Origin of the sequence: Halogeometricum sp. S1BR25-6 (assembly GCF_031624495.1) — an archaeon.
Lineage (GTDB): Archaea > Halobacteriota > Halobacteria > Halobacteriales > Haloferacaceae > Halogeometricum > Halogeometricum salsisoli.
Map to the genome: position 1 here is coordinate 1 of NZ_JAMQOP010000006.1, position 173,246 is coordinate 173,246.

The 173,246-nt window shown below is 58.3% G+C and carries 189 protein-coding genes and 13 pseudogenes; 107 read left to right on the forward strand and 95 right to left on the reverse strand.

Annotation, left to right across the window (positions count from 1 at the left end; genetic code table 11):
• The 3 genes from NDI76_RS22840 to NDI76_RS20860 form a co-directional block, all read right to left on the reverse strand.
• On the reverse strand, positions 1 to 61 hold a 61-nt coding region (locus NDI76_RS22840; RefSeq protein WP_484494594.1), incomplete at its 3' end, for a DUF7995 family protein.
• Positions 62 to 167: 106 nt separating this feature from the next.
• Positions 168 to 608, reverse strand: a complete 441-nt coding sequence (locus NDI76_RS20855; RefSeq protein ID WP_310926243.1) for a DUF8025 family protein — start codon at positions 606 to 608, stop codon at positions 168 to 170.
• Between the two features lie 191 nt (positions 609 to 799).
• Positions 800 to 1,735 (reverse strand): transcription initiation factor IIB, encoded by a 936-nt coding sequence (locus NDI76_RS20860; RefSeq protein ID WP_310926113.1) that lies wholly within the window; start codon positions 1,733 to 1,735, stop codon positions 800 to 802.
• Positions 1,736 to 1,942: 207 nt separating this feature from the next.
• On the opposite strand from NDI76_RS20860, the gene NDI76_RS20865 reads away from it, so the two are divergent.
• Positions 1,943 to 2,197 carry a hypothetical protein gene (locus NDI76_RS20865; protein WP_310926114.1) on the forward strand — a complete coding sequence of 85 codons (255 nt, stop codon included), beginning with the start codon at positions 1,943 to 1,945 and terminating at the stop codon, positions 2,195 to 2,197.
• A gap of 134 nt (positions 2,198 to 2,331) precedes the next feature.
• Here NDI76_RS20865 and NDI76_RS20870 read toward each other — a convergent pair whose 3' ends face one another.
• Complete coding sequence (locus NDI76_RS20870) at positions 2,332 to 2,748, reverse strand: SWIM zinc finger family protein (protein WP_310926115.1); 417 nt, start codon at positions 2,746 to 2,748, stop codon at positions 2,332 to 2,334.
• Between the two features lie 448 nt (positions 2,749 to 3,196).
• Here NDI76_RS20870 and NDI76_RS20875 point away from each other — a divergent pair, with 448 nt between their 5' ends.
• Positions 3,197 to 3,463 carry a hypothetical protein gene (locus NDI76_RS20875; RefSeq protein WP_310926116.1) on the forward strand — a complete coding sequence of 89 codons (267 nt, stop codon included), beginning with the start codon at positions 3,197 to 3,199 and terminating at the stop codon, positions 3,461 to 3,463.
• A 244-nt stretch (positions 3,464 to 3,707) separates the two neighbouring features.
• Here the strand turns inward: NDI76_RS20875 and NDI76_RS20880 are convergent, their stop codons facing one another.
• The 6 genes and pseudogenes from NDI76_RS20880 to NDI76_RS20900 all read right to left on the reverse strand — a co-directional run bounded on the left by NDI76_RS20880 (position 3,708) and on the right by NDI76_RS20900 (position 7,539).
• Positions 3,708 to 4,670, reverse strand: coding sequence for a DUF4268 domain-containing protein (locus NDI76_RS20880; protein WP_310926117.1), 963 nt, complete (start codon positions 4,668 to 4,670; stop codon positions 3,708 to 3,710).
• A gap of 107 nt (positions 4,671 to 4,777) precedes the next feature.
• A pseudogene (locus NDI76_RS20885) lies at positions 4,778 to 4,987 on the reverse strand (DUF7567 family protein); the annotation flags it as partial.
• Between the two features lie 230 nt (positions 4,988 to 5,217).
• Complete coding sequence (locus tag NDI76_RS22735) at positions 5,218 to 5,661, reverse strand: toxin-antitoxin system TumE family protein (RefSeq protein WP_425498401.1); 444 nt, start codon at positions 5,659 to 5,661, stop codon at positions 5,218 to 5,220.
• Positions 5,662 to 6,189 carry a winged helix-turn-helix domain-containing protein gene (locus tag NDI76_RS20890; protein WP_310926118.1) on the reverse strand — a complete coding sequence of 176 codons (528 nt, stop codon included), beginning with the start codon at positions 6,187 to 6,189 and terminating at the stop codon, positions 5,662 to 5,664.
• Positions 6,190 to 6,259: 70 nt separating this feature from the next.
• Entirely contained in the window at positions 6,260 to 6,394 is a 135-nt protein-coding gene (locus tag NDI76_RS20895) for a hypothetical protein (RefSeq protein ID WP_310926119.1), read from the reverse strand.
• 326 nt (positions 6,395 to 6,720) lie between these two features.
• Positions 6,721 to 7,539 (reverse strand): lamin tail domain-containing protein, encoded by an 819-nt coding sequence (locus tag NDI76_RS20900; protein ID WP_310926120.1) that lies wholly within the window; start codon positions 7,537 to 7,539, stop codon positions 6,721 to 6,723.
• A 25-nt stretch (positions 7,540 to 7,564) separates the two neighbouring features.
• Between NDI76_RS20900 and NDI76_RS20905 the strand changes: the two genes are divergently transcribed.
• The 5 genes from NDI76_RS20905 (at position 7,565) to NDI76_RS20925 (ending at position 12,237) form a co-directional block, all read left to right on the forward strand.
• The gene (locus NDI76_RS20905; protein ID WP_310926121.1) at positions 7,565 to 7,921 is read left to right on the forward strand and encodes a hypothetical protein; all 357 of its coding nucleotides are present in this window, start codon (positions 7,565 to 7,567) and stop codon (positions 7,919 to 7,921) included.
• A gap of 188 nt (positions 7,922 to 8,109) precedes the next feature.
• Positions 8,110 to 9,123 carry a Cdc6/Cdc18 family protein gene (locus NDI76_RS20910; RefSeq protein ID WP_310926122.1) on the forward strand — a complete coding sequence of 338 codons (1,014 nt, stop codon included), beginning with the start codon at positions 8,110 to 8,112 and terminating at the stop codon, positions 9,121 to 9,123.
• A 69-nt stretch (positions 9,124 to 9,192) separates the two neighbouring features.
• The gene (locus NDI76_RS20915) at positions 9,193 to 9,876 is read left to right on the forward strand and encodes a P-loop NTPase family protein (protein ID WP_310926123.1); all 684 of its coding nucleotides are present in this window, start codon (positions 9,193 to 9,195) and stop codon (positions 9,874 to 9,876) included.
• A complete protein-coding gene (locus NDI76_RS20920; RefSeq protein WP_310926124.1) occupies positions 9,863 to 10,108 on the forward strand; it encodes a DUF8156 family protein in 246 nt (81 codons plus the stop codon). The genes NDI76_RS20915 and NDI76_RS20920 overlap by 14 nt, the downstream gene beginning before the upstream one ends.
• 23 nt (positions 10,109 to 10,131) lie before the next feature.
• Entirely contained in the window at positions 10,132 to 12,237 is a 2,106-nt protein-coding gene (locus NDI76_RS20925; protein ID WP_310926125.1) for a type B DNA-directed DNA polymerase, read from the forward strand.
• 1,148 nt (positions 12,238 to 13,385) lie between these two features.
• Here the strand turns inward: NDI76_RS20925 and NDI76_RS20930 are convergent.
• The 10 genes and pseudogenes from NDI76_RS20930 to NDI76_RS20975 form a co-directional block, all read right to left on the reverse strand.
• On the reverse strand, positions 13,386 to 14,936 hold the full coding sequence (locus NDI76_RS20930; protein WP_310926126.1) for a hypothetical protein: 1,551 nt from the start codon (positions 14,934 to 14,936) through the stop codon (positions 13,386 to 13,388).
• A pseudogene (locus NDI76_RS20935) lies at positions 14,866 to 15,228 on the reverse strand (hypothetical protein); the annotation flags it as partial. The gene NDI76_RS20930 and the pseudogene NDI76_RS20935, both read right to left, overlap by 71 nt.
• A complete protein-coding gene (locus NDI76_RS20940) occupies positions 15,221 to 17,419 on the reverse strand; it encodes a VirB4 family type IV secretion system protein (RefSeq protein WP_425498402.1) in 2,199 nt (732 codons plus the stop codon). The gene NDI76_RS20940 and the pseudogene NDI76_RS20935, both read right to left, overlap by 8 nt.
• Positions 17,412 to 18,533: a TraC-like domain-containing protein gene (locus NDI76_RS20945; protein ID WP_310926244.1), complete on the reverse strand. Its 1,122-nt coding sequence runs from the start codon at positions 18,531 to 18,533 to the stop codon at positions 17,412 to 17,414. The genes NDI76_RS20940 and NDI76_RS20945 overlap by 8 nt, the downstream gene beginning before the upstream one ends.
• A 2-nt stretch (positions 18,534 to 18,535) precedes the next feature.
• Entirely contained in the window at positions 18,536 to 19,597 is a 1,062-nt protein-coding gene (locus NDI76_RS20950) for a TrbL/VirB6 family protein (RefSeq protein WP_310926128.1), read from the reverse strand.
• Between the two features lie 2 nt (positions 19,598 to 19,599).
• Positions 19,600 to 20,436: a hypothetical protein gene (locus NDI76_RS20955; protein WP_310926129.1), complete on the reverse strand. Its 837-nt coding sequence runs from the start codon at positions 20,434 to 20,436 to the stop codon at positions 19,600 to 19,602.
• Entirely contained in the window at positions 20,433 to 22,169 is a 1,737-nt protein-coding gene (locus NDI76_RS20960) for a DUF8186 domain-containing protein (RefSeq protein ID WP_310926130.1), read from the reverse strand. Before NDI76_RS20960 ends, NDI76_RS20955 begins: the two co-directional genes overlap by 4 nt.
• A 28-nt stretch (positions 22,170 to 22,197) precedes the next feature.
• A complete protein-coding gene (locus tag NDI76_RS20965; RefSeq protein WP_310926245.1) occupies positions 22,198 to 22,620 on the reverse strand; it encodes a DUF7985 family protein in 423 nt (140 codons plus the stop codon).
• A 528-nt stretch (positions 22,621 to 23,148) separates the two neighbouring features.
• On the reverse strand, positions 23,149 to 23,322 hold the full coding sequence (locus NDI76_RS20970; protein ID WP_310926131.1) for a hypothetical protein: 174 nt from the start codon (positions 23,320 to 23,322) through the stop codon (positions 23,149 to 23,151).
• Between the two features lie 189 nt (positions 23,323 to 23,511).
• Positions 23,512 to 24,166, reverse strand: a pseudogene (locus NDI76_RS20975) (trimeric intracellular cation channel family protein).
• A 1,001-nt stretch (positions 24,167 to 25,167) separates the two neighbouring features.
• Between NDI76_RS20975 and NDI76_RS22740 the strand changes: the two are divergent.
• The 4 genes and pseudogenes from NDI76_RS22740 to NDI76_RS20990 all read left to right on the forward strand — a co-directional run bounded on the left by NDI76_RS22740 (position 25,168) and on the right by NDI76_RS20990 (position 29,347).
• Positions 25,168 to 25,725 carry a response regulator gene (locus tag NDI76_RS22740; protein WP_425498403.1) on the forward strand — a complete coding sequence of 186 codons (558 nt, stop codon included), beginning with the start codon at positions 25,168 to 25,170 and terminating at the stop codon, positions 25,723 to 25,725.
• Between the two features lie 5 nt (positions 25,726 to 25,730).
• Positions 25,731 to 26,072, forward strand: a pseudogene (locus NDI76_RS22745) (GAF domain-containing protein); the annotation flags it as partial.
• A gap of 598 nt (positions 26,073 to 26,670) precedes the next feature.
• Complete coding sequence (locus NDI76_RS20985) at positions 26,671 to 28,551, forward strand: glycoside hydrolase family 15 protein (RefSeq protein ID WP_310926132.1); 1,881 nt, start codon at positions 26,671 to 26,673, stop codon at positions 28,549 to 28,551.
• A gap of 334 nt (positions 28,552 to 28,885) precedes the next feature.
• Positions 28,886 to 29,347: a permease gene (locus NDI76_RS20990; protein ID WP_310926133.1), complete on the forward strand. Its 462-nt coding sequence runs from the start codon at positions 28,886 to 28,888 to the stop codon at positions 29,345 to 29,347.
• Positions 29,348 to 29,864: 517 nt separating this feature from the next.
• On the opposite strand, the gene NDI76_RS20995 is transcribed toward NDI76_RS20990, so the two are convergent.
• Positions 29,865 to 30,215, reverse strand: coding sequence for a four-helix bundle copper-binding protein (locus NDI76_RS20995; RefSeq protein ID WP_310926134.1), 351 nt, complete (start codon positions 30,213 to 30,215; stop codon positions 29,865 to 29,867).
• A 406-nt stretch (positions 30,216 to 30,621) separates the two neighbouring features.
• Between NDI76_RS20995 and NDI76_RS21000 the strand changes: the two genes are divergently transcribed.
• Both NDI76_RS21000 and NDI76_RS22750 read left to right on the forward strand, forming a co-directional pair.
• Positions 30,622 to 31,377, forward strand: coding sequence for a DUF4396 domain-containing protein (locus tag NDI76_RS21000; protein WP_310926135.1), 756 nt, complete (start codon positions 30,622 to 30,624; stop codon positions 31,375 to 31,377).
• Positions 31,378 to 31,447: 70 nt separating this feature from the next.
• Entirely contained in the window at positions 31,448 to 31,675 is a 228-nt protein-coding gene (locus NDI76_RS22750; RefSeq protein ID WP_425498404.1) for an ArsR family transcriptional regulator, read from the forward strand.
• Positions 31,676 to 31,718: 43 nt separating this feature from the next.
• On the opposite strand, the gene NDI76_RS21005 is transcribed toward NDI76_RS22750, so the two are convergent.
• Together NDI76_RS21005 and NDI76_RS21010 are read right to left on the reverse strand one after the other, a co-directional pair.
• Positions 31,719 to 31,967, reverse strand: a complete 249-nt coding sequence (locus tag NDI76_RS21005) for a hypothetical protein (protein WP_310926136.1) — start codon at positions 31,965 to 31,967, stop codon at positions 31,719 to 31,721.
• Between the two features lie 691 nt (positions 31,968 to 32,658).
• On the reverse strand, positions 32,659 to 32,994 hold the full coding sequence (locus NDI76_RS21010) for a hypothetical protein (protein ID WP_310926137.1): 336 nt from the start codon (positions 32,992 to 32,994) through the stop codon (positions 32,659 to 32,661).
• A 105-nt stretch (positions 32,995 to 33,099) separates the two neighbouring features.
• Here NDI76_RS21010 and NDI76_RS21015 point away from each other — a divergent pair, with 105 nt between their 5' ends.
• From NDI76_RS21015 to phaC, 5 genes and pseudogenes are all read left to right on the forward strand, one after another.
• Positions 33,100 to 33,243, forward strand: a complete 144-nt coding sequence (locus NDI76_RS21015; RefSeq protein WP_310926138.1) for a hypothetical protein — start codon at positions 33,100 to 33,102, stop codon at positions 33,241 to 33,243.
• Between the two features lie 75 nt (positions 33,244 to 33,318).
• Positions 33,319 to 33,618: pseudogene (locus NDI76_RS21020) on the forward strand (site-specific integrase); the annotation flags it as partial.
• Between the two features lie 140 nt (positions 33,619 to 33,758).
• Positions 33,759 to 34,223, forward strand: a complete 465-nt coding sequence (locus NDI76_RS21025) for a YHS domain-containing protein (protein WP_310926139.1) — start codon at positions 33,759 to 33,761, stop codon at positions 34,221 to 34,223.
• Between the two features lie 21 nt (positions 34,224 to 34,244).
• Positions 34,245 to 34,397, forward strand: coding sequence for a hotdog family protein (locus NDI76_RS21030; RefSeq protein WP_310926140.1), 153 nt, complete (start codon positions 34,245 to 34,247; stop codon positions 34,395 to 34,397).
• 24 nt (positions 34,398 to 34,421) lie between these two features.
• A pseudogene (phaC, locus tag NDI76_RS21035) lies at positions 34,422 to 35,753 on the forward strand (class III poly(R)-hydroxyalkanoic acid synthase subunit PhaC).
• Positions 35,754 to 35,842: 89 nt separating this feature from the next.
• On the opposite strand, the gene NDI76_RS21040 reads toward phaC, so the two are convergent.
• From NDI76_RS21040 to NDI76_RS21060, 5 genes are all read right to left on the reverse strand, one after another.
• On the reverse strand, positions 35,843 to 36,805 hold the full coding sequence (locus tag NDI76_RS21040; protein ID WP_310926141.1) for a cation diffusion facilitator family transporter: 963 nt from the start codon (positions 36,803 to 36,805) through the stop codon (positions 35,843 to 35,845).
• A 157-nt stretch (positions 36,806 to 36,962) separates the two neighbouring features.
• A complete protein-coding gene (locus NDI76_RS21045) occupies positions 36,963 to 37,553 on the reverse strand; it encodes a cupredoxin domain-containing protein (protein ID WP_310926142.1) in 591 nt (196 codons plus the stop codon).
• A 9-nt stretch (positions 37,554 to 37,562) separates the two neighbouring features.
• Positions 37,563 to 37,931 carry an SHOCT domain-containing protein gene (locus NDI76_RS21050; protein ID WP_310926143.1) on the reverse strand — a complete coding sequence of 123 codons (369 nt, stop codon included), beginning with the start codon at positions 37,929 to 37,931 and terminating at the stop codon, positions 37,563 to 37,565.
• Between the two features lie 126 nt (positions 37,932 to 38,057).
• Positions 38,058 to 38,279: a hypothetical protein gene (locus NDI76_RS21055; protein WP_220619881.1), complete on the reverse strand. Its 222-nt coding sequence runs from the start codon at positions 38,277 to 38,279 to the stop codon at positions 38,058 to 38,060.
• A gap of 99 nt (positions 38,280 to 38,378) precedes the next feature.
• Positions 38,379 to 38,543, reverse strand: coding sequence for a hypothetical protein (locus NDI76_RS21060; protein ID WP_233340660.1), 165 nt, complete (start codon positions 38,541 to 38,543; stop codon positions 38,379 to 38,381).
• 238 nt (positions 38,544 to 38,781) lie between these two features.
• Between NDI76_RS21060 and NDI76_RS21065 the strand changes: the two genes are divergently transcribed.
• Genes NDI76_RS21065 through NDI76_RS21075 form a run of 3 tightly spaced genes read left to right on the forward strand, consistent with a single transcriptional unit; the run spans position 38,782 to position 40,986 of the window.
• Positions 38,782 to 39,507, forward strand: a complete 726-nt coding sequence (locus NDI76_RS21065) for an ABC transporter ATP-binding protein (protein ID WP_310926144.1) — start codon at positions 38,782 to 38,784, stop codon at positions 39,505 to 39,507.
• Positions 39,500 to 40,237 carry an ABC transporter permease gene (locus NDI76_RS21070; RefSeq protein WP_310926145.1) on the forward strand — a complete coding sequence of 246 codons (738 nt, stop codon included), beginning with the start codon at positions 39,500 to 39,502 and terminating at the stop codon, positions 40,235 to 40,237. Before NDI76_RS21065 ends, NDI76_RS21070 begins: the two co-directional genes overlap by 8 nt.
• Entirely contained in the window at positions 40,234 to 40,986 is a 753-nt protein-coding gene (locus NDI76_RS21075) for an ABC transporter permease (RefSeq protein ID WP_142980813.1), read from the forward strand. Before NDI76_RS21070 ends, NDI76_RS21075 begins: the two co-directional genes overlap by 4 nt.
• 95 nt (positions 40,987 to 41,081) lie before the next feature.
• Here the strand turns inward: NDI76_RS21075 and NDI76_RS21080 are convergent, their stop codons facing one another.
• From NDI76_RS21080 to NDI76_RS21120, 9 genes are all read right to left on the reverse strand, one after another.
• Positions 41,082 to 41,816: a plastocyanin/azurin family copper-binding protein gene (locus NDI76_RS21080; RefSeq protein WP_142980812.1), complete on the reverse strand. Its 735-nt coding sequence runs from the start codon at positions 41,814 to 41,816 to the stop codon at positions 41,082 to 41,084.
• 25 nt (positions 41,817 to 41,841) lie between these two features.
• A complete protein-coding gene (locus tag NDI76_RS21085; protein ID WP_310926146.1) occupies positions 41,842 to 42,183 on the reverse strand; it encodes a thioredoxin family protein in 342 nt (113 codons plus the stop codon).
• 143 nt (positions 42,184 to 42,326) lie between these two features.
• Complete coding sequence (locus NDI76_RS21090; RefSeq protein WP_142980810.1) at positions 42,327 to 42,680, reverse strand: SHOCT domain-containing protein; 354 nt, start codon at positions 42,678 to 42,680, stop codon at positions 42,327 to 42,329.
• A gap of 5 nt (positions 42,681 to 42,685) precedes the next feature.
• Positions 42,686 to 43,102, reverse strand: coding sequence for a DUF302 domain-containing protein (locus tag NDI76_RS21095; RefSeq protein ID WP_142980809.1), 417 nt, complete (start codon positions 43,100 to 43,102; stop codon positions 42,686 to 42,688).
• Between the two features lie 95 nt (positions 43,103 to 43,197).
• Positions 43,198 to 43,551 carry an SHOCT domain-containing protein gene (locus NDI76_RS21100; protein WP_142980808.1) on the reverse strand — a complete coding sequence of 118 codons (354 nt, stop codon included), beginning with the start codon at positions 43,549 to 43,551 and terminating at the stop codon, positions 43,198 to 43,200.
• Positions 43,552 to 43,608: 57 nt separating this feature from the next.
• A complete protein-coding gene (locus NDI76_RS21105) occupies positions 43,609 to 43,929 on the reverse strand; it encodes a hypothetical protein (RefSeq protein WP_092893755.1) in 321 nt (106 codons plus the stop codon).
• A gap of 228 nt (positions 43,930 to 44,157) precedes the next feature.
• Positions 44,158 to 45,582 (reverse strand): multicopper oxidase family protein, encoded by a 1,425-nt coding sequence (locus tag NDI76_RS21110; RefSeq protein ID WP_310926148.1) that lies wholly within the window; start codon positions 45,580 to 45,582, stop codon positions 44,158 to 44,160.
• Positions 45,583 to 45,709: 127 nt separating this feature from the next.
• On the reverse strand, positions 45,710 to 46,303 hold the full coding sequence (locus NDI76_RS21115; protein ID WP_310926149.1) for a helix-turn-helix transcriptional regulator: 594 nt from the start codon (positions 46,301 to 46,303) through the stop codon (positions 45,710 to 45,712).
• Positions 46,304 to 46,594: 291 nt separating this feature from the next.
• Complete coding sequence (locus NDI76_RS21120; RefSeq protein ID WP_310926150.1) at positions 46,595 to 47,992, reverse strand: permease; 1,398 nt, start codon at positions 47,990 to 47,992, stop codon at positions 46,595 to 46,597.
• A gap of 322 nt (positions 47,993 to 48,314) precedes the next feature.
• On the opposite strand from NDI76_RS21120, the gene NDI76_RS21125 reads away from it, so the two are divergent.
• The 3 genes from NDI76_RS21125 to NDI76_RS21135 are packed head-to-tail and all read left to right on the forward strand — an operon-like array spanning position 48,315 to position 50,094.
• Complete coding sequence (locus NDI76_RS21125) at positions 48,315 to 48,611, forward strand: hypothetical protein (RefSeq protein ID WP_310926151.1); 297 nt, start codon at positions 48,315 to 48,317, stop codon at positions 48,609 to 48,611.
• A gap of 19 nt (positions 48,612 to 48,630) precedes the next feature.
• Complete coding sequence (locus NDI76_RS21130) at positions 48,631 to 49,164, forward strand: SRPBCC family protein (protein ID WP_310926152.1); 534 nt, start codon at positions 48,631 to 48,633, stop codon at positions 49,162 to 49,164.
• A gap of 24 nt (positions 49,165 to 49,188) precedes the next feature.
• Entirely contained in the window at positions 49,189 to 50,094 is a 906-nt protein-coding gene (locus NDI76_RS21135; protein WP_310926153.1) for a universal stress protein, read from the forward strand.
• 12 nt (positions 50,095 to 50,106) lie between these two features.
• Here NDI76_RS21135 and NDI76_RS21140 read toward each other — a convergent pair whose 3' ends face one another.
• From NDI76_RS21140 to NDI76_RS21150, 3 genes are read right to left on the reverse strand one after another with little or no spacing between them, the layout of a single operon-like run.
• A complete protein-coding gene (locus NDI76_RS21140) occupies positions 50,107 to 50,382 on the reverse strand; it encodes a DUF7521 family protein (RefSeq protein WP_310926154.1) in 276 nt (91 codons plus the stop codon).
• Positions 50,383 to 50,386: 4 nt separating this feature from the next.
• A complete protein-coding gene (locus tag NDI76_RS21145) occupies positions 50,387 to 50,674 on the reverse strand; it encodes a DUF7521 family protein (RefSeq protein WP_310926155.1) in 288 nt (95 codons plus the stop codon).
• Positions 50,675 to 50,676: 2 nt separating this feature from the next.
• Positions 50,677 to 51,027 (reverse strand): ArsR/SmtB family transcription factor, encoded by a 351-nt coding sequence (locus tag NDI76_RS21150; RefSeq protein ID WP_310926156.1) that lies wholly within the window; start codon positions 51,025 to 51,027, stop codon positions 50,677 to 50,679.
• A 116-nt stretch (positions 51,028 to 51,143) separates the two neighbouring features.
• On the opposite strand from NDI76_RS21150, the gene NDI76_RS21155 reads away from it, so the two are divergent.
• Complete coding sequence (locus tag NDI76_RS21155; protein ID WP_310926157.1) at positions 51,144 to 51,791, forward strand: plastocyanin/azurin family copper-binding protein; 648 nt, start codon at positions 51,144 to 51,146, stop codon at positions 51,789 to 51,791.
• Positions 51,792 to 51,851: 60 nt separating this feature from the next.
• Complete coding sequence (locus tag NDI76_RS21160; protein WP_310926158.1) at positions 51,852 to 52,277, forward strand: hypothetical protein; 426 nt, start codon at positions 51,852 to 51,854, stop codon at positions 52,275 to 52,277.
• On the opposite strand, the gene NDI76_RS21165 is transcribed toward NDI76_RS21160, so the two are convergent.
• Positions 52,270 to 52,803, reverse strand: coding sequence for a hypothetical protein (locus NDI76_RS21165; RefSeq protein WP_310926159.1), 534 nt, complete (start codon positions 52,801 to 52,803; stop codon positions 52,270 to 52,272). The two genes, NDI76_RS21160 and NDI76_RS21165, sit on opposite strands and share 8 nt — an antisense overlap.
• A 211-nt stretch (positions 52,804 to 53,014) precedes the next feature.
• On the opposite strand from NDI76_RS21165, the gene NDI76_RS21170 reads away from it, so the two are divergent.
• From NDI76_RS21170 to NDI76_RS21190, 5 genes are all read left to right on the forward strand, one after another.
• Positions 53,015 to 53,683, forward strand: a complete 669-nt coding sequence (locus tag NDI76_RS21170; RefSeq protein WP_310926161.1) for a S16 family serine protease — start codon at positions 53,015 to 53,017, stop codon at positions 53,681 to 53,683.
• Between the two features lie 98 nt (positions 53,684 to 53,781).
• Entirely contained in the window at positions 53,782 to 56,562 is a 2,781-nt protein-coding gene (gene acnA / locus NDI76_RS21175) for an aconitate hydratase AcnA (protein WP_310926162.1), read from the forward strand.
• Positions 56,563 to 56,723: 161 nt separating this feature from the next.
• Entirely contained in the window at positions 56,724 to 57,278 is a 555-nt protein-coding gene (locus NDI76_RS21180; RefSeq protein WP_220581193.1) for a DoxX family protein, read from the forward strand.
• A gap of 33 nt (positions 57,279 to 57,311) precedes the next feature.
• Positions 57,312 to 58,010, forward strand: a complete 699-nt coding sequence (locus NDI76_RS21185) for a methyltransferase family protein (protein WP_310926164.1) — start codon at positions 57,312 to 57,314, stop codon at positions 58,008 to 58,010.
• A 380-nt stretch (positions 58,011 to 58,390) separates the two neighbouring features.
• Positions 58,391 to 58,690, forward strand: coding sequence for a hypothetical protein (locus tag NDI76_RS21190; RefSeq protein WP_310926165.1), 300 nt, complete (start codon positions 58,391 to 58,393; stop codon positions 58,688 to 58,690).
• Positions 58,691 to 58,780: 90 nt separating this feature from the next.
• Here NDI76_RS21190 and NDI76_RS21195 read toward each other — a convergent pair whose 3' ends face one another.
• The 5 genes from NDI76_RS21195 to NDI76_RS21210 form a co-directional block, all read right to left on the reverse strand.
• A complete protein-coding gene (locus NDI76_RS21195; RefSeq protein WP_310926166.1) occupies positions 58,781 to 59,995 on the reverse strand; it encodes an NAD(P)/FAD-dependent oxidoreductase in 1,215 nt (404 codons plus the stop codon).
• 165 nt (positions 59,996 to 60,160) lie between these two features.
• Positions 60,161 to 61,162: a DUF63 family protein gene (locus NDI76_RS21200; protein WP_310926167.1), complete on the reverse strand. Its 1,002-nt coding sequence runs from the start codon at positions 61,160 to 61,162 to the stop codon at positions 60,161 to 60,163.
• Positions 61,159 to 61,383, reverse strand: a complete 225-nt coding sequence (locus NDI76_RS22755; protein WP_425498405.1) for a DUF7123 family protein — start codon at positions 61,381 to 61,383, stop codon at positions 61,159 to 61,161. The genes NDI76_RS21200 and NDI76_RS22755 overlap by 4 nt, the downstream gene beginning before the upstream one ends.
• A 20-nt stretch (positions 61,384 to 61,403) precedes the next feature.
• Positions 61,404 to 64,010, reverse strand: a complete 2,607-nt coding sequence (locus NDI76_RS21205) for a heavy metal translocating P-type ATPase (protein ID WP_310926168.1) — start codon at positions 64,008 to 64,010, stop codon at positions 61,404 to 61,406.
• A 160-nt stretch (positions 64,011 to 64,170) separates the two neighbouring features.
• Positions 64,171 to 64,761, reverse strand: a complete 591-nt coding sequence (locus NDI76_RS21210) for an AsnC family transcriptional regulator (RefSeq protein WP_115819513.1) — start codon at positions 64,759 to 64,761, stop codon at positions 64,171 to 64,173.
• A 132-nt stretch (positions 64,762 to 64,893) separates the two neighbouring features.
• Here NDI76_RS21210 and NDI76_RS21215 point away from each other — a divergent pair, with 132 nt between their 5' ends.
• The 4 genes from NDI76_RS21215 to NDI76_RS21235 all read left to right on the forward strand — a co-directional run bounded on the left by NDI76_RS21215 (position 64,894) and on the right by NDI76_RS21235 (position 69,307).
• Positions 64,894 to 65,091, forward strand: coding sequence for a heavy-metal-associated domain-containing protein (locus tag NDI76_RS21215; protein ID WP_115819795.1), 198 nt, complete (start codon positions 64,894 to 64,896; stop codon positions 65,089 to 65,091).
• A gap of 123 nt (positions 65,092 to 65,214) precedes the next feature.
• The gene (locus tag NDI76_RS21225; protein ID WP_115819512.1) at positions 65,215 to 67,587 is read left to right on the forward strand and encodes a copper-translocating P-type ATPase; all 2,373 of its coding nucleotides are present in this window, start codon (positions 65,215 to 65,217) and stop codon (positions 67,585 to 67,587) included.
• 5 nt (positions 67,588 to 67,592) lie between these two features.
• Positions 67,593 to 68,210: a methyltransferase family protein gene (locus NDI76_RS21230; protein WP_092893792.1), complete on the forward strand. Its 618-nt coding sequence runs from the start codon at positions 67,593 to 67,595 to the stop codon at positions 68,208 to 68,210.
• Positions 68,207 to 69,307, forward strand: a complete 1,101-nt coding sequence (locus NDI76_RS21235; RefSeq protein ID WP_058365807.1) for a succinylglutamate desuccinylase/aspartoacylase family protein — start codon at positions 68,207 to 68,209, stop codon at positions 69,305 to 69,307. The genes NDI76_RS21230 and NDI76_RS21235 overlap by 4 nt, the downstream gene beginning before the upstream one ends.
• A 259-nt stretch (positions 69,308 to 69,566) precedes the next feature.
• On the opposite strand, the gene NDI76_RS21240 is transcribed toward NDI76_RS21235, so the two are convergent.
• The 4 genes from NDI76_RS21240 to NDI76_RS21255 form a co-directional block, all read right to left on the reverse strand.
• Positions 69,567 to 70,202, reverse strand: coding sequence for an adenylate kinase (locus NDI76_RS21240; RefSeq protein WP_080508370.1), 636 nt, complete (start codon positions 70,200 to 70,202; stop codon positions 69,567 to 69,569).
• A 59-nt stretch (positions 70,203 to 70,261) separates the two neighbouring features.
• Positions 70,262 to 70,762 (reverse strand): CBS domain-containing protein, encoded by a 501-nt coding sequence (locus tag NDI76_RS21245; protein ID WP_058365806.1) that lies wholly within the window; start codon positions 70,760 to 70,762, stop codon positions 70,262 to 70,264.
• A gap of 179 nt (positions 70,763 to 70,941) precedes the next feature.
• Positions 70,942 to 71,670, reverse strand: a complete 729-nt coding sequence (gene budC / locus NDI76_RS21250; RefSeq protein ID WP_119713009.1) for a meso-2,3-butanediol dehydrogenase — start codon at positions 71,668 to 71,670, stop codon at positions 70,942 to 70,944.
• Positions 71,671 to 71,742: 72 nt separating this feature from the next.
• Positions 71,743 to 73,167 (reverse strand): ABC1 kinase family protein, encoded by a 1,425-nt coding sequence (locus NDI76_RS21255; RefSeq protein ID WP_310926170.1) that lies wholly within the window; start codon positions 73,165 to 73,167, stop codon positions 71,743 to 71,745.
• A gap of 463 nt (positions 73,168 to 73,630) precedes the next feature.
• On the opposite strand from NDI76_RS21255, the gene NDI76_RS21260 reads away from it, so the two are divergent.
• Positions 73,631 to 73,951 carry a YHS domain-containing protein gene (locus NDI76_RS21260; RefSeq protein ID WP_119712794.1) on the forward strand — a complete coding sequence of 107 codons (321 nt, stop codon included), beginning with the start codon at positions 73,631 to 73,633 and terminating at the stop codon, positions 73,949 to 73,951.
• 4 nt (positions 73,952 to 73,955) lie between these two features.
• Here the strand turns inward: NDI76_RS21260 and NDI76_RS21265 are convergent, their stop codons facing one another.
• Entirely contained in the window at positions 73,956 to 74,888 is a 933-nt protein-coding gene (locus NDI76_RS21265; RefSeq protein ID WP_119712795.1) for an alpha/beta fold hydrolase, read from the reverse strand.
• Positions 74,889 to 75,021: 133 nt separating this feature from the next.
• Positions 75,022 to 75,297, reverse strand: a complete 276-nt coding sequence (locus tag NDI76_RS21270; protein ID WP_119712796.1) for a hypothetical protein — start codon at positions 75,295 to 75,297, stop codon at positions 75,022 to 75,024.
• A gap of 336 nt (positions 75,298 to 75,633) precedes the next feature.
• Between NDI76_RS21270 and NDI76_RS21275 the strand changes: the two genes are divergently transcribed.
• Entirely contained in the window at positions 75,634 to 76,317 is a 684-nt protein-coding gene (locus tag NDI76_RS21275) for an NAD(P)-dependent oxidoreductase (RefSeq protein WP_119712797.1), read from the forward strand.
• 55 nt (positions 76,318 to 76,372) lie between these two features.
• Here the strand turns inward: NDI76_RS21275 and NDI76_RS21280 are convergent, their stop codons facing one another.
• Together NDI76_RS21280 and NDI76_RS21285 are read right to left on the reverse strand one after the other, a co-directional pair.
• Positions 76,373 to 76,648: a DUF7521 family protein gene (locus tag NDI76_RS21280; RefSeq protein WP_119712798.1), complete on the reverse strand. Its 276-nt coding sequence runs from the start codon at positions 76,646 to 76,648 to the stop codon at positions 76,373 to 76,375.
• Between the two features lie 3 nt (positions 76,649 to 76,651).
• Positions 76,652 to 77,002: an ArsR/SmtB family transcription factor gene (locus NDI76_RS21285; protein ID WP_144927678.1), complete on the reverse strand. Its 351-nt coding sequence runs from the start codon at positions 77,000 to 77,002 to the stop codon at positions 76,652 to 76,654.
• A 111-nt stretch (positions 77,003 to 77,113) separates the two neighbouring features.
• Here NDI76_RS21285 and NDI76_RS21290 point away from each other — a divergent pair, with 111 nt between their 5' ends.
• Both NDI76_RS21290 and NDI76_RS21295 read left to right on the forward strand, forming a co-directional pair.
• On the forward strand, positions 77,114 to 77,680 hold the full coding sequence (locus tag NDI76_RS21290; protein WP_144927676.1) for a DoxX family protein: 567 nt from the start codon (positions 77,114 to 77,116) through the stop codon (positions 77,678 to 77,680).
• A gap of 30 nt (positions 77,681 to 77,710) precedes the next feature.
• Entirely contained in the window at positions 77,711 to 78,100 is a 390-nt protein-coding gene (locus NDI76_RS21295; protein WP_144927673.1) for an SHOCT domain-containing protein, read from the forward strand.
• Between the two features lie 118 nt (positions 78,101 to 78,218).
• Here NDI76_RS21295 and NDI76_RS21300 read toward each other — a convergent pair.
• Positions 78,219 to 78,497, reverse strand: a pseudogene (locus NDI76_RS21300) (helix-turn-helix transcriptional regulator).
• A gap of 126 nt (positions 78,498 to 78,623) precedes the next feature.
• On the opposite strand from NDI76_RS21300, the gene NDI76_RS21305 reads away from it, so the two are divergent.
• Together NDI76_RS21305 and NDI76_RS21310 are read left to right on the forward strand one after the other, a co-directional pair.
• Positions 78,624 to 78,791 carry a DUF1931 domain-containing protein gene (locus NDI76_RS21305; RefSeq protein ID WP_142980856.1) on the forward strand — a complete coding sequence of 56 codons (168 nt, stop codon included), beginning with the start codon at positions 78,624 to 78,626 and terminating at the stop codon, positions 78,789 to 78,791.
• 80 nt (positions 78,792 to 78,871) lie between these two features.
• Complete coding sequence (locus NDI76_RS21310; protein ID WP_142980855.1) at positions 78,872 to 79,432, forward strand: TATA-box-binding protein; 561 nt, start codon at positions 78,872 to 78,874, stop codon at positions 79,430 to 79,432.
• Between the two features lie 76 nt (positions 79,433 to 79,508).
• Here the strand turns inward: NDI76_RS21310 and NDI76_RS21315 are convergent, their stop codons facing one another.
• Positions 79,509 to 80,201: an HNH endonuclease gene (locus NDI76_RS21315; RefSeq protein WP_144927670.1), complete on the reverse strand. Its 693-nt coding sequence runs from the start codon at positions 80,199 to 80,201 to the stop codon at positions 79,509 to 79,511.
• Positions 80,202 to 80,643: 442 nt separating this feature from the next.
• On the opposite strand from NDI76_RS21315, the gene NDI76_RS21320 reads away from it, so the two are divergent.
• The 19 genes from NDI76_RS21320 (at position 80,644) to NDI76_RS21410 (ending at position 100,629) form a co-directional block, all read left to right on the forward strand.
• Positions 80,644 to 80,892, forward strand: coding sequence for a hypothetical protein (locus tag NDI76_RS21320; protein ID WP_049983715.1), 249 nt, complete (start codon positions 80,644 to 80,646; stop codon positions 80,890 to 80,892).
• 6 nt (positions 80,893 to 80,898) lie between these two features.
• The gene (locus tag NDI76_RS21325) at positions 80,899 to 81,321 is read left to right on the forward strand and encodes a DUF7985 family protein (RefSeq protein ID WP_310926171.1); all 423 of its coding nucleotides are present in this window, start codon (positions 80,899 to 80,901) and stop codon (positions 81,319 to 81,321) included.
• Between the two features lie 28 nt (positions 81,322 to 81,349).
• Positions 81,350 to 83,086: a DUF8186 domain-containing protein gene (locus NDI76_RS21330; RefSeq protein WP_310926173.1), complete on the forward strand. Its 1,737-nt coding sequence runs from the start codon at positions 81,350 to 81,352 to the stop codon at positions 83,084 to 83,086.
• A 3-nt stretch (positions 83,087 to 83,089) separates the two neighbouring features.
• Positions 83,090 to 83,926: a hypothetical protein gene (locus tag NDI76_RS21335; protein ID WP_310926174.1), complete on the forward strand. Its 837-nt coding sequence runs from the start codon at positions 83,090 to 83,092 to the stop codon at positions 83,924 to 83,926.
• Positions 83,927 to 83,928: 2 nt separating this feature from the next.
• Positions 83,929 to 85,044, forward strand: a complete 1,116-nt coding sequence (locus NDI76_RS21340) for a TrbL/VirB6 family protein (RefSeq protein ID WP_310926175.1) — start codon at positions 83,929 to 83,931, stop codon at positions 85,042 to 85,044.
• Between the two features lie 2 nt (positions 85,045 to 85,046).
• Complete coding sequence (locus tag NDI76_RS21345) at positions 85,047 to 86,168, forward strand: TraC-like domain-containing protein (RefSeq protein ID WP_233340843.1); 1,122 nt, start codon at positions 85,047 to 85,049, stop codon at positions 86,166 to 86,168.
• On the forward strand, positions 86,161 to 88,368 hold the full coding sequence (locus NDI76_RS21350; protein ID WP_233340845.1) for a VirB4 family type IV secretion system protein: 2,208 nt from the start codon (positions 86,161 to 86,163) through the stop codon (positions 88,366 to 88,368). Before NDI76_RS21345 ends, NDI76_RS21350 begins: the two co-directional genes overlap by 8 nt.
• Positions 88,334 to 92,680, forward strand: coding sequence for a primase-like DNA-binding domain-containing protein (locus tag NDI76_RS21355; RefSeq protein ID WP_310926176.1), 4,347 nt, complete (start codon positions 88,334 to 88,336; stop codon positions 92,678 to 92,680). Before NDI76_RS21350 ends, NDI76_RS21355 begins: the two co-directional genes overlap by 35 nt.
• A 351-nt stretch (positions 92,681 to 93,031) precedes the next feature.
• Positions 93,032 to 94,291 carry a phage NrS-1 polymerase family protein gene (locus NDI76_RS21360; protein ID WP_310926247.1) on the forward strand — a complete coding sequence of 420 codons (1,260 nt, stop codon included), beginning with the start codon at positions 93,032 to 93,034 and terminating at the stop codon, positions 94,289 to 94,291.
• Positions 94,292 to 94,503: 212 nt separating this feature from the next.
• Positions 94,504 to 95,037: a DUF7342 family protein gene (locus tag NDI76_RS21365; RefSeq protein WP_310926177.1), complete on the forward strand. Its 534-nt coding sequence runs from the start codon at positions 94,504 to 94,506 to the stop codon at positions 95,035 to 95,037.
• A gap of 8 nt (positions 95,038 to 95,045) precedes the next feature.
• Positions 95,046 to 95,480 carry a toxin-antitoxin system TumE family protein gene (locus NDI76_RS21370; RefSeq protein ID WP_119712823.1) on the forward strand — a complete coding sequence of 145 codons (435 nt, stop codon included), beginning with the start codon at positions 95,046 to 95,048 and terminating at the stop codon, positions 95,478 to 95,480.
• 127 nt (positions 95,481 to 95,607) lie between these two features.
• The gene (locus tag NDI76_RS21375; RefSeq protein ID WP_233547717.1) at positions 95,608 to 96,096 is read left to right on the forward strand and encodes a hypothetical protein; all 489 of its coding nucleotides are present in this window, start codon (positions 95,608 to 95,610) and stop codon (positions 96,094 to 96,096) included.
• Positions 96,097 to 96,291: 195 nt separating this feature from the next.
• Positions 96,292 to 96,582, forward strand: a complete 291-nt coding sequence (locus NDI76_RS21380; protein ID WP_119712824.1) for a DUF8069 family protein — start codon at positions 96,292 to 96,294, stop codon at positions 96,580 to 96,582.
• Positions 96,582 to 96,908, forward strand: a complete 327-nt coding sequence (locus NDI76_RS21385) for a DUF7558 family protein (protein WP_119712825.1) — start codon at positions 96,582 to 96,584, stop codon at positions 96,906 to 96,908. The genes NDI76_RS21380 and NDI76_RS21385 overlap by 1 nt, the downstream gene beginning before the upstream one ends.
• Before the next feature lie 71 nt (positions 96,909 to 96,979).
• Positions 96,980 to 97,282 (forward strand): hypothetical protein, encoded by a 303-nt coding sequence (locus NDI76_RS21390; RefSeq protein WP_119712826.1) that lies wholly within the window; start codon positions 96,980 to 96,982, stop codon positions 97,280 to 97,282.
• Positions 97,283 to 97,795 carry a PIN domain-containing protein gene (locus tag NDI76_RS21395; protein ID WP_079235407.1) on the forward strand — a complete coding sequence of 171 codons (513 nt, stop codon included), beginning with the start codon at positions 97,283 to 97,285 and terminating at the stop codon, positions 97,793 to 97,795.
• 31 nt (positions 97,796 to 97,826) lie between these two features.
• Positions 97,827 to 98,156 (forward strand): DUF8158 family protein, encoded by a 330-nt coding sequence (locus tag NDI76_RS21400; RefSeq protein ID WP_119712827.1) that lies wholly within the window; start codon positions 97,827 to 97,829, stop codon positions 98,154 to 98,156.
• A gap of 665 nt (positions 98,157 to 98,821) precedes the next feature.
• Positions 98,822 to 99,688: a DNA-binding protein gene (locus NDI76_RS21405; protein ID WP_119712828.1), complete on the forward strand. Its 867-nt coding sequence runs from the start codon at positions 98,822 to 98,824 to the stop codon at positions 99,686 to 99,688.
• Between the two features lie 557 nt (positions 99,689 to 100,245).
• A complete protein-coding gene (locus NDI76_RS21410) occupies positions 100,246 to 100,629 on the forward strand; it encodes a DUF7987 family protein (RefSeq protein ID WP_119712830.1) in 384 nt (127 codons plus the stop codon).
• 394 nt (positions 100,630 to 101,023) lie between these two features.
• On the opposite strand, the gene NDI76_RS21415 is transcribed toward NDI76_RS21410, so the two are convergent.
• On the reverse strand, positions 101,024 to 101,419 hold the full coding sequence (locus NDI76_RS21415) for a hypothetical protein (protein ID WP_310926181.1): 396 nt from the start codon (positions 101,417 to 101,419) through the stop codon (positions 101,024 to 101,026).
• 297 nt (positions 101,420 to 101,716) lie between these two features.
• Here NDI76_RS21415 and NDI76_RS21420 point away from each other — a divergent pair, with 297 nt between their 5' ends.
• The 16 genes from NDI76_RS21420 (at position 101,717) to NDI76_RS21495 (ending at position 113,676) form a co-directional block, all read left to right on the forward strand.
• Complete coding sequence (locus NDI76_RS21420) at positions 101,717 to 102,643, forward strand: transcription initiation factor IIB (RefSeq protein WP_119712833.1); 927 nt, start codon at positions 101,717 to 101,719, stop codon at positions 102,641 to 102,643.
• A 100-nt stretch (positions 102,644 to 102,743) separates the two neighbouring features.
• Entirely contained in the window at positions 102,744 to 103,631 is an 888-nt protein-coding gene (locus NDI76_RS21425) for a biosurfactant protein 1 (protein ID WP_115862221.1), read from the forward strand.
• A gap of 144 nt (positions 103,632 to 103,775) precedes the next feature.
• A complete protein-coding gene (locus tag NDI76_RS21430) occupies positions 103,776 to 103,964 on the forward strand; it encodes a DUF8012 family protein (RefSeq protein WP_096396460.1) in 189 nt (62 codons plus the stop codon).
• 106 nt (positions 103,965 to 104,070) lie between these two features.
• Positions 104,071 to 104,451 carry a hypothetical protein gene (locus NDI76_RS21435; RefSeq protein WP_006183452.1) on the forward strand — a complete coding sequence of 127 codons (381 nt, stop codon included), beginning with the start codon at positions 104,071 to 104,073 and terminating at the stop codon, positions 104,449 to 104,451.
• 68 nt (positions 104,452 to 104,519) lie between these two features.
• On the forward strand, positions 104,520 to 105,182 hold the full coding sequence (locus NDI76_RS21440; protein ID WP_006183451.1) for a DUF6735 family protein: 663 nt from the start codon (positions 104,520 to 104,522) through the stop codon (positions 105,180 to 105,182).
• 37 nt (positions 105,183 to 105,219) lie between these two features.
• Positions 105,220 to 105,504: a DUF7967 family protein gene (locus tag NDI76_RS21445; protein WP_006183450.1), complete on the forward strand. Its 285-nt coding sequence runs from the start codon at positions 105,220 to 105,222 to the stop codon at positions 105,502 to 105,504.
• 61 nt (positions 105,505 to 105,565) lie between these two features.
• Positions 105,566 to 106,315 carry a helix-turn-helix domain-containing protein gene (locus NDI76_RS21450; RefSeq protein ID WP_006183449.1) on the forward strand — a complete coding sequence of 250 codons (750 nt, stop codon included), beginning with the start codon at positions 105,566 to 105,568 and terminating at the stop codon, positions 106,313 to 106,315.
• 60 nt (positions 106,316 to 106,375) lie between these two features.
• Positions 106,376 to 108,748: a heavy metal translocating P-type ATPase gene (locus tag NDI76_RS21455; RefSeq protein WP_015299293.1), complete on the forward strand. Its 2,373-nt coding sequence runs from the start codon at positions 106,376 to 106,378 to the stop codon at positions 108,746 to 108,748.
• A 121-nt stretch (positions 108,749 to 108,869) separates the two neighbouring features.
• Positions 108,870 to 109,292, forward strand: a complete 423-nt coding sequence (locus NDI76_RS21460) for a DUF8025 family protein (protein ID WP_006183447.1) — start codon at positions 108,870 to 108,872, stop codon at positions 109,290 to 109,292.
• Between the two features lie 107 nt (positions 109,293 to 109,399).
• Entirely contained in the window at positions 109,400 to 109,891 is a 492-nt protein-coding gene (locus tag NDI76_RS21465) for a DUF7995 family protein (protein WP_119712887.1), read from the forward strand.
• Between the two features lie 3 nt (positions 109,892 to 109,894).
• On the forward strand, positions 109,895 to 110,260 hold the full coding sequence (locus NDI76_RS21470; RefSeq protein ID WP_004594498.1) for a DUF7568 family protein: 366 nt from the start codon (positions 109,895 to 109,897) through the stop codon (positions 110,258 to 110,260).
• A 78-nt stretch (positions 110,261 to 110,338) separates the two neighbouring features.
• The gene (locus NDI76_RS21475; protein ID WP_142980753.1) at positions 110,339 to 110,734 is read left to right on the forward strand and encodes a DUF7567 family protein; all 396 of its coding nucleotides are present in this window, start codon (positions 110,339 to 110,341) and stop codon (positions 110,732 to 110,734) included.
• Positions 110,735 to 110,801: 67 nt separating this feature from the next.
• Complete coding sequence (locus NDI76_RS21480) at positions 110,802 to 111,089, forward strand: amphi-Trp domain-containing protein (RefSeq protein ID WP_142980752.1); 288 nt, start codon at positions 110,802 to 110,804, stop codon at positions 111,087 to 111,089.
• A 67-nt stretch (positions 111,090 to 111,156) separates the two neighbouring features.
• Positions 111,157 to 111,726: a hypothetical protein gene (locus tag NDI76_RS21485; RefSeq protein WP_142980751.1), complete on the forward strand. Its 570-nt coding sequence runs from the start codon at positions 111,157 to 111,159 to the stop codon at positions 111,724 to 111,726.
• A 61-nt stretch (positions 111,727 to 111,787) separates the two neighbouring features.
• On the forward strand, positions 111,788 to 112,738 hold the full coding sequence (locus NDI76_RS21490; protein ID WP_142980750.1) for a winged helix DNA-binding protein: 951 nt from the start codon (positions 111,788 to 111,790) through the stop codon (positions 112,736 to 112,738).
• Positions 112,735 to 113,676, forward strand: coding sequence for a hypothetical protein (locus NDI76_RS21495; protein ID WP_310926182.1), 942 nt, complete (start codon positions 112,735 to 112,737; stop codon positions 113,674 to 113,676). The genes NDI76_RS21490 and NDI76_RS21495 overlap by 4 nt, the downstream gene beginning before the upstream one ends.
• Positions 113,677 to 113,839: 163 nt before the next feature.
• Here the strand turns inward: NDI76_RS21495 and NDI76_RS21500 are convergent, their stop codons facing one another.
• From NDI76_RS21500 to NDI76_RS21525, 6 genes are all read right to left on the reverse strand, one after another.
• On the reverse strand, positions 113,840 to 114,667 hold the full coding sequence (locus NDI76_RS21500) for an IS5 family transposase (RefSeq protein ID WP_310894067.1): 828 nt from the start codon (positions 114,665 to 114,667) through the stop codon (positions 113,840 to 113,842).
• 4 nt (positions 114,668 to 114,671) lie between these two features.
• Positions 114,672 to 115,253, reverse strand: a complete 582-nt coding sequence (locus NDI76_RS21505) for a DUF63 family protein (RefSeq protein ID WP_310926183.1) — start codon at positions 115,251 to 115,253, stop codon at positions 114,672 to 114,674.
• The gene (locus NDI76_RS21510; RefSeq protein WP_049983691.1) at positions 115,250 to 115,474 is read right to left on the reverse strand and encodes a DUF7123 family protein; all 225 of its coding nucleotides are present in this window, start codon (positions 115,472 to 115,474) and stop codon (positions 115,250 to 115,252) included. Before NDI76_RS21510 ends, NDI76_RS21505 begins: the two co-directional genes overlap by 4 nt.
• A 20-nt stretch (positions 115,475 to 115,494) precedes the next feature.
• A complete protein-coding gene (locus tag NDI76_RS21515; protein WP_310926184.1) occupies positions 115,495 to 118,104 on the reverse strand; it encodes a heavy metal translocating P-type ATPase in 2,610 nt (869 codons plus the stop codon).
• Between the two features lie 100 nt (positions 118,105 to 118,204).
• The gene (locus NDI76_RS21520; protein WP_310926186.1) at positions 118,205 to 118,792 is read right to left on the reverse strand and encodes an AsnC family transcriptional regulator; all 588 of its coding nucleotides are present in this window, start codon (positions 118,790 to 118,792) and stop codon (positions 118,205 to 118,207) included.
• Positions 118,793 to 118,949: 157 nt separating this feature from the next.
• Positions 118,950 to 119,240, reverse strand: coding sequence for a hypothetical protein (locus tag NDI76_RS21525; protein WP_310926187.1), 291 nt, complete (start codon positions 119,238 to 119,240; stop codon positions 118,950 to 118,952).
• 326 nt (positions 119,241 to 119,566) lie between these two features.
• Here NDI76_RS21525 and NDI76_RS21530 point away from each other — a divergent pair, with 326 nt between their 5' ends.
• Entirely contained in the window at positions 119,567 to 120,310 is a 744-nt protein-coding gene (locus NDI76_RS21530; RefSeq protein WP_310926188.1) for a DUF4396 domain-containing protein, read from the forward strand.
• A gap of 202 nt (positions 120,311 to 120,512) precedes the next feature.
• Here the strand turns inward: NDI76_RS21530 and NDI76_RS21535 are convergent, their stop codons facing one another.
• The 6 genes from NDI76_RS21535 to NDI76_RS21560 all read right to left on the reverse strand — a co-directional run bounded on the left by NDI76_RS21535 (position 120,513) and on the right by NDI76_RS21560 (position 124,377).
• Positions 120,513 to 120,797: a multicopper oxidase domain-containing protein gene (locus NDI76_RS21535; protein WP_310926248.1), complete on the reverse strand. Its 285-nt coding sequence runs from the start codon at positions 120,795 to 120,797 to the stop codon at positions 120,513 to 120,515.
• Positions 120,798 to 121,020: 223 nt separating this feature from the next.
• A complete protein-coding gene (locus NDI76_RS21540) occupies positions 121,021 to 122,019 on the reverse strand; it encodes a potassium channel family protein (protein ID WP_310926189.1) in 999 nt (332 codons plus the stop codon).
• A 201-nt stretch (positions 122,020 to 122,220) separates the two neighbouring features.
• A complete protein-coding gene (locus tag NDI76_RS21545) occupies positions 122,221 to 122,559 on the reverse strand; it encodes a four-helix bundle copper-binding protein (RefSeq protein WP_310926190.1) in 339 nt (112 codons plus the stop codon).
• Between the two features lie 459 nt (positions 122,560 to 123,018).
• Positions 123,019 to 123,387, reverse strand: coding sequence for a hypothetical protein (locus tag NDI76_RS21550; RefSeq protein ID WP_310926192.1), 369 nt, complete (start codon positions 123,385 to 123,387; stop codon positions 123,019 to 123,021).
• Between the two features lie 239 nt (positions 123,388 to 123,626).
• Entirely contained in the window at positions 123,627 to 123,974 is a 348-nt protein-coding gene (locus NDI76_RS21555) for an SHOCT domain-containing protein (RefSeq protein WP_310926193.1), read from the reverse strand.
• Positions 123,958 to 124,377 carry a DUF302 domain-containing protein gene (locus NDI76_RS21560; RefSeq protein WP_310926195.1) on the reverse strand — a complete coding sequence of 140 codons (420 nt, stop codon included), beginning with the start codon at positions 124,375 to 124,377 and terminating at the stop codon, positions 123,958 to 123,960. Before NDI76_RS21560 ends, NDI76_RS21555 begins: the two co-directional genes overlap by 17 nt.
• 333 nt (positions 124,378 to 124,710) lie before the next feature.
• Between NDI76_RS21560 and NDI76_RS21565 the strand changes: the two genes are divergently transcribed.
• From NDI76_RS21565 to NDI76_RS21620, 12 genes are all read left to right on the forward strand, one after another.
• On the forward strand, positions 124,711 to 126,717 hold the full coding sequence (locus NDI76_RS21565) for a glycoside hydrolase family 15 protein (RefSeq protein ID WP_310926196.1): 2,007 nt from the start codon (positions 124,711 to 124,713) through the stop codon (positions 126,715 to 126,717).
• A 423-nt stretch (positions 126,718 to 127,140) separates the two neighbouring features.
• Positions 127,141 to 127,668 (forward strand): hypothetical protein, encoded by a 528-nt coding sequence (locus tag NDI76_RS21570; RefSeq protein ID WP_310926197.1) that lies wholly within the window; start codon positions 127,141 to 127,143, stop codon positions 127,666 to 127,668.
• 176 nt (positions 127,669 to 127,844) lie between these two features.
• On the forward strand, positions 127,845 to 128,531 hold the full coding sequence (locus NDI76_RS21575; RefSeq protein ID WP_310926198.1) for an NAD(P)-dependent oxidoreductase: 687 nt from the start codon (positions 127,845 to 127,847) through the stop codon (positions 128,529 to 128,531).
• A 44-nt stretch (positions 128,532 to 128,575) separates the two neighbouring features.
• Complete coding sequence (locus NDI76_RS21580; protein WP_310926199.1) at positions 128,576 to 129,130, forward strand: DoxX family protein; 555 nt, start codon at positions 128,576 to 128,578, stop codon at positions 129,128 to 129,130.
• 357 nt (positions 129,131 to 129,487) lie between these two features.
• Positions 129,488 to 129,787 (forward strand): hypothetical protein, encoded by a 300-nt coding sequence (locus tag NDI76_RS21585; protein ID WP_310926200.1) that lies wholly within the window; start codon positions 129,488 to 129,490, stop codon positions 129,785 to 129,787.
• A gap of 150 nt (positions 129,788 to 129,937) precedes the next feature.
• Positions 129,938 to 130,135 (forward strand): heavy-metal-associated domain-containing protein, encoded by a 198-nt coding sequence (locus NDI76_RS21590; protein WP_310926201.1) that lies wholly within the window; start codon positions 129,938 to 129,940, stop codon positions 130,133 to 130,135.
• 466 nt (positions 130,136 to 130,601) lie between these two features.
• On the forward strand, positions 130,602 to 132,551 hold the full coding sequence (locus NDI76_RS21595; protein ID WP_310926249.1) for a copper-translocating P-type ATPase: 1,950 nt from the start codon (positions 130,602 to 130,604) through the stop codon (positions 132,549 to 132,551).
• Positions 132,548 to 133,654, forward strand: coding sequence for a saccharopine dehydrogenase family protein (locus NDI76_RS21600; protein WP_310926202.1), 1,107 nt, complete (start codon positions 132,548 to 132,550; stop codon positions 133,652 to 133,654). Before NDI76_RS21595 ends, NDI76_RS21600 begins: the two co-directional genes overlap by 4 nt.
• 10 nt (positions 133,655 to 133,664) lie before the next feature.
• A complete protein-coding gene (locus NDI76_RS21605) occupies positions 133,665 to 134,783 on the forward strand; it encodes a succinylglutamate desuccinylase/aspartoacylase family protein (protein ID WP_310926203.1) in 1,119 nt (372 codons plus the stop codon).
• Entirely contained in the window at positions 134,686 to 136,161 is a 1,476-nt protein-coding gene (locus NDI76_RS21610; protein ID WP_310926204.1) for an SRPBCC family protein, read from the forward strand. The genes NDI76_RS21605 and NDI76_RS21610 overlap by 98 nt, the downstream gene beginning before the upstream one ends.
• Entirely contained in the window at positions 136,158 to 138,029 is a 1,872-nt protein-coding gene (locus NDI76_RS21615; protein WP_310926206.1) for an ABC1 kinase family protein, read from the forward strand. The genes NDI76_RS21610 and NDI76_RS21615 overlap by 4 nt, the downstream gene beginning before the upstream one ends.
• A complete protein-coding gene (locus tag NDI76_RS21620) occupies positions 138,022 to 138,774 on the forward strand; it encodes a class I SAM-dependent methyltransferase (RefSeq protein ID WP_310926207.1) in 753 nt (250 codons plus the stop codon). Before NDI76_RS21615 ends, NDI76_RS21620 begins: the two co-directional genes overlap by 8 nt.
• Here NDI76_RS21620 and NDI76_RS21625 read toward each other — a convergent pair.
• The 4 genes from NDI76_RS21625 to NDI76_RS21640 form a co-directional block, all read right to left on the reverse strand.
• On the reverse strand, positions 138,692 to 139,645 hold the full coding sequence (locus NDI76_RS21625) for a class I SAM-dependent methyltransferase (protein ID WP_310926208.1): 954 nt from the start codon (positions 139,643 to 139,645) through the stop codon (positions 138,692 to 138,694). The two genes, NDI76_RS21620 and NDI76_RS21625, sit on opposite strands and share 83 nt — an antisense overlap.
• Entirely contained in the window at positions 139,581 to 139,952 is a 372-nt protein-coding gene (locus NDI76_RS21630; protein WP_425498406.1) for a hypothetical protein, read from the reverse strand. Before NDI76_RS21630 ends, NDI76_RS21625 begins: the two co-directional genes overlap by 65 nt.
• A 148-nt stretch (positions 139,953 to 140,100) precedes the next feature.
• Positions 140,101 to 140,247: a DUF411 domain-containing protein gene (locus NDI76_RS21635; RefSeq protein ID WP_310926250.1), complete on the reverse strand. Its 147-nt coding sequence runs from the start codon at positions 140,245 to 140,247 to the stop codon at positions 140,101 to 140,103.
• A 197-nt stretch (positions 140,248 to 140,444) separates the two neighbouring features.
• A complete protein-coding gene (locus tag NDI76_RS21640; protein ID WP_310926209.1) occupies positions 140,445 to 141,179 on the reverse strand; it encodes a helix-turn-helix domain-containing protein in 735 nt (244 codons plus the stop codon).
• A gap of 88 nt (positions 141,180 to 141,267) precedes the next feature.
• Between NDI76_RS21640 and NDI76_RS21645 the strand changes: the two genes are divergently transcribed.
• The 5 genes and pseudogenes from NDI76_RS21645 to NDI76_RS21665 all read left to right on the forward strand — a co-directional run bounded on the left by NDI76_RS21645 (position 141,268) and on the right by NDI76_RS21665 (position 147,655).
• Entirely contained in the window at positions 141,268 to 142,380 is a 1,113-nt protein-coding gene (locus tag NDI76_RS21645; RefSeq protein ID WP_310926251.1) for an MBL fold metallo-hydrolase, read from the forward strand.
• A gap of 3 nt (positions 142,381 to 142,383) precedes the next feature.
• On the forward strand, positions 142,384 to 143,676 hold the full coding sequence (locus tag NDI76_RS21650; protein WP_310926210.1) for an MFS transporter: 1,293 nt from the start codon (positions 142,384 to 142,386) through the stop codon (positions 143,674 to 143,676).
• 107 nt (positions 143,677 to 143,783) lie between these two features.
• A pseudogene (locus NDI76_RS21655) lies at positions 143,784 to 144,461 on the forward strand (IS6 family transposase).
• 101 nt (positions 144,462 to 144,562) lie between these two features.
• Positions 144,563 to 146,122, forward strand: coding sequence for a transposase (locus tag NDI76_RS21660; RefSeq protein WP_310926211.1), 1,560 nt, complete (start codon positions 144,563 to 144,565; stop codon positions 146,120 to 146,122).
• A gap of 441 nt (positions 146,123 to 146,563) precedes the next feature.
• On the forward strand, positions 146,564 to 147,655 hold the full coding sequence (locus tag NDI76_RS21665) for a tyrosine-type recombinase/integrase (protein ID WP_310926212.1): 1,092 nt from the start codon (positions 146,564 to 146,566) through the stop codon (positions 147,653 to 147,655).
• 1,062 nt (positions 147,656 to 148,717) lie between these two features.
• On the opposite strand, the gene NDI76_RS22845 is transcribed toward NDI76_RS21665, so the two are convergent.
• The 8 genes from NDI76_RS22845 to NDI76_RS21700 form a co-directional block, all read right to left on the reverse strand.
• Entirely contained in the window at positions 148,718 to 148,933 is a 216-nt protein-coding gene (locus NDI76_RS22845; RefSeq protein ID WP_484494593.1) for a DUF7835 family putative zinc beta-ribbon protein, read from the reverse strand.
• Between the two features lie 89 nt (positions 148,934 to 149,022).
• On the reverse strand, positions 149,023 to 149,364 hold the full coding sequence (locus tag NDI76_RS21670; RefSeq protein ID WP_310926213.1) for a DUF7344 domain-containing protein: 342 nt from the start codon (positions 149,362 to 149,364) through the stop codon (positions 149,023 to 149,025).
• 103 nt (positions 149,365 to 149,467) lie between these two features.
• Entirely contained in the window at positions 149,468 to 150,136 is a 669-nt protein-coding gene (locus NDI76_RS21675) for a helix-turn-helix domain-containing protein (protein WP_310926214.1), read from the reverse strand.
• 509 nt (positions 150,137 to 150,645) lie between these two features.
• Complete coding sequence (locus NDI76_RS21680) at positions 150,646 to 151,323, reverse strand: helix-turn-helix domain-containing protein (protein ID WP_310926215.1); 678 nt, start codon at positions 151,321 to 151,323, stop codon at positions 150,646 to 150,648.
• Between the two features lie 432 nt (positions 151,324 to 151,755).
• Positions 151,756 to 152,397, reverse strand: coding sequence for a helix-turn-helix domain-containing protein (locus NDI76_RS21685; protein WP_310926216.1), 642 nt, complete (start codon positions 152,395 to 152,397; stop codon positions 151,756 to 151,758).
• A gap of 506 nt (positions 152,398 to 152,903) precedes the next feature.
• Entirely contained in the window at positions 152,904 to 153,209 is a 306-nt protein-coding gene (locus NDI76_RS21690) for a hypothetical protein (RefSeq protein ID WP_310926217.1), read from the reverse strand.
• A gap of 292 nt (positions 153,210 to 153,501) precedes the next feature.
• Positions 153,502 to 153,903, reverse strand: coding sequence for a DUF8160 family protein (locus tag NDI76_RS21695; protein ID WP_310926218.1), 402 nt, complete (start codon positions 153,901 to 153,903; stop codon positions 153,502 to 153,504).
• Positions 153,900 to 154,718, reverse strand: a complete 819-nt coding sequence (locus NDI76_RS21700) for a ParA family protein (RefSeq protein ID WP_310926220.1) — start codon at positions 154,716 to 154,718, stop codon at positions 153,900 to 153,902. Before NDI76_RS21700 ends, NDI76_RS21695 begins: the two co-directional genes overlap by 4 nt.
• Before the next feature lie 413 nt (positions 154,719 to 155,131).
• Here NDI76_RS21700 and NDI76_RS21705 point away from each other — a divergent pair, with 413 nt between their 5' ends.
• Together NDI76_RS21705 and NDI76_RS21710 are read left to right on the forward strand one after the other, a co-directional pair.
• On the forward strand, positions 155,132 to 155,806 hold the full coding sequence (locus tag NDI76_RS21705; RefSeq protein ID WP_310926221.1) for a helix-turn-helix domain-containing protein: 675 nt from the start codon (positions 155,132 to 155,134) through the stop codon (positions 155,804 to 155,806).
• Entirely contained in the window at positions 155,803 to 156,498 is a 696-nt protein-coding gene (locus tag NDI76_RS21710; RefSeq protein WP_310926222.1) for a nucleotidyltransferase domain-containing protein, read from the forward strand. The genes NDI76_RS21705 and NDI76_RS21710 overlap by 4 nt, the downstream gene beginning before the upstream one ends.
• Positions 156,499 to 156,505: 7 nt before the next feature.
• Here the strand turns inward: NDI76_RS21710 and NDI76_RS21715 are convergent, their stop codons facing one another.
• Together NDI76_RS21715 and NDI76_RS21720 are read right to left on the reverse strand one after the other, a co-directional pair.
• On the reverse strand, positions 156,506 to 156,940 hold the full coding sequence (locus NDI76_RS21715) for a TRAM domain-containing protein (RefSeq protein ID WP_310926224.1): 435 nt from the start codon (positions 156,938 to 156,940) through the stop codon (positions 156,506 to 156,508).
• A gap of 58 nt (positions 156,941 to 156,998) precedes the next feature.
• Positions 156,999 to 157,715: a hypothetical protein gene (locus tag NDI76_RS21720; protein WP_310926225.1), complete on the reverse strand. Its 717-nt coding sequence runs from the start codon at positions 157,713 to 157,715 to the stop codon at positions 156,999 to 157,001.
• Between the two features lie 165 nt (positions 157,716 to 157,880).
• Between NDI76_RS21720 and NDI76_RS22760 the strand changes: the two are divergent.
• Positions 157,881 to 158,281: pseudogene (locus NDI76_RS22760) on the forward strand (type B DNA-directed DNA polymerase); the annotation flags it as partial.
• 598 nt (positions 158,282 to 158,879) lie between these two features.
• Here the strand turns inward: NDI76_RS22760 and NDI76_RS21725 are convergent.
• Positions 158,880 to 160,169 carry an orc1/cdc6 family replication initiation protein gene (locus NDI76_RS21725; RefSeq protein ID WP_310926252.1) on the reverse strand — a complete coding sequence of 430 codons (1,290 nt, stop codon included), beginning with the start codon at positions 160,167 to 160,169 and terminating at the stop codon, positions 158,880 to 158,882.
• An 833-nt stretch (positions 160,170 to 161,002) separates the two neighbouring features.
• Here NDI76_RS21725 and NDI76_RS21730 point away from each other — a divergent pair.
• Complete coding sequence (locus tag NDI76_RS21730; RefSeq protein ID WP_310926226.1) at positions 161,003 to 161,212, forward strand: hypothetical protein; 210 nt, start codon at positions 161,003 to 161,005, stop codon at positions 161,210 to 161,212.
• Between the two features lie 87 nt (positions 161,213 to 161,299).
• On the opposite strand, the gene NDI76_RS21735 is transcribed toward NDI76_RS21730, so the two are convergent.
• Positions 161,300 to 161,710, reverse strand: a complete 411-nt coding sequence (locus NDI76_RS21735; protein ID WP_008387662.1) for a MarR family transcriptional regulator — start codon at positions 161,708 to 161,710, stop codon at positions 161,300 to 161,302.
• Positions 161,711 to 161,839: 129 nt separating this feature from the next.
• On the opposite strand from NDI76_RS21735, the gene NDI76_RS21740 reads away from it, so the two are divergent.
• Positions 161,840 to 162,388 (forward strand): DUF8170 family protein, encoded by a 549-nt coding sequence (locus tag NDI76_RS21740; RefSeq protein WP_310926228.1) that lies wholly within the window; start codon positions 161,840 to 161,842, stop codon positions 162,386 to 162,388.
• A 114-nt stretch (positions 162,389 to 162,502) separates the two neighbouring features.
• Here the strand turns inward: NDI76_RS21740 and NDI76_RS22765 are convergent.
• Positions 162,503 to 162,634, reverse strand: a pseudogene (locus tag NDI76_RS22765) (nucleotidyl transferase AbiEii/AbiGii toxin family protein); the annotation flags it as partial.
• Positions 162,635 to 162,639: 5 nt separating this feature from the next.
• The gene (locus tag NDI76_RS21745) at positions 162,640 to 163,470 is read right to left on the reverse strand and encodes a type IV toxin-antitoxin system AbiEi family antitoxin domain-containing protein (protein ID WP_310926230.1); all 831 of its coding nucleotides are present in this window, start codon (positions 163,468 to 163,470) and stop codon (positions 162,640 to 162,642) included.
• 146 nt (positions 163,471 to 163,616) lie between these two features.
• Here NDI76_RS21745 and NDI76_RS21750 point away from each other — a divergent pair.
• Together NDI76_RS21750 and NDI76_RS21755 are read left to right on the forward strand one after the other, a co-directional pair.
• A pseudogene (locus tag NDI76_RS21750) lies at positions 163,617 to 164,018 on the forward strand (hypothetical protein); the annotation flags it as partial.
• A gap of 45 nt (positions 164,019 to 164,063) precedes the next feature.
• Positions 164,064 to 164,366 (forward strand): hypothetical protein, encoded by a 303-nt coding sequence (locus tag NDI76_RS21755; protein ID WP_310926231.1) that lies wholly within the window; start codon positions 164,064 to 164,066, stop codon positions 164,364 to 164,366.
• A 277-nt stretch (positions 164,367 to 164,643) separates the two neighbouring features.
• Here NDI76_RS21755 and lrp read toward each other — a convergent pair whose 3' ends face one another.
• Positions 164,644 to 165,108: an HTH-type transcriptional regulator Lrp gene (gene lrp, locus NDI76_RS21760; protein WP_310926232.1), complete on the reverse strand. Its 465-nt coding sequence runs from the start codon at positions 165,106 to 165,108 to the stop codon at positions 164,644 to 164,646.
• A gap of 371 nt (positions 165,109 to 165,479) precedes the next feature.
• Positions 165,480 to 165,947 (reverse strand): hypothetical protein, encoded by a 468-nt coding sequence (locus tag NDI76_RS21765; protein WP_310926233.1) that lies wholly within the window; start codon positions 165,945 to 165,947, stop codon positions 165,480 to 165,482.
• 313 nt (positions 165,948 to 166,260) lie between these two features.
• Between NDI76_RS21765 and NDI76_RS21770 the strand changes: the two genes are divergently transcribed.
• The 3 genes from NDI76_RS21770 to NDI76_RS21780 all read left to right on the forward strand — a co-directional run bounded on the left by NDI76_RS21770 (position 166,261) and on the right by NDI76_RS21780 (position 167,130).
• Positions 166,261 to 166,560: a ribbon-helix-helix protein, CopG family gene (locus tag NDI76_RS21770; RefSeq protein WP_310926235.1), complete on the forward strand. Its 300-nt coding sequence runs from the start codon at positions 166,261 to 166,263 to the stop codon at positions 166,558 to 166,560.
• Positions 166,557 to 166,820, forward strand: a complete 264-nt coding sequence (locus tag NDI76_RS21775; RefSeq protein ID WP_310926236.1) for a type II toxin-antitoxin system RelE family toxin — start codon at positions 166,557 to 166,559, stop codon at positions 166,818 to 166,820. The genes NDI76_RS21770 and NDI76_RS21775 overlap by 4 nt, the downstream gene beginning before the upstream one ends.
• A gap of 157 nt (positions 166,821 to 166,977) precedes the next feature.
• Entirely contained in the window at positions 166,978 to 167,130 is a 153-nt protein-coding gene (locus NDI76_RS21780) for a hypothetical protein (RefSeq protein ID WP_310926237.1), read from the forward strand.
• Between the two features lie 223 nt (positions 167,131 to 167,353).
• On the opposite strand, the gene NDI76_RS21785 is transcribed toward NDI76_RS21780, so the two are convergent.
• Positions 167,354 to 168,283 carry an ArdC-like ssDNA-binding domain-containing protein gene (locus tag NDI76_RS21785; protein WP_310926238.1) on the reverse strand — a complete coding sequence of 310 codons (930 nt, stop codon included), beginning with the start codon at positions 168,281 to 168,283 and terminating at the stop codon, positions 167,354 to 167,356.
• A gap of 257 nt (positions 168,284 to 168,540) precedes the next feature.
• Between NDI76_RS21785 and NDI76_RS21790 the strand changes: the two genes are divergently transcribed.
• Positions 168,541 to 169,494: an HNH endonuclease gene (locus NDI76_RS21790; protein ID WP_310926239.1), complete on the forward strand. Its 954-nt coding sequence runs from the start codon at positions 168,541 to 168,543 to the stop codon at positions 169,492 to 169,494.
• Here NDI76_RS21790 and NDI76_RS22770 read toward each other — a convergent pair.
• Positions 169,474 to 170,457 (reverse strand): tyrosine-type recombinase/integrase, encoded by a 984-nt coding sequence (locus NDI76_RS22770; RefSeq protein WP_425498407.1) that lies wholly within the window; start codon positions 170,455 to 170,457, stop codon positions 169,474 to 169,476. The two genes, NDI76_RS21790 and NDI76_RS22770, sit on opposite strands and share 21 nt — an antisense overlap.
• A 113-nt stretch (positions 170,458 to 170,570) precedes the next feature.
• Between NDI76_RS22770 and NDI76_RS21795 the strand changes: the two genes are divergently transcribed.
• Both NDI76_RS21795 and NDI76_RS21800 read left to right on the forward strand, forming a co-directional pair.
• On the forward strand, positions 170,571 to 171,941 hold the full coding sequence (locus NDI76_RS21795; RefSeq protein WP_310926240.1) for a GIY-YIG nuclease family protein: 1,371 nt from the start codon (positions 170,571 to 170,573) through the stop codon (positions 171,939 to 171,941).
• Positions 171,938 to 172,534, forward strand: a complete 597-nt coding sequence (locus tag NDI76_RS21800) for a hypothetical protein (RefSeq protein WP_310926241.1) — start codon at positions 171,938 to 171,940, stop codon at positions 172,532 to 172,534. The genes NDI76_RS21795 and NDI76_RS21800 overlap by 4 nt, the downstream gene beginning before the upstream one ends.
• A gap of 43 nt (positions 172,535 to 172,577) precedes the next feature.
• On the opposite strand, the gene NDI76_RS21805 is transcribed toward NDI76_RS21800, so the two are convergent.
• The 4 genes and pseudogenes from NDI76_RS21805 to NDI76_RS22850 form a co-directional block, all read right to left on the reverse strand.
• On the reverse strand, positions 172,578 to 172,856 hold the full coding sequence (locus NDI76_RS21805; RefSeq protein ID WP_310926242.1) for a DUF7389 domain-containing protein: 279 nt from the start codon (positions 172,854 to 172,856) through the stop codon (positions 172,578 to 172,580).
• Between the two features lie 62 nt (positions 172,857 to 172,918).
• A pseudogene (locus NDI76_RS22775) lies at positions 172,919 to 173,014 on the reverse strand (HVO_A0114 family putative DNA-binding protein); the annotation flags it as partial.
• A pseudogene (locus NDI76_RS22780) lies at positions 173,015 to 173,116 on the reverse strand (DUF7568 family protein); the annotation flags it as partial.
• 6 nt (positions 173,117 to 173,122) lie between these two features.
• On the reverse strand, positions 173,123 to 173,246 hold a 124-nt coding region (locus NDI76_RS22850; protein ID WP_484494595.1), incomplete at its 5' end, for a DUF7995 family protein.

Consider the following 173,246-nt stretch of genomic DNA (forward strand, 5'->3'; position numbering starts at 1 on the left):
CGGTGGCCACTGCGTCGTCTCGCGTCGATGCCTCTACCAGTGCGTAAATGACCATATGCATCGGTTTTCACCTTCGTCTGCCGACGCACGCGACTGCACAACTGCGTCACTACGTGATGCGCCGGCACCCATCGCCGGCGCTCAAAAAATAGCACTGACGACGCTGACTAGACGTTTTCGACCTCCGACTGGCAGTCCTCCTCTTCGACGGTAATCATCAGATCCCCGGTCTCGTAATCGGCCTCGAACGCAACTGAGAACGTATCCGAGTTGTAAGCGTCGTGATATGCACGATGTCGCTTGAGCGACCCGGTCGCCTTGAAGTGGAAGAAGGCTGCCGCTGTATACGGCTTGCCCCTTGTTTCGACCTGCGCTTCGACTGATACAGGGAGCGCAATGTGCGGTGTATCACTGTCAATTCCCGCGGCGAAGGCTTGAGCTTCGTCGACGGTCGCTTGCGAATGTTCGGGTGTCTCACCAGTCAGTACGCTCACGGGCGTTTCTGTCTCGTCGGTGAAGAGGACACCCTCGAAAGTGCGTGTACCGAGAATCGCGTTGGGGCTCAACTCACAGCCTTCAAACGGATCTGTTGATGGATGCTCAGACATTGAATCACGAAGCCCTAGGGGGCTCAGCCATTCAGCCCCGGAAAAACAGCTCACTATATCCTGTGGAAGGCTGATTTCAACTTCTCCTTGATCGGTCATTCCTTCCTGACCGATACGCTCAGACTTAACCAACAAGCGTCCGTAGTGCCTCCACTTGTTGGTTACAAGAGATTGATCGCCGACATCAGCCTCTACGCTGAGTCAATTACCGTAGAGAGTTCGTCACGTCGGGAACGAAGCGTCGCTGCAGTTGTTCCAGCTACCTCCGCGATGTCTGTTTGTCTGAGCCCCTGCCCGTATTCTTGACAAGCGATGTAGAGACAAGCGCCAGCGACCCCTGCTGGCTGACGCCCGTTCGCGATAGTTGAGTTGTGCGCCAGCTCTGCGAGTTCGAGTGCTCGTCGCCGAACAGCATCCTCAACCGCTAGCTCCGAAGACAGCCGCGGGATGAGCGACTGCGGTGTAACCGGAGTGACGGGCAACCCCAGCTCTGTATTCAGCGTCTTGTAGGCGTTCACAACCCGACTTTGCTTGACCTGTGCTCTTTCGGTAACTTCGTCCCGCGTCACTCTCGAGTCGTTGCACCGACAAGCTCCGTACACGCTCGCTGCGGCGATAGCTTCGATCGACCGACCAACCAAGAGGTCCTCGGATTTGGCACTCCTGAAGAGCTGGCAGGCCTGATCCCGAACGGTTTCCGAGAGCCCGAGTGCGCTCGCGATCCGACGGACTTCGCCCAAGCCGTGCGCGAGATTCCGCTCACTTTTCGACCGCCACCGCCCCCGGCGCTGTTCTCGACGTAGTCGGCCGAGCTGTCGGCGTTTTCGTGCTGAGAGTTGGTTTCCACTTGCGTCTCGCCAGCGTCCGATTTCGGTCGAAAGACCACGGTCGTGACGTGCAACGGTGAGCGGTGCGCCCGTTCGTTTGCTGGAGGACTCATCGTCGTCGAACGTTCGCCATTCCGGTCCGTGGTCGATTTGTTGTTCATCGATAACGAGCCCGCAGTCTTCACAGCTTGTCTCTGCTGTGTTCGTTCTGACTCGCCCATTGCATTCTGGGCACGCCGTCGTATTATCCGTCGATACGTCTTCGTCGAAACCGCTCTCGTAGATGTCTCTCGTTGCCATCGGTACTCAGCGAGGCACGCTGTCTGCACCCCGCACCCCTCAGGGGGCAGAAAAACTACCGCGGACGTGCTGGTGTGACTCTGACGAACCTCTCAAATGCTGTTACTTCTTGATTGGCGGTCGCTCAGTACAGCTGAGAGAACTAACATTCTCTCAAAACATCTTGGCAACCGAACTGATTTTAGTAACCCACGTGAACTTCCCTCTATGTCTGGTACAGCAAACGTAGACCTTAGCGAGTGGGAGGGTGCTCTCGGCCCCCAATCAGAAGACGAACCGATGTTCTACGAACTTAAGGTCAGTACTGACCGCGTTCGCCTTATTGGATCTTCTCCAGGAATGAGGTTTGAATATTCTCGTGAAGATTTTGAAAGATTGGTTGAAGATGGTGAATGGCTTCTCGCTAACGATGATTGGGAGAATCAGGTGTACTTGACATCAGAGGGCGAGCATCCGTACTAACTGTTATCTCCCAAATTATTATCGGGTGTCTCTTAGTTCGGTTTTTTGACAAGCGCTAAGAGTGCAAATGCCACTGAGCAGCCGTTTCGGTAGGAGACCAGTTACAAGGAATGTTCTGATGGAACTGTTGACATCTACTTCTCCGGAAGCGCCTTCCGACCAGTCTGAACGCAGTTCCAGCAGGGAAATCCCTCGTTGAGTTCGTCGCAGTCACACTGAGCCGATTCAGCAGGTTCGTAGTGGTCGGTAGCTCTGGTTCCACCGTCTGCGACGACCTGCACCTTCGTTGCGAAGTCGAGAATTCGGGGCCGAATCGCGACAGCGACTCGGTGTTTGCACGGACCCTCATACGTAGCGTCGGCGGGACACTCACAAGCGGCCGGAATACTGTTGACGACGGTAACGAGGTACTCATGATCTGCCGGCTTCTCGTGGCTCTCGTTGCGAACTCGGATGTCACCGTCGAGAACTGAAAACGCGAAGGCTTCGTACTGTGCTCGTTTCAGCACGCGACTCGTCGGCTCGAAATCTGCGGGTAGTAGTTGATCCATCGGTGAGTCCAGCGCTTGTACGCAGCGCTGCACGGCTCACAGCGCCGATAAACTTTCACCGAAGCTGGTGTTGTGTGGGTAGCTCAGACTACAATACCGAAATCTATGTCTGTTGAAATCCCAGCGCCTGACAGAAATCGCGTGCTGAATAGAGAGGGACGTAGTCAGCACGACCAAAGAGTTCTGTCACTGCGTAGTGGTTCAAATCCGGCGTTTGGTAGGCATACCGATTAATCAACGATAGAGAAAGAGTCATTGCTACCGACAGTATTGGCTACGGTAATATGACGGGCAAGAGATACGGTACAATCTTGAACAGCAAGGCTCGAAGGAAGAGGCATATGAGGCGCTAACGGAGGCTATCTCAGATATCACCGCTTCCTCTGCACAACCTATTGATGTAGCGTGGGCATCAGAAAATCACATCCACGAAACGACCAGATATGTGGTGACAGACAAGGGATCCAGATTTGGGGAAGATACACTCAAAATTCGAGGACGAGGTGGAAAAGAAACAGGCGGCAAGTATGAGATAATCCCCAAACCAAACAGCACTCCTAGGGTCCTGTACTATTACCCAGATAACACGATTGGTTGGGACGAGGCGCTGAAGATGTTAGTAATATCTCCCTCGAAATACAAATTTGTGGAGGAAGAAGAAAACCCAGTGTTCTTAGAATTTGTGGACAATCTACGAGATCGAATCGGCATATAGATAACCTATACCTAATTATTCCACCATCTACGCTCTAGCACGGGCGCAACAAACTATCAATAACAGCGGATCGAATGCATTAGTTGCCTCTCCCGCAACTCGGGACCCGAATGCGACTACGAACTTGACGTCCGAGTCAGAGCACACCGACTCTCTGAGAGAGGCGAACAAGGCCGAATTCTCCACGCATCTCATACCTGAATCGATGGCGTATCGTCACAACAGAATTGTTGGTGACGGCTTCTCAAAGATGCTGTATCCGGTCGTAGAAGACTTTGTGGAACCGCTCACCCCGCTCCAGCATCCAAGTCTGATAGTCGTCCCACGATTCTCTGTCAGTAAGGTCGCCAGGACGTCGAAGCGTAATCTTCGCGCGCTTACTGTTGCGTTGCGCTTCCTCAGGTGGACTCCAAATTAACTGTTCACCAATCTCTTCCTCAATAGTCTCTTTTTGACCTTCCAACTCTTGGTATACCTCTGGGTCGTCTTGGATCACGAGTTGACAGTAGAGGTTATCTTCGACGGTGTTGACCGTGAACTGTAGTTTGAATCCAGACCGGCCCATCGGATTGTTGTACCAGTGCTGTGGTTTCGGTTTCCGTGTCCGAAGTGGCGTCTCTCGGTCACTGATGAGATCGCGGAACTGAGTCCAGTACTCCTCTTGGAGCTTCTTGGTCTCGGACAGCTCGCCTTCAGAGCGTTTTGCCTTCTCTTTCCATTCGCTGGGGTCTTCGATCGGGTTTAGACGAACCGCAGGGGCTGAATCTCCAATCCGCCAGACCTCTAATCGCACCGCGAATAGGTCCACTCCCTCGCGGCTGTTCTTGTTCAACCACTGGAACGCGTCCTTGTGCTCGTCGTTGAACTGGGGTGACACCCAGACAATGATGTCAGCGTCAACCCCGGCTGCATACGCGATACACTTCCCAAGATGGTCATGATCTGAGGCTTCCAGCTGGTTCTCTATTACAATCTGACGACCGTCATCGATGACCTCCGCGACGATGTCAACACTGTATCTGCCGACGTCTTTCTCCGTCTCGATTACTTCGAGGTCTAACCCAAGAACATCCTCAAGATGTGATGCGTCATCATCCCGTATCGAATCCGCCAGCCACGGGGTGAACTCGTGGGCCTCGTGCTCCCAGAAATCCCGAACATCTTGAGGCTCCAACTCGCGGAACTCTGGAGGCTCGGATCGTGACATACGCTATTGTTTAGCCCAAGAACAAAAACAATACTTGGTGATGGTATCGAGGTGTGTCAACCGTTGGTTACTGGCTCACTGTTCTCGGCACAACTCTGGTCAAGAATCTATGCCCAATGAGACACCTCAGTAGGTTCTTCGATGTCGTCGAACTCACCTCGTTCGACTGGCCCCCAGTCCTTGCTGGATTCTGGACTCCACCAATCGACCTCGTAGGCACCCGGGGGGTCAAAAATTTTCACTCGATCCGACTCGTCAGGCAGGTCACGACGATGTTTTTCGTCGACGTGGAGATTCTGGGTCGTGCCGGTATCGAACAGACGAGAACCGCTTGGAACCACACTCACTGGGCTACTGCTATCGCTTTCGGCAATGCACAACGCGGAGGTACAGGTCGAAGGCGTCATATTGCGGCTGCACGGAAAGCAACCTCAAATCACCGTTTCAGCGTTAGCGAGTACAACCCCTAGGCAACAACGCTATCGCAAAGAAAGATTGAGGTTCTCAGGATCCTCCAGTAGATATCTCTCGACTTTCCCAGCAGGTACTAGGGCCACAGTGTTTCGATGCGTTGCTCTATTGCCGTGAGGATGGTGGAGTATACTTCGAGTGGATGGAGCGACGGGAGTTCGAGATCGATAACTTCGATGGCAGACGGTGGCTTGTGGAAGTGCAACCGGGTGTTGTGCGTGTTCGGGTGTCGGTCCCAGCGACACTCCCAGAGTTCCCCATCCTCTCGTTCTTCGATGTAGTGGACCGAGAAATCACCAGTCGTGAACCACCGAATGTCGAGTCGAGCCGCTGTTACTGAATTCGGGTATCGCTCAGCGTCGAGTAGTCCCTGGAGTAGTTGAGGTTCATATGAATCCGGGTCAAACGTAGTCTCCGCTACGAGTGAATCCGACGAAAGGTGTCGCTCCAAGAGACGCAGCGTCTGTCGATCTGGTGGGCCTGCCGAGTGGGGCACTGAACCCCCCGGTGGAGGACTCATTTACGCCGGAATCAGATGCCCGTCATTCTGGGAGAGTTGGCGAGCAAGTTCGTACAGCCGGATATCTCGAATCACGCCCTGCCACTCGCTGATTGCGGTCATCCGCTCGTGAACCGTGTCGTGATCAGCGTGATCGAACACATCGACAGTGGCGGGGTCAGTCGTCTCGAATTGCGTTTCGTATTGTCCTTGTTGCTCTTCGAGCGCCTCCACTCGGTCGATTATCTCTTTGACGGAGAGCTCGGCTGCGATTCGACTGGCGTCTTGCCATTCGAGATACCCCTCGTTTCGTTCGTACGTTGCCGGGCGACTATCTCTCTCAGCTTGGGCGATGCCCATCTCTGATAGACGGTCGAGATGCTTTTTCGCGGCGTTTGGAGAGCAGTCCGCAAGCTCCGCGATTTCGGTGTATGCAGTCGGAGACGTAATCCCGAGAACGACGTCGTAGACACGGCCAAACGTGTCTGTTCCCTCTTTCCATCGCCTCTGAGCGTTGTCGGATGTAGGAGCCGGATCGAATTCGGTCATTGCCTCTCGTACGCACCATCTATCAATATATCTTTGGTACGCACAAATATATGAGACCTACTCTATTCGACTATACTTCCTCGAGTACTTGCTCCCACAGGCCTGGCAGATCGTCGATTCGCTGCCACGCGGCGGCTTCGTCGATGTCTTCTTCGACAACCGTGATGTCGGTAAAGTAGTCGTTGAAGACTTCGGCCTGTTCCATCGCGAGTGGTGGAGAGCAGTAGTTCTCCTCAATCCAGACTGCTTCTCCACTCGTCGGATCGAATCGTGCGTTCTCCAGCGCTTCGTCATTGCGCGGCCAAACGGCTTCATTGCTCCAATCTCGCCGGTATCGAGTCGTTCCCGCAGGTCCGGGAGGCGATCACGCTTCGGGCGGGCTCGAACAATGATACAGACTTAGTCTCTTCCTTCATCCATCGGGAAAAGTACGGACGAACGGGACGATACTCGTGAGAGATCGCACCATTCAGCGAAAAGCTGGCTGCTACTCAGAAAATATGTTGAGGTGGTCCACCGAAGCGAGGTCAATCAGTACTCATACTGGATGACGGTCTCTCCATCGGCGTTCGTCACGATGACTGTGTCACCGTTGTTGTTCCAGATGGCAGCGTCTGACCCCCAGTAAACCTCGCTGTTCGTATCGGTTCCAGACCCTGTGTAGAGTGTCACCGGATCGCCCGGGTCGACTGTTGTCCCAGAAAACGTGTACGTGTGGTCAGCCTCGTCCGAGACGGTCCACCCTGAAAGGTCAAGCGTTGCGTCGCCCGTGTTTTCGAAGACGACGTACTCGTCATTCTCGTTCTCGTGGTCGTTCCCCTCGGCGTCTGCGTGGACCTGGACGACCGCCAGCGAATCCTCCTCGCTGGAGGGCGCTGGTGTGGGCGTCGAGGTAGACGTCGTCGCCTCGTAATCCCACAACCCGACGTCGTCAGTCTGGGCCGCCGTCTCTGCATCTGAGAAGGCCGGACGCTTCGAGAACGACGAGTCGTACATCCGGGCGTACCCCTGGTCGATCAACTCGCGATTGAACGACGCAGTTTCTGTTCCGTCCTCGTAGACGTACACGAGGAGCCGTCCATACGATCCTCGGCGGTCAGCTGACGGGTCGGTCTCGATCGTCAGCGTCTCGCCCCCAACCTCGGTCCGTGCGAATTCACTAGCCTTGTGACCCCAGTCTCGGAGCCACGCCTCCCCATGAGGAGTGTCAGGAATCTCCTCGAACTCCTCGGGGTCGTTCTCAACGTGTACCTCAGGGGTGTCGATGCCGAGCAGGCGGACGTTCTCCGTGCGGCCGTCGGAGAATCGCACCTCGAACGTATCACCGTCGACGATGCGGACGACAGTCACCTCCCACGACGTCTGCTCTTCGAACGTGGGCGTGCTCGTCGAAATCGGTGTTGGAGTGAGAGTGCGAGTAGGTATCCGTGTTGGAGTCGGCGCCGAAGTCGGAGTACGAGTGGGTGTCGGTTCCCTCGTCTCGGCTTCGGTGTCCGTCGACGTCGGCGTCGCCCGTGGTGAGGCCCTTGTATTGGCGCCGCTCGATGACGCTGTCTCCCCCTGCTGCGCTTCGAATGTTGGTGAATCAGCCGCTGTCGGCGTCGATGTCAGAGTGTCCGAAGCAGTCGAGTCATCAAAAGGGGTGGTTGGAGGTCCTCCACTACAACCAGCCATGACAAGGAGGACGGCGACGAGAAGGACTGCAGACGACTTCATGAACGGTTATTTATAGCTTTTCCCACGTAAATAAAGAGAGGTTCATACAGCCTTCGTCCTCTTGGCGCGTCTGAAAACGGATGAGCATGCTTTCCTTGAAAACGCGGGGTACCTTGCTAACCAACCAGTCAACGGTATTTTCGGAACTAACGGAAAGCACACAATTCCGTTTATCTGGTTCGGGGAGAAATCACGCTCTCACCCATGATCACGGATGCTCGTGTCCTCCAACCCGAGTTCACGCCGCAGGAGGTAGAGCATCGTAACCAAGAGGTGAACGTCCTTTCAAACGCGCTCAAGCCCATCATGAATCAAGAACCTGGGGAGACGACGCTTCTCTTGGGTCCTTCGGGCGCCGGAAAGACCTGCATCGCTCGCTTTACGACCGAGCGTCTCCGGGAGAACGTCCTCGACATCAACTCACAGTACATCAACTGCTGGCAGGATTACACCCGATTCCGCGTCCTCTATCGAATTCTCGAAGGCATCGGACAGACAGTGGATATCCATCGCCGCTCCACGCCAAAGGACGAACTGCTGGACCGATTGTGCAACTACGACGGCCCGCACTACGTCATCATCCTCGACGAGGTTGACCAACTCGAGGACAAAAGCGTCCTCTACGACCTCTATCAGATGCGGGGTCTCACGGCCATCCTCATCACGAACCGCGAGGAGGATCTCTTCTCACATCTCGACGACCGTCTCACGAGTCGTTTCGAGAGCAGTGTCCGCGTCAACTTCGACAAGTACCACCTCGACGAGCTGGTCTCGATACTGGAGGCGCGGGCCCGGTGGGGATTATCGGAAAGGGCTATCGGAAGACAACAACTGGCGCTGATCGCCGACGCCGCAGCGGGCGATGCACGCATCGCTATCGGCATCCTTCGGAACGCTGCTCGACAGGCAGACCAACAGGGCACCGAGATGATTACGACGGACATCGTCGAGGGTGCGGTCCCCGATGGGCGTGCGGAAGTTCGCAGAAAGGCAGCGGAGAAATTACGGAAGCACCAGCGCGTCCTCTTCGAGATTTTGACCGACGAGGGGGAGATGAAACCGGGCGAACTGTATGATGAGTACTGCCGGCGAGTTGACGATCCGAAGACCAAGCGGACGGTCCGGAACTACCTCCAGAAGATGGAGCACTACCGGCTCATCATCGCCGACGGAAAGAAACGAGCCCGGACGTATCGACCCCGGACAGACCTCTCTTAACATCGTATCGGAAGCATCGGAAACGCCCCCGGTTCACCTAATGGCGACGCAGGTGGACTGTATCCTGTGATGACGAACTACCGAACGCCAGAACTCCCGACGCTCGAACCAGGTGTCACACTTCTCGAAACCGAATCGCGTACGTCCGGCGCGCTACACTCACTCGTACTTGACCACGTTCTCTTAGAGAGCGGGTCCGCCCTCTGGGTGGACGCACGCGGGAACGGGACGACACAGCCGATAGCCGAACTCGCGCCCGATATGCGTGTTCTCGATCGAATCCGGATCGCTCGGGCGTTCACACCGTGGCAACACTACAGCCTACTCGAAGACGTTCCGTCGGAGCTCACTGCAGAGACAACGCTCTTGGTACTCCCCGATGTGGACGCGTTCTACCGCAATGAGGACCTCAGCCCGCACAAGGCAGGACAGATGTTCTCCGAGGCCTTCCAGCACGTCGTCGACATCGCTGAAACGTACGAACTCCCCGTACTCGTAACACGGATGGACGACGACACGTTCTCGGTACCGGTCGAGAACGCCTCAACGACGATTCTGCAGTGTGAACAGACGACGTTCGGGCCCCGATTCAGCGGTGAGGAGTTCGAGACGCTCGTCTATCCAGTCGGGGACGGCATCGTTCAAACGACGTTCACCTTCTGGCGGCGCGTCTTGGCGTCGAGACACCCCGCCTTCGACGTCGCGACTGAGTCTCCGACGCCAGCGGAGGTGAGGACCGTTGGGTCGAACTAATCAGACGTACCGTGATCAAGTTCGTGGCATCGAAGAACAATGGAGTGACTTCCGTCGCGCGCTCCGTCGCCGCGACCAACCGCACTTCGATCACTTGTTCGAGCACGCTCGTGAGCAGGCCGACGCCGGCGGGTACCTCAACCACCCGAATCCGGAGATTCCGATACTCATCTCCATCGCTGTCGAACAAGAGCGCCGGATCGTAGAACTGGAAGACCGCGTCCAAGCGTAAGATTGCATCTGACTCAGGAAACGATGGCTTACAAAATAGATTTCATAGACGGAACCGCAATCCACTGGTCGCTATCCGACGACGGTGCGATTCCGACTCGTGATGAGTCCTACACCCCTACCATCTACGTCTCCGCTCACAGTGCGTCGCTCGCGGAGGCTGGTTCACATCTTCGCGACCATCCCCGCATCGAGTCAGTCCGACGAGTCCGGGAGCGCATCGGGTTTCGGCACAATCCGACTGAGGTACTCCGTGTCGACGTTACTGACCTCGAATCCGTCATGGCCGTCGCGAACGAGGTCTCCGGATGGGGAGCACCGGGAGCGTATCGGCTCTACAACGTCGATTTCTCGAGAGAGTACCGTTACTGCCTGGAAGAGCGAATCGATCCGACGCCGGACCAAGACCTCTCGGTACTCCGTCTCGCCGCCGAGGAAGCCGAACTCGTTGCACCACCCGTCACGGAACTCCAGTTCGGCGGGGAGACGCTGACCGGGGATCCCGATGAGGTACTCACAGCTCTCCGTGACCAGTTCCGAAAGGAAGATCCGGACGTCCTTCAGCTATCGTCCAGCGACGTGATTCCTCGGCTCTTCGAGCAGGCCGAGCAGTACGACGTTGAGGGATTCCAACTGGGGCGACTCCCGGGCTATCAGCAACTCGCCGGGGAATCGACGTACGAAAGCTACGGACAAGTGGGCCACTCCCCAGCGCGGTACAACGTCCCCGGGCGGGCAATCATCGACGAGTCGAACACGTTCTTCTGGAACCAGACGAATCTCGATGGCTGTCTCGACCTCGTCTCGCGCTCGCACAAGCCGCTCCAAGAGCTTGCATGGTCGTCCATCGGGAACATCCTGACAGCGATTCAAATCCGAGAGGCACGGTCTCGCGGCGTCCTCGTTCCGTGGCACTCGTGGCGACACGAGCAGTTCAAGACGATGCGACAACTCCACGACGCCGATCGAGGTGGGTTCACGTTCGCGCCGGATGTTGGCTTCCACGAGGACGTCCACGAACTCGATTTTTCGAGTCTGTTTCCGAACATCATCGTCACTCGCAACGTCTCTCCCGAGAAGATCCGCTGTGAGTGCCATGCGGATCGGGAGGATGTCCCCGGACTTGGCTACAGTATCTGCGACGAGCGAGGCTACCTCCCGGACGTACTCGAACCGCTCATCCAAGACCGCGACGAGATCAAGGCCGAACTCCGGGAGACCGACGACGCCGAGCGCCGCGCAGCGCTCGAAGGCCAATCGAACGCGATTAAGTGGATTCTCGTCTCCTGTTTCGGCTACCAGGGCTTCTCGAACGCCAAGTTCGGCCGTATCGAGTGCCACGAAGCGATCAACGCGTTTGCTCGCGAAATCCTGCTGGATAGCAAAGCCGTTTTCGAGGCGAATGGGTGGCACGTCGTCCACGGCATCGTCGACAGTATCTGGGTGACGCCTGTAGAGGGTGAGACGCAAACGCCGCTCGACGAACTCGCCGCTCAGATTTCTGAGGAGGTGGGGATTCGCTTAGAGTACGAAGCCGCCTACGACTGGCTGGCACTGGTGCCGCGGCGCGATTCTGACGCCGGGGCGCTCACCAAGTACTTCGGGAAAATCGCCGGTGAGGACGCCTACAAATATCGGGGAATCGAGTGTCGGCAGCGCAGTACGCCGCCGTTCATCAAAGACGCCCAGCAAGAACTCATCCGCGTGTTGGACGAAGAACGATCACCAGAGCAGGTCTGTGAATGTCTCCGGTCGATGGTCGACCGCCTCGAGCGCGGTGCTGTCGACCGCGACCGGCTGGTCGTGACGAATCGGGTCTCCAAGTCCGTCGACGAGTATACCCAGTACACGCAAAACGTAGCGGCGCTCGAGCGTGCTGAATCGATGGGACTGAGTCGATCCGCCGGACAGGGGGTCTCCTACGTCGTCGTCGACGACGAGAAGCAGTCACGTGAGCGCGTCGCCCTCGCGAGCGAGAACCCGACGACGTACGATCCTGCGTTCTATCGAACGCAGCTGCTTCGGGCTGCAGAGAGTGTGCTCTCGCCGCTGGGGTGGCGACGCCGACAGATCGAAGCAGAGGTGAGCTCATACACGGAGCAGAGTCTGGATTCGTTCGAGAGCCGGTAATCGGTCGTCGTTCGGATTCATTGGAGGTGTCTATCGACACGCGAGATGTTCTTCATGCTTCTTCGAGATCCTCCCACCGTGCTGTCGGCGAATCCCCGCGAAAGTCGATTACCAGCGCGTCAGCGGGTCGAACGTACTGCTTGGCACCGCCCTCGTCTGAACCTGCTTCGCCGAGTCCGCCTGCTCGAGCAAGTGAATTACTCACTCGGTGAGCGCTACCGGCCGGGACTCCGTTGTCAATCTCATCTTGCGCGGAAGTTGGTTGGTCGGCCATCGTAAGAATCCGGAAGGCGTGCTTGGTCCGAATCGCGTTGAGTAACGTATCGGAGTCGACAACGACTGAACCGTCGAACGTGACTTCGACTGGTTCGTCGAAGTGTGATCGACAGGATCCACACCAGTAATCCCTGGAGTATTGGCGAGTTTTCGTCTTCCGGCTGGATTTCTGATTGACGCTATTGCCACCGCAAACAGGGCAGCGTTCCTCACGAACAAGGCCCGATTCAGACGAGACCATCCACGCTCTCCTTATCGATACGATTGATGATCAGCTGACCATAGTGGCCGGCGAATACATTGCAGTTGCCGCAGCTGAAACCAAGTGATGGGTAGCCCGTCGGCCGTCAGTGACGTGGCGGCATCGGGGCTATTCTGATCTCCGAGCGCCGGGAGCGACAGCGGGTCGCAGCCGAGTTTCGTTGTGATCCGACAGACATGAGCAGCCATCAACTTCTCGGCGTTGTCGACGATGCTACTGTTGGCTACCGAGTCAACGGCCAGGTTAGGTATCCTCGATCGGCGCTGTATGCTTTCCTCGTTTTCTATCCCCTTAGACATCTAATTGTTCGATAGCAGTTCTGTTATATCAGTCTGGCTGATTGTATTGTTAGAACAGATTGTGGATACTGGGACGTTCCCGGTGCGACTGCTTTCAATTAGATTTCACTCACGCCCGTATTTGTCAGCAGCCACGCTTTCTGCGGAGCTATTCTTCTTGTAGCCATGGGCTTCAATTACTTCACGGAATGCAGTATCAGGTTAGGAGACTTACTCGACATATTGCTCTAGAATTCCGTGAGTTGGGAGGTGTCGTGGGATTGAAATTCTAGTGTTTGGTAATTGAGCCCTGAGTGGCTGCGTGAACCTATCTAGTCCAGATAACTTTGTCTGATACCTTCCAACCTATCGTGGTCAACGCTCTCTAATTGCTCGAATCGTTGAATCAAGTCCTCAGCCGCATCCTTGACTGCATTGTTATTGGTTCGGTCAAGAAGGGCCTCTAGTCGATCTAGTATCTGATTCTCTTTTCCATAGAAATTCTCGAAACCAGCAATCTGACCAACGACTGTTTTCAGCTGGTTGGCATTGAGATTCTGATCGGTCAGGGAATTGCTGAGCCGTTCCATGAAGCGGGCGCCTTGATCTTTTTCTAGTTCCTCAGGCATCGATTGTAGAATCTCGATAACCGGAGTGAAGTGGTCCGGGTTCTGGTTATTGCTGAGTCTCTGGGCAACTTCTTCTCGGACGTCTCCGATAACTGCTGCACGTCGGTCTGCGTCTGCATCTTCAGCTAACTCGTCCCACAACTCCCTGTAAACCTTGTAGTCACCTGCGTTGCCTCGAAGAAGGATCTCCATTTTTCCGATGAAACTCTCCTGCTCCGGGCCATCAAGCTTTGAGAAATGCTTAGCGATAGGCATCAAGAGCTGCTTCTTAGCGTTTGAATTGCGCTCAGATTTAGCCTGTCGACCGCACTGTTCGATAATCGAACCCCACTCCGCTTCAAGTTTGGCGGGGTGCTTCTCAATGATCGACAAACCGATGTTCCGATGGTTATTATTGTTATTCCGGATTAACTCCTCCACCTTGTCAACAATCTTTGAATCGAATTCCGATGGGATTTGTGGAATCACTACGCCAACAATAAATTTCTCATCGTTGAGGTGATTGGGAATACGGGAGAGAAACGCATCAACTTCTTCTTCTGACTCAAAGATGGGAATCTTATTCTCTGCCGCAAATTCGCAGATCTCCCTGACATTATTCGGATTCCACTTTCGGTACAGCCCGCTAATCAACTGCTGAACCTCTGACCACGTCTCTTCTGAGAACGACTCGTAGAAGTGAAGGAGTGCCTCAACCAGTACAACCCTCTCGTTATCCTTCGCATCGAGAAGCTCCTTGATTGTCTGGAAGACATTTTCTGCCGTCGATTCTGAAACCATTGAACCGACTGCCATCAACTCACGAGCAAGAGACTGGTCGATCTGATCCGCTTGATTACCCCTGTAATCGTCTCGTAGCTCAAGCAGCTTTTCCACGTAGCTGCTGCGACCATCAACGCCAGCGATATCATCGAACTGGCCATACTCCTCTATTTTTGTAAACTCGTTCTGATTATCCTCTATCTCAACCAGTGAAGCTGCCATCTCGATAATCTCGGGCGTAACCAAGCGTTCCTTTGCCTCCCTTGAACCTGCTAAGCTCTTCAAAGCAGTACTCAAGGCATCATCACGTAGATCAGTTATACTGGTCGAGAGTGTCGAGACTGCACGACTAGGGATTTTGTCGGCGTGTGAGATGAATGCCTCTAGGACACCTTCGTTCAGCCCATCTTCACTTTTGATGCCCTGTTTCGTAGTGGTCGATGAACTCCTCTCGTGTGAGTTCGACTGGCTGGATGAGCCGTGAAGCGACATCAACGTCAACGCGTTCGATATCGAATGTCTCGGGATAGATCGAACGAAGGCGCTTCTCGAAGGTGTCGAGATGCTCGTCGACACCGTAATAGAACTCGACTGGCTCGTCCGTTCCATCGCTCAGGGCAAGGAATTCAAACCGGGGCGGTGTTTCACTGTGGAACGGGTTCAGCTTCTCTGTGAGGCTTTCCGATCCCGTATTCGTGAGCTTGTGAAGACTAGCGAGAACACGCGAGATTCCCGCGGAGTCGAGCTGTTCGGACGTCGGCGTGACGCGGAGATACTCACGCATCCTCGTCCACCTCCACCGATCCACCATCAGGTTTCGCAGTGACCGCCTGTGATTCTCCGTTCGCAGCCTGCTTCTCTAACTCCTCACGGAACTGCTGCACGTCAGTATTGACGGCCTCCTCGTTAGCACCGGGAAGTGTTTCTCGTGTCTGTTCGGCCGGGTCGAAATCGATGACTTGCTTTTCCTTGGACATTGCCTGCACCTTGATTCCGCGCCACTCGCCGTCGACACCGACGAGCGCTTCGGAGAACCCGGCGTCCTCGTTGCCGGGCACCGCGTCCTGTACGTAGCGCATCTGTGCGTGATTCAGACCGAACTCTTCGGCCCACTCCTCATCCATCCCGTCCAAGCGATGGAACTGCTTGACGGCACACTGGTCGAGGATTGCCTCTGACTCGGCGTGCTCGAAGAACTCATCGACAGTCTGCGTAACAAGACGAATCGAGAGGTCGTGGTGACGGTGATGGCGGAACACCGTTTCGAGGAACGCTAGACTCGCGGCATCCTGCATGATGTACCGCGCCTCGTCGATGACGAATACAACCTCCTTGTCCGTCTCTTTCGCCCGTTCGTACACCAGCGAGATGAGCAACTGCATCGTCAGCGCCGTACTGCTGTCGACGCTGCCTTCCTGTTGTGCGAGATCGAGGTAGATGACCTTCTCGTCACGGATGTCGAACTCCGAGGACTTCCCGAGATTCGCGTGGCGACCCTCTTCCTCGAAGGGGCGCAACTGGTCCAGAAGCCACGTCGCGTCCTCGCGGATCTTCCCGGCCTCCTCGTCAGATCGGACGACGAACTCCTCTGGTTCGTCGACCATCTCTTCGAAGACGTCCATCATGTCTCGAATCGTCGGACTCGGGTTGTCGTGGGTCGTGATATCATCAGTTATGCCGTTACGCTGGTAGGCGCGTTTGAGTCCGAGTTCGAGCGTCGTCCGACGGTCGCCAAGTGAGATACCACGCAGTGCGAAGAAGTTCGTCAGAAAGCTCATCGCATCGTCGAGCTTCTCGTTGAACGGACTCGCGTCCTCACCCATTGCCCGCTGGACGTGGTCGGGTGTCTGGCGAATCTCCAGGGGATTCAACCCGAGCGTCCCACCGACGGTGATACGTTTCGCATCGAGTGCTTCAGAGACGCCTGCCCAGTTGTTGAGCGGTTCGAGGATGATACCGATGCGGTCCTTACTCTGCTCAATCGAGCGGATGAAGTTCTGCTTCGAGCCGAACGATTTGCCAGAACCAGTATCGCCGACGGTGAACATCGCGTACCCGTTGTCACGGTCAAACGGATCGATGACGACGGGACTCTGATTGTCCTTGTGGATACCGAACTCGACACCACCCTCTTCGAGGATTGTCGCGTTGTGCGGTGACGAGAGAAGTGCACCGATGGCACCGCCGAGAGCGATGGACTCGCGGCCAAACTTGTTGTCTCCAATCGGGGCAGCCGACTGCAGTGCGAGATCTTGCCGGCAGATAGCCGTCTTCGGCGTGAGGTTTGCCGGGTCGTCCCGGAGGGCGCTCTTGACCTTCTGGACAGAGTCCCTGAGGTCGTCCTTGTCGTCGGCACGAACCGTGATGAACATCCCTTGATCGAAGACGTTCGCTCCGTTCTCGACGGCCTTGTAGGTTGCAGCGGCTTCATTTGCTCGCTCCTGCAAATATGCACTCCGGACGCTCTGTTCGAGATCGGCGTCGACTTGGAGGTCGTCAGCGATATCCTGCAGTTCGTTTCGTGCCCGCTGCTGATTCTTCGGGGTGATGTGCGCTGTGAGGTCGAACTCGACGTCGGTCAACTCGAAGAGGTCGCTTAGGTAGCCGTCGTTCGGGTAGTCGCCATAGTCATCGATGTACAGCGTTGTCGTCCACTGCTCGCCGACGCGTGCAGCACGGGTCTCCCACTCGATGGCTGCCGGCGCGGTCACGGTCTTGTGGGACTCGGAGATGTCGTCGAGGAGTTGGCCCTCTGCGTGACCCTTGTTGAGCGTCTCCTCGTCGAGGACATCCGAGAAATCGACCTCGGGTTCCTCGTCGGCGGTGTGCCGGTCCCAGAGACGTTTCCCGACGATTCCGAGGGCGACAACCATCAGGAGGTAGATCGCCGCACCTTCAGGCGACGTTGGGTTCAGTAACCACTCTGTGAACTGGGTGACAGCCCCGCCATCTGTCTGCAGGATCGCCTTAGACATTGACCTCATCCTCCCGGCGCGAGCGACCGACGACCGGTTGCTCACGAACGACGTGCTCGGCCTCGTCGGCGTCGTGCTCCCGTCCGTTCCAGAAGTCCAGGTTCAGGACGAACAGTTCGACCGTACTGAGCCGACGTGCAGACCAGCCGGACGCCTGTTGGATGAATTCGGCGCGAACGTCGTTGACGCGGCTATCTAACTTCTCGAACATCTGAGCCCGGCGTTCGACATCCGTGAGGTCCTCACGACGAGTCACGAACGGGTTGAACAGGAACCCGATGACGGGGAACTGCGTCAGTTTCTCGGCGGGCGTCCCTTCGTCTCGGAATCGGTCGTAAACCTCTAGCGGGGAGACCTCGACACCGAGGTAGTATCGTACCTGTTGAATTCCTCGATCACGCATCTCCTTGGGTCGTGTCTCTCGGTACTCCTCGAGGAGTTCTCGGAAGATCGGATTCTGCGTGACGTCTTCGTCGTTGAGTCGCTCTTCTATCGTCTCGGTAATCTGTGCGACCGGGAATGACCGAGTTGTCGCGTGGAGCTTGATCTTCGAGTCCAGTTCCTTGTTGGCGAACTCCTCGCCCGCTTCTTGGAGCTGTGCCCAGTCCTCGGACATCGCAAAGTCCATGTTCCCGGGGCCGATCTCGATGAAGGCTTCCATTGTACCATCTGCCCGTTGGATCGCTCTAGCACCGGGCCACGCTCGTTTGACGTTCGTGAGGTCCTGCGTTCGCTCGTCCGGTTTGAACGGCGTGTAGTTCGCGAGCCCGCCTTCGTTTCGCTCAGTCTCGTTCGTGTTCTCGTCTGGCTCTTCTGGAGCACTAAACGTAATCTGCGGACGTTTGGCATACCGATAGATGCTCTTCGTCCAAGTCCACGCATTGAGGTGGTTGGGAGAGACGTAGATGACGGCGACGCCAAACCCGAATCCTCCCACGACGAACGGGAGAGCGAGTGATTCAATCCCGGTGAGGCCTGCGATGAACAGGCCGACAATCGGGAAGGCGATGAGTACGCCGACATCCCCCTCCTCAATGTTGAGGTAGGGAATGCGACTCTCTTCGCCGAACTGGTCCATGATGCGTCGTGCGGCTGCGTCTTGATCTATCGACATTGTTAGTGGATTCCGGGGTCGTTCTCGGTCCGCCGGTACGACGGCGTACTGTTCTCTTCGGTACCACCCTCTGCTCGTGCTGCGGCCTTCTGAGCGAGCGCGTGACCAGCAGCAGCTTTTGGTCCCCATCGAGCAGCAGTCGTCGCGACGCCAGCGCCACCGACGGACGCACCCGCTGCGATTCCACCGACGAGTGCTGCTCCTGTCGTCGCACCTCCGACGACTTTGGCGGTCAGCGGAGTTGCGTATTTGAACGTCTTCCAAGTCACATAGAGCGAAACAAGTGGCAGGGATGCAGCGACAAGGTACTTGAGAAACGCTGTTTCCGGCGTCAGCGCGCCTTCAGCGTAAATGAGGTCGTATCCTTTGAGTACCATCGCTGCCGGAAGTGGTAGGACAGCTAAGGGAACGAATCGCTTGGCGAATCCCATTGCGATATTAGAAATAACGGGGATATTTCCATAGGCTAGAGCAAACGCAATCGGCATTCCGTACAAGTAGACATAGAGCAGAATCTCGCGAATATAGAAGAGGGCCTCCAAAGCCCACATTGAGAGACCACCAGAGAAGGCGAATAACAGCCCTAGACCTGGGTTGATAATAGATACGCCCAAGAACCGCAACATTGCTGCAGATACCGACGAGAGGTCGGGCATTAGGACGATAGTGAATCCATCTACAAGATACAGGGTGAGAGCTCCGATCCAGTACCATGTGATGATAAGGAAAGCACCGACCCATGCTGTTTTCTTGGTCTTTCGGGCTTCGTAGGCGCTACCCACGTTGAATATTCGAATGGTATGACGGCCCTGTACGCTCATTACGAGCAGAAGTAGAGCAATGAGCATGATCTCGCCACCAACCAGTCCATCCTGAATCGCCGGCCACGGTGCATTGCTTGGCTCACCGAAGATGAACGTTCCATCAGTCTGTGGTGTTGGCGTTCCAAACATCGCCTCGGTGAGGGTCTGGTACCCTGACCGGAGCCCATCCATGAACAGACCGATAATCCACTCAACGACGTCTTTGAACCCTTCCAGTACGACGTCGATCAGGTCAACCATCGTTAGGCCTCCGTGATTGCGACCTCACAATCACTCATCTTCTCAGAGCCAGAGTACTCCACATCGAACGCTTTCGTAATCCCGTTCCCGTTGACTCTTGTCTCAACGAGAGCGGTGAATTGTCCACTATTTCCGTCAGTAGAACACCCCATTCCTTTCTCAGACTCTGAGCCAAATGGGAACGAGTTGCTGAAGAGGTCTACTGTCTCTCCGGGGGAAACAACCACTTGCTTCGTCTCGTACATTCCGCTTCCCCGAGGATTTTCGATGGGGTTCGGAACATCGCCAGAGAACACGAGTTCAACAATCGCATCTGGGCCTGTGCCAGCGTTCGTTACGGTAGCGAACGCTTCGCCGTTTTTCAACCGGTCTGTCTCTGTGTCTCCGTAGATCTCATCCCACGGCTTGTCGGGACTGTTTCGATAGAGTCCAACGTCCTGAATCCGGATCTCCGGTTCGATATCCGTTGTACTTTCTGCGACTGTTTCCTCGCCTTTCAGTGCGACCACGCGGTACTCTCCCGGTTCGTACGCAGTTCCAATCTCGAACGAGACCTGTTGGACCCCTGCGGCCACGTCGCGTTTTCTGAACAGTTCTCCGTTCGGCTGGATGAGGTTAACCTGGTCGACATCGGCTTCTGCCAGGAGCTCAACGACGAGTGCCGTCCCTTCGATGGTGACTCGCTTGAGCGGCTCTTCACTGTCTGAGGCGGTTGTCCCGCTACCGGACGTTCCGGAGCTTCCACCGTCGTTCAGACAGCCAGCTACGCTCGCAAGTGCGACACCTGCGACTGTTCGAAGGGCGTTTCTACGACTGATATGTTGATTGTTTCTGATCATGGGTGTCGTTGGAAGATGTCTTCTGGACCGAGCATTCGGAGGAGACGGCGTCCCGCATAGAACACCACGAAGAAGGGGATGAACTGCCAGCCGGCCTCGAAGACGAGGGCGAACCAGCCATCGATGGTTCCGAGTGGATGCCAGCGAGCGGTCGCCGTGTCACTCACGTAGGCCGGGTTGTGTCCGAGCCACGAGCCCGGATGGTAGCGGGCCGTGTAGATGCCGGGTTCAGTGATCGTTACGATGGCGACGCCAGAGGCGTTGGTCTCGACCTCCTGATCGGCGATGGTGATAGAGCCGTTACGGGTGCTCCCACCGATCAGATATCGGCGGGTAGCGTCATTGAGGATGATCGGTGCGCCAGTCTCGTTGTCGCGTAGTTCGATTCGGAGCGTCGCCTGCGACTGGTTCTGCTGAAGAACTTCAACCGAGAGGTTGCTGCGACGAAGCTGCCGCTCGGAACCCCCGTCGGGCTTAGCGATAGACGCGTTCACGCCGCGAACGATGCCCGCGACGTGGAGTGCCTCTCGGTCGACGTTCTCAGCACGGACAGCAACACCGTACGTCGTCTCGTAGGACTGGTTGATGACCTCGATGGTGACGTTCTCGCCGATACTCTCCAGTGGGGAGGACCGTTCCGTCCCCCACGTGTCGATGATCTCCGGGCCGTCCCGAACAGGTTCAGCACGTGGCCCGATTCGAGATGGATACGCGTGGACGTACACGGGGATCGCATCGGACTCGACTTCAGCGCTGTCGGTCCGATTCGATCTGACGAGTGTATCCCAGTTGGTGTTGCGAGCGGTGTAGAACCGCCAGACACCACGCACGCTCGCGTTCCCCTCATCGTTGAGCGTATAGCCCTGCCACGGCCGAGATTGAAAGATGGCGACGCCAGCATCGCCGTTGGGATACTCAGCGTCGTAGGGGTTCGCAGAGAGGTCGTAAATCTCAACGTCGATCGAGTCGGAGACATTTCGCGTCTCCTCACGGTAGACGACCTCGACATCGGTTCCGTTGATCCCGTCAGTCTGTATCGTCTTCTTCAGCTGGACGCGGATCTCTGCTTCGAGGGAGAGGGTTGCGCTCCAGTCGTCGTCGATCTGGTAGTCGAGCGCTGGTGTATGTGACCCCTCGGTCCTCGCGATGGTCTCTCCGTCTTTCTGCAGTCGAACCTCCTCAATCTCGTGGTTCGTAAGCGACCAGTCGACGGTTCGATTATCGGAAGCACTCTCGTTCGGAAGACGGACGCGATAATCGACGAACCCGCGCATCGTTCCATTCGGTGCGATGTAGAGTGGCGTGTCACCGGATTCGAGATGGCCACGGGTCGATGGCTGCACCGCGAATACGGTCGCGTGAGCGTCCTCAATGAACACCCCGTCTTCGAGCGACGCGTGAGGCGGATGTACGGACGTGTCCGAGCCACCGGCTTCGAGGTCCTCGAAGTCGTTCCGAGTCCACGTCGCGGCCGTCGCGGGCGGTCGTTTGAACGTGATATCGCTGCCGTTTGCGAGCTGGTGAATAGCCGTTCGCTCGTTACCGTAGCGTTGGCGGTACTCCTCTTGGCTCGTGTAGTTATCCGTGTCCCGAGACCACAGCGTCGCGGATTCGTTCTCAGAGAGCCCATTGTCTTCCGTCCCCGGTCGTGGTGGGGTAGCTGTGACGAGGCCTGTCGCGAGGCTCGTCACGAATAGGGCGGCCATGAGCACGGAGAGTTCTCGGTGTTGCATGGGGATCGTGATGAGATTGGGAAGTCGCCTACCAGGGAGTGAGATTAACGCAGTCAGCCAGTGGAAGACTCATCATTGACCCGGCGACCGTGTATAACGGGCCGAGGACGAGGAGAATGACGGCAGACTTCATCGCCGAGCGCTTGTGGCGTTTGAGCCCCTTCTTCTGCTCCGAATTGAGGGTAAACATCTCGATGAGGGAGTCGGCCTGCCAGACGACGGCAAGTCCGACGATGCCAAGCCCAGTAGTCAGCTGGAAGAACCCCTCAATCATACTCGGAAGCTTGTCGGCACTACAGACCGCGCTCGTCTGTGCCGCAGCGGGGTGAACGGCAAACAGGCTCAACAACATGAGGGTGAGGATAGCCTGTCTAGAACCAGTGCTCGTTAGTAGGGAGTGACTGTTAGTACGATTCTCAGACGTCTGGGAGGAAGTACTGTCCTGTGACATAGTACGTGAATTGTGCTCTGTGTGTTCGGCGAGTGCTGCACGATCGTTGGAGTGATTGGTCTCGGTAGGGGTTCCGACATCCATGTACTCCCGCGTGCGGACTTGGGTGAGAAGGTCACGGAGGTTCTCTGAATCGACATCGTGAACCGTCATCGCCTCGCCGAGTAGAGGGCGACAGAGAGTAGACGCGTTGACGCGGTTGTCCCACTCACGGTAGGAACCATCGATGTTGTCGGTGGTAGCTAACCGAGTTCTCATTTGTGCAGGTATGCACCGGCTGAGTTGCGGCACATATCGAGAGCGTATTTTGGCACGTGATAAGTAATTTCTGTATTTAGAGAGTGTATATCAGAATGGTTAATAAGATAGTTACGACTAAAATCATCGGCATGCGGTTAACCAACGGTACAGAGAGGAGTTTGTCTGGGTGTTGGTTAAGGACGGGTAGTCGATTGATTCGCCCACATCAACTCAGAATCAAGTGACATTGAGTGTCTGATGTTGTGGTGGTACGCACCGTCAAGGCGCTTAGTAGTGCTTGCAGTCGTTGTGGAGGTGTTGCTGGACCGTTTTCTCCTCGAACTCGAATAGCTCTGAGATTGCATCCAGCGTGTATCCTAATTCGGCCGCACAGCGCATTTCAGTGCATTCATCTGCGTCTACAGGTTCATCGCTATCCTTGATTTCTGCGTCGGTGTACATACTCAACCATTGGGGTACAGGGAGAATGGGATTGTGCGTAGATGTATAGCGACTCATCGGTTACATCGCTATAGGATAAAATAAGAAGAAACAACAAATTCGGGGACTATGTACATACCAACTATTCAGTATGTATCCCAACTAGTTGAACCCTCCCTCCGCTAGTCCCTCTTACCATTGAATACCGATTTACTGTTCGACGAGTCCTAGACCCTGTACTGTTGGAAGGTTCCAGTCACGAGTGACTGCAGCTAGCCGCGTTAGCACGGTAACAGCCGCGCAGATTCCAGCGGCAGTACTTTCGGTGACACCGGCAACCCCCGCTAAAAAGTACGTACTTCCACCCAGAACCGCACAGCTCGCATAGAAATCGTCAAAGAGAATAAACGGGGACCGATCCAGAAGGATATCGGCGAACGCACCACCACCCTGCATTGATCGTCGCAATCGCAACAACACCAAATGCTGAAACGCCCACATCGGTGGCAACGATGGCACCAGTTGTGGTAAACGCGGCGAGTCCGATAGCGTCCGCGATAAGCGTAATTGGATGCCTATCGGGAGACGCAAGGACGAAACCCAGTACGATTGCTAAGCCGACTCCGAGCAGCCCCAGTGCGATTTCGATCGGAGATTGAAGTGCTAACGGAACTTGCGCCACGAGGAGATCGCGCGTCGCTCCGCCAGCGAATGCCATCGTCAGTCCGACGACGGTAATTCCGAGCAGGTCAAATTCCTCGCGGATTGCCTTCGATGATCCGACGAGAGCGAACGCAAGTAACCCGATCGTGTTCATCACTGCGAACGGATTGCCAAACAATACTCCGAGGAGGCCCTGACCCATTGTTTGCTCCTAGGAGAACGAATCCCTGGAGTCCTCCGAGATTCTAGGTTTCTCCCAGTTCACTGCTTCTTATGTACGTTATCAGTACGGTCTGAGCTGAGCGATTTCTGGGAGTGCAATATTGGTGTGTCAACTGTTTTGTGACCCACTGCCAGGACAGATAAATGGACGAAGAAGCCTCGTTCCAATATGATTGTCTGAGGTTGATTCGCTACCTAACGTTGCGATGAATATCTTCAAGCCTTACTAAGGCGCCAAGCAGACTGGTGTCGACGATATTAGTAGTTTTACAGTGGAATCACCAGCCCTCACAGTTGTTCCATATGGGGTGCCTCTGAATAACAAGGGCTGATGCAAATTAACTGATGATAACACACTACAGAGGGATTTCTATTCCCATTGCACCTGTGCCACCCAGTAGTAGATGGGTCGGGATGCAGATTGGGGGCAGTCTCAGTGACCATGCGCTTTGTTGCATTCTGCAGCGTGAGGATACCAGAGAGACGGGCAAAGAACTATTTCAATCCCTAAGTTCACCATTAGATGCATAAAATTCGCAACCTATAAATACTCCATCAACAGCCTGATGGTTGGGATTGGATGGGTCAATTAACAAAGATACCAGAAACTGCGGAATCGACAGTGGTGGCCTGCTCAACATGCGGGGGAGCACGCGAACACCGAGTCACAGCCACAATTCAGACAATACTGTCCTGTGAGAGGGCGATCGCAGATGGCGGACATCCTCCGGAACAGCACGTGAAGATCCTGAAGTGTAATGACTGTGGGGACTGGATACGGGTCAAAGTAGCCTGAGTCTTCGCTTTAAGACGCAAGAGGGCTGGCGAACCGAGAGGCAGATTCCCTCTTGCGAGAGATGATATGAAACACTATTAGATAGGTCTATTTGCCATTAATATGGGAGTGCGTGTTCTCTTATCAATGATTGCTCGTCTGTTCTGCTCGTTGGAACGAGCGACTGGGTTGCCCGGTTTGCTACGATGCTCGAAACACGAACAGATGCGACCGTCCGAAGAGTTCGAACCGAATCGGAGGCGTTGGCAGCCTATCGAAACCAGACTACGGATTGTTTCATCTGCGCGTACGAACTCGATGACGCGACTGGACTCCAAACTACTCCGAGAAATCCGTACCGAAACCCCACGCTTCCGGTGATATTGGGCGCGTCCACCGGAAATGAAGCGATCGCTAGCGAAGCTATCGGGGCGGGGGTAACCGATTACGTCGCGCTCACGGATGTGGGTGACCAGATGATCTCGGAGTTGCTAGATCGAACGGAACGCACGATCCGTTCTGCGCAGCGATCGGCCACACGAGAGGAACGCGCGAGACAGTTCGACGCAATTTTCAATGATTCGCGGACGGCAACGTGGGTGCTCGATCCAGATGGTTCACTCGTTCGCGTGAATCAGACCGCACAGGAGATGAGCGACGAAGACATCGACGTCCTCGTCGGCGAGCTGTTCTGGACGCTTCCGTGGTTGATCACGGCGTCTTCGTCGTGGGGTCGAATGAGGTTGGGATCTTCGACGACGTGACCAGAGAGTTAGCCAACATGCTCGCGGCGACCGGCAAGGTGACGATGGTCTCGAACGTCGCCGCGGGCCTTCGCGAGGAAGCGTGGCGAAAGGACGCGCTGGCCCGGGATTACCTCTCCGTGCTGAGCATCCCCCTCGTATACAACGACCTCACGCACGGATTGCTCACGGTCTACGCGCCGACCCGAGACGCGTTCGATGACACGGCGAAGGCTATTCTGGCCGAACTCGGCGAGACCATCGCGTCGGGGCTCAGCGCGATCGAACGAAAGAACGCACTGCTCACCACGTCGATGACTCGCGTCAAGTTCGCGGTCGACGACTCGGCGTTCGTCCTCTCGCGGCTCGGGGACGCAGTTCGTACGGAGCTCGAAAATCGGGACATCACGTGGCGCAACGCGGCTTCCATCGTCGCGCTGTCCCGAATCGCGGAGCGCACGAAGCGCTCGGGCTCTGGCCGTAGACCGAGGGGACCCACTGCCGTTGCAGATCGTCCTGCTGGTTCCACCCGTGGGAGCACTCGCGAGCGTCGCGACGCTCGTCCTCGCCGGATCGGCGTGGCGACGGGGAGTCTGGAGTCGTCCGATGCGGGTCCAGTATACCGCGGTCGGCATCGCTGGCGTGGTCTTCGCCCTCGTGCTCGGATACTGGAACCTCCTGTGGTACCAGATGTGACGGTGAGCAGTCACGACCGAGAGCTGCTCTCTACTGGGACGACGTCGACGAGTTCGGCATCGAGGATTCGAACCTCACATCACTTGCCGAGTAGTTATGGGATAAGCGATATTCAAGGGAAAAGTAACTCAAGGTTGAGAAGGTGAAGTCTGTTCATCACAGCCGTTAGTGACGCCGTGAGAGGCGACGAGTCGGCCCACCGAAAAGAGCTGTGAAAGGTAGTGGCCAAAACCCATGTGTACCATCCCGACGCACGTCAAACTACACAGCATGGACTACAAGCCGATATCGGCGTACGGAGCCGTCGGCAACCAGAAGACAGTGGCGTTAGTCGGTCGCGACGGTTCAGTCGACTGGTGTTGCTTCCCGCACGTCGAGAACGCGAGCGTCTTCGCGCGTATCCTCGACGCCGAGCGAGGGGGGCACTTCACCGTCCAACCGGCTGGCTCGTTCTCCTCGACACAGCGATACGTTCCCCGAACGAACGTCCTCGAAACGCGGTTCCAGACGGCGACCGGCCAGGCGACGCTGACGGACTTCATGCCCGTCCCGGATGCAATCCGTGATGAGGGCGTTCCGAACGGAACTCTCCTCCGAAAGGTGACCTGCACCCACGGGCGACTTGACCTCAAGGTCGAGTTCGAACCGCGATTTGACTACGCTCGGACGGTCCCGACCGTCGAGACGACCGACCACGGCGTCGTCACGACTGGGAACAATGAGTCTCTTTCCCTCTCCACTCCCCTGCCGCTCCGTGTCGACGGCGCCTCGGCAGAGGCCTTGACTATGCTTGAGGAGGGTGAGACGCGCTGGCTCGTCGCTGGGTACGGGCACGAACCCGAGATACGGCCTGACGCGCACCAGACGTTGCTGGAACGGGTCGTCGATCGCTGGCAGGACTGGGTCGATATCGGCTTGGACCGGCGTAACGATCCGGTCGGCGGATACTGGCAGGATGTCGTCGTCCGGTCAGCACTGACGCTAAAACTGCTCATCCATGACGACACCGGCACCATCTGCGCTGCCCCAACGACCTCGCTCCCCGAGGATATCGGCGGCATTCGTAACTGGGACTACCGGTTCAATTGGATTCGCGACTCGGCGTTCACTGTCCGGGCGCTGTCAGAGTTGGGCCACGTCGACGAGGCCAAGGAGTACTTCGACACCTGCCTGCGCCACTGCGCTGACAACGACCCTGCTGATGTACAGCCCGTTTTTGGGTTACACGGTGACACCGATCTCGAGGAGGAGACGCTCGAGCACCTCTCCGGTTACCAGGGATCGCGTCCCGTTCGAGTCGGTAACTCAGCGGCCGATCAGACCCAGCTCGACGTGTACGGTGAGCTGATCCACGGGGTGTACGCGACCGCCCAGTACGGGGCGGAGATAACCGATGAGAACTGGGCTGTGATGAAAGACCTATTAGACTACGTATGTGGTGCGTGGTCCGAGCCCGACGTCGGTATCTGGGAGATGCGCGACGACCCCCAGCAGTTCGTCTACTCGAACGTGATGTGCTGGGTCGCGCTCGATCGAGGAATCGCCATAGTCGAGGAGACAGAGTTCGACGGAGACGTCGAGTGCTGGCGAGAGGCCAGACGAGCCATAAAAGAGGACGTGCTCAAATATGGGTACGACGAGGACGTCGGGAGCTTTGTTCAGGCGTACGACAACCGGATACTCGATGCAACGAGTCTCCTCATCCCAATACTGGGCTTCTTGCCAGCCGACGACGAGCGCGTCCAGTCGACTATCGACGCGACACTAGACCGGATCACGACCAACGGACTGGTCGCCCGCTATGAGGGAAACGATGGACTCCCGGGCGAGGAAGGGGCGTTCGTCATGTGTTCGTTCTGGCTGGTCACGGCACTCTCCCTCTCGGGTCGCATCACGGAGGCACGGGAGACCTTCCGACAGGTGATGCGGTACGCGAGTCCCCAAGGGTTGCTTGCCGAGGAGGTAGATCCGGCTACCGGGGAACTCCTCGGGAACTACCCACAGGCGTTCAGCCACATCGGCCTCATCAATGCTGCTCTCCACCTGCAGGAGGCCGAGACCGACGCGGATGACCCGTCGGCGTCAGCGACGACCGGCGCCAAGCAGTCAAGCGGCGTGAATACTTCGACCCGGGCTGAGAGGGAACGGTAATAGTATTCGGACAGGCATACCACGATGAACGATACCACGAGAGTTGACACACGACGGAGGACGAACCGATGACCGACCACAACGACGACATGGGTGGCGGCTTGGGGAGATGATTCTCAATCACCCCGTTAAGGAAAAGAGGATCTAGTACGGAGTCATCTCGCTCGGCTACTAGTTGATTTTCAGCCCGTTTACCTTCAGCTACGAGAGTGTTCTGCTGACTTAGAGCGACGCGATCACCGAGAGTCTGCTCGTCGTCCTAAGCGGAATCACGCTTCTGCGTGACAATCCTTGGGCGTCGTACGCGAACGGGTTCGTCGGGGTCTGGCTGTTGATGGCACCGCTAGTGTTTCACGCTCCGACTGCAGAAGCGTACGATACCCTCGTCGGCATCCTTGTAATCACGTTCCCAATAAGTCTCCCGTTCGATGCCGTCCTCTACACCAACGGCTTGCCGTTTGGATCGGTGCTCTCGTACATCTATGCGAGCCTCATCGTCCCGCCGGTCATCAACGCGTACCGGGAGTACTACGGCACGAAGTTCGCGGCCATCCTCTGTGGAATGATCTCCGTTTCCGCCGTGCTCACGGGCTTTGTCATTCACTTCATCTTCCTTGGGGCAGGGGTCATTCCTGACCCATCAAGCGTCCAGATTGCAGAGGTAAAGATCGAGATGAACTACAAGATGGTCTTGAACGTCCTCGCACCGGTGTTCTTCCTATTTCTCTACTGGCTTCATTGCTCAGGCTCGATTGGAGATGAAGAACACGACGAGCACGCTCACACCACCGACTAACGCTCTCGGTCTCTCTCGTTCCGTCGGTCAGCATCTTTGTCGTGCCAGTAGTCGGTGATCGTGGTGACGAGCTCGTCAATGGACCTGACGCCACGGGCAGGGACAGACATCCCGCGATCCCGACAAAATAGTACTTGCACCCAATATACAACGGCTGGTGAGAACGGGGAACACGGACGTAGCTCATCTTGAGTTCAGCACCCATAACGATGGTACCAAACGGTTCTAGTTCGCGGTAGCGATTGATTCTGCTGCAAGTCGTCACTCGGATAGATTCGAGTTAGCACCCCCGTCCTCGTACTCGTCAGTTGGGTTGTCAGGCGGCACGTCGGCGACGAGCGTTCTGTCGATAAACGTCCCTACGAATGTCGAGACAGAGATTACATTTGTGTCGGTTGATGAGACTCGAGATTGAGTAGATGATAAACACGCTCAATAAGTTTCCCGAGGTTACCTCTCACGAAGTCTTTGTGAGTCTAAAAAATCGTGGGGGAGCGTTCGAGGTGTCGCCGAGCGATTAGCTCATCGCCGAGACCATCTCTCGGCAGGCATCGGCGCACTCGCGGAGTTTCTCTTCGGTGACTTGGCAATGCTCTGCGTCGTGCTTCGCGCACTCGTCAGCACACTGCTCAGACGCGTCGGCGCACAGTTCTGCGGTCCGCGTGTGGAAGGTCGACTCGCGGGAGCAGAAACGCCCGCACTGCGTCGCGAGATCCGCGACGTCGCGGCAGAGGCGCGCGCAATCCTGCATCTCCTCGCTGCCGGTGCACTGATCGGCGCACCACTCGGTCGCCTGCGCGGCTTCGAAGCAACTGTCGACGCATCGTTCCATCTCGTCGGTCAGGTGGTCTATCTCTGAAACTGCCATCGCACCTCGAACAACGGACGCCTTGTTTAACCCAGTTTAGGCTAACGAAACGAACTCGCTCGGCGGCTCTACCTCGGTTCCTAAATTCGGGGGTTATCGATGATTTGTGGGTAAACGGGTTTCGTGTGAAACCGGTAGGACCTTTTGGGTTTCGGGCGGCCGTATTACCACCGCCGTACGTCGCTCGCGTGCCGTCTCGGACAGCGTACGCTTCCGCCATCGGAACCGTCGTTTCGCCGTCGACGCCGTGACTGGGCTTGTATTCGAAACCGACGAGGAGAATTTTCGGCGGTTCGTTAGCCGCAATCACTGAAAGGATACGGCGAGTACCTACTATCGCACCAACCGACGACGTTCGGCGCGCGAGAGGCGCGCCGAACAGAACCAAAGGATACAAACTGAACACATGGTACTACAACAACTGCTCGCAGTCGTACTCCAGAACTCGCTGCTACCGCGGTGGCTCGCACAGTTCGGAAAACAAATAGAGCACGCGTTCGCGCCCATCAGAGCCGTTCTCAAACCCATTCTATCCAGTCCCGTTACGGCCGGAATCTGGGCGATTCTGGTGGTGTCGTCGCTCGCCGTCCTCTGGTGGGACATCCGGAAACGGAATCAGGCGCTCCCGTCGATGATGAAGTTCGTCTGGACGCTGACCGTCCTCTACTCGGGCCCCATCGGTCTCGCCATCTACTGGTGGTCCGGGCGGACGCAGATAGCCCACGACTCGTTCTGGCGGCGCGGGTCCCGTTCGACGAGTCACTGCTACTCCGGATGCGGACTGGGCGAAATCGTCGGCATCACCCTCGCGCAGGGCATCCTCGCGTTCAACATCCTCTGGGTGGTGCTCATCACCTTCGGATTCGCGTACCTGTTCGGCTACGCGCTCAACATCGGGCCGCTGATGCAGGAGGGTATGGGTTTCCGCGAGGCGACGTGGGACGCATTCCTCAGCGAGACGCCGAGCATTACCATCATGGAAATTGCCGCCATCTCAACGGATCTCCTGTTGGCCGGCACCGCCGGCATAGGGAGCATCCTGTTCTGGATGGCAATGGCGTTCTCGCTGTCCATTGGGTTCATCGCCGCCTATCCCATCAACGCGGGTCTCATCTCCCTCGGCGTGAAGGAGGGGATGATGAACCCCAAGGAGATGGATTAGAGCGCTATCCCTGTACAGACATCCGATTCGGGTCTCCTCCCCATATGATAAATACGAGTGCCTGATCAAAATGACCCGAGAAAACTCAGAACTCAGAGATCTTCCTCCCAGCGCAAAACTGGTGTACAAAACGCTTGAATATACCGGAGAATCAACTCAGCAGCAGATTATCAAGGAATCACAGCTCTCGCCGAGAACTGTTCGTAACGCCCTACAGCGATTGAAGGAGATTGACGCTGTGACAGAGGATGTTTTTATTCCCGACGCCAGAAAATCGATATATCGAATAGTTAATTAGTGACAGAGACAGCCTGAAGACCCAGAACGTGTTCGCGTACTCGTTAGACCCCCTGCAGGGTATCAAAGACTCGAGTCCGAAATACGTAGAGAAGAGCTATGAAGACGCCGAGGACAACGATTCCGAGAGAACCGATGACAAATCCAGAGATACCGAGGACAAGAACTAATACAGCCCATAGATTCGATTCGAGGCTGGACAGCTTCTCCACTCCGTCGAAATACACCCAGAAGGAGAGGAGAGTAACTAAGAAGCTACCTCCGTTGACGACTATCTGAGGGAGGGCAACCATTCACAGAATATGACAGACTCCTCACACATGTATCTGCTTATAGAACGACATGTAGCTCCCCTGTACTAAGCGGTCGGTTCTCGACGATGGTTGCGAAGTAGAGAGTGCAAATTTAGCATGAAGTTCTTGGTTTCCTTTGGAATGACAAAGAGTTGATAACTTCATAGTAACTTTTTATGATATGGTTCCCCCCTCCACAGCACCTACCTTCATCCTCGCCGGAATCACGCTTACTGGTTCGTCGCTTTGGCTACTGTGGACTCGTAAAAAACCTTGGATAAGAGGCTTCAGACTCTCGTTACAGGGTTCGCATTGGTTGGAGTAGTCACGTTATTGTATTTGACGCTTCTTCGCTTCGGCTACTTTGACGCACTCTTGTATTCGAGGTCTGGGTTTTCCGAGTCAATTCCACTATGGCGTGTTCTCCCGGCTATCGGCGCAGAAATAGCAAGCATTCTTGTTCTCTCTTTCGTCCTTCTTCGGCGCAAGATTGGTCGAAAGCACAGGAGAATGATGGCTCACTGAACTCTTTGCCGAGTACAAGATACACAGGCGGTATTGAACGGCCAGTCTACGAGAAGCGATTACGAAGTAAGGTTTACTGAATGAGAAGTCCAAGTGATTATTACTGACGTGCCTGCCTTCACAACCTCGGAGGATGGATTTGATGCGTGCCTTATTTTCAACCCGACTAAAGATGGATGAGGGAAGTCTGTAGGTTCTGTACTGTGCTACGTTGAGAAATCCCGCAGAACGACTCGTTAGAAGATACCCAGAATAAATCCGATACCATCACGATGAGGATTGTCGCCGTGAACCCTGGCAGATACTCCGCATAGTCTTCAAGTCGATCCTCGTAACGCTGGTAGCCAGCCACGAGTACCAGCGTCACACCGACGAGTGACGTAATGACGGCCAGCGAGTAGAGGAGGATCAGGTCGAGACAACAGGCCAAGCCGGTGTAGATCGCAATAATATCGAACTCCTCGTTGTGGGTGAATCCGAGGGCGAACGCGAGGGGTGCCATCCCGTAGAGCCCCCGATCCGACGTCTCCTCGAGATTGTCGTGAGAGTGGGAATGGTCCGACTGGCCCGCGAACGGAACTATTCGCCGACCCCTAGCAATCCATCCTTGGGTATCGTCGTCAACGTGGCATTGATCGTGGTCGTGGGTGTGATCGTCGTTCTCGTGGTGGTCACTGTGGTCGTCATCGTGATCTGGTACGGTGTGATCGTGTCCATTGAACTATTGCCAGATTCCGAGGGCGATGAGTAGCGTCCCGACGACGTAGTTCATTCAGGGAATCTGGGTGAGGCTGAAATACGAGAGCGCCCAGAAGTAGACGACCACCTCGATGAGGTCATCCACCGGCCTTCGATCACGACGGACTGCGCTCAGTAAATTCTACATCGACTCTTGGATGCCGCAGAAATCGACATCGCCCACCCGAAACACGACTACTTCGCTCCTCACGCCGGTCGACGAGGCATGGGAGAGGTCCTCGTCAGAGCGTTCGGCTACACGGTCGCAACTCGATATCTCGACAACTCGGAGGAGATGGTTCGCGAGCGCTATTCCCACATCGAGGCAGGGGAACTTGGAGACGTGGCGACTGAAACTCTCAACGAGGTTGACCACATAGGGAAATGATCGCCTTCTACAGTTGCTCTCGGTTGGCGCTGCGAGCGACACGTCGTTGATAGTGAGTGAACACGTTATTCTCTAGCAGACCGACTGAACGATTCCGACCCCGACCCCGTCCGTGAACGAGCCATCAATTCAGCGTACCCATGCCAGTTGACCCCGTGTGTGGGATGGAAATCCCACCCGAATCTGCCGAAGCGACAACCGAGTACGAAGGTGAGTCGCTCCACTTCTGCTCGAACGACTGCCAAGCGTTGTTCGATAGCGCTCCCGAGAAGTACGTCGAGATGCCGCACCCCCATCTCATCGAGACAGGCGGTGCTATCATCCCTCGTCTGCCATACGGCCGTGCGAAAGGTGAATTCGACATCGATATCGCAGATCCCACGCCGCTCCAGGAGGGCGACAGCGTCAGTTTCTCGAAGGAGATTACGGATGACGACGTCCGGAAGTTCGCCGAGGCGACCAGCGATACGAACGCCCTCCACCTCAACGACGCGTTCGCAGAGAAGACACGGTTCGGCCACCGGATCGTCCACGGGACACTCGTCTCTGGACTGATTAGCGCGGCACTGGCGTGCTTTCCCGGGCTCACAATCTACATCTCGTAGAACCTGGAGTTCCAACAGCCCGTGGACATCGGCGAAACACTGACCGCTCGATGTAAAATCGTCGACGAACTCGACGGTGCCCGGTATCGCCTCACCACTGGGATCGAGAACGACGCCGACGAAATCGTGTTGGATGGAACGGCGACGGTTCTGATCGATCCTATCCCGGAGTGATCACCAGCACGTTCGACACCAGTGATGACAATGCACCCATTTACAGCGCCTCTCGAATTGCAGCGTCGAACGCTCGAATGAGGCGCAGATGCCGTCGAGACGATGCGTCTCCTTCCGGAGCGAATCGACGACCTCGCCTCAGTCGAGGTCGGCCAGACGCCAAGTGAGGTCATCCATTCGGAGAATAAACTCGACCTCCTGCACTACGAGGCCCTGACCGACGCCCGACACGACGCGCCCCTGCTCGTCGTCTACGCGTTGATCAACCGACCATATATCCTCGACCTCCAGCCGGACAAGAGCGTCGTACGACAGTTTCTTGAGGACGGCTTCGACGTCTATCTCATCGACTGGGGGGAACCGTCCCGACTCGACGCGTCGCTGACGCTGGGAGACTACGTGAATCGATACATCGACAACTGCGTCGATGTCGTCCGCAATCGAACTGAAACTGACGAAATCAATGTCCTCGGTTACTGCATGGGCGGGACGCTGAGCACGATGTACGCGGCGCTCCATCCGGAGAAGGTCCGTAATCTCGGCCTCATGGCGACGGGGTTGTGTTTCGACGATACGGGTGGTATCCTCGAACAATGGGGAAGCGAGGAGTACTTCGATCCAGGAGCGATTACCGAGACGTACGGAAACGTCCCGGCGGAGTTTCTTGCGACGGGGTTCGCCCAGATGAATCCCATCGAGAATTACGCCGGGAAGTACACGATCCTGTTCGATAATCTCGACGATAAGACGGCGGTCAAGAACTTTGGCAGGATGGAACGCTGGGTGCGCGATGGGGTTGACGTTGCTGGTGAGGCCTACCGCCAGTTCATCGAGGAGATTTACCAGGAGAACGCGCTCTACCAGAACGAGCTCGTCTTGGACGGCGACCACGTCGACATCGGGAACCTCACGATGCCGGTGTTACAGATTATCGGCTCGTTCGACCACCTCATCCCGCCGGAGGCGAGCAAGCCCTTCACCGAGGTTATTCCAAGTGAGGACACCGACATATACGAATTCCCGACCGGCCACATCGGGATGGCGGTCTCAGGGAAGGCTCACGCGGAACTGTGGCCCCGCGTTGCAACGTGGTTCCGGGAGCGACCGATAACACAGACTGAGGTGTCGGCCACGATCAGCCACGGTGAAGCTAAAGCAGAGGCTGACCAGGATCAGTCGTTGCAGACGGTCGACGGGATCGGTCCGACGTATGAGGAGCGTCTCCACGATGCAGGGATCACGACGGTGACGCAACTCGCTGGTGAAGAAGCTACTTCTCTCGCCATTCGGCTCGGGCTGAGCGAGTCACGGGTTGCCTCTTGGATCGAGCAAGCGAGACAAATGACGACCGACTAAAGCCGTGGATTGCTGATAACCAATCAGTTGAGAGCACACTGCGAGCAATAGACGGGCGTGGATTCGCCTCTTGGAGTGTTCACCTTGTATCAGTGGGCGTGGGAGCTAAGATGGGTTCGACGGTCGCCGTATGCCGGGCTCAATTCGATGGTGGCGTGATCAACTCCGTGCTCCTCGAGGACGTGATGGATTTGTTGGGTGACTGTGTCGGCCTCGCTCATCGTCTCGACTGACGTTTCGACGTGTGCCGTCGCGACCGTGATCTGACTACAGATCTGCCACGCGTGCCAGTCATCAATGTGGTCGACACCGTCGACGGCTTCGATATCCTCCCGGACGTGCTCGGGCTGGAACGGTGTCTTCATGAAGAAGATAGCGCCGCTTCCACGCAGGACCTTCCCGGCAGACCACAGGACGATGCCAGCGATAAGCGCAGCAGCGATCGGATCGATGACGGTGATTCCGGTGACTTCGACCACAACAACGGAGATGATGACGGCGATCGACCCGCCAGCGTCCCCGAGGAGATGATAGAACGCGCCCTTCTCGTTGAGACTCATCTCCCCACCCTGGAGGATGAAGACGCTGCCGACGTTCACTGCGAGCCCGCCGATTGCGATTACGATCGTCGGGACCGTCCCGATCTCGATCGGGGTCAGGAACCGCTGATAGGACTCCCAGAGGATGTACCCGACCATTGGGATGAGCAAGACGCCGTTGAGGAAGGCAGCCAGCGGTTCGAGCCGGTGGAGCCCGTACGACCACCACTCTGACCCCTCGTATCTATCCGCGACGTAGGAGGCGGTAAACGCCATCACGTACGCCAGCGCGTCGAATAGCATGTGGACGGCGTCGCTGATGAGCGCAACAGAGCCGAAGAGGAGTCCCCCAGCGAGTTCAACGACGAAGCCGACGATGTTGATGGCGGAGACGAGTGCCAGCTTTCGACTGCTAGCCGACCCCCCGTGCCCGTGGCCAGGATCGTGATCATGCGAGTGTCCATGGGCTTTGTCCCCGTGATCGTGATGCGCGACGCCACTCTCGTCGGTCATTCGTGACAGGTCGTACTCGAACGAGGTTTATTAAACACCGTATCAGTTATCCGGCCACCTATCCACAATATCTAGCATATTATTGGCACAAAATTAGCAACCACGGCTGCATTCTCGGTTCCGGGAAGTGTGTTTCGTGGTCAGGTTGTTAGTCCCATCATCTGATAACGATGCCACCGTCGATTTCCATGTACGGGTGTCCATAGCCACAGTAGGTCAGGCAACTCAGCGTGTAATCGCCCCGTTGCGTCGCCCCTAACTGTCGAATGATGGGTCTGGTGGCATTTTGCGGAAGTGCAACCGGGTGCATCATCATTCCGCCGCCCATGTGAACCTGTCCGGAGGGCGTGATCGCGAGACTGTGGTCTGGGTACTGCTCATTTGCTTCTTCGAGTAGCTCGTGGAAGTCGCCGTCGGCCGGGGCCGGGATGCGTTCCTCGTTTCGTTCTTCGAGGGCCTCGTGGTCGGGAAGGGCGTCTCGAATCGACGCTGGGAGGGATTGGACGGCCTGACTCGCGAGCGTGTTGAACGATACGACACGGAGAACATCGTTCCGTTGCAGTCTGATGCGGTCCTGTTCCTCGCCGGACTCGTCGACGATGATGAAGCCCCAGTGATACGCGCCGACGTATATCGTTCGATCGACCCCGCCGCTGCTTCCCGGGAGATTCCCGACGCAGCCCGAGAGACTTGCGAGCCCAGCTCCGAGTGCAGTGAGAAACTCACGTCGCTGTACTGTCGGGGACATGATTGCAGACTACTGCGACTCCTCGCGGGTGAGTTTCGCACGCCGTTCCTCGAACTCCTCGTCGGAGAGATCGCCGCGTGCGTACGCCACTCGGAGCTCTTCGAGTGCCCTATCAGTGGTTAGCGACGACCCGACCCCACCGACAAGGCCGCGATAGAGGAGGTAGCCGATGCCGACGAGGACGACGAGCCAGACGAGCATCATCCCGACGCCCCACAGTGGCGAGAGGCCGCCGGCCGTGCCACCGCCCCACCACCAGCCCATCATCCCCATCATTGGAGCAGCGAAAACCATCATTAACATCGGAAACAGGACGATCACTGCGAGGACGATCAGGACGATTCGGAGCAGGCCGTCGGACGTGCGCTCTGTCGACATGGGTAACCACTACTGACTTCGCCGGCTGCATTCATAAAGTTGGACGACCAGTACTGCTCCATTGGTGGTTCTTAGACTGGACGGCGGCCAATACATCGCTCTGTGTCTTGATTGGGGTGAGTCCACTCAGCAGCAGTCGGGGTCGTCGGGCGACCACTCGCACGCGTTGCCAGTCGTCAAGTTGTTTTCGTCAACGTAGGTCGAGAGACACGCGTAGTTGCAGAAGTAGGTCGGCGACCCGCAGTCGTCGGTACAGTCGCGCACACAGATCGGGTCGTGGTCGAAGATACGCGACCCGCAGTAGGCGCACGTCTCATCAACGTTGGGGAGTTCGACAGTCGTAGACATACCTGTGCTACGGGCACGAGTCAAAAACGTATTTCGCCAGCTGACCATCGATATACTCCACCTCCGGGCTGAAGGCGGTGTGTGAGTGACAAGGAACAACTAGAACTCGATCGCACCGATCATCGGCTCGCCGACGCACTTCGGGCAGACATCGGTGTCGTATTTCTCCATACAGTGTCGGTGGCAGGAGATCCCGCAGTGCTCGCAGACGAACACCTCGTCGTCGCGAGCGCATTCCGAGTCACAGATGTAGCACTGAACCATGGATACTCGAACGTTAACTCGCAAGCCGCATCAACGCTATGCTCGGCGCCTGATAGGTGGCTGATCTTCATCACGGTTACCGACCAAGTCTACTCCTGTTTGGAGACAAAATGAATGCCAAATCGTTGGCTACCCATTGCTCTCTTCGGGATACAACCCGATCTCTGGGTACTTTGACGGAGTTAACTTTCGATTCTTAACAACAATTCGATTGAATGAGTAGAACGTCTTTCTACGTATGGACACGACCACGGCGCCCACGGAGACGCTCGGTGGTAGCAAGACGCTCGTTCGAGGCAACGCCCTCGAGAAAACCTACGGGTCACGACTCCCGTTGGGACGGTCGACACCCGTTCTCACCGGTGCGGATATCGAGGTCCATGCTGGCGAGATCGTCGGCATCGTCGGCGAGAATGGGTCGGGCAAGTCCACGCTGATGAAGATTCTCGTCGGGGTTCTCGACCACGACGCGGGCACGGTCCAACGGCATGGAACCGTCGGATGGTGTCCGCAGGAACCCCTGCTCTACGATCGGTTGACCGTCTCAGAAACGTTCCGGCTGTTCGGCGCTGGCTACGACATGACGCGCGAGAAAATCGACGCGGCGAAGCAAAGACTGGCGGACGAACTCGACTTCGAGCAGTACCTTGACTACCGGATCGACCAGCTCAGCGGCGGGAACCGACAGAAGGTCAACCTCAGTGTCGCGTTGATGCACGACCCGGATGTCCTCATGCTCGACGAACCCTACACGGGGTTCGACTGGGAGACTTACCTGCGATTCTGGGACATGGCCCAGGACCTCGCGAACGACGGCACTGCCGTCGTCATGATCTCCCACCTAATTGAGGAGCGGAGTCGACTCGATCGCGTCTTCGAGGTGCGAGACGGACTGGTTCACGACGTGACCGACGAAGAGACCGAGAGCGGACTCAGGAGCGACCCGGAGGGGGAACATGAATAGGTTCGTCGTCGGCGTTCGGGCGAACCTCCAGACGTTTGTCCGGACGCCCCTGAACGTCGTCCTTGCGCTGGTGCTCCCGCTCGTGGTCATCGAGGGGTGGGGCCAGGCGATGGCCGGACTGCCGTCAATGCCGACCGTCGAGGGGATTCCGCTCGACCTGGGACGCCTCCTCGGCGCGATCTTCGGCGTCGCCATCATCGCCGGGCTGATGGGACTGGTCCAGATGATCAGTGCCCGGGAGGCTGACCGACGGCTCGTTCAGACCGGGTACGCGCCACGAACGCTGCTCGCGACGCGGCTGGCGACTCTCGCGGGTGTCACGATCGTCGTCGCGGGGGTGAACTTCGGCGTCCTCTGGCTGACGATCGACGTCGAAGCACCCCTGTTTGTGTTCGCGTTCCTCGCGCTCGCGGGCGTCGTCTATGCTTTCCTCGGTGCGCTCGTCGGCGCAGTGCTTCCGCGACTGTTCGAGGGGTCGCTCGTCGTCGTCTTCCTCGCGATGATGGACGCGTTCCTCAGTGGCGACAGCCCGCTCGCCGCGGACGTCCCCGAGTTCGTCCAGTACTTCCCGTTGTATCATCCGAAGGAACTCCTCCAGTCGGCCGCCTTCGACGGTACGTTCGCTGCGGGTGACCTCGTCTTCGTCGGCGGGTACCTTCTCGTGTTGCTCGTCCTCGTGACTGCCGTATTCGGTGCGACGATGCGCACGGCCGGGGGGTGGTCAGCGTGAACCGAACGGCCACGGCGTTCGGTATCGGGCTCCGGGAACACGCCCGCAACTACGTCCTCGTGGCGCTCCTGGTCGTCCTCCCAGTGTCGTTCATCACGCTCGCCTTCGCGGTCACCCAGGACGTCCAGATGCCGGTCCGGACGGTCGTCGACGGCGAGACGACGACCGTGATGCGGGGGATGCCCGAGGTCCACGGCGTGATCATGACACCGATCACGAGTTCGTTCATCGCCGGCCTCGCCGGTCTATTCCTAATGCGCGAGGCGAGAGACACGGACGGCCGCCTCGCTGTCGTCGGCTACCGAGCACGGCAGGTCATCGCCGCACGGTTCGGCGTCCTTGCAGTCATCACGCTTGTCGTGGTCGCTGTCTCCGTCGGGGTGATGCTCATCGACTTCCAGCCCGAACAGCTGTGGTGGTTCGTCGCCGCGATGCTCGTCCTTTCAGTTACCTACGGACTTATTGGGATGCTCGTCGGCGCCGCCTTCAACCGCCTCGCGGGCCTGTGGATTATGTTGATCCTCCCGATGATCGATATCGGGCTTTTCCAGGACCCGCTGTTCGTCCAGTCTGAACCCGAGTGGTGGATGAAACTCTTCCCGGGCTACCATCCCGTCCGCGTGATGGTCGATACCGGACTCACGACGGACCTGGACACGGCTGCGTCGCTCGGCTGGGGGGCCGGCTATCTCCTCGTCGTCGGACTCCTCGCCGTGTGGGTGTACTACCGCGGAACTCGAACGACGTGACGACGCGCTCGAACGAAGGTGGTATCCGCGGCCGGACGGATCGATCGAGGGCACCCGACGCGATTCGCTGACTTACCGAACATCGACGAGGCGTTTCACCTGTCTTCCAACCGCTCACGACGCTTCTGGAACTCTTCTTCGTCGATCTCGCCTCGTGCGTAACGGCGTTGGAGGGTTTCCATCGCGGAATCATCGCTCTCGGGAGATGCGTCACCTCGTCCTAGTGCCCAATAGAGGAGTCCGCCAGCTAAGCCGAGCATTCCGAGTGCCCCGCCGACGAACGGGACGCCGCCCCACCCGCCTCTCGAGCCACCCATCATGCCCCCTCCGCCGGGCCCCATCATGCCGCCACCGGTGCTCCCGCTTCCGTCGACGTCCGAGCCGATGGCCACGGCGCCGTTCTGGACGATCGTCTCGCTATCGGGGACCTCGCCGTCGGGGATTGAGCTCTCTTCGGCCGGGCCGCCGGGGCTGCCGACGACGATGCGGCCGACCATCCCGACCGACTTGTGCGGGATGCAGTAGTAGTCGTACGTGCCTGGCGTTTCGAACGTGTACTCGAAGCTTCCCGACGAGATGGTTCCACTGTCGAATGCGCTGGCGTCGGATGGAATCCGATTCTCGTAGGCGGTCGCCGAGTGTGCTCCGGCCGCTAGCTCGAAGCGAACGGTCGTGCCGGGTTCGACGTGGAGTCCGATCGGGTCGAAGTAGTTGTTGCCCATCTTCACGACGGGCGTCTCCTGTGCGCTCGCTGGCTGAGAGATCCCTACACCGGCGACTGCGCCGGCACCGAGTACTCCCAGGAACTGACGTCGGTTATAGTTCGTCATGTGGTTTGAATCAGTCTGTTGGTCGTTATTTTCGCACGACACCGACGAGGCGCTGGACGAATCCAGACGATTGCTGGGTCGCGCGCTCGATGGCTGACTCGAGGTCGTTCCGGTCGACGATGCCGATGAACTCGGCGGTCTGCTCTCCGTTCGCGTAGACGAGGGTCGTCGGCGTCTTTCGGACGCCGTATTCTTCGGCTGTTTCGAGGTCCGTCTGAATGTCGACCTCTTTGAATTCCACGTCCGGATACTTGTCCTCGAGGCCGTCGTTTTTCTCCCGCTGTGTTGCGCATGCTCCGCACGTCTCTTGGGTGAAGAGGATTACTTCAGTCACATTGTACACTACGGTATTGTAACTTAACCACATTACTATTCAGAATTGTAAGCTGAGAGCCCCCCATTTCTTTGATTCGAAGACACGCTCGCACAGGTGTGATAGGACGGAGCCTGAGGAACAAAATCGAGTACACGGGCTTGTGGTATCCGAATCGCGGTGTGTACTCGTTGGGTTTACCCCGACCGTTCGAGTTTCTCGCGGCGGGATTCGAACTCTTCGTCGGTGAGGTCGCCGCGGGCGTACGCCGTGCGGAGTTCTTCCATCGCGGGGTTTCGAGACGTCTGCGTTTCGCTCATGCGCCGGAAGACGAGGTAGCCACCGCCGAGGAGGATGAGGAGGAAGATAAGCGGGACGAGCATCCCGATGAACGGCCACCACCCGCCAGTACCGCCATACTGGCCCATCATCCCGCCGTACCCCATCATTCCGCCGAATCCCATCCCCATTGTGAGCAACGGGAGCAAGATGATCGCTCCGAGTATCAGGAGAACGATCGTCGTGGTGTCGAGCTGGTTCGACGAAGCCATCGAGATCAGGCCTCCGACGTGGATCCGAGTTCGTTGGTGACGGCCGAGAGAACACGCTCGAAACGCTCGTTGACCTCGGTCGCGATCGAGTCGAGCGCATCGTTGTCCGCGATACCGACCAATTGCTTTGGATCAACGGCACTCACAACGATATCGCCGTCATCGGTTTCGTAGACGATGACGTTACACGGGAGGAGTGCGCCGAGTTCGATCTCTTCGGTCAGTCCCTCGTATGCCAGCGGGGGATTACACGCACCGAGAATGCGATACTGGCGGAACTCTTCGCCGAGTTTTTCCTTGAGCGTCGCCTGGATATCGATGTCACAGAGGACGCCGAATCCTTCGTCTTTGAGCGCAGCGATTGTCTTGTCGACGACGTCGTCGAAATCGCCAGTGACTGAAGTCTGTATTGTGTATTCCATGTAATATTATACCCCGTCCACGGGGTTAACGGTTGGGTGCCGCAACGGCGGGCGTTGGAAGTGTGGTGTACCGGTTGGAACAGCAGCGGTTCCGGTCATCCGGTACGTTCGAGCTGTTTTCGCCGTCGATCGAATTCGTCATCCGAGAGCTCCCCGCGGGCGTAGCGCTCACGGAGAACCGACAGCGACTGCTTTTCGTTCCCGCCGGATCCTCGGTTGAGGAGCGCATAGACGAGGTAGAGTGGGACGGCGATGAGGAGCCCCATCCAGAGGAGTCCCCAGAGCCCCATCGCTCCGCCGAAGAGGCCCCAGCCGCCGCCCATCATGCCCCCGCCGTAGCTCCCACTACCGTGGGCGGCAGCCGTTCCAGTCGTCGCGACCAGCAGCGGGACGGCGAGGATCGCGAGTCGCCGAGCAGTGCGTCCGATGTGAGTGGTGAGTTGCGTCATTATCTTGAGTTGGTGGATCGTGGTATTCGGTTGAAGCGATCGAAACGGTCAGGGCCGTCAGCAGTGGCCCTGCCCGTACATCCCGCCGTTGTAGTCGTCGTTAGCCCCGTCGTGGTATTCCTCGTCAGCCATGTCCTGGGCCATCTCGTCGACGGTCACACCCATGTGCGACTCCATCCACTCGACAGCACCGGGACCCATGTGTTCGGTCATCTGTGCCTCCATCCAAGTGGCCCATTCATCTGCGGTGGTATTGTCCGTGGGCGCGTCGTCAGCGGCCGTTTCGTCGCCGTGTGCGCTGACAACGGGGGCGGCGAACACGAGTCCGACGATCGCGAGCGCCACGAGCAGCCAGCGGCCCAGTTTGAAGTTGGTCATTGTCTTTCTCCTCGGTTAGCCGTAGGACTGCTCGGGAGTTATCGACGAGGGTGTGAATCCACACAGGAGAACGTTCGAGAACGTGTATAGGGCGTTCTAATCGTTTTTCATAACTGGGATCGTTCATCTGTACCGAATACGATGGATTTGGGCGAGACACGTGTTCTCCAAGAAGAGGACCGGAACCGCACACGAGTACAAATAGCCACAAACCAGAAGCACCAGTGGTCACTCGACGTATTTTACGATGCGTGCCATCCCCGCATCCAGGTGATACAGGTTGTGACAGTGGAATAGCCACCGGCCGGGATTGTCCGCGTGGAAGTCAATCGTCACTTGTCCCATATGCCCAGGCACGAGTACAGTGTCTTTGATCGCATTGCCGACCTTGAAGAAGTGTCCGTGAAGGTGCATCGGGTGAACGACTGGGCTCTGATTGGTCATTCGAATCCGGACGTGTTCTTCGGGTCGAATCTGGAATGGATCGGCATCCGGATAGACCTGCCCGTCAATCATCCATATGTAAGACTGGCCGCTACCACGGGAGAGCGTCAGATCGAACGTTCGATCCGGATCTCCACTCACCCCGTCGAGCGAGGATATCGCCCGCAAGTCTCCGTACTGCAGTTGGTTACTGGCCGCCGACGGGGGCTGTGGGCTCTCCCCAGCCGCCGACTCGTACTCGACGACAGCTCTAGCTGGTGGTTCGTTTCCATCGAGCGCATCCGCTTGAACGGCCCACGTGCCCGGATTTGTCGCCTCAACCACGGCATCGTAGCGCTCACCGGCACCGAAGACGAACGAGTCCACGTCGACGGGTTCGACAGGTCGACCATCGGCGTGGGTCACTGTCATCTCGTGGCCGGCGATCCGGACACCGAAGACCGTCGCGCTGGCAGCGTTCACGAACCGGAAGCGAATCCGCTCACCCTCCGTTACGTCGAACGTCTGTGGATTCTCAGGGAGTCGACCGTTGATCAGGAGCCCTTCGTATGGCGGCCGAACGTCTCCCATCATTCCGCCTCTCCCACCCATTCCGCCACCGCCGCCCATCCCCCCGTCCGAAGGATGTTCCGGCTCTCCAGGGAGGTAATCGTCGACGATCACGACGTACTCGCGGTCGTACTCGACGTGTGGGTTACGCTCTTCGACGATCAGTGGCCCCAGCAATCCCCGGTCGAGTTGGAGTCCGACGTGGCTGTGGTAAAAATACGTCCCGGCAGGTTCGGCGCGGAACGTGTACGTAAACGTATCGCCGGAAGCGATCGGGTCTTGCGTTACGTTCGGCACCCCATCGACCGGATTCGGGACGGGAACTCCGTGCCAGTGAATCGTCGTCTCCTCCTGGAGGTCGTTGGTCAGTTCGACGCTGAGCACGTCACCCTCCTGAACACGTAGCTCCGGTCCCGGGAATTGACCCTCGTACATCCAGTTGGCCGTCGACGTATCGGGGGCTGGGCGAATCGTCCCGGACGCCGCGGTGAGGTTGACGGACGTATCCGGCTCGGCCGTGACTGTCGAGCGGGGCTTCACCTCACGACCCTCACCATCGTGAGTGCCCGGTAGCTGACCGGCACATCCCGCGAGCGAGCCGAGGGTGGTCGCCCCCGTCAGCTGGAGGAGTCTGCGACGGGAGAAGCCTGTGGACCGCATATCCGTTATATTGGAGGCTTGCGAGTATAGGCCTCGCGGTGACTGTGAGGTCACCCTGCCGTACTGGTTCCGAATCCAGAACTCATACCTACGTTTTGGACGAGGATAGACTCGTGGGAACGGTCCGCTAGTTCGCCTGTTTCTGTTGTAAGTCGTCGCTCGGGTAAATCCGATACGTTCGCCCTTGGCGCTCGCGGTACAGGAGGCCGCGCTTCTCGAGAGCGCTCACCGTCTGACTGACCTTGCTCTTCGAGAAGTCCGAGCGATCCCTGAGTTCGATCTGTGTGATACCGGGTGAGGAGAGAACCGGTTCAAGAATCCGGCGTTCGTCTTCCGGTAAGAGATCCAATATACGAGCCTGCGGCTGAGACTCTGGATTGATTGCTGCCTCTGATTGGGTAGATCTCTCCGATGAATCAGCGCTCTCTGGATCTGTTGGATTCGTTATTTGTGCGCGCTCGCTTGCATCTGTGTTGGTGAGCTCGTCCCGAACAATGAGATATCCTCCACCGACGATAGTCGAGACAAGAAGGGTTCCAAGAACGTACCAGAGCGGATTTGTGCCGTGAACGCCTCCCATCGACGCACCCATATCCATCATCGACCCCATCTCTCCGAATGCCTGCTGTTGCTTATACGCATCCCAGCTGAGCGCACCACCGACGATAACGACGGCAGCGACGAGGAGGCCAACCACTGCATCGGCTCGCCGCCGATTCATACCTCACTCCTCAGTTTGGCGTGTCGCGTAGTCATACGTTCTCGTTAACGAACCAGCGCTGTACCAGTTTTGATTCCCCGATGCAAGACCTTTGTGGAGACTGAAATCCGGATCGGGACACGAGCGTTACCATTACCCGCCTGAGTCGGCCTGTACGGGGACACAATGATCGTCGTGACACCACCCAGAAGGAAATTGAGCGCTGCGCGCTCGGCACCACCCTCAACGAGGTACTCGCATTCGCCGCTCCCTAATCGATTGAACAGGGTCGTCCCACTCCCCAATATGTTTTTAGTGATCGTCATGGGATTCACCTTCTTCAGAGACCTGCGGATGTTGATGTGCGAACTCGGAGGGGTGCTTCTCGAACGTTCGCTTGCACTGATTCGAGCAGAAGTAGTACGTCTCGTTCTCGTGGGTGAGACTCGGCCCGCTGTCGTCGGTCCGCATCCCACAAACGGGGTCGCGATACTGACCAGGTGCACCTAATCCCCGGCGATAGACGTAGAGGAGGGCCCCCGAGAGGACGAACGCGATGATGTTGAGGTAGAAGGTGTAGTTCAACTCGAAGTAGGTCTGTTCCGATGCTGTCTCGCCACCGGCCAAGTCGGGGACGATGCCAAACGCGTCGAATAGTAGTTCCATGAGGAAACCGGTGAACGCCATCGTCACGAAGAAGACGCCGAGGATGTACAGCATGATCTTCCAGCCGTAGTACTTCCGGTAGACGTTCAGAACGGGAATCGTGATGAGGTCGGCGTAGACGAACGCGATGATCCCGGCGAAGCTGACACCACCGCCCCACAGCGCGACCGCGAAGGGGACGTTGCCCATACTGCCGACGAAACTGAGAACGGCGATGGTGACACCCATAATCGCGTTTTCGGCGGTCACAAGCAGGCCGTCGCCCTGGATGAACAGGGTGTTCCAGACCCACTGGGGAACGAAAACGATGACGAATCCGGATATAAGAAACCCTGCGACGATATCCTTCCAGATCATCGACCACTCCTTGCGGTACTGATTTCCAACCTTGTACCACCCACCCCACGAGAGGAGTTCGTCGCGCCACCCGCCGCTACTTGCGGCTTCCTGTTGGTAGGTCTCCAGACAACCCTCCGAGCAGAACTTCAGCGTCTCGCCACCATCGGTCACCAGCGAGTACTCGTCTTTGCCTTCCATCCCGCAGGTCGGATCCTCGGTGATTCCCTGCTCGTTGTCGCTGTGATTCAGTTCCTGCCGGACTTGCTCGAACAGATTCTCGGGGAGCGTGAGGTGGACGATGACAGCCATCACGGCGATGAGGATGATCCCGCCGAGCAGTTCCGCGAGAAGGAACTCCCAGCCTAGCAGAATCAGGATCATCAATCCGAGTTCGACGATGAGGTTCGTCGACGCAAACATGAACGCGAGGAAGTTCACCGCATGTGCTCCCTTCTTGAACAGTCCCTTCCCGATGGCGACCGCGCCGAAGCTACAGCCACTACTCGCGGCGCCGAACACCGTCGCCTTTGTGAGACCGTTCAGGTCCCCCTCTCCGAGGACGTTGGCCATTCGCTCTTTCGAGACGTAGACCTGGACGAGACTCGTGATGACGAGCCCCATGATGATCGCCCACGCAGCGGTCCAGAGGAAGCCAACTCCTATTCGTAAGGACTCGAGAATCCCGTCGACGAGAACGGCTTGCATATCTACACTATCACAGGCATCTGTTTTGTTATTTGTTCTTAAGAAACCGGGGCTGTAGGCGGAGTAAATCTTGCATTCAAAGGTAATTCTTGCTAGCAGCTGTGGTCGACCGTTCGAGGACTGTGTTCGCGCTCATGAGTTTTTGCACGTCACTGGTTCCAGTCGGTGGTTGCTCCTTGGTCTCCCGACGGCTCAGTCACACAGATCGGGGTGTTGTACAGCTGGTTCCCTCCACGAGATTCTTGCTCTATGTTAACAAGAGAAATCTCTCTTTCGAATTGTAACAGGAACCCGAATGAAGGAGTAGAGCGTATCTCTAGTCATGAGCACTACTACCACAAACCAAGATACGTACGAAATGGACTCCACCGACAGTACGTTACACCTTGACACACTTGCACTCGCCGGAGCTGCAGCTGTACTCTCCGCCGTCGTGATGCTCCTGCTCGGTGTGTTCGGAGCAATCGGCGTCTACGAAGGTGCGGTCGAGATGATGCAACAGTGGCACCTGTTCTTCGAACCGACCGTCGTCGGAACCGTGGCGGGCATGGTCGAAGCCGCGGTGATCGGCTTCATCCTCGTGTACGCCTTCGCGTGGCTGTACAACGCCTTCGCATAATAAATCGAGGAGTCAATCCATGTACGTCACCGACAACGCCGAAATCGTCATCGACGCATCGCCCGAGGAGATCTGGGACTACGTAACTGACCCCGTCCACTGGACGGCATCGAACCCCGAGGAACACTACGGACTCGAATACGACACACCCGATAATCGCCCACAAGAGGGGGCGACATTCCACCAGGCGGAAGAAGTCGCTGGGATGTACGCCGATCTGCACGGCCGATTTCAGTACATCGATCATCCACACGTGGCGGTCTGGACTGGGACAGCGTACTATCCACTCCTTCGTGGACTTGTCACCGTTCGAATCCCCGAAGGTGGTACGATTCGGCTCGAAGAGACTGAGGATGGAACCCGGATGTCACACGCCGTCTGGATGGACTTCCCGAATAACCGCCGGGGCCGGTTGCTAAAGCGGCTCTTTACCACCGTTCTTGACGGGAAGGCCAAGCTCTACGACCACACCAACAAGGAGCTCGTCTTCTTCAAGGAACGCATCGAGTCGACAGCCCATAAGCCCCCAAAACCGACGGACGAGAGTCCGTAGCAACATCAACGCACTCATCCAACCATGTATACCGACATCCTCATCCCGACTGATGGCAGCGATAACGTCGAGCCCGCAATCCAATACGGACTTGAGCTCGCTCGCCGATACGACGCAACTGTCCACGCGCTCCACGTCGTCGACAGTTCGCCCATCGAGCGAAAGCTGGAACTGACTGCGCTGGAAACCGACCTGGAGACACTCCCAGACACGTGGTATGAGGCTGGCGATGCCGCCACCAAGCAGATCGAAACTCGAGCTGCAGAACATGGTCTCGACGCAGTAACTGAGGTTCGCCGTGGCATTCCAGCGCGTGAAATTCGTTCCTACATCACCGATACCGGGATCGACCTCGTCTGTATGGGAACCCGAGGACACACGGGTCTCGACCGAGTCCTACTCGGAAGTGTAACAAAGCGAATCGTTCGCACTGTCGACATTCCTGTGCTCAGTGTCAAATCGAAGCTGACGGGGACGATATCAGAATCCGAGATTCAGGGAGGCTTTGAGAATATCCTCGTCCCGACTGACGGGAGTAAACCCGCACGAGAGGCCGTTACTCACGCTCTTGATTTGGCTCGGACCTACGATGCGACACTTCATGCCCTCTACGTCGTCGATAGAGGGGCCTACTCGTCTCGCCCGGGATGGACGTGGGACGAACTACAGCAAGTCCTGAAGCAAAACGGGGGGACTGTCGTAGAAGACATCCAATCGCAGGCGGCTGCCGAGGGTGTTTCAGTCACTGCTGAGATCGCCCACGGCGTTCCTCATCAGGCAATAGGGGAGTACTGCGACCAGCACGAGATCGACCTCGTCGTGATGGGGACACACGGACGATCCGGCCTTTCACGACAGCTCATCGGAAGTGTGACCGAACGGGTTCTCCGGAACTCGGATGAGCCAGTTTTGACCATTCGAGGAGTGTAGACGCGGCCTGAGCTACCGGCGAAGCGAGATGAGAAGAACCACGAATCCAAGCCCGATGGCGACCGATTCGATGATGTGGACAAGAGCGAGATCAAGCCCCCCGAACTCGAACAATACTCCTTCAATGAACACACCAAGAGTGATGATTCCAAAGCCAATTGCAGCATTTCGCATATAATACGTACCCGTTCGTCGATACGCCTCGAAACTGTAGTACGTGATCAGAATACCGAGTGCGAGTACGAGCAAGCGGACGCCGATCAGAACCGCCGTCGTTGTCGCGACCACCCGATTACTCCTCCATTTCTTTGGTGTCGCGTCCGTATAGCGCGTACAGGACACAGAGCATACCGACAGCCACGATGATGGTCGCTACCGTGCCCGAGTCGGAGAGTGTGAGTCCGACGATGTCGAACAGGAGACCCTCGATGACGGCCCCGAAACTGATGAAGACGAAGCCAATCGCGACATAGAGCAGCGGTCGGCTGTTGTTCCGACGGTAGCCCCGGTACGCCTGATAGGCGATCAGGAATCCCAGAACCATTGTAACGAGCTTGGCAACGATGAGTCCAGGGTGCATGGTTATTCGTTCCTCATAGTATCCCAAATGCGCGTAAAGCGGTCGGCGGCGTCTTCTCGAAGTTCGATACGGACGTCGAATCCCGACTCGAGGAGCTGGATGTCGACGCGGTCGAGTCGGGCTTCGTATTCGCTGTAGTGGTGCCCATCCGGATCGATGTGCGTTCGTTCGATAAGCAGATCGTACTCCAGTAACGTGTTGACCCGTCTGGAAACTGTTGAGACTGACATGTCGCACTCTTCGCTGAGTTCCTTGGCGGACATCTGTTTTCGGCGAGTCGCCTCGAGGATTGCGCGTGCATAGTCGTCGTCAAGGATCTCGAGGATCCCCGAGATGTCTCGCTCCTCACTCACAGTCCGTGTTGTTGTGAACAAGTATATAAAGAAACGCCGGTTTGCTGACCCAGAAAATCTGCTTTCCGGACTATATGCCTCCGATGTGTATGTTCACGTGTAAAGTGACCGATGTCATGACCAACTCACTCTCACGTCGACGGATGCTCCAGCTGACTGGCGGTGCGGCAGTCGTTGGGCTTGCCGGGTGCACTGGAACGCAGATCAACGACGGCAGAGCGGCAAACGGCACGCCGACTGAGACTGGCCACGACGATAGCGGTACGGAGTCCGGTCACAGCGACGACGAGGATGACCACGACGAAGCAGTCGGGGCACCGTCCGATACGGCCGAGGTGCGGATGATCACCGAGGACGGCGGCTACCACTTCGAGCCACACGTCGTGCGGGTGAACGTCGGGGGAACCGTCACCTGGCACAACGAAAGCGGGAGTCACTCGACGACCGCCTACCACCCCGACAACGACCAGCCCCAGCTCGTCCCCGACGGCGTAGCCGCGTGGGACAGCGGCACCGTCTCCGAGCAGGGTGCGACGTTCGAACACACCTTCGAGACCGAGGGTGTCTACCACTACTACTGCACGCCCCACGAGAGCCTCGGGATGATCGGCAGCGTCATCGTCGGCGAGCCGGACCCCCACGAGCAGGTCGCACTCGAAGAGCCGCCGGCCGACAAGCCCGAGCGCGTCCGCGAGAAGCTCGACGAGCTGAACGGGATGATCCAGACGGCGCTCGGCGACGACCACGAAGAGGACAGCCAGTAGACCCACATAGCTTTCCCATCGTAGCAAGCACTTCTCATCAGGGCCGAGGTGTGTTGACGGATGGATATTTCAACACAGCAACAAAATCGACCACTCGCGCTCTGGGCACTCATCGCGACGATTGGTGTGCTCGGCGTGTCGGGACTCGCTGGCGGAGGCCAGTTCATCCTCGCCCCCTCAGGGCGTCTTATCGGTATCTCGCCGACGCTTCTGGCTGGCTCCCCGTTCGAGAGCTATCTGGTTCCCGGTCTCGTCCTCTTCAGTCTCCTCGGTGTGTTCCCGCTGGTCGTCGTGTACGGTCTCTTCCGTCGAAAACGATGGGCGTGGCCGGCGGCCATCGCCGTCGGCGTCGCGCTCGTCGTCTGGGTCCTCGTCGAAGGGGTCGTCATCGGATTCGGGAAACGGTTGCAGTATCCCCACCTCGTCCAGGGTGTGGTGATCGTCAGTCTTGCAGTACTTCCCTCTGTTCGAGCGGCTCTCAGATGAGCACGTTGTACCCGACGTGGGCGAACGCGAGGGCGAGATACCCGAGCACGAGCGCCGCCAGGGTTCGCCGAGAGAGTGATGGGAACCCGATGTCGTCGGAGCCGTGAATCCGCTCGCCGAGTGCGTACGCGAACCGCCCGGCGAGTAACGCGAACGGCAGGTGGACGAACACCAGCGGGAGCACGAGCGAGTCGAACCGGACTGTCGCCTCCAGCCGCGACAGGTACTCGAGTTTGAGCACGAGTTCGAGGAGCGCAACAGTCAGCCCGGAAGCCACGGTCGCGAGTAATCCCTCGGTCTTCGAGAGGAGCTGGCCTCGCCAGTAACTCCAACCGTAGAAGACGAGTATCAGCGGGACGAATCGGACGAACGCTTCTTCGACGAGTCCGACCAGGAGTGTCCAGGTCGCGAGGGTCGTCACTCCGAGCAAGAGAAGTTCGAACTGGTAGGCGATCCACACGCCAACCCCGGTCACGACGCTGCTCACACCCACGAGCCCGACCAGTGACCGATCCTGGAGCGTCATGTGTGTCGACGGGACGTGTCTCCACATCGGCGTGCGACCGAGATAGGCGTACCCGTTCGGAAACGTGTGCTGCAAAGAGTCTTTAGTATCGCTCCCCTGTTACACTGTAGCACGGGATCAGAGCGCAACCCCCCGACACACCATCATGTCCTCCGACAACTCCGCTGCCGTCTCTCGACCGTCCGATACGGAAAGAGACGTTGTAGGACGGGTGGAAGAGACGATTCTGTCACGGCGGGGGTTCCTCGCAGGACTCGGCCTCGGGGGCGTCGGCGGCGCTGGGGCGGTTCTCGGCCTCACGCGAGCGGGGGAGGGTTTTCAGTCGCTGGCGACGCTCGCTGGAGGGGCCACGCTTCCCGCCCCAACGCGCTACTACCTTCCAGCGGTCGACAGCTTCGGTGACGGTCTCATCGTCCCGTTCGAGGTGGAGTTCACCGACGGGGAGGGTGAGCTGTTCGTGAACCTGAACGGGATCGAAATCCGTCATGACCTCCAGCTCGCGCTCCGAGAGGCGAGAGAGACGGCCACACGTCTCACAGGGGGGTCGCTCACCAACACGGCGACGCACGTTACGTTCGAGCCCCCCGCCTCTGGCGTACTCGCACTCCGCGGGAAGAGCTGGGAGGCCGGTCTCACCGTCGCACTCGTCGCCAGCCTCCGTCAGGAGTCACTCTCACAAGAGACGCTCATCACGGGGATCGTCGACGACGAGGGCACGTTGCTCCCCGTCGGCGGGATCGAGACGAAAGCCCGCGCGGCGCGAGCAGTCGGCGCACGGGAGCTGATCGTCCCGGCGGGCGAACCGACGGACGTGGCTGTTCAAGGACTCCGAATCGTCGAAGCCCCCTCGATTACAGATGCACTCGACCGGATTCTGTGACCGGAGCGTCTCACTGCTGATTGGGTCCAAGGAGCGAATCGGTCCAGCCGATGGCTTACGGGAAACGATTCAAGAGCCGGGTCGCCGTAGCTCATGGTATGGCCGAAACCGATCCTTTCGACGCGATACGCGAGTTCGAGTTCGACGGGGATACCTACCAGATGGCGGACCTCACCACCCTCGAAGAGGCAGGACTCTGCGAACTGGATCGTCTGCCGGTCAGCATCCGCGTCCTCCTCGAATCCGTCCTCCGGAACGTCGACGGTGACACGATCACCGCCGATGACGTTCGGAACGTCGCCTCCTGGGAACCCGACGTCCCGGATGTCGAACTCCCGTTCACGCCGTCGCGCGTCGTCCTCCAGGACCTCACCGGCGTCCCCGCTGTCGTCGACCTCGCAGCACTCCGCTCGGCGGTCGAGCGGAAGGGAGAGAATCCAGGTCTCGTCGAGCCGGAGGTGCCCTGTGACCTCGTCATCGACCACAGCGTACAGGTCGATTTCTTCGGCTCCGAGGACGCCTACGAGAAGAACGTCGAGTTGGAGTACGAGCGCAACGGCGAACGCTATCGCGCCCTCAAGTGGGCACAGCAGGCGTTCGACGACTTCCGCGTCGTCCCGCCGGGGACGGGCATCGTCCACCAGGTAAACCTCGAATATCTCGGCCAGGTGGTTCACGCTCGCGAGCGCGACGGCGAGAACTGGCTCCTCCCCGACACGCTCGTCGGCACGGACAGTCACACGCCGATGATCGGCGGCATCGGCGTCGTCGGCTGGGGCGTCGGCGGCATCGAAGCCGAGGCAGCCATGCTCGGCCAGCCCATCACGATGAAGCTTCCCGAAGTCGTCGGCGTCCGTCTCACCGGCGAACTTCCCGAAGGAGCCACAGCGACTGATCTCGTCCTGCACGTCACGGAGCAGCTCCGCGAAGTCGGGGTCGTCGACCGCTTCGTCGAGTTCTTCGGTCCCGGCGTGGCGAACCTCACGGTCCCCGACCGGGCCACTATCGCGAATATGGCCCCTGAGCAGGGCTCGACCATCTCGATGTTCGGCGTCGACGAGGCGACGTTGGACTACCTCGAACTCACGGGACGTGACGAGGAGCACATCGAACTCGTTCGCGAATATCTCGATGCACAGGGACTGTTCGGTGAACAGAACCCCGAGTACACCGAAACGGTCGAACTCGATCTCTCGACGATCACGCCGAGTCTAGCAGGACCGAAGCGGCCCCAGGATCGCGTCCCGATGGACGACATGCAGACGCACTTCAGGAGGCTGGTCCACGGCGAATTCGAGGACGAACTTGACGACGTCGACGAGGATGCACTCACCCGATGGCTCGGTGAAAGCAGTGCGCCCGATACTGACCGACCTGACCCCGACCTTCCAGGGCCGGATGTCGGTGACCTCAACAAACGAGTGGAAGTCAACGTGAACGGCGAGACCACCGAAATCGGACACGGGAGCGTCGTGGTGAGCGCCATCACCAGTTGTACCAACACCTCGAATCCGTCCGTGATGCTCGCGGCGGGCCTCCTTGCCCGCAACGCCGTAGAGAAGGGCCTCGACGTTCCGGCGTACGTTAAGACGAGTCTCGCGCCCGGAAGTCGCGTCGTCACCGAATATCTCGAAGCGTCGGGACTGCTCCCGTACCTCGAGGACCTCGGCTACAACGTCGTCGGCTACGGCTGTACGACCTGTATCGGGAACGCCGGGCCGCTCCCCGAACCTATCGAGCGCGCAATCGACGCCGAGGACCTCTGGACGACGAGCGTCCTCTCGGGCAATCGCAACTTCGAGGCACGGATCCATCCGAAAGTGCGAGCGAACTACCTCGCCAGTCCGCCGCTCGTAGTCGCCTACGGCCTTGCTGGTCGCATGGACATCGATCTCGAACACGACCCGCTTGGGACGGACGATGACGGCAATCCAGTCTACCTCTCGGACATCTGGCCCGGCGCCGACGAGATCCACGCGGCGGTTCACGACAGCGTCGACTCGTCGATGTTCGAGGAGAAGTACGCGGAGGTATTCGAGGGTGACGAGCGGTGGGAAGCGCTCGATGCGCCGAGCGGTGACGTTTACGAGTGGGACGACTCCTCGACGTATATTCGCGAGCCGCCCTTTTTCAAGGACTTCCCGCTGGAGAAACCGGGCGTTACAGACATCGAAGACGCCAGCACGCTGATGCTGCTCGGTGACACGGTCACGACCGACCACATCAGCCCGGCGGGCCCGTTCTCTCGCGAGCAACCGGCCGGTGAGTGGCTCGTCGACCAGGGCGTCGAACCCCACGAGTTCAACACGTACGGCGCCCGCCGGGGCAACCACGAGGTAATGATGCGTGGTACGTTCGCCAACGTCCGCATCGAGAACGAGATGCTCGACGACGTTGAGGGCGGGTACACGATTCACCAGCCAACCGGCGAAAAGACGACGGTCTTCGAAGCGAGCCGCCGCTATCGAGAGGACGACACGCCGCTCGTCGTGTTCGCCGGCGAGGAACTCGGCACTGGGTCGAGTCGCGACTGGGCCGCGAAGGGGACCGACCTCCTGGGCGTTCGTGCCACTATCGCCGAAAGTTACGAACGGATCTTCCGAGACAACCTCGTCGGCATGGGTGTCCTCCCACTCCAATTCGCCGAGGGCGACTCGTGGGAATCGATCGGTCTCGATGGCTCGGAACGGGTTGCGATTCACGGCCTTGACGACGGCCTCGACGTGAACGACGATCTCACAGTCGTTGCAGAACGCACCGACGGCTCGACGGTGGAATTCCCGGTCACGGCGCAGGTTGGGACGCCTGCAGCAGTTCGATACGTCGAAAACGGAGGCATCCTCCACCTCGTCCTCCGACGGTTACTTTCTCAAGGGTAACTCCACCACTTTAGTACCTCCCGACGAACTCCAAGCTGATCGGTGACTGTCGGAAGTGATCCACCGCGCAGCCAGCTTCTGGTCCCAGAGGAAGTGTTACACTCTACCGAAACTGGCAGGGGAGCGCATCTTTATGTGATATCGACGATTCAGTCTGCGGTATGTCATCACGAGAGATTCAATTAGAAAGCACAATTGGCGGATTTACAGCGAGCGGGAAGCTTCACACCCTGAGCGTCTGGTTCATTCTTGCACTTCGACTGATGATGGGGGTCGCGTTCTTCCAGAGCGGTGTAGATAAGGTTCTCTCTGGGGAGTTCAGTGCTGGAGGCTACCTAACGGGGGCTGTCCCGAACAATGGGAGTCCACTTGCAGATATATTCGTCGCGATGGGGAACACGCCGAGGTTCGTTGAGTTCGTGAATGTTGCGGTGCCGTGGGGTGAGGTACTCATCGGGCTCGGACTAATTGTCGGCGCATTCACCCGTCTGGCGGCCTTTTGGGGAGCGTTCATGATGCTCCTCTTTTACTTCGGGAACTGGGACATCGCACACGGCTACATCAACGGGGACTTCGCGTACATGCTCGTTTTCCTCTCTGTCGCCGCTTTCGGCGCAGGACGTATCCTCGGTCTTGATGCGTATATTGAACAGTACAAGGTTGATGGTGTACCACTCGTGGAACGGTATCCCTGGACCCGATACCTTCTGGGATGAGTTATTTACTCTGGTAGAGAATTGGCCCATAGAATGGCTCTGAACGTCATGATGGTTTCAGCAATCGATTTTTCCGTTACTAACCCCGCAGCCTGGGGACTCGCACTAATCGTTATCGTCGTGGTTTCTTGGTTCTTCTATCGGTATTTTGCTCCAGATAGCTGGCGAGAGTGGGTTGGCGCTGGGGTAGTACAGGCGTTCATCATCGCGTTGTATGCGGAAATGTACGGGTTTCCGCTCACGATCTACCTGTTAGTTCGATTTTTCGGGTTCGATCGCGAGTCCGCCAGCACAAATCTCTGGTCGACACTCGTCGGCTTCGGTGAGACTGGAATGCTGGTTTCGATGCTACTCGGCTATGCCGTGGCTCTCGTCGGCATCGGACTGTTTGCTCAAGGATGGCGGCAGGTCTATCGGGCTCGGCAGAATGATCGACTTGTCACGGACGGGCTGTACGGCTACGTACGTCATCCGCAGTACACCGGTTTGTTCATCGCCTTGTTCGGCGAAGGAATCATTCACTGGCCAACAGTGTTCTCTGTCGGTCTCTTTCCGCTCGTAGTCGTGGTCTTCGCGTGGCTTGCGCGGAAGGAAGAGCGCGACATGGTCGACAAGTTCGGCGAGGACTACCAACTGTATCAGCAGAATGTCCCGATGTTCCTCCCGGATTGGGGTAAATGGCGAGAAATTGTGGCTGAGTCCCGTAACCACGATGACTCTGACGGTCCGTAATAAGAGTCACTCAGACAAGCTCGGGGTGTGGGAGCATATCTGCACGTGGATAACGAACTTCTTGTTGGGTGACGTAGACCCCCCATGGTTCCAACTATTCCAGACATCCTCTTGACTGGTGTCATCCTCATGAGTACCGGATACACAGCCGCAAAAACGCTCAGAATCTGGCACCAGTATGAGGGAACGTACGGTCGATTGCTTGTCGGAGTTCCGCTCGTAAGTTTACTGTTCGGACTCGCTCATCTTGGAACACTTACACCGCTTCCGCACGATCTTCTCGTAACTGTCGAAACAGGTGCTATACTCGGTGTGACGGCTCTGATCGCTGGGTTGGGGTACATCCACCCTCGGCTGAGATACTCGGGGAGTGACTTGCAATGAGTTCGATGCTGCTCCTGCTGATCCCGACACTCATCAGCAGTGGTCTCACAGTTCTTTGTTACGTGCTTCTCTATCAGGACACAGTTCTAGTAATTCAGCGTGCCTTCTTTTTTAGAGTCGGCGTCGGCGCCTCTATCTCTGCGGTGATCGGTGTGAGCGCATTGCTAACCGAGTCAGTCCCGGCGCATCTACTCCACGCCGTCTTTGCAGTGTCAGTAGCTATGGCGGTTCATGCGGTATGCGATGGCCTCCATCCAGATACCGAAGCGTGGTTTTACTCGCTCTTCCGCCCCTGACCGCTGATTCACGTAACTCCCACTGTCGTACTTTGTCGATGCAGAAGACGATGAGTGAGAAGCTGCATCACCGATACAACTCTCATCATACTAGAAAGAGGAATCGACGATCGGGCTCTCACCGTCCGGTATCGAAGTATACTCCCACTGATCGGTCGCTGCTTGATAGACGCGCTGGAGTACCTTCCGTTTCCCGAAGATCTGAACGAATAACCGTGGGTGTCGTGCGAGCTGTATCAATACGTCCCGCGGCGAGCGATCGACAGCTTCGATGTCCATTCCAGAGCCGGCTTGAATTGCTTTACCGAGGAGCTGTGGCTGCCGTGTCTCGGTGAAGTACCGAATAACCGTTGCCAGCAGGTATTCAGGTTTCATTTCCCGATACAGCTGTTCCGGATATGCTTCCAATCGATCCTCAGCCGCCAGTTCCGCTGCGAGATACGACGATTGAATGGCCTGTGAGATCCCTTTTCCCGTGAGTCGGTTTGCTATCCCGGCAGCGTCACCCACACGCACGATAGAGTAGTCGGGGTGATAGGTTCGCTGGGGATCGAGACTTGGGCCTTCCGGGATAATCGCGACGTTTGTCCGTTCCCGTGTCGGCTCGGGCCATCCGTTACGCTCACAGGCACGTTTGAACGCAGCCATGTAGTCATCCGGACGGTCACTGACAGCCCATCCGATCCCGACGTTGGCGCGATTCGGTGTTTTTGAGAAAGCCCACGTGTATCCGGTGTAGTTTTCGAGTATAATCCGGCTGTTGGGGTATACGTCGCTGAAGTCCCCCACGACATCGGCGTTGAGTGCGACAAGGTATCCGGAGTATTCGCCGGTCGATTGGAGTGCCTTGCTGGTAAGCGAGGGTTGGCCAGTGGCGTCGACGACGACATCGTACCCGTCTGCGAACTCGAATAACTCAGTCGGTGTGATCGACCGATTCTCGTTGACATCTACCCCTCTCTGTGCGAGGCGGTCTGCCCACGATTGTTCGACGACGTTACGATCGGTGATGTAGGCATCCGATGCAGTGAACCTCCCGCGTCCAGTGCACTGACGATCCGGCTGGACGCCATCGTACACCTCGACTTCCATCTCTGGAAGCGAATTAATGAACCCGTTTTCTGCGGTCTTCTCGAGGGGGATTGCAGAGGCGGCGGTCATCGCTTCGCCACAGTTGACGCGTTTCTCATTGTACGTCTGGCGTTCGTAGAGCTCGACATCAAATCCAGCGCTATGAAGCCCCTCTGCAGCCGCTAATCCGGCCATTGCGCCACCCAGTACCGCAACTGTCGGTGTCTGATTCATCGTATCGGTAATCGTAGGAACGTCCGGTGATCGAGGGACCAGCTATTCCATTGTCCCAGAGATACACTCTCAGTGATCATAGCGACGACTGAGCAATGCTCTGAGACGGAGGTGAATACCATGGTATATTGGTTTGAAATCATCTGTTTTCCTATCATCCTGATATTAGACCCCAAGCATCATCCGGAGCGACCCACGGACGCCCATCGGGAGTCCGATCGCGCCGATGAAGAACGTCATGAGCCACCACCAGGTGTGGTTCATCTCGTCTTTCGCGTCCGCAAGGTACCAGACGATCCCGCCGGTCACGAGGAGTTTGAGGACGAACGTCGACCCCGAGAATCCGGTCGCCTGGTACACGAGATTCGTCACGACCAGCTTGGGTGAATAGCCGAGGAACGTGACGCCGATGAGGTTCTGTGCGGCGTCCCACATCTGGCCGAAGACGGCCAGCAGGAACAACGGGTGTCGAAGGTGTGCGACATCGACGACACCCGCTCCCCAGTAGTAGAGCGCGGTTACGCCGAGAGCGATCCCCGTCGTCGCGACCGGCACCCACAGGCGGAGTGGAACCGACGTCGAGAGCCCGTACCAAAGTGCCCATCCGATGGCTCCGACAGCCCAGACCGACCCGACGAGTCCGACCGTCGACGGGATGGACCCAATATCTCGGTCGCGCGCTAGTGCGCCGACGCCGAGTGAGAGGACAGTGACGGCGGTGACGACGAAGTAGATCGACGGCGTGATGAACCACACCGCGTAGTCGCCGAGCAAGCCGATATCCTCGAGCGCACGCATTGCGCCGCCGGCGACGATGATCGGCGCGAACCCGTACGCGAGTCGAGTATCGAACGAAACGTTCAGGGCGTCGAGATACGCCCGGAGGCCGGGGAGGCTGTACACGACCGCAGCGAGATAGGTCGCCGTGTTCACGGCATTATACCCCCGGACGGCCCGTATCCCTTCGTGCGTGACAGGCTGGCCAGCGGCGTCGGCGACGACCGGGCCCCAGAGATACTGCCAGACGACTCGATCGTACACGAGCGACGGGAACGCGAGGAGTACAGCACCGATGAGGGCGACCGGGGCAAGCAGATACAGCACCCACCATTCGCGAGTCCCCGTGTCGGGGAGTACGGTTTCGACGCGCCGAGTGACGGTGCTCACGACTCGTTCACCTCTACTCGCCACGTGATACTTTTCGAGCGCCCCCACTGTTCGAGCGACACGTCGGTGAGGTCGTCTTGGAGTTGGCTCAGATACTGTGCGACAGCTTTCGGCGATCCATCGAGATCGCTAGCGATATCCCGAGCCCGAAGATACGTGGGCTCGGTATCGGCTATCTCGACGAGGTACGCGTGCACCGTGCGGCGGGAAATGGATGACATGGATCAAGTGGCTTTGGCGTTCAGCGGAGTTTTCCGAGCAGTTTGTAGTCGTGATCGGGGGTGTACCGTCGGAACAGCAGGCTGTTCGACAGCACCGACACGCTGGAGAACGCCATCGCGCCGGCCGCAAGCACGGGCTGAAGCAGGCCCAGCGACGCCAGCGGGATCATCGCGGTGTTGTAGCCGAGCGCCCACACGAGGTTCTGCTTGATCTTCGCGAGCGTCGCGTCCGAGATGCGGATGGCCTTCACGACGTCTACCGGGTCATCGCGCATCAGCGTCACGTCCGCCGCCTCAATGGCCACGTCCGTCCCCGAGCCGATGGCCGTCCCCACGTACGCGACGGCGAGGGCGGGCGCATCGTTGACGCCGTCGCCCACCATCATCGCCTTCCGGCCTTCGTCCTGAATGCTCTCGACGGCATCGGATTTGTCCTCGGGGAGAACCCCCGCGCGGACGTTCTCGGGAGCGATGCCGACCTGCTCGGCGACCGCGCGGGCGGTCCGCTCGTTGTCGCCGGTGATCATCATCACGTCGACACCACGTTCTTGGAGCTGACTTATAGCGTCCTTCGCGCTCTCTTTGATTGTGTCGGCATCGGCGACCACACCCACGAGTTCGCCCTCGTAGGCGACGAGCATTGCCGTCTTCCCCTCGTTCTCGAGGCGCTCCATCGTGTCCTGCGCGGGCGAGGGGTCGATATCGTTGTCACGGAGGAGCTTCCGATTCCCGACCAGGACCTCACTGTTGCCGACAGTCGCTCTGATGCCGTGGCCGGGGACGTTCTCGAAGTGGTCCGGGTCGCTCACGTCGATCCCCCGTTCTTCGGCGCCGTCGACAATGGCACGGGCGAGCGGGTGTTCGCTCGCATGTTCGGCCGTGGCCGCGAGCCGCAGGACATCCTCCTCACCGAGACGGTCACGAGCGGTCAGTTGGCCACCATCTGCAGCAGTATCGCCGCCATCCGTGAGAGGCTGTCCGTCACCGTCGAACACGACGATGTCGGTGAGCTCCATTTCGCCTTTCGTCAACGTCCCTGTCTTGTCGAAGACGACCGTGTCGACGTCCTTCGCTCGTTCGAGGATGTCACCGCCCTTGAACAGGACGCCGTTCTGTGCACCGATAGTCGTCCCGACCATCGTCGCGGCAGGCGTCGCAAGGCCCAGCGCACAGGGACAGGCGATCAGTACGGCCGACGCGAACACGATGATCGAGAACTCGAAGACGGTGACGGTCCCTCCAGCGATTGCAGGTCCACCTGCCACGGCACCCCACAGCGGGAGCCACTCGACGAAGCTCGCGAGCGCTCCGGGGAACAAGTACCAGACGACACCCCAGAGAACGGCGTTGGCGATGACTGCCGGCACGAAATACGCCGAGATGCGGTCGGCGAGGTTCTGGATGTCGGGCTGGCGCGACTGGGCGTCCTTGACCGTCTGAACGATCTGCTGAAGCGCCGTGTCCTTCCCGACCTTCGTCGCCTCCACGACGAGCACGCCGTTCTCGTTGATAGTCGAGCCGACGACCTCGTCACCCTCGCTCTTCTCGACGGGGACAGACTCGCCGGTGACCATCGACTCGTCGACCGCTGACTGGCCATCGACGACGACCCCGTCGGTCGGAATCTGCTCGCCAGGCCGAACCTTCATCCGATCGCCGACCTCGACGTCCTCAAGTGGGATCTCCTCCTCGTTGCCGGCCTCATCGACGACGGTGGCCGTCTCGGCCTCCATCTCCAGCAGCTTGCGGAGCGCCTCGCCGGCTTGGCCCTTCGAGCGGGCTTCAAGGTAGTTCCCGAGGGTGATGAACACGAGGATGAGCGCGGCGGTGTCGAAGTACAGGCCGCCCGCGATGAGCCCTGAGAGGACTGCGACAGAGTAGACGTACGCAGTGGTCGAGCCCAGCGCGATCAGGACGTCCATGTTGGCGCGCTTGTTGTTCACCAGCGCATTGTACGAGTTCTTGTAGAACGGCCAACCGAGCACCAGCTGGACGGGCGTCGCCAGCAGGAACTCTGCCCAGCCGAACTCGATTCCGAGAATGGTCTCCGGGAGGACGCCACCGCCGAGGAGGAACTTCTCGGCGAGGAAAAAGAGGAGAGGTGCCGACAGCACCGCACCAAACAGGGTCAGTCGAAGCTGCTTACGGATTTCAGCCTGTCGCGCGGCGTCGCGCGCGTCCTCGCCAGAGTCGCTGTCGTCGCCGTCCTCTCGGACGGGCGAGTAGCCCGCGCTCTCGATGGCATCGTAGAGTGCATCCAGCGACGTGTCCGCGGGGTTGTACCGGACCTGGGCTTCGTCGGTGGCGAAGTTCGCCTCGGCCGCGATGACACCGGGTGTGTTCTCTAGGGCAGTCTCATTGGTCTGTACACAGTTGGCACAGGTCATATCGGAGATGCCGATGGTCACTGTGTCAGACACTGCACCATACCCGGCATCTTCGATCGCCTCGTATATCTCTTCGAGCGATACCTCGTCAGGATCGTACTCGACGGAGCCTTCATCCGTGGCGAAGTTCGCGTTCGCCTCAACGACGCCGTCGAAGGACTCTAGCGCGTCGCCAACTGTCGCCGAACAGTTAGCACAGGTCATCCCTGTGATGTCGAGATGTGCAGTTCGCGTTCCCATTCTTGCCCTATACTACGTAGTCCTTCCTTAGTGCAGTTACTGTTTCGAAACCAGTGTTTTAGACCAGTATAGAATTTAGATTCAAAGGCCTAGTTCCGTTCCACTACCGAAGGATGCCAATATCGACTTCGCCGATCTGGAGCGGAAATCGCGGCTACAACTAGACTCCGTCTTCGAGACGTTGATACTGGTCTTCGAAGCGGCCACGGCACGACGGACAACAGAAGTGATAGATGTCTCCGTCGATTCGAGCGGATTCGCCCTCGCTATCGACCGTATTCCCACACTCGGCGCACGTGATTGCGAACTCGGTGCCGTCGAGTGAGGGTGTCCATTCGAGGTCGTCGACGAGCGTCACCGAGTACTCCGTTGATGGCGCGTCTTCGAGGAGACCCTCGACCCACCGGCGAACGTTCTGTCCTTCCGCACGACCGTAGAACCATATTTTCCCCTCGGCAGTGACGAAGAGGTGTTCGATACCATCCGCGTCGTGGAGCCGGCTTCGAAGTGACTCGATGGCAGCGGTATCGTTTTCGAGCTGGACGAACACCGGAACGCCAGCTCGCAGTTGTGCGCGATTCACGTCGACGGTGAAGCCGTTGATGATGTCGGCCTCCTCTAACCGTTTCACGCGGTCTGATACGGCTGGCCCCGAGAGATCCACCTCCTCACCGATGCTGCTGAACGGGCGTCGCGCGTCCTCTGCTAGTAGCGAGAGGATCTCCATGTCTGTCTCGTCTAAATCACGCATATCTCCCCATTGAACCCCCGAACCACAATATTGTTTCCCAGCGCCAAGATTTGAATGCCATCCCACTTCCAAGATAGACTTTGGATTCGAAGCAGAAACTGACAAAGATTCCCCTCCCGTATGTACCAGTGTATGACGCAGACCATCACTGTCGAAGGAATGACGTGCGGTCACTGTGAACAGACAGTCGAAGACGCGCTTCGAGAAGTGAGCGGCGTGACCGACGCGACTGCCGATCGCGAGGCCAAACAGGCGAGCGTCGATGGCGATGCTGACGTCACGTCACTCGTTCAAGCCGTCGAGGACGCTGGATACACCGCCCACGCCTGAGAACCGCCGGAACGTACGTCCACAAGTGCCCCGCCGTTCTCGTTCGACACCGGCCCTCTTGACGGTACCGCGCCGTATCAGGGTCTGGACAGCATAATAAGGGACGGCACCAATACCCACGCCATGAGCAACAATCCAGACCACGAGACATCCGAAAATCCCTCTAAAGAGGGGCACCCCTCGCATCAATCCGAAGGACCCGTCTACTGTTGTCGAATTTGCCGATTGAAAGCAGAGTCGGAACCACGAGCATCAGCCCACGCGTCATCCGAGCCGGAGTCCAAACTCCCGAAGGACGACACTCACACTGCGGCAGACGCCACCACGGAGTCCGAATCCACGGACGAACACGCACATAACGACCACGAAGCCGAACACGCGCACCGCCACGCTGCGGCCGAGCACGCTCACTCTACAGAAGCAGAGCACGTACACGACGAGCACGACCATGGTGGTAACGCCCACGAGAAGGGACACGGGGGTGGAAACGGGGATCACAGCGATCACACGGATCACTCAGGCCACGAGGCGATGTTTCGGCGGCGGTTCTGGGTGTCGCTCGTCCTCTCGATTCCGGTCATCGTCTTCAGCGAATTCATTCAGGACGTCTTCGGCTATACGGCCCCTACGTTCCCCGGGAGTACGTGGATAACGCCGGTACTTGCGGTCGTGATCTTCGCGTACGGTGGCGTGCCCTTCCTCTCGATGGCCCGGACGGAACTGAAAAACCGCGAGCCGGGGATGATGATGCTCATCTCGCTGGCGATATCGGTGGCGTTCGTCTACTCGATCGCGAGTCTGTTTCTCGAAGGGACGACACCGTTTTTCTGGGAACTCGTCACGCTGATCGACATCATGCTGCTGGGCCACTGGGTGGAGATGCGGTCGGTCCGGGCGGCCTCGGGGGCGCTGGACGAACTCGCGAAGCTCATGCCCGATACCGCCGAGCGTATCACCGAGAGTGGAGATACCGAGGAAGTGCCCGTCTCCGAACTCGGCGAGGACGATGTCGTGCTCGTTCGCCCGGGCGCGAGCGTGCCTGCCGACGGCGAAGTCGTCGAGGGCGAGTCGTCCGTTGACGAGTCGATGATTACCGGCGAATCCAGACCAGTTGGGAAGGAGCCCGGATCAGAGGTGGTCGCCGGGACGGTCAACCAGGACGGGAGTCTCCGCGTCAAAATCACGAAGACCGGCGACGAGACGACGCTGGCGGGCATCATGCGACTGGTCGACGAGGCCCAGCAGTCCAAATCTCGAACCCAGTTGCTCGCCGACAAGGCAGCTGGCTGGCTGTTCTATATTGCACTCGGCGTCGCGGCGATTACTGCCGTCGCGTGGGTCGTCGCGGTCGGGTACAACATCACCGTCCTCGAGCGCGTCGTGACGGTCCTGGTCATCGCGTGTCCCCACGCACTTGGACTTGCCGTCCCGCTCGTGGTCGCGATCAACACTTCCACGGCTGCCCAAAACGGGATGCTCATCCGCGACCGCATCGCCATGGAGGAATCTCGAAATCTGGACACGGTGATGTTTGACAAGACCGGGACCCTCACGAAGGGCGAACAGGGCGTCGTCGGTGTTGAGACGGCAGGCGACTGGACTGAAGAGCGAGCATTCGAAGTCGCCGCTGGTGTCGAGGGTGACTCCGAGCATATGATCGCTCGCGCCATCCGAGACGCCGCCGAGGAACGGGATATCCAGCGAGCGAAGGTTTCGAACTTTGAGAATTTCCGCGGTCTCGGCGTCAGAGCCACTGTGGACGGCGAGACGGTTCATATCGGTGGACCGAACCTGATTGAGAAATTCGGTATCGAGCGGTCCAACGAAATCGCTGCCTTCGCGGAGGAAGCTGGCTCGAACGCAGAGACGGTTATCTACCTGGTTCACGACGAATCCGAAGTTGTCGCAGCATTCGCGCTGGCGGACGTTATTCGGGAAGAAAGCCGGCAGGCCATCGAGGCGCTACACGCGATGGATATCGAGGTGGCGATGCTGACCGGTGACTCGGAGGACGTCGCACGGGCTGTCTCGGAGGAACTCGGCATCGACCAGTACTTCGCGGAGGTACTCCCCGACGAAAAGGACACGAAAGTCGAAGCGCTCCAGTCCGAGGGGAAACTGGTCGCGATGGTCGGCGACGGCGTCAACGACGCGCCGGCGCTCACGCGAGCAGATGTCGGTATTGCCATCGGTTCAGGGACCGACGTCGCCATCGAGTCGGGCGATATCATCCTCGTCGACAACAATCCCCTGGATGTCGTCCGTCTCATCAAGCTCTCGAAGGCGAGCTACCGGAAGATGCAGGAGAATCTGGTCTGGGCGACCGGCTACAACGTCTTCGCGCTCCCACTCGCTGCCGGAGTCCTCGCGCCTATCGGTATCCTGCTGTCGCCGGCGATCGGCGCGGTGTTCATGTCTCTCTCGACAATCATCGTCGCTATCAACGCCCGTCGTCTCCGCAGCGCCGATATTTCCGTGCCCGACATTGGTGCGTGATCCCTATGGCACTCCAGGCGACACAGACATTGTTCAGCGTCAGTCTCCTATCCGGGGGACTCCTACTGGGTGGCCTCCTTGCCACCATCGTCAGTCCGACATTCCGGTTCTGGCCGCACGGGACGCGGAACTGGACGTTCTGGGTCAGCTGGACAGCCTGGACGCTATACGTCGTGGGTCTGGTCGGCATTGCATACCTCGACTGGTGGCACTGGTACGAACCACCGGTGGTGGTGCAACTCGTCAGTGTGCTTGTTTTCGTAGCAGGCACAGCGCTGTCTATCTGGGCGATGTGGACACTCGGATTCTGGGAGAGCAGTGGTCTCGAAGGCCACCTTCAAACTGAGGGACCGTATCGCTTCTCTCGCAATCCACAGTACGTGGGGTTCATCACCATGCTCGCCAGCGGAGGCCTCCTCGCAGGTTCGATTCAAACGGTCATTCTCGCTATCGGTGGAATCGTGTGGTTCCTGCTCGCACCACTCGCCGAAGAGCCGTGGCTCCGCGAGCAGTACGGGGGCGAATACGAGTCATACTGCGAGGCGGTTCCACGATTCCTTGGTAAACCCAGTAGACGTGCAGCGCAGACACATTCAGAGCAGTCCGAGAGTGATTCTCAATGACTGGATCCGCGACACAACCGATTGAGGTCGGCGGCCGAACCATCTCACCCGGAGAGAAGCGCCAGTTCCGCTATTCGGTGGGAACAAGTTTCCACGGCGACCCGATCGACATTCCGGTCACGGTCGTCAACGGAGAGAATGATGGCCCGGCGATGTTCCTCAGTGCTGCCGTGCACGGCGACGAACTGAACGGCATCAAGATCGTCCAAGAGGTCGCAGAAACCTACGGTCCCCCGGACATCCACGGGGCACTCGTCTGCCTCCACGTACTGAACGTCCCGGGATTCATGGCCCAACAGCGCTACATCCCGATCTATGACGAGGACCTCAACCGGTCGTTCCCCGGGAATCCACAGGGAACGATGGCGAAACGTCTCGCCCATACTATCTTCGAGGAATTCGTCTCGAAGTGCGACCTAGGGCTGGATTTCCACACCTCGACGCGCAACAGGACGACGATGTATCACGTTCGGGCAGATATGCGCGACTCTGACGTCGAACGCATCGCCCGTGCATTCGGAACGAGCGTGATTCTCGACGGTGAAGGCTCAAACGGGACGCTCCGAAAGGCAGCATCGAAGACGGGGGTTCCGACCGTAACTGTGGAGATGGGGCGCGCCCACCGGTTCCAATCGACGCATCTCGAACGCGCCCTTCACTGCGTGGCGAGTGTCCTCGCTGAACATGAGGTTCTGCCAGACCGGCCGGTCTCTTGGCCTGGGTGGACGCGTGTGGTCGCACGCGACGGTGAGAAGACGTGGCTTCGTGCTGCCACCGGCGGACTCGTCGATATGAAGTGGGGCCCACAGCCGCTCGTCGAGGACGGGGAGCAGCTGTTCACTATCTCCGATCACTTCAAAGATGAGGTCGAAGTCGTTCGTGCACCGTCAACTGGCCTCGTCGTCGGTGTACTCGAGAACGCAGTCGCGTACCCGGGGCATCCGCTGTGTCACTTCGTGAGCGTCGACGAAACGACCGCAGACATCATCCGGGACGACATCGAGCGGGGTGAGTTCGATGTCTACCGTGAGGGTGGTTTCCAGCGGCCGGAATATGGTGAGAGCGGTGAGTATGAAGGACGAGATCCGCTCTCTTGACGGGCCAGCGTCTGCTGACAGGCTCTTCATCGGTTCGAAGAGCCCCCCATAATTGCCTACTGGATCGTTCTTCGGCCAATAACCGTTCCAAGTTCTAATTCGTACGGTATGATGGTCGGCTTTTATCGAACATCGTCGAGATCACCTCAGCAAGATCGTGCCCTCTCAACTACAGACTCGCCGGGTACCAGTGTGTAAAATGTACAGATCTGCTAGGTGATGCCCGGTATAGTAACGCTCACCCCAACTTTTTCGCGACCTATTGCGCGTTTTCAACCGCTTTCCTTACGTCAACCCAGACTTCATCAGGAGACTGTTTTCCGTCGACACGTTCCAGTTGACCTCGTTCTTCGTAGTATTCAATAACTGGTTCAGTGGTCTCACGAAATACACGTAGACGTTCACGGACTGTCTCCTCGGTATCGTCATCCCGCTGCTCAAGTCGTCTTTCAACTTCAGGATCTTCAGGCGGACTATATTTTATATGATAAGTGTCCCCTGTTTTTGGGTCTATACGGCGACCCGTGAGTCGTTGAACAAGTTCCTCCTCGTCTACGTCAAGATATAGAATAACGTCAACGTCGGTCATATTATTGAGTTCCTCAGCCTGTTCTACGTTGCGGGGATACCCATCCAGAACAAAGCCATTGACTTGCGATAGAGCCTCTTTAACGAGCAGAGTGACAACCTCGTCCGGAACAAGCTCACCTTGATCCATATATGTGCGCGGGACATCATACTCTGATTCAAATTCTGAAATATCCCTGTCCTTATTTGCCCGAAGGAGCTCCCCGGTAGTGATATGCTTTACATTAAACTCCTCAGAAGCCTTTCTACTCTGCGTCCCCTTTCCTGCGCCTGGTCCACCGAGGATTAGAATCCGTGGTTCGGCCATGTCTCTCTTTTGATGTCAGTCACGAAAAAGACACGTATCGAGAGTCTCAGATGCGGAGGTTACTTTCTCTGGGACTCTGACCGGATGATCCCGGAGAGATTGTCCATCTGTGCGGAGACATGGGCAGCTTCTCCCGCGAGGTGAGTGATGAGATCGTCAAGGGTGACGATCCCCACAACTGAGCCATCTTCGACAACGGGAACATGGCGGGCAGCCGCCTCGTTCATTTGTCGCAGTACCCTCGGTACCTCCGCCTCAGGCGTTACGGTGAGGGGGTCGGAGGTCATCACATCTCCGGCGGTTATGTTGGATTCGCTCTGATCCGTTGCGAGAACGTTGAACTCACTATCTGGCGTGAGGAGCGCGCCAATCAAATCTCGATCTGTAATGATGCCCACGAGCTGGTCGTTTTCTTCCACAACGACGTAGCGGGCACATTTGGTTTGCGCGACCATCGTTTGGGCGACCTCTGCTACCGACGTATCCGGAATAACGCGACCAACTGACTCGTCGGCGATACTCCCAACACGTAGTGTGAGATCGGATCGATTCTGTTCCATACTGGGGGATTGGTTAGAGAGACTAAATAATATGGCGGCAGTTCCTCACTTCATAGAAGCATCTCAGGGAGTTACGGTGCTTGCCTTCGGTAGATAGTAGCACGTTTTGCGCTGCTACTATCCGACTGGTCTCCCGCGTAATGTTGGAACCAAGTGTGGTGAATGTGCGACCGTAGTTACTAGTGGGCAGTCCAGCCTCCGTCGACAGGAATGTTTGTGCCTGTGATGTACGTCGCCTCATCAGAGGCGAGAAACATCGCAATGCCGCCGATCTCCTCGGGTTCGGCCACTCGCTGCATGGGTGTCTCGTCTCGGACGAACTCGTAGAACTGTTCCTGGTCGAGGTAGTCGTCTGTCATCGGCGTTTCAACGAATCCAGGGCAGATACTATTGACACGTATCCCTTCTGTGGCGTAGTCGATGGCGAGCTCTCGTGTGAAATTCACGACACCACCTTTTGCTGCCGAATAGGCAGGTGATCCAGGACCACCAACGAGGCCATAAATCGACGCGACATTAATGATGCACCCCTCACTGTCTTTGAGATACGGGATCGCCGCTCGCGAGCCGTACATAACCCCTGTGAGATTAATTTGAATGACCGTATCCCACTCTTCGAGCGACATTTCTTCGATGGACCCTACTTGGCCAATTCCAGCGTTGTTTACGATTGCGTCAAGCTGTCCGTATTCGTCAACCGTACTGTTGACGAGGGTCTCTACCTGCTCATACTCCGTGACGTCACATTGGTGGAATTCACAGCCGAGTTCTTCGGCAGTCTCTCGGCCGGTTTCTTCCGTGCGACCTGCGATAACGACTTCGGCTCCGTAATCAATGTACTTCGAAGCAATTGCTTTGCCGATCCCGGTTGCACCACCAGTGATGATCGCAACTTTATCTTTGAGCATATCAGGTACTTCGCATAGACGCCACAAAATAGTTTGAGGCGTCGTGGGGGTACTCCGTATTCGAGATACCAGTTATCGACGCTGTTGCCTTGATGAATGAATGAATAAAATGGTGAAGCCGAGTGCGACGACGATCCCAACAGTAGCAGAGATCTGACTTACGGATAATGCGAGACCACTCGCTACAAATGTTCCTCCTGCGAGGATGGCGTACCCGATCGAACGAGTCTGCCGTCGTTGGCTCTGTGCGATCTCCTGAGGTATCACTGTGCGTTCCTGTTCTCGTGCGTCCAGTTCACGATCCAATTTCGTGGGTAGCCGGAGGAGGGCCCAGAGGGAGGTTTCGATGTCGGACTGAGCTTCGGCGAGTTTCATCCGGGCTGCTCGCTGGAGGAAGCCGTGTTCACGGAGGAACGCCTGCGCAGCTGCGAGGATATTGAACTCGGGATCGAGCTGTCTAAGAACACCTTCACCGATCGATCCCACCCGAATGACTAACATCACGTCTGGCGGGATACGAAACGGAAACTCTCGGAGCATTCCGACGACCACGTCGATTATCTGCTGCCAGTTCACATCACCACTCCCTTCGAGGTCATCGATAACTAACTCGAGAACGTGGCCGACGGCGGCCCTGTCGGCGTCGGGATCGAGTGCACCAAGGGCGACAAGTTCGTCGATGATGGATTCGACATCCCGGTTGACAGCGGCCAGATAGAGGTTGATCACGCTCGCTTGCATCGCCGGCGTGAACCGACCGCTCATCCCGAAGTCGTAGAATACGATGCGGCCATCATCGTCGACAGCGAGATTTCCAGGATGGGGATCGCCGTGGTACACACCGTGATCGAGTCCCATCGTGAAGTAGGCATTCGCCACTCGTCGGGCGACGTTCTCCGGATCGTAGCCCTTCGCTTCGAGTTCCTCGAGGTCAGTAACCTTCGTTCCCTCGGCGTACTCCATGGTGAGGACACGTTCGGAGCAGACGTCACGAAATACGCGTGGGATCGTAACGGTCTCATTCTCGTCGGCAGCGAAATTTTCCCGAATCTCCTCCATCATCTGGGCCTCTCGCTCGAAGTCCAGTTCCTCCAGAATGATGCGCTCAAAGTCGTCCGCCATGTTCCGGAGTGAGAAACTGAACCGATCAGGTGCGAGAAACAGTGCAAGGGGAACGAGGCGACGAATAATGCGCAGATCGGTCTCGATGAGGTCCTTGATTCCGGGGCGTCTTACTTTCACGACCACCTGTTTTCCCTGATAGGTCGCCCGATAGACCTGTGCTAGCGATCCGCCGGCGATGGGTTCGGGATCGAAGTCGTCGTACGAGTGATACCCGACGTCTTCGGCGAGAGCCGGAATCATCTCTCGATACGGACCCGCCGGGATCGCATCTTGGAGCACTGCGAACTCCTCCGCGTACACTTGCGGAACGAGATCTGGGCGCGTCGAGAGAACTTGGCCGATCTTTACGAACGTCGGCCCAAGGTTGAGCATCGCCTCCCGTAGACGGCGGGCACGCTGCTCGTGCTGGTCCCGTGGCACAGTGCGTGACCCACCGACGATCAGAAACCGATGCCGATCACGGAGAAAGCGTAGGATGAACGGGGTGAACGTCCCAAGAATACGAATTAGACGGAGAAGAAATCGAACCATGGGCGTTGTCATAGAGTTCTTCCGACGGCCCTTAATACGTGCCCGTCGACCTACTTCGAAATACCCAATCGGCTTGGAGACGGATCTGTGAACAGAATGCCGAGGGATCCCGTCTGCGGTATGCAACTCAGAGTTGACGAAGCGGTAGCTTCAGTCCGGCACGACCAGGTGACGTACTATCTCTGTAGCGAAGAATGTCGACAGCGCTTCGAGAAACAGCCCGCAGTATACACCGAGTAGGGAGCCTACGCACAGTAGCAAATGGCCGACTGACGTTTATGGAAGGGCGAGGCGTACTGCCAGTATGCCAGTTGAGCCGGTCTGCGGTATGGAAGCCAGCGACTCAAGCGAAATCACCGCCGATTTCGAGGGGACGACGTTCTACTTCTGTTCGTCCGACTGTCGTGATTTCTTCGAAGAGCACCCGAAGCGATTCGTCGACGAGCCACGACCCCACCTCTGTGATGCGAGTGGCGTAATGGTACCGCGCTTGCACTACGGCCGCGCCGTCGGTGAGTTCAACCTGACGGTCGCCGACCCGGAATTGCTGAGCGTCGGTCTCGAGGACGACACCGACCTTCAGTTCGATCTCGAACGGGCGAATAAAGCTGCAGAACGATCCTGATTCCTTAGCGAACTTCGGATACTTCGCTACCGTTTTCGTCGACCGATTCTCGAACCGTCATTTCCAAATCCCGGTCCTCTCGAACCGTCTTGATGAGTGCTTCAAGCAGACTGTTATACGCATTCGGGCGCTCTATCATAGCGACGTGACCGGTACGCTGTAGCCTGCAGAAAACGCTCTCGGGAATCCGCCTCGCGGTTCCGCGTGCCACCTCGATGGGAACAATACCGTCGGCTGGTCCGTGGATGACGAGCGTTGGGGCATCGACTCGCTCAATATCGGGGCGACCGTCGTACCCCCAGAAGGCCTCGGTGACAGTCGTCCACGCTGAGCGACGGTGGGGAAGCGGGTTCGATTGCAGGAAGTCCTCAACCACGACCGATGGCGTCTCCTCGTGGAAGCCGACGCTGTAGGCTAACTGCCGGATGAGCGCGTCGTTCGCGGGTATCTTATAGAGTCGGAGTGCCAGAAATAGTCGCAAAAGCGGTTTCTCCCCCGCGGGGGTGAGATCATGATCGCCCCCTGCGTGTAACACGAGCCCGGCTGTGGGATGGCGCTTCGCGTACTCGATAGCGAGGGCGGTACCGTAACTGTGGCCGTGGATGATCGGATTCGTGATACCGAGTTCATCAAGGAGATTCAGGAGGTCAGCTACATGCCCGGAGAGGGACTGCTCCTGCCGCATGGTCGAGTTTCCGTTGCCGGCGAGCGCATACGTGACCAACTCGTGGGGCCCCTCGAACGCGTCTAGTTGTGGATACGGGTTCCAAAGCGACCCGAGACCACCGTGGACGAACACGATCGCCGGGTCCGGCCCGGGGAGGTGAAGCGTCTCCAGTTCAACTGATTCCGACACCGGAACGGGTGTCGGTTCAGGAAGCGTTTCGGAAACGTCGTCGAACCGGACGTATCCCGGTGGAAAAGATGGTGACGCCATACTGAGTTAGAGATACCCCCTGCGGTGGTGTCGAATAGACGGTCCATCTGAGAGCCTGCTCCGAGGATCGTCTCGGTGGACACTAACCATCCTTGACAGTTATCGGTTGAGGGCGATTGTCTGGATGACCGGGTTACCCGTCATCGTGGATCTCATGCCGATTCCAGAGCAGGGCGAACAACCCGCCCATGAGATATCCTGCAACTAACGCGATCATGAGGCCGGCACCAGCCAGAGAGAGGTCGAAATCGACCGTGTCCTCGTACTCAACGAAGTTGGTCCGGGCGACAGTGGCGACCGCTGTTTCAGAGACGCCCGAGACGACGAATCCGATCCATGCAGCGTGCGACGCTGCGAAGATGGCACCGAATATGAGTCCTGCCCGGTTGGCGGAGATTTCCTCGCTCATGGTTCCGCCTCTCCTATCGAGTCATGAGCTGGTCGCTCTTCAGGGGCGGTTTCATCAGCGAACAAACCCAGCATGTCTGTCATACTTGTAGCACCGGCTACGGTCGCCTATTTCACTACGATTGTGGTTTCGATACTGGCATGACAGAACACCTCTCGTTAGAATGTGAAACCGATCCGTGGCTGTAGTGACGATGACCCCAACCTGTCGAATCAAATTTCGGAGTTCTCTGGTAATCGAGCGTCCAGAGCGAACGCTCGGTCGTCCTTTAGAATTGTAAGCGTAATCGACTGAAACGAGGGGAACGACAACCAACATGAAAACGTAGGTGACCATATGGAACTGGCACTCTTCGGTGCGACAGGCGGGACCGGACGTGAACTGACGGCACAAGCGACCGAAGTGAATCACTCGATTCGCGCGCTCACTCGAAGCCCTGCAAAACTCCCACCGAACCAGGCAGTCACCGCCGTAGAGGGGGATGTACTCGATCCGGACGCGGTCGAAGCCACCGTAAACGGATCAGATGCGGTCATCTGTCTTCTCGGTCGAACGTCGGACAATCCCTCCGACGTGGTCTCTCGCGGGACCGCGAACATTATCGATGCAATGCAGGAACGGGGGATCGAACGCCTGGTCGTCCTGACATCGATGGGGTTAGGATCGAGCGTCCAGCAGGTTCCGTGGTACGTCCGCCTTGCGAACGTGACGGTGCTCTATGACCTGATGGCCGACAAAGCCAGACAGGAGGAACTCGTCGCTGGGAGCGGTCTCGACTGGACGATCGTCCGCCCCGGCGGTCTTACAGATGGACCCAAAACCGGGGAGTACGAACACGGCGTCGACATTGACGCCACGGCTGGTCCGATTTCACGCGCTGACGTTGCGGACTTCCTCCTTGAGATCCTTCAGACGGACTCCTATCTCCGTGACGTGCCAGTCGTAACGACGAACCAGAGCGTTGACGCCGAATTCCTCTGGGACCAAGTCACGGCTGTCGCGCAACGTCTACGAGGATGAGTGAATAACCGTCTCACTAATTCACGATTCCAAGATACTTTGCTGAATCGGGAATTCAGGGGTTCGGCGCATAGAGCGCGTACAAGATAGAAAGCATTCCCGCCGCCGCGACTAGTGCAGCCACGAGACCTGCCTGGAAGATTGACACCTGGAGCAGTTCGAATAGAACTCCTTCGAGGAGTCCACCGAGGCCAATTAGTGCGAACCCAAGGGCGACGTAGAGCATCAGCTGTGTTCCGTGGCGTTGGTAGCCGCGATAGGCTTGGTACGCGATAACCAGAGCCAACGCGGTCATGAACAACTTGGCGATGACGAATAATGTGTGTTTCATGAATCAGTCTCCCCGCATGTTTTCGAAGATGGATGTAATCCGGTCCGCGGGATCCGGCCGGACATCGATCTGGATGTCAAACCCCTCGTCTTGGAGGAGGACTTCGATACGTTCGAGACGTGCCTCATACTCCCGATAGTGCCGACCAGCGGGATCGACATGCGTGTACTCTTCGAGAAGTCCTTGCTCAACGAGTGTGTTGACGCGACGAGAGACGGTTGGGCGTGACATATCGCATTCCTCGCTGAGTTCTTTTGCAGAGAGTCGGTCCGTGTTCGTCGCCACGAGAATATCGCGAGCGTACTCGTCGTCGAGTGTGGCAAAGACGGCTGGTGGGCTCAACTCCTCAGTCACACTCGCATACTCGTCCTAGTGGGGTAAAATAGCCGCCCGGTTTTCTGACTCAGAACACTGGCTCACCGGTATATCGTCTCTCCCTGCCTACACTCACTCGGTGAAGTAACAATGTCTACGATTCCCTCTGGAGTCAACCAGCTAGAGAGCAAGGTCGGCGGTCTGACCATCGGTGGTCGTGTCCACAGCCTGAGCGCATGGTTCGTGCTCGCGCTACGGCTCATGATGGGCTACGCGTTTGCGTACTCGGGATTCACGAAGATCGTTGCCGCCGAGCCGTTCTCGGCGGGTGGCTATCTGGCGAACGTCGCGGCGACCAACGGCAACCCCCTCGCGGGTATGTTCGCGTGGATGGGGTCGACCCCGTGGTTCGTCGAGTTCGCGAACGTCGCTGTCCCGTGGGGCGAGCTGTTCATCGGTCTCGGACTGCTCGTCGGTGCCGTCGTCCGCCTCGCGGCGTTCTTCGGCGCGCTCATGATGCTCATGTTCTACTTCGGGAACTGGGACATCGCCCACGGCGTCATCAACGGTGACTTCGCGTACATGCTCGTGTTCCTCGCGGTTGCGGCGTTCGGTGCGGGCCGCATCCTCGGGCTCGATCAGTACATCGAACAGTACGAGATCGGCGGCGAGGCGCTCGTCGAGCGCTACCCCGTCCTCGAGTACATCCTCGGCTAACCACGCCGAACCATTTCAGGAGAAATACGCATGACAAACTCAATTCAACCACGCGGTACTCGATCCCTCGGACTGATCGTCGTCGGTGCGCTGACGGTCGCGGTTATCGGGGGTATGGCCCTGACGCACGCAGCCGTCCCGGACGCGGTGATGTGGGACTGGCACTACGGAATGTGGGACGACGGCCACATGACCGGCTGGGGACTATGGGGATGGGGGATGATGCTGTTCGGCCTCCTCTGGATGGCCCTCATCATCGGTCTTCCCATCTATCTCGTCTACTGGCTGGTGGCTCGATCTCAGACTGACGGACCCGCTGAGGATAGAGCCCTCGGGGCTCTCCGTGAGCAGTACGCCCGCGGTGAGATCGACGACGAAGAATTCGAACGCCGCCGTGGCCGCCTCACGGCGAATCGCTGACGTACGTCGCTCCCGAAGAGGAGAGATACTACCGACATCATCCGAGATGGAAATCACGCCCATCGCGGATTTTCAGATGATTCATAGACAATGGGGTAGCTGATCTGTACGAGAGAACCTACGCAGGCGCAGACTCACCAATCTCGATGTACTGACGTTCCCACTCACGGCGGGCTTCGATTTCACGGCGGCCGCGCCGCGTGAGCGTCTAGACGTTCGTCCGTCGGTCTTTCTCGCCTTTCTTGACGAGCGTATCGAGATTCGGGTAAAGTCGCCCGTGATGGATCTCCTTCTGGTAGTAGTCTTCGAGTTCCTGCTTGATGGCGAGGCCGTGAGAATCTTAGAGGCCGGCGATCACGTACAGGAGGTCGCGCTGGAAGCCGGTCAGGTCGTACATCGTCCTGCTCACTGATACGAAGCGCTATCGCATACGTCTGTTCCCCCTCAGAGGACAATACAACCCCACAGACACCGAATCAGATACCTGTATTTTATACAGAGGACGGGAGAAATGTCGCTACGTATGGCATACCTGATCGTCAAATCGGCCGTGAAAGAAGCGCTCAACGACCACAACGTCTCGGCGGATTTCTACGACGCCCTCGATGAGGAAGTTGCTGACCTGCTTGACGACGCCGCGAAGCGGGCTGAGGCCAACGACCGAAAGACCGTCCAGCCTCGCGACCTCTAACGCGGCCAGCGCCAATACCCGGGGCCCATTCTCGATAGTGCGACCAGTCTTTAAGAGCGGCGTGTGAACTATGTAGCGATATGGGTACGCTCACAGAGTCAGTTGACATCGAGAACGTCGTCGCGTCAACCGGTATCGGTCAGGAACTCGACCTCGAAACGCTTGCTGATGACCTCCGGGCGACCAAGTATGACCCTGAACACTTTCCTGGCCTCGTCTATCGGATGCAAGACCCCAAGGCCGCGGCCCTCATCTTCCGCTCGGGTAAGATTGTTTGCACCGGCGCGAAAAGCGTCGCCGATGTTACGGCTGCGCTCGAACAGGTCTTCGACAAACTTCGGGGTTTGGGTATTCAGGTAGATGACTCGCCAGAAATCGAGATTCAGAACATCGTCTCGAGTGCGGATCTCGGCCACACACTCAATCTGAACGCGATTGCGATCGGCCTTGGTCTCGAGCACATCGAGTACGAACCCGAACAGTTTCCCGGGCTCGTCTATCGTCTCGATGAGCCATCAGTCGTTGCGTTACTCTTTGGGAGCGGGAAGCTCGTCATTACAGGTGGGAAACGGATTGAGGATGCCGAACAAGCCCTCGAGGTGATCGAGGACCAGCTCACCGAGCTCGGCTTGCTCGAGTGAGCCTGAATCTGTTATCGATCGAGAACGGCAACTCGATAGTAGTTGGAGAAGATACTGCTTCACTTTTGCACTCATATCAGAGCTTGGTCATGGTTGGGTTGCTTCGTTTGAGCAGAGTGCCTCCGATAATGATGCCTGCCGGCAGCCAAAGAACGCCGGTCACGAGACCCGTCTTGACGAGCGGATAGCCGATTGCGTAGTACTGGATTCCGCCGAACAGGAGACCGGCACCGAGCGAACTTCCGGCCACTACCTTCGGGAGATGGTAGCCGACGACAACAATCACGCCCATCACGCCACCCGCGATGAGAGTCTGCCATGTCATCGACATCGTCAGCAATTGAATGATTGCCCAGGAGTAGGCGAACCCGCCACCAACGGTTCCGAGGGCGAGGAGGGCAAGATACGCGAGAAGTCGAGGAACGAGCGGTGGACCGTTTCGATGCGGAGCGCTGCTCGATCGCCGGCTTTGCTGCGGTGTCTCGAACAGGTCATGCCCATGGAGTTCGGCATGACAGGGTTCACAGAGTGTCGTCAAGTTCGAAAGACGATTTGAGCCGCCTGCCGAATGCGGGACGATATGGTGGGCGTGGAGGCGAACGCCATCGTCGCCGGCGTGAGGGCCGCTCTTGCGTCCACAATTCGTGCACGTCCAGTCATCGCGTTCGTAGACCGTCCGACGACGGGCGTCCCAATCCGGTGGATACTCACCCCCATACGCCGATGGGTCGTCCCATTGGGGATGGATGTCGTATCTGGCCGTGCCCATCAGTTTTACAATTGAGTGCTGCTGGATTATGAAATAGGTGGTGCCCGCAGGTACTCCGTTGGTGAGTGATGCTCTCGAGACTCATACAGAAATAACCGATTAACGGAATATTATTTTAACTGAATTGAGGTGCTGAGTCCTCTTCCTCAAGGAGCAACGCAGGGAGCGAAGTGACCGAATAGCGCAGTAGAGAGGGGGTACAGCACCGCACAGTTCTCGAACTGGATTGCCGCAGACGTTTAATGATATGGTTAACCAACACCGTAGATCGATGTGGCACCACTGTTGGTTAATACGGTCCTTGAGTGGTGAGTCTTCTGATCGGGATGGTAATCGAGTTCTATTCAGGATCTATCCCAGTAGCCAGAAAGTATTTACCTCACATACATTACCACGTCAACGTGTACCACAGTTTAATCGGTGCATACCTGAACCCGCACACATGATTACACGGTCAGTCACCATCGAAGACATCGATGAGCTGTACCTGATGTGGAACGACCACATCAACGCCTCGGCCCTCTATCGCCGCGCCCTCCGCGAAGAGATGGCGGTTCGGGATGTCGATCCCGACGAGCTTCGAGACCTTTTCGAACGGGCCCGCGAACAGGGCTACAGCAAAGACGAAATCGTCGCCGAGACCAATCGATACGCCGATCTCAAGACACTCGTCGACGACGCAGAGGAGTAACCCACTATGTCACAGGACACCACTCCCTCCGAAACGACTCCGAATCGCGCCGAAAGCCAGTCGACGGCGGCAAGTAGGCTCCCCAAGCAGGCGGCACTCGTCATCGTCTTCCTGAGCCTGTTCGCTGTGGAACCCGCCGCTGCACAGACGAACGCCGTCTGCAGTGCGGACAACCTCCCGGGTATGATCGAAGGCTTCTTCCAGCTCACCACGGCGCTGGGGATTGTCGGCCTCGCGGTCGTGTGGCAGGCCGATTCCCTTATCGAGATGTTCACGATCACGCCCGACCAGAAGAAGGGCCTCAAGCGCCACAAGCGCTCCGCGATGAAGTCTGCGGTCGTCCTTGTCGCCCTCGGGCCACTCTACACCGTCGCCGGATCGATGATGAACCTCCCGCTGGCGCGGTGCGTCGACCTCGCCCCCTGGTAGGCGACTACCGCCCCCGTCGCGAGCCCCCATGAAACAACGAGAGCTCTCCGTGCTAATGGCCGCCCTGTTCGTGACGAGTTTAGTCACGGGTCTCGTCACTGCAAGCCCGCCACGGCCAGGCACGGAGGGAAATGGGCTCACTGAGAATGAATCAGCGACGCTGTGGTCTCGCGACGCGGACAACTACATCAGCCAGGAGGAGTACCAGCAGCGATACGGCGAGAGCCGGACCGCGATGCACCAACTCGCAAACGGGACGGACATCACGTTCAAGCGCCCGCCGGAGACAGCTGCAACGTGGACGCGAAACGATTTCGCTGATCTCGAACCCGGTGGGTCGGATACGTCCGTGCATCCGCGCCACGCGTCGCTCGAAGACGGGGTGTTCATCGAGGACGCCCACGCCACGGTGTTCGCAGTGCAGCCGTCGACGCGAGGTCACTTGGAGTCGGGTGAAACCCCGCTCTATATCGCGCCGAACGGCACGTTGCGGGGATTCGTTGACTATCGCGTTCGCGTCCCGAACGGAAGCTCTTCGGGGAACACGACGATCGAGTGGTCGCTCACGAGCAACGAGGTCGAGGAGGTTCGATTGCAGAAGGACGGCGAAACCATCGTCGAGAGCGACGGCTCGCACACGCCGGCCCTCGACTACCAGATCGAGGACGACTGGAGTGCAAACCTCACGCTCGAAGCCGAGATCAGCGTCCGGTTGAAGAAGACCACGCGAATCGACCGGGGTGACGAGACCGATGTCGAGGTCACGTATCGTACCGAGTCGCTCAACGTCTCGGACTCGATTGCCGTCGAGATCTACGACCTCTCGGCGTACCCCTACTACGCCGAGTATCCCAATGGTGACGCTGGTGTGGCTATCTTCCAGTCCAGACCGTGGCAGGGGTACACGCTCACGGAGAATGGAAGCGCACGAGTGCGTGGCGTCTGGCGGTTCTACACCGCTCGGAACACCAACTGGGATACACTCGTCAGGTCGAACCGGACCGACAGCGCCACCGTCGAGTCTGACGCGATTCCTGTGTACGTCCACGCGTACCCTTCGCGGATCGGCCCGAGGGCTGAACCAGTTCGCGATGGCCCAGAGATCATCGACATCTGGGGCACTGACCGACCGTCTCCGGTCGGCACGGTCGGCGAGAACATCAACATCGACATCGTCAACCAGTCGTACACGACGACGTACGGCGTCGCTGTTCGCGCCGAGAGCGTCGACCGCGACGCGCTCCAGGTAGCGGGGATCGTACGGGGCGTGAACGCCTCGATTGTGGCACCTGACGCTGGCTCTGAGCGGCAGCTCCGGCGCAGTAATCTGACTGTTGAGGTGCTCCAGCAGAACGAAAGTCAGGCCACACTCCGCATCGAACTCCGGGACAACGAGACCGGCGCACCAATCGTACTCAGCGATCCCGACCGACGATATCCAATCGGTGGGAACACTCGCAACGGGTACATCACCGTCGCGGAGCAACGCGTCGAGACCAACGCCTCCGGGGTGGCGATCGTGACGATCGACGAGCCGGGTATCTACACGGCTCGGTACCATCCGGGTTCGTGGCTCGGGCACGACCCCGCGTATGTGAGTGCGACGGCAACAGCTCGGTGGCATCCGCTCGGCACCATCGACGGTTGGTTCGCGTTCATTTTCGAGGTTGGCTGGCAGCTCATCCCGTTTCTTGTGATGTTCTACGCTGGCAAGCGGCTCCTCCGAATGCTCGGTCCAGAAGACATCTTCCAACGGAACCCATAGTCCATGACTAGAAACCACCCACACATCAGTCGGCGAACCGCCCTCCGAACAGTCGCAGGTGCTGCCCTCATAAGCGTCGCTGGCTGTCTGAACGACAATGGCGGTTCTGGGACGCCTGGTGACGGAACGACCTCTCCAGATGGCAAAGGCCCACTCACGCGTATTACTGTTGAGGGGACAACACTCGTCGTCGAACTCTCCGAAGAGGCCGACGTCGACCAAGTCAACCTCATCCAGCCGAACGGCGAGTTATTCGGAAAGCGTGACGTAGCCGCAGGTGCTCAGCAGGTCTCATTCGAGATTGGCACCGCGTATGCGCCTGGTGAGTACCGCGTACTCGCGTTGAAAGGCGAGGAGACAGTAGTTGAGACCACGACTGAACTCCGTCCAGAGATTCAGATACAGGATGTCGGACTCTATCGGAATAATCCAGATAAGCCGTGGGACGAAGTCTATGGTGAGTCCGAGACAGACCGGATCAAGAATGGCGAGGCATTCGTCACGGTTGAGAACACAGGGAGTGGTCCGGAAGCGATAACTGAATTAATCTTCTCCGGGGACGTTCCCAATCCAATTGAGAACCCCAGAGGCAGTGGAATGCACGAAACCGACCGGGTAGTAGTCTCCCCTGGCGAGACGGCCGACCTGTTCAGTAATTCGTTCCCGTTCGGTTCTGAGAGTGAGGACGGAATGGGGTGTTCCCCAGATGGTAATAGCGGGCAGTTCACGGTTATCGTCGAGACTCAAGTCAGTGGCAATCGGGTCACGAGTACCTACGATGTCCAATATTCCGGGTCTGACGAGATGACTGACTGTGAGGTCACGATCACGGAGACATAGCGATGGTCGATCTCATTGACGTCGTTCTTGAGGGTATCAAAGGCGTCGTTGATTGGTTCATCGGGCTGTTCATGGACGGTCTCAGGTCGGGGTATGAAACTCTGACTGAGGGAATGTTCGGAACCCCGACCCCAGAGACGAACGGAGCATTTGTCTTCGGTGAACCAACCAACGCACCCTGGCCAGCGATTCACGATGCTCTCATCGGCGGCGAAATCATGCTAGTTGCCCTCTTGCTCCTCGTGATGAGCGTTCAGGGCCGTCACACGGTTCGGATCTTCAATATTGGAAGTACCTACGAAGCCCGAAAAACGAAGAAGACGGCCTGGGTCGGTGCTTTTCTAATCATTACGTGGTATTGGGTTGGAACTCTCGCACTCTACCTCGTCGACGGGTTCACCATTGCACTAATGCCGGAGCTTTCCTCCGTAGCCTCGGCAATGCTTCAGTTCTTGGGCGCAGCCATCACAAACCCCGGACTGGGGCTATTGTTCGCCGTGATTGGTGGAATCTCGATGTGGGCGCTGGAGGCGCTGTTCTACATCCGGATGATTCTGCTCTATGTCTACCTGTACGGAATGCCGATTGCATTTGCACTGGCCTACGGAAATATTCCGGTCGTATCCGATATCGCGATGGGGTTCTGCAAACGGTTTGTCCCGTTGGCTGTCCTCCCGCTTCCCGCAGCGATGGTCCTCAAGGGGTACGACTTGATCTACTCCGGTGGGACGCTCACACCGGGAACAGCGTTCCTCAAATATCTCGTCGCGGCGTCCCTCCCACTGGTCGCCCTCTACATCACGTGGAAGACGTTCAAATACGCGACTCCGCTGACGGCCAAAGTCGTCGGCGGTGCGACGAAAGGCGCAGCACTCGTCGGCGGTGTCGCCGCCGGTGGGTACCTTGCTGGCTCCGGCGTCGCGACGACCGCCGCTCGGTGGGGGCCGAAAGCCGCCGCTGGCCACGCCGTCGCGCAAAAAGCGGCTGCCCGCGGTGGACATGGAGGAGACGATGGCGGGACGCCGTCGTACCGTCGAACAGAGAATGACCCAGGTGGAGCGACAGCGGAATCGGCGAGTGACGACAGCGGGATGGAGTTTGACCGAGGGATTCACTAACTATGTCAGCAGATCAAGACGCGGCCGCACGGCGCATCATGGATCAGTTCGGCGAGGAGAGTCGCATCCCGTATCTCAATATCGAGGAAGGGGACGTCGGTATGCTCATCGCCTTCCCCATTATTGGGCTGTTTATCGCGGGGCTCACCGGGATCGAATCACTGGCCCTCCCGTTCGTTGCTGGCGGGCTTGGCTTTGGCGTTGCCGTCATCTACGTCTCACCAACCCACCTGAACGCCTGGACGTGGACCAAAGACGTCTATCGGTACCTCAAACGGCCTCAGGTCACGTTCAGTGCGCCCGCCGACGCCGACACGAGTACCAACGAGTCAGAGCGCAACGAGGGCGGACTCGCGAACTACACGCCATTCAAGCCCGACGAGCGAACGCAAGACCTCACGAACATCAAGCGAGCGTGGCCGGGCGCTGGTGCCATCCAGCGTGAAGACGGCTCGATGGAGGCGTTCATCGAGATCGATCCGGCCAACATGGACTTCGCGATGTCCGACGACTGGGCGCAGCTCCAGGACGCTGGCGAGGAGTTCGCCAACAAAGAGCTGGACTCGAAGCTCAAACTCCACGCCACAACCCGTTCATTTCCGGTGGAGCAGATCACCGAGACCATCGAGGAGCGCCTCACTGACGAAGACGTCACGGAGAACCCGATCTTCCGGGAACTCCTCGAAGAATATCGGGAAACACGGCCGAAGGAGATGCGTGACCGGGGCATTCAGCAGGTCCGGTACTACATCGGCGTTGAGGTCAGCCCGATAGAAGTATACGACCGCTTCCGCGACGAGGGCACCCCCGCCGAGAAGCTGACCCAGTTCCCCGTCATCGGGTTCCTGTTCAACCCGTTCGTCACCCGCCGCGAGGACCTCACCGACGTCGAAAGACGTGCGCAGATGTTCGAGAAGCTCGACAGTCGCGTGAACGACGTGCGATCCGAGTTCATCCAGCAAGCGTCGGGGTGGTCCGCACGCCGCCTCAGCACGGTCGAGCTGTTCGTCCTGAATATGGACTTCTGGAACGGCCGCGAACACGACTACGACGAGGCGGAGCGTGTGGTTCGCAACCAATCGATCATCAGCCACTCGCGCCGGGAGGATCCACACGATGCGTAACATGATCCTCCAGACCGGTGGTGGCGCGCTTGGCTCCGTCGCCGGGTGGCTCCAGAACCTGACACCAGCAGAGAGTGCAGTACTAGCCCTTGCAGTGGGTCTCGGCCTTGGCGTCGGCAGTAAGTACCTCTGGGACCGCTTCACTGCGGATGATGAACCAGACATGGACTTCACCGATGTCCTCGACGAGGAGACACTCGAAGAAGGCGAGGCCGAACGCAAGCTCCTCGACGACATCTCCGAGTCGCACAAGACCGTCACCGCGCCCGGAGCTGTCGAGTGGGAAACGCGAGCCGCACGGGTCGGCGAGCAGTGGACGACGACACTTTACATCGCTAACTATGCCGACTATCCCAACGACGGGTATCTGAGCGACCTCTTCGAGATGACCGACGTGCAGTTCGACCTGACGGCCCACATCACGCCGAAGAACCAGGAGCGGGCCCGGAACGAACTGCAAGACATCGCTGACGACCTCCAGGTCGATGCTGACCTCGAACAGAGTATCCGGAGCGCGTATCTCCAAGAGCGCGCCAACGAGGCCGCAGCGACGTACAAGGCCGTCGAGAACGGCGCGAACGTCTTCGACCAAGGGATGTTCATCACCGTGCGGGCCGACGAGAAAGACGAGCTCAGAGATGCCGTCCAGACGGTCAAGAGCGCGCTCCGCGACGACCCGGCGAACCTCACACCGAAGACCGCAATCTGTCGGCAGGATCTCGCCCTCCAGTCCGCCGCACCCATCGGTGACAACGAGTTCGGCCGGACGTCGATAGCCCTCGGCGGCGCCGTCGGCGCCTTGCTGTCCTCGCCGCACAACGCGACGATTCTCGAGGAAGGCGGGGTAGAGTTCGGGATTCACAAGGACAACCAGAGCCCCGTGGTCATCGACCCGTTCGCCCGGGACAACGGGTACGCGATGTTCACCGTGGGCGATACCGGCTCGGGGAAGTCGTTCAGTTCGAAGCAGAACTTTATCCGCTCCATCGAGCAGAGCAAGGACCGTATCGGCATCATCCTCGAGCCGTTGAACAACTGGGCGGGGGTCTCAGAGGCGCTCGACGCCAAGCGAATCACCGTCGGCGGGACGCTCGGGCTGAACCCCTTGGAGATCCGCGAGACGCCCGAACACGTCCAGCGGGCGATGGGCGAGGACGCGAGCCCGTTCAACGAGAAGCTCGACGACGCGATGAGTTTCCTCACGAACTTCTTCGCGCTCCGCGGCATCTCGTTGGGCGACCGACGGACGACGCTCGAACTCGGGCTCAAGCGTGCCTACAAGCGTCAGGGCATCACCGACGACATCTCGACGCACGACAATCCGAGTCCGACCATCCGTGATATGATGGACGTGTTCGAGGATATGGTCGACGACCCCGAGGAGTTCGTCGTCCGGTCCGACGAAGAGGCAGGGAAGATCAAGGAGGATGCGACGTGGCTCCTCGACCAGCTCCGCCCCTTCGAGGACGACGGTCGCCACGCCAACCTCGGCCAGGAATCCGACTTCGACATCCGGGACGAGAAGGTCATCTATCTCGACCTCGCCCAGCAGGAGGGGAGCGTCGACAGCAGTACGGCGCTAACCATGCAGCTGCTCATCTCGCTTGTCTACGAGCGAGCGAAGGTCTCGGAGAAGGAAGTCGTGTTCTACATCGACGAGGCGCGCTACATCATGCAGGACGCCGCGAGCCTAGCGTTCCTCGAGACGGTGTTCCGCCACCACCGTCACCACGACCTCTCGATCAGGCTGGTCACGCAGACCGTCGACGAGTTCTTTGAGCACGCCGAATCCGAGGCGATCCTGGATCAGTGTGCGGTCAAGCAGTTCCACCGCCTCGACGGGATGGACGAGGAGTGGGCCGACGAGTTCGGATTGAACTACGCGCAGATGCGGTTCGTCCAGGACGCCGTGCCGGGCAACGAGGACGCCGGCTTCTCCGAGGCGCTAGTGGGCGTCGACGGCGAGTGGCGTGGGATCCAGGTCAAAGCGATGCCCAAGGAGAAGCAGGTCATCGACTTCGAGCCAACCGAGCAACGGCGAGACTCACTCCCTGGGACTGGTGAGAATGCTGTGGACGCGGAGGTGCAGGCGTTCCAAGACGATATTGAAAGCCGAGCGACCGACAACGGACAACACACACCTGAGCGGACGCCAACAGAGACTGATGGCGGTGAAACGGGAGGTGACGACGATGCGTGAGTACCTTCGCGTGACGCCAACCTCCGAACGGCTGAATCCGGAGCGTCTACCGCAGGCACTGGAAAGTCTTCACAAACTGACCTCAACGGACTCGGCGGGGCTAGCTGACAAACTCAATCCGCTACATAGCGACACACCGCTACGCTTCGAATTCCTCGCGCTGAGCGAGGGGGCGGATGACCCCGTCGAATTCTACTACGGTGCCGACGACCATCTGGATACCCTTGAGAAACGGCTCCGGTCGGTCTATCCCGAGACGTTCGACATCGAGCGTACCGAGGTCGACATCGCATCCCGACTCGTACAGCCTGTCGAATTCGACCGCGAGACATTCGTCGAGCACTATGAGGCGGGCGACCTCCAGTACGAATTCGACCCTGACGAGCAATACGAACGTGGCACTGACGACAACAAACAATCGGGGCCAGGGGACGCCGAATCAGTCGCGGATGGAGGAACGGTCGGTGACCAGTCTGCCGACCACATCATCGAGATCGGCGATACTGCCCTCGAACTCGCCCCACCAGATGCGATTCCCGAGGATGAGCCACTCACGACGCTTGCCAAACCAACGGTAACATCGGAGGGGACGATACTCGCGCGGCCAGCGACCGAATCCGTCTCCCCACTCGGCGTGCGGTGGCAAGGGTCGGCAACTCGGAAGCAAGACTGGATGACCTCACTCTCGCCATTTACTGCCGACGACGAAGCAGAACTCCCAGCCGTCGATCAACCAGGGGGTGCGCTCGCGTCGCTCGTCGATCACCTAATGGAGGCGACAGCACCAGTAGCGTTCCAGGTCGTCTTCCAGCGACGCGAGAGCTGGCAGTCCGATGCCGACCTTCGCAAGGAGGACGTCATCGACGGACGGGACACACTCGCACAGGAGATTATTGGCTCCCTCTTCGAACTCGACGATCAGTCGGAGAGCCGGGACAGAAACCAGCTGAGCGACGCGGTTGCAAAACGTGTCGCAGCAATCGAGGCGAAAAATCCGAAGCGCTCGTTCACCGCGAACATCCGAGCAATCGGGATTCCATCCGGTGGTGACGGTCGCGATGATCTCGATGAGCGAATGCAATCACTGGTCCCAGTATTCGACCCGCTTGACGGGCCGTACTACCAAGTTGCGGCCGAACGAATACGTGACAGCGGCTTGCGGGCAGCCACAAAAGAACGGAACGCACGAGCGGCGCTGCAGCGGCTCTTGGATCGTGAGATCACGACCGGTCGTCGGACGACCCGACCGGAGTTCGTCCTGAGTGGTCGAGAACTCGCGCACTTCGTACTCGTCCCCTCCTCGGAGCAGCTTACTGTCGAGGGGGCACGTGGGACGCGTGCGGAACAGCAGAGTCGGAATCCGTTGCCCCGTCCGCACCAGGACCTTATGGGTGAGTTCCGAGACGGGATGGCAATCGGGTATGCCCTCGACGACACCGGCGAGGCCGAAGACGTGCCGACACACATTCCATCCGGACTGTTGCCCACACATTACGGCCGGTTCGGAACAACCGGCTCTGGGAAATCGAAAGCCCTCATCAACGATATGCTGTCGCTGTACGACAACACCGAGGGTCCGACGATCCTCATCATCCCGAAGAACGACGATATGGCCCAGAATTATATGCGGGCTCACGCACGTCGGTTCGGAATGACCGACCTCGAAGAAAACGTCGTCCACTTCCCAATCCCGGACGTGCTCCCCGGGTTCTCGTTTTTCGATCTCGAACCGTCGATGGAGAGCGGACGGCGCCGCGAAGATGCCGTCCAACGGAAGGCCGACCACTACGAAGAGATTTTGAAGCTCGTGATGGGAACCGACCGCTACGAGCGGGCGACTGTGGCCCCGACTCTCATCAAGACGCTCATCAAGGCACTGTTCGACGAGGAATACGGGCGTGAAAACGGGCTGTACCGAGCGTCGACAGACTACTTCGCCCACCGACAGCTCGAACACGTCGTCGACCAGCTCTGGGAGGCCGGGCCACCGAACGAGAACATCGGCGACGCCCCACGGTCGAGCGACGAGGAAGTCACGCGGACGATTCGACGGCAGCTCCAGTTAGATCCAAACACCTTCGCGAACGTGATGGGTGGTGTCGGAAACCGCCTTGCGTACATTTCACAGGATACACACCTACGACAGATCTTCAACAATACCGAGAACCAGTTCGACTTTCGGGATGTCCTCGACGAGGATACAGTCATCCTCTTCGACCTCGGAGACCTCCGCGACGACGCTGCCCGGATCATGACCGGTGTGATCCTGACCAATCTCGATGCAGCTCTCAAGGACCGCAAACAGGCACTCTCCCAGCACTCGGACGACTACGTCGTGAACTTGCTCGTCGACGAGGCAGCATCGGTTGTGGTCTCCGACATCATGAACGATCTCCTCGAGAAAGGCCGGGGATTCCGGCTCTCTGTTGGCCTGTCGATGCAGTTCCCCGAACAGATGGAGGCTGAAGGTGGGCGGAAGATCTACCTGAACGCCCTGAACAACATCGGCAGTTCACTCATCGGGAAAATCAACGTCGACCGGGAACTGGCGCGAGCGATGGCCCACGAAGAGATGGACCCCGCGGATTTCGCCAATCGGATTCGTTCGTTGCCACGAGGGGAGTGGATCGCCAGTCTGCCAAGCCCGACGTTCGGTGAAACGGGGCCGTATCCGTTCAGTCTCGAACCACTCCCGATTCCACCGGGCCACCCCGAGAGTGAATCGCCTCTCACAGCGCGTGAAGAGGAGCAGTTCACTGAGACGCTCTCCTCAATGCACGAGAACATCAGCGACGAACACGGTGTGCCAGCTGAGCCAGACACCTCAACAACGAGCACACCTGCCGACGGACACGAAGTGCTCGATATCGCGAGCGACGACCTGGACGTCGCGATTGCGAACGTGGTTCGGAGTCTCCAGCTTCGAGAGGGCTGCCGTGAAGAGAACGGCTGGGTGGCTGTCGAAGCAGTTGACGACGAACTCAGACGACTCTTTGACGACGTCGAAGCCGAGCCGCCATCGTATGATGCACTCGCGGACATCCGAGAACGATCACGATACCTCGATACGACCGTCGATATCGACGCTGACGAGCTCCGCATCCGGCTCACTGACGCCGGAGAAGAGGTCGCGACACCCGATACTGGTAGCGTGCAGGCCGCAGGTGGAAGTGCTCACGACGCAGCACTCCGCCAGATCGAAGAAGAGCTTACCGCACTCGGCTTCACTGTCTCGATCCTCGCACAGGATGGCAGCGAGAAACCTGACGCGAGGGCGAGCCACCCCGACGTTGACGACCAATTCGCCATCGAAGTCGAAACGACGACACCCGAGAATCCCGCAAAGGTACTCACGAATCTCCGGAAAGCCCAAGCAGCGGGGGATATCCCGCTGTTTGTCGTTCGACCTGGACACGACGAAACTGAGTGGGCCGAGCGTGTCGACGGCATTCTCACACCACCCGTTCGCACCCTCCAGAACAGTGAGACGCGGTTCTACACGACCGACTCGAATCTCACGTTCAACGGCGGAGCGACCGAAGAAGGCGGGGTGACGGCCGTGCGACCGGCGAACGGCGACGAGAATGGGACCCAGAATATCTGGCAGCGTGATGGCGACGAGATCGTCCTTCGTGATACCAGCGGGACGGAACACATCCGTCTCCCATCGCTTGGAAAACTCTCGAAAGATCGTGTTCCAGCCATCTACAGCTACGACCACGCTGCCGACGAGTACGTCGTTTATGAGCATGGTGAGCAACACATCTACGAGACGAAACCGGCGTTCGAGGACGACTGGGTGCGTGTCAAGAAGCCATTCGTCCCCGAAGCCGAACTCCCTGTACCAGATTACACACGTTCGACGTACGGCATCGTTATCCTTCACGATGAGGCGAAATCGGTCGTGTATGAAGACGGTGAGAAGCGGCCACTCTCGGCAATCACTGACGGGGCACTCCGTCCCGCATCGCCCGAATCAGCGGCCGCTGACGAACCACCCAGTCAGACCGACCAGGCAGATGAGACAGTCGAAAAAGAGCAGAAGGACCCATCGCCGCCGTCGTTCGAATCGTTCGTCGATGAATATCTCGTCGAAGACGAGGATGAAGCCGTGCCGAAAGATGACGTATTCGATCTCTACACCGACTGGGCAGAGGCACACGACATCGACGATCCGCTGAATAAGAGCTGGTTCACACGGAAGCTCAACACCCACATCGAGGTAGACTCCACGAAGAAGCGAATCGACGGGGAACCCGTCCCGCATTACACTGGTGTCCGCATCCGGTCTGAAGAAGACTTTCAGCCATGAAATGGACGTACACGATCCAATTCCCGATATCATCGGGACTTCTTGAAACCTGTTCCACCCAAGCTGAATCATGACCTCATCCAATCAAACTCGAAGGTCGCAAATCACTCGACGGCGGTATGTTCCACCCAAATCCTCAATGGGTGGAACACCAACGAACTTGGCGGAATGGGTGGAACACGCTCACGTCCAGCGGTTTGCAACCAGCCATAGTGAGTGTTCCACCCAACAACCAACTAGAATAGAACGGGGGGTCCCCGTTGGGACCAAGGGATTGGATCGCGACGTACAGCAGAGAGCGTTCTGTGCTGGCTCAGAGCCAGTGAGAGCCATGCGAGGTGCTACGTGAGGATGAGTGAGCCTATGATCGACGAGCCGGAGGCGATTCCGGAGACGTTACGCGAACGCGACCAGTGGGTGTGCTGGCGCGAGGAGGAGCGAGACGGCAAACCGACGAAGATTCCGGTGACGCCAGGGGCTGGGGGGTTCGCGTCAGCAACAGAGTCGGAGACCTGGGCGAGTTTCGAGGCAGCACTCGACTACAGCGAGACAGAGCACGCCGATGGTATTGGGTTCGTGTTTACTGACGACGACTCCATCGTCGGCATCGATCTGGACGACTGCCGCGATCCCGAGACAGACGACGTCGACGACGCGGCGCTGGACATCATTGAGCGATTCGACTCCTACACCGAGGTGTCACCGTCCGGTACCGGCTATCACGTCCTGATCACTGGCGCACTCCCCGAGGGGCGGAACCGGCGCGGGAGCGTCGAATTGTACGACACGGCACGCTTTTTCACCGTCACTGGCGACCACGTCGAGTGGACACCAACGCGCGTTGCACGCCGGCAGGACGCGCTCACAGCGATTCACCGCGAGTACGTCCAGGACACAGAGCGTGACACAGCCTCCGAGTCCGAACAGCGTGATGGCACTGACGCCCGGTCACCGACGACCGACGCAGCCGACGTCGACGTCGACCTCGAAGACGAGGACCTCCTCGAAAAAGCGCGAAACGCATCGAACGGCGAGAAGTTCGAGCGGCTCTGGAACGGGAATACGGTCGGCTACGACAGTCAGTCCGAGGCCGACATGGCGCTGTGCTGTTTGCTGGCGTTCTGGACCGGTGGTGACCGGACCCAAATGGAGCAGCTGTTCCGCCAGTCGGGATTGATGCGGGAGAAGTGGGACGAGGTCCACTACGCTGACGGGTCGACGTACGGCGAGAAGACCATCGAGCGAGCGATTGCGACCACGTCGGAGTTCTACGACCCGGACGCCGGCGGCGATACCGAAGATTCTCACGGCCAACCTGACGGGGTCACTGCTGGTAGTACGCCAGACGACGCAGACCGGAGTCGTGCGTATCTGGCGGAGAAAAACCGCTTGTTGAGCGAGCGCGTCGACGAACTCGAGGCAACACTCGAACAGAAGACTGAGCGGATCGAGACCCTCGAAACAGAGATCGAGCGCCTCACCGACGACCGCGAAGCCCGTGAGCAGGAGACTGCGCAATCCCACGAGGAAGACTCCGGTACGGGGAACGAGACCGGTGATGACTCAGAGCCAGCCTCGCTGTTGCATCGATTCTTCGGTGGCCAATCTTAGTAGTGGCGCCGCTTCACCGCCATCCGAAAACCTCTCTCGAGCGTTCTGATTCTGCGAGCCGAGAAGATTAACCAACAGACTCGCTATATCGCGCTATTTGTTGGTTAACTACGCTCAATCTCGCCGCAAAATGGGGGCTATCGCAGGATACTGTTGTTCGGGAAACTATTCCTCGAAGTAAGAACTATATCCTTAGACCTGCAATTCTGAGTATGTCCGAGACAGACGCCGCCGATGGGCCACCTCCCTTTGAGGATGCGTTCGCCAGCGACGACGTCGAACAACGCATCTACGGCACCATCCTGCAGACCCGCGAGCCGACGACGGCAAGCGCGATCGCCGACAGCGCCGACTGTGACCCCAAGACCGCCCGGAAGTATCTGGGCTGGTTCGACGACCTCGGCATCGTCACCCGACACGATGGCCATCCAGCCACCTACGAGCGTAATGACGCGTACTTCGAGTGGCGACGCATCAACCAGCTCGCAGCCGACCATTCTGTCGAGGAACTCCAGGATCGCGTTCGTGAGCTGACAACGCGCATCACCGAGTATGAGGAGGCGTACGACGCCGCGTCACCGGCTGCCGTCGACGCCGTTACCGCCGCGGAAGCCAGCGACGAACGGACCATCGACGACGTGTACAGCGACCTCGGCGACTGGGCGACCGCCCGCGAAGAGCGAGACTGCTACGAACGGGCGCGCCAGCAACGCACGGGTAGCGAACGCGAACAGGCATCCGGGTAGCCCGCTCGATGGTGCCACCGACAGGCGATGGTGGGAGCCCGGCCCCCATCGATCGCCCAATCCTCGAGTTCCTTCAGACACGGCTCCAAGCGACGAGGCAGGTCTCCGAAGCGGTCATCACGGATGCAAGCGGCCATCTCGGGCTTCAGGTCGTCTTTGCCTCATCGTACTACCCAGCACCCGTCGACGACGCAACCCTGACTGTCCGCTGGTACACGAACGACGACTTCACAATCCACTATCGAGAGGTCCATTCGGAGCACACCTGGGAATGCCGATGGGATCAGCATCCGAACCCCCACAATACGCGCGACCACGTCCATCCCCCGCCCACCGCCCCGACACCCGGTGATGATGACTCCTGGCCGACCGATCATCGTGATGTCCTGCAACTGGTCCTCGACGAGGTCGAAGACCGGATTGCAGTACTGTGGGACGAATAGACGACTCCCCCGCAGTGGCGTTTATCGCGCCGACCAAGGGTGACGGCGCTCAGCCCGATAGGCACCACCACGAGAGCCGTCGTGGTGTCCAGTCTGGTGTCAGCTGAGTGCAGTCACAGGTGAATCCATGTCTACGTTCAGTAACTCCGAGACAGCGAGTGCATCGCCGTCAGAAAACCACACGAGGCCACCCCGAGAGACCGAGGACACAGATTCGCAGCCGTCGTGGCCAGACGATGCCAGCAGCGAGGATGGAACGCCAACGCTCAGGCTGAACCACTGTCCGGAATGCGGGGCTCGTCGCTTCGTCTCGAAACTCCTCGTGTACGAGGTCACAGGCTACGACGAGGGCGGCGAGCAAGAATTCCGCCGCCAGCACGTCCGGGCAGAGTTCGAATACACCTGCAGCGATTGCCAGACGACACTCCGGACGCTTCCCGCAGATCGCCGCGATTACTACGATGAAGTCGCAGTCCTCGAAACGGAACGACGGGCAGCCCTCCGTGATCAACTCCGCCAGCTGGGGAGGCGGGTTTGGCAGCGCCTTGCAGCGCGGACGACGTGGCTGGCACTCGGGCTCGTGACACTCGTGACCGGGCTCGTGATCGCACTCTAACAGACCGACAGGGACCGACAGCAAGGGGTGGCTCACAGTAGGTGTTGGAGTAGCGTCATGCTCCCTTCCAACCAGGAACGAGGCTAGCTGAAGGCAGATCGCTGACGTAGGACATCGTGCCCGCACCGCAGGTGTGTCTATCGGCGCCAGGAGGCGTGAGGCGCGCTCGAAGCGCGTGCAGAAGCGTGAGTTCCTATGCCTGGTCAAGATATCATCGACGACACGACAGACGACTACGAACGACTCGAAAACGAACTCGTTGCACAGGATCGGGATGCGTCCCGAGTCGCGACGGCGGACATCGATGAGGCGACTGCCCGCCGTCTCGTTGGCGACCTTGTCGAGGACGATGTGGTGACGCCGATCCCTGACCAACGCATTCTCGTCCACGAGCCCAGTAGCAAGCCCTTCGAGTCGATCACCCAGCTCGCTGTGTTCCATCGTGGCTGGCAGGCCGCCACCGACGCCGACCCGGAGGACAACTGATGCAACAGACGCTTTCTGGGTGTGCGTTCTGCGATTCACCGCCCGGTGCAGAGATGGGCGAGGCGCATACGTGGGGGAAAGACGAACGGGTGACGCACCCAATCTGTGTCGACTGCGCCACCCAGACGCGGTCGGATCCCGACGAGCGCGACCACCACGCCTGCGACGGGTGCGGACTGGTCGTCGACGCCCTCGCGGCACTTACCCGGTTCCGCGTCGAACTCGGCCATCTCGAGGGGCCGCTCCAACTGTGTGCTCGCTGTAGCCCTGGTGGGCTCGCGACGTACTGGACGCGTGACCTCGAGGAGCATCTCGTGGACGGGTGACGCTTGGCCGAGTGAGGCTCACATCGTACACACGAAAACGGCTAAGTGCGTTGGCTCACAATGTACACATCATGAGCACCGATAAGAAGCGCGTGCAGTTTCGGGCCCCCGATCGCCTCATCGACCGGGCCGACGCACTGGCCGCAGTCCTCGGGGAAGACCGAACAGACGTCCTCGTGACCGCGCTTCGGGAGTACCTCCAAGAAGCTACTCACGACGACGCACTCACCCAGGAGATCGCTGCCGCCTATTACGACGATGAGATCACCTTCGAGCAACTCAAAGCGCTCGTCGGCGCCGAGGAGGCGGCAAACCTCCGAGTGTTGAAACAGCAGTTGGACGAGGACTTCATCGACGAGGTCGCCGACGCTTAGATGTCGCGGCTTATCGCAGACGCCTCCGCCCTCGTGAGTCTCGGCATCGTTACTGACGACGATCCCGATCCACTCGCACTTTGTCTCTCCCGGTACGAGGTCGTCGTCCCAACGGCGGTCATCGATGAACTCCGAGAGATCGCCTCCTACGATGACGTCCATGGACACGCCGCGTCCGCCGTCCTCGACCAAACGGAGTCATTCACGACACAATCGGTGGACCTCGATGCCGAGTTCCCCCTCGATGACGGTGAAAACGCGGCGGTCACGCTCGCGAACGATCTCGATGCTGCGCTCTTCCTCTGTGACGAGTTCAACCAACTTGGCTTGATCCACGCCTCCCTCGCTGATACCAGGCTCGTCACAACACCGACACTGCTCTCGGTTCTCGTTCGAACTGAACACCTATCAGCTGCTGATGCGCGGCTGCTCCTCGATGCGATCAGTGACGCCCGTAGCTGGGGCGCGAACAGTTACGTGCAGCGAGCTCGCTCGTTGCTCGAGGAGCCCTGACACCATGGAGGATCCTTCGAAGTGATTTGGAATGTCCGATAACGACGCTCTCTACGACGTTCGTGAACGAACGAAGAACCCCGAGCACGCATCAGTTGACGACGTGGTCGAACTCATCCTCGAGCGCGCACAGCATCCCCGGACGGAGCACCGGGATGCACATCTCGACGAGATGATGGCGACTGTCGTCGACAGGTACGGGACCGGCCCCGTCCGAACTGTTATCCAACGTATCCTCGTCGACCACCACCCCTTTCGGACTGCCACGCATGACCTCGAGATGCGTAACGTCGACGGTGTTCGTATCGGGACAGCAGCCGGCCAGTTCCTTACAGAATTGAACGCGCAGCACGACGATTGAAATACAGTTTCTGAAAGCCCTCGGCCGCTCGGCATCCCGCGACCACCGCTGCGCTCCTCGTGCCTGTGGTGCTTGCGGGGTCGGGGGACGACCGAGACGGCCTCGCCCTTTCTGAGTCCGCCAGGACGGTAGATGCCTCACCGAGCGACGTAGCCGGCTGAACAGGTGTGTACGTAGCGGCCCGCCCCGCTCGCCGCTGCCGCCCTCCGCGTCGCTCGCGACCGACCATTCCGGGCGTGCGGGCGCTCTCCGCACCGCCCGCGCCCGTTCCGGGCTAAAATGGATGTGCCCTCGGCGCCAGCGGGTATCCCCGTCGGTTGCGCCCCTTGCGGGCTTTCGCGTTCCAGCGCTTTGTGCCGCCTGCGCTGTCGCGCGCCACACCGCGGCGCGCGTTCTCGGCGACAGTCGCCCTGGACACGGACCCGCACATCGGGCCGGACACGAGCGGGCATATCCCGCTGGCCGCTCGCTCCGGGCGGGTCGGCGCGCGGTGCTGGATGATCGTCCGCCTCGGGCGCGCTCTCGCTCGCGCCCACAGGGCGCTCGCGAAGGCGCGAGCGAGAGCGCGCAGACGAGTCTGTCGGTCGTTGTCGTCGAGGAAATCCGCGATGTAGGAGCATCGCGGTGTCGGGCGCGTGAGCGCCTTCAGGAACCAGTGAGTTCCAATGTCAAGTAAGAACGTCTCCAGTGAAGTAGTTTCGGTCGATGAACAGGCTTTCGAGAAACACGATGAAGCTGAGGTCGACGAGGATGGGTTCGAGGTCGTCGACGAGACCCCGGAGTTCCGAGCGACGGTCGACATGGAAGTACAGGCGAAAGTCGATTCCAACCACCCAGATGCGCGGGTCGAGGAGGGCCCGGATCACATGTTCGGGAAGACTCTCGAACAGGAGGAGCGTATCGAGGCCCGGGAAGCCGAGCTGGAGCACATCAGTGCCCAGGCGGAACTCAGTCAGCAGGAGGGACGCGCGAAGCGGACGCGGGAGGTCGTCGTCGAGCAGTGTGGCCGGGACGAGCCCGAACCGGTGGAGTGCACGGATCCCCGAGAGAAGCTGACGCAGGAGGAACTCGCGGCGGTGAACAAGCAGGCGATGCGGATCAGCGATGAAGTGCAGGGCGGCTGGTCGAGAGCGGTCGTCGCGAAGCAACTGGCCGAGAAGGTGCAGCGCGGAGAGGACGTGACGAAGGCGGTGCTGGAGACCCTTGAGGAGTTGAAGGCGGCGCCGGGGGCGATCGTGCCCATCGCGGACGTGCCGGACGTCCCGGTCGGTGAGGTGACAGTTCAAGGAACTGTGCAGACCCTTTGGGAACCGAGCAGTAGCGCGATTCAGCAAGTCGGGCTGATAGCGGATGACAGCGGGAAAATCAAGTTCACCTGCTGGGAACGGTCGAATCAAACCGTGGTGCGGGAAGGCCAGACAGTGCGGTTCCGGGCAGCAGCGAAAAACTGGTACGAAGGTCGGTGCTCAATCGCGCTGACTGGGTGGTCGGATATCCACTTCCCAGAGCGCGGTCGGTGGTGGGAAGCATAGCCAGTCGGAGCACTCTTCTTTTTTTGCTGTGTGCCGGACCGACCCAGACCCCGCCACCCCACCCTCCGCTCCGTGCTCGCTTCCTACGGTCGCTGCGCGCGCAGCCACGACCTTGCGGACTAATAGAGGAGATCATAGACAGTCCCTCCAGAGGTCGAGATCAATCTATGCTTCCTGACGTGACTAGTACGTAGAGCGTGTGGACTGAACGAGGTGGTTCACCAGCGACGAGCGGCTTCATAGGCTACTGTGGTTGGGAGGAGGACAACCAGTAAGACGAACGTGATTTCGCCTATTGTTGGGCCAGACTGCGTGAGGGCGCTATAGACATACAGTGCGGCGACAGCAAGCACACCGACAATAGCGGTGATGTATCGAGGATCACCCCACGAGGACGGAAATTCTGAACCAGACATACCTTTCGAAATTCCTGCTGGCATGATATATCTTCCCTCTGTATGCAACACGGAAATTCTATCGAGTACTGTAGGCTGGTCTCAGCGGTCAATTCCCCGATATAACAGGGTGTTATATGTCGTGGCTATCAAAATAACCATATGCCAACAACTGTGGATAACGAGGAAGCCGACCGTTCACGCACAGAGTTGGCCGGGCTCGCAGCCTTGGGGCTCGCGTACGTGTTCGCCGGTCTGGGGTTGTTCTACGGACTTGCAATCGACTCAATGCAGGTGTTCACCGCTGCAGTAATCGCGATTTTAGTACTGCTGGCTGTTTCAATGGGCATCATCGTACGGAACGAACCATTTGTTTCCCGAGAGAACGTTGTGATTTCAGTCTGTGTATTCGTAGCGGTGGCGCTCTTCCTCGGATTGAGTACCTTCACTGCTCTTCCGTATACCATGCTTGTCGGCGTCCTCATTCTCGTCGGCGTAATTATTCCTGGGCTGGTTCTTCAGTATGGGCCGTCAATTGTCAATTGAGATGGCTCACTCAATACCCTGTAACTACCAATTAGAGTGGTCGGTCGATGTTATGGGATGAAAACAGGCGATGGTGAGTTGAGGGAGGCTTATCGTACATAGCGCTCGTTTGATAGAATCCAACTGTTCTCAGATACTGCCCGTTCGAACCGTTCTCTGTGGCTATACCTCGACGGCTACGCTGACTGCGTCTCTGCACGAGTTTTCCGGTACAAATAGACGAGCAGCCCTGGTACTCCCAGGAACCCATACGTGACCCCGCGAAGTTGCGGCGAGGACAATCCTCGTTTCACCGAATCCCGGTACACATAGTACCCGACCGTCGGCCAGAAAATCAAAAGATACAGCCCCATACGAACGAGGAGGCCGTTGTATGCAGTGAGCCAATCCATACTCACGCCGTCGACTGTTGTCGCCGAGCGACACGCCAGATCAGGACCCCGAGCCCGACAGCGACAGCGTAGCCGAGGACGATGAGCGGGTCACGTCCGTTCAGGAGCACGTCGTAGAGCACGACGAACCCTCCAAGCACACTCCCGACGATCAACCAGAGGAGCTGGCTGCCTTCGGTCTTCGCTTTCAGTTCGAAGCCAGTCGCTAGACGGATCCCGACCATTACCGCTGCCAGCACCGCTGCTGTGAGGAGTGGTAATCCAAGCGCAGTGAGCGCTGTCGCCGCAAGCACATCTGTCGACGTGAGGATGAGCGACCAGCCAAACAGGCCGATGGCCAGCCAGACGACGCTCCGCCAGAGCTCCTCGTTGATGATTTCGCGCGTATCGGGTTTCATAACGGAGAACTACGACTTGGGCAACAATAAATGTAGTCTGGTTGGAGTTCAGACATCCCGGTCGAGGAGGAGCCAGGGCGACGCGCCCCTTTTTTGCTGGTGTGTAGCGGTCACCGCCACCTCCCACCACCTCCACGGTCCGGGCTGCTCACGGCGCTCACGCGCCGTTGCGCGGCCGGGCTTTCGCCACTGCACCTCATCGGAGTCAGCGCCGTTCCGTGTGGTATATTTGTGCCCCCTCATGGGTGAGGGGCATTCCGAGAGACGGAGACCAGGTGATCCCCCTCGTGCGTATTCATGGCTACCAGAGAGATCTACGAGACGACGTTCGACGAAGACGTCCAAACCGAGACCGACTCGAACCAGTGTCCCGAGTGCGATGGCCGGGTCACCACCAACGCGGTCGAAACCGTCTGCGAGGACTGTGGCCTCGTCGTCGACGAGCAGCGAATCGACCACGGGCCGGAGTGGCGAGGATTCGACGAAGACGAGCGCGAGCGCACAGGCGCTCCGTTGACGGCGGCGCGGCACGATCGTGGGTTGTCGACGAAGATCGGCCGCGGGACCGATGCAAACGGGAACGAACTCTCAGGACAGAAGCGACGGCGGCTCGCTCGGATGCGCCGTGAACAGACGCGTGGGCGGTTTCAGTCGAAAGCCGAACGCAACCTTGCACACGGGCTTAGTGAAGTCCGCCGGATCAGTAGTGCACTCGAACTGTCCGAAACGATCCGTGACCAGGCCTGCCAGCTCTTCCGCAGCGCTCAGAACGAGGACCTCCTGCAGGGCCGGTCGATCGAGGCGATGGCCGCCGCGAGTGTCTACGGCGCGTGTCGGTGTAACGGGCGGCCGCGAACGCTCGACGACATCACCGAGTCGGCGCGCGTCGAGCAATCGCGGATGACGAACGCATACACGACGCTGAATACGGAACTTGGCCTGCCAGCCCAGCCCGTGACGCCCAGCGCGTTCGTTCCGCGGTTGGCGTCGGAGCTCGACGTCTCCGATCAGATCCGGCAGCGGGCTCGGCAGTTGGCGGAAGCATCCGAATCGACCGGAGCAACCACGGGGGTTCGACCATCCGGGTTCGCTGCAGCCTGTCTGTACAAGGCCGGACGCGAAGACGGACGGTGGCTCACCCAGTCGGACGTCGCTGACGTTGCGAACGTCTCGGTGGTCACCGTGCGGACCCACCGCGACGCGCTGGACGAACTGGCTGTCTAACGCCCACACTGCTGATTTTCGATTGTATGTCTGTAGGCTGATTGATGTGAGAGCCATTATTTAAACCCGAAGACGAAGCATGATACGGCCAGATCACTCTATGACCGACCAGTACGCCGACTACGAAGCCCTCCGACCGCTCGGCGAAGCGACCCACGTTCCCGACGATCAACTCGCCAGTAGTAGTGGCGAGCCCCGGCGGCAACGCTCTGGTGGCGTCGACGCGGGCTATCCAGACGACCCGACAGAAGGTGAGACCGAGTGCGATTCCTGTGGAGCGTCGATCCCCGCTGGCCAGTCGAAGTGCCGGTTCTGTCTCACGAACCATCTCGAAGCAGCCGACGATCAGGACACATCGACTGCCGAACAGACTCTCCTCCATATCATCCACATAGTCGTTGAGGCGTCGACGTTCTACGGCGCCGTCGGGAAGGGATCTGCTGCGGCCACCCTCCTCGCGAAGGCAGACGATGACCCAGTAGTCGATGACTGCAAGCTAATCTATGATCTCGACGAGGAACCGGCCCCACGGCTTGTCGATCAGTGGCCCTCGCTCCCCTCGGCGACACGGGTCACGTCTGAATGTGGTAATCAGCTGCTCGCGGCTGCTCGTGAGCGGACGGCGTGGACAGAGACGACGCAGTCCTGTCACGACGGCGAGCACACGACGTTCCTCTACGAGGAAACCGGGAGTGGGGTTCACTCCGAAGATCGTCTTGCAAGCCTACGTGAGGACGCAGACGGCGACCTCTGGCTGGTGCCAGCGATTGCGGTCCAGGAATCCGTTGACAAGACCGATACCGAACAGCCACGACGCGAGCGCCCGAAGAGAACTCACCTCGAGTGTCGGGAGTGTGATCGGAAGACTAAGCATCGATTCCGCGAGTTCGAGGCTGTCCCCGATGACGAGTGGACCGGGCAGCCAATGTGGGGCTGTCAGCGGTGCGGCACGCCACGCTACGGGCCCGAACCCGAAGCCGATCAGTAAAGACGACGTCAAATTAACCAACAATTCTGGTGTCGGCTCGGAGTTGTTGGTTAACAGAAGCCAGCTCGCGACCACCCGACGATACCACACCTGCTGACTGCCCGCCGGTGTTTTTCGGCGCCGAGAATTGGCGGAGGCGCACACATGGATCCACGAGACACCCCCGGCTATCGACTCCACCGCGCGCTCAGTAGCCTCACCAGTATCGACAGCGACCAATTGGAGCCCGCTGATCGAGAGCGAATTAGCACCGCGACGACGCTCCTCGAGCAGGTAGATTTTCTCACCCAACCGAATACGACGAGGGACGGTGACATCAACAGAGAATCCTGACAGCTCGACGCATCGGCAGCGCAACGTCATGTGGCCGTCACAGCGTGAGCAGTTGCTCGCCCCCTGAAAGGGTGCGGGGGCGCGAGACCGCTCCCGAGAACAATCCATGGCAACATTGCAAGCCGCAACGACATCGACCGGCGCGCTCGTATCGGATCCACAGGCAGTCCGCGAGCTCTGTGAGAACCACTGCTTCGGGACGCTCAACTGGGAAGTGGACGACGACGGCGAACTCGTTATCTGGGGCTACGACAGCTTCGAAGTGTACGAGGCCCGTGAGAACGGTCTTCCTGACTACGACGGTGGCATCGTCACTCACGAGTTCCTCCGGTCGCTCGCGGAGTATCTCGAACCGAACGAAGAATTCGACATCCAGACAGCCGGATTTACCAAGTGCCGGTTTCCCGTGCTGGCGAAACGGTACGTCGTTCGCGACGGCGAAGTCCTCCACGCGGACCTCAGTTCCCCCGACCCGATCGACGAGTAGCGTTGTTCGTCCCCCGGGAGGGGTGCGGGGCGATCCAGTCGTGGGTCGTCCTGCAAGGAGATTGTTCAATGGGCCACCGCGCACTCGTTGCGTACGAACGCACAGACGGACAGTACACGCTCCACTACTCTCATTGGGGTGCAGCGAATCTCAAGCTCAAGCACCGAATCTCGGCCGAAACACCGTTCGGTGGCGACGACACCGACTCGAAGTGGGCGAAACAGCTGCTGGCGGAACTGGCCGATGGCCTCGAAGCAGATGGCGTCGACGGCTACCTCGCCGGCGAGGATCGTCCGTCGTCGGTCGTCAAGCCGAAGCCCCGTGCCACCGGGCTCACCCTCGACGAGATCGTCGCGGACCACCTCGACTATCTCCACCACGAGGCGATCTTCGTGGTGTCACCCACCTTCGAGGTGACCGCCTATCGGACGCTGTGGTTCGGGCTGCAGTACGACTCGGAGACGGTCGAACAGGGAGAGACCGTCGGGAACGGCGCGCTCGCGACGGTGCGCTGGTACGACGGCAAGCCGGTCGGCGACGGCCACCTACAGGGACAGTTCGCGGCCCTCAAAGACGTCGTCGGCGACATGCTCGATAAGGGCGTCTTCACGCCGTCAACGGCGATACAGTATCTGAAACGGAAGCTCGCTGAGCGGGTCGGAGACCGACAGGAGCTGCTCATTCCGACCGGAGAATCACCCTTCGAGACAGCGAGTCTCGGCAAGCCGTAACACCAATCCCTTAGTGGATATCGGGGGACGTCTAAGTATGTCAAATCAGTCTGAAGATGACGTTCGTGTTTGGCTTGTCGAACGGACGTACTCCGATGACGAGCAGAACCTGATCATCCTCACCTACGCAACACCCGATGGAGAACAGTACTATCGGAAGGAACGCGCACTCACGTCCTTCACCGACGTCCGAGATACGACAGCAGCAGTCGATGCTGAACCCGGCAATCTTGGCATGGTCGATGACCCCGACCTCCAGGAGCAATACGCGGCCGAAGCACAGCGAATGCAGGAGGTTCACGACCCGGACGACGTGATCTGATACCCGCCAGTAGACATCGCCCCAAGCCATGGGTTATGTCGTGGCAGGCCTTAGTCGGGGTATGCGCGAACTCGTCTTCGCTCTCGAATACGAGCCCGGCTGCAACAGGGTGGCGGACGCCCTCGCAGACCACCCCGACGCTCGCGTTCGTTCACTCTCGCTGCACGCCACTGCCGACCAGCTCTGGCGAGTCGACCATGCCACCGGCACTCCGGACGCACTCGACGCCATCGAGGACGCGTTTCGCAACAGCGACTACTACGCCGACTGTCTCGCCACCGAGGACTGCGGCGCAACCCAGACCACCCGTGTCCTCGACCGCACGGACGACACGCTCATCCTCTACTCCGACTGGGAGCGGACCCCTGCCTGTGCCTCAGTCCCCCACATCGCCCGCGACCACCTCGGCGACGGTGTGCTGTTCGAGACCCGTCACGAGGGCCGCCACTACACGTGGCGGCTCATTCACTCCGACGAGGGCGATGTGGCGGCGTTCTTCGATTCCCTCGGGGTTGCCGTCGGGGAATGCGCCCAGATGGAGATGCTCCGCACCGCGGATACGACGACATCAGCTGGGGGAGGCGACGGGACACCGAGCGGCCTGCCGCCAGCACAGGAGGCCGCACTCCAGGCCGCTGTCGAACACGGCTACTACGAGTCACCCCGCGAGGTCGACGTCGGCGAACTCGCCGAGCATCTCGACGTGCCACGGTCAACACTCACCTACCGACTCCGTCGGGCGGAAGAACATTTGGCGAAGCAACATGTCGCCGGCGAGCGGGTAGCGGAAGAACGGCTGGCATCGCACTGAGGGCCGCAGTTGGAATATTCCAACAAAGACATATGGAACTCCCACTCCTACCGTGAGGTAATGACAGAGAATCCGGACGCAGCAGGAGAAACGAGCGGCGGCGGACAGCGACGTGAGCTGACCGCCCGCCTCGCCGTTCCCGAGATGGACTGTCCCTCTTGCGCCCAAAAGGTGGACAAGAGCCTCCAGCGTGTCGACGGCATTACTGACGCCACGCTCCAGCCGACCACCGGCACGGCCAACGTCACGTACGACCCTGATCGGACTAGCGAAGCCGACGTAATCAAGGCGATTGAAGGCGCCGGCTACGAGGTCGTCGGGGGCTCGGACGCTGAGGGCGATGATGAGGACAACCAGGCGACCGACGGCGTCGACATCGCGCCACCATCGGAGGTCTGGACGAGTCCTCGCGCGAAGAAGACGTGGCTCGGCGCGGCGTTCGTCACGCTCGGCCTCCTCTTCGAATTCCTCCTCACCGGACAGAACGTCACGGTGGCGAGCGTCCTCGAGTACCCGCTCCACATCGCAGATGTCCTGTTCCTCGGCGCCGTCGCCGCCAGCGGCATCCCCGTCGTCCGTAGCGGGTACTACTCCGCGAAGAACCGAAGCCTCGACATCGACCTGCTGATGGGGACGGCGATCATCGCGGCGACCGGTATCGGCTACTTCGTCGAGGCCGCCACGCTGGCCGTCCTATTCAGCATCGCCGAGCTGCTCGAGGACTACGCGATGGACAGGGCACGGGACTCCCTGCGCGAGCTGATGGAACTCTCGCCCGACGAGGCGACCGTCCTTCGCGATGGTGAGGAAGTGACCGTTCCCGCCGAGGAGGTCGACGTTGGCGAGACCGTCGTCGTCCGCCCCGGCGACAAGATTCCGCTCGACGGAACGGTCATCGACGGCGAGAGTGCAGTCGACCAGTCGCCGATCACGGGCGAGAGCGTCCCCGTCGACAAGACTGCCGGCGACGAGGTCTACGCCGGCGCGATCAACGAAGAGGGGTACCTCGAGGTAGAGGTCACCTCGACCGCTGGCGATTCGACGCTCTCGCGCATCATCGAGATGGTACAGGGCGCACAGGCGAAGAAGACCGAGTCTGAGCAGTTCGTCGACCGCTTCTCCGGCTACTACACACCCCTCGTCGTCGTGCTGGCAATCCTGACCGCCGCTATCCCGCCGCTGGTTATCGCCGACCCCATCTCGGTGGACGTGGCCGGGTACGGGTTCACTTTCGCCGGCGACTGGCAGACCTGGTTCATCCGCGGGCTCACCCTGCTGGTAATCGCCTGCCCCTGTGCGTTCGTCATCTCCACACCCGTCTCGGTGGTGTCGGGCATCACCAGCGCCGCGAAGAACGGCGTCCTGATCAAGGGCGGCAACTACCTCGAAGCGATGGGCGAAGTCGATGCCGTCGCGCTCGACAAGACGGGGACGCTCACGAAGGGCGAACTCGCCGTCACCGATGTCGTCCCGGTCGGCGACACCACTGAGGATGATCTGCTCCGTCGCGCCGCCGGGCTGGAGCGGCGCAGTGAGCACCCCATCGCTGCGGCGATTCTCGCCCGTGCTGAGGAGGCGGGCGTGGGCGACCTGCCCGACCCGAGTGGCTTCGAGAGCCTCACGGGGAAGGGCATCCGGGGCGAGATCGACGGCGAGACGTACTATGCGGGCAAGCCCGCGCTCTTCGAGGAGCTGGGCTTCGACCTCGCTCGAGCACGCCGCGAGACAGACGGCGGCGTCGTGGCGGAAGAGGCGACCGAGGCCGACGACGGGGCGTTCGCCGAGGACGCGCTCACCTCACTGGAGCGGGAGGGCAAGACGGTCGTTATCGTCGGGACGGAGTCGGAACTGCTGGGTGCAATCGCCATCGCCGACGAGGTGCGCCCGGCCTCGAAGCGGGCTGTCGAACGCCTGCACGAGCTGGGCGTCGAGCGCGTGGTGATGCTGACCGGGGACAACGAGGGCACCGCCCGCGCCATCGCCGAGCAGGTCGGTGTCGATGAATATCGCGCCGAACTCCTACCCGACGAGAAGGTCGACGCAGTCGAGGAGTTACAGGCGGAGTACGGGGAGGTCGCGATGGTCGGCGACGGCATCAATGACGCCCCCGCGCTGGCCACTGCGGAGGTCGGCATCGCGATGGGCGCGGCGGGCACCGACACCGCCCTCGAAACGGCTGATATTGCGTTGATGGGCGACGACATCGGGAAACTCCCGTACCTGTACGACCTGTCGCATACGGCCAACGGCGTGATCCGGCAGAACATCTGGGCGAGCCTCGGCGTGAAGCTTCTGCTCGCGTTAGGCGTGCCGCTGGGCCTGGTCAGCGTTGCGCTGGCAGTCGTTGTCGGAGATATGGGGATGAGCCTCGGCGTCACCGGGAACGCGATGCGGTTGTCACGAATCGAGCCCGATCGAATCATCGACGCCTGATTCTGCGGCGGGAAGTGCGGGCAGGACGCTCTTCTTTCGGGACTTACCTCCGCTACATCGAGACTAGTTGTGGTTTGTCTGGGGCAGAAAGGACTGAGCCCCACCGTTGGCTCATGATTTGATGCCCGAGAATTCAGACGACGATCCATTCCACGATTGCGAGTTAGATCCCGACGCAGTCCTCGGGACGCGCACCTTCCACGATGTCCTGTTCACCGATGAGACGGAGACACCGGTGAACGTGCTCACTGGCGAGACGCCCGCACATTCACAGGCGACCGTCGAGGAAGCGAAGGAGTTCGCTGCGAGTATTGACACCGACACGCCACAGATTGCACTTCCGGCGTCAGTTGAGACGCAAATCGAGACGCAGAGTAAGCCCTACACGTCGGCTGCGTTCTTCCACTTCAAGGCGACGGGCTCGCTAAGGCGTCACCGCGCCTACCACGCCGCATATGACTCGGATGCGTTCACCGTCGACTTCGAAGCTGACTACGAGTCCGGAAACCTGACCATCACAGTCGATCGAACGAACGAGTCCTAAGAATCGACCGCTAGATCAGGGTTTTTCGAGCGCCGGCGATGGGTGCCGGCGCAGCAGGAGCGAACGATCAACCACTCCCGGTGCGTCGGCGTTTCGAGGTGTTCGAGATGCACATGGTAATTTACGCTCTGGTAGAAGAATCGACCCACGACGACGCACTGGCCAGCGGAAAGTCGGTGTTCGACCGCCTGGTCGGCGCGGACCCACACGCCGGCGCTGTCTTCGACTACCACGTGACGTTCGATGAGGAGGACACGTCCGTTGCGGGGAAGGCGCGATGGGGTGAGTTACCGACTGCAGCCCCCGTCGACTCCGATGACGGCCAAGACCTGCTTGAGCGTGGCTGGGAGGCGACGAAAGAGGAGTTCGAGCGCAATCTCGAACGGGTGAGGGAGGCACTTGACGAACTTTCCGATGAGGAGATCATGCGCGACGAAGATCTCGCTCGGCACGCCTTCCACCAGGTCGGCGCCTACGACGGGCCAACGATCTTCCTGTACAACGAATATGCGAACGGGATCCGTCACCGTGAGCAGCTGGATCGAGTGCTGGAGGAGAGCGAGGAACTCTGGATCGTGCCCGCCGACGTCCACTTCTAACAGATGTCCCGGATCACAAATTGGAAGCGCGAGAGTCGGTCGCCCACACTCGCATACCGGAACACCGAGACCGGAGCTCGGGCAGTCTTACACCGAGCACCGGACTCGTACCGCTACAAGTGGCGTGGCGTAATCCTCGTCGACGGCTACCCAGTGTGGTCGCGGGGGTACGAGACGAAAGACGCGAAATCGTTCCGTAACGAGCTCCGGGAACGGCCAGCGCCCGAACTGAGTTGTCCCGAGTGTCCGAACAGCGATGTGGCAATCGGCGGAAAAACGGCTGACGGCGCGAAGGTTCAGCGTTGGTTCGAGTGTCGGAGCTGTGGGTACGAAGCATCCTCGAGAATCGTGTACGGCGCCGAGCGCTGATTGATTGGAACGTATCTGCGATGGTGTTTATTTTTGGGCCAGAATGGGTGGCCCGTCTCAATCGGGCCAGATCCACAGATGAGTCTGGAAGTCATCGACCGCCACAGCGAAGCACTGTTCGAGTGCCTCTGGTGTCCCGTCTGCGGACACGAGGTATTCAGTCACATTCCCTTCGAAGGTGTGTTCTGCAAGAACTGCAACACACAGGTCGAACTCCAAGAATCCCGAGAGACACGTGGATACGAGGAGGCCGTCCTCGCCTGCTTCGACACCCACTCAACGTGGAACCTCCACGTCGACGAGAAGCTCCGTCGCGACCTACCCGATGGGTCGGCACGGGTGAAGATCCTCGGCGCACCGGGTGCCTACGAGGTCGACTGGTGGAGTCCAAGACCTGGAGAGAACTGGAAGCCGGTCGAGCGTGGCGAATTCGACGATGTCGAGGAACCAAACGAGGTGTCACATCTGGCTTAGGGCGACGGATTCCCTTTACTAGGTTGAGAGGGCCACTTATCGGAGCAGGGAGTGTAGGTGGGTGTGTATGCCCGAAGAAGTGCTATTCAAATCTGAGAGTACCCAGACTCGAGGGGAAATCGCGTCGTACCTCCGGAGCGTCGCCGAAAAGCTCGAACAAGAAGGTTCGATCACCCTGAAGGCAGGGTCAGAGTCCGTCACGATGGATCCACCAACGCAGCCGACATTCGAAGTCAAGGCCGAACGCGAAGGGCCCGCTAACGGCCCTGGAGAGTTGAGCATCGAGTTCGAACTCGAGTGGGACGAGAACAGTGAAACCGGTGAAGAAGAAACGGGGAACCTCGAAATCGAGTGAGTAGCTGGCATTCCTGTTTGTGGTGCGCCGGTGATGGGTGCCGGCGCACTCGTGCCGGCGAGTATCGATGTCGACACGGAGCCAACTCCAATTCGTCCAACGAGTCGAACAGACCAGTGAAACAGATGGCCACGCTGACCGCGTCGCCCAGGTGTACCGACATTCTGACGGCTACCCGGCGAGCGTCCTCCGGGATCTTGCACAGCTGAAAGAGCTGCTCGATGCGACCCGTGCCGAGCGCGGACCGGGCTACACGGCGGCAACGTTCGTGTTCCTCGACAAGCTCTCGACGGTCGGCCTCTATCTGGATGGCGATCCAGAGCGAACGATCGACGCGGCTCAGCCAGCGAATCTCCTCAAGCCGTCCAACATGGAGCACCTCGACCAGCCGCTGTTCCTACTGGGCCACGGCGTCGAGAATCCGGCCGACGGCATCCACGGCGACGAGGAGTACCTCTACGTCGTGGAACTTCCGACGGAGAACCCGTTCGACGAGCCGACCGAGTGGACAGTCAAAGTGAGCGGTCACTCCGCGTTCCCGCGCTGGGACGGTCCGACCGACGAGGGCTTCGAGCGGGCGAGCTGGCAGTTCCACGGGCCTCTAGAGACCGCACTCGCAGACGTCGTCACTGAATAGGAATTTCGTCAACCTAAATCCAGAAACGTATTTATACGAATGGGGCTTAGAGTGGACACAGATGCTCACCAGAGCCGGACTCGCTGTCATCGATGCGTTGAGTACCGGCCGGGACGCGACGGCGGCTGACCTCGAGACGGACACCGAGTATTCGCAGGCACATCTGTACGACGTCCTCGATGAATTGGTCGAAGCGGGGCTGCTCGACGAACGCCGTGGGCCCAACAACCAGCGGCGGGTCCACCTCGCCGACCACCCGGTCGTCGAAGCGTACCGGACCCTGCAGTCGGAGCTCAGTCACGTCGAGTGGCCCGACCTCCTCTCGGCAGCCACACTCCGGGTGTGCTGGTATCTTGACGAGCCGCGCCGGGTGGCCGAGATCGCCGAGCGACTCGACATTACGCGACAGGGCGTCCACAAGGCGCTGTCACCGCTCAAGCATCGCGCGATGCTGTCCCCATCCGGCCCGGAGTACGCGTTGAGTGCGGACCTCTCGCCGCTGCTGGCGTTCGCCCGTGCCGTCGTGCAACACGAGCACCGGTCGCGAGTCCGGACACTCGCGCCGAGTGCGACCGTCGAGTGGTGTGATCCAAAGCGAGCACTCGTCCACATGCAGACAGCCGCGGATACGGAGGCACTCGAGGCCGCCCCCGACTGGCAACTGACTGGGCTCGCCCGGTTTGCAGAGTACGGCCTGCAGTTTTTCCTCGCGGGCGAACCCGCGTTCTGGTATGCCCCGGACGAGGAACTCACACCTGCCGACGTGGTGTGCCACACGCTCGTCCGCGATCGCGGGTCCCGCCGCGTCAGCTATGCGATGCTCCTCATCGAGGAGTTGGACATCGACCAGGAGACGCTCACGGAGACGGCGCGGTGGTACGAGTTGGAATCCGCAGTCGCTGCGATGTATCGGTCACTCCAGGGCGAGTCCGACGCCTCGGCGGAGTCTCCTGTCATCATCCCGAGTGAAGCAGAATTCATGGCGCTCAAAGAGCAGTACGGGGTCTCATGACCGTGTTCAGTGGCGGCGACGCGATCAGAGAGTTTCTCGAGGAGTTCGACAGCTGGCTCTCGGAATCTGTGACGGTGTATCTCCTCGGCGGGTCTGCGATGACAGTTCAAGGGTTGAAAGACCAGACGGAGGATATCGACCTCGCGCTGGGTGTGGTGTCCGAATTCGAGCACGTCTATCAGACGCTCACGTCCCAAGGATTCACGGTCGTTGACGAGCCGACCGAGTCGTTCGAGGGGGTCGGAAAGACTGTCGAGTTGCAGCACGATGCGCGGGGACTTCAGATCGATCTCTTCGAGCGGCAAGTCGTCGGGAAAGTGTGGATCACCGACCGGATGCACGACCGGGCAGCGGAGTTCTGGGCCGGGACCCACGCGACAGCATTCGTCCTCTCCGATGAGGATATGTTCTTGCTCAAAGCGGTTTCCGGTGGTGACCTAGCGAGTGGCCGGCGACGCGACATCGAGGATATACGGACGTACGCCCAGCGAGGGGTAAACTACGAGGTGATTCTGAACGAGATCAACGAGCAGCGACCGTTCAACACCGGCGCGACTGAAGCACAGCAGATCCGCGACCGCTCGCACCCGCTGTTCGCAATCGAGATGGCGGTGAACTCCCTCTCGGGACTTCCGAATACATTCGCGTCCCAGATCACGGAATTCGCCACGGAATTCGAAATCGAATACACCGTTCTGGGAGCGGTCGACGATGGCATCGACAACGTCGACGCCATCCGGGAGCGAGTCCTCGCGAATGTCCGGGCGGGCTCTGTTGAAATCCTATTAGATAGACACGAACACGTGCCAAATAGTGTTCTGCGAATTACGGCGCGGTCACTTCGTCCTGCCCAAATTCCTCATAGGAATAATACAGAAATGCGACGAGTAGCCCCAGTAGAATTGGAGCCCATGACGGAAGAGTTGGAAGTGGAATAAACATAATGAGAAGAACTGCCACCAGCGCGGCTATCAGTCCTAACCCAACCATATTGATGAGTGTCTGCCACGGTACAAGCGTATCTTCGGTCATCGTTTAGCCATTATCGCCACCTCATATGAGGCTTCTGCGGGTTTCGGTAATCACACTCCGATAGTCGCTCTATGATGCGAGGGCCTTGTCGAGGTTGTGAACCAAGCAGACGAGAGTAATCTCACGAAACTGCTTCCACCACCGCCGTGAGCGGATGAACGCCCCGTACTTTCGTTTGAGGCGGGAGTTTACTGTCTCGTTCTGACTACGTTGACCGTAGAGGTCGGCGTCCAGTCGAGCATTCCACGCCTTCTGGAGCGACGAAAACTCTCTGTGTTTGATGAGCGGACGAACGTCCTCCTCGTGAGCTAATGCACGAACCTTCTGGTCGTCGTATCCCTTGTCACCGAGCAGAACCGCGACATCACCAATATTCCGCTTGATAAGCGACGGCGCTATCTGGGAGTCGTGTTTTCGTGTCGTTGTCACGTGTAAGTCGATGATAGCATTCGCTCTCGTGTCCACGAGAAGTGTAACTTTCAATTGCTGAATCGTCAGCTTCGTTCGTTTCGTGTAGTGCTTCGAGGCGTGACTGCGGTCAAAGCCGGAGGCGTCGATGCCGACGACACCGTTAGTCGGGAGAAGTGTGACTGAGAGGTTGAGAAGAACGCGCCAAACCGCCATATCAAGCCCGTTGAACGCTTTACACAGCGTCGAGGGAGACGGGAGTTCCTCAAGGCCGATGGCGCTTCGAATCCGGGGCATCTCGATGAGTTCGTCGAGAAGCGTTCGGTACGTCGTATTTTTCCGAACTTTGAGACAGAGCAAGACGATGTGCTGATGAAGTGTGTACCGCCGTTTCGAGAATTTCGAGGAGTAACGAGCGACGGCTCGCCGAGCCAAGTGTATCGCTTGCTCAACGAACCTGAGTAACCGCGACTTCGGGAGGGCTTCCATCTGGTCAGACTACGAGGCGAACCTGTAACTCTCTGAGGATTTCAACAGAGCCAACGAGACCGACTATCGACGGGATGGACCCGATATTCCGGTTACGCGCGAGTGCGCCGACGCCGAGTGAGAGGACGGTGACGGCGGTGACGACGAAGTAGATCGACGGCGTGATGAACAGCACGGCGTAGTCACCGAGCAGGCCGATATCCTCGAGGGCGCGCATCGCTCCGCCAGCAACGATGATTGGCGCGAACCCGTACGCGAGTCGAGCGTCGTACGTGACATCGAGGGAGTCGAGATACGCTCGGAGCCCGGGGAGACTGTACACGACGGCCGCGAGGTACGTCACCGTGTTCACGGCGTTGTATCCGCGGACGGCCCGTATTCCCTCGTGCGTGACTGGCTGGCCGGCAGCGTCAGCGACGACCGGGCCCCAGAGATACTGCCAGACGAATCGGTCGTAGACGAGCGTCGGGAATGCGAGGAGTGCTGCACCGACGAGGACGACCGGGGCGAGCAGATACAGGACCCACCACTCCCGAGTTCCAGTGGCGGGGAGGGCGGATCCGACGCGGCGAGTGACGGTGCTCACGACTCGCTCACCTCCAGTCGCCACGTCGTGCTTTTCGAGCGTCCCCACTGTTCGAGCGACACGTCGGTGAGGTCGTCCTGGAGCTGGCTCAGATACTGTGCGACGGCTTTCGGCGATCCGTCGAGGTCGCTGGCGATATCCCGAGCCCGAAGGTACGTGGGCTCAGTATCGGCCGTCTCGACGAGGTACGCGTGCACCGTGCGGCGGGAAATAGAGGACATGGAGCAAGTGGCTTTGGCGTTCAGCGGAGTTTCCCGAGCAGTTTGTAGTCGTGATCGGGGGTGTACCGTCGGAACAGCAGGCTGTTCGACAGCACCGACACGCTGGAGAACGCCATCGCACCGGCAGCGAGCACCGGTTGGAGTAGGCCCAGCGACGCCAGCGGGATCATCGCGGTGTTGTACCCGAGCGCCCAGACGAGGTTCTGCTTGATCTTCGCGAGCGTCGCGTCCGAGATGCGGATGGCCTTCACGACGTCGAGGGGGTCGTCGCGCATCAGCGTCACGTCCGCCGCCTCAATGGCCACGTCCGTCCCCGAGCCGATGGCCGTCCCCACGTACGCGACGGCGAGGGCGGGCGCATCGTTGACGCCGTCGCCCACCATCATCGCCTTACGCCCCTCATCTTGAATGGCCTCAACGGCGTCCGATTTGTCCTCCGGGAGGACCTCCGCGCGGACGTTCTCGGGATCGATGCCGACCTGCTCGGCGACCGCGCGGGCGGTGCGCTCGTTGTCACCGGTGATCATCATCACGTCGACGCCGCGTTCCTGCAGTTGGCGCACGGCGTCCTTCGCGCTCTCTTTAATCGTGTCGGCATCAGCGACCACTCCAACCAGTTCGTCCTCGTAGGCGACGAGCATAGCTGTCTTCCCCTCGTTCTCGAGGCGCTCCATCGTGTCCTGAGCGGGCGAGGGATCGATTCCGTTGTCGCGGAGGAGCTTCCGATTGCCGACCAGCACCTCGCTGTCACCGACGGTCGCTTCAATGCCATGGCCGGGGACGTTTTCGAAGTCGTCCGGGTCGGTCACGTCGATCCCGCGCTCTTTGGCTTCATCGACGATTGCGCGGGCGAGCGGGTGCTCGCTCCCGCTCTCGGCCGTGGCTGCAAGCCGCAACACGTCGTCCTCGCTGAGGCGGTCACGTGCGGTTAATTGGCCACCATCGGGAGCGGTGTCGCCGCCGTCTGTGATCGGCTGTCCGTCACCGTCGAAAACGACGACGTCGGTCAGTTCCATCTCGCCTTTCGTCAGCGTCCCGGTCTTGTCGAAGACGACCGTGTCGACATCTTTCGCCCGTTCGAGGATGTCACCGCCCTTGAACAGGACGCCGTTCTGTGCGCCGATGGTCGTCCCCACCATCGTCGCCGCGGGCGTCGCCAGCCCGAGCGCGCAGGGACAGGCGATGAGAACGGCCGACGCGAACACGATGATCGCGAACTCGAAGACCGACACACTGCCGCCAGCGACGGCGGGGCCGCCGGCCACGAGGCCCCACACCGGGAGCCACTCGACGAAGCCTGCGAGAATTCCGGGGAACAGATACCAAACAACACCCCAGAGCAGGGCGTTCGCGATGACTGCGGGCACGAAGTACGCCGAGATGCGGTCAGCAAGATTCTGGATGTCGGGCTGGCGGGACTGCGCCTCCTTGACCGTCTGGACGATCTGCTGGAGGGCGGTGTCCTTCCCGACCTTCGTTGCCTCGACGACGAGGACGCCGTTCTCGTTGATGGTCGACCCGACGACTTCGTCGCCCTCGCCCTTCTCGACGGGGACGGACTCGCCGGTGACCATCGACTCGTCGACGGCGCTCTGTCCGTCCACGACGACGCCGTCGGTCGGAATCTGCTCGCCGGGGCGGACCTTCATCCGGTCGCCCACCTCGACGTCCTCGAGCGGAATCTCCTCTTCGCTGCCGTCGTCGCGGACGACGGTGGCCGTCTCGGCTTCCATCTCCAGCAGTTTCCGGAGGGCCTCGCCAGCCTGCCCTTTTGAACGGGCCTCGAGGTAGTTGCCCAGCGTGATGAACACGAGGATGAGGGCGGCGGTATCGAAGTACAGTCCGCCCGCGATGAGGCCCAGCAGGACGGCGACGGAGTAGACGTACGCCGTCGTCGACCCCAGCGCGATGAGCACGTCCATGTTGGCGCGGCCGTTCTTCACGAGCGCCTTGTAGGAGTTCTTGTAGAACGGCCACCCGAGAACGACCTGCACCGGCGTTGCGAGGGCGAACTCCACCCAACCGAACTCGACACCGAGGATTCGGTCCGGCACCACGCCGCCGCCGAGCAGGAACTTCTCGACGAGGAAGAACAGAAGCGGGGCCGACAGCGCAGCACCGAACAGCGTCAGCCGGAGTTGCTTCCGAATCTCGGCCTCCCGCGCGGCGTCACGAGCGTTCTGGCCCGAGTCGTCACCCTCGTCGGCGTCCTCACGGACCGGCGAGTAGCCGGCCTCCTCGATGGCGTCATAGAGCGCGTCGAGTGACGTCTCCGCGGGATTGTAGACGACCTGCGCCTCGTCGGTGGCGTAGTTCACCTCCGCGGAGACGACGCCCGGTACGGATTCCAGCGCGGTCTGGTTCGTGTCGGCGCAGTTCGAACACGTCATATCGGAGATGCCGATGCTCGCCGTCTCCGTGACGATACCGTAGCCCGACTGCTCGATAGCGTCGACGATCTCTCCGAGCGATACCTCCTCGGGGTCGTACTCGACAGAGCCCTCGTCCGTGGCGAAGTTGACGTTCGCTTCGGACACCCCGTCGAGGGACTCCAGCGCCTCGCCAACTGTCGACGAACAGTTGGCACAGGACATCCCCGTGATATCGAGATGTGCCGTTCGCGTTCCCATATGTACTCCTTACTAAGGGATACTTCTTTAGTGCATTTACTATTTTGATTTGACGGGTGAAGTGGGGGTCCGTTCTAAGATTCGAAACCCAAACGACACGTCACGCTTGTTCCTCGAGCTTTTGATACTGTTTCTCGAATTTGGTGTGACACGACGAGCAACAGAAGTGGTAGACACGATCAGCTATTCGTGCGGATTCTCCCTCGTTGTCAACTGTATTACCACACTCGACGCACGTTATCGCGAAGGCGGTTCCATCGATCGAAGGCGTCCACTCGGCCTGATCGACGAGGGTCACCGAGTAGTTGACATCGAAGTCCCTCAAGAGACTCTCGATCCAACGGCGAACGTTCTGATTCTCTGCCCGCCCGTAGAACCAAACGTCTCCTTCGGCGGTGACGAACACGTGTTCGACGCCCTCCACGTCCGTGAGCCTTTCTCGAAGTGACTCCGTACTGTTGACTGCGTGTTCAACCTGTACGAATACGGGAACACCGGCACGGAGTACTTTCCGGTTGACGTCGACTGTGAAGCGGTTGATGATACCTGATTCTCGCAGCCGCTTCACTCGATCAGAGACCGCCGGGCCGGAAAGCCCGACCGTCTCGCCGATCGCGCTGAACGGTCTACGCGCATCCTCCGCTAGTAGTGAGAGGATCTCCATGTCTGTCTCGTCTAAATCACGCATATCTATCAGACGAATCCGTGCCTACAATACTGTTATCCCGTGTTCGGATTCATTTCGATCCTTTAACCGACCAGAAGTGTTCGTATCATAGCTACGGTGAATAAGAGACTCGTTAAGCCCTGTTTCGTCCCCGCCGAGTTCCGAAGCACGGAGTAGATTAGCACCCACCGTACCCGGTCATCCGGCCGTCGTCAGCCATGTCACGGCCCATCTCCTCGACGGTCACACCCATGTGCGACTCCATCCATTCGACTGCATCGGGTCCCATGTGGTCGGTCATGTGCGATTCCATCCATGCGGTCCACTCCTCCTCCGCGGTCCCGTTGTAGGGAGAGGTATCGTCAGCAGCCGTCTCGTTTCCGTGGGCACTCACCACCGGAACGGCGAACACGAGTCCGACGATTGCGAGCAGTCCGAGCAGCCAGCCTCCGGTTCTGATAGCGGTCATTGTCTTGTTCCTCGGTTAGTCGTACGTCGGCTTCGGAGATATTATCATGGGTATGAATCCACACAGGAGAACGCTTGATAGCGTTCATAACACCATTTAACTGTTTATTTCAGGCAACACCGTTCGTGTCACGCGAAATCGTGCTTAGCAGGAACACCAGTGGTCAAAGAGCGGAAACGAAGTCGGGGGATGGACTCTCGTGCAGTACGGTGCGATAGCCACAACAGTCTAAAGAACTCCGTGACAAGCCGGTATCGGGTAGAACTCAGAGCGACCGACAACTCGTGACGTGTAGATGCCAGGTTCGGTCAGCGTCACATCCACATATGCCAATACAACAACTCGTCAAACAGATCGAACACGCGTTCGCACCGGCACGTCAGCTATTGAAACCGATTCTGTCCAGTCCCACGGTGCTGGGCGTCTGGGTCCTGTTCGTCGTCGCGTCCGTCGGGACCCTCTGGTGGGACATCCGGAATCGGAACCAGGCACTGCCGTCGATGATGAAGGGCGTCTGGACGCTGGTCGTCCTCTACTCCGGGCCGTTCGGACTCGCCATCTACTGGTACTCCGGACGGACCCAGATCCCGCACGACTCGGTGGGACGTCGAGGTCTTCGCTCCACAGCCCACTGCTACTCGGGATGTGGTGCGGGTGAGGTGGTCGGTATCACGCTCGCTCAGGGTATCCTCGCACTCAGCATCGGGTGGGTCGCGGCAGTCACCTTCGGGTTCGCGTACCTCTTCGGTTACGCGCTGACCATCGGCCCGCTCATGCAGGACGGTGTCGGATTCGAAGAGGCGACGTGGGATGCACTCCTGAGCGAGACACCTTCGATCACGATCATGGAGATATTCGCCATCGGGACCGATCTCTTGCTCGCTGCCGAAGCCCACATGGGCCAAACGCTGTTTTGGATGGCGCTGGCGTTCTCGCTGTCTATCGGATTCATCGTCGCCTGGCCTGTCAACGTCGCACTCGTGAAGTACGGCGTCAAGGAGGGAATGAGCGATCCCTCCGAGATGGGCGACGACAGCGGCAGAAGTTCGCAGGCACAGGCGGCCGACTAACTCGCTCGTCCCTTCGTTTGTGCAGACGTCGCCGAGTGAACGCATTCGGTGTCGTCTACCTGCGGGAGGCTCACGTCTCGCTCTCCCGCAGCGTCGTTTTCGGTCGTGCCGCGGCTTCGATGGTTGTGAGAGGAAATATCTCATTCACACCGTCTGCGGACGTCGAGAGAGGCCGCGATAGTGGAAGCGGAGTCGCCCGGTTTCACTCGACGTATCTGAGGACGCGCGCCATTCCCGCGTCGAGGTGGTAGAGGTTGTGACAGTGGAACAGCCACCGACCGGGGTTATCGGCGTGGAACTCGATGATGACCTGTCCCATATGTCCCGGTACGGGGACGGTGTCCTTGACTGCGTCGCCGACGCGGAAGAAATGGCCGTGGAGGTGCATCGGGTGGACGACCGGACTTCGGTTCGTCATCCGGATTCGGACGTGTTCGTCCCGGCGGATCCGAAGCAGGTCCGCGTCGGGATCTGCCTGCCCATTGATAGTCCATACCCACTCCCCACCTGCCCCGAGACAGGGTCAGGTCGAACGTTCGGTCGGGACTCCCGGTTACACCGTCCAGCGGCGTAACGGCCCGCAGATCGCCGTATTCGAGCCGGTTACGCGTCGTCGACGAAGGCGCGGGGCTCCCCGCCTCGTCGACGCCGTCGTACTTGACCGTCGAGGAGACCCCGCGATTACCCCGGAGCGAGAACGGTTCGCCGTGTTACTCGTTCTCGGGGCGCGGCCAGTATCGAGCATCGGCGTCAGTTAGCCCGTGTAACCGTCTCCGGCGCTCCTGCTTCTCCTCCAGAGCATCAGCGAAATCCTCGTCGGAAACCGTCGGGATGCCGTTCTCGCGGAGCATGTTCAAGTCGGGTTCGGGTGGAGTTCCGTCCGACTGCGCGAACGTGTCGCTGACCATCTCCAGGTAGTTCTCTACGCTCGAACGTGCGTTCTTTAGGACAGCGGTGCTCGGTTGGTGTTCCGGTGGGACGCCGAATCGCAGCAACGTGAGCGAGTCGTCGAGGATGGCGACGCTTACGACTGCCGAGTACTGCCGTCGCTGCGTGTAGAAGTAGTGGAGGATGGGATAGGCCATGTGATTCACCGTCAACTCGTTGAGTTCGGTCGTGATCGTCTCGATCGGGAGGTCGAACCCGTCGAGTTCACTCCCGTTCCACCCGGCCTCAACGACGGCCTCACTGTACGCCCCGAGTCCGCTGACGTTGCTGGCGAACTGTTGTTTCTGCGTGACCACACCGAGGATAGAGAGGACGTATGTGACGATCAGCGTGATGAACAGCATCCCGCTCGCCGTCATGACCACAGTGACGATCTGCCAGACGGCCCCGCTCGGGGCGAATCCACCGTTCCCGAGCGTGAATAGCGAGTAGCCGGTGAAGTAGAACCGTTCGACCCAAGTGACGGTCGCGGGTCCATTGACTTCGGTCACGGCGTTCTCCGCGCCTGCGAAGATGAGCGTCCAACCCAGCCACAGCAGTACTATCCACGTCGAGAGGCTGACGACGAGGATCAGCGGGCCCGCCAGAGTGAGACGCCGCGAGTGGCGGTCTGCAGTCCGTCGAAGCCCGCACCAGATGCTTCTCATCAGCCGATCCGTGAGGGGTCCCGCGCCTCCCTCGACCCAGAGCGTGGTCCACAAGAGGTCGACGACCGTGCCCAAGAGAACGAACAGACCGAGTACGGCGTATAGGAGACTCACATCTGTTCCTCCTGAATCGGTTCGACCGGAGCACCGAACCGATCTATTCGGTCGTTTCTGCGAGCAATTCCGTCGTGGGGGTTCCGGTGCTCAACCCCGTGGTGATACGCATGCGTCATTGTCTCGGACGTGAATTGAACGAAGCGACAGGCATCACTCCGCTGTAGAAAACGAAGTAGAGGGTGGTGCGTCTGTCGGAGTTTACGCCATCGAACGGCAGGACTCCGCACACTGACGGAGGGGCTCGACGCACGCCTGACAGTGGTCGTGGTCGTGCTGTTCGCACTCGTCGGCGCACGATTCGCACACGTCGGCACACGTCTCAGCGATGTCGCCGTTGAACTGCGAGCCCGACGCACAGAGCTGCGCGCACGTCGAAGCGACGGTGACCACGTCGCGGCAGAGCCGGAGACATTCCGCCATCTCCTCGCCCTTGTCGGCGCACTCGTCGGCGCAATGGGCGCACGCCTTCACGGCCTCGTGACAGTTGTCGATACACTCGCGGGTCGAATCGTCGAGCAGGTCGTCGATCTGAGCCATTGCATTCAGTAATACGTGCGATTCATTTTTGTCTATTGTGGCCACCGATGTAAGGGATGAGCGGGCGACTCAGTACATCCGGTTGTCCGCCTCAAAGGCCGGATATCGGCCGTCTGTCTGACCGCCGTGTCGGGACACGAGAGCGACTCGGCTGATCGGACTTTCGCCGTTTTACAATCCGGAATGAGAAGCCGACAAATCCACAGTATGTAGCGTCACGAAAGCGCTGTGGACTGTCTTAATTCCGTCGCGCGGGTCGTTGTACCCAGTGCCAGTCCATCGCTTCAATGGCGACATCTGTCTGCCTCCAATAGCAATCTCGACGTACGCGAGACCAAGAGCATGATCGACACCTGCTGGCCGTCGTCGCCTGCCGTGTCCTCATCCTTCGTCTGTGTGACACCAGAGGGGGTTCGGAACCGCTTGACTACACAGCGAACGGTCGGATTTTTTCGTGACTCAGCGGACGACGAGTGCGCCGTCGAGTTCCATGTACGGGTGTCCATATCCGCAGGACTGAGACAGCTGAGCGTGAAATTTCCTCGCTGAGACGCAGTGATTCGAGCCGTCGTGGGCGTCGTCGCGTTCGCCGGCAGGGGAATCGGTGAAAGCATCACCCCACCCATCCCATATCCCGTATTCCGTCCCGATGGCATCACGGCGAGGTTGTGGTCGGTACTGCTCGTTCGCTGCTTCGAGCACCTCGTGGAAATTACCGGTATCAGGCGGTAGAATGGTCTCTTCGTTCCGTTCATCCAGTTCCTCGTGCTCAAGAATGGCCTCGCGGACCGCAGTCGGAAGCCGCTCGACAGCTCGGTCGGTACTCATATTGAACCCGATGAGTTCGATGCCCCCGAGTCTAGGTCAACGTGCTCCCACTCAGTTCCCGACTCCTCGACGATGACGAAGCCCTAGTGGTCAACGTAGAGCCTGATGTCGGCGCTCGCGGTTCGATGCCCCGTGAACCCGGGCGCGATACAACCGGACAGTGACGCGACTGTGCCGCCGACACTCAGGAGAAACTCGCGACGGCGAGGTGACGTCATCTCCCTGCTTCACTCCTCGGACTAGAGTTTCGACTGCCGTGTCTCGAACTCTTCATCCGAGAGGTCTCCGCGGGCGTACGCGCGACGGAGTTCTTCTCTCGCCGCGTCATGGGAATCGTGCTGGTTGAGGAGGCGGCGGACGACGAAGTAACCGCCGCCCAAGATGGCGAGCAGGAATAGCAACTGGATTCCCAACCCGACCCATCCGGACCCACCGCTTCCGTAGAGCCCGCCCATCATCCCGCCATAACCGCCATATCCCATCCCTATACCTCCGAAGCCCAGCATCATTAGCACGGGCCAGAGGATGAGGACGGCGAGGACGACGATGAGGATGGTCACCCAGTCGCGGTTACTCGGTTCTGCCATCGTCAGTACCTCCCCCCGCTTCGACTGCGGCCAAGACGCGTTCGAATCGTTCGTGTACCTCCGCTGCCACGGAATCGAGCGCGGGGTTGTCCGCCATGCCGACTAACTGCTCGGGGTCGACGGCGCTTACGGTGACGCCGTCGTCGTCCTCGTAGACGATGACGTTACACGGCAGAAGTGCCCCCAACTCGATCTCCTCCTGGAGGGCGCGATGCGCCAGCTGGGGGTTACACGCACCAAGAATTCGGTATCGTCGGAAGTCCTCGTCGAGTTTCTTCTTGAGCGTCTGCTGCACATCGATATCGCAGAGGACACCGAACCCCTCATTTTCGAGCGATTCGATGGTCGTCTCGACGACAGCGTCGAACTCACCACCGACTCTTTTCTGTATAGTATAGGGCATTCTATACAATATTATTTTGGTCACAGGATAAAGATTGCGTCGGGACCGATCGATCGGTTCGTCGAGACGGAAGAGGGTTACGCCGAGAGTGGGACGTGCTTCCCGTGCTGGTCTACCTGTATCTCGTCGTAGCCGGTCTACGGAGGAACCTCACTTCGCAGAAGCACGAGTCCCGGACGACAGCACGGTCGCTGATTGACGGGTCCATCGGGATTCATTCCGCTTGTCCCGTCGGCACGACGGTACACTATTGAGTTCTCGCTCCGACGATACGTCTAACTTATGCCGCCGAACGGGGATTCGTCGGGCCGGTCGAGTAACAAGGACGCGATAGTGAGTACGCCCGATCGGGCCGGGATGAAAGCCTTAGCGACGGTGAACCGATACGACGGGACGCACACAGACTGGCACGGCGCGCTCGTCGAGGAGACGTCCGCCTTCCGTCTCGACATCGAACTGTTCTACGACCTCCACACGCTCATCTGGGACGCCGACCGTGGGGAGACGCTCGACGTTCGCAACGACGCCGTCGAGAGTTCGGTGACGTACGAGTCGAGTCGCGTCCCCGAAATACACGTAGAGAACCGATTCGAGTTCGCCGACGGGGAGTCTGCGGTCCTCACGCAGGATATCATCACGAGCGTGAATACGTGCGGACTCCTGCTCAGAAACCGTGCGTCGTTCTCGTCGCCGGGGGAGCGGACGCTATACACCCTGCTCGGATTGGGCATCAAGGGACATGACCATGACCATCCCCACGCAGTACAGGACGCGTATCACGTTGACGAGGGAAATGAGGATTTTCTGGTCGCACACGACCAGAACCGATATCTCGCGGCGGCACAAGAGCGCTCGACGACCGACGACCGACGGTTCGACGGCCTTCGAATCGGAAAGAAAGGCCATCGATCGGGAACCGACAAGAGCGCGTGGAACGACGTCTACGTGGAGAACGACGGCTACATCGACTCGAACACATACAACCACGGCGACTTGGACGCGGCGTTCGGCCTGTACGCCGGAGAGGTGACCGACGTTGAGTGGGTGACCGCGATCGGCTACTGTCGGGGAGAGGAGTGGCCGATATCTCACGCGCGCGAGATGCTCGATAACGGGTACGAACGAGAACGGAACGCGTTCGCCGAGGCGTGGACCGAGTGGCACGACGGCGTGACGAACGGGCCGACGGACGACGAACGAGCGAACGAGCTCTACGAGAAGTCGCTCACGAGCATGAAGTGTGCGCAGGACAGCCTCGGCGCGATGATCGCGGGCGCGTTCAAACCCCGCGACATGACCTACAAGTTCGTCTGGCCGCGCGACCAGGTCATCATGATTCAGGCACTCGCGGCCGCGGAAGCGTACGACGAGGCTCGGGACGCACTCGGCTGGTTAGACGACGTACAGATAACCACACCGGAACGGGACGAACGGGGAATCGACCGCGGCGGGACGTGGTGGCAGAACTACTACACCTCCGGCGACCCGCACTGGCGCGCCCTGCAGTTGGATCAGGTCGGCGGACCCATCTATGCCCACTGGCTCCTGTGGCGGGAAACCGACGACCGGTCCGTCCTCACCGATCACTACGAGATGTCCCGCCGCGCAGCCGAGTTCCTCCTCGCGTGGGATAACGGGGAGGGATTCCCGAAGAGACACCAAGACCCGTGGGAGGAGACGTGGGGGTACTCAACGGAGGGCGTCGCCGCGGCCATCGCCGGACTCCGATCGATGGCGGCGATGGCCGACGAACGAGACGAAACGGAGTTCGCGACCCGGTGTCGCGAGTGCGCCGGAGAGTGGGAAGCGAACTTCGACGACTACTGTTTCGCCCGCGATACCCCGTACGGCGACCACTACGTCACGGCGGCCAGCCCCGAGACGGCGTTCTCTCCGTCCGCCGACGAACGTCCGGACGCAGCGGCGTTCATGGCGTACTGGCCGTGGAACGTCGTCGACGCCGACGGCGAACCCCTCCGCTCGACGCTTCGCCTCGCCGGCGAGCGTCCATGGAACGCGCCCGACGCCCGGTGTATCGGACGCTATCCGGGTGACTGCTACACACCGACAGGAACCGCAGAAGTCGGCGGCTGGCCCCTCTGCGAAGCGTACGCGGACGTCGCGCGGTGGCAGAGCGAGACAGATGAGGAGGCCGTCCGAGACCATCTCTTCGACGACGCTCTCGCGTGGACGACGGCGGCGGGACTGCTTCCGGAACGCGTCGACGAGCATGGCCGCCCCCACTGGAATGCGAACCTCCAGTGGAGTCAGGCGATGTTCGTCCTCCTCACTCGGAGCCACGTGGACGGTACGCCGTTCGGATTCGCTCCGGACGCATAGACTCTTCCGCTTCAGACGCACCTCTCTGTCCCGTCACTGTCATCCGTCACTATCCCTGCTACTCCGGCGAACGCTGTAACGACACCCTTCTTATTCTCTACACCTTCATCATTACAATAGTAGTGGCGTAATATGCGCTTGAACGCAGGTCTCTGGAACCTATTTTTTACGTGTCCAAGGCATATATATCACCAACGATGACAAAGAAGAGGTAGTCTCCCGTAGTAGGAGTCAAAACGAGGGATTAAACGAATCTCGAATCGAAGGCATTGGGTATAAAAAGAATCGGTAGTCGATAGTCGAATAGTGGAATAGGACTCACAGAGAGCCGGCACCATACCTATATCTGGTTAGGTATCCACGTTGAAGAGTGGGACGAGACAGAAAATGTCACGCAATGGAAATCACGAATCTCGGCGAAGCGTGCTCAGAAGCGGTGCGATAGTGGTGGGATCTATCGCACTCGGGACTACCTCGATAGGGAGCGCCACCGCCCAACGCGGGCGTCCAGACTTCAGTAGCAGCGTCTGGGGAGACGGCGAGCAGTGGGGGACCAAGGTTACCGGAACGTTCGACGAACCGAGGAAGAAACACAATCTGGACAAATTGTTCGTCGTCACGACCGACCACGAGCATCCCCCAGACCACGAGGAACACGCGGGCCATCACCCCCACCCGCTTCCGGACGACCAACTCCCGGTCGCAGAGGCCGCCCCCGGAAATCGGGCGTACAACGGAGGCCGTTGGTGGACGCACACCGCGACGTGGACGCATCAGGGTATCCACGACCACGACGGATCCGTTCCACTCCTCACTCGATACGGCCCGGCGAACGATCCGAACTCGATACTGTTCCACGAAAACTTGGGCCACATCCGGATTACGGAGGGTTCCCCTGACGATACGCCTGACTTCTTCCGATGTCCGCTGTTACCCGATAAGGAGGAGTGACGGACCGCTCTCCACCTTCGAATCCGTAACCGTCAACGCACATCGTATACGCGGACCGGATTTCGGAATGCTACTGCCCTCAAGTCCAACTCTGTAGACCGCCCGCGGGTCTCGAAGCCCAGAGGTGTGTCGCTCACCGGTGGTTTCAACAGAAACAGACAGAGACATCCGAACAGATGCGACTGGCAGTATTCGGTGCAACAGGTGGGGCCGGACGAGAATTTACGAAACGTGCGACTGCGGAGGGTCACGAGATACGGGCACTCACGCGGTCGACAGGGAGACTCTCGACCGACGACGCTATCGTCGCCGTCGAGGGAAACGTCCTCGTCCCGGAGAACGTCTCGGAGACCGTGACGGACGCAGACGCCGTCGTCTGTCTCTTGGGGCGTACCGGCGACAATCCTCGGGACGTGGTCTCCAGCGGAACTGAGAACATCCTCACCGCGATGAATGAGCAAGGTGTGAACCGTCTGGTAGCGCTGACTTCCATGGGACTCGGTGCGAGCGTTCGCCAGGTTCCGTGGTACGTGCGTCTCGCGAACGCGACAGTCCTCCACGACTTGATGGTGGACAAGGCGAGACAAGAGGAACTCGTCGCGGGGAGCGACGTCAAGTGGACTATCGTCCGCCCCGGCGGACTGACCGACGGCCCTCCCACTGGCGAGTTCGTCCACGGCGTTGACGTTGACGCGACCGCGGGGCCGATTTCGCGCGCCGACGTCGCCGCGTTTCTACTGCAGGTCGTACAGACCGACGCCTACGTGCGCGAGATGCCGGTAGTGACGACTGAACAGGGAGTCGACGCCGCGTTCCTCTGGGAGCAGGCGACGGCGATAACCCGTCGGTTGAGTGGGAGGTGAGATGAGGTGACTTTTTATTTGTCCCGGAGAAGAGTGGAGACATCATGTCGTCACGAGAAGTGCGATTAGAGAGTACGGTCGGCGGTTTCACAGCGAGTGGGAAGCTCCACACGCTGAGCGTGTGGTTCATCCTCGCACTCAGACTGATGATGGGTATCGCGTTCTTCCAGAGCGGACTTAGTAAGGTTCTCTCCGGAAGTTTCAGCGCGGGCGGCTATCTGACGGGAGCGGTTCCGGCCAACGGGAGTCCGCTCGCCGGTCTGTTCGTCGCGATGGGAGAAACCCCGTGGTTCGTCGACTTCGTGAACGTGGCCGTCCCGTGGGGCGAGGTGCTCATCGGACTCGGTCTCATCGTCGGCGCATTGACTCGGCTCGCCGCGTTCTGGGGGGCGTTCATGATGCTGATGTTCTACTTCGGGAACTGGGACGTCGCCCACGGATACATCAACGGCGACTTCGCGTACATGCTCGTGTTCCTCTCCGTCGCGGCGTTCGGTGCGGGCCGCATCTTCGGCCTCGACGCCAAACTCGAACAATACGAGGTCGACGGTCGTCCGTTCGTCGAGAGATACTCGTGGGCGCGATACCTGCTCGGCTGAGAGCGCCGACGTGCACTCGCCGGGGAAAACAGACTTGTAGACGGCTCCGGTGTCTCGCAGTATGATTCCGTTCGCCGTCGATACAGTCGCACTAGCGACTATCGTAGCCAGCACCGCGTACGTTGTCTCGGCGGTCCCAGCGTTCTGGCGACAGTATCCCGGCGCGTACCGACGTCCCCTCCTCGGATTCTCGCTCGTGAGTCTCCTCTTCGGTGCAGCGCACATCGGAGAACTGTACTCCCTCCCGGGCGCGTCTCTCGCTCTCGTCGAAATCGGGGCACAGACCGGCTTCTTCGTCGTCGTCCTTTGGTTCGTTCGCATCCATCCGCGGCCCCGGCCGGTAGGGGGTGAGAATCGATGAGCGCCGGTTTCCTGACGGGAGCCTCCGTCGGGAGTGCGCTCGCGATCGCCGTTCTCTGCTACGTCCTCCTCTATCGGACGGATCACGTCGTCGTCCAGCGCTCGTTCTTCTTCAGAGTCGGTCTGGGCGGCCTGCTCGCCGCAGTTGCCGGAGGGACGGCGCTCCTCCTCGGAGTACGCTCGACACATCTCGGACACGCAGTGTTCGCCTTCTTCGTGGCGGCCGCCGTCCGCGACGTTCGTCGTAGCGTCCATCCCGCGAACGAGTCGTGGTTCGAGACGCTGTTCGATGGGTAGGAGCGACCTGACGCTCGTTCTCTGCTCGTTCGTCGGCGGAATTCGCGACAGATTCGATGATGGACTTTACTATCGAAAGAATCGGACTGTTCTCACCGACCCTGCCGAAAGAGAAATTCGCATAAGAGTCGCTCGCGTAGGGAGTACTGTATGACGACGACCATAACCGTCGAGGGAATGACGTGTGAACACTGCGAACAGACCGTCGAGGACGCGCTCCGAGACGTAGACGGTGTGACGGACGCTACCGCCGACCGCGAAGCCGAGAGCGCGAACGTCGACGGCGATGCCGACATCGATACGCTCGTGGAGGCGGTCAAAGACGCCGGATACTCGGCTCACGCCTGAAGCGAAATCGGAGACCAGCGGTCGGACGAACTCGGCATTCTTCCGCGAAGCTCGAACCGCTCTGGTCGGATTTCGTCACGGGTGGAACAGAATCATGTAGGACGGCGTCGACAAACAGGCTATGAGCGAGCATTCAAACCACGAGGGTTCCAGAGATGGACCATCAACGAATCTCCCCCGGCAATCGGCCGGTGGGAGCGTACAGTGCTGTCGGATTTGCCAGTTAGAGGAAGGCACCGAGACCCGAGGGTCTGTGGCACCGACTGCGAATCCCACGGTGCAGCATCCGGACCAAGCACGCGAGAAGGAGACAGCGACGGGCGACCACTCGAACCACGAACACGGACACGACCATACCCATCACGCGACGGAGGAACCCGATCACGAATCGCACGAACGCAGAGGGGGTCACGGCCGCGACCATGGGGACCACGCGGAGCACACGGACCATACCGGTCACGAACAGATGTTCCGGCGGCGGTTCTGGGTGTCGCTCGTCCTCTCGGTGCCAGTCATCTTCTTCAGCGAGTTCATTCAGGACGTCTTCGGCTACACGGCGCCGACATTCCCAGGTAGTGTCTGGATCACGCCCGTTCTCTCGGTAATCATCTTCGCGTACGGTGGCGTGCCGTTCCTCTCGATGGCCCGGACGGAACTCGAGAACCGTGAGCCAGGGATGATGATGCTCATCTCGCTGGCCATCACCGTCGCGTTCGTCTACTCGATTGCGAGTCTGTTCCTCGAGGGGACGACGCCGTTCTTCTGGGAACTCGTCACGCTGATCGACATCATGCTGCTGGGCCACTGGATGGAGATGCGATCGGTCCGGCAGGCCTCCGGTGCACTCGACGAGCTGGCGAAGCTCATGCCCGACACCGCCGAGCGCGTCACTGAGAGCGGCGACACGGAGGAGGTTCCCGTTTCCGAGCTGTCCGAGGACGACGTCATCCTCGTCCGTCCAGGTGCCTCCGTTCCCGCGGACGGCGAAGTTGTTGAAGGTGAATCGTCCGTCGACGAGTCGATGATCACCGGCGAGTCCCGTCCAGTCGACAAGGAACCCGGCGTGGAGGTCGTCGCTGGCACGGTCAACCAGGACGGCAGCCTGCGTGTCCGGGTGACCAAGACCGGTGACGAGACGACGCTGGCGGGCATCATGCGCCTCGTGGACGAGGCCCAGCAGTCCAAATCCCGTACGCAACTCCTGGCCGACCGGGCAGCCGGCTGGCTGTTCTACGTGGCACTCGGCGTCGCAGCGATTACGGCCATCGCGTGGGTCGTTGCGGTCGGGTTCAACATCGGCGTACTCGAACGCGTCGTGACGGTGCTCGTCATCGCGTGTCCGCACGCACTCGGACTCGCCGTCCCGTTGGTCGTCGCAATCAACACCTCCACTGCTGCCCAGAACGGGATGCTCATCCGCGACCGCATCGCCATGGAAGAGGCCCGGAATCTCGATACGGTGATGTTCGACAAGACCGGGACGCTCACGAAGGGCGAACAGGGCGTCGTCGGGGTCGAGACGGCGGGCGACTGGGACGAACAGCGGGCGTTCGAGGTCGCTGCGGGCGTCGAGGGTGATTCCGAACACATGATTGCTCGCGCTATCCGGAACGCCGCCGCTGAACGTGACATCCAACGGGCGCAGGTCGCAAGCTTCGAGAACCTCCGCGGTCTCGGCGTCAGAGCCACTGTCGACGGCGAGACAGTTCATCTGGGAGGCCCCAACCTGATCGAGAAACTCGACATCGAGCGGTCCAACGACATCACTGCATTCGCTGAGGAAGCTGGCGCGAACGCACAGACGGTTATCTACCTGATTCACGACGAATCAGAGGTCGTCGCGGCGTTCGCGCTGGCCGACGTCATCCGGGAAGAAAGCAGGCAGGCCATCGAGGCACTGCACGGGATGGGCATCGAGGTTGCGATGTTGACCGGCGACTCCGAGGACGTCGCGAAGGCCGTCTCGGAGGAACTCGGCATCGACCAGTACTTCGCGGAGGTGCTCCCCGAGGAGAAGGACACCAAGGTCGAAGCACTCCAGTCCGAAGGGAAACTGGTGGCGATGGTCGGCGATGGCGTCAACGACGCGCCAGCGCTCACCAGAGCTGACGTGGGCATCGCCATCGGCTCGGGGACCGACGTGGCCATCGAGTCGGGCGACATCATCCTCGTCGACAACAACCCCCTGGATGTCGTCCGTCTCATCAAGCTCTCGAAGGCGAGCTACCGGAAGATGCAGGAGAACCTCGTCTGGGCGACCGGCTACAACGTGTTCGCGCTGCCACTCGCTGCGGGAATCCTCGCACCCATCGGCATTCTCCTGTCGCCAGCGATCGGCGCGGTGTTCATGTCGCTGTCGACCATCATCGTCGCGATCAACGCCCGCCGACTCCGGGGGGTCGATCTCTCAGCATGACGACGCTGATAGTCGGCGGCTACGGGTCAGTCGGTCGCACGATAGCGGAAGACCTGGCTACTGCGTCTGACGACGCGAATGCCGTCATTATCGCTGGTCGCGACGAGACGAAAGCGAACGCCGTCGCAAGTGAGTTCGGAGACAATGTCTCTGGCATCGCCTTCGACCTCGAGGAGACGGATTCGTACGCTCGTATCCTCAAAGACGTTGACCAGGTTGTGATGTGCGTGGATCAGTCCGGAACAGCGTTCGTTGAGGCGTGCCTCGAATCGGGGGCCGACTATGTTGACGTCACGGCCTCGGACGAATTCTTCCGCCAAGTCGAACAGCTTGACGACCTCGCACGAGATGGTGATGCGACAGCAGTCCTGAGCGTGGGGCTCGCGCCCGGCGTCACGAATCTGCTGGCGAAGCTAATGGCCGACCAGCTGTCGTCGGTCTCGGACATCCAGATCGGCGTGCTACTCGGTCTCGGGGAGGCGTTCGGTCCCGCAGCGAGTCGATGGACGCTCGAACGAATCAGTCGGGAGTTCGCGGTCCCTACAGCGGGACACTCCGGGTCGATCCGTGGCTTTTCGAATCCAGTACCGGTAGAGTTCCCCCGATATGGCCAGAGGTGGGCCTACAGCTTCGACTTCGCGGATCAACACGTCCTCCACCGAACGCTCAACGTGCCAGCTAGAACTCACCTGTGCTTCGACTCACGGGGCGTCACGTCGGCAGTCTATGGGCTCTCGTGGGTCGGATTGTACCGTCCAGCCGTCGAGGCGATCGGGCTCGATCGACTGACGGACCTCGTCTCGACGCTCTCGGTCGGCGGGGACGGCTTCGCCGTGACGGTTGAGGTCGATGGGCAGCAGAATTCGACCGCGAAGACGCTGATGACGGCGATCGACGGGAGAGAGCAGAGCCGAGTGACTGGCATCGTCGCGGCAACTGTGGCGTTGGCCATCCGAGATACAGCGGTTCCCGACGGCGTCCATCATATCCACGAGATTCTCGACCCCGAGCCAATTCTCGATGTCCTGCGAAAACAGGGGTATCGTCTCACGAACAGCGAACAGGTCCGGGAGACGAGGGAACCGGTTCCCCCAAATCCATGAGGAGGCACCGATGACGACACAGCACGTTTCCGTCGGTGGACGGACCATCGATGCGGGAAGGAAGCAAACGTTCCGCTTCGCCTGTAGCGAGACGTATCACGGTGATACGCTTGAAATCCCAGTCACGGTCATCAACGGCACGTCGTCGGGGCCGTGCGTCTTCCTGACCGCTGCCGTCCACGGAGACGAACTCAACGGGGTCAAGATTATTCAGGAGGTCGCCGATCACTACGAGCCAGAGGACCTCCACGGGGCACTCGTCTGCCTCCACGTGTTGAACGTGCCGGGCTTTCTCGCCCAGCAGCGCTACATCCCCATCTACGACGAGGACCTCAATCGGTCGTTCCCAGGCAACGCCCGAACTACGATGGCCAAACGGCTCGCGAACACGATTTACGAGGAGTTCATCTCGAAGTGCGATCTCGGCCTCGACTTCCACACGTCGACGCGCAACCGCACGACGATGTACCACGTCCGCGCCGATATGCGCGACCCCGACGTCGAACGACTCGCCAGAGCGTTCGGTACGAGTGTCATCCTCGACGGCGAAGGCTCACGTGGGACGCTCAGAAGTGTAGCCTGTCGGGACGGTATCCCGACGGTCACGGTCGAGATGGGTCGCGCCCATCGATTCCAGACGGCGCACCTCGACCGGGCGCTCCACTGTGTCGCGAGCGTCCTCGCCGAACACGAGGTGCTTCCCGACCGACCGGTTTCCTGGCCCGGCTGGACGCGCGTAGTCGCTCGCGACGGCGAGAAAACGTGGATTCGCGCCGAGACCGGTGGTCTCGTCGAGATGGGGTGGGGCCCACACCCACTCGTCGAGGACGGCGAGCCACTGTTCACGATTTCAGATCACTTCAAGGACGACATCGAGACGATTCGAGCACCGTCTACCGGCCTCGTCGTCGGCGTTCTCGAAAACGCAGTGGCGTATCCGGGCCACCCACTGTGTCACTTTGTGAGCGTCGACGAGGAAACCGCCGACGTCATTCGCGCCGACATCGAGCGAGGTGTGTTCGACGTCTATCGTGAAGGCGGCTTCCAGTGGCCCGAACCACGCTGGTACGCCGAGCACGGCCAGCAACCGAACGCTGAACACGGTAGTGATACCCATGACACGACGTAAACTTACAATCGACCGGCCTGGTGGAAGCGATCAGACGACGACCGAGTTCGACGTGATCGGTGAGAGCCCAGTTGATGCATCGTTGCTCAGAATCGAACACGCGACAGCAAGTGTTGAGATCCAAGCAGAACCGGAAGCGTTCTTCGACGCGTTCACTCGATTCGCGCAGTACGATCGGTGGACGCCCGAGATGCAGGGCTCTGCCCACTGGCTGACCATCGAGGAAGGTGGTCCAGGGTCGAAGTTCATCGCCTACGATAAGCCAGGAACGACCCATCTCGCACACTATGGCGAAGTCATCGACGTAGATCGGCCGAACCGCTTCGAGTGGCGAGCGCCGTTCAGCGAATGGCAGCGGGCATATATCGGGACGGAACTCGAAATCGAAGAGACAGACCAAGGGACAGCGACCGTAAGCGAAACGTTGTACTTCGACGTCAGAGAGGAGCATCTCCCCGTCCTCGCGGGGTTCACCGGTACGGCCAGTCTTCAGGAGGAGCGCGTCGAATCGTTCCTCGAGACGCGACTCAGGGGCCTCGACTCACTTCTCAAAGAGAACGACATCCCGGACGACGAACGGTCGTTCCTCTTCACGGAAGCGCGGACTGTGGCCGGAGATTGGGCCGGGCGAATTTCGGACGGCGAGTGGGTTCGTGTGCTCTATGCTGACGGCGAGGTCGACTTCGACGCTCCCGCCGATGAGGTGTTCAACGCCTTCTCCCGGTTCGCACGCTACGCTGACTGGACGCGCGATATCCACGTCGGCTGCGAGTGGCTCGACGTGAAGGAAGGTGGCGTCGGATCACGGTTCCTCATCTGGGAGAAGCCCGGCGACCGCCACGTGATGCACTACGGGGTGGTGACCGAGTGCGAGCGGAATCGACGGTTCACGTGGCGGGCACCGTTCGCAGAGTGGGGAAAGGTCTTCCTCGGGACGTCACTCCAGCTCACGCCGCGCGCCGACGGCGGGACGACTGCTTATCACGTGCTCTACGTTGACCTGCCGGTCGAGTATCTCCCGGTCTTCGGTGGGTTCGGGACGCTTCCCGGCTTCGACCTTGAGTTCGAGACGTTCCACATCTACGAGGAGGCGGACGGCTTCCAACGACTCATGGAGAACGACGAGTTCACCGAGGAGGACACTTCGTACCTGTTCGATAAAGACGACCAGATCGCTCACGACTGGCCCATGCAGGAGGGCCGTCCTTGGCCCGACCGGGCGCTCACACTCGAACCAGACCGAACGATCTCCTACGAGAAACTGCTCGTCGAGCTCTCTGAAGTCTTCGCCGAGGCGCTTCCGTCGCCGAAATTCACTCGCGAGTATCGCGACCTGAAACGACTCTGGGCCCACGCTGACCAGGAGGGTGCGGAATGATCGAGCGAATCCGTGAGGCGGTGCGAACCATCGTGCGCTTCGTCGAGATTCTCCGCTATACTCTCGTAGCGGCGATCCGGTACCAATTCAGTTCGGAACCGCTTCCCGAGCACGTCCATCGCCTCGTCGTCCAGCTTGGGCCGACGTTCATCAAACTCGGCCAGATCGCCTCGACGCGACCCGATCTCGTCCCGCCCGATGTCTCGAAACGGCTTGAAGAACTGCAAGAGAACGTTCCACAATTTCCTCACCGTGACGCCCGAGCAGTCATCGAATCCGAACTCGGAGAACCTCCGGAGGAACTATTTCGAGAGTTCCCCACCGAGCCCATCGCTTCGGCTTCGTTGAGTCAAGTGTACTTCGCGATGCTGGACGATGAGACAGACGTCGCCGTGAAAGTCCAGCGTCCGGGTATCCGCCCACGCATGGAACGGGATCTCCGAATCGTTCGAAGTCTCGCCCGGCTGGGGTCCGCACTCCGATTGACGCCACGTCAGCTCCCCGTTACCCAGATCGTCGACGAGTTCGCCTCGTGGACGCTGAAGGAACTCGACTTCGAGGTCGAAGGTCACAACCTCGAAGAGTTCGGCCGGAATTTCGTGGACTGGGACGACGTGACGTTTCCAGCGGTCTACTGGAGCCACACGACCAAGCGTGTCCTGACAATGGAGAAGGTCTCGGGGATGCGACTTGGAGCGATTCCAGACGCCGTAAGCGAGCAACGCCGCCACACGCTCGCTCAGCGCCTCTCGGAACTGCTCATCAAGATGTTCGTCTCCGACGGCTTCTTCCACGCCGACCTCCACCCGGGGAACATCTTCTTCCAGCGGAACGGCAGTATCGCGATCCTCGACGTCGGAATGGTCGGCCGGATGACGACCGTTCAACGCGACCGTTTCCTCGCGTACTGGATCGCCATCACACGCCGACAGCGCGACCGAGCGTTTCACCATCTCGTAGAGATGGCCGAATCGACCGAGCGGGCCGACCTCGACGCCTACCGCGACCAGTACGACGTACTCCTCGACCGCTTCTACAATAAGGACCTCTCGGAGCGGAGTCTCGCACAGACCTATCTTGAGATCGTCTACGCAGGCGCCGAACACGGCGTCGTCTTCCCTTCAGAAATGGTCCTGCAGGCGAAGGCGGTCGTGACAGCCGAATCGCTGACGCTCGTCCTCGCGCCCGAGTATCGCTTCAGCGAGGAGATCCGACCCATCGTCGCCGAGGAACTCGCGAAGCAGGCGACGCCCCGGGCCGCAATGGATCGGGCGTGGGGCGAACTCGTCGACTGGATCCTTCTCGGGCAGAGTGGTGGCGGTGGGGAGTCGCCATCGGCAGCAACCCCCGAAGAGGCGGCGTTCCGCAGGGAGGCGATTCAAGCGCTTGCCCACGTCTGGACGGACGACATCGATGCGTTGTTGCAGGACATCCAAGACGACGTGCCCGAGTACACGTCTGCCGAGTACTGGCGCGATCACCCGGAGCACTACGTCCTCCTCGAGACGGCACTCGGGCTACTCCGGACGTTCGCGACGGAACTGGCGCGCCTCGAAGAGCGCAGCGACATCCAGAGCGAAACCGACGCCGTACCCCTGCTCGCGGTCGACGACGCAGACGATGTAGAAGAAAAGCTCCTGACCGGCGAACTCTCCCAGATGATCGATACGTTGCAGGACGATACGGATCGGTACACCTCGGCGGAGTTCTGGGACCAGAACCACGAAACGCGAGCGGCACTCATTTCGGGATTGACGGCACTCCGACTGCTCCTCTCACGACTGAACCAGAGCGTCGACGCGACGTACGCCACCAGCCCCGGCAATGGGACGACCCACCCCTCCGAGACGAGCGATACCGATGACTGAGCCCCACCACCCGATATTTGCACGACTGTACGACCCAGTGATGGAACCTGCAGAGCGCACCGTTCTCGCTGAACACCGCCGGTATCTCGTCGACGAGATTTCCGGCTCAGTTCTAGATCTCGGTGCGGGGACGGGTGCGATGTTTCCATACTTCAGAGAGACCATGGCAGACGGTGCAACTGTCACGCTCTCCGCGATTGAACCGGATCCACACATGCGTCGGCAGGCGGTCAAGCGAGCCCGCGATCTCGAACTGGAAATTGCGGTCGAGGGCGCCGGCGCTGAAGCACTGCCGTTCGCAGAGGAGTCGTTCGACGTGGTGATCGCGTCACTCGTGTTCTGTACGATTCCCGATGTGGAGGCTGCACTCTCCGAAGTAGCGCGAGTGCTGAAACCAAGCGGTGAATTCCGATTTCTCGAACACGTTCGGGGCGACGGGACGGTTGGGATTGCCCACGATGTGCTCGCACCTGCGTGGCATACTGTCGCTGGCGGCTGTCATTTGAATCGAGAGACGGACGAGGTGTTTCGAACTGACGACCGCTTCGAACTCGTCGATTACACACGTCTGGAAGACATCCCGCAGGTCGTTCCAATTGTCCGCGGGACGCTCAAACGCCGACGTGAGGGCTCGATGCTTTCTCGTTTCGTGAGTAGCGGGGTCAGGGTGCCTCCGCTTTCGCAACGAGGACGACGTGCTGTAGGAACGGCAACGCACGGTGCGCGGCCTTCACCTGCTCGGTAATCCCCGTTGGATCGAGGTCATACGCTCGATACAGTCGTTCGAGGAGCGACCGAGTGGGACTCCTGAGTAGCTGAAGGTACAGCGAGGTCCACTTTCTGAACCGCCCGACGCTGTGTCCCGTGATGTTCTCTACCGTCTCGAGTTCGAGATTCGAATCATCGAGAGCCGCCTTGTACTGCTCGACGGTCCCAATCGACGGCATATCCCACGCGTCTGCAAACGAGTCGACGACCCTTCGTTCTGTTTCGCTCACGTCGGACCGCATCACGAGATCGGAGACGACGAAGACCCCCTTAGGTTCGAGAACATCCGCGACCCCAGCGAAGACGCTGTTCCGGTCGGGGAGATAGACGAGGGCGTCGATGGCTGTGCACGCGGTAAACGAGTCCGTGGCGAATGGTAGTTTCGTGGCGTCGCCAACAACGAACTCGGTCTCGGCTTGCTTTCCGCGTGCGTTCTCGGTTGCCCGCTCGATGTTGTACGGAACGAGATCCAGTCCGGTAACCCGGGAGCCGAACCGATTGGTGAGGTGGATCGCCGGACCGCCTCGGCCACAACCGATATCGAGGAGACGCACTCCGTCCGTGCCGGGCGGGTACGATTCGATTCTCGATCCGACTTCCGTGACGAGACGGCGCTGACTCGACCCAAAGACGTGTGGTTGGTACCACTCCGAGTAGCCGAGATTAAGAAACTCGTCGGTCTCTAGCAGGAGGTCGAACGCCCGCCAGATGTCGGCTCGTTTGCCGCGGTAAGAGAACTGGTCGATAATCCGCTCGCGGAGGGAATTCTGATCCATAGAAGACCTACTCGAGTTCGGAAACCTCCGAATAGCAGTACTCGGATTCGCCGCAGTACGCGAGGTCGGCACACCCGCGGGGGCGCTGGTAGTCGATCCCCTTGTGCCGTCGGAGATACGTTACGTAACCGTCGTCGACGCGGTCTAAGATGTCGTGACAGATCCACTTCTCCCCGAACCAGGTGGCGCCTAGATCCCGGTATGGGCACAGGAAGATCGTCCGTTTGACTGAATCGACCTGTGGCGTCTCGACGATCCGGACGCCGACGAGACGGTACGCGACGCGAAGGCGCTTAACTACTGATTCCGGTGTATTTGCGCCGACGAAGAGGACATACGCGATCACGTATCCGAGGTCGTGGAGGAGTCGTCTAATCATCGTTTAGACCGTTGTGTTCCCTCCCAAAGTATCTTCACCAGTGGCTCACTCAGTTTAGATCCTAGATTTCGGCGTGCACCTCACCCATCTTCTCGCCGCCGAGTGCGTAGACGGTGAATGAGCCGGATTTCGTCCCGCCCATTCCCGGTTACCCGGCCGGCATCCCGGGCAGCGCGATGCCGTCGATGGCCAGCTCTTCACCGAGCATCGTCGCGATTACTCCGGCAGGGACGTATCCCTCGACGACGTACTCGTCGAGAATGAGCGTGTGACAACTCTGTAGTTCAGTGGGAATGTTGTGTCAATGCTTGAGGGCAGTCACATCCTCAGACTCGGTTCCCCTGAGCGTCGTGTCGAGATACTCCCGCGATCTCGAACCGGACAACCTCAGATCCAGAGCGGAGATTCAAGATTGCCTCGGAGTCGGTGAGGATGCTGATAAGTTACTCACAATCGGCTAACCGGAACACCGTCCAGCGCGAAGAGGGTCAGTTAATCGGCAGCCCGCTCAGCTTGGCGGGTCTTTTCGACCTCTAATGGATCTGCCGTAGATGTCGCCGTCACCAGGCGCAAGAACTGACCGGCGTTCGTGAGGATTTTGTTCTCCGCCTTCCGGAGGTGTTCTTCGTACGTCGAACGCGCGACGGCCGTCTGGTTGGCGAGTTCTCGGAGCGACGTCTTCCGGGGCTGTTCGTAGTAGCCGCTCTCCAGTGCCAACCGAAGCGCAGCCATCTGTCGCTCGGTTACGTCTTCGAACAACTGGTCGACCGGAGCCAGCATACTGTGCGGGATTCGCTGTGCCGTAATCGCCGTCTTCGATAGGACTTCGATGTCGCGGTCGGCCTCCAACTCGTGAAGAAGGGCCCTGATATCGCTCTCGGTGAAGGCAATCACGGAGTAGTGCTCCCAGCCCTGACGATGAACCGTCGGTGGCTGATACAGGCAATTGTGCGCTTCGAACCGTTCGATAATGGAGTCTTCCAGTGAGCAGAGACAGGATTGCGTGACGACGTGAAGGCCAGTATCGTCGATCGACTCGTGAAGAATCGTCCCTAAGCGGTCGATCTCGTCGAGGAGGTCATCAGTCGGAGACCCCGGTGCCGTGATTTCGATCACCTGACAGTCGTCCAGATACCACTCGCGGATGGTAAGATCGGGATATCGCTCCGAGATCTCTCGATACGGACACTCGTGTTTGACCCGGAACGAGGCCTCGTAAAGACTCATGGAAACCCATTCGTCTACGGAAAAATAACAGTGCCGGTCATGTCCGGCAGTGCCTATATTCTACTACTACCCGTACGGAGAAACACTGATGTCGGAAATTTCCCCCGAGGAACTCGGCGAACGACTGCAGACTGACGAAAACGGTCTGCTCGTGGTCCACATTCGCCACCGAGATGAGTTCGATGACTGGCACGTACCGGGGAGCGTCAACGTCGACGTCTACGACGAACTGGCTAGCGACCCTGACGAAGCCAAGGACGCTCTTTCGCACCTCCCAGAAGAGAAAGAGATTGTTACGGTCTGTGGTGCAGGAATCGCCGCGGAGACGGCAACGGAGGCCCTCCAAGAGATGGACTACAACGCGGCGACGCTCGAAGACGGAATGAACGGATGGAGTCGCGTTCACCGCCACGCACCAGTCGCTGCCGACCTCGACGGCATGCTCGTTCAGATCGCACGACCAGGGAAAGGCTGTCTCTCGCACGTGCTTGTCTCGGACGGTGAAGCCGCCGTCTTCGACCCGTCGCACTACCTCGAGGAATACGAGGCGATTCTCGACGAGTACGACGCTGAACTCGTCGGTGTCTTCGACACGCACGCCCACGCCGACCACGTTTCAGGAGGTACAGAACTGGCCGATCGTCACGGCGTTCCCTACTACCTCCACCCGAAGGACGCACTTGCCATCGGTGCAACGCCCATTGAGGATGGACAGACTGTAGCGGTCGGCAGCCTCGATATCGAGGTCATCCATACGCCGGGACACAGCGAAGGAAGCGTCTCGTTCGATATCGAGGGTGTGTCACTGATTACGGGCGACACACTCTTCCACGAGAGCGTGGGCCGCGTCGAACTTGGCGTCGAAGCCGGAATTGAAGATTCCAACGTTGAGCAGAACGCCGCGACGCTCTACGAGAGCCTCCAGCGACTTCAGGACCGAGCAGACGATACGCTCGTCCTCCCGGCGCACGATCCCGGTTCGCCGGAACCGCCAGTGACTACAACGCTGAGCGAGGTCCGAGAGCGGAACGAGGACCTCGGCCGCGACCGCGAGGAGTTCATCCAGGAACTCGCGTCAGATATCCCGGATCATCCGCCGAACTTCGAGCGTGTCAAGCGAACGAACGTGGGGCAAGAATCAGTTCCCGCCGACGAACTGGCCGAGCTTGAACTGGGTCCGAACAACTGCGCAGCGGAGTGATCGATGAGTACAGAAACTGAATTCAAACAGGGTATCCGGGAGCACCTCGGGCAGTTCTCCCTGCACGTCCTCCTGGTGTTCGCCACCGGGCTGACGATCGGTTCCGAACGTGCCGTCGTGCCCGTGTTGGGTCGTGATGTCCTCGGCGTCGAGTCGCTGTTCGTCATCGGCTCGTTCGTCGTCTCGTTCGGCTTCGTCAAGGCGCTATTAAACCTCTACGCCGGCAAGTGGGGTGGTGAATACGGTCGCAAGCCCGTACTCATCCTCGGATGGGTGACCGCACTCCCACTCCCTGTCATCCTCATCTTCGCGCCGAGCTGGGGCTGGATCACCGTCGGGAACATCCTGCTGGGCATCAACCAGGCGTTGACCTGGAGTATGGCCATCAACGCGAAGATCGACATCGCGGGGCCCGAGCAGCGAGGGCTGGCCGTCGGCATCGACGAGGCCTTTGGGTACAGCGGTGTCGCCGTCGGTGCATGGGTCACGGGCGTCATCGCCGCCCAGACGAGTCTCCGGCCTGAGCCGTTCTACTTCCTCGCGGTCGTCGTCGTGCTGGCGTTCCTCATCTCAGTCTTCCTGATCAAGGAGACGGTTCAACTCGCGGAGGCTGAAATCGACGATGAAGACCACCACGACGCGAACCTGCCGTTCGGTGAGGTGCTGAAGCGCGCGACCTACGGTGACAAGACGTTGTTCGCTGCGGCACAGGCCGGACACATCGAGAAGTTCGTCGACACGCTGTTCTGGCTCGCCGTTCCGCTGTATCTCACGAGCCAGGGACTCGGAATCGCAGCGGTTGGGTTCATCGTCGGCGTCCACAGCGCGATGTACTTCCTCCAGATTGCAACCGGTGGACTCGCGGACCGCATTGGTCGCCGCCCACCGGTTGTTGCAGGGATGTTCCTCACCGGTGCGGGTGTCCTCGGGATGGTTCTCGTCGAAGGGTACCTCCCGTGGGCCGTGCTCTCCGGCGTGTCCGGGCTCGGGATGGCGTTGCTCTATCCAAATCTGATGACCGTACCGGGCGACGCCGCCCACCCGACGTGGCGAGCGACTGGAATGGGTGTCTACCGAATGTGGCGCGACTCGGGGTATGGCGTCGGCGCAATCCTCATCGGCCTCTCGATGGAATTCGTGAACGCCGAAGCCGCATTCTACATGACCGCGGCCCTGATGTTCGTCTCCGGGGCGGTCGTGTACGTGTGGATGGAAGAAACTCATCCCGAGTTTGGAACACACGAACCACCTGCCCCTGCAACGGAGCAACCAGCCCGGTCGGTGGCACAAGACTGACTCAGCAAAACAGCTGTTCCACCTTCAGAATATGTCATCCCGTAAGGAGATAACTTCTCCAGGCACTGTCTAGATAAGGAACGAGCAGGTCGAAGAGTTAGTGATCTATGCTACTCTCAAACCTGCTCAAAGAGAGTTTAGACACTGCTACGCTTGAATGTTGGCAGCGCGAGCGGACGGCGACGCCCGTCAGGGCGTTCGCCGTCCGGCTCCATGCCGCCGGTCTTTCACTCAGAGAGACAGAAGATATTCTTCGGTTACTCGGCGTAGAACGCTCGTTTCAAGCAGTTTTTCAGTAGGTACCTCGGCTGTCTGACAGAGTCTCAGACCCGCCGAAGGCGACGCCGAGGCGGGTCGCAGTCGACGAGACTGCTGTCAAAATCAACGGCGAGTGGTCTTGGTTGTACGCTGCAATAGATCTCGACACAAAAGTGATTCTTGACGTTGCGCTGTTCAAGCGTCATGGAACCGATCCGGCGGCTGCGTTTCTCCACGGAGTCTGTGAGAAACACGACTGTTCAGAGACGGTGTTTCTGGCTGATGCCTTCGGATATCGGACTGCCTTTTCTCGATTAGGGCTGAACGGTCGGGTTGACTACACAGACCGAAACCTGATTGAAAAGTGGTATCACACATTTAAAATGAGAGTTGACCGTTTCCACAATTCCTGGGTGGGCAGTCGGCTGAGCGCCCGCCAGTGGCTTGCAGTGTTTGTTCATTACTATAATTTTCAGCGACCGCACCAGTCGCTCGACGGAAGAACGCCAGCTCAGGAGGTTAACTAGACAGTGCCACAGTGTTCGTACTCTCAGCCCAATACAGTTGAGGCCGCGATTCGTGTCTTCTCGAAATGACTCGTCCCCGTGAAATCTTGGTATATGCGTTCATGTTCGGTATCGATCTCCACGAGGAGATTCGTAGTGGTGCTTCGCTCTGTGAGGCATTTGAGAAAGCCCCCGATAGATTCGACCGCCTCGAAGACGAGTATCCAGACTGGCATCCAGCACCCTACTCGTTCGAGGGCATGCTCAGACTCTTCGTGTATCGCGAAACCACCGATTGTAGCTACCGTTCATTTAGTCGGTACCCAGAGCTCGCCGAATCGTTTGGCCTCGAAAAGATGCCAGGCGAATCAGTACTCTCTCGGACGTGGTCCAACCGATTCAACGAGACGACTCGGACGTTCGTGACCACCGCTGCTCACTTTCTCGTCCGGCAAATCTACCGAAAGGGTCATCCGATACCTGAAGTCCGACCGAAAGAGGACGTTGTAGACACCAGCAGATCGGAAGCACAAGAGCCCGAGTGTGATAACCGTGAGAGTTTCGACACCAAAACGATCTATCAAACGACCAGACTCGCGAAAGAGCACGGGTTCGACTCGTTCGATTCGGAAAGAGCCACGAACCGGACGTATGACGATAGCCGCTTTTTCGAGTTACAGACGTTCATCGGGATGGTTGGCTGTGGAACACCACAAGGAGCTGCTCGATTCAAATTCCGGCGAGGTGAGGACTACGGACCACACGGCGACACGCATCTCAGAGCAGTCAAGCGGTTCGATCCGAGAGGACTAGTAGACGGATTCCACGACGCAACTGAACAATTGCTCTCGAAAATTCAGACCAAGTCGTCGTTTCGTCGTCCGATCACAGCTGCGATCGACATCACCACCATCCCCTACTACGGCGACGTCGACGGCATGCCAATGGTGAGCGGCACGATGAATAACGAAGAGAGAGCGTTCAAATTCGCCACTTTGTCTATCGTCGGCAGAAACGTCCCACTCGTACTCGCAGTTGAGCCAGTCCGAGAGAGTTCACCATGGGACAAGAATCCACCAAACCAGATTCACCAAGTGGTTCGACGGCTCGTCCAGAGGGCGAAAGAGCTAGTGCCAATCGAGACGGTACTCTGTGACAGTGAATTTGACTCGAAAGCAGTCTACCAGACGCTATCGAACCTCGGTGTAAACTACCTCATCCCAAAACGAGTTCACGCGACTGAAAAGCAAGTCATTGAGACGATGGAGGCAGGAGAACGCGATGTCGCGGTTGAGTCAGCGACGGTCCATTTAGACGCAGGCTCGCACGCAATGCAGTTCCTCTACGTGCCCTCGACGAAGAGCGATGGAACCGCCGTCTTCGCGACGAACCTTCGTGTGAGCTCGGACGAGGCGGAGGCAGTCTGTCGTCGGTACAGTTCTCGCTGGCAAATTGAGAACGAGTACAAATCGATCAAGAACGACTTCCTCGCGAAGACCTCGTCGAAGGACTATCGAGTACGGTTGTTCTATTTCGTGTTTGCCGTTCTGCTCCACAATATCTGGCGTCTCACGGACTTCTTGCTGAAAGCCGCTGTGGGTGAACAGATGGAGTATGCACCGGTATTGACTGCTGGGGAGTGCGTCGAATTGGTCTCCTCAGGACTTCTGCCGCCTGACTAAGACTCGATTTCTCGCTGGTCCGCCCATTCAGAGTAGTAACACCGCCAAAATACGGGATTTCTTGCTGATTTGTCGATACACAGTGCTGTACCGGTCGGGAAAAGGATCAACTACTCATAATTGGTCTCCTCTGAAGTAGATTCGCGAAGAGATTGACCCAGAACCGGACCATCCTCCGAAACTGTGTCATCTTCCGGACGCACTGATCAGTATAGCAGTATGTGGTTTACTAGATCGGTTTGAGACGTAGAAATGCCATATTTGGTAGAGAGAGGCGTTCTCGGTAACAACGAGCAAGGGTGGAATCTCACTTTCGTGTAGATGAGTACACGAATGTAGAACTAAGGGGGTCGACGCTGTACCCTCATCCCATCCAATGCCAACCGTAGAATCCAAGGATTACGACCCTCAAAACGCCGTTCTAGCCTCACGGAGAGTTTCGTGACCGACGACGACTCCGAGGTCTCCCAGGCTGTTGACCGCTACCTGCGTTCCAGTGGTGACTCCGATCAGTACCGTCACACCGCCGAAACCGTCCTTGACCAGTTCACCGTCTGGCTCCGACGTCGCGATCTCGAGACCTTCGACTCCTTCGAGAACGACGGCGAGCAGATCCTTCGCCGGTATGCCGACAGGCTGAATCAGCGCGTCGAGGCAGATGGAATCGCGGCATCAACGGCACAGATGTACTATAACGTCGTCAGTGGATTTCTCGGCTACTGTGTTCGCGACGGTGTCCTCTCACAGAACCCAGCACTCACAGATCGTGCTCGCGAGCCCTTACCCCGCGACGACGAGGACCGTACTCAACAGTTCTGGACACCAGAGGTTCGCCAGCAACTCGTCGAGTACACGAACGACCGCGCGTACGAAGCAATCGAAGCAGACGGTCTCGACGCGACACAGGCCGTCCAAGACCGCGCGTTCATCCACGTCCTCGCGTACACGGGTGTCCGAGGAGCAGAGGTCTTCCGTGTAAGCGGTGACGACCGCTCGGGCCGACAGGGGCTCACCTGGGAACGGGTTGATACGGACTCATGGACGTTCCGCGTGTGGGGGAAGTCGCAATCGTGGGAGGACGTCTCCGTACTTGAACAGGCTCGTGAGGCAATACAGCAGTGGAAGCGTGTTCAAGATCCTCCGAGCGAAGAGTGGCCAGTGTTCCCGACCGGACACGCTCCGTCGAAGTACGCTGCGGTCCGTGACGCTCGCGACGACGCAGATGTACTCCTCGACGGTGCTGACGTTGACGAGGTCCTCCGCGAGTACGAGATTCCACCGCCAGCGGTTACGACCCACGGCGCTCGCCGGGTCCTCGCTCGAATCGCCGAAGACGCAGGCGTCCACGTCGACGGTGAGAAACCGAAGCTGCATGGTGCTCGTCGCGGCCTCGGGGATGCGTTGTTCCGGGAAGATCGGGGACTGGCGTCCGATATCCTTCGACACTCCAGTCTCTCAGTGACGAAAAAGGCGTACTCGCACATCGACGCTTCAGAGCGCGGTGAGACCGCTAGCCGGCTCCTCGACGAGTAGTTTCTCTACTTATTTCTACAGTAGATGAATGTGAAATAGCCGTTCAGTAGGGCTTGCGTAGTGAGCATCCGCGAGCGACCGTCGGGAGCGAGCGGTTCACCGGCGGAGCCGTCTCTGACGGCGGAGTCGGCCGTTTTTTGGTCCAGATTTTTACGACGAGTGGTCGCGCGAAGCGCGACCCGAGTCTGTAAAAAGGTGGGCTGCTATTATCCGACTCCAACATCTCTGTCACTGACGTGTCTCTCCTCGTCTGTTCGGCAAGCGTAAATTCGCCCACTTGCCTCGATTCTTGACGAAACAACCTCGCTCGGTACGACGGCACTTCAATCACTTTCAGTCACAACGCGAATGAATTCGTTCGGATCGGCCGAAGCGTCAAGCGTCCACCGGAGAAGGTTTCTCGCCGGTATCAACGGCGCGACCTGACATACTATCTCCTTCTCCGGAGGACCCCCCGACGTGACCAGCACTCGCGGACGAGTCCTTCGGTTCTTGACGTCCTGAGCGATAGTCGCGACATTTAGCCTTCCGTATTTGAACGGCGCTTAGTAACAACCCCGGCGCTCACTGGTCTATCTCTCCAATCCGAAGATGTCCACCAGACGGAAGTCGGGTCGACCATCCGCGTATCCACGGCGAATCACTCACTCTGGATACCTCCGCTGGTGGACACTGATCTGGGGCCCCGATCCCAACCGGTCAGCTATCAACCAGACTACGTCGCCTCCCCAGAGGCGACGTTCATCCTGCGACAACGGATCGTCTGCCGTCGTTTACGTCTCTTCCGACTACGCGCATCTCACTGCAACAGCGATGGACGGAGGATTCATATGTGTTAAATTTTAACATGTACTGTGGAGATTATGTGCCAGCAGTGTAGCTGGTCAGTGAGTGATTCGGGTGATCTGACGCCCTGTGAGTTCAACAGGCGGTCGATAGAGCACTTCGTGGAGACGGGCCATTCCGTCTGTAGTACCGACCACCATCCCAGAGAAAGAGGCTATTAGCCCCGTCCGTCGGTTATTTATCTCAACGAGGAGGTATCGCGGTGGACTGTAGCCGCTACGCTCGTTCAGGACGCGCGTGACCGCAGTATGCACACTCGTAGACTCGGTGGGGTTTTCTGGCGCACTTCTCGTTTTCCGGCTTCACGTTGTCTCGCCGTATCACCGGAGTAATCGTCAGCGATATCTCGTGCTCGCGTTCCCCTCCGCAGTTCGAGCAGTGTCTGAGTACCATTCCATCCCGTTCCGGCCATCCAGATGTTGTCTTTGACATTGTTATTCGAGGTTCCTACTGAGCAGTCCATCTCCGGAAACGATCGTCGAGTGAGACGCGAACGCCGCACGCTGAATACGGAGCATCGGTTATTCCGCCGTCTCCGTAGGAGACTTCGACTCACAGGGCTCGGTGCCTAACACGGTCTCTATCTCCTCGTCGCCGCTGTACCGGATCCTCTCGGTCCGACCATCGACATCGATAACGCCGTGGTCGGCCAATACGGGAAGGTGACGATGGTACAGGTTGAGGGCGACCTGTTCTCTGTCTAGCGTTGACGACGGTTCCTCCTGCTTGATTACGTGGTCAAGGAGGTCATCGAACGACGCGGTATCGCCGTGTCTGTTCCGAACGTAACCGAGAATCTGCCGTCGCCGTTCGGTGGCGAGACAGCGGAAGGCCGAATCGGGGACCGGGTCTTTCGTTCGCATCGTCCCTCAATACTCCATCTGCCCGATTCAGCGGTTGGGTTGACATGTTCTGCTCCGGTCTATTCTACCGAACATAGAAAGCCGATTTAAGACAAGACCGCTATTACGCTTCGTCCGTCGGTTCGAGGGTATCAGAAACCAGACCAATAAGCGCCTTCCGGAGGACCGTTTCGGCTCCGCGCCGGACGCGTTCGGAGGCGGCCTGTTTGGTGATACCCAACCGGTCGGCGATTTCGCTGAGGGTCGTGCCACGGGGGACGGAGAAGTAGCCCTCTTGGACGGCCATCATCAACGCCTCGCGCTGTCCGGGGGTGAGGCCAAGATTGTACTCCGTTCGGGAGGCTTCGTCGGGATCGTACACGCGGTCGATAGCAACCGGGTAGTCGTGAGTCCGACAGAACTGGTGGAACCGCGTCAGGTCGGCGTGACTCCGGAAGCGGACGGTGAACGACCACTCGGAATCGCCGTGGGCGTCCAGAATCGACCCGTTGTGCTCGCTGAGACCGTTCAGGAACGTCTCCTTGTCGGTGTCCCACTCGACGTAGTAGAGGACGCTCTCGCCGAGTCGCGTGACGGCCTCGACGTATGTGACTATCTCACTCTCTCGCAGATGCCGCTCGAACTGAGTGAGCTCTGTACCCGTCGCCCACAGTAAGGGGATGCGGGATTCTCTGAGGGGGACGAGGCGTTCGAGTTGGACCCGAACGCTCGGGTCTCCGTTCGTGGCCCGTCCGAACGGGAACGAATCCGAGGGAAGCGTAAACTCAAGCACGACGCTTACCGGAGCGTTTCTTCCGAGCGGCGAGCGGGGAGTAGACGGACGAGCTATCCGACGACTGGGATACACTGTCGGTTCTCTGGATTGGAGACGTGGGTACTGTCATGCGCGAGCGGTGATGTTGCGGAACGCGCGTACTGAATAACGTGCTCCGCGCGACCGCCACGCGAGGAAAACGAGGAGACCATCCCCTTGACCGGATATCCCGATTTAAACGGCCCCTTCGTGTCGGGGGCGCGAACACAGAGTGTGCAGCTGTAGTTCCGTACTACAGATGAGGGGACAGAGACGGATAAGTTTGGGTAGTACCCACGGACGGCTGATCGGAAACGTAGCCGAGAACGTGCTACCATCGTTCAGTAGCGGGCGCTGGGACGCCGAACTGAGAGTGGAGTAACACTAGTACCGATTGTGGTCCGTCTGTTGTGTTGGCTATCGGGCTGATATGAGCCTGAGGCGGTCGACTCCGCCGACATAGAAGCTACCTCGAAACGCAGTCGAACCTACCCGCTGTCTTTCGACTCGAAGTCTTCAGCAATCAGCCCAATCAGCGCCTTCCGAAGGACTGTCTCGGTTCCGCGTCGAACGCGTTCGGAGGCGGCCTGTTTGGTGATACCTATCTCCCCGGCAATCTCGTCGAGGGTCGTGCCTCGGGGGACGGAGAAGTAGCCGTTTTCGACGGCTATCATCAGCGTATCGCGCTGTTCGGGCGTGAGGCCGAAGCCGTACTCCGTCCGGGACGTCTCGTCGGGGGCGTACACTCGGTCGATGTGAACGGGGAAGTCGTGCGCTTGGTAGAACTGGTGAAACCCGGTCAGGGCGGCGTGGTTCGGGAAGCGGACGGTGAACGACCACTCGGAGTTACCGTGGCCCTCCATTATCGCCCCGTTCTGGTCGCTGACGCCGTTCAGGAACGTCTCCTTGTCGGTGTCCCACTCCGTCTGATAGAGGACGCTGTCGCCGAGCCGAGTGACCGCCTCGACGCGTGTGACCACCTCGCTCTCGCGGAGGTGCCGCTCGAACTGGTCGAAGTCCTCGCCCGTCACCCAGAGGAAAGGGATGCGGGACTCTTTCAGGGGGACGAGGCGTTCGAGTTGGACCCGGACACTCGGGTCTCCGCTGGTTGACCGTCCGAACGGGAACGATTCGGCGGGAAGCGTAAACTCGACAACGACGCTCATCGGGTCTGCACCCTTGAGGAACAAACGGGCCGAGCGAACGGTTTCGCGGATAGCCGGGACGTGGGACGTGCCTCGCGGGCTGAAGGCGTGGCTTCTGTCATGTATGACTGGTCGCTGTTGCGGAACGTGTTTTCCGTGTGATGGGTTCCGCGTGACGACCACGCGAGGAGAACGAGGAGACTGCCTACTCGACCGGGTATCCCGGTTCAAATGACCCCTTCATAATCGGGGCGCAAACACACAACGTGCGGTCGTGGTTCCGTTACTCAGATCTTCGTTACAGAGACCAATAAATGATTGCTACTACGTAGCAGACTTTCAATCAAGGACGGACTGTACTTCACCTGATGGTCAAAGGTATGTCGGAGTCGAGCATTCACCTCGTCACTGAGGACAGATCGTTTTCGTGGTCCATCGTCTCCAAGTCGGCCCTCAATCCAACGCGATCGTATTCGAGATAAGCGTGCTCGTCCCTCGTCTGAGGCGGGCCCCGAGGGCCTGCTGACTGATATCGAGCTGTTCGCTGATCTCGGTCAGCGTGACGTTCTCTCCATCGGTATAGTATCCCGACTCGAATACGAGCAGAAGCGCATCACATTGTTTCTCTGTCAGCCCGTACAGCAAACTATCACGGTTGTCGCTGTTCGACAACCGCTTTACTGTGATCGGGAACCCGCCCCTGTGACAGTCGGCCTGGAACTCCTCGAATACGTCTCTGTTCTCGGCGAGAAGGGTAAAATGCCACCTGTCGCCGGTTGTCTTCACTTGGGAAACCGCGAGGTCATGAGTCTGGAGGATGTCGAGCAGTCCATCAAGGCACTCCGTCCACTCAACGCGATAAAGCGTCGGACCTCTCGCCCCGTCGAGTTTCTGGAGCGCCGCAACGTACGGCGAGTCGAGTACCGTCGACTCGAACACTTCGTGGTCGTCTGTTGTTACCCAGATGTACGGGATGAAGTCCTCTCCGACCGGAACGAACGGCGTGAACTCGATGCGATGCACGCCATCGACGTCCAATAACCTCCCCAAGACGAATTCATCACTTGAGATCACGAAGTCCAAAAGCGCCGTCATTTCCTCATGTCGGTCGGTCGAGATCGGACGGAGTAGAAATCCGTACTATGGCGGGTCCGATCGTGAATATGCTGTTGCTCGTCGCCTGTCGATAGCGGTAGGACGATCGCAGTCTGCATCCGACTTTTTATCGACGTGTACTGCTGATTTCTGTTCGGCTTGACTGGTAATCAGCTAGCCTTTTCCACTGGACATGGCAAGCACATTTAAATTAAAACATCGCTTCCGACATGATTCTACGTCGATGGTTTCTCTCCCTCGGTACCTCCTACGTAACTGATTGCGTTGATGACAAATATGTTCGATATAACCTGCTTCGAGAGACCCAACTTGTTGATGGTCCAAACGTGTTCACAAGGATCAAGGAACAATTTGTTCAACTACGAGAGGGGGCCCTTGTGAAGAGCGGATATGAGGCTGAAACCACGCTCTGCTCCGGGGTTCTTGCCATCGGTACGTGTAAGCCCTTGTACCGAACGAGTCTTAGAATCTCTGGCAGTGACTCGTCAGCTGCTGCCAACAGGTCCCTTATATTGTGAGCGGATCTTCTCTCCGTCCCGCCACTGCCAGTACCAATACTCATTGCCGTTGATCTTCTTCTTCGTCAACGTCGCTTTACTTGGAACCCCATCCGGAAGATTGTCTCCGCGAATATCTGTCCGTCTCCCGTCACCTCGCTCTTCTTTCTCCTCGGTCCTCTGTTCGCGTCGTTGATCCTCTGCCAGTCGCTCAGCTAGTCGTGAGACCTGGTCCAGTTGCCGGGGAGTCAGTTCCTCAAGCCGGTCTTCGATGTCGTCAGGTACGTCCTGCATACTCGCTGTTGGTTAACTTCTCGATTCTGTCGTTGGTTAAGCCTGCCGGTGAACCGGTGGACGTCGGCGTGTCTAACACACCATTTTTCACGAGTTCTTGCTGCGAGCCTACATGACCAAGAAACAAGCACGGTCATTACTATCGTCATTCATACCCTTTTGACGAGTTCCTAGTCAGTTCGCGATCCCTCGTCCCATTTACAACTACTCAATGGTATTCAACGGCAGAAATAGGACAATAGGAATACAGCTAAGATCAGAGCTAAAAATGGGTGACTCAGGAGTTCGTAAGTTATTCGTCGGCGATGTCGGAGAGTCGAGCCTGGATGTCGTCGACGTCGGCGTCTGAGAGCGCTTCGAGGCCGAACTGCACGAGGAGTGGATAGAAATGCCGGTTCTTCTTGAATTCGTCACGACCCGCTTTCCGAAGTTTCAGCTGGGATTCGAGGTACGTATCTTCCAAGTCGTCGAGGATGCTGTCCGGGATATAGATCGTCCGGCCGTTCCACTCCTCCTTGATGTTCGTTTTGCTCGTTCCCTTCGTTTTATTCGGTGAAGTCGTTTCCTGCGTTCCAGTCGAGGAACTGGTTTCAGTCATCTCGGTCACCTCGCTCGTCTCATTCGTTTCCTCCGCTTCATCGTCGTCATCGTAGTTACCTTCGATACCCGAGGCGCTTCCCCAATCATCGCTCATGCTTCCACCTCCATCGGCGGGGTTTTCTCGAAGGTCTCGTCAAGTAGATCGGCAATATCGTTGAATAGCGCACGAGCGTCTTCGACCCGCTTGTTCTCCTTGCTGAAGCCGAAGATCGATACGCCTTCACCGATCGATTGTGACAGGTCCGTCCGCTTTGGGATCTCGAAGACAGGCAGCGAGTAGGCTGATTGGATTTCCTCGATCGTACTTCGATGTTCGGCGTTCTGTTCGACCCGGTTGCACACGATAGCGAGGCGGTTGACGTCACCGTAGGCTGGTTCGAGGGACTGGAGCTGTTTCGCAAAAATTCGGAGACTATTGGCGTTGAGCTTCTCAGGGAGTACTGGGATGATAACGTTTCCCGTCGCGACGAGGGCGTTGTCGGTGAGAACATTGAGGGACGGTGGAGTGTCGACGACGATATAGTCGTAGTCCATCTCGAGTTCGTCGAGAGTCATTCCCAGACGCTCTCGGCTCTTAGGCGCTTCGAGCAGCGTCTGGATGTTCTTATTGTTCGCGAGCTTCTCGCTGGCGGGGAGAATATCGAATTCTTCGTGCTCGACGATGATGTCGTTCACTGCCTCCATCTGATCAAAGTCGAACACGTCGAAGAGCGTGGTCCGATCAGTATCGTAGTACAGGTCGCTGTAGCCAAGCGAGCATGTGAGCCCACCGTGGTAGTCGATATCGACGAGGAGTACGTCGTATCCTCGTGCGGCAAGTGCGCCGCCAGTGTGGATGACGTCCGTTGTCTTCCCCGCACCTCCTTTCTGATTCGCTACGGTGATCCGTGAAGTGTTCGTGTTGCTCATATCGTTCGTGTTCTGTGGTGAATTCGTTTTGTTCGTTTCGCTCGTTATAGTCGGTGCGTTCGGTGCGTTCGATGCAAGTGTTTCGCTCGGTGAATGGAATACTACCCTGTTAAACCCACCGTTCGTTACACTCACCGAACGAAAGGAATTCGTTTCTATCAACTCATTCGTTTCTTTCATTTCATTCGTTACTCAATGGAGATCCGTTCTGTCTCGGAGTTTACCCAACTCGTGTATCTCAATCTATTCGGTTTGTTCGTTTCATTCGTTTCCCTCGATGCGTTCGTTCCCAATTACAACTATCATGATGTCAGTGAGCCGTAGCCACCCTCAGGAGAGAGCTAGGAAGCGTTAGCAGAATGAGGACTTATAGTAATTCTTTTAACTGTTACCGGATTATTGGTAATCGTCAGATGTACGAAGTGCTCGACGACACGGCGGCCCAAGTCATCCTCGCCATCGAGAGTGGTGATTCCATCCGTCGCGTCGCACAGCACCTTCACACACCCTACGAGACGGTCAGGCAGGCAGCAAACAGGCTTGAAGACGCAGGCTACATACACTACGACGATGGCCTCTCCGTTGTCAACGCTCGCGTGCGCGACGCAGCGCGCGAGCTAGTCGCCGCGAGCGCCGGCGTCAGTCCGCCATCGATCGAGGAGACGTACGTCATCCCGCAGTTCGGTGACTGGCCGTTCGCGTTCACGCGGATCGACGCCGTCTACGTCTGGACCCAGGGCGGCTACCAGGTCAGTCGTGATCCCGACGACTATCCGCTGTTCATCGCTGTTCGAGAGCAGGACGTTGACGCCTGGAAAACGTTCTTCGAATCGTTCGGGCTGCCAACCGCCTTCGAGCGCCAACCCAGAGACGAACTGGATGGGCCACTACAGATAGTCCTCGATCCGCACCCATCGCTCGAAATCGAGGACGTGGAAGGATACCCGGTCATTCCCAGCGAGGATACGATCGAGTACATGCGCGAACACTACGCGCAATTCCAGTCAGCGCTCGCGATGCTCGACCGCATGTATGACGACCTCAATCTCGGCGTCGCCTACCGAGAGACTGAGCGGATCCAGTCATGAGTTTCGGCGATCGGAGTGACGCGCTCATCGAACTCCTCGAGGAACTCACCGAGAGCGGCCACCAGTACGTCCTCGTCGGTGGCTATGCTGTCTCGACATTCAACGCGCGTTTCTCGACCGACCTTGATATCGTCGTCGCCCCGGACTCCAAAGAGGAGTTCGTCGCGTTTCTCAAAGCACATGGATTCGAGGAGACGGACAGCCACGCTAAGCAGTGGTTCTACGATACGGAAGTCATCGAGTACGAAAAACGACTCGCGCCCCAGCAACCGATCGGCTTCGATTTACTGGTGAACGGCCTCGGCTGTCGCCAGACTGAGGCGCAGTGGTCGTTCGACTATCTACACGACCACAGCCAGGAACAAGAGGTAACCGGTGGGACGGTGACGACAACCGCCCGAGTCATCGATGGAGCGGTGCTCGTGGCGGCGAAACTCCACAGCGGCCGCGAGACGGATCTCCGAGACGTCCTTGCGGTCGCAGAAGAAATTGACCTGGAGACAATCACACCTCACTTGCATCGGGGAGACGAGGATGCCCTGCGGGCGCAGCTCGAACGTGGATTGGAGATTTTAGAGAGTGAAGACCTCAAGCATGGCTATCGGAGTGATTTTGGGGCATCGGCGGTGTCGACAGAGACGGTCACAGCCCTCCAGCAGTATCTGTCTGGTCAGGTCGAACAGCTGCGGTGAAAGCAGCCTATAGAGACCGCGAGTCACCATCGACGACGCTGGCGAACGCGACGTTCTCTTGGACTTGCTCGATTTCGACGGTTGGTTCATCACCGGGTTGAGCATCGGGAACAATCACGACGTAGCCACGTTCGACTTTCGCAATACCATCGCCTTGATCGCCAACGGTTTCGATGGAGACGTCGCGGACCTCACCTTCATCAACTGGAGGACCGGACGAACCGTGACTAGTAGTCCTTCTAGAAGCGTGATGCTGTGGCTCTTGTGAAGGTGATGACTCTGCTGAGGAGGGGGAATCGAGAAGCGCGACACGGTACGTTTCGTTAACAGTCAGTGCTTTGTGATTGACTTCGCTCGAGGGGACCTCAATGACGTATGTACCGTCTTGCTCATCGATTGTCGCCGTAAACAGCGAACGAAGAGAATCCGGAATTTCGATCATAAATTGATTTGATACTGGATATGATTAATCGGTAGCCTTTGGGAAGCAGCTAACCATGTCAGTTGTCCTCAGCTGGTTCTTCCCAAGGAATATTTCGCTTGTGCACTACAGCGAGCTTTGAGTTGTCGTCATCCTTCATTGCACTAAGTCCGCGCTGGACAAGGGTGTGAACCTGTCCAGCGGACTCCGGAAACGAAAATTGGTCATCCTCCGTATCAGCCCGAACCTCCAGATACTCCAGGAGCTCACGGATATCGTCGACAAGTTCCTCGCCTGATGTGCGAAGGCGAAGAGAATATTCTCTGTCATGCTCTATTTCCTCGGTTATTTCCTGAAGGAAGGGCTCTGCCTCTAAGGCGGTTGATGTGGTCTGATCCGTTTCTAGTAACTGCTCTAATGCTCTGAGTTCCTCACGTCGGGCGGCTACAGCGTAAGCGACGTTGTACTCCTCGTCTGGGAAGATTTCGTGCCGACCTAGCCGCTGTGTCTGAGGAACAGAGTCACCGGTGGATGAGCTAAATAAGATCTCAAATAATCCCATACGCATCGTCCGAAGAGCACCCATAAGTACTTCATGCCGTGATTTCAGCGAACCTTTCACCTCAAACGTCAGCTGCTCACCGGAGAAACCGCAAGGTATTATATCCTGCCAACAGCGAATAGAACAATAGGTCGGTTCATCAACTTGTTTGAGATCGACGTGCCGCCGGTGACTGCGGATCTCTATGATATCGGTCCCCAACCCAACGACAACTACCCCCTCCTCAACGGCCATGCAACGACGACCACGCTCGTACAATTGTTCCCCAGCCAGCAATTACTCGACTGTGTCTACGTCGCTCGCTTCTTCACTCCTGCATTGCGACGCAGTCTGTGACTTCCAGGCGGCGGTAAACAGGCCATTCAGCAGACATCAACCACTGACGCCAGCGCGACGTAATCGCCGGAGCAGGTCCTCGGCTGCCCCGAACCTACAATCTCGAAGATCCGTAGCGGTGAGGTGCTGGTCTAGCGACTCATCGAACGGAATCATGTCTCCAAACCACTCGACGGCTATACCCAGAACCCACAGAACGTGGCTGCGCTGAAACGGGCTCGGAACCAGTAGCTTCTCGTCTATCCTAGATAGGATATCGAGTACGTAGTCGTCAATGACGAGAAATCCTCGCGGGACCGAATCATCCTCGCGCCCACGAGCGGTCGAAACGTACGATCCATCGTACTACGAGGCACAGTTGATTCGTGCTGTCGAAATCGTCTCTTACCACTTGGCTGAGACGAAAACTCGCGAAGACGAGAGAATTGGGTCTGGTAGAGTTTGCAGTTGTCAGGACAAATTGACACGAATGAGACGTGACCCTACTCCCTCCCCCCGTCATCGATGTGTAAAACTCAACGAGAGGGAGGGGGCTTGGAAGAGAAGATACAACAGAGTCGACGAAAGAGCGAGTAACACGGAGGAGACAGTCTAAAGAAGCAATACTACGCTCTTTTTTCGTGAACCTCTTTAGTTTAGCAAGCTTTATATGTTAATGGATAAAACCGAACCCGTAATAGGGCTAAACGAGAGTGTTAGAAGGAGAAAAACTCCGACTAACCGAACGTTGGTACTACCTTTCGTCTCCCTCTCTCACTTTCGGTTAGAGTCGTGTTTGCGGTCTGAAGGCCCTATCTATGGGATTGAGGTCTGCCCTCGACCGGTCACTCCACCTGTCCTTTCTGTTGTTTACACTTCGATGACGGGGGGAGGGGATTATGTCCCCCGTCGAGTGAGAACTTCCCGATTGATTCTCGTGTGCCTCGGTTGTCAATCGAGGTTGAATCTCAGTAGCGGACCGATGCAAGTCCTGGAAGGAAGCCCCGTTCGGAAGTTCGGTTTACACATCGAAGACGGGGGGTGGGTGGGCTCGAAACCCGTCTTACGAGACTGGAGCCGCCATCATTTGTTGTAGAACTCCCGGAGCTGGGAGTTAGCGACACTCCGCAGGAGTTCTTCTTGTTCTGCAATCCCCTCTAATCGGGTATCGTCCACGATCCGGTTCATCATCGCCGCGGGATCACCAGTAAACGTGAACTCCATGTACATCCCTCCGCCTCGTCCTCGACTCTTTCGGGACGCCGATATCAGACCATATGTAGAGAGCTCTTTAACATACTTGACGTATGTTTCTCGAGTCATCTGATCGGCGTCAATCTTGTCGGTCACCCACTGATACACTTTGAACCCAACTGGGCTTGGGACGGAACTAGTCGAGCGATTTGAGTAACAGGCAACAGAAGCGGTGGCGTACAGCGAGATCTTTTTTTGTGTCGTGAGTCCTTCGACGAGTTTCAACGAGCGATCTTTGTCAATCTCTTCCTGGGACTCACGAACGTGATCCTCGCAGACTCCTTCATCTCCCCGTTCATCCGCGAGGTCGCCAGCACCACGGAATAGGTCGATTGCCTTCCGCGCGTCACCGTGGCTTTGAGCCGCGAACGCGGCCACAAGCGGTATCACATCATCTTCGAGCGCATTTGGACGGAATGCGTCTCGGCGATTACCCAGGATTTCGCGCAGCTGCGTGGCATCGTAGTCGGGGAAGTAGACGTCGCGAGGATTGAATGAACTCTCGGCTCGGCCGTCGATGTCTTCCATGAACTTCGGGTCGTTTGTCAGGGCCGCGACCGACACCCGTCCTTCGATCTCGTTCGTATTACTCGCTCGCGACAGTTGGTACAGTAGTTTCGAGTAGGCAGGCTCATCGCTTGCTCGACGACCGACCAAGAGGTCGATCTCGTCAATGATGAAAATGACCGAATCGTAGTGCTCGTTGATGAGTTCGTACAGGCGCCGATACTTGCGCTTTGTCGAAACCCCCGTCTCAGGCACACCGATCTCCGCGCCGACGTCCTTCGCAACTGTCTGGACAAGTTCGTAGACTGCTTGATCGAGGGTATTAATCGGCTGGCAGTTGATATCAACAACGCCGAATCGTTCTCCCTTTGATTGACAGAGTTCGATGATCTGTTGGGTGACGGCGCCGATAATGAGCGATTTCCCTGTCCCAGCAGGACCGTACAATAGCATATTTGGAGGGCGGTTCCCCTGGAGCGTCGGTTTCAAGAATGAGACGACAGATTCGAGCTGCTTGTCGCGGCCGACGATTCGTTCCTCGTCGATGATCGTGTCCGGTTCAACGAGATCCCGATTGACGAAGACCGATGCTTCTCCCTCGTCATCAAGCATGTCCCGGATCGACCGCTGCGTACTATTTTCCGTAATATCCTCATCTTGCTCCGGAAATGCATCGCCGGCGGCATCTTCACGGGTAGTCTCGATCTCTCCACCATCTGCTGTAGAACGAGTTTCTTTATCGAGGGGAGATCGATCCGTTCCCTCCTGATCATTGCCGGCCATACGCTTCCTGTAAGCCGGAGCATTAAAAAGATTCACCTCCATCGATGTTTATCCAGCCGAGATGGCGGACCTACCTCCTGTTTTCTCGGAATTACCCCTCTTCGACTCTGAACCGACAACGAAGTATATCCGGCATCGGACCCCCCGTCATCGAAGTGTAATCAGATTTTCCTCGCCCCGTAGTGAAACTGGCCACGTACCCATCGACGGTCGTGTGGGCGCCCCCCGTCATCGAAGTGTAAGCCGCGCGTCTGACGCCCCGTAATCGATGTGTAAAATTCGCTTTGGACACACACCCCGTCATCGAAGTGTAAATTGCCCTCTTTCGCCACCTTTGTAGGCGATTCTTCCGATCTTCACTTCGAACACGGGGAGTAATTACTGCCAGTCGCTTTCGCCCCTAACGGTGTCTCGATTACTCCTCAGAATTGACTGATTCCGGCTCTGTTGAAACCCTTAAGTCATGAGAGAAATGGCATGCCGAATACAGAGCATGTGCTCATACGCGATTGCTATTCGTTTCACACCTTTAGTTCTGAAACAGCCGTTCAGTAGAGACGTGCGTAGTTAACATACTCTACACTCTCTTGATTAGTCGATACCGTGATTTGCGTGAAAACCTCTGGAAGTTAAGTTCTATTCATAACATTACACTAATAGCTATGACTAAGAGCAAGATACCGGGGAATGAATTCTGGAATGACCCGCCCTCTATTGATGAAGAGGTAGCGAAACTCCGCCTTCGATTGAATCATCTCTCCCTTCTGGAATTAGAGGAGAGGGAATTAGTCAGATGGAACAGAGAAAAACACGTTGTGGCGAGAGGCTCTGAATTTGATAAATTTCAGCCATTGTGGGGTAGCGGGAGTTAATTACCTCGCCTGCACTGATATTTCAGTAGCTTTGCGTAAGAGCGAGGCTGCACTATACTATTCTCCACCAATACCATAGGAAAACTACTACTCTTCAGGACGGGGTGCGTTCTCGTATTTGACCATCTTCTCGGGCTTATCCGAGATGGTCTCATAGATCTGCTGGAGCGTCTCCTCAGCGGCGAGCAGATTGTGTTCCTCGAGGAATGTCCGTCCGTCCTCAGTGAGGCCGTAGAACTTCCACGGATAGCCCTGTCGACGCTGGTCGTCGTCGAGTGCGACTTCCTTGACGATGCCCACGTCGATTAGCTTCTGGATGTGCTTGTAGACTGTGGCATCGCTGACGCTGGGGTTGAGCTCCTCGAGCTCGTACATCGAGGGTAGCTGCTTTGGGTGCTGGAGAATGTTATTGACGAGCGCGAACCGCGTCTGCTGGGTGACAAAGTGGACGAGCTCGCGGGTTTCCTTTCCACTAGCAGGACCTAAATCGGTACTCATACGCTACAGTTCATGCCCTGACGCCAAGTAGTTTACTCCTAGGTAAATTACCCCAGAGTAAATAGGCTGGCATTTGACCGGGTAAACTACTTCATAAACTCTATTTCCTGTCCGAGAGAGGAGTTATGTATGACCGACGAGGAGTCGCCTGTTCCTGAAGAGGTCCTCATAAGTGCGAAGAAGCAGCTCGATAAGGAGGAGATTTCACTGGCAGACAACGAAGACATCCTCCAGGCACTGAGTGAGCTGACGCCGGTTTACGAGAACGACCGGTCGTACTTCGTCCTCGGGAACTACGACCGAGAACCGATCCGACGGTTGAACCTCGTCGTGGATCGTCTCAACCGCCGAACTGACGCGTACGCTTTTCGGATGGTAGATATTCGAGGCGAGTGGGACAACAGCATTCAGAAGTTCTGCTTGATCGCCGATATCGTAACATACCTTGTTGGCGTCGCTGAGAAGGACCTGAGTGATTTCCTCGTCGAACAGGGACTACTCGTCGGTACGACTGAATATTTCTCGAAGAGTCACGTCCTCAAGCGGGAGTATGAGAATGAGGAGCACCCATTCGGCTGGATGCAGGATGGCGTCTTCGAGCTGTTTGACCGGGAAGAGAGATTGTATCGCTGGCAAACTGAAGAAGAGCTCGTTGACGTGGCTGGCGAGTTACCATGAATAACGCGATAACCGTCGTGTACGATTAGTTGTGGCCTCTGTCAACGAAATGGTCTCTTAATGGATTGAGCATAAGCAGCGCTCAACTGACCGTACGACCCCGATTACGAGCCCAATGAGATTCTCACCGTAGTTGCTCGTGAAGATCCCCCAGATTAGCCACGAATTGACGTAGTTCTTTTCGGCGTATCCCTGCCGGTCACGGAGTTTCCGGGCGAGGATGCGGGGTCGATTCTGGCTGATCATCGCGGTTAGGACTCCGTTGGCTTGAGCATCGCTGGCTCGACGTTGATCCGGAGGCAGTACGTACTGTCGGTGGGCCCTCTCTCAGGATGCGTGGGATCAATGAGAGAGTAGCCGCTAGTGAACGATTCGACGAGTGCCTCTCGGGTCGGGAGGTTGATTTCAAGTTGGTCGGCGAGGTAGACGATGCGTTTGGTCGCGGCACCGTTGTCAAGATGGTCAAGATACTCACCGACGGTCCACCACGAACAGCCCTGCTCGTCGGCGGCAACCATCGCGGTCGCCAACTCACGAATCCCGCCACAGAACTCTGGATGGTCCGCACAGTCGACGAGCGTTTTCTCTAGGTCGCTGACGTGGACGGTCGTTCCCTCGATAGACGTCGGCTCGAAGCCGAAGAACTTCCGCTCGGTGATCGTCGTAACGCGATAGGGAACGCCGTGGATCTCTCGGCTTTGGGCTCGGGTCGGCGTCACGACGTAGACTGTCCGTGGGACTTGCTCGGTCAGTCCATGGTGACTGAGGGCGCTGTAATAGCCGATATACATCGGCTCAGCGACGTGGGTGGCAATAAGGTATTCGTGCGTCGTGTAGATGGCCTCCTCACCAGCGGCGAGTGGGATAATGAGATATCGCCCGGGGAGGAGTCGGTCGAGCCAGCCTTTCTCGGTAAGGCGGGAAGCGATCTCCCGGGCTGTGTTCGAGGGGACCTCGAGCGTCGTCTCGATGTCGTCAATCGAGATGATCTGGTGCCCCTCTGAAGCCAATCGCGATAGCAGGCGACTCTCCCGAGTTGAAAGTCCTGCCCGTTTACTTTGTGTATCTTCTATGGCACTCATACCTGCGTTCCGTACATAGAGTACAAAACGAACTGGCATTAGCCTTGTGACAGAGGGCGGGCGTTAAACGAGTTAACCAACGAGATGGAGCGAAGGCTCCGATTGTTGGTTAAATCAGGAGTACTTGACCTAGCTATCGACGATATCGAGAATCTCCTGGGCGGTTGAACCGTGTTGTGGATCGCCTCAACCGACGTACCGACGCGTACGCCTTCCGAATGGCCGATATCCGTGGTGAGTGGGACCACAGCATCCAGAAATTTTGCTTAGTCGTGGATATCGTGACGTACCTCGTCAGGGTCGCCGAGGAGGACCTGAGTGATTTCCCCGTTGAAGAGGGATTCCTCGTCGGTACGACTGAGTACTTCTCGAAGAGTCACGTCCTCAAGCGAGAGTAGGAGGACGAGAAGCGTCCGTTCGGCTGGATGCAGGACGGTGTCTTCGATCTATTTGGCCGTGAGGCACGGCTGTACCGCTGGCGTACCGTGGATGACCTTGTGAAATCCGCTGACGAGTTTCCGGAGTGGCTCCACAGGGTTCAAAGATAGCTCCCGACCAGAGCTACTTGTATCCAGGATGCGTAGAGGATTATAATGAGTGAAGATGAGCCAGCGCAACACTGCGAGCTGGCCGAGCAAGTAAATCTACTTGCAGCACTCAAATCCGCAGCAATCGAACATCTGGACGTTGATACTCACCGCGTCATTGCAATTTACCAGAGTGCAGTACTCATGATTATCGTCACTGAGGGACAGATCACTTCAGCGATGGCGATTGATGTCGAACTCTGGAGTCCACCACCGTACGACCCTGATTACGAGCCCAGTGAGATTCTTTCGATGTTCAGTGACCGTCTACCTGCAGTCACTGCCGTCACAGAAACTGAATCGACGTGAATTCGACGACTGGTAGCTGAGAGTATATTCTGAACGGACCCGTTTGACACGTCACTTCTGTCCCGATACGAGCTGTTGAAGTGCCGTCCGAACCCAGTATTCTGTCTCTTTGTTTTCGACATGCTCCAAGGCATTTCTCAGACTGTCTTCGGCAGCCGCGTTTTCACGGGCCATCAAGCAGGATAGCGTTCTCCCATGCCAATTGTGGCCAACAACTGAATCACCTCGTAGGGAATGATAGCTAGAGAAAAAACGAACGGCAGCCGATCATTGCAGGTCAGTCTGATGACTCGACGTCAAGCTCGAACTGCTGATTCTCTACTGGTTTGTTCAGTACGATTGCGGTTGAGGACTGCCGAACAGTCGCATCGTTCAGTAGCTGCTTGATCGTCTGGTTAACGTCCTCTGTATCTCGAAATGATCCAATGCCGATAATGTCGAATTCGCCTGTCGTTTCGTATACGGTTGTTATCTGTTTGTGCTCCTGTAGCCGTCTGACAACGTCCGAGAGTGCCTGCCCCTCGACTTTGAGCTGTAGCACGGCGGTCACTTCGTATCCAAGCTCGTCATAGTTCAGAATCGGCGTATACCCGGTAATCACTCCCTCATCTTCGAGATCGTTGATGTGATTCGAGACCGTTGTCACTGAGACATCTAGTTCTTCAGAAAGACTACGTAGACTCGCCCGTCCATTCCCAATAAGCACATTGATGAGCTGTTTGTCAAGGTTTTCGTATGCCATAGTCTCTAGTTATTCTCGCATCGGAACTTAACGCTTGTACAATTGCTTCCGGTCAATCTCGAGATGAAAAGCTAAGGTAGAAACCAGTTCCGTGAACAAGTGTCTGACTCAGGAGCTCTTCGGGCGTACTGATTCCCAAAATATGGATAACCCACATATCGCTAAGAGAGATCAGAAGCGCAAGAGAGTAGGTAAACAACGCCCTCCGAATACTGAATAGAGGGCTTGCCCGTATCTGTTCGAGCATGTTATTGAACCACATCCATCAAGGTGCTATACTCTTTCTCTGTCTGTCGCGGATAGCCACTGAGTGACGACTCTGGAGTCACGCGTGCGACGAAGCATTACGGTACAGGAGATAGGACTCTCATTCATGGAAGTGTTCCACCGTCTGCGTAGCAGTTGAACTGAAGGCGCTCAGTCGCACGTACATCGTCGTCCGAATCAACTAAGCTGACCGTGTACTCACCGTGAACTGGAGGGTGCCCGAGAGGGACTGCGTATAGTTCGCCTTCTTCGGAACTAAATATGGAGTAATCTTCGGGATCAAGTCCGCTCATATCACGGTTGTTCGACAGCGGAATCGAGGTGATGAGGTTGTTATCGATATCTCTCACTCTGATCGCGTGATACGTCTCCTCAGTAACGGCTTGGTCCGAAACCAGTATTCCGAGAGCGACTTGTTCGTCGCCTTCTATCGGTGCGACCCGGCGGAGATGTTGAGAGCCGCTTCCCACCCCCTGACTGGAACAACGAGCAATGTTTTCCTCACCGAGACAGCCAGCACTCAGACTCAGGCTACCTGCTACTCCCACGAGAAGTTCACGTCTGGAGAGCATACACCATAATGTCAAACCATCCTGATATAATACTGTAGGTATTGTCATGTGCACGTTTCGTGCTGAATGGTTCCTATGACCTGTGTACACGTCGAAAGGTCTCTTTGATATCGGAGGAGAAGTGGTGATTGCCATCGACACTAGAGATAGCCTCACAAGCCAAGGGAAGACTCGTACAGCCGTTATAGGCAGTCTCGCTTTTGGATTCGTTCTTTTCTATTTTCGGCAGAATACTGAGAAGTGATGTTTCCTACTACCCTTGGATAATCGCAGTACCGAGCGATTTATCTGTGCGACGCCTGTCTCACAACGTATGAGTACAGACACCGACGGACCGGGAGATGGCGATGGCGACCGGATGGAGAAAATCGATGTCCGCGTTCCCGCAGCAGTTCTTGAGACAGTTGACGAGGAGTACGCCCGGCGAGGATACGCCTCCCGTTCGGAGGCGATTCGAGACGCGATTCGAGATTGGTTGAACCCATCACCGCAGCTCTCCGAGGAGATGCTCGTCGACCTGGAAGAGAGTCGGAAGCAGCGGGAGCGGGGCGAGACGGTGTCTGCTGCCGAGGCCCGAGAACGACTTGGCCTCAGCGACGTCGACGAGGAATGACGGACGTCGAATACACTGAACAGGCACTTGAGCACCTTTCAGGGCTTGAGGACCACGTCGCCGACCGCGTGCTGAACAAGGTTGACGAAGCGACCGAATGGACCGAGCACCGACTTGAACATCTCTCGGGCTATCCGTATTACAAACTCCGAGCCGGCGATTACCGGGCTATCATCACATGGGACCGCGAGAACGACGTCCTCGTCGTCGAGGCGGTTGGGCACCGCCGGAATGTGTACGACCGCCATCTTCCGCCATGACGTGGATGAACGACGGCGAACTTGCCGCCGATACCATCCAAAATTCCAGGTTGAGGTGTGCGCCGATCTCGCTAAGATCTTTGCAAAGTAGAGCGTGCGAATTGAGATGATGAATATCTAATATATTATTTACACCTTGAGTGACCAGTCTGTGATAATGGTTGTAGATACGATTATTCTTACTGCGGTTCAGTTCGCACTCATGCTCTTAGCGGTCTACATTGGAGCATTACGAGCGCTGAGAGTTTACTTTGACCCTGATAAAGAGTCAATATTCCTTCCGTTCGATGAACACCCCCCCGAATACTAGATAGCGGAGCGGTCTCAGTCCACACCCTGTATGTAACGATCGAGATGTCGAGAGCATCGATCTCTGTGGGTGTCAACGGATCTGATTAGTGCGCGACGTGTGTGATGTCTGTCTGTAGCGGCTGTCTCAGGACGAAATCTGGAGGAAAACCATTCTCACAACTACCGTTAACCAACAAAGAGTATCGATTTCTTCGGATGTTGGTTACCTAGAAATCACGTTTTCAGCCCTCCTCGACTGTGCCGATGATCTCCTGAGCAGTGGAACTGATACGACCGAGACGGTCTTGAATCACCTCCGAGTCATCACCCTGCCATGCAGCGAGATAGAACGCAGACCCGCTTGTGTCGAGTCCGAAATATCGACCGACGATGTACGCGACGGCTTCCGCTTCGACTTCGCGCTTGGATCGTTCTTCCTCGTCGTCAACGTCGAAATGGAGCAGTGCGTGAGCGTACTCGTGGATTAGCGTGACCGCAAGGTCCGCTTGGTTCGCCCGGGCTTTCACCTCAACGACCGGTGTGAGCTCGTGGAGATTTCGTTGCTTGCAGACGCCTTTCGCGTCGCCGTATTCCCAGTCGTCAGCGTCGACGATACGTACTGTTACACCGAGTTCATCAGCTGCCCTTTTGAGCACTGGCACCAGATCGTCAGCGTCGCCAAACGCTGCGGTCTCCAGCTCAGGGAGCGGTTCGCCCTCAGTCTGGGACACGTCGAAGACTGCTGCTGGCTTGAACCCGACGAGGCCTTTCGACCACTCTTCGGATGGTGTCTCGTCGTACTCACACCCGATTTTCTCGTGGTAGCTGGGCGAGTTCTCACACTTGGGACATCGCGTGGTGATGATCGGTGCCCAGATCCAGATGGCCTGTTCGCCCTCCTGGACGTGCCGGTCGAACTCATTCCGCCAGGTGTTGTAACCGGCGACCTTTGTCGCCTCGGAACACTGGCGTTTGATGAGCAGCGTGTTGCGATGCGAGTAGTCGTGGAACCGACTCTGGACGTTGAGCCACTCTTGGAACTCATCGCTGGCCTGCGCCGCATCGACATCGTCAACGAGCTCCTCAACCCACTGTTCAATCGTACTGTGCATCTCCTCGTGTCGGGTGTCAGTCTCACTGAACGACACCGCTGAGTAGTTACTAGTTACCATGATTTTCTCCGAGACGTCCTAATTCGGAACGCCCCGCGCCCTTACCAGGGGCAAATAAAATCTATCGAACACGAATCTGTCCGTTGATTTGAAACTAAAACTCAAATTTCAGAGAAGAGTTCCTGTCTGTCCGATCTTTGGTCCTCTCTGATCTTGTAGTTAATCGCGTCTCGAGATCGTTGAGAGAAAAGATCATACGGCGTCAATTAGTCAACAAAGTAGAGATGCCACCGACCCGACTCCGAAGCATTGTCCCAATGTTTGGTGGTGGGGATCGCTATGTCGAGACGTTAGACAAGATCCTCACGTTCGTCGACGCTCACCAACCGACGACGGACGAACTTATTGGGTGGCATCGTGGGGCGTTCAGCAACGTCTCGAGCCGCGACTCGATCATGCGACGAGTCAGCTACCTCAGGCAGGTCGGATTTCTGAATCAAGTTGATGACCAGTGGACACTTGGTCCGGCTGGTGAGGAATACACCTCAGATTACGAGACTGAAACTCTGTTTCGCATCATGTGCGATCGAAACGTGGGGCTTCGGAGTCTGCTATATGAATTATCAGTTGGGCCGCTCACTATCGAGGAGATCAGTGAGCAGCAACTGGATACACATCCAGAACAGGGATGGAGTCGTGGACAGACTGATATGGCCAAGCAACGGGCGAACTGGCTCCGTAGTATGGGTCTGGTTGAGAAACAGAGTGGTGCGTACGAACTGACGGCTGCGGGCGAGCAGTTCGTCGAAAATGCGGTCGAAGCATGGGCCGATACCGACTGGACATCCGTAGCCCCTGATGCCGAACTCACCGCAAGCACGTACGAAACGGTATCGTATGCTCGTGCCGTTGACCCAGAGTTTCGTGCGACTGTGCTTTCACGATACGGCGCGACCTGTCCGATCTCAGGCGTCGATCATGCCGGTCTGTTAGACGTGGCACACGTCCTCCCATGGAGTGAGTATCCGGACCACCGAGCTGATCTCGCGAACGTCCTTCCACTCAGCAAAATCCACCATGCGGCATTTGATAGGGAACTCTTCACTATCGATAGAGATTACAGACTTCGAATCAACCCCTCATTCGAGACGCAGAGCGACGTACTCAGACAAACGATTGTCGATCAGGCCGGTAAACAAATTCCCCTCCCTAGTGGGGGAGTCGACCCGAGTTACTTCGAGCAGCGTAACTCAGCGCTCGACTGGTTCTGACATAGGGAGATGATCGAATCGTCGGTTCGCGAATAACGCGAAATACGCATTGTCGATATCCCGGCCGGAGAGATGTACGTACCGAGCTGGAACTTTTGACCCTAGCACCCATCCAAACCACTCACAGAGTTGAGCTTCAGTCAGCCAGTTCGCAAGGTGTGTCGCTCGACTATGCCTGAAATGATGTGGATTCACCGGCTTGTCGATACCTGCTCGCTTTCGTGCCCGTTCGAGAAGTCGTAATCGGATATAGTTGTAACTGATCTGTTCGTCTGGGGTGCCCTGCTCAAGTTTACACCAGAGTGGGGCCTGTGCGCTTAGCGAAGGATGCGTCTGTAACCACTGTTCGAGGTACAGGCGTGATTCCACGAGTGGTAGCCGTCGAGCACCAGTCTTCCCTATCACGATAACGTGTTTCCCAGACCCATCGCCTTCGATATCACCGACACGTAGATCAATTAACTCTCCAATTCGTGCTCCAGTCTCCCAGAGGAGCGCGATGAACGCTCGATCTCGGTCGTTGATACAGGCGTCAATAAGTCGTGAGACATCATCGGGTGAGAGCAGATTTCGCGGAAGGATTTGACGGAACGTGGGTGGTCCTCGCCGTATCCATTTCGTTGTTTCTGGCTCCTCACCCCCGTTGTACCATTTGTAAAACTGCTTCACGACTTGCTTGTAATCAGAGACTGTCGACGGTGCAGAGCCACGGCTATGTATCCACTCGACTAGTTCTGTAATCTCTTCGCGATTTAGTGCGTCAAATCGCTTCTCACCCAGATGTTGGGCGATAATTTTCAGGTGTGAAGTGAGCTTCTGACGTCTTGCTGCGTTAATCCCGTCGAGCAAGAGGTCACGATGGAATTTTTGAATGAGTCTCTTGTTGGCCGGATGGATTTCAGATGACTCGTCTATGCTTTTCAGTATTCGTGCCACCTGTAAATCGAAATCCATCGTGGGCATCTGACCGTCTCAGTACGCGTTACAAGGGTATCTATCCGACTATTTTTCAAGCAGAGCACGATCCGTTAGATCGTCGAAATTGATAATACAACCAACAAGTGACTACCGTATAGATGAAACTCTCAAAGGCTGATTTGTGGACTACATGGCTTGAGGATTCTTTACTTGAAGATATCCGCTCATTAGAGCGGCCAGATCCAGTGCCATTCTTGACGACGGCTGATGGGAATCTTACTACTACTGATGCACTCGATCGCTATCGGTATGGCAAGAACGACGGCGAATATCTGTATCTCATCTACTTAGCGGACGAGCCAATCAATACTCCCTCAGACATTACCCCCGTATACGTCGGCGAATCTCGAAATATCGGGACTCGAATCTACCAGCACTACAAGAAAATCCGTGGGGCTCTCCCAGTGGACGACTGGGAAGACGACGGTTCGTGGGGAAGCTTCTCGAAATACGACCACATCGCGGCAGTTCGCGAGGCGGCTCACTCACAGCTCTATGTCTGGATTCTGGACGTCGAGACGCTCGATGGGTGTCCATACGGTGTAGAAACCTACCGGCAGGAGCTTGAGGCGAAACTGATCGGGCTCATCTACGCTCACCCGAAGTGTCGGCGGACCATGACCAACCGAGAGTTCGTACCGAACCGGATCCTCCACGAAATCGGGCTCGCTGGACATGACTGGCTCACGACTGAGCCAAGAAAACAAGGGACAGCAGACGTGCCCCCTCGATATGATCTTCTCAGCGATCATAACTCGAAAGCCGAACTGTGGACCCACTGGCTCGAGAGATACGTCTATCCGGACTTTGTCGACGAATCGACGGCTGATCCGATACCACTATTCGAGACCGATGAACAGTTGCAGGTTGCGCTCACTGACTCTGGTCGGCTCAAACGTTCCGATGCCGTCGACGAGCGAATTCGCGCAGAGGGACGAAAATGCGTTCACTCCGGTGGAGTACGGGATGACGGCTATGAGGGATTACTCTATCTCATGTTCCAGCTCGCCGACACCGATATGAGTGACCGACCAGCGATCGTCCCCCGTTATATTGGGAAGGCGGAAGCGTACGGCAAGAAGAACGAACTGAGTGCGAATTTCACAGAAATCGCTGCTGAACGATCGAGCACCCGGAGCTTCGCTCGGTGGGGCGATGGGAACTACTGGCACGTCGGTGAGCTCTCGATGGCGCTGTTCGAAGATGATACGCGGAAGGTACCATGGGCGAGCGAGCTGTTTGAGCAGGGCACACACCGTCTCCAAGAACCGGTGTATCTCTGGGTGAAGGCGTGGAACCAGGAGCTGCAAACCGGGCCGTACGGTTACGATGCGTATCTCGCTGAGGTCGAACCACAGCTGATCGGCGTTGCTCAGGCCGCGTTTCCGGATCGATTACTGAACAAGAGCGATGTCCCCGACGACGCACCGATTAAGACAACCGAATTCTCCTTCGAGACAGTCCGATGACTACGGCAGCGATTCTTGACCAGTTTGCACGCGATATTGCCGATGTCATTCCACAGATCGATGCAACAGCTGAACACCATCGGTGGCAGCCTGGTATTGGTGCGTTTGACGAGGAAGAGCAGGTAGAACGGCTCGTTGAACGACTTGGACAGCAGTCTACCTCCTATGAAGTCACGGAGACTGAGGCCTCCTACCCAAACAGCGGACAGCGATGTGATATTCTCCTCAAGAGCAGTGGGTCGGAAATTCCGGTTGAAGCGAAGCTGCTTCGATTCTATCGTGACAACGGCGACATTGAACCGGCAGCCTATTCCACGGTCTACAGTCCGTTCTCGAATTCGCTTGTTGCTGACACAAAGAAGCTCGCTGAAAGCGGATTCGCGATCAGTGGAGGACTTCTCGGGCTCTACTACGAGCCAGCTGATGGGCCGTTTCCACTGATGGACGCCACGAAACTAGCAGAGAAGGTTGTGAGAGATGTGGCGTACTGGTACGATCTGCCACTCAAAACCCGAACTATCGCTGAGTTCACGGGATTACGTCACCCAGTCCATCAGCAGGGTGCCGTCATCATCTGGGAGCTCACAGAATGATCGCCTCCGCTCTTACAGAGGCGAAATAGACTGCACCTGTCCGCTACTCGTCTTCCTTCCCCGGTTGGATCTGGCGAACCTCTTCGGCGAGATCGTGAACGTACTCTCGAAGCGTCTCCATGTCCTCCTGGGCGTCTTCGAGCGTTTTCGCCTTCACTTTGGCAGTGATCTTGTCCTGATCGCGGGTACCCGTACCACGAGTCAGCTTCACCGTGAGTGAGACGCCGACATCGCTTCGCTCAACGTACTCGGTTCGGTTCGTGTGTTCTCCCCTGGACGACAATTCAACTGCTCGACTTGGTTGTTGCTTTGAATCAGACATCCGTTCTCCACGAGAGCCCTCTGACAGCTCTCGTACCCCTTCAGAGGGTGAAAAACAAGTGGCTAGTCTGCGCTAGTAGGAGTACTGTCTACGTCGACGTCGTCGAGAAGAGGATAGTCGATGTGCATCTCAATTTTATCGAAGGGGACAACTGGCTGGTCCGGTGCACGATGGAGAACGGCTCGGGCTCCAGTCTCGGTGTTTCGATACGCGAGCGACGGCGTTCGATTCTCCCATGTCCAATTGGTGATTCGGGGCATTGGAATTCAGAAGTGGACATCAGCGGGGACGACCCAGAGATCTTCACTGCTTTCGAGGAGTCGATCCAGTTGTTCGCGATGCCGGATACCGGTCGCGTGCTGGTCGTACAGGAACACCGACGGCCCGTCG

Bases quoted from the DNA above. Each gene is read 5' to 3' on its own strand.
- NDI76_RS20855 (WP_310926243.1), bottom strand. From the start codon at position 608: ATGTCTGAGCATCCATCAACAGATCCGTTTGAAGGCTGTGAGTTGAGC.
- NDI76_RS20860 (WP_310926113.1), bottom strand. From the start codon at position 1,735: ATGGCAACGAGAGACATCTACGAGAGCGGTTTCGACGAAGACGTATCG.
- NDI76_RS20865 (WP_310926114.1), top strand. From the start codon at position 1,943: ATGTCTGGTACAGCAAACGTAGACCTTAGCGAGTGGGAGGGTGCTCTC.
- NDI76_RS20870 (WP_310926115.1), bottom strand. From the start codon at position 2,748: ATGGATCAACTACTACCCGCAGATTTCGAGCCGACGAGTCGCGTGCTG.
- NDI76_RS20880 (WP_310926117.1), bottom strand. From the start codon at position 4,670: ATGTCACGATCCGAGCCTCCAGAGTTCCGCGAGTTGGAGCCTCAAGAT.
- NDI76_RS22735 (WP_425498401.1), bottom strand. From the start codon at position 5,661: ATGAGTCCTCCACCGGGGGGTTCAGTGCCCCACTCGGCAGGCCCACCA.
- NDI76_RS20890 (WP_310926118.1), bottom strand. From the start codon at position 6,189: ATGACCGAATTCGATCCGGCTCCTACATCCGACAACGCTCAGAGGCGA.
- NDI76_RS20895 (WP_310926119.1), bottom strand. From the start codon at position 6,394: ATGGAACAGGCCGAAGTCTTCAACGACTACTTTACCGACATCACGGTT.
- NDI76_RS20910 (WP_310926122.1), top strand. From the start codon at position 8,110: ATGATCACGGATGCTCGTGTCCTCCAACCCGAGTTCACGCCGCAGGAG.
- NDI76_RS20915 (WP_310926123.1), top strand. From the start codon at position 9,193: ATGACGAACTACCGAACGCCAGAACTCCCGACGCTCGAACCAGGTGTC.
- NDI76_RS20925 (WP_310926125.1), top strand. From the start codon at position 10,132: ATGGCTTACAAAATAGATTTCATAGACGGAACCGCAATCCACTGGTCG.
- NDI76_RS20930 (WP_310926126.1), bottom strand. From the start codon at position 14,936: ATGTCGCTTCACGGCTCATCCAGCCAGTCGAACTCACACGAGAGGAGT.
- NDI76_RS20940 (WP_425498402.1), bottom strand. From the start codon at position 17,419: ATGTCTAAGGCGATCCTGCAGACAGATGGCGGGGCTGTCACCCAGTTC.
- NDI76_RS20945 (WP_310926244.1), bottom strand. From the start codon at position 18,533: ATGTCGATAGATCAAGACGCAGCCGCACGACGCATCATGGACCAGTTC.
- NDI76_RS20950 (WP_310926128.1), bottom strand. From the start codon at position 19,597: ATGGTTGACCTGATCGACGTCGTACTGGAAGGGTTCAAAGACGTCGTT.
- NDI76_RS20955 (WP_310926129.1), bottom strand. From the start codon at position 20,436: ATGATCAGAAACAATCAACATATCAGTCGTAGAAACGCCCTTCGAACA.
- NDI76_RS20960 (WP_310926130.1), bottom strand. From the start codon at position 22,169: ATGCAACACCGAGAACTCTCCGTGCTCATGGCCGCCCTATTCGTGACG.
- NDI76_RS20965 (WP_310926245.1), bottom strand. From the start codon at position 22,620: ATGTCACAGGACAGTACTTCCTCCCAGACGTCTGAGAATCGTACTAAC.
- NDI76_RS20970 (WP_310926131.1), bottom strand. From the start codon at position 23,322: ATGTACACCGACGCAGAAATCAAGGATAGCGATGAACCTGTAGACGCA.
- NDI76_RS22740 (WP_425498403.1), top strand. From the start codon at position 25,168: ATGCTCGAAACACGAACAGATGCGACCGTCCGAAGAGTTCGAACCGAA.
- NDI76_RS20985 (WP_310926132.1), top strand. From the start codon at position 26,671: ATGGACTACAAGCCGATATCGGCGTACGGAGCCGTCGGCAACCAGAAG.
- NDI76_RS20990 (WP_310926133.1), top strand. From the start codon at position 28,886: ATGGCACCGCTAGTGTTTCACGCTCCGACTGCAGAAGCGTACGATACC.
- NDI76_RS20995 (WP_310926134.1), bottom strand. From the start codon at position 30,215: ATGGCAGTTTCAGAGATAGACCACCTGACCGACGAGATGGAACGATGC.
- NDI76_RS21000 (WP_310926135.1), top strand. From the start codon at position 30,622: ATGGTACTACAACAACTGCTCGCAGTCGTACTCCAGAACTCGCTGCTA.
- NDI76_RS22750 (WP_425498404.1), top strand. From the start codon at position 31,448: ATGACCCGAGAAAACTCAGAACTCAGAGATCTTCCTCCCAGCGCAAAA.
- NDI76_RS21005 (WP_310926136.1), bottom strand. From the start codon at position 31,967: ATGGTTGCCCTCCCTCAGATAGTCGTCAACGGAGGTAGCTTCTTAGTT.
- NDI76_RS21010 (WP_310926137.1), bottom strand. From the start codon at position 32,994: ATGGCACCCCTCGCGTTCGCCCTCGGATTCACCCACAACGAGGAGTTC.
- NDI76_RS21025 (WP_310926139.1), top strand. From the start codon at position 33,759: ATGCCAGTTGACCCCGTGTGTGGGATGGAAATCCCACCCGAATCTGCC.
- NDI76_RS21040 (WP_310926141.1), bottom strand. From the start codon at position 36,805: ATGACCGACGAGAGTGGCGTCGCGCATCACGATCACGGGGACAAAGCC.
- NDI76_RS21045 (WP_310926142.1), bottom strand. From the start codon at position 37,553: ATGTCCCCGACAGTACAGCGACGTGAGTTTCTCACTGCACTCGGAGCT.
- NDI76_RS21050 (WP_310926143.1), bottom strand. From the start codon at position 37,931: ATGTCGACAGAGCGCACGTCCGACGGCCTGCTCCGAATCGTCCTGATC.
- NDI76_RS21055 (WP_220619881.1), bottom strand. From the start codon at position 38,279: ATGTCTACGACTGTCGAACTCCCCAACGTTGATGAGACGTGCGCCTAC.
- NDI76_RS21060 (WP_233340660.1), bottom strand. From the start codon at position 38,543: ATGGTTCAGTGCTACATCTGTGACTCGGAATGCGCTCGCGACGACGAG.
- NDI76_RS21065 (WP_310926144.1), top strand. From the start codon at position 38,782: ATGGACACGACCACGGCGCCCACGGAGACGCTCGGTGGTAGCAAGACG.
- NDI76_RS21070 (WP_310926145.1), top strand. From the start codon at position 39,500: ATGAATAGGTTCGTCGTCGGCGTTCGGGCGAACCTCCAGACGTTTGTC.
- NDI76_RS21080 (WP_142980812.1), bottom strand. From the start codon at position 41,816: ATGACGAACTATAACCGACGTCAGTTCCTGGGAGTACTCGGTGCCGGC.
- NDI76_RS21085 (WP_310926146.1), bottom strand. From the start codon at position 42,183: ATGTGGTTAAGTTACAATACCGTAGTGTACAATGTGACTGAAGTAATC.
- NDI76_RS21090 (WP_142980810.1), bottom strand. From the start codon at position 42,680: ATGGCTTCGTCGAACCAGCTCGACACCACGACGATCGTTCTCCTGATA.
- NDI76_RS21095 (WP_142980809.1), bottom strand. From the start codon at position 43,102: ATGGAATACACAATACAGACTTCAGTCACTGGCGATTTCGACGACGTC.
- NDI76_RS21100 (WP_142980808.1), bottom strand. From the start codon at position 43,551: ATGACGCAACTCACCACTCACATCGGACGCACTGCTCGGCGACTCGCG.
- NDI76_RS21105 (WP_092893755.1), bottom strand. From the start codon at position 43,929: ATGACCAACTTCAAACTGGGCCGCTGGCTGCTCGTGGCGCTCGCGATC.
- NDI76_RS21110 (WP_310926148.1), bottom strand. From the start codon at position 45,582: ATGCGGTCCACAGGCTTCTCCCGTCGCAGACTCCTCCAGCTGACGGGG.
- NDI76_RS21115 (WP_310926149.1), bottom strand. From the start codon at position 46,303: ATGAATCGGCGGCGAGCCGATGCAGTGGTTGGCCTCCTCGTCGCTGCC.
- NDI76_RS21120 (WP_310926150.1), bottom strand. From the start codon at position 47,992: ATGCAAGCCGTTCTCGTCGACGGGATTCTCGAGTCCTTACGAATAGGA.
- NDI76_RS21125 (WP_310926151.1), top strand. From the start codon at position 48,315: ATGAGCACTACTACCACAAACCAAGATACGTACGAAATGGACTCCACC.
- NDI76_RS21130 (WP_310926152.1), top strand. From the start codon at position 48,631: ATGTACGTCACCGACAACGCCGAAATCGTCATCGACGCATCGCCCGAG.
- NDI76_RS21135 (WP_310926153.1), top strand. From the start codon at position 49,189: ATGTATACCGACATCCTCATCCCGACTGATGGCAGCGATAACGTCGAG.
- NDI76_RS21145 (WP_310926155.1), bottom strand. From the start codon at position 50,674: ATGCACCCTGGACTCATCGTTGCCAAGCTCGTTACAATGGTTCTGGGA.
- NDI76_RS21155 (WP_310926157.1), top strand. From the start codon at position 51,144: ATGACCAACTCACTCTCACGTCGACGGATGCTCCAGCTGACTGGCGGT.
- NDI76_RS21160 (WP_310926158.1), top strand. From the start codon at position 51,852: ATGGATATTTCAACACAGCAACAAAATCGACCACTCGCGCTCTGGGCA.
- NDI76_RS21165 (WP_310926159.1), bottom strand. From the start codon at position 52,803: ATGACGCTCCAGGATCGGTCACTGGTCGGGCTCGTGGGTGTGAGCAGC.
- acnA (WP_310926162.1), top strand. From the start codon at position 53,782: ATGGCCGAAACCGATCCTTTCGACGCGATACGCGAGTTCGAGTTCGAC.
- NDI76_RS21180 (WP_220581193.1), top strand. From the start codon at position 56,724: ATGTCATCACGAGAGATTCAATTAGAAAGCACAATTGGCGGATTTACA.
- NDI76_RS21185 (WP_310926164.1), top strand. From the start codon at position 57,312: ATGGCTCTGAACGTCATGATGGTTTCAGCAATCGATTTTTCCGTTACT.
- NDI76_RS21190 (WP_310926165.1), top strand. From the start codon at position 58,391: ATGAGTTCGATGCTGCTCCTGCTGATCCCGACACTCATCAGCAGTGGT.
- NDI76_RS21195 (WP_310926166.1), bottom strand. From the start codon at position 59,995: ATGAATCAGACACCGACAGTTGCGGTACTGGGTGGCGCAATGGCCGGA.
- NDI76_RS22755 (WP_425498405.1), bottom strand. From the start codon at position 61,383: ATGTCATCCATTTCCCGCCGCACGGTGCACGCGTACCTCGTCGAGATA.
- NDI76_RS21205 (WP_310926168.1), bottom strand. From the start codon at position 64,010: ATGGGAACGCGAACTGCACATCTCGACATCACAGGGATGACCTGTGCT.
- NDI76_RS21210 (WP_115819513.1), bottom strand. From the start codon at position 64,761: ATGCGTGATTTAGACGAGACAGACATGGAGATCCTCTCGCTACTAGCA.
- NDI76_RS21215 (WP_115819795.1), top strand. From the start codon at position 64,894: ATGACGCAGACCATCACTGTCGAAGGAATGACGTGCGGTCACTGTGAA.
- NDI76_RS21225 (WP_115819512.1), top strand. From the start codon at position 65,215: ATGAGCAACAATCCAGACCACGAGACATCCGAAAATCCCTCTAAAGAG.
- NDI76_RS21230 (WP_092893792.1), top strand. From the start codon at position 67,593: ATGGCACTCCAGGCGACACAGACATTGTTCAGCGTCAGTCTCCTATCC.
- NDI76_RS21235 (WP_058365807.1), top strand. From the start codon at position 68,207: ATGACTGGATCCGCGACACAACCGATTGAGGTCGGCGGCCGAACCATC.
- NDI76_RS21240 (WP_080508370.1), bottom strand. From the start codon at position 70,202: ATGGCCGAACCACGGATTCTAATCCTCGGTGGACCAGGCGCAGGAAAG.
- NDI76_RS21245 (WP_058365806.1), bottom strand. From the start codon at position 70,762: ATGGAACAGAATCGATCCGATCTCACACTACGTGTTGGGAGTATCGCC.
- budC (WP_119713009.1), bottom strand. From the start codon at position 71,670: ATGCTCAAAGATAAAGTTGCGATCATCACTGGTGGTGCAACCGGGATC.
- NDI76_RS21255 (WP_310926170.1), bottom strand. From the start codon at position 73,167: ATGCTCAACCTTGGGCCGACGTTCGTAAAGATCGGCCAAGTTCTCTCG.
- NDI76_RS21260 (WP_119712794.1), top strand. From the start codon at position 73,631: ATGCCAGTTGAGCCGGTCTGCGGTATGGAAGCCAGCGACTCAAGCGAA.
- NDI76_RS21265 (WP_119712795.1), bottom strand. From the start codon at position 74,888: ATGGCGTCACCATCTTTTCCACCGGGATACGTCCGGTTCGACGACGTT.
- NDI76_RS21270 (WP_119712796.1), bottom strand. From the start codon at position 75,297: ATGAGCGAGGAAATCTCCGCCAACCGGGCAGGACTCATATTCGGTGCC.
- NDI76_RS21275 (WP_119712797.1), top strand. From the start codon at position 75,634: ATGGAACTGGCACTCTTCGGTGCGACAGGCGGGACCGGACGTGAACTG.
- NDI76_RS21280 (WP_119712798.1), bottom strand. From the start codon at position 76,648: ATGAAACACACATTATTCGTCATCGCCAAGTTGTTCATGACCGCGTTG.
- NDI76_RS21290 (WP_144927676.1), top strand. From the start codon at position 77,114: ATGTCTACGATTCCCTCTGGAGTCAACCAGCTAGAGAGCAAGGTCGGC.
- NDI76_RS21295 (WP_144927673.1), top strand. From the start codon at position 77,711: ATGACAAACTCAATTCAACCACGCGGTACTCGATCCCTCGGACTGATC.
- NDI76_RS21305 (WP_142980856.1), top strand. From the start codon at position 78,624: ATGGCATACCTGATCGTCAAATCGGCCGTGAAAGAAGCGCTCAACGAC.
- NDI76_RS21310 (WP_142980855.1), top strand. From the start codon at position 78,872: ATGGGTACGCTCACAGAGTCAGTTGACATCGAGAACGTCGTCGCGTCA.
- NDI76_RS21315 (WP_144927670.1), bottom strand. From the start codon at position 80,201: ATGGGCACGGCCAGATACGACATCCATCCCCAATGGGACGACCCATCG.
- NDI76_RS21320 (WP_049983715.1), top strand. From the start codon at position 80,644: ATGATTACACGGTCAGTCACCATCGAAGACATCGATGAGCTGTACCTG.
- NDI76_RS21325 (WP_310926171.1), top strand. From the start codon at position 80,899: ATGTCACAGGACACCACTCCCTCCGAAACGACTCCGAATCGCGCCGAA.
- NDI76_RS21330 (WP_310926173.1), top strand. From the start codon at position 81,350: ATGAAACAACGAGAGCTCTCCGTGCTAATGGCCGCCCTGTTCGTGACG.
- NDI76_RS21335 (WP_310926174.1), top strand. From the start codon at position 83,090: ATGACTAGAAACCACCCACACATCAGTCGGCGAACCGCCCTCCGAACA.
- NDI76_RS21340 (WP_310926175.1), top strand. From the start codon at position 83,929: ATGGTCGATCTCATTGACGTCGTTCTTGAGGGTATCAAAGGCGTCGTT.
- NDI76_RS21345 (WP_233340843.1), top strand. From the start codon at position 85,047: ATGTCAGCAGATCAAGACGCGGCCGCACGGCGCATCATGGATCAGTTC.
- NDI76_RS21350 (WP_233340845.1), top strand. From the start codon at position 86,161: ATGCGTAACATGATCCTCCAGACCGGTGGTGGCGCGCTTGGCTCCGTC.
- NDI76_RS21355 (WP_310926176.1), top strand. From the start codon at position 88,334: ATGGCGGTGAAACGGGAGGTGACGACGATGCGTGAGTACCTTCGCGTG.
- NDI76_RS21360 (WP_310926247.1), top strand. From the start codon at position 93,032: ATGAGTGAGCCTATGATCGACGAGCCGGAGGCGATTCCGGAGACGTTA.
- NDI76_RS21365 (WP_310926177.1), top strand. From the start codon at position 94,504: ATGTCCGAGACAGACGCCGCCGATGGGCCACCTCCCTTTGAGGATGCG.
- NDI76_RS21370 (WP_119712823.1), top strand. From the start codon at position 95,046: ATGGTGCCACCGACAGGCGATGGTGGGAGCCCGGCCCCCATCGATCGC.
- NDI76_RS21375 (WP_233547717.1), top strand. From the start codon at position 95,608: ATGTCTACGTTCAGTAACTCCGAGACAGCGAGTGCATCGCCGTCAGAA.
- NDI76_RS21380 (WP_119712824.1), top strand. From the start codon at position 96,292: ATGCCTGGTCAAGATATCATCGACGACACGACAGACGACTACGAACGA.
- NDI76_RS21385 (WP_119712825.1), top strand. From the start codon at position 96,582: ATGCAACAGACGCTTTCTGGGTGTGCGTTCTGCGATTCACCGCCCGGT.
- NDI76_RS21390 (WP_119712826.1), top strand. From the start codon at position 96,980: ATGAGCACCGATAAGAAGCGCGTGCAGTTTCGGGCCCCCGATCGCCTC.
- NDI76_RS21395 (WP_079235407.1), top strand. From the start codon at position 97,283: ATGTCGCGGCTTATCGCAGACGCCTCCGCCCTCGTGAGTCTCGGCATC.
- NDI76_RS21400 (WP_119712827.1), top strand. From the start codon at position 97,827: ATGTCCGATAACGACGCTCTCTACGACGTTCGTGAACGAACGAAGAAC.
- NDI76_RS21405 (WP_119712828.1), top strand. From the start codon at position 98,822: ATGTCAAGTAAGAACGTCTCCAGTGAAGTAGTTTCGGTCGATGAACAG.
- NDI76_RS21410 (WP_119712830.1), top strand. From the start codon at position 100,246: ATGCCAACAACTGTGGATAACGAGGAAGCCGACCGTTCACGCACAGAG.
- NDI76_RS21415 (WP_310926181.1), bottom strand. From the start codon at position 101,419: ATGAAACCCGATACGCGCGAAATCATCAACGAGGAGCTCTGGCGGAGC.
- NDI76_RS21420 (WP_119712833.1), top strand. From the start codon at position 101,717: ATGGCTACCAGAGAGATCTACGAGACGACGTTCGACGAAGACGTCCAA.
- NDI76_RS21425 (WP_115862221.1), top strand. From the start codon at position 102,744: ATGACCGACCAGTACGCCGACTACGAAGCCCTCCGACCGCTCGGCGAA.
- NDI76_RS21430 (WP_096396460.1), top strand. From the start codon at position 103,776: ATGGATCCACGAGACACCCCCGGCTATCGACTCCACCGCGCGCTCAGT.
- NDI76_RS21435 (WP_006183452.1), top strand. From the start codon at position 104,071: ATGGCAACATTGCAAGCCGCAACGACATCGACCGGCGCGCTCGTATCG.
- NDI76_RS21440 (WP_006183451.1), top strand. From the start codon at position 104,520: ATGGGCCACCGCGCACTCGTTGCGTACGAACGCACAGACGGACAGTAC.
- NDI76_RS21445 (WP_006183450.1), top strand. From the start codon at position 105,220: ATGTCAAATCAGTCTGAAGATGACGTTCGTGTTTGGCTTGTCGAACGG.
- NDI76_RS21450 (WP_006183449.1), top strand. From the start codon at position 105,566: ATGCGCGAACTCGTCTTCGCTCTCGAATACGAGCCCGGCTGCAACAGG.
- NDI76_RS21455 (WP_015299293.1), top strand. From the start codon at position 106,376: ATGACAGAGAATCCGGACGCAGCAGGAGAAACGAGCGGCGGCGGACAG.
- NDI76_RS21460 (WP_006183447.1), top strand. From the start codon at position 108,870: ATGCCCGAGAATTCAGACGACGATCCATTCCACGATTGCGAGTTAGAT.
- NDI76_RS21465 (WP_119712887.1), top strand. From the start codon at position 109,400: ATGCACATGGTAATTTACGCTCTGGTAGAAGAATCGACCCACGACGAC.
- NDI76_RS21470 (WP_004594498.1), top strand. From the start codon at position 109,895: ATGTCCCGGATCACAAATTGGAAGCGCGAGAGTCGGTCGCCCACACTC.
- NDI76_RS21475 (WP_142980753.1), top strand. From the start codon at position 110,339: ATGAGTCTGGAAGTCATCGACCGCCACAGCGAAGCACTGTTCGAGTGC.
- NDI76_RS21480 (WP_142980752.1), top strand. From the start codon at position 110,802: ATGCCCGAAGAAGTGCTATTCAAATCTGAGAGTACCCAGACTCGAGGG.
- NDI76_RS21485 (WP_142980751.1), top strand. From the start codon at position 111,157: ATGTCGACACGGAGCCAACTCCAATTCGTCCAACGAGTCGAACAGACC.
- NDI76_RS21490 (WP_142980750.1), top strand. From the start codon at position 111,788: ATGCTCACCAGAGCCGGACTCGCTGTCATCGATGCGTTGAGTACCGGC.
- NDI76_RS21495 (WP_310926182.1), top strand. From the start codon at position 112,735: ATGACCGTGTTCAGTGGCGGCGACGCGATCAGAGAGTTTCTCGAGGAG.
- NDI76_RS21500 (WP_310894067.1), bottom strand. From the start codon at position 114,667: ATGGAAGCCCTCCCGAAGTCGCGGTTACTCAGGTTCGTTGAGCAAGCG.
- NDI76_RS21510 (WP_049983691.1), bottom strand. From the start codon at position 115,474: ATGTCCTCTATTTCCCGCCGCACGGTGCACGCGTACCTCGTCGAGACG.
- NDI76_RS21515 (WP_310926184.1), bottom strand. From the start codon at position 118,104: ATGGGAACGCGAACGGCACATCTCGATATCACGGGGATGTCCTGTGCC.
- NDI76_RS21520 (WP_310926186.1), bottom strand. From the start codon at position 118,792: ATGCGTGATTTAGACGAGACAGACATGGAGATCCTCTCACTACTAGCG.
- NDI76_RS21525 (WP_310926187.1), bottom strand. From the start codon at position 119,240: ATGACCGCTATCAGAACCGGAGGCTGGCTGCTCGGACTGCTCGCAATC.
- NDI76_RS21530 (WP_310926188.1), top strand. From the start codon at position 119,567: ATGCCAATACAACAACTCGTCAAACAGATCGAACACGCGTTCGCACCG.
- NDI76_RS21545 (WP_310926190.1), bottom strand. From the start codon at position 122,559: ATGGCTCAGATCGACGACCTGCTCGACGATTCGACCCGCGAGTGTATC.
- NDI76_RS21550 (WP_310926192.1), bottom strand. From the start codon at position 123,387: ATGAGTACCGACCGAGCTGTCGAGCGGCTTCCGACTGCGGTCCGCGAG.
- NDI76_RS21555 (WP_310926193.1), bottom strand. From the start codon at position 123,974: ATGGCAGAACCGAGTAACCGCGACTGGGTGACCATCCTCATCGTCGTC.
- NDI76_RS21560 (WP_310926195.1), bottom strand. From the start codon at position 124,377: ATGCCCTATACTATACAGAAAAGAGTCGGTGGTGAGTTCGACGCTGTC.
- NDI76_RS21575 (WP_310926198.1), top strand. From the start codon at position 127,845: ATGCGACTGGCAGTATTCGGTGCAACAGGTGGGGCCGGACGAGAATTT.
- NDI76_RS21580 (WP_310926199.1), top strand. From the start codon at position 128,576: ATGTCGTCACGAGAAGTGCGATTAGAGAGTACGGTCGGCGGTTTCACA.
- NDI76_RS21585 (WP_310926200.1), top strand. From the start codon at position 129,488: ATGAGCGCCGGTTTCCTGACGGGAGCCTCCGTCGGGAGTGCGCTCGCG.
- NDI76_RS21590 (WP_310926201.1), top strand. From the start codon at position 129,938: ATGACGACGACCATAACCGTCGAGGGAATGACGTGTGAACACTGCGAA.
- NDI76_RS21595 (WP_310926249.1), top strand. From the start codon at position 130,602: ATGTTCCGGCGGCGGTTCTGGGTGTCGCTCGTCCTCTCGGTGCCAGTC.
- NDI76_RS21600 (WP_310926202.1), top strand. From the start codon at position 132,548: ATGACGACGCTGATAGTCGGCGGCTACGGGTCAGTCGGTCGCACGATA.
- NDI76_RS21605 (WP_310926203.1), top strand. From the start codon at position 133,665: ATGACGACACAGCACGTTTCCGTCGGTGGACGGACCATCGATGCGGGA.
- NDI76_RS21615 (WP_310926206.1), top strand. From the start codon at position 136,158: ATGATCGAGCGAATCCGTGAGGCGGTGCGAACCATCGTGCGCTTCGTC.
- NDI76_RS21620 (WP_310926207.1), top strand. From the start codon at position 138,022: ATGACTGAGCCCCACCACCCGATATTTGCACGACTGTACGACCCAGTG.
- NDI76_RS21630 (WP_425498406.1), bottom strand. From the start codon at position 139,952: ATGATTAGACGACTCCTCCACGACCTCGGATACGTGATCGCGTATGTC.
- NDI76_RS21640 (WP_310926209.1), bottom strand. From the start codon at position 141,179: ATGAGTCTTTACGAGGCCTCGTTCCGGGTCAAACACGAGTGTCCGTAT.
- NDI76_RS21645 (WP_310926251.1), top strand. From the start codon at position 141,268: ATGTCGGAAATTTCCCCCGAGGAACTCGGCGAACGACTGCAGACTGAC.
- NDI76_RS21650 (WP_310926210.1), top strand. From the start codon at position 142,384: ATGAGTACAGAAACTGAATTCAAACAGGGTATCCGGGAGCACCTCGGG.
- NDI76_RS21660 (WP_310926211.1), top strand. From the start codon at position 144,563: ATGTTCGGTATCGATCTCCACGAGGAGATTCGTAGTGGTGCTTCGCTC.
- NDI76_RS22845 (WP_484494593.1), bottom strand. From the start codon at position 148,933: ATGTCAAAGACAACATCTGGATGGCCGGAACGGGATGGAATGGTACTC.
- NDI76_RS21670 (WP_310926213.1), bottom strand. From the start codon at position 149,364: ATGCGAACGAAAGACCCGGTCCCCGATTCGGCCTTCCGCTGTCTCGCC.
- NDI76_RS21680 (WP_310926215.1), bottom strand. From the start codon at position 151,323: ATGAGCGTCGTTGTCGAGTTTACGCTTCCCGCCGAATCGTTCCCGTTC.
- NDI76_RS21685 (WP_310926216.1), bottom strand. From the start codon at position 152,397: ATGACGGCGCTTTTGGACTTCGTGATCTCAAGTGATGAATTCGTCTTG.
- NDI76_RS21690 (WP_310926217.1), bottom strand. From the start codon at position 153,209: ATGCAGGACGTACCTGACGACATCGAAGACCGGCTTGAGGAACTGACT.
- NDI76_RS21695 (WP_310926218.1), bottom strand. From the start codon at position 153,903: ATGAGCGATGATTGGGGAAGCGCCTCGGGTATCGAAGGTAACTACGAT.
- NDI76_RS21700 (WP_310926220.1), bottom strand. From the start codon at position 154,718: ATGAGCAACACGAACACTTCACGGATCACCGTAGCGAATCAGAAAGGA.
- NDI76_RS21705 (WP_310926221.1), top strand. From the start codon at position 155,132: ATGTACGAAGTGCTCGACGACACGGCGGCCCAAGTCATCCTCGCCATC.
- NDI76_RS21710 (WP_310926222.1), top strand. From the start codon at position 155,803: ATGAGTTTCGGCGATCGGAGTGACGCGCTCATCGAACTCCTCGAGGAA.
- NDI76_RS21715 (WP_310926224.1), bottom strand. From the start codon at position 156,940: ATGATCGAAATTCCGGATTCTCTTCGTTCGCTGTTTACGGCGACAATC.
- NDI76_RS21720 (WP_310926225.1), bottom strand. From the start codon at position 157,715: ATGGCCGTTGAGGAGGGGGTAGTTGTCGTTGGGTTGGGGACCGATATC.
- NDI76_RS21725 (WP_310926252.1), bottom strand. From the start codon at position 160,169: ATGCTTGATGACGAGGGAGAAGCATCGGTCTTCGTCAATCGGGATCTC.
- NDI76_RS21730 (WP_310926226.1), top strand. From the start codon at position 161,003: ATGACTAAGAGCAAGATACCGGGGAATGAATTCTGGAATGACCCGCCC.
- NDI76_RS21735 (WP_008387662.1), bottom strand. From the start codon at position 161,710: ATGAGTACCGATTTAGGTCCTGCTAGTGGAAAGGAAACCCGCGAGCTC.
- NDI76_RS21740 (WP_310926228.1), top strand. From the start codon at position 161,840: ATGACCGACGAGGAGTCGCCTGTTCCTGAAGAGGTCCTCATAAGTGCG.
- NDI76_RS21745 (WP_310926230.1), bottom strand. From the start codon at position 163,470: ATGAGTGCCATAGAAGATACACAAAGTAAACGGGCAGGACTTTCAACT.
- NDI76_RS21755 (WP_310926231.1), top strand. From the start codon at position 164,064: ATGAGTGAAGATGAGCCAGCGCAACACTGCGAGCTGGCCGAGCAAGTA.
- lrp (WP_310926232.1), bottom strand. From the start codon at position 165,108: ATGGCATACGAAAACCTTGACAAACAGCTCATCAATGTGCTTATTGGG.
- NDI76_RS21765 (WP_310926233.1), bottom strand. From the start codon at position 165,947: ATGCTCTCCAGACGTGAACTTCTCGTGGGAGTAGCAGGTAGCCTGAGT.
- NDI76_RS21770 (WP_310926235.1), top strand. From the start codon at position 166,261: ATGAGTACAGACACCGACGGACCGGGAGATGGCGATGGCGACCGGATG.
- NDI76_RS21775 (WP_310926236.1), top strand. From the start codon at position 166,557: ATGACGGACGTCGAATACACTGAACAGGCACTTGAGCACCTTTCAGGG.
- NDI76_RS21780 (WP_310926237.1), top strand. From the start codon at position 166,978: ATGGTTGTAGATACGATTATTCTTACTGCGGTTCAGTTCGCACTCATG.
- NDI76_RS21785 (WP_310926238.1), bottom strand. From the start codon at position 168,283: ATGGTAACTAGTAACTACTCAGCGGTGTCGTTCAGTGAGACTGACACC.
- NDI76_RS21790 (WP_310926239.1), top strand. From the start codon at position 168,541: ATGTTTGGTGGTGGGGATCGCTATGTCGAGACGTTAGACAAGATCCTC.
- NDI76_RS22770 (WP_425498407.1), bottom strand. From the start codon at position 170,457: ATGCCCACGATGGATTTCGATTTACAGGTGGCACGAATACTGAAAAGC.
- NDI76_RS21795 (WP_310926240.1), top strand. From the start codon at position 170,571: ATGAAACTCTCAAAGGCTGATTTGTGGACTACATGGCTTGAGGATTCT.
- NDI76_RS21800 (WP_310926241.1), top strand. From the start codon at position 171,938: ATGACTACGGCAGCGATTCTTGACCAGTTTGCACGCGATATTGCCGAT.
- NDI76_RS21805 (WP_310926242.1), bottom strand. From the start codon at position 172,856: ATGTCTGATTCAAAGCAACAACCAAGTCGAGCAGTTGAATTGTCGTCC.